General features: G+C 68.8%; 165 protein-coding genes, 5 tRNA genes and 1 other RNA gene (1 of these 171 running past the window's edge). 80 read left to right on the plus strand and 91 right to left on the minus strand.

The window, feature by feature from the left end; translation table 11 throughout:
- The 5 genes from ON30_RS00445 to ON30_RS00465 form a co-directional block, all read right to left on the minus strand.
- Positions 1–995, minus strand: the 5' end (the start) of a protein-coding gene (locus tag ON30_RS00445; protein ID WP_040703254.1) for a heavy metal translocating P-type ATPase. It extends 1,255 nt beyond the left edge of the window; 995 of the gene's 2,250 nt are visible here — the first part of the coding sequence; its start codon is at positions 993–995; its stop codon lies off the left edge, out of view.
- Between the two features lie 41 nt (positions 996–1,036).
- Positions 1,037–1,966 carry a DUF8832 domain-containing protein gene (locus ON30_RS00450; protein WP_040703255.1) on the minus strand — a complete coding sequence of 310 codons (930 nt, stop codon included), beginning with the start codon at positions 1,964–1,966 and terminating at the stop codon, positions 1,037–1,039.
- 45 nt (positions 1,967–2,011) lie between these two features.
- A complete protein-coding gene (locus tag ON30_RS00455) occupies positions 2,012–2,290 on the minus strand; it encodes a hypothetical protein (RefSeq protein WP_040703257.1) in 279 nt (92 codons plus the stop codon).
- Positions 2,290–2,523 (minus strand): hypothetical protein, encoded by a 234-nt coding sequence (locus tag ON30_RS00460; RefSeq protein WP_040703258.1) that lies wholly within the window; start codon positions 2,521–2,523, stop codon positions 2,290–2,292. The genes ON30_RS00455 and ON30_RS00460 overlap by 1 nt, the downstream gene beginning before the upstream one ends.
- Positions 2,524–2,695: 172 nt before the next feature.
- Complete coding sequence (locus tag ON30_RS00465; protein ID WP_218006221.1) at positions 2,696–3,466, minus strand: GntR family transcriptional regulator; 771 nt, start codon at positions 3,464–3,466, stop codon at positions 2,696–2,698.
- 43 nt (positions 3,467–3,509) lie between these two features.
- On the opposite strand from ON30_RS00465, the gene ON30_RS00470 reads away from it, so the two are divergent.
- The gene (locus tag ON30_RS00470) at positions 3,510–4,571 is read left to right on the plus strand and encodes a DUF1152 domain-containing protein (protein ID WP_040703259.1); all 1,062 of its coding nucleotides are present in this window, start codon (positions 3,510–3,512) and stop codon (positions 4,569–4,571) included.
- Positions 4,572–4,574: 3 nt separating this feature from the next.
- Here the strand turns inward: ON30_RS00470 and ON30_RS00475 are convergent, their stop codons facing one another.
- Positions 4,575–5,258 carry a sterol desaturase family protein gene (locus tag ON30_RS00475; protein WP_040703261.1) on the minus strand — a complete coding sequence of 228 codons (684 nt, stop codon included), beginning with the start codon at positions 5,256–5,258 and terminating at the stop codon, positions 4,575–4,577.
- Positions 5,255–5,992 carry a FadR/GntR family transcriptional regulator gene (locus ON30_RS00480; RefSeq protein ID WP_040703263.1) on the minus strand — a complete coding sequence of 246 codons (738 nt, stop codon included), beginning with the start codon at positions 5,990–5,992 and terminating at the stop codon, positions 5,255–5,257. The genes ON30_RS00475 and ON30_RS00480 overlap by 4 nt, the downstream gene beginning before the upstream one ends.
- A 109-nt stretch (positions 5,993–6,101) precedes the next feature.
- Here ON30_RS00480 and ON30_RS35780 point away from each other — a divergent pair, with 109 nt between their 5' ends.
- The gene (locus ON30_RS35780; protein WP_051028779.1) at positions 6,102–6,518 is read left to right on the plus strand and encodes an NUDIX hydrolase; all 417 of its coding nucleotides are present in this window, start codon (positions 6,102–6,104) and stop codon (positions 6,516–6,518) included.
- Between the two features lie 3 nt (positions 6,519–6,521).
- On the opposite strand, the gene ON30_RS00490 is transcribed toward ON30_RS35780, so the two are convergent.
- From ON30_RS00490 to ON30_RS00515, 6 genes are read right to left on the minus strand one after another with little or no spacing between them, the layout of a single operon-like run.
- A complete protein-coding gene (locus ON30_RS00490) occupies positions 6,522–7,181 on the minus strand; it encodes a hypothetical protein (RefSeq protein WP_373282462.1) in 660 nt (219 codons plus the stop codon).
- Positions 7,178–8,851 (minus strand): ABC transporter family substrate-binding protein, encoded by a 1,674-nt coding sequence (locus ON30_RS00495; RefSeq protein ID WP_040703265.1) that lies wholly within the window; start codon positions 8,849–8,851, stop codon positions 7,178–7,180. The genes ON30_RS00490 and ON30_RS00495 overlap by 4 nt, the downstream gene beginning before the upstream one ends.
- Before the next feature lie 49 nt (positions 8,852–8,900).
- Positions 8,901–10,598: an ABC transporter family substrate-binding protein gene (locus ON30_RS00500; RefSeq protein ID WP_040703267.1), complete on the minus strand. Its 1,698-nt coding sequence runs from the start codon at positions 10,596–10,598 to the stop codon at positions 8,901–8,903.
- Between the two features lie 13 nt (positions 10,599–10,611).
- The gene (locus ON30_RS00505; protein ID WP_040703270.1) at positions 10,612–12,462 is read right to left on the minus strand and encodes an ABC transporter ATP-binding protein; all 1,851 of its coding nucleotides are present in this window, start codon (positions 12,460–12,462) and stop codon (positions 10,612–10,614) included.
- Positions 12,459–13,394, minus strand: a complete 936-nt coding sequence (locus ON30_RS00510) for an ABC transporter permease (RefSeq protein WP_051028780.1) — start codon at positions 13,392–13,394, stop codon at positions 12,459–12,461. The genes ON30_RS00505 and ON30_RS00510 overlap by 4 nt, the downstream gene beginning before the upstream one ends.
- Positions 13,391–14,368 (minus strand): ABC transporter permease, encoded by a 978-nt coding sequence (locus tag ON30_RS00515; protein WP_040703271.1) that lies wholly within the window; start codon positions 14,366–14,368, stop codon positions 13,391–13,393. The genes ON30_RS00510 and ON30_RS00515 overlap by 4 nt, the downstream gene beginning before the upstream one ends.
- Before the next feature lie 166 nt (positions 14,369–14,534).
- Here ON30_RS00515 and ON30_RS35785 point away from each other — a divergent pair, with 166 nt between their 5' ends.
- Positions 14,535–15,593, plus strand: a complete 1,059-nt coding sequence (locus ON30_RS35785) for a hypothetical protein (RefSeq protein ID WP_051028781.1) — start codon at positions 14,535–14,537, stop codon at positions 15,591–15,593.
- 44 nt (positions 15,594–15,637) lie between these two features.
- Positions 15,638–16,468 (plus strand): Cof-type HAD-IIB family hydrolase, encoded by an 831-nt coding sequence (locus ON30_RS00530; protein WP_040703272.1) that lies wholly within the window; start codon positions 15,638–15,640, stop codon positions 16,466–16,468.
- Positions 16,469–16,478: 10 nt separating this feature from the next.
- Here the strand turns inward: ON30_RS00530 and ON30_RS00535 are convergent, their stop codons facing one another.
- On the minus strand, positions 16,479–18,536 hold the full coding sequence (locus tag ON30_RS00535) for an N-acetylmuramoyl-L-alanine amidase (protein WP_040703273.1): 2,058 nt from the start codon (positions 18,534–18,536) through the stop codon (positions 16,479–16,481).
- A 279-nt stretch (positions 18,537–18,815) separates the two neighbouring features.
- On the opposite strand from ON30_RS00535, the gene ON30_RS00540 reads away from it, so the two are divergent.
- The 3 genes from ON30_RS00540 (at position 18,816) to ON30_RS00550 (ending at position 21,769) form a co-directional block, all read left to right on the plus strand.
- Complete coding sequence (locus ON30_RS00540) at positions 18,816–20,273, plus strand: SpoIID/LytB domain-containing protein (protein ID WP_083911061.1); 1,458 nt, start codon at positions 18,816–18,818, stop codon at positions 20,271–20,273.
- A gap of 85 nt (positions 20,274–20,358) precedes the next feature.
- Positions 20,359–21,129, plus strand: coding sequence for a MerR family transcriptional regulator (locus ON30_RS00545; protein ID WP_040703275.1), 771 nt, complete (start codon positions 20,359–20,361; stop codon positions 21,127–21,129).
- Positions 21,130–21,262: 133 nt separating this feature from the next.
- A complete protein-coding gene (locus ON30_RS00550; RefSeq protein ID WP_040703276.1) occupies positions 21,263–21,769 on the plus strand; it encodes a hypothetical protein in 507 nt (168 codons plus the stop codon).
- A gap of 47 nt (positions 21,770–21,816) precedes the next feature.
- On the opposite strand, the gene ON30_RS00555 is transcribed toward ON30_RS00550, so the two are convergent.
- On the minus strand, positions 21,817–22,443 hold the full coding sequence (locus ON30_RS00555; protein WP_051028782.1) for a TetR/AcrR family transcriptional regulator: 627 nt from the start codon (positions 22,441–22,443) through the stop codon (positions 21,817–21,819).
- A gap of 92 nt (positions 22,444–22,535) precedes the next feature.
- Here ON30_RS00555 and ON30_RS00560 point away from each other — a divergent pair, with 92 nt between their 5' ends.
- From ON30_RS00560 to ON30_RS00640, 17 genes are all read left to right on the plus strand, one after another.
- Entirely contained in the window at positions 22,536–23,258 is a 723-nt protein-coding gene (locus tag ON30_RS00560; RefSeq protein WP_040703277.1) for an SDR family NAD(P)-dependent oxidoreductase, read from the plus strand.
- Between the two features lie 71 nt (positions 23,259–23,329).
- Positions 23,330–24,556, plus strand: coding sequence for a UDP-galactopyranose mutase (glf, locus tag ON30_RS00565; protein ID WP_040703278.1), 1,227 nt, complete (start codon positions 23,330–23,332; stop codon positions 24,554–24,556).
- A 30-nt stretch (positions 24,557–24,586) separates the two neighbouring features.
- A complete protein-coding gene (locus ON30_RS00570; protein WP_051028783.1) occupies positions 24,587–26,491 on the plus strand; it encodes a glycosyltransferase in 1,905 nt (634 codons plus the stop codon).
- A 71-nt stretch (positions 26,492–26,562) separates the two neighbouring features.
- Complete coding sequence (locus tag ON30_RS00575; RefSeq protein WP_051028803.1) at positions 26,563–27,105, plus strand: phosphatase PAP2 family protein; 543 nt, start codon at positions 26,563–26,565, stop codon at positions 27,103–27,105.
- A gap of 78 nt (positions 27,106–27,183) precedes the next feature.
- Complete coding sequence (locus ON30_RS00580) at positions 27,184–28,116, plus strand: decaprenyl-phosphate phosphoribosyltransferase (RefSeq protein WP_040703280.1); 933 nt, start codon at positions 27,184–27,186, stop codon at positions 28,114–28,116.
- Positions 28,117–28,120: 4 nt separating this feature from the next.
- Positions 28,121–30,052, plus strand: coding sequence for an arabinofuranosyltransferase AftB family protein (locus ON30_RS00585; RefSeq protein ID WP_218006222.1), 1,932 nt, complete (start codon positions 28,121–28,123; stop codon positions 30,050–30,052).
- Positions 30,053–30,315: 263 nt separating this feature from the next.
- On the plus strand, positions 30,316–31,401 hold the full coding sequence (locus tag ON30_RS00590; protein ID WP_169334859.1) for an alpha/beta hydrolase: 1,086 nt from the start codon (positions 30,316–30,318) through the stop codon (positions 31,399–31,401).
- A 261-nt stretch (positions 31,402–31,662) separates the two neighbouring features.
- Positions 31,663–32,718: an alpha/beta hydrolase gene (locus ON30_RS00595; RefSeq protein WP_040703282.1), complete on the plus strand. Its 1,056-nt coding sequence runs from the start codon at positions 31,663–31,665 to the stop codon at positions 32,716–32,718.
- Positions 32,719–32,995: 277 nt separating this feature from the next.
- On the plus strand, positions 32,996–33,985 hold the full coding sequence (locus tag ON30_RS00600) for an alpha/beta hydrolase (protein ID WP_040703441.1): 990 nt from the start codon (positions 32,996–32,998) through the stop codon (positions 33,983–33,985).
- Between the two features lie 300 nt (positions 33,986–34,285).
- Positions 34,286–35,317, plus strand: coding sequence for an alpha/beta hydrolase (locus ON30_RS00605; RefSeq protein ID WP_245553883.1), 1,032 nt, complete (start codon positions 34,286–34,288; stop codon positions 35,315–35,317).
- Between the two features lie 328 nt (positions 35,318–35,645).
- Positions 35,646–37,496 (plus strand): alpha/beta hydrolase-fold protein, encoded by a 1,851-nt coding sequence (locus ON30_RS00610; RefSeq protein ID WP_051028785.1) that lies wholly within the window; start codon positions 35,646–35,648, stop codon positions 37,494–37,496.
- A gap of 149 nt (positions 37,497–37,645) precedes the next feature.
- The gene (locus tag ON30_RS00615; RefSeq protein ID WP_040703286.1) at positions 37,646–38,155 is read left to right on the plus strand and encodes a DUF732 domain-containing protein; all 510 of its coding nucleotides are present in this window, start codon (positions 37,646–37,648) and stop codon (positions 38,153–38,155) included.
- Entirely contained in the window at positions 38,155–39,141 is a 987-nt protein-coding gene (locus ON30_RS00620) for a cutinase family protein (RefSeq protein WP_051028786.1), read from the plus strand. The genes ON30_RS00615 and ON30_RS00620 overlap by 1 nt, the downstream gene beginning before the upstream one ends.
- Before the next feature lie 129 nt (positions 39,142–39,270).
- On the plus strand, positions 39,271–40,314 hold the full coding sequence (locus tag ON30_RS00625) for an LLM class F420-dependent oxidoreductase (protein ID WP_040703287.1): 1,044 nt from the start codon (positions 39,271–39,273) through the stop codon (positions 40,312–40,314).
- A gap of 193 nt (positions 40,315–40,507) precedes the next feature.
- A complete protein-coding gene (gene fadD32, locus ON30_RS00630) occupies positions 40,508–42,424 on the plus strand; it encodes a long-chain-fatty-acid--AMP ligase FadD32 (protein ID WP_040703289.1) in 1,917 nt (638 codons plus the stop codon).
- Positions 42,425–42,516: 92 nt separating this feature from the next.
- A complete protein-coding gene (gene pks13 / locus ON30_RS00635; protein ID WP_083911062.1) occupies positions 42,517–47,814 on the plus strand; it encodes a polyketide synthase Pks13 in 5,298 nt (1,765 codons plus the stop codon).
- On the plus strand, positions 47,811–49,355 hold the full coding sequence (locus ON30_RS00640; RefSeq protein ID WP_040703291.1) for an acyl-CoA carboxylase subunit beta: 1,545 nt from the start codon (positions 47,811–47,813) through the stop codon (positions 49,353–49,355). The genes pks13 and ON30_RS00640 overlap by 4 nt, the downstream gene beginning before the upstream one ends.
- A gap of 42 nt (positions 49,356–49,397) precedes the next feature.
- Here the strand turns inward: ON30_RS00640 and ON30_RS00645 are convergent, their stop codons facing one another.
- On the minus strand, positions 49,398–49,895 hold the full coding sequence (locus ON30_RS00645) for a peptidylprolyl isomerase (RefSeq protein ID WP_040703447.1): 498 nt from the start codon (positions 49,893–49,895) through the stop codon (positions 49,398–49,400).
- A 198-nt stretch (positions 49,896–50,093) separates the two neighbouring features.
- On the opposite strand from ON30_RS00645, the gene ON30_RS00650 reads away from it, so the two are divergent.
- Positions 50,094–53,423, plus strand: coding sequence for an arabinosyltransferase domain-containing protein (locus ON30_RS00650; RefSeq protein ID WP_040703292.1), 3,330 nt, complete (start codon positions 50,094–50,096; stop codon positions 53,421–53,423).
- A 157-nt stretch (positions 53,424–53,580) separates the two neighbouring features.
- Here the strand turns inward: ON30_RS00650 and ON30_RS39980 are convergent, their stop codons facing one another.
- The 6 genes from ON30_RS39980 to dprE1 form a co-directional block, all read right to left on the minus strand.
- Complete coding sequence (locus ON30_RS39980; RefSeq protein WP_169334860.1) at positions 53,581–53,739, minus strand: hypothetical protein; 159 nt, start codon at positions 53,737–53,739, stop codon at positions 53,581–53,583.
- Between the two features lie 307 nt (positions 53,740–54,046).
- Positions 54,047–57,394, minus strand: coding sequence for an arabinosyltransferase domain-containing protein (locus tag ON30_RS00655; RefSeq protein ID WP_051028787.1), 3,348 nt, complete (start codon positions 57,392–57,394; stop codon positions 54,047–54,049).
- A gap of 11 nt (positions 57,395–57,405) precedes the next feature.
- Positions 57,406–59,238 (minus strand): putative glycosyltransferase family protein, encoded by a 1,833-nt coding sequence (locus ON30_RS00660; protein WP_245553884.1) that lies wholly within the window; start codon positions 59,236–59,238, stop codon positions 57,406–57,408.
- 202 nt (positions 59,239–59,440) lie between these two features.
- Positions 59,441–61,420 (minus strand): galactan 5-O-arabinofuranosyltransferase, encoded by a 1,980-nt coding sequence (locus ON30_RS00665; RefSeq protein ID WP_169334861.1) that lies wholly within the window; start codon positions 61,418–61,420, stop codon positions 59,441–59,443.
- A 139-nt stretch (positions 61,421–61,559) separates the two neighbouring features.
- Complete coding sequence (gene dprE2 / locus ON30_RS00670; RefSeq protein WP_040703293.1) at positions 61,560–62,339, minus strand: decaprenylphospho-beta-D-erythro-pentofuranosid-2-ulose 2-reductase; 780 nt, start codon at positions 62,337–62,339, stop codon at positions 61,560–61,562.
- Positions 62,336–63,799, minus strand: a complete 1,464-nt coding sequence (gene dprE1, locus ON30_RS00675; RefSeq protein ID WP_040703294.1) for a decaprenylphosphoryl-beta-D-ribose oxidase — start codon at positions 63,797–63,799, stop codon at positions 62,336–62,338. The genes dprE2 and dprE1 overlap by 4 nt, the downstream gene beginning before the upstream one ends.
- 92 nt (positions 63,800–63,891) lie before the next feature.
- On the opposite strand from dprE1, the gene ON30_RS00680 reads away from it, so the two are divergent.
- Positions 63,892–64,368, plus strand: a complete 477-nt coding sequence (locus tag ON30_RS00680; RefSeq protein WP_083911063.1) for a GtrA family protein — start codon at positions 63,892–63,894, stop codon at positions 64,366–64,368.
- A gap of 292 nt (positions 64,369–64,660) precedes the next feature.
- Here the strand turns inward: ON30_RS00680 and ON30_RS00685 are convergent, their stop codons facing one another.
- Together ON30_RS00685 and ON30_RS00690 are read right to left on the minus strand one after the other, a co-directional pair.
- Positions 64,661–66,856: a molybdopterin oxidoreductase family protein gene (locus ON30_RS00685; RefSeq protein ID WP_040703295.1), complete on the minus strand. Its 2,196-nt coding sequence runs from the start codon at positions 66,854–66,856 to the stop codon at positions 64,661–64,663.
- A gap of 275 nt (positions 66,857–67,131) precedes the next feature.
- A complete protein-coding gene (locus ON30_RS00690; RefSeq protein ID WP_040703297.1) occupies positions 67,132–67,623 on the minus strand; it encodes a hypothetical protein in 492 nt (163 codons plus the stop codon).
- A gap of 211 nt (positions 67,624–67,834) precedes the next feature.
- Between ON30_RS00690 and ON30_RS00695 the strand changes: the two genes are divergently transcribed.
- Both ON30_RS00695 and ON30_RS00700 read left to right on the plus strand, forming a co-directional pair.
- Entirely contained in the window at positions 67,835–68,389 is a 555-nt protein-coding gene (locus ON30_RS00695) for a DUF4282 domain-containing protein (protein ID WP_040703299.1), read from the plus strand.
- Between the two features lie 280 nt (positions 68,390–68,669).
- Positions 68,670–69,494, plus strand: coding sequence for a helix-turn-helix domain-containing protein (locus tag ON30_RS00700; protein ID WP_281004704.1), 825 nt, complete (start codon positions 68,670–68,672; stop codon positions 69,492–69,494).
- On the opposite strand, the gene ON30_RS00705 is transcribed toward ON30_RS00700, so the two are convergent.
- Entirely contained in the window at positions 69,454–69,894 is a 441-nt protein-coding gene (locus ON30_RS00705) for a MarR family winged helix-turn-helix transcriptional regulator (RefSeq protein WP_051028788.1), read from the minus strand. The genes ON30_RS00700 and ON30_RS00705 overlap by 41 nt on opposite strands.
- Before the next feature lie 85 nt (positions 69,895–69,979).
- On the opposite strand from ON30_RS00705, the gene ON30_RS00710 reads away from it, so the two are divergent.
- Positions 69,980–71,440, plus strand: coding sequence for an MFS transporter (locus ON30_RS00710; RefSeq protein WP_040703301.1), 1,461 nt, complete (start codon positions 69,980–69,982; stop codon positions 71,438–71,440).
- 67 nt (positions 71,441–71,507) lie between these two features.
- Here ON30_RS00710 and ON30_RS00715 read toward each other — a convergent pair whose 3' ends face one another.
- The gene (locus ON30_RS00715) at positions 71,508–72,053 is read right to left on the minus strand and encodes a dTDP-4-dehydrorhamnose 3,5-epimerase family protein (protein WP_040703302.1); all 546 of its coding nucleotides are present in this window, start codon (positions 72,051–72,053) and stop codon (positions 71,508–71,510) included.
- A 2-nt stretch (positions 72,054–72,055) separates the two neighbouring features.
- Positions 72,056–72,928: a glucose-1-phosphate thymidylyltransferase RfbA gene (gene rfbA, locus ON30_RS00720; protein ID WP_040703303.1), complete on the minus strand. Its 873-nt coding sequence runs from the start codon at positions 72,926–72,928 to the stop codon at positions 72,056–72,058.
- Between the two features lie 221 nt (positions 72,929–73,149).
- On the opposite strand from rfbA, the gene ON30_RS00725 reads away from it, so the two are divergent.
- Positions 73,150–74,127 carry an alpha/beta hydrolase gene (locus ON30_RS00725; protein ID WP_051028789.1) on the plus strand — a complete coding sequence of 326 codons (978 nt, stop codon included), beginning with the start codon at positions 73,150–73,152 and terminating at the stop codon, positions 74,125–74,127.
- A 102-nt stretch (positions 74,128–74,229) separates the two neighbouring features.
- Here ON30_RS00725 and ON30_RS00730 read toward each other — a convergent pair whose 3' ends face one another.
- Positions 74,230–74,934, minus strand: a complete 705-nt coding sequence (locus ON30_RS00730) for a DUF8020 domain-containing protein (RefSeq protein WP_040703304.1) — start codon at positions 74,932–74,934, stop codon at positions 74,230–74,232.
- A 305-nt stretch (positions 74,935–75,239) separates the two neighbouring features.
- Here ON30_RS00730 and rfbB point away from each other — a divergent pair, with 305 nt between their 5' ends.
- Positions 75,240–76,253 (plus strand): dTDP-glucose 4,6-dehydratase, encoded by a 1,014-nt coding sequence (gene rfbB, locus ON30_RS00735; protein ID WP_040703305.1) that lies wholly within the window; start codon positions 75,240–75,242, stop codon positions 76,251–76,253.
- Between the two features lie 27 nt (positions 76,254–76,280).
- Here rfbB and ON30_RS00740 read toward each other — a convergent pair whose 3' ends face one another.
- Both ON30_RS00740 and ON30_RS00745 read right to left on the minus strand, forming a co-directional pair.
- Positions 76,281–77,864 (minus strand): DUF2142 domain-containing protein, encoded by a 1,584-nt coding sequence (locus tag ON30_RS00740; protein WP_051028790.1) that lies wholly within the window; start codon positions 77,862–77,864, stop codon positions 76,281–76,283.
- The gene (locus ON30_RS00745) at positions 77,861–78,820 is read right to left on the minus strand and encodes a glycosyltransferase (RefSeq protein WP_040703306.1); all 960 of its coding nucleotides are present in this window, start codon (positions 78,818–78,820) and stop codon (positions 77,861–77,863) included. Before ON30_RS00745 ends, ON30_RS00740 begins: the two co-directional genes overlap by 4 nt.
- Positions 78,821–78,973: 153 nt before the next feature.
- Between ON30_RS00745 and ON30_RS00750 the strand changes: the two genes are divergently transcribed.
- Positions 78,974–79,471, plus strand: coding sequence for a GtrA family protein (locus ON30_RS00750; RefSeq protein ID WP_051028804.1), 498 nt, complete (start codon positions 78,974–78,976; stop codon positions 79,469–79,471).
- A gap of 161 nt (positions 79,472–79,632) precedes the next feature.
- Complete coding sequence (locus ON30_RS00755; protein ID WP_040703307.1) at positions 79,633–81,531, plus strand: glycosyltransferase; 1,899 nt, start codon at positions 79,633–79,635, stop codon at positions 81,529–81,531.
- Positions 81,532–81,604: 73 nt separating this feature from the next.
- Here the strand turns inward: ON30_RS00755 and ON30_RS00760 are convergent, their stop codons facing one another.
- The 7 genes from ON30_RS00760 to ON30_RS00790 form a co-directional block, all read right to left on the minus strand.
- Complete coding sequence (locus ON30_RS00760; protein ID WP_040703309.1) at positions 81,605–82,456, minus strand: SDR family oxidoreductase; 852 nt, start codon at positions 82,454–82,456, stop codon at positions 81,605–81,607.
- Between the two features lie 160 nt (positions 82,457–82,616).
- Positions 82,617–83,165, minus strand: coding sequence for a hypothetical protein (locus tag ON30_RS40805; protein ID WP_245553886.1), 549 nt, complete (start codon positions 83,163–83,165; stop codon positions 82,617–82,619).
- A gap of 316 nt (positions 83,166–83,481) precedes the next feature.
- Positions 83,482–84,528 (minus strand): ribosome small subunit-dependent GTPase A, encoded by a 1,047-nt coding sequence (gene rsgA, locus ON30_RS00770; protein ID WP_040703313.1) that lies wholly within the window; start codon positions 84,526–84,528, stop codon positions 83,482–83,484.
- Between the two features lie 224 nt (positions 84,529–84,752).
- Positions 84,753–85,724 (minus strand): galactofuranosyltransferase GlfT1, encoded by a 972-nt coding sequence (glfT1, locus tag ON30_RS00775; protein ID WP_245553887.1) that lies wholly within the window; start codon positions 85,722–85,724, stop codon positions 84,753–84,755.
- Positions 85,721–86,572, minus strand: coding sequence for a galactan export ABC transporter ATP-binding subunit Wzt/RfbE (gene wzt / locus ON30_RS00780; RefSeq protein WP_040703314.1), 852 nt, complete (start codon positions 86,570–86,572; stop codon positions 85,721–85,723). Before wzt ends, glfT1 begins: the two co-directional genes overlap by 4 nt.
- A 12-nt stretch (positions 86,573–86,584) precedes the next feature.
- Positions 86,585–87,409: a galactan export ABC transporter permease subunit Wzm/RfbD gene (gene wzm / locus ON30_RS00785; RefSeq protein WP_040703463.1), complete on the minus strand. Its 825-nt coding sequence runs from the start codon at positions 87,407–87,409 to the stop codon at positions 86,585–86,587.
- Between the two features lie 347 nt (positions 87,410–87,756).
- Entirely contained in the window at positions 87,757–88,353 is a 597-nt protein-coding gene (locus ON30_RS00790) for a bacterial proteasome activator family protein (protein WP_085999248.1), read from the minus strand.
- A 251-nt stretch (positions 88,354–88,604) separates the two neighbouring features.
- Between ON30_RS00790 and ON30_RS00795 the strand changes: the two genes are divergently transcribed.
- The gene (locus ON30_RS00795; protein ID WP_040703316.1) at positions 88,605–89,807 is read left to right on the plus strand and encodes a cysteine desulfurase-like protein; all 1,203 of its coding nucleotides are present in this window, start codon (positions 88,605–88,607) and stop codon (positions 89,805–89,807) included.
- A 5-nt stretch (positions 89,808–89,812) separates the two neighbouring features.
- Here the strand turns inward: ON30_RS00795 and ON30_RS00800 are convergent, their stop codons facing one another.
- Positions 89,813–90,781, minus strand: a complete 969-nt coding sequence (locus ON30_RS00800; RefSeq protein ID WP_373282466.1) for an NAD(P)H-quinone oxidoreductase — start codon at positions 90,779–90,781, stop codon at positions 89,813–89,815.
- A 257-nt stretch (positions 90,782–91,038) separates the two neighbouring features.
- Here ON30_RS00800 and ON30_RS00805 point away from each other — a divergent pair, with 257 nt between their 5' ends.
- Both ON30_RS00805 and ON30_RS00810 read left to right on the plus strand, forming a co-directional pair.
- On the plus strand, positions 91,039–91,449 hold the full coding sequence (locus tag ON30_RS00805; RefSeq protein WP_083911072.1) for a MarR family winged helix-turn-helix transcriptional regulator: 411 nt from the start codon (positions 91,039–91,041) through the stop codon (positions 91,447–91,449).
- 70 nt (positions 91,450–91,519) lie between these two features.
- A tRNA-Ser gene (locus tag ON30_RS00810) sits at positions 91,520–91,604 on the plus strand.
- Positions 91,605–91,619: 15 nt separating this feature from the next.
- On the opposite strand, the gene ON30_RS00815 is transcribed toward ON30_RS00810, so the two are convergent.
- The 7 genes from ON30_RS00815 to ON30_RS00845 form a co-directional block, all read right to left on the minus strand.
- Positions 91,620–91,919: a type II toxin-antitoxin system PemK/MazF family toxin gene (locus ON30_RS00815; RefSeq protein ID WP_040703320.1), complete on the minus strand. Its 300-nt coding sequence runs from the start codon at positions 91,917–91,919 to the stop codon at positions 91,620–91,622.
- A complete protein-coding gene (locus ON30_RS41645; RefSeq protein ID WP_040703321.1) occupies positions 91,919–92,140 on the minus strand; it encodes a DUF8778 family protein in 222 nt (73 codons plus the stop codon). Before ON30_RS41645 ends, ON30_RS00815 begins: the two co-directional genes overlap by 1 nt.
- A gap of 229 nt (positions 92,141–92,369) precedes the next feature.
- On the minus strand, positions 92,370–92,597 hold the full coding sequence (locus ON30_RS00825; protein ID WP_051028791.1) for a type II toxin-antitoxin system RelE family toxin: 228 nt from the start codon (positions 92,595–92,597) through the stop codon (positions 92,370–92,372).
- A 38-nt stretch (positions 92,598–92,635) separates the two neighbouring features.
- Positions 92,636–92,899 (minus strand): type II toxin-antitoxin system Phd/YefM family antitoxin, encoded by a 264-nt coding sequence (locus ON30_RS00830; protein WP_245553888.1) that lies wholly within the window; start codon positions 92,897–92,899, stop codon positions 92,636–92,638.
- A 50-nt stretch (positions 92,900–92,949) separates the two neighbouring features.
- A complete protein-coding gene (locus ON30_RS00835; protein WP_040703325.1) occupies positions 92,950–93,555 on the minus strand; it encodes a TetR/AcrR family transcriptional regulator in 606 nt (201 codons plus the stop codon).
- Positions 93,552–95,297, minus strand: a complete 1,746-nt coding sequence (locus tag ON30_RS00840; protein ID WP_040703327.1) for an N-acyl-D-amino-acid deacylase family protein — start codon at positions 95,295–95,297, stop codon at positions 93,552–93,554. Before ON30_RS00840 ends, ON30_RS00835 begins: the two co-directional genes overlap by 4 nt.
- 32 nt (positions 95,298–95,329) lie before the next feature.
- Complete coding sequence (locus ON30_RS00845; RefSeq protein WP_040703465.1) at positions 95,330–96,391, minus strand: nitric oxide synthase oxygenase; 1,062 nt, start codon at positions 96,389–96,391, stop codon at positions 95,330–95,332.
- A 694-nt stretch (positions 96,392–97,085) separates the two neighbouring features.
- On the opposite strand from ON30_RS00845, the gene ON30_RS00850 reads away from it, so the two are divergent.
- Positions 97,086–98,153, plus strand: coding sequence for an alpha/beta hydrolase (locus tag ON30_RS00850; RefSeq protein ID WP_040703466.1), 1,068 nt, complete (start codon positions 97,086–97,088; stop codon positions 98,151–98,153).
- 36 nt (positions 98,154–98,189) lie between these two features.
- Here ON30_RS00850 and hisC read toward each other — a convergent pair whose 3' ends face one another.
- Positions 98,190–99,266, minus strand: coding sequence for a histidinol-phosphate transaminase (gene hisC, locus ON30_RS00855; protein ID WP_040703330.1), 1,077 nt, complete (start codon positions 99,264–99,266; stop codon positions 98,190–98,192).
- 157 nt (positions 99,267–99,423) lie between these two features.
- On the opposite strand from hisC, the gene ON30_RS00860 reads away from it, so the two are divergent.
- From ON30_RS00860 to ON30_RS00870, 3 genes are all read left to right on the plus strand, one after another.
- Positions 99,424–100,134 (plus strand): dienelactone hydrolase family protein, encoded by a 711-nt coding sequence (locus ON30_RS00860; protein ID WP_040703331.1) that lies wholly within the window; start codon positions 99,424–99,426, stop codon positions 100,132–100,134.
- Positions 100,135–100,228: 94 nt separating this feature from the next.
- Positions 100,229–100,318, plus strand: a tRNA-Ser gene (locus ON30_RS00865).
- A gap of 35 nt (positions 100,319–100,353) precedes the next feature.
- Positions 100,354–100,429: transfer RNA gene (locus ON30_RS00870), tRNA-Arg, on the plus strand.
- Positions 100,430–100,523: 94 nt separating this feature from the next.
- On the opposite strand, the gene ON30_RS00875 is transcribed toward ON30_RS00870, so the two are convergent.
- Genes ON30_RS00875 through ON30_RS00930 form a run of 14 tightly spaced genes read right to left on the minus strand, consistent with a single transcriptional unit; the run spans position 100,524 to position 108,995 of the window.
- Complete coding sequence (locus tag ON30_RS00875; RefSeq protein WP_040703333.1) at positions 100,524–101,675, minus strand: site-specific integrase; 1,152 nt, start codon at positions 101,673–101,675, stop codon at positions 100,524–100,526.
- A complete protein-coding gene (locus ON30_RS39985; protein ID WP_169334862.1) occupies positions 101,675–101,848 on the minus strand; it encodes a helix-turn-helix domain-containing protein in 174 nt (57 codons plus the stop codon). The genes ON30_RS00875 and ON30_RS39985 overlap by 1 nt, the downstream gene beginning before the upstream one ends.
- Before the next feature lie 13 nt (positions 101,849–101,861).
- A complete protein-coding gene (locus ON30_RS00880; protein WP_040703335.1) occupies positions 101,862–103,547 on the minus strand; it encodes a replication initiator in 1,686 nt (561 codons plus the stop codon).
- Positions 103,544–104,569: a hypothetical protein gene (locus tag ON30_RS00885; protein ID WP_040703336.1), complete on the minus strand. Its 1,026-nt coding sequence runs from the start codon at positions 104,567–104,569 to the stop codon at positions 103,544–103,546. The genes ON30_RS00880 and ON30_RS00885 overlap by 4 nt, the downstream gene beginning before the upstream one ends.
- The gene (locus tag ON30_RS38660; RefSeq protein WP_157183563.1) at positions 104,566–104,739 is read right to left on the minus strand and encodes a hypothetical protein; all 174 of its coding nucleotides are present in this window, start codon (positions 104,737–104,739) and stop codon (positions 104,566–104,568) included. Before ON30_RS38660 ends, ON30_RS00885 begins: the two co-directional genes overlap by 4 nt.
- Positions 104,736–105,074: a hypothetical protein gene (locus tag ON30_RS00890; RefSeq protein WP_157183564.1), complete on the minus strand. Its 339-nt coding sequence runs from the start codon at positions 105,072–105,074 to the stop codon at positions 104,736–104,738. The genes ON30_RS38660 and ON30_RS00890 overlap by 4 nt, the downstream gene beginning before the upstream one ends.
- Positions 105,071–105,271: a hypothetical protein gene (locus ON30_RS00895; protein ID WP_040703338.1), complete on the minus strand. Its 201-nt coding sequence runs from the start codon at positions 105,269–105,271 to the stop codon at positions 105,071–105,073. Before ON30_RS00895 ends, ON30_RS00890 begins: the two co-directional genes overlap by 4 nt.
- Positions 105,271–105,513 carry a hypothetical protein gene (locus tag ON30_RS00900; protein ID WP_040703339.1) on the minus strand — a complete coding sequence of 81 codons (243 nt, stop codon included), beginning with the start codon at positions 105,511–105,513 and terminating at the stop codon, positions 105,271–105,273. The genes ON30_RS00895 and ON30_RS00900 overlap by 1 nt, the downstream gene beginning before the upstream one ends.
- Positions 105,510–106,877, minus strand: a complete 1,368-nt coding sequence (locus ON30_RS00905; RefSeq protein WP_051028793.1) for an FtsK/SpoIIIE domain-containing protein — start codon at positions 106,875–106,877, stop codon at positions 105,510–105,512. Before ON30_RS00905 ends, ON30_RS00900 begins: the two co-directional genes overlap by 4 nt.
- Positions 106,874–107,125 carry a hypothetical protein gene (locus tag ON30_RS00910; protein ID WP_157183565.1) on the minus strand — a complete coding sequence of 84 codons (252 nt, stop codon included), beginning with the start codon at positions 107,123–107,125 and terminating at the stop codon, positions 106,874–106,876. The genes ON30_RS00905 and ON30_RS00910 overlap by 4 nt, the downstream gene beginning before the upstream one ends.
- On the minus strand, positions 107,125–107,361 hold the full coding sequence (locus ON30_RS00915) for a hypothetical protein (RefSeq protein WP_040703342.1): 237 nt from the start codon (positions 107,359–107,361) through the stop codon (positions 107,125–107,127). The genes ON30_RS00910 and ON30_RS00915 overlap by 1 nt, the downstream gene beginning before the upstream one ends.
- A gap of 1 nt (position 107,362) precedes the next feature.
- Positions 107,363–108,220 carry a DUF2637 domain-containing protein gene (locus ON30_RS35790; protein WP_051028794.1) on the minus strand — a complete coding sequence of 286 codons (858 nt, stop codon included), beginning with the start codon at positions 108,218–108,220 and terminating at the stop codon, positions 107,363–107,365.
- A gap of 2 nt (positions 108,221–108,222) precedes the next feature.
- Complete coding sequence (locus ON30_RS00925) at positions 108,223–108,459, minus strand: hypothetical protein (protein ID WP_157183566.1); 237 nt, start codon at positions 108,457–108,459, stop codon at positions 108,223–108,225.
- 2 nt (positions 108,460–108,461) lie between these two features.
- Positions 108,462–108,995 (minus strand): hypothetical protein, encoded by a 534-nt coding sequence (locus ON30_RS00930; RefSeq protein WP_245553889.1) that lies wholly within the window; start codon positions 108,993–108,995, stop codon positions 108,462–108,464.
- A gap of 42 nt (positions 108,996–109,037) precedes the next feature.
- On the opposite strand from ON30_RS00930, the gene ON30_RS38665 reads away from it, so the two are divergent.
- Both ON30_RS38665 and ON30_RS37035 read left to right on the plus strand, forming a co-directional pair.
- The gene (locus tag ON30_RS38665) at positions 109,038–109,769 is read left to right on the plus strand and encodes a helix-turn-helix domain-containing protein (RefSeq protein WP_040703346.1); all 732 of its coding nucleotides are present in this window, start codon (positions 109,038–109,040) and stop codon (positions 109,767–109,769) included.
- 9 nt (positions 109,770–109,778) lie between these two features.
- Positions 109,779–110,261, plus strand: coding sequence for an NUDIX hydrolase (locus ON30_RS37035; protein ID WP_040703347.1), 483 nt, complete (start codon positions 109,779–109,781; stop codon positions 110,259–110,261).
- Here the strand turns inward: ON30_RS37035 and ON30_RS00945 are convergent.
- The gene (locus ON30_RS00945) at positions 110,237–110,752 is read right to left on the minus strand and encodes an HD domain-containing protein (RefSeq protein WP_157183567.1); all 516 of its coding nucleotides are present in this window, start codon (positions 110,750–110,752) and stop codon (positions 110,237–110,239) included. The genes ON30_RS37035 and ON30_RS00945 overlap by 25 nt on opposite strands.
- A 974-nt stretch (positions 110,753–111,726) precedes the next feature.
- Here ON30_RS00945 and ON30_RS38670 point away from each other — a divergent pair.
- Positions 111,727–111,882: a hypothetical protein gene (locus tag ON30_RS38670; protein ID WP_157183568.1), complete on the plus strand. Its 156-nt coding sequence runs from the start codon at positions 111,727–111,729 to the stop codon at positions 111,880–111,882.
- Positions 111,883–112,219: 337 nt separating this feature from the next.
- On the opposite strand, the gene ON30_RS38675 is transcribed toward ON30_RS38670, so the two are convergent.
- The 8 genes from ON30_RS38675 to ON30_RS00970 all read right to left on the minus strand — a co-directional run bounded on the left by ON30_RS38675 (position 112,220) and on the right by ON30_RS00970 (position 117,925).
- Complete coding sequence (locus ON30_RS38675) at positions 112,220–112,753, minus strand: N-acetyltransferase (RefSeq protein WP_157183569.1); 534 nt, start codon at positions 112,751–112,753, stop codon at positions 112,220–112,222.
- Positions 112,750–112,905 carry a hypothetical protein gene (locus tag ON30_RS38680; protein WP_157183570.1) on the minus strand — a complete coding sequence of 52 codons (156 nt, stop codon included), beginning with the start codon at positions 112,903–112,905 and terminating at the stop codon, positions 112,750–112,752. Before ON30_RS38680 ends, ON30_RS38675 begins: the two co-directional genes overlap by 4 nt.
- Positions 112,906–112,999: 94 nt before the next feature.
- Positions 113,000–113,839, minus strand: a complete 840-nt coding sequence (locus ON30_RS38685; protein ID WP_157183571.1) for a hypothetical protein — start codon at positions 113,837–113,839, stop codon at positions 113,000–113,002.
- 335 nt (positions 113,840–114,174) lie between these two features.
- Positions 114,175–114,921, minus strand: coding sequence for a maleylpyruvate isomerase family mycothiol-dependent enzyme (locus ON30_RS00950; RefSeq protein WP_040703350.1), 747 nt, complete (start codon positions 114,919–114,921; stop codon positions 114,175–114,177).
- A gap of 59 nt (positions 114,922–114,980) precedes the next feature.
- Positions 114,981–115,373: a Rid family hydrolase gene (locus tag ON30_RS00955; protein WP_040703351.1), complete on the minus strand. Its 393-nt coding sequence runs from the start codon at positions 115,371–115,373 to the stop codon at positions 114,981–114,983.
- A 14-nt stretch (positions 115,374–115,387) separates the two neighbouring features.
- Positions 115,388–116,062: a DUF998 domain-containing protein gene (locus ON30_RS00960; protein WP_245553890.1), complete on the minus strand. Its 675-nt coding sequence runs from the start codon at positions 116,060–116,062 to the stop codon at positions 115,388–115,390.
- Between the two features lie 241 nt (positions 116,063–116,303).
- Positions 116,304–116,714 carry a very short patch repair endonuclease gene (locus ON30_RS00965; protein WP_281004706.1) on the minus strand — a complete coding sequence of 137 codons (411 nt, stop codon included), beginning with the start codon at positions 116,712–116,714 and terminating at the stop codon, positions 116,304–116,306.
- Positions 116,715–116,791: 77 nt separating this feature from the next.
- Positions 116,792–117,925: a DNA cytosine methyltransferase gene (locus ON30_RS00970; protein ID WP_051028807.1), complete on the minus strand. Its 1,134-nt coding sequence runs from the start codon at positions 117,923–117,925 to the stop codon at positions 116,792–116,794.
- A gap of 277 nt (positions 117,926–118,202) precedes the next feature.
- Between ON30_RS00970 and ON30_RS00975 the strand changes: the two genes are divergently transcribed.
- The gene (locus ON30_RS00975; RefSeq protein ID WP_040703353.1) at positions 118,203–119,453 is read left to right on the plus strand and encodes a KasA/KasB family beta-ketoacyl-ACP synthase; all 1,251 of its coding nucleotides are present in this window, start codon (positions 118,203–118,205) and stop codon (positions 119,451–119,453) included.
- A 120-nt stretch (positions 119,454–119,573) separates the two neighbouring features.
- Positions 119,574–121,484, plus strand: coding sequence for a long-chain-fatty-acid--AMP ligase FadD32 (fadD32, locus tag ON30_RS00980; RefSeq protein ID WP_040703354.1), 1,911 nt, complete (start codon positions 119,574–119,576; stop codon positions 121,482–121,484).
- Between the two features lies 1 nt (position 121,485).
- Here fadD32 (ON30_RS00980) and ON30_RS00985 read toward each other — a convergent pair whose 3' ends face one another.
- A complete protein-coding gene (locus ON30_RS00985; protein ID WP_040703356.1) occupies positions 121,486–121,767 on the minus strand; it encodes a putative quinol monooxygenase in 282 nt (93 codons plus the stop codon).
- 192 nt (positions 121,768–121,959) lie between these two features.
- Here ON30_RS00985 and ON30_RS00990 point away from each other — a divergent pair, with 192 nt between their 5' ends.
- The 3 genes from ON30_RS00990 (at position 121,960) to ON30_RS01000 (ending at position 126,338) form a co-directional block, all read left to right on the plus strand.
- Positions 121,960–123,804 carry an ABC transporter ATP-binding protein gene (locus ON30_RS00990; RefSeq protein WP_040703357.1) on the plus strand — a complete coding sequence of 615 codons (1,845 nt, stop codon included), beginning with the start codon at positions 121,960–121,962 and terminating at the stop codon, positions 123,802–123,804.
- A gap of 11 nt (positions 123,805–123,815) precedes the next feature.
- Positions 123,816–125,675 (plus strand): ABC transporter ATP-binding protein, encoded by a 1,860-nt coding sequence (locus ON30_RS00995; RefSeq protein ID WP_040703477.1) that lies wholly within the window; start codon positions 123,816–123,818, stop codon positions 125,673–125,675.
- Positions 125,676–125,741: 66 nt separating this feature from the next.
- Positions 125,742–126,338, plus strand: a complete 597-nt coding sequence (locus ON30_RS01000) for a putative glycolipid-binding domain-containing protein (RefSeq protein WP_083911066.1) — start codon at positions 125,742–125,744, stop codon at positions 126,336–126,338.
- A gap of 6 nt (positions 126,339–126,344) precedes the next feature.
- Here the strand turns inward: ON30_RS01000 and ON30_RS01005 are convergent, their stop codons facing one another.
- The gene (locus ON30_RS01005; RefSeq protein ID WP_040703361.1) at positions 126,345–127,295 is read right to left on the minus strand and encodes a prephenate dehydrogenase; all 951 of its coding nucleotides are present in this window, start codon (positions 127,293–127,295) and stop codon (positions 126,345–126,347) included.
- 58 nt (positions 127,296–127,353) lie between these two features.
- Here ON30_RS01005 and ON30_RS01010 point away from each other — a divergent pair, with 58 nt between their 5' ends.
- From ON30_RS01010 to ON30_RS01020, 3 genes are all read left to right on the plus strand, one after another.
- On the plus strand, positions 127,354–127,896 hold the full coding sequence (locus ON30_RS01010; RefSeq protein WP_040703363.1) for a tRNA adenosine deaminase-associated protein: 543 nt from the start codon (positions 127,354–127,356) through the stop codon (positions 127,894–127,896).
- 35 nt (positions 127,897–127,931) lie between these two features.
- Positions 127,932–128,366 carry a nucleoside deaminase gene (locus ON30_RS01015; RefSeq protein WP_040703478.1) on the plus strand — a complete coding sequence of 145 codons (435 nt, stop codon included), beginning with the start codon at positions 127,932–127,934 and terminating at the stop codon, positions 128,364–128,366.
- A gap of 52 nt (positions 128,367–128,418) precedes the next feature.
- Positions 128,419–128,509: transfer RNA gene (locus ON30_RS01020), tRNA-Ser, on the plus strand.
- A 68-nt stretch (positions 128,510–128,577) separates the two neighbouring features.
- On the opposite strand, the gene ON30_RS01025 is transcribed toward ON30_RS01020, so the two are convergent.
- A complete protein-coding gene (locus ON30_RS01025; RefSeq protein ID WP_040703364.1) occupies positions 128,578–129,504 on the minus strand; it encodes a helix-turn-helix domain-containing protein in 927 nt (308 codons plus the stop codon).
- 460 nt (positions 129,505–129,964) lie between these two features.
- Between ON30_RS01025 and ON30_RS38690 the strand changes: the two genes are divergently transcribed.
- From ON30_RS38690 to ON30_RS01040, 3 genes are all read left to right on the plus strand, one after another.
- Positions 129,965–130,138, plus strand: coding sequence for a hypothetical protein (locus ON30_RS38690; RefSeq protein WP_157183572.1), 174 nt, complete (start codon positions 129,965–129,967; stop codon positions 130,136–130,138).
- A 149-nt stretch (positions 130,139–130,287) separates the two neighbouring features.
- Positions 130,288–130,503, plus strand: a complete 216-nt coding sequence (locus ON30_RS01035) for a hypothetical protein (RefSeq protein ID WP_040703366.1) — start codon at positions 130,288–130,290, stop codon at positions 130,501–130,503.
- 438 nt (positions 130,504–130,941) lie between these two features.
- The gene (locus ON30_RS01040; protein ID WP_040703479.1) at positions 130,942–131,127 is read left to right on the plus strand and encodes a hypothetical protein; all 186 of its coding nucleotides are present in this window, start codon (positions 130,942–130,944) and stop codon (positions 131,125–131,127) included.
- 32 nt (positions 131,128–131,159) lie between these two features.
- Here the strand turns inward: ON30_RS01040 and ON30_RS01045 are convergent, their stop codons facing one another.
- Positions 131,160–133,427 carry an MMPL family transporter gene (locus ON30_RS01045; RefSeq protein ID WP_040703367.1) on the minus strand — a complete coding sequence of 756 codons (2,268 nt, stop codon included), beginning with the start codon at positions 133,425–133,427 and terminating at the stop codon, positions 131,160–131,162.
- Positions 133,428–133,595: 168 nt separating this feature from the next.
- Positions 133,596–135,893: an MMPL family transporter gene (locus ON30_RS01050; protein ID WP_040703370.1), complete on the minus strand. Its 2,298-nt coding sequence runs from the start codon at positions 135,891–135,893 to the stop codon at positions 133,596–133,598.
- Between the two features lie 201 nt (positions 135,894–136,094).
- Between ON30_RS01050 and ON30_RS01055 the strand changes: the two genes are divergently transcribed.
- The 5 genes from ON30_RS01055 (at position 136,095) to tgt (ending at position 142,283) form a co-directional block, all read left to right on the plus strand.
- On the plus strand, positions 136,095–136,688 hold the full coding sequence (locus ON30_RS01055; RefSeq protein WP_040703371.1) for a TetR/AcrR family transcriptional regulator: 594 nt from the start codon (positions 136,095–136,097) through the stop codon (positions 136,686–136,688).
- Between the two features lie 89 nt (positions 136,689–136,777).
- Positions 136,778–137,263, plus strand: coding sequence for an RrF2 family transcriptional regulator (locus ON30_RS01060; RefSeq protein WP_040703372.1), 486 nt, complete (start codon positions 136,778–136,780; stop codon positions 137,261–137,263).
- Positions 137,264–137,330: 67 nt separating this feature from the next.
- Positions 137,331–139,067 carry an ABC transporter ATP-binding protein gene (locus ON30_RS01065; RefSeq protein WP_040703373.1) on the plus strand — a complete coding sequence of 579 codons (1,737 nt, stop codon included), beginning with the start codon at positions 137,331–137,333 and terminating at the stop codon, positions 139,065–139,067.
- Complete coding sequence (locus ON30_RS01070; protein WP_051028797.1) at positions 139,064–140,983, plus strand: ABC transporter ATP-binding protein; 1,920 nt, start codon at positions 139,064–139,066, stop codon at positions 140,981–140,983. Before ON30_RS01065 ends, ON30_RS01070 begins: the two co-directional genes overlap by 4 nt.
- Positions 140,984–141,038: 55 nt before the next feature.
- Positions 141,039–142,283 carry a tRNA guanosine(34) transglycosylase Tgt gene (tgt, locus tag ON30_RS01075; RefSeq protein WP_040703481.1) on the plus strand — a complete coding sequence of 415 codons (1,245 nt, stop codon included), beginning with the start codon at positions 141,039–141,041 and terminating at the stop codon, positions 142,281–142,283.
- Positions 142,284–142,304: 21 nt separating this feature from the next.
- Here tgt and ON30_RS01080 read toward each other — a convergent pair whose 3' ends face one another.
- The gene (locus ON30_RS01080) at positions 142,305–143,084 is read right to left on the minus strand and encodes a queuosine precursor transporter (protein ID WP_085999242.1); all 780 of its coding nucleotides are present in this window, start codon (positions 143,082–143,084) and stop codon (positions 142,305–142,307) included.
- Positions 143,085–143,169: 85 nt separating this feature from the next.
- Between ON30_RS01080 and ON30_RS01085 the strand changes: the two genes are divergently transcribed.
- Positions 143,170–143,706, plus strand: coding sequence for a DUF4190 domain-containing protein (locus ON30_RS01085; protein WP_040703377.1), 537 nt, complete (start codon positions 143,170–143,172; stop codon positions 143,704–143,706).
- A gap of 63 nt (positions 143,707–143,769) precedes the next feature.
- Here the strand turns inward: ON30_RS01085 and ON30_RS01090 are convergent, their stop codons facing one another.
- The 3 genes from ON30_RS01090 to ON30_RS01100 are packed head-to-tail and all read right to left on the minus strand — an operon-like array spanning position 143,770 to position 146,027.
- Complete coding sequence (locus ON30_RS01090) at positions 143,770–144,474, minus strand: RDD family protein (protein ID WP_040703379.1); 705 nt, start codon at positions 144,472–144,474, stop codon at positions 143,770–143,772.
- Positions 144,475–144,527: 53 nt separating this feature from the next.
- On the minus strand, positions 144,528–145,472 hold the full coding sequence (gluQRS, locus tag ON30_RS01095; protein WP_040703381.1) for a tRNA glutamyl-Q(34) synthetase GluQRS: 945 nt from the start codon (positions 145,470–145,472) through the stop codon (positions 144,528–144,530).
- 36 nt (positions 145,473–145,508) lie between these two features.
- Positions 145,509–146,027 (minus strand): DUF309 domain-containing protein, encoded by a 519-nt coding sequence (locus tag ON30_RS01100; protein ID WP_040703382.1) that lies wholly within the window; start codon positions 146,025–146,027, stop codon positions 145,509–145,511.
- 421 nt (positions 146,028–146,448) lie between these two features.
- On the opposite strand from ON30_RS01100, the gene ON30_RS01105 reads away from it, so the two are divergent.
- Together ON30_RS01105 and ON30_RS35800 are read left to right on the plus strand one after the other, a co-directional pair.
- The gene (locus ON30_RS01105) at positions 146,449–146,658 is read left to right on the plus strand and encodes a DUF397 domain-containing protein (protein WP_085999243.1); all 210 of its coding nucleotides are present in this window, start codon (positions 146,449–146,451) and stop codon (positions 146,656–146,658) included.
- Positions 146,659–146,898: 240 nt separating this feature from the next.
- The gene (locus tag ON30_RS35800; RefSeq protein ID WP_051028798.1) at positions 146,899–148,653 is read left to right on the plus strand and encodes a WS/DGAT/MGAT family O-acyltransferase; all 1,755 of its coding nucleotides are present in this window, start codon (positions 146,899–146,901) and stop codon (positions 148,651–148,653) included.
- Between the two features lie 186 nt (positions 148,654–148,839).
- Here the strand turns inward: ON30_RS35800 and ON30_RS01120 are convergent, their stop codons facing one another.
- Positions 148,840–149,685, minus strand: coding sequence for an ADP-ribosylglycohydrolase family protein (locus ON30_RS01120; RefSeq protein WP_040703383.1), 846 nt, complete (start codon positions 149,683–149,685; stop codon positions 148,840–148,842).
- Between the two features lie 174 nt (positions 149,686–149,859).
- A tRNA-Ser gene (locus ON30_RS01125) sits at positions 149,860–149,947 on the minus strand.
- 106 nt (positions 149,948–150,053) lie between these two features.
- On the opposite strand from ON30_RS01125, the gene ffs reads away from it, so the two are divergent.
- Together ffs and ON30_RS01130 are read left to right on the plus strand one after the other, a co-directional pair.
- Positions 150,054–150,148, plus strand: an RNA gene (ffs, locus tag ON30_RS36865) — signal recognition particle sRNA small type.
- Between the two features lie 166 nt (positions 150,149–150,314).
- On the plus strand, positions 150,315–151,604 hold the full coding sequence (locus ON30_RS01130) for an aspartate aminotransferase type Ic (protein ID WP_040703384.1): 1,290 nt from the start codon (positions 150,315–150,317) through the stop codon (positions 151,602–151,604).
- 42 nt (positions 151,605–151,646) lie between these two features.
- On the opposite strand, the gene ON30_RS01135 is transcribed toward ON30_RS01130, so the two are convergent.
- Complete coding sequence (locus ON30_RS01135; protein ID WP_373282465.1) at positions 151,647–152,495, minus strand: methyltransferase domain-containing protein; 849 nt, start codon at positions 152,493–152,495, stop codon at positions 151,647–151,649.
- A 123-nt stretch (positions 152,496–152,618) separates the two neighbouring features.
- Here ON30_RS01135 and ON30_RS01140 point away from each other — a divergent pair, with 123 nt between their 5' ends.
- The 3 genes from ON30_RS01140 to ON30_RS01150 all read left to right on the plus strand — a co-directional run bounded on the left by ON30_RS01140 (position 152,619) and on the right by ON30_RS01150 (position 155,677).
- Complete coding sequence (locus ON30_RS01140) at positions 152,619–153,203, plus strand: HhH-GPD-type base excision DNA repair protein (protein WP_040703490.1); 585 nt, start codon at positions 152,619–152,621, stop codon at positions 153,201–153,203.
- Between the two features lie 113 nt (positions 153,204–153,316).
- A complete protein-coding gene (locus ON30_RS01145; RefSeq protein ID WP_040703388.1) occupies positions 153,317–154,024 on the plus strand; it encodes a DUF8020 domain-containing protein in 708 nt (235 codons plus the stop codon).
- Between the two features lie 384 nt (positions 154,025–154,408).
- Positions 154,409–155,677: an ROK family transcriptional regulator gene (locus ON30_RS01150; RefSeq protein ID WP_083911067.1), complete on the plus strand. Its 1,269-nt coding sequence runs from the start codon at positions 154,409–154,411 to the stop codon at positions 155,675–155,677.
- A 60-nt stretch (positions 155,678–155,737) separates the two neighbouring features.
- On the opposite strand, the gene ON30_RS01155 is transcribed toward ON30_RS01150, so the two are convergent.
- Entirely contained in the window at positions 155,738–157,360 is a 1,623-nt protein-coding gene (locus tag ON30_RS01155) for a DUF2207 family protein (protein ID WP_040703391.1), read from the minus strand.
- A gap of 362 nt (positions 157,361–157,722) precedes the next feature.
- On the opposite strand from ON30_RS01155, the gene ON30_RS01160 reads away from it, so the two are divergent.
- Positions 157,723–158,643 carry a neutral zinc metallopeptidase gene (locus ON30_RS01160; protein WP_040703392.1) on the plus strand — a complete coding sequence of 307 codons (921 nt, stop codon included), beginning with the start codon at positions 157,723–157,725 and terminating at the stop codon, positions 158,641–158,643.
- Positions 158,644–158,649: 6 nt separating this feature from the next.
- Here ON30_RS01160 and ON30_RS01165 read toward each other — a convergent pair whose 3' ends face one another.
- The 3 genes from ON30_RS01165 to ON30_RS01175 form a co-directional block, all read right to left on the minus strand.
- A complete protein-coding gene (locus ON30_RS01165) occupies positions 158,650–159,285 on the minus strand; it encodes a TetR/AcrR family transcriptional regulator (protein ID WP_245553893.1) in 636 nt (211 codons plus the stop codon).
- A gap of 44 nt (positions 159,286–159,329) precedes the next feature.
- Positions 159,330–161,567 (minus strand): MMPL family transporter, encoded by a 2,238-nt coding sequence (locus ON30_RS01170; protein ID WP_040703394.1) that lies wholly within the window; start codon positions 161,565–161,567, stop codon positions 159,330–159,332.
- 78 nt (positions 161,568–161,645) lie between these two features.
- Entirely contained in the window at positions 161,646–162,470 is an 825-nt protein-coding gene (locus ON30_RS01175; RefSeq protein ID WP_040703491.1) for a hypothetical protein, read from the minus strand.
- A gap of 462 nt (positions 162,471–162,932) precedes the next feature.
- Here ON30_RS01175 and ON30_RS01180 point away from each other — a divergent pair, with 462 nt between their 5' ends.
- The 5 genes from ON30_RS01180 to ON30_RS01200 all read left to right on the plus strand — a co-directional run bounded on the left by ON30_RS01180 (position 162,933) and on the right by ON30_RS01200 (position 174,673).
- On the plus strand, positions 162,933–165,809 hold the full coding sequence (locus tag ON30_RS01180) for a DNA polymerase III subunit gamma and tau (RefSeq protein WP_040703395.1): 2,877 nt from the start codon (positions 162,933–162,935) through the stop codon (positions 165,807–165,809).
- A 355-nt stretch (positions 165,810–166,164) separates the two neighbouring features.
- Positions 166,165–167,379: an acetyl-CoA C-acetyltransferase gene (locus tag ON30_RS01185; RefSeq protein WP_040703396.1), complete on the plus strand. Its 1,215-nt coding sequence runs from the start codon at positions 166,165–166,167 to the stop codon at positions 167,377–167,379.
- Positions 167,380–167,429: 50 nt separating this feature from the next.
- On the plus strand, positions 167,430–169,565 hold the full coding sequence (locus ON30_RS01190) for a 3-hydroxyacyl-CoA dehydrogenase NAD-binding domain-containing protein (protein WP_281004707.1): 2,136 nt from the start codon (positions 167,430–167,432) through the stop codon (positions 169,563–169,565).
- Positions 169,566–170,175: 610 nt separating this feature from the next.
- The gene (locus ON30_RS01195) at positions 170,176–170,805 is read left to right on the plus strand and encodes a hypothetical protein (protein ID WP_040703399.1); all 630 of its coding nucleotides are present in this window, start codon (positions 170,176–170,178) and stop codon (positions 170,803–170,805) included.
- 289 nt (positions 170,806–171,094) lie between these two features.
- Complete coding sequence (locus tag ON30_RS01200; RefSeq protein WP_040703400.1) at positions 171,095–174,673, plus strand: serine/threonine-protein kinase; 3,579 nt, start codon at positions 171,095–171,097, stop codon at positions 174,671–174,673.
- Positions 174,674–174,708: 35 nt separating this feature from the next.
- On the opposite strand, the gene ON30_RS01205 is transcribed toward ON30_RS01200, so the two are convergent.
- Both ON30_RS01205 and ON30_RS01210 read right to left on the minus strand, forming a co-directional pair.
- Positions 174,709–176,025 (minus strand): class I SAM-dependent methyltransferase, encoded by a 1,317-nt coding sequence (locus tag ON30_RS01205; RefSeq protein WP_040703401.1) that lies wholly within the window; start codon positions 176,023–176,025, stop codon positions 174,709–174,711.
- Positions 176,022–177,461 carry an FAD-binding oxidoreductase gene (locus ON30_RS01210; protein ID WP_051028799.1) on the minus strand — a complete coding sequence of 480 codons (1,440 nt, stop codon included), beginning with the start codon at positions 177,459–177,461 and terminating at the stop codon, positions 176,022–176,024. Before ON30_RS01210 ends, ON30_RS01205 begins: the two co-directional genes overlap by 4 nt.
- Before the next feature lie 268 nt (positions 177,462–177,729).
- Between ON30_RS01210 and ON30_RS01215 the strand changes: the two genes are divergently transcribed.
- Positions 177,730–178,173 (plus strand): SRPBCC family protein, encoded by a 444-nt coding sequence (locus tag ON30_RS01215; RefSeq protein ID WP_040703402.1) that lies wholly within the window; start codon positions 177,730–177,732, stop codon positions 178,171–178,173.
- On the opposite strand, the gene ON30_RS01220 is transcribed toward ON30_RS01215, so the two are convergent.
- Together ON30_RS01220 and ON30_RS01225 are read right to left on the minus strand one after the other, a co-directional pair.
- Complete coding sequence (locus tag ON30_RS01220; protein ID WP_040703403.1) at positions 178,170–178,994, minus strand: MerR family transcriptional regulator; 825 nt, start codon at positions 178,992–178,994, stop codon at positions 178,170–178,172. The genes ON30_RS01215 and ON30_RS01220 overlap by 4 nt on opposite strands.
- A 67-nt stretch (positions 178,995–179,061) precedes the next feature.
- Positions 179,062–179,634, minus strand: a complete 573-nt coding sequence (locus ON30_RS01225) for a hypothetical protein (RefSeq protein ID WP_040703404.1) — start codon at positions 179,632–179,634, stop codon at positions 179,062–179,064.
- Between the two features lie 189 nt (positions 179,635–179,823).
- On the opposite strand from ON30_RS01225, the gene ON30_RS01230 reads away from it, so the two are divergent.
- Together ON30_RS01230 and recR are read left to right on the plus strand one after the other, a co-directional pair.
- Positions 179,824–180,168, plus strand: a complete 345-nt coding sequence (locus ON30_RS01230) for a YbaB/EbfC family nucleoid-associated protein (RefSeq protein ID WP_040703405.1) — start codon at positions 179,824–179,826, stop codon at positions 180,166–180,168.
- 10 nt (positions 180,169–180,178) lie between these two features.
- Positions 180,179–180,787: a recombination mediator RecR gene (recR, locus tag ON30_RS01235; protein WP_040703406.1), complete on the plus strand. Its 609-nt coding sequence runs from the start codon at positions 180,179–180,181 to the stop codon at positions 180,785–180,787.
- Position 180,788: 1 nt separating this feature from the next.
- Here recR and ON30_RS01240 read toward each other — a convergent pair whose 3' ends face one another.
- Positions 180,789–181,427, minus strand: coding sequence for a hypothetical protein (locus ON30_RS01240; protein ID WP_040703407.1), 639 nt, complete (start codon positions 181,425–181,427; stop codon positions 180,789–180,791).
- A 157-nt stretch (positions 181,428–181,584) separates the two neighbouring features.
- Positions 181,585–181,785, minus strand: coding sequence for a hypothetical protein (locus ON30_RS01245; RefSeq protein ID WP_040703408.1), 201 nt, complete (start codon positions 181,783–181,785; stop codon positions 181,585–181,587).
- 163 nt (positions 181,786–181,948) lie between these two features.
- Here ON30_RS01245 and ON30_RS01250 point away from each other — a divergent pair, with 163 nt between their 5' ends.
- The 4 genes from ON30_RS01250 to ON30_RS01265 all read left to right on the plus strand — a co-directional run.
- Positions 181,949–185,419 (plus strand): transglutaminase family protein, encoded by a 3,471-nt coding sequence (locus ON30_RS01250; protein WP_040703409.1) that lies wholly within the window; start codon positions 181,949–181,951, stop codon positions 185,417–185,419.
- Between the two features lie 121 nt (positions 185,420–185,540).
- A complete protein-coding gene (locus ON30_RS01255) occupies positions 185,541–188,735 on the plus strand; it encodes a circularly permuted type 2 ATP-grasp protein (RefSeq protein WP_040703493.1) in 3,195 nt (1,064 codons plus the stop codon).
- The gene (locus ON30_RS01260) at positions 188,732–189,634 is read left to right on the plus strand and encodes a transglutaminase family protein (RefSeq protein WP_040703410.1); all 903 of its coding nucleotides are present in this window, start codon (positions 188,732–188,734) and stop codon (positions 189,632–189,634) included. The genes ON30_RS01255 and ON30_RS01260 overlap by 4 nt, the downstream gene beginning before the upstream one ends.
- A 5-nt stretch (positions 189,635–189,639) precedes the next feature.
- The coding region (locus ON30_RS01265) for a putative zinc-binding metallopeptidase (protein ID WP_040703495.1) at positions 189,640–190,261 on the plus strand (622 nt) is incomplete at its 3' end.

Below are 190,261 nucleotides of genomic sequence, written 5' to 3' on the forward strand. Positions count from 1 at the left end.
AACTGGGTGTCGGCGCCGACGCGGGTGGCCCGGACCACGAGCCTGCCGCCGACGTTGACGGTGGCGCCCACGACGGTGTCCTCCGGGCCGACCTCGACGGGCACGGATTCGCCGGTCAGCATGGCGGCGTCGACGGCCGAGGAGCCCTCCACGACCACGCCGTCGGTGGCGATCTTCTCCCCGGGCCGGACCACGAATTCGTCGCCGACGCGCAACTGGTCGATCGGGATGCGGCCCTCGACCCCGTCGCGGCGGACCGAGACCTCTTTGGCCCCGAGTTCCAGCAGCGCCCGCAGCGCGGCGCCTGCGCGGCGCTTGGACCGCACCTCGATGTAGCGCCCGGCGAGGATGAAGGTGGTGACGCCGGCGGCGGCCTCCAGGTAGATGCTGCCCGCGCCATCCATTCTGGCGATGGTGAACTCGAACGGGTGGGTCATGCCGGGGGTTCCGGCGGTGCCCCAGAACAGCGCGTACAGCGACCAGCCGAACGCGGCCAGGGTGCCGAGCGAGACCAGGGTGTCCATGGTGGCGCTGCCGTGGCGCAGGTTCGTCCACGCCGCGCGGTGGAACGGCAGCGCGCCCCACACCACGACCGGCGCGGCCAAGGTCAGCGACAGCCACTGCCAGTTGGTGAACTGCAATGCCGGGATCATCGCCATCGCGATGACGGGGACGGTGAGCACCGCCGACACCAGCAGGCGGGTGCGCAGCGCGGCGCTCGGATCGTCTTCGGCGGCGGGGGAGTCCTCGGCGCGCGCGGCGGGCAGCGCGGCCGTGTAGCCGGTGGCCTCGACGGTCTCGATCAGCTGTTCCGGGGTGACCGCGCCGTCGGTGATCTCGACCCGCGCCTTCTCGGTGGCGTAGTTGACCGTCGCGCTGACGCCGTCGAGGCGGTTGAGTTTCTTCTCGATGCGGTTCGCGCACGACGCGCAGGTCATGCCACCGATCACGAGTTCGACCTGCGCGGCGGGCGCGGTGCGGGTCGCGGTGGTCATGGTGTGCTCCGTTCTGTGTCGCACAATGCGATTCTCGTGGGTCAGTGGGTGTGCGCGGGGGCGGGGGTCGCGCCGTGTCCGTCGTGGTCGTCCGCGGCGACGGCCGTTTCCGGTTCGACCCGCACGGTGAATTCGGCGGTGCGGACCACCTCGCCGTGGCGGAAGTCCAGGAACAACCGGTAGTCGCCCGCGCTCGGGGCGGTCACCGCGAAGGTGATACCCGGTCCGGCGGGGGTGACGCCGTCGCCCGGATGTCCCTGCGGGTGGACGTGCAGGTAGGCCAGGTCGGCGGCGCGCAACGCGACGAGGTGCCCGTACGCGCCGAGATAGGGCTGGAGATCGGTGACGGGGTTTCCGCCGCGGGTCACGGTCAGGGTGACCTCGGAGGTCGCGCCCGCGCGGACCCGGCCGTCGAGGGTGACGGTGTAGTCGTCCACGGTCGCGCGGGTGGCGGGCGCGGGCAGCGGTCGCACGTCGTAGGCGCCGCCGACCCGCAGGTCCGCGCCCAGGGTGACGCCTTCGCCGCCCTCGGGGACGAAATCGGCGAAGACGCGGTAGTCGCCCGCGCGGGTGAGGTCGACGGTGGTGCTCCAGACGCCCGCGGCGTCCAGGGTGGGATGCACGTGCTGGTAGCCGGCCATGTCGCGACGGACGACGATCAGGTGCAGATCCTTCTCGTGTTCGGCGGTGTAGTGGGTCAGGGGTGCGCCCGCGGCGTCGAGGACGCGGAATCGCAGCGGGACATCCGGTCCCGCGAGGGCGACGCTGTCGTCGAGTCGGAGGGTGTAGCCGTTCGCGGTGGCGGCGAGTCCGCCGGGCGGTTCGGGACTGGCGCCCGCGGTCCCGGTGTGCGCGTCGTGTGCTTCCGGCGCGGCGGGTTCGGGGCCGACGAGCGCGCCCGTCGCCAGCGCGAGTCCGAAAACGGCCGCGATGCCGAGGGCGAATCCGGCGAACTTGGTCGGTGTGTTCATCGGTACTCCAGGGTCGGGTAGGTCGCTGCTCGCTACCATACCCCCCTAGGGTACGTTGTCAACCGGCGTCGCGGCCCTGCGGCGATCCGTGCTCTGCGGCACTTCCAACGCGGCCCGGCCCGGTGTGGTCGCCGCGTACGCGCGGCCCGCGGCGGTCAGCGCCCATTCGGTGCGGTGCCGACGCACCAGGCCGCGCCCGGCCAACGCCGCCAACGCGGCCCGCACCCCCGATTTCGGCATCCGCGCGGGCCCTTCCAACTGCCGCACGGTCGCCGCTCCGTGATCGCGCAACGCCGCCATCACCCGCGCCTCCCCGGGCAGCACTACTCCACCTCCCCGTCGGCCGCGGTCAAGTAGGCGACGGCGGCGAGGTAGACCGGACACATCGGTTGGTGCGCCGCGTGCGCGACCACCGCCGCGCGGGCCTCCCGCCAGTCGCGCACGTCGCCGGCGCAGTCGTCGCGGGCGGGTAGCGGTGGAGGGTGGGACGTGTCGCTCCCGGCGTGGTCCACGCGGCGCGCGGCCGGATCCGGCGAGGCGATCGGTGCTGCGGACATGGGCGACCCCCGGTGAGTCGGGACGGTGACGCGCGCCCGCTCGCGGCGGTTTGCCGGAGGTGTGCGCAAGTGGACTATGCCACCGGGACGACCAGTGGCATAGTCCACTTGCGAACTGCGCGAAAAATTTTTGCCGTCAGCGGTTTCGGGGCTTACGGCTACGGCATGTCGCTCAGAGGGCGACGGGATATTCCTGGCGGAAGGACCACCGCTCCGGCGGATACACGGCTTCGTCGAACTGGAGGACGTGATCGGCCGCGTCGTAGGCGAGCAGGTGGTACACCAGCACCGCCGCGGGTTCGGCCAACCCGAGCGCGCGACGTTCCTCCTCGCCCGCGAGTCGGGCGCTGACCTGATCGCGGGCGTAGGTGGCGCGCACGTCGAGCACATCGGCCAGATAGCGCAGCGTGCCGCCCAGCAGTCGTTCGGCGACCAGCAGTCGCGGCGCGGCACGGACGGTGTCGAGGGTGAACCAGGAGGTCGACATCTCCACCGGCCCACGGGTTTCGCTGCGGATCACCCGGCAGCGGCGCGCGGCCTGCGCGCCCGCCTCGATGCCGAGTGCGGCGGCGACGGCGTCGGGGGCGGGCGCGTGGCCGACGACCGGGAATTCCACGGATTCGGTGTCGGAGTACATCGAGCCCATCGTGACCGCGCGTTCGTAGCGCTCGCGGGCACGCGGCGCGGCGTGCGGTTCGCGGACGTAGGTGCCCGAACCGCGGCGGGTCTCGACCAGGCCCTGTTGCCGCAAGGTCGCCAACGCTTTCGCCGCGGTGGGTCGGGCGACGTGCCAGGCGGCGGCCAACTCACGCTCGGAAGGAACCTCCGCACCGGGCGGGAGATCGCCGCGAACGATCTGGTCGCGCAGGTGTCCGGCGATCTGCAGGTACTTCGGAAGCACTTCTTCGATCTGCGGCAAATCGGATTCCTTGCTGGTAGGCATATGCCACAGGCCACTATACGAGCCGCCGGTACGGTAAGCGGCGATGACGACTCTGGCGATTGCCGCGGGCGGCGGCGGTGACGCGATCACCGCCGCGGCCTTGGCCGAGCGGTTCGGCGCGGTCGCGATCATGACCTATTCGTGGGATCGACTGCTGATCGATCCGACTCCCGGACCGCGTGCCCGCGCGGATTTCCGCGGCCTGATCGATCTCGGCGCGGTCGCGCGCGTGCCGTCCTCCGCCGATCTGCGCGTCGGCCGTTCCACGGTGCCGCCACTGGCCCGCCACCTGCGTCAACCGTTGTTGCTCATGGACCCGACGGACGGGGCTGTCGGACTCGCCGCGCAGATCGCGGGCGCGGCCGAGGTCTTCGGGGCCGACGAAGTCGTGGTGGTCGACGTCGGCGGCGACATCCTGGGCCGCGGTGACGAACCCGAACTGCGCAGTCCGCTGGCCGACGCGGTCGCGCTGGCTGCGACGGTGCGCACCGGCCTGCCTGCCTGGGCGGCGGTCGCGGGCATCGGCATGGACGGCGAACTGTCCCCGGCCCAGTCCCTCGCCCGGCTGACCGCGCTCGGCGCGACGCGCGAATCCGATCTTTCGGCCGCCGAATTCGACACCTTCGAGTCGATCTGGGCGTGGCATCCCTCCGAGGCCAACGGTTTGGTCGCGGCGGCGGCAGGCGGTTGGCGTGGCACCGTGGAGACGCAGCGGCGTTCGGTGGTCGAGGTCACCGACGCGGCGACGTGGGTGTACCGGGTGGACGCCGCGGTGCTCGCGAAATCGACGCCCGCCCACTACCTCGGCGCGACGGTCTCACTCGACGAGATCGAGACGCTGCTGCGGGAACGTCGCGGCTACAGCGACATCGATGTCGAACGCGGCAAACGCGATCTGCCCGAGCGGGCACCGGTCGCCGACGCCGTGGGTTGCGTGGATCGGTACGCTCGGCGGGTGGCCGAACGCGGCGTGGACGCGATGACCATCCGCCGCGTGCTGGAGATGGCGCGCGCCGCCGACCCGGCGGCGGCGCGGGCACTGCGCCTCTCGCTGGCGAGTCGGCGGACCGAGCGTTTCCGTCCGCCGCTGTACCTGTGCCGCTGAGGCTCAGGCCGCGTGCAGGTTGCGGGCGGTGGGGGAGGTGGGGGTGTCGGACGGGTCGGGGTTGGTGCCGAAGAGGCGGTCGGCGGTGCCCGAGGTGGTGACGGTGAACCAGTAGTGCTCGTTCTTGTAGTGGTGGTGGCGGTGGTTCTTCCACACCGCGCGGTAGAGGGCGTGGCGCGGTTTGTAGTCGGTGTGGATCAGGTAGTGGACCCACTCGTAGCACAGGCCGAGCACGGTGACGGTGAGCAGGAACGTCAGACCAAGGCCCGCGCGCGGGAACGCGAACGCGGCCAAGGCGAGCAGTACGGCGATCACCACCAGCAGCGAGCGGGTGGGGATGAAGATCAGCGGGATGTCGCGCGGATCGACGTGGTGGGCGCGGTGTTTGCGGGCGAGTTCGCTGTCCACCAGCACCGGGCCGATCTTCTTGGGACGCCAGTGCAGCACCATGACGTGCACGACCCATTCGAAGGCGGGGAAGATCGCCAGCACGATGACGGGCACCAGGGCGTCGGTGATCAGCCACTCGCCCACCAGGACCCGGCCGATCAGCGCGCCGAGGAAGACCGTGCCGATCAGCCACGGCGACGGGTGCCGCAGGAATTCGCGCAGGGCGTCGCCCAGGTCCATACCGCGTCGCGGCGATCGGGGCGGCGCGGTGGCGGCGGGGTTCTCGGAGCGAGTCATCGTAGGTCCTCGGATCGGGTGTCGCCGAGCGCCGCGAGCAGGGCGACGGTGGCGGGTTCGAGCAGGGTGCGGGCGCCGTGCGCGGCGCGGTCGGGTTCGCGCGCGAGGATCGCGGCGACGAGGTCGCGGTAGCCGTCGATGTTGTCCACCTCGGCGGACATGATCGGGGCGAGCGCGGTCAGCGCGGGTTCGTAGGCCGCGCCGAGCATGGTGAACATCAGGCGGAACACGATCGAGTCGGCGAGGTCGACCACGTGGTCCCAGAACGCGAGGGCGTGGCGCTGGCGGACGACCGGGTCGGCGTCGGCGGCGAGCGCGTCGAGCAGGCGCTCGAATTCGGCGGCCGCGGCGGTGTCGTCGGCGGCCAGGCGGGCGGCGGCGAGTTCGGCGACCTTGGGTCCGTTGTGCAGGCGCGCTTCCAGAATGCTGCGGGCGACGGCGGGTTCGAGCGCGCCGTCCTGGATCAGTAGGCGGGGCAGGACTTCCAGGCCGGAGCCGCGGCGGTAGTCGAGCACGGTGGTGGCGTCGCCTTGGCGGACCGCGACCAGGCCCGCGGCGGCCAGGCGTTGCAGCGCTTCGCGTACGGCGGGACGGGAGACGCCGAGCGCCTCGGCCAGTTGGCGTTCGCTGGGCAGGGTGGCGCCGACGGGGAGTTCGCCGCTGAGGACGTCGGCGGCGATCTGCTCGAAGACCTCGCCGGAGACCGAGCGCTTGACCACGGGTTGCAGGGGCATGTCCCCACTCTGCGCCACAGTGGTCAGCTGGTCAAGTGGTCAGACCAATTTGCTGGCTGCCGTCGGTCGCCGGGACGTGGCAGACTCGAAGACGGGGAAGGGAGAGGCCATGACTCGATTTCACGGCGGGCACCGGTGGATCGCGCACGCGCTGCCCATCAGGACGGGCCGAGTCCTGCTGCTGCACCGTAATCCGGGTGGGGACCAAGGGGATCTGTGGGACATCCCCGGCGGGTCGGTGGCCCCGGGCGAGACGCCCGCGCAGGCCGCGCGCCGCGAGGTCGGCGCGGAAACCGGGCTCGACGTCCTGGTGGCCGACGAACTGACCCACTTCGTCGACCCCGACAGCGTGCACACCGTCACCTACGTGTGCTTCGAGAACGCCCTGGACCGCGATGTCACCCTGACGACACCGGCCCACTACGAATACGGCTGGATGACCTACAGCGAGGCGGTGCATATCCCGCTGGTCTGGCACGTGCGCCGCACGCTGGACCACGCCGAATCCCTCGGCCTGCTGTCCTGAGGCTCAGGACGGGTCCGAACCGCCGATCGCGGCCGACCAGACGGTGATCGCGGCGACCACCACGGTGACCCCGGCGAACGCCCACACCCCGCCGCCCACCACGTAGACCCAGAGCAGGCCGACGACCGGCGCCGCGACGGCCGACTGCGCGTCGAGCAGCAACCGGCGCGCTGTCCGAGCACTGCCGATCGCGCGGACCCCGGCATCCGGATCGGGACGCGAGGGATTGTCGAGCAGTCGCCCGCGCGGTTCGTCCCGGCGCGCCCGCCCCGAGGGCAGCCACCGATGTGTCCCCGTCCGCACCGAACGCGCGTCGATCCGCGCCTCGCCCTCGACCATCGCCGGCAGGGCCGGGTCGAAATAGACCGGCAGCCAACGGGTTCCGCCCGGCAGGCCGGTGACCTCCAGCCACGACCGACTCACCAGTCGATCCTGGTTGCGCACCCGCCGCACCCGCGCGGTCCCCGACGGCAGTCCGTGCGGCGCCAGCCCCAGCGCGACGGCGAATCGCCACGCCGAATAGCCGAGGACGCCCGCGACGACGACCACGAGGGCCGCGAGTTGATCGGGATCGGCCCAGGGCGTCGTCGCGGCGCACACCGCGACGACGCCGAGGGTGACGGCCACGGGGTAGCCGAGGGATCGGTCCCCGCGCGCCGTCACTTCAGGAAGCCCACCTTGGTGTAGTCCGCCGATTGCAGACCGAACGCGCCCCAGTTGGCGAGTTCCGCGCGCTGGCCGACGGTGCCGGGGGACTGGTACAGCGGCAGCGAGAACCCTTCGGCGAAGATCATCTTGTCGGCCTCGTTGGCCATCTCGATCGCCTTGTTCGGATCGAGTTCGGAGATGATCTGATCGATGAAGGCGTTCAATTCGGGCGTGCCGATGCGGCCCTTGTTGCCCTGCATGTTGTTCGGGTCGTAGGCGTAGATCTGCGGCAGCGCGCCGAGCGGGAAGATGCTCTTGGACCAGACGAAATTGGCGATGTCGAAATTGCCGGGGTCGATGATGTCGGTGAACAAGCCGTTGCCGGGGTAGGACTGGATCTCCAGTTTCACCCCGATCCGCGCGAGGTTCTGCTGGGCGATCTGGGCCACCTGGCTCCAGGTTTCCGCCTGGTACATCACATTGCGGATCACCAGCGGCCGACCGTCCTTCTCCCGGACGTCCCCGTTGAGTTTCCAGCCCAACCTGTCGAGTTCCGCGGCGGCCGCGTCCGGGTCGTAGGCGACCACCTGCGAATTGTCCTGGTAGCCCTTCTGCCCGTCCAAGTAGATGTGGTTGTTCAGCGGCTTCGGGTCGGCCACGACTCCGTTGAGCAACGCGGTCGCGATGCCCTGCCGGTCGATGCCCTTGGAGATCGCCACTCGCAGCGCCGGATCCGCCAGGATCGAACCCGGTGCGCCGTTGAAGGTCATATGGGGGAATTGCAGGGAGGGCGCGCGCCGCACGACCAGACCCTGCGACCCGCTGATCGTGGTGACCTCCTCGATGCCGCTGATCGCGGCGGAATCGAGTTCGTTGTTCTGCAACGCCCCGACCCACGCGGATTTGTCGAGCACGCTGTAGGTGACGGTGTCCAGCGCCGGTTTCTCACCCCACCACTTCGGATTGCGACTCAGCACGATCCGCTGCTGCACCTTGTCGATCGAGGTGATCACGAACGGGCCCGCCGAGGCGCGCATCCCGTTGCGATCCAGATCGTTGAACGACTGCGGCGTGGCGGTCGTCTCCTTCGGATACAGCGGGTTGAACATGCCCTGCCACTCGGCGTAGTGCTGGGCCATGGTGACGATCGCCTGCCGGTCGTCCACGCCGCGTTCGACTTTCGCCACGCGGCTGTATCCCTGGGTCGCGCCGACCAGGAACTCCGGATTCCTCCCGCTCAGCGCGTTCGCCTGGGAGGCCAGATCCTCCCAGGTGATCGGCCTGCCGTCGGTCCACACCGCGGCCGGGTTGATCGTGTAGGTGATCTGCTGCGGATCGGTGGCGGTCAACTGGATGTCGGTGAAGTAGTTGCGGTCGATCGGCAGTTCGCCCGACGGTGTCGAGGTGAGGGTGCCGGGCAACGTCCACGCGGTGATGTCGGACGCCTCGCCGTCGGAATCGACGTGCAGCGAATTGAACGTCTGCGGGAAATTCGTCGTCGCCAGCCGGAGATTTCCGCCGTCACGCAGTTCCGAACGGTCGTGCGGATTGATGTCCACCACGGTGCCGATCGAATTCGCGCCGCCTTCGACGGTGCTGTCGGAGGAACAGCCCGCCACGATCAGACCGACCGCGAGTATCGGGACCGCGAATCGGGTCCTGGTGCGCTGTGCGTTGATCCTCATGGGGTCCTTTCCCGACGCCGGGCCGAGACCCGCCGCGGCTGCGACGGCCTCATTTCACGAATCCGATCACGGTGTAGTCGTAGGAGGCCAGGCCGGGCGAACCCATATTGGCCAGATCGGCCCGCGCGCCGTAACTTCCGTCGGACTGGGTCAGCGGCAACGAATGGCCTTCGGCGAAGACCGCCCGGTCGACTTCGTTGGCGAGTTCGATGGCCCGAGCCGGATCGAGTTCGGCCAGTGTGCGATCGATCAACGCGTTGAGTTCGGGGGAGCCGATCCGGCCGAAATTGCCCTGCACGTCGGCGGGATCGTAGTAGTAGATCTGCCGGATGCTCGCGAGCGGGAAAGCGTCGCCCTGGTAGACGAATTGGGCGGCGTCGAAATCACCCGGGATGATGACGTCGGTGAAATAGCCCGCGCCGGGGCGGGTGTCGATGGTGAGTTTCACGCCGATCCGGGCGAGATTCTGCTGGATGATCTGGGCGATCTGCACCCACAGCGGATCGTTGTACATGACGTCGCGGATCTCCAGGCGTCGCCCGTCCTTCTCGCGCACGTCGCCGTTGAGCACCCAGCCCGCGGCGTCGAGTTCGCGCGCGGCCTGATCGGGATCGAAGGCGACCGGCGCGGAATTGTCCTGGTAGCCCTGCTGACCGCGCACGAAGACGTGGTTGTTCAGCGGCTGCGGATTCTCCACCAAGCCGTTCTGCGTGGCGGTGGCGATGCCCTGCCGGTCGATGGCCTTGGCGAGGGCGACCCGCACCGCCGGATCGGCCAGGATCGAGCCCGGCGCGCCGTTGAAGGTGATATGCCGCCACCGGTTGCCCGGGGCGCGCCGCAACACCGCGCCCTCGGTGTTGCGCACCGTCCGCACCTCGTCGATCGAACCCAGTCGCACCAGGTCGATCTCGTCGTTCTGCAACGCGCCCACCCAGGCCGAACTGTCGAGCACGCTGAAGGTGATGGTGTCGAGTTTGGCCGGGACGCCCCACCAGTTCGGGTCGCGGGCCAACACGATGCGGCCCTGATCGCGGTCGGTGGACTGGACGCGGAACGGACCCGCCGTCGGCCCCATCGCGTTGACCAGGCTGTCGTTGAACGAGGCCGGGTCGGCGGTCACCGATTTCGGGAACAGCGAGGCGTTGCCGGAGAACTGGCCGCGCCACTCGCCATACGGCTGCCGGAAGGTCAGCACCGCCTGCCGGTCGTCCACACCGCGCTCCACCCGGTCCACGAACTCGAAGCCGTTGGTGATCGCGATCAGGAAACGCTTGTCGCGTCCGCTCAGCGCGTGGGCCTGCGCGGCGATGTCCTCCCAGGTGATCGGGGTGCCGTCGGACCAGAACGCTTTCGGGTTGATGGTGTAGGTGACCTGCTGCGGGTCGGTGCCGGTCAACCGCACGTCGGTGAAATAGTCGTGGTTGACGGTGAGCGCACCCGCCGCGTCGACATCGAAGGCGCGCGGCATCATCGGCCGTTCGATGTCGGCGATCTCGCCGTCGTTGCCGTCGTTGGCCAGGGTGTTCCAGTTCGCCGGGAACGAGGTCGTCGCCAAGCGCAGGTTGCCGCCGTCGCGCACCTGGTCGCGCGGTGTCGGATTGATGTCGTTGGTGGTCCCGAGCGTGCCTGCCAGGCCGTCGGCCGAATCGTCACCGCCCGTGCCGCATCCGGACGCGATCAGGGTGACCGCGAGCAGGGTCGCGCCGACGCAACGCGCGCGCCGGGCCCGGATCGAACGACTCCGCATGAGCTCTCCTCGCCTATCCGTTGACCACCGGCACCGGCACCGCCTCGATCAACGCCCTGGTGTACTCGTGGGCCGGTGCGCCGAAGATCTGCTCGGCGGGCCCGGATTCCACGATCTTGCCGCGATGCATGACCGCCACATCGTGTGCGAGGTTACGGACCACCGACAGATCGTGGGAGACGAACAAGTACGACAGGTTCCGTTCGGCCTGCAACTCGCGCAGCAGATTCAGTACGCCCGCCTGGATCGAGACATCCAGCGAGGACACCGGTTCGTCCAGCACCAGCAGTTCCGGATCGAGTGCGAGGGCGCGGGCGATGCTGATGCGCTGCTTCTGCCCGCCGGAGAAATCCACCGGGTAGCGCTCGGCGTGTTCCGGACGCAGACCGACCTGCTCGAGCAACTGGGGAACCCGCGTCGCGATCTCGGCGGCGGAGCGTCCGTCGATGCGCAACGGTTGGGCCAGCACGTCGAAGATGGGCAGACGCGGGTCCAGCGAGGCCGTCGGGTCCTGGAACACGATCTGCATGCGGCGGCGGATGTCGCGCTTGTCGGCCTTGCTCAACGTGGTGACGTCGCGGCCCATGATCTCGATGGTCCCGGCCTGCGGCGGCGCCAACTCCAGGATCTGGGTCAGGGTGGTCGACTTGCCCGACCCCGATTCCCCGACCAGCGCCAGCGTGCGGCCGGCGCGGACCTCGAAGCTGATCCCGTCCACCGCGCGGACCTCGCCGCGGCGTCGGCGGAACACGACGCCCGAGGTGATCGGGAAGGTCTTGGCCAGCTCCGAGACCCGCAGCACCACCCGGGATTCGCCGTCCGGCAGAGCGGGCGGGACCGGTGCTTCGCGGCGGAAGGCGTCGAACAGCGCGGACGCGCCCACTTCGGCCGTGCGGATGCAGGCCGCCGCGTGACCGGGGGCGATCCGTTCCAGTGGCGGTTCGGCCGCGACGCACTCGTCGATCGAGACCGGGCAGCGCGGCGCGAACGAACAACCCGGCGGCAGCGCGTGCATGGCGGGCGGCGCGCCCAGGATCGGGATCAGCGGACGCCGGGCCGCGCCGTCCATGCGCGGGATCGACCCGAGCAGGCCCACCGTGTACGGCATCCGGGGCGCGTCGAACAGCGTGGCCGTGGGGGCGGTCTCCACGATCCGACCCGCGTACATGACCGCGACGCGGTCGGCCAGGGTGGCGGCGATGCCCATGTCGTGGGTGATCATGACGACCCCGGCCCCGGTGATGTCGCGGGCCCGGCGCAGCAGGTCGAGGATCTGTTTCTGCACGGTGACGTCCAGCGCGGTCGTCGGCTCGTCGCAGATGATCAGCGCCGGATCGTTGGCGATCGCCATCGCGATCACCACGCGTTGGCGCATCCCGCCGGAGAATTCGTGCGGGAACGCCCGGGCGCGTGTCGCCGCGTCCTCGATGCCGACCAGTTCCAGCAGTTCCACCGCCCTGGTCTCGGCCTGTCCGCGGCTCATCTTCCCGTGCGCGAGCAGCGCTTCGGCGATCTGGTCGCCCACCCGGTACACCGGGGTCAGCGCGGAGAGCGGGTCCTGGAAGACCATGCTGATCGCGCTGCCGCGCAACCGCGACATCTCCCGGTCGCCGAGGCCGAGCAGTTCGCGTCCGCGCAACCGGATCGACCCGCTGACCCGCGCCTGCTCGGGCAGCAGTCCGATCACCGCCAGCGAGGACACCGACTTGCCCGACCCGGACTCGCCGACGATGGCCAGCACCTCGCCGTCGGCCACCGTGAAATCCACCCCGCGCACCGCCTCGACGCGGCCTTCCTCGCTCGGGAAGGACACCCGCAGGTCGGCGACCTCGAGCAACGGGGCGGTGGACTGCGTGCCGGTCATCGCGCGGCCTTCCCTTCCGCCCGTGCCGAACGCTTGGACCTGGCCCGGTGCGCGGTCGGATCGAACGCGTCGCGCAAGCCGTCGCCGACCAGGTTCGCGCACAGCACCGTGACGATCAGCAGACCGCCGGAGAACAGGAACAGCCACGGGTAGACCAGTGCCGATTTGGTGCCCGCCGCGATCAGCGAACCCAGCGACACGTCCGGGGGTTGCACACCGAAACCCAGGTAACTGAGCCCGGTTTCGGCCAGGATCGCCGAACCGACCGCCAGCGTGGTGTCGATGATCAGGATCGAGGCGATGTTCGGCAGGATGTGGCTGGTGATCACGGTGCGCGTCGGCGCGCCCATGTAGCGCGCGGCCCTGACGAATTCGCGGTCGCGCAGACTCAACGTCATCCCGCGCACGATGCGGGCGCTGATCATCCACCCGAACACCGACAGCAGCACGATCAACAGCACCATCGACCCGCTGCCCTTGGTGCGCGGGGCGAAGATCGCGATGATGATGAAACTCGGCACGACCAGCAGCAGATCGACCAGCCACATGATCGCCCGGTCGGTCCAGCCGCCCAGCAGGCCGGCCACCGCGCCCGCCGTGGCCGCGATCGTCGTCGAGATCAGCGCCACGCAGACACCGATGACCAGGGACTTCTGCAACCCGCGCAACGTCTGGGCGAGGACGTCCTGCCCGATCTGGGTGGTGCCGAACGGATGTCGCGCGCTCGGCGGCTTCAGCAGCGCGGTGTAGTCGAGTTGCTGGTGGTCGTAGGCCAGGAACGGCGGCAGCGCGTAGCTGACGACGAACAGCACCACCAGGATCACCGCGCCGACCACGGCCGGGGTGTTGCGCCGGAATCGCCGCCACACCAGCGTGCGGCGTCCGGCGGTGACGCGCGGCGCGCCTTGGACGAGGATCTCGGCGTCGGTCACGACACACGCACCCGGGGGTCGAGCAACGCGTAGGCGACGTCGGAGAGCAGACCGGAGACCAGCACGACCAAGCCCGCGAAAGCCGTCCCCGTGACCGTCACGTACAGGTCCTGGGCATTGATCGAATCCACCAGCCATTCGCCCACGCCGTGCCAGCCGAAGATCTTCTCGATGAAGATCGCGCCGGTGATCAGACCGCCGAGGCTGTAGGCGAACAGCGTCGCCATCGGGATCAGCGCGGTCCGCAGACCGTGCTTGTAGAGCGCTCTGTTACGGGTCAGCCCTTTGGCGCGCGCGGTGCGGATGAAATCGCTCTGGAGCACGTCGAGCATGGCGTTGCGCTGGTAGCGGCTGTAACCGGCGATCGCGGTGAGCGCCAGCGCCACCGTGGGCAGCACCAGATGTTGCAGCCGGTCCAGCACTTGCGGTCCGAAGCCCGCGATCGCGGTCGCCGAGGTCTCGCCGGTGTAGAGGAAGATCTGCGTACCGGTCGCCGAGTTGACCTGTAGCGCACCGTATTTCAACAGCGTCGCGAGCAGGAAGACCGGCGTGCTCAGGATGACCAACGAGACGACCGTGGTGAAATAATCGCTGAATTTGTACTGCCGGATCGCGCTCGCGGCGCCGATCAGGACGCCGAGCACGGTGCCCAGGATCGACCCGACGATCAACAGGCGCAGGCTCACCGCCACCCGGCGCGGCAACTCCGCGCTCACCGGCTGACCCGACAGCGTGGTGCCGAAATCGCCCTGCGGAATGCCTTTGAGCCACGTCAGATAGCGCTGCGGGATCGGCTCGTCGAGGTGCAGTTCCTCGGCCTTGGCATCGATCACCGACTGCGGCGGACGCGGATTGCGCTGTTCCAGGCTGTCCAGCGGCCGGAAGGTCAGCGAGGCCAGGCTGAAACAGAGGAACGTGGCCAGCAGCAACAGCACGACGTAGTTGAGCGCGCGTCGTAGCAGAAAGCCTGTCATCGGTCCTCGGAGTCGTCGGGCCGTCGGGTCGTCAGGCACCGATCATAGGGAGACTCATAGGTGTCGCGCATGCCACACGCGCGTCGCGTGGTTCCGCGCACGTCGGACGGCCGGCCTATTCTGGCCGCACGACAGTGCCGGGCACACCGGCACGAAGGGGGCGGACATGACTTATCCACAGCAGTATCCGGGCGGGTACGACCCGTATCCGGGCGGTTACGGACCGGGCTTCTCGGCCCCGAGCGGCGGCACCGCCATCACCGCGGGCGTGCTGGCCGCACTCGGTTCGGTGGCGACCGTGATCGGCGGCGCGTCGCTGCTGTTCCTCGCCAACAGCGAGTTCGGCGATCTGGTGTCGGAATACGACGACGGCACGACCGGCGACGAGGCGATGACCGCCCTGACGGTCATGGGCGTAGGCAATATCGTGCTGGCGCTGCTGCTCGGGGTGGGCGCGATCCTGCTGTTCGTGCGGAAGAAGGCCGGCCGCGTGCTGGTCGCGCTCGGCGGCGCGGGCACGATCGTGATGCAGATCGCCTCGCTGGGGTGGGCCATGAACATCGTCGAGGACTACGACACGGATTCGCTGGCCAGTTCCGGGGTGAGCGGGATCTTCGGCACGATCTTCCCCATCGTCATGCTGATCCTGGTCCTGCTGCCGTCCACGTCGCGGTGGCTCGCCTACCGGCCGGGCGCTCAGCCCGCGTACCCGCCCGGCGGGTACGCGCCCGCCGGTTATCCGGCGCAACCGGGATATCCGCAGGCCGCTTACCCGCAGGCGGGGTTCCCGGTCGCGCAGCCCGCTCAGCCCGCCTACCCGGGCCAGCCGACCTATCCAGCCGGGGCCGCCCAGCCCGCTTATCCAGGCCAGCCGGTCTATCCGGCCGACGCCGGACAGAACGGCTACCCAGCGCAGCCCGCCTATTCGGCCGACGCCGCCCAGAACGGGTACCCGGCTCAGCCCGCCTACCCGGCCGCCGCCCAGAACGGGTACCCGGCACAGCCCGCGTACCAGCAGCAGGCCTTCCAACAGCCGGGATACCCGCAGGTCCCCGCTGTTCCGCAGCAGGCCGCGCCCGCCTATCCCACGGCCGATCCGACCGTGCACGCCAACGCGCCGCAGGACTACACCCCGCGGCCCGCGCCGTTTCCCGATCAGGCTCCCGCGCTCGACAAGTCGACGCCGTCGACCGATCAGACGTGGAAGCGCCCGGACGGCTGGTGACGGTTGCCGCCGCGCCGACCGGGATTTCCGGCAGGATGGAATAGGTGACGCTCCTGCACCTGCCCAAGCCGAGATTGGTGGCCACCGATGTCGACGGCACCCTGATCGACCCGCACGAACGGGTCACCGCGCGCACCAAGGCCGCCGTCGACGCGCTGATCTCCGACGGCGTGCCGTTCGTCCTGGCCACGGGCAGGCCCCCGCGCTGGATCGACCCGGTCGTCGACGGTCTCGGCTACGCGCCGCTGTGCGTGTGCGGCAACGGTGCGGTGCTCTACGACAGCGCCACCGACAAGGTGCTCACCAGTCACACCCTCGACGTGCCGACGCTGTCGTGGCTCGCCGACGTCGCCGAACGGGCGCTGCCCGGATGCGGCCTCGCCGCCGAACGCGTCGGCGCCACCGCGCACGACGCGGTCACCCCGCAGTTCGTCAGCTCCCCCGAATATGTGCACGCCTGGCTCAATCCGGACGACACCGCGGTGGCCAGGCACGAAGTCATCGACGCGCCCGCGATCAAGATGCTGATCCGGTTGGCGGGCGCGCGCAGCGGTGACATGGTCGCCGCGCTGGCCCCGCTGGTCGACGGCCGGGCCGACATCACCTATTCCACCGATCACGGTCTGATCGAACTGTCGGCTCCCGGCGTCACCAAGGCGTCCGGGCTGGCCGCGTTGGCCGAGCGACTCGGCGTCGAACACTCCTCGGTGGTCGCCTTCGGCGATATGCCCAACGACATCCCGATGCTGACCCTGGCGGGCCACGGCGTCGCGATGGGCAACGCGCACGCCGAGGCCATCGCCGCGGCCGACGAGGTCACCGCGGCCAATTCCGACGACGGTGTCGCCCAGGTCCTCGAACGCTGGTGGAGTTGAGCGCGGGAGTTCAGCCCGCGGGGACGGGTTCGGGCGCGGGCGTCGCGGCCGGGTCCCGCTCCATCTCCTGCTGGTAGGTCTCGGTGTAGGTCTTCCAGACCGTCGTGACGATGCCGGTGAGCTGGTTGAGGATCAGCGAGCCGTGTTGGAAGTCCGCGCGCACGCCGTCGGGGACGGCGTAGGTGTTGCTCGCGGGCAGACCCAGCATGCCGGTGTCCGCGCCCAGTTGCAGGAAGCGGTCCAGGATCGCGCCCGCCAACTCGAATACGCGCCCGTCGGCGGTGTTGTAGACGTAGCCGTTGGCGAATTTCGCGTACTGCGCGCCCTGGGCGGCGGGCATCGGCTCGGAGACGGCCGCGCCCAGCGGTCCGTCCGGCCCGCCGCCGTCGGCCCAGTACTTCGCGATGAGGTTGTCGTCGACCATCTCCAGCAGGCGGGTGGTCAACGCGGCCAGCACCGCCAGATCCGAGGGGGAACGCGCGGGGGTGCCCGGTCCGGCCGACCCGCCCGCCGCGATGTCGCGCAGTCGGTCCATCAGTCCGTAGGCGGCGTCGCCGGGGCAGGTGGTGTGGCCGACGTCGCGGTGGGCGAACACGATCGGCAGGTCCACCGACTCGCCCTGCGCGTACGGCGTGAACTCGGTGCCCTCCGACCACATGGTCGTCTGTCCCCGGGGATCGAGGCCCGCGACGCGGGTGCGCCACCCGATGAAGTTGCCCGCCGCCGTGATCGCGGCCTCCGAGGGCGCTTCGGTCTCGTGGTTGCCCATGAATGCGACACCGGCGGTGTTCTCGTTGAATCCGCCCGCGTGCGCGCCCTGCACCGGGCGGTCGAGTCCGCCCGCGCGGCCCTCGAAGATCTGGCCGTACTTGTCGACCAAGGCGTTGTAGCCGATGTCGCACCAGCCCAGCGTGCGCGCGTGATAGGTGTAGATCGCGCGGACGATGCCCGCCGATTCGGCCTTGCTGTAATCGTTGCGCCCCGCCGTGTGGTGCACGGTGACGCCGCCGAGGCCATCGTCGTAGGTCGGTTCCTCGCAGCGCAGGGATTCGTCGGCGCCCCACTGCGCGCGACTGATGACATTGGGTCCGCCGCCGGGGAGCGCGGAGGCGACGTCGTGCAGTGCGCCGTCGATGGCGCCGCGGCCGGGATCGATCAGCACGGCGGTGAGGTCGGCGGCGATCGCGGTCGCGCGGGCCGCGCCCTGCGCGATCGGGCCGACCGGGTCGGGGCCGGGCACCGCCGGGGCCACACCGGGCGCACCCGGCGCGACGGGAGCCGAGGCGGCGTCCTTGCGGGTGACCAGGATCTGCACCGCGTTGGTGTTGCCGACGTAGATCGGTTCGGTGCCGGAGGTGCGGTCGGCGGCGCCGCTGTCGTCGCGCCGGGTGTCGACCTGTTCGGTCCGGTACCAGGTGCCCCATTTCCCGTCGGCTTGCTTGGCGCGGACCATGGCGGTGGTCTCGGCCAGGTTCCGCGCGGTGAGCGCGACGACGCTGAACGGGGTGTCGCGGGAGACCTCCTTGACCTGCGCGCCGACCTGTCCGAGCAGGTCGCGGGGGACCGCACCGGGGGTGAGCGCGGGGGTGTCGGGGCCGGGCGCGGGCTGCGGCGGGAGCGGATCGGCGATGAAGCGCGGGCCCGCACCGGACGGCGAGTCCGTCGGTTGTGTCGGTGTGTTCTCGGGCGGTTGCGGCGAACCCGGCGCGTCGTCATCCAGGTCGGGCAGGGGGACCCGGTCGGGCAGGGTCACCTCCGGGGGCAGCGGGAGGCCACCGGGCACCGGGACCGAATCCGGCAGCGGCAGTTTCCGCAGGTCCGACAGGTGCAGATCCGGCAGGTCGAGGCCGGTCAGGTCACCGAGCGGCAGGGTGATCTCGGGGGCGGTGCCGAGGACCACCTCGGCCAGTTGCGCGGGGACTGCCGCAAGTTCGCTGTCGTTGGTCGCCCGATAGACGGCTGCATCGCTGGGGAGCAGAGAGACGAGCGGAGCCGCTACCGCCAGGGTGGTGACCACCGGGAGCACGTAGGAACGTTTCGGATTGCGGTACGGCACGAGCTTCTCCATTCCGGATAGAGCTGGTGAATTACACACAATTTCATGCTTGCGTCATGACGAATCAAGCATCACACTAGTTCACTATTGTCACATATCTAAACCTCTGGTTGAGATTTATGTGATTGCCCGAATGTAGCGATCGGGTTGCGGTCGTATCGCCCGACATGCCGTCGTATCCCTCGACGAGCCGGCGATGCGGCGAATCGATCCGGTCACGGAAACCGGTGCGGGTGAACGGAAACCACGCGGACAACGCCGAATCGCCACGGGCGTGGAGGGAGCACGGAAGTGCAGCGCAGACTACGTTTCAGCAACCGGGTCCAGGGGACGCGGACAGGAGTGCCGCCGCGGCGGATCCTCCTCACCGCGGGCGTCGCGGTCCTCGTCGGCAGCGTCTGGGCGGGTGCGGACACGCCCATCGACACGCCGTATCGGAACCTCGCCGGGCCGGGCCACGGCCGCGGTCTGAGCCAGTTCGGCGCGTTCGACAGCGCCCGCGAGGGCTGGAACGCCGAACGCATCCTCGCCCACTACTACCCCGGCGCGACGCTCGGCGCCATCCCGACCACCTCGCTCGGCATCCGACTCTCGGACCGCGACGACGAAGGCGTCGACGTGCGCTCCGCCGCCGGACTGCGGGTCGCGGGCCGCGAAGTCGCCGCCGACCAGGTCGCCCACCTCACCGTGCGACCGGACGGCAAGGCCAACGTGGTCGTCACCGCGGGGTGCGACGGCGACGTGCTGTGGCAGTCCGCCACCGACGACCCGTGGGTGTATCCCCTCGACCCGCGTCCCGGCAGGCCCGCCGCCGAACACCTCACCTTCTGCGACGGCGCCGCCTACCGCGGTTCGCTCGGCCTCGCCGTCGAGGACGGCGCGACACGCACCGTCAACCGGGTCGATGTCGAGGACTACCTGCTCGGCGTGGTCCCCGCCGAGGTCCAGGCGAACTGGGCCGACGAAGGCGCGCGGGAGGCGGTGCGCGCCCAGGCCGTCGCCGCGCGTTCCTACGCGCTGGCCGAACAGCGCTGGCCCTACGCGCGGACCTGTGACACCACCGACTGCCAGGTCTACCCCGGCACCTCCGCGGAGGACGAGCGCGCCGCCGACGCCGTCGCGAGCACCGCGGGCACCGTCCTGCTGCGCGACGGCCACATCCTGCGCGCGGAATACTCCGCCGCGCCCGACGGCGGCGAACCCGCCGACATCCGCACCTTCGAGGTGGGGCCCACCCCCGCCGAACTCGGCGTCGGCGCGCCGCCCGCCCTGCCGCGGGCCCGGACCGCCACCGTGGAATCGGCCATCGACGCCGAATACCGCCGGGTCGGCGGCGAGCACGGCGCGATCGGCCCGCCGCTGGGACCGGAGATGCGACTACCGCAGAACGCGGGCGACTATCGACTGTTCACCAACGGCGTCATCATCGCCACCCCCACCCTCGGGGCGCAGGTCGTCGACTTCACCACCCTCATGCAGTTGGTCCCCGACCCCGGGGTGGCCCAGCCCGATCCCACCGCCCCGCAACCGGATTCGTACCTCCGTCCGGACGCCGAGCCCGATGCCGAGCCCTCCGAAACCGGACCCACCGGCGCTCAGCCCGTCGAATCCGATCCCGCTGGGGTTGAGTCGGCCGAATCCGAGCCCGTCGTGGTTGAGCCTGCTGAGTCCGATCCCGCCGGGGTTGAGTCGGCCGAATCCGAGCCTGCCGGGGTCGAGCCTGCCGAATCCGAGCCGCCCGCCCTCTGAGAGTGATCCGATCCACCCTTGACCTTGACGTAGCGTCAACTCGCAGACTGGTTCCACCGACGAGACGACGGAAGGGATCGGGGTTATGGCGGTTCGCTCCCGGCCGGGCGAGTGGTCCATCCAGGATCTGGCCAAGGCGGCGGGTACCACCAGTCGCACGCTGCGCCACTACGGGCAGGTGGGGCTGTTGCCGCCCAGCCGGATCGGGACCAACGGCTACCGCTACTACGACCAGGATTCCCTCGTGCGGTTGCAGCGCATCCTGCTGCTGCGAGAACTCGGCCTCGGCTTGCCCGCCATCGCCGAGGTCCTCGCGGGCGGGGTGCCAACCGCGACGGCCTTGCGCGCGCACCTGGGTCTGCTGCGGCAGGAACAGGAACGGATCCGCCGCGTCATCGAATCGGTACGGACCACATTGGACAAGACCGAAAGGGGTGAGGCGCTGGTGGCCGCGGAAGTTTTCGACGGTTTCGACCACACGCAGTACAAGGACGAGGTGATCGAGCGGTGGGGCGAGCAGGCCTACACCGAGGGTGACCGCTGGTGGCGCGCGATGTCGGAGGCCGACAAACAGCGTTTCCAGCAGGACCAACTCGACATCGCCGCCGATTTCGGGCGGGCCCACGCCGCGGGGCTCGCGCCGGACAGCCCGCAGGTGCAGGCCATCACAGCCCGCCACAAGGCGTGGATCGGCGTCGGTTGGCAGGGCCGCGAGGTGGTGAAGGAGGCGTTCATCGGTCTCGGAGAGATGTACGTCGCCGATCCGCGCTTCGGTCGGAACTACGACCGGCACGGCGCGGGAACGGCGGAGTTCGTCCGCGACGCCATGCGCGTCTACGCGGAGGCGAACCTGTAGGCGCGCCCGTTCGGTGCCCGTACGCCGCCGGCGTGCGGGCACTGCCGCCGGGTCCGCTGGTGTCGGTGCCCGCGGGTGCGCATACTCGGGAGGTCGCCGCGCGGGGTGCGCGCCGAACGAGGAGGAGTCGGCGGTGCTGTACGAGAATTCCGCGACCGGTCGGGGGACCCATCCGGCTCTCGCGACGACGACGATCGCGTGCGCCGCGGTCGGCGCGGTGTTGAATCTGGTCGGCGGTCTGCGTCTCGGGATCGATTTCTACGGTGATCCGGGCCGCTTCGACAATTCGCTGGCGACGATCGCCGTGCTGGGCAGTCTGCTGCTGGCGGTCGCGCTGACCTACGGCGCGTATCTGCTCTACCGCGGCGAGGATTCGGGCCGCTACACGATCATGGTGGCGGCCGGCACGTGGGCGACGCTCGCGGTGATCGGCCTGCTGTCGGCGCTGATCGGCTACCACTCCGAGTACGGCGTGCAGTGGTTCGCCGACGCGAGTCGGGTCTCCGAGGCGCTGTTCGCGACCTGCGGGATCGCGGGCGCGGTGACGGCGCTGCTGGAAGGGGACTGGACGGCGAACCTGGCCGGTCTCGCGGTCCCGCTCGTGATCACCCTGAGCACGGTGCGCCCCGGCGCGCGCTGAACCATCGACTCGCCGCGCGGACGCGGTTGCGCGGTGCTCCCGAGAGCTCAGCCTCGTAGGGCGCGCAGCAGATCGTCTTCGCTGAGGGGCGGCGTGGGTAGCGCGTGTGCGGCGGGCGCGCGCAGTCCGTCCAGGATGAGGGCGAGGTTGCGCCGCCACGCCTCCGGAGCGATGTCGGCGGTGGCCTCCAGCACACTGGCGTGTGACCAGGTGATGAAGGCGAGGTCCTCGAGCACCCAGTCGGCGCGCAGGACGCCCGCGCGCTGGGCCCTGGTGACGATCTCGCGCATGAGTCCGTGCCCGTATTCGCGGGCGCGGGCGACCGCGGCGCTGGGGGCGGCGCGCAGGGCGAGGTCGCCGAGCAGGCGGTCGGTGGCCTGGAGTGCGCAGACGTTCTCGACGAGGTGGACGAAGGAGTCCCAGGGGTCGTCGATGGCGAGGGCGGTCTCGGCGATGCGCGATCCGGCTCCGAGGCGGTCCTCGACGGCGGCGGCGATGAGGTCGTCGCGGGTGGGGAAGCGGTTGTAGAGGGTGCCGATGGCCACGCCCGCGCGGGCGGCGATGTCTTTGAGGGGCGCGTCGAGCCCCTTCTCCAGGAAGACTTCGCGGGCGGCCGCCACGAGTGCCTCGCGGTTGCGGCGCGCGTCGGTGCGCAGCGGCTTGTCCTCGGGCATTGGCCGATCCTACAAACGATATGTTGAGCATGGGTTCAACTTCCGCTACCGTCGGAATAACTTGAACCCCTACTCAACTTTCGAGGAACAGCATGACGAAGACGATCGCGATCTTCGGCTTCGGCCCCGGCCTGGGCCTCGGCGTCGCCCGCCGCTTCGGCCGCGCGGGCTTCCGCGCCGCGTTGATCAGCCGCGACCTCGGCGCGGCCCGCCGCTACCTGGACGAACTCGCCGCCGAGGAGGTCACCGCCGCCTCCTTCCGCGCCGACGTCACCTCGGCCGCCGACATCGACCGCGTCGTCCGGGAGGTCACCGACCGGTTCGGTCCGATCGACGTCGCGCTGCACAGCGCCGCCGCGGACATGTCCCAGCGTTCGGCCTCCACCCTCGACACCGACGTCGCGGCCCTGCGCGCCCCGCTCGACCTCAAACTGCACTCGCCGGTCCTGATGACCAGGGCGCTCGCACCCGCCATGATCGAGCGGGGCGAGGGCACGCTGCTGTATTCCTCCGGCCACTCCGAACGCCACATGCAGCCCTATCTCGCCAACTTCGGCGTGGCCCTGGCCGCCCAGCGGGCCTACGTCCGCCAACTCGACCACGAATTGCGCGGCACCGGCGTGCACGTCGGCCTGCTGAATATCGGCGCGCTGATCGGCGGCAGCAAGGCCCAGCGGGCCGTGGACGCGGCGCCCGAACTCATCCCGCCCGGTCTGGAAATCACCCGCGTGACCAACGACGAGCTCGGTGAGCGCTATTGGCGCCTGTACACCGAACGCGACAGCGTCGAAATCGACGTCGGCTTCCCGGACTGAAACCCATAGCACGCCCCGGGGGGCGGAACTCCCCCCGGGCGCGCGGCCGTCTTCCGATACGCTGGGCCACCGTGACCGCCGCATCGTCTCCGGGTACCTCCGTCAACTCCACCGCCCCGTTCGATCTGATCATCGTCGGCTCGGGCTTCTTCGGGCTCACCATCGCCGAACGCGCCGCCACCCAGCTGGGTAAACGGGTGCTGGTGCTGGACCGCCGCCATCACATCGGCGGCAACGCCTATTCGGAGCCGGACCCGCAGACCGGTATCGAGGTGCACAAATACGGCGCGCACCTGTTCCACACCTCGAACAAACGCGTCTGGGATTACGTCACGCAGTTCACCGAGTTCACCGGATATCAACACCGCGTATTCGCGATGCACAAGGGTCAGGCGTACCAGTTCCCGATGGGGCTCGGTCTGGTCTCGCAATTCTTCGGCCGCTACTTCACCCCGCAGGAAGCGCGCGCGCTGATCGCCGAGCAGTCCGCCGAGATCGAGACCGCCGACGCCCAGAACCTCGAGGAGAAGGCGATCTCGCTGATCGGCCGCCCGCTCTACGAGGCGTTCGTGCGCGATTACACCGCCAAGCAGTGGCAGACCGATCCGAAGGAACTGCCCGCGGGCAACATCACCCGACTCCCGGTGCGCTACACCTTCGACAACCGCTACTTCAACGACACCTACGAGGGTCTGCCCACGCAGGGTTACACGAAGTGGTTGGAGAACATGGCGGCCTCCGAGCTCATCGAGGTCCGGCTGAACACCGACTGGTTCGACGTGCGCGAGCAGGTGCGCGCCGAGAGCCCGGACGCCCCGGTCGTCTACACCGGCCCGCTGGACCGCTACTTCGACTACGCCGAGGGCGAACTCGGCTGGCGCACCATCGATTTCGAGACCGAAGTGCTCGAAACCGGTGACTACCAGGGCACCTCGGTGATGAACTACAACGACGCCGACGTCCCCTACACTCGCATCATCGAGCCGCGCCACTTCCATCCCGAGCGCGACTACCCGCAGGACAAGACGGTCATCATGCGCGAGTTCTCGCGCTTCGCCCAGACCGGCGACGAACCGTACTACCCGATCAACACCCCCGAGGACCGCGCCAAGCTGCTCGCCTACCGTGAGCGCGCCAAGCGGGAGACCGCCGACAGCAAGGTGATCTTCGGCGGCCGACTCGGCACCTACCAGTACCTCGACATGCACATGGCGATCGGCTCCGCGCTGAGCACCTTCGACAATGTGCTGCGTCCGCACCTCGAGACCGGCGCCTCCCTCGTGGACGAGGAGGCGTAGTCCGTGGCCTCCCCGTCGACAGTGGAAGACATGACCTCCCAGACCCGCGCGACCTCGCTGCTGCAACGCGTCATCCTGCCCCGCCCGGGCGAACCGCTCGACGTGCGCACCCTCTACCTGGAGGAATCGCCGACCAACGCGCGGCGCGCGCACGCGAGCACCCGTACCGAACTCTCGATCGGCGCGGAGTCGGAAGTCTCGTTCTGCACCTACTTCAACGCGCTGCCCGCCAGCTACTGGCGGCGCTGGAGCATCTTGGCCTCGGTGGTGCTGCGGCTGGAACTGGCCGGGCACGGGCGCGTCGACGTCTACCGCTCCAAGGCCGACGGGTCGCGGATCCACGTGCAGGGCAAGGAATTCGCTGTCCAGCCCGGCGCGGAGTCGGTGACGGTCGAGTTCGAGACCGATCTGGCCCCGTTCGAGGACGGTGGCTGGATCTGGTTCGACATCACCACCGACACCGCGGTGACGCTGCTGGCGGGCGGCTGGTTCGCCCCCGTGGCCGCGCCCGGCGCGGGCAGCATCGCCGTCGGCATGCCCACCTTCAACCGGCCCACCGACCTGGTCAAGACGCTGGCCGCGCTCGGTTCGGACCCGCTGGTGTTGGACCGGGTCGCCGCGGTGATCGTCGCCGACCAGGGCAACCGCAAGGTGGTCGACGAACCCGGTTTCACCGAGGCCGCCGCGGTGCTCGGCGACCGGCTCACCATTCGCGATCAGCCCAATCTGGGCGGGTCCGGCGGATACAGCCGGGTCATGTACGAGGCGTTGAAGCACACCGACGCCGAATACATCGTCTACATGGACGACGACATCGAGATCGAACCCGATTCGATCCTGCGCGCACTGGCCTTCGCCCGCTTCGCGAAATCGCCGATGCTGGTCGGCGGACAGATGCTCAACTTGCAGGAGCGGTCCCATCTGCATTCGATGGGCGAGGTCGTCGACCGCGGCATCTTCATGTGGACCTCCGCGCCCAATGTCGAATACGACCACGACTTCTCGAAATATCCGCTCAAGGACCGCGACAATTCCAAGCTGCTGCACCGGCGCATCGACGTCGATTTCAACGGCTGGTGGACCTGCGTGATTCCGCGGTCGGTGGCCGAGGAGATCGGTCAGCCGCTGCCGCTGTTCCTGAAATGGGACGACGTGGAATACGGTCTGCGCGCCCGCGATCACGGATATCCGACGGTCACCCTGCCCGGTGCGGCGGTGTGGCACATGGCGTGGAGCGACAAGGACGACGCCATCGACTGGCAGGCGTATTTCCATCTGCGCAATCGCCTGGTCGTCTCGACACTGCACCTGCCGGGCGACGGCAAGCCGATGGTGCTCAACACCGTCAAAGCCACGCTGAAACATCTGCTGTGCCTCGAATACTCGACGGTCGCGATCCAGAATCTCGCGATCAAGGATTTCCTCGCCGGCCCCGAGCGGTTGTTCCAGTTGTTGCCCAGCGCGTTGGGCGCGGTGCACGAACTGCGCCGCAGCTTCCCGGACGCGGTCATCCTGCCGTCCTCCACCGAACTGCCGCCTGCCAGCCACCTCGAGGTCGGCGCGGTCGGCGAACCCGCGAACCCGATCGCCAAGGTGGTCCGGCTCGCCAAGGGCGTGCTGCACAACTTCAAAGCCGCGCGGCCCGAACACCACAGCACACCGCAGCTCAACGTGCCCACCCTGGACGCGCGCTGGTTCCTGCTCTCGCAGGTCGACGGTGTCACCGTGACGACGGCCGACGGACGCGGCGTCGTCTACCGCAAACGTGACCCGCGCCAGGCGCTCGTGCTGTTCAAGGAGGCGCTGCGCCTGCGCAAGGAGCTCACCGAGCGGTATCCGGAGATGCGCCGCCGCTACCGCGAGGCGCATCCGCAGCTGACCAGCACCGCCGCCTGGGAGAAGGCGTTCGGGATCGACGGGAGCGACCAGAAGTGAATCCGGTCACCGATGCCGCCGGAGGCGATCCGGCGGTGGGGTACCCCAGTGCCAACGGACACGGTCGTCCCGTGTCGGCGACCGAGCCGACCGCCGCCGCGCGGCCGCCGGAGGTCGCGATCATCAACGCCGTGCAGGCCACCCTCGGCAGCAGGCCGGAGGTCGTGCGGGCGGCGCGGGGCATGTCGCATTTCGGCGAGCACGCGCTCGGCTGGATCGGCATCGCCGCCGCCGGATGGCTCGTGGACAAGCCGCGTCGTCGCCAGTGGGCGGGCGTCGCGGTCGGCGCGGTCGGCGCGCACGCGGCCTCGATCGTCATCAAGCGGGTGGTGCGCCGCCCCCGGCCCAACGACCCCTCGGTGCAGATCAACGTGGGTACGCCCAGCAAGTTGAGCTTCCCGTCCTCGCACGCGACCTCGACGACGGCGGCTGCCGTGTTGCTCGGCAGGCTGACCGGGCTACCCTTGCCTGCGGTGCTCGTACCACCGATGCTGCTGTCCCGGGTCGTGCTCGGCGTGCACTATCCCTCCGACGTGCTCGCCGGTTCCGCGCTCGGGGCCGCGTCGGCCGCCGTGGTGTCGGCCGCCGAGAAGCGGCGTGCTCGGAGGGGGTAGCTTGCGTACCCGCGCAGGGCTTCCGGACAGCCGAACATTGGATGAACTGTGACCGCACGAGAAAAGGCCTTGGTAGACATGAGTGAAGATCCGACCGGCGCGGACCTGGCCGAGGCCGCCGTGAAGGGTCCGCCCAAGTCGCTGGGCGGCGGGCTGATCAAGGCCGTCCGGCCGCGGCAGTGGGTGAAGAACGTCCTGGTGCTCGCCGCGCCGCTGGCGGCGGGCCCCGATGTCCTGAGCGACGGCGCGGTACTGTGGCACGTGGCCATCGCCTTCGTGGTCTTCTGCGTCGCGGCCTCGGGCATCTACCTGGTCAACGACTCGATGGACGTCGAGGCCGACCGGGCGCACCCGACCAAGCGTTTCCGCCCGATCGCCGCGGGCGTCGTGCCCGTCAACCTCGCCTACACGCTCGCGGTGGCGCTGCTGGTCGGCGCGATCGCGGCCTCGTTCCTGGCGTCGTGGAAGCTGGCCGTGGTGATGGCGGTCTACATCGGCATCCAGTTGGCCTACTGCTTCGGTCTCAAGCACCAGGCCGTGCTCGACATCTGCATCGTGTCCTCGGGCTTCCTGCTGCGCGCGGTCGCGGGCGGCGCGGCCGCCGATATCGTGCTGTCGCAGTGGTTCCTGCTGATCATGGCCTTCGGCTCGCTGTTCATGGCCGCGGGCAAGCGCTACGCCGAACTCCAGATCGCGTTGGGCACCGGCGCCAAGATCCGCAAGTCGCTCGAGTACTACACCCCCACCTACCTGCGGTTCGTCTGGCATCTCGCGGCGACGGCGCTCGTGGTCTTCTACGGCCTGTGGGCCTTCCAGCAGGGCGAGGCCAACGACACGGGTTGGTATGCCATCTCGATGATTCCGTTTACCATCGCAGTTCTGCGTTACGCGGTCGACGTCGATGGCGGCGAGGCCGGTGAACCCGAAGAGATCGCACTGGGGGATCGCGTCCTCCAGTTCCTCGCAATCGCCTGGATCGGAGCGGTAGGTGTCGCTGTCTATCTCACCTGACGAGATGTTGGTAGAGGGAGCGGAGCGAACCGACGGTACCGAGCTACCCGCCCGTGATCGGGCGGGCTCGGTGTCGCGGTTCGCGCATGTCTCCCGTGCCACATTCGTCGGTGGGGTGGTCCTCACCGTCGCGCTGTTCGCGATCGGCGGTTGGCAGCGGCGCTGGATCGCCGACGACGGCCTGATCGTGCTCCGCACGGTCCGAAACCTGCTGGCGGGCAACGGTCCGGTCTTCAACGTCGGCGAACGGGTGGAGACCAACACCAGCACCGCGTGGACCTACATCGTCTGGTTCTTCAGCTGGCTCACCCAACTCCGCCTGGAGTACGTGGTCCTCGCGATCGCGATGGTGCTGTCGCTGGCGGCGATCGTGTTCGCCATGCTCGGCTCGGCCCGACTGTGGGGCGGCGCTCGCACGGGGCTGCTGCTGCCCGCGGGCGCGTTCGTCTACATCGCGGTGCCGCCCGCCCGCGACTACGTCACCTCCGGTCTGGAGAGCGGGCTGGTCATCTGCTGGCTCGGCCTGCTGTGGTGGCAGTTGATGCGGTGGGCGCAGGCCGAACGGGTCCGCGTCGCCGGACTTTTCGGCTTGGTCTTCCTCGCCGGTCTCGCTCCGCTGATCCGCCCGGAGATGGCGCTGGTCGGCGCGCTGGCGCTGCTCATGGTCTTCCTCGCACCGATGCCGGCGTTCCGGTTCGGCCCGACGGCGCTGCGCGTCCTGGTGATCGCGGTCGCGGGCCTGCTGCCGATGGGCTACCAGATCTGGCGGATGGGCTATTACGGCCTGCCCTACCCGAACACCGCGGTCGCCAAGGACGCGGGCGGGGCCAAGTGGGGGCAGGGCCTGACCTACCTGTGGGATCTCGTCGGTCCCTATTTCCTGCTGGTTCCGCTGATCCTGCTGCTCGTCGCGGGCGCGGTCGCCGCGCGCGCGACGGGCGCCTTCGATCGCCGCGTCGGCATCGAAGCGCCGGAGACGCTGCGCGCCCGCCTGGATCGCGCCCGCGAATGGCTGCGCTCGCCGAGCGCGGTCGTCGCCCTGGTGCTGTTCAGCGCGGCGCTGCTCACCGTCTACGCGGTCCGGGTCGGCGGCGACTTCATGCACGGCCGCATGCTGCTGCCGCAACTGTTCCTGTTCCTGCTGCCGGTCGCGGTGATCCCCGTGCGGGCTCCGGTGCGCGCGGGTCGCCTCGACGCGGTTCCCGCCGCGATCGCGCTGGCCTGGGTCGGCACCGTCGGCTGGGCGCTGTTCGCCTCCGACACCACCGCCATCGAGACCGGCACCAAGATCAGTTCCTCCGGCATCGTCGACGAACGCGTCTACTACGTGCTCAACACCGGGCACGATCATCCGATCCGCGCCGAGGACTACCTCGACTACCCGCGGATGCGCGCGATGGTCAACGACATCGCCGCCTCGCCCAACGGCGGTCTGCTGCTGAATTCGCCGTCGTTCCTGTTCTGGTACGTCGCGCCGCCGCCGCAGCCCATCCCGCCGGAGGGTGCCGGTCACACCGTGTTCTTCCTGAATCTCGGCATGACCAGCATGAACGTGCCGCTGGACGTGCGCGTCATCGACCAGATGGGGTTGGCCTACCCGCTGGCCGCGCACTCCGACCGCCTGGTGGACGGCCGGATCGGCCACGACAAGAGCCTGTATCCGGACTGGGTCGTGGTCGACGCGGGCATGGTCGACCGGAAGCCGTGGATGCCCTGGTATCTCGACGAGGACTGGGTCGTGCAGGCGCGGACCGCGTTGACCTGTCCCGACACCCAGGCGCTGATGGTCTCCTACCGGGAGCCGCTGACCTTCGAGCGGTGGCGGCACAATCTGCGCAACTCGTTGACCTTCGCGGCCTACCGGATCGACCGGGTGCCCAAGTACGAGATCCAGCGGTGCGGTCTGGTGGACCCGGTTCCGCAACCGCCGCGCTGAACGGAGAATCGCGTCGCAACCGGGCGAGTCACATCCGCCCCAGTAGGCTCAGAAGGCTTTTCCGAACACAGTGGGCGCGGTGGTCGACTTGGCAGACTTCACAAAGTGGCGAACGCCGCCGCGTCTCGGTTTGATAACGCACCTGCATCGATGGCAGGTTAGTCTCGGTCGGGGTATGCCCGCCGGGGCGTCGAACTTGTGACGGAATCCGGCGGGCACCGTCGAACGCGGCCGAAATCCGGTCGAATGAAGGAGCGAACTAGATGCGAGGCGTTATCGGGCGTAGGGCACAGGATGGTCGTCCGAGTGGTCGGAGAGTCGGTAGCTGGCTCAAGCGGACGATGCTGTTGTCGATGGCCGTTGTACTACCCCTGGGTGCCTCGATGGCGGGCGGGACGGGTGCCGCCTCGGCGGCGTTCAACCCCGACGCCTTCGACTTCTGGGTGGATTCGAGTATGGGGCCGATCAAGTCGCGCATCTTCCGCGCGGCCGACGGCAACACCGGCCGGGTCGTCTACGCGCTGGACGGTATGCGCGCGCGGGGCGATCTGAACGGCTGGGAGAACGACACCGAGGTCGCTCGCGAGCTGACCAAGTGGAACATCAACGTGGTCATGCCGGTCGGCGGTCCGTCGAGCTTCTACGCCGACTGGAACGCGCCCAGCAATTTCTTCGGCATCCCCACCGGTTCCGGTCCGTCCGGTTCGTCCTCGGGTTCGGCGCTGACCGGTTCGTCGGGCTGGCAGGAGACGTTGGGCAAGACCAACACCTACAAGTGGGAGACCTTCCTCACCGAGAACCTGCGGTGGGCGTTGCGTGACCGTCTCGGCTTCAACCCGAACCGCAACGGCGTGTTCGGTCTGTCGATGGGCGGCAGCGCCGCGCTGACGCTGGCGGCCTACCACCCGGATCAGTTCGTCTACGCGGGTGCCTACTCCGGCTACCTGAACATCTCCGCGCCGGGCATGCGCGAGGCGCTGCGCGTCGCGATGATCAGCGCGGGCGGCTACAACATCGACGCGATGGCCCCGCCGTGGGGTCCGCAGTGGCTGCGGATGGACCCGTTCGTGTTCGCGCCGCGACTCAAGGCCAACAACACCCGCCTGTGGGTGGCCGCGGGCAGCGGTATCCCCGCCGCCGGTGATTCGATCGATCCGCTGGGCATCGTGCAGGGTTCGCCGCTGGAGGTCCTGGCGATGGTGAACACCCGCGCCTTCCAGGTCAGGATGGCCACGCTCGGCGCGAACAACGTGACCTACAGCTTCCCGTCCTTCGGTATCCACAACTGGGCCAACTGGGCCTCGGAGGTGTACCGGATGATCCCGGACCTGTCGGCCAACATCGGCTGATCTCCGCCTCGATCCGCGAACGCCCGGTGCCGCGCGCACCGGGCGTTCGACGTTTCCGAATTACGTTCCCCCCGGGTACTTGTGGCTTGTATCACTTTCCAGCAACATGGAAGCATTCGTTGTCGATTGATACACCGAGAGTATGCGCTGAGGTCGAAACATCCTTTTTGTCGCGGATGTGAAAATCACTGCGCCCGATGAGGGGGCCGTGGCGGTAGCTTCTCATTTGCCGTCGGCCGTCCGAGGGAGAGGTCGAGTCGAATGCGAACTATTCGCCGCAAGCGCGGACCGATGCACCGGACCGGCCGCGGTTCCCTGATCCGACGCGCGGCCGCGGGTCTCGCGCTGACCCTGCTGGCGCCGCTGGCGATGATGGCGGGCGGCGCGCCCGCCAACGCCGCCTTCGATCCCGCGGCCTTCGACTTCTGGGTCGACTCCGGCATGGGGCCGATCAAGTCGCGGGTACTGCGCGCCGCCGACGGCAACACCAACCGCGTCGTCTACGTCCTGGACGGGATGCGGGCGCCGGAAACCCTCAACGGCTGGGAGATCGAGACCAACGTCCCGCAGGTGCTGGCCAGTTGGAACATCAACGTGGTCATGCCCGTCGGCGGGATGTCGAGCTTCTACGCCGACTGGAACGCGCCGAGCGAATTCTTCGGCATTCCCGCGGGCACCGGATCGAGTTCCGGTTCCGGCGCGCTCAACGGATTGACCGGCGGGCCGGGCAAAAGCTATCGCTACCAGTGGGAATCGTTCCTGACCAACGACCTGCGGTGGGCGTTGCGTGACCGTCTCGGCTTCAACCCGAACCGCAACGGCGTGTTCGGTCTGTCGATGGGCGGCAGCGCCGCGCTGACGCTGGCGGCCTACCACCCGGATCAGTTCAGCTTCGCAGGCGCTTATTCGGGCTACCTCAACATCTCCGCGCCGGGCATGCGCGAGGCCATCCGTATCGCGATGCTCGACGCGGGCGGCTACAACGTCGACGCGATGGCCCCGCCGTGGGGTCCGCAGTGGCTGCGGATGGACCCGTTCGTGTTCGCGCCGAACCTGGTGCGCAACGGCACCCGGTTGTGGATCGCCGCGGCCAGCGGTCTGCCGACGTCCAACGACGCCCCGAGTTTCAACACGCTCAACGGCATGGGATTGGAGGCGCTCGCGTTGGCCAACACCCGCGCCTTCCAGGTGCGGATGGCGACCCTCGGCGGCGGTAACGCCGTCTACGACTTCCCGGCCTTCGGCATCCACGCCTGGAGTAACTGGCAGGACGAGGCGTACCGCATGATCCCCGATCTGTCGGCCAATATCGGTTGAGTTCCGTTCTTTCCGATTCGGTGTCGGCGGTCGGTTCGCGAACGTCACGACCGCCGCCGGTACGGGCGCGTACGACGGTGCCGAATCACGGCCGGCAATTCTCCGGTTTTCATCACGATCCGGTCTCGCGGGGCGTTTTCCCGTGGGCCGTCCCGAATATCCGCATATAGAAGTTGCGGTAACGCCGAGACACGGGCTCGAGGTGGTCGGTGGGGAGTCGAACCACGGGCACGACGGGGTGCGGTCGACGGCGACCGCCGGCGAAAGGTCGGACGCGATGCGGTCGGACGGTGGTCGCGCGGTGTTTTCCCTGCGACGGTGGGCGGCGGCGGTGAGCGTCGCGCTCGCGGTCCCGTTCGGGGTGGCCGCGGTCGGGGTGGCTCCGCCCGCGGCGGCGGCCCTCGATCCCGCGGGCATCGACTTCTGGGTCGATTCGCGGATGGGTCCGATCAAATCGCGGGTATTCCGCGCCGCCGACGGCAACACCGACCGCGTCGTCTACGCCCTGGACGGCCTGCGCGCGCGAAACGATCTCAGCGGGTGGGAGATCGATACGCAGATCTCCCGAGTGCTGCCACAGTGGAACATCAATGTGGTGATGCCGGTCGGCGGCCGCTCCAGCTTCTATTCGGACTGGATAGCGCCCAGCAATACCAACGGCCAGCGCACCGCCTACGCCTGGGAGACCTTTCTCACCGACGACCTGCGCTGGGCCCTGCGCGAGCGCCTCGGATTCAACCCCTACGGCAACGGCGTCTTCGGTTTGTCGATGGGCGGCAGCGCGGCGTTGACGCTGGCCGCATATCACCCCGACCAATTCGGCTACGCCGGTTCGTATTCCGGATACCTGAATATCTCCGCGCCCGGTATGCGGGAGGGGCTGCGACTGGCCCTGTTGGATGCCGGCGGGTTCAATATCGACGCCATGTGGGGGCCGCCGTGGGACCCGCGCTGGCTGCGCAACGATCCGTTCATGTTCGCGCCACTGTTGCGCCAGAACGGAACCCGGCTGTGGATCGCCACCGGCAACGGCCGCAACGGCCCGCAGGACGTCATCGAGGAGCCCATCGACGTCTACCACCTGGGCAATGCCATGGCGTTGGAAACGATCGCGCTGACCAACACGCGCGCCTTCCAGGCCCGCATCGACAGCATCGGCGGAGCGAACGCCGTTTTCGACTACACGCCCGTCGGTGTGCACAGTTGGCACTACTGGGAGGCCCAGGTTTACAAGATGCTGCCGGATCTGAGTGCCTATCTCGGATGAGGTAACGAATTACCGGTCCCGGGACGACATCACCGGGTGGACGCGGTATGGTCTCCGCACCATCACAGATTGTGCTCGCGCGGATTTCGGCCACCGGAGATCCCACGGCCTTGCCAAGGAAATCGGGTGTCGAATATCCTCCTGCGAGCATAAGTGTGACCAGATCGTTGTAGCGCTGCCCTCTGCACCGGCAAGTCGGGGTCCGGTGCGTTGTGGCGTGCGTCTCGTTGGCGACACGGGTGTTGTCCGAACCCTCACGGGTGCGGGCGATGCCACAACAGCAGAAAGAGAGCAGGATTCATGCGTTTCGGCAGGGCCGCCGCGCCGAGGAGAAATAAGTCGGGCAGGCGAGTCGCACCTCGCGGTTGGCGTCATCGAATTCTGGCTGTCGGTGCCGCTGCACTGGCGCTACCGATCGCCGCCGCCGTGGCTTCCCCGACCGCCGCGGTCGCCGCCCCGGCTCCGGTGCTGCGCGCGCCGGCCGGTGGCTACGAGGAACTGATGGTTCCGTCCACCATGGGCCCGATCAAGGTGCAGGTCCAGTGGGCCTCGCGCGGCGGCAGCGCCGCGCTGTACCTGCTCGACGGCCTGCGAGCGCGTGACGACCGCAACGCCTGGTCCTTCGAGACCAACGCGATGCAGCAGTTCGCCAACGACAACATCACCTTGGTGATGCCCGTCGGCGGTCAGTCCAGCTTCTACGCGGACTGGGTCACGCCCTCCAACACCAACGGGCAGAAGTCGACCTACAAGTGGGAGACCTTCCTCACTCGCGAGCTGCCGAACTTCCTCGCGAACTACGGCGTCTCCAAGACCAACAACGCGGTCGCGGGTCTGTCGATGGGTGGCAGCGCCGCCCTCGCGCTGGCCGCCTACCACCGCGACCAGTTCAAGCACGCCTCCTCCTTCTCCGGCTACCTGAACATCTCGGCGCCGGGTATGCGCGAGGCCATCCGCGTCGCGATGCTGGACGCGGGCCGTTTCAACGTGGACTCGATGGCCGCGCCGTGGAGCCCGCAGTGGCTGCGCATGGACCCGTTCGTGTTCGCGCCGCAGCTCAAGGGTCTGCCGATGTACATCTCGGCGGCCAGCGGCCTGCCGGGTCAGTTCGATCGCCCGAATTCGGCGGTCGGCGTGTTCAACACCAGCAACGCGATGGCGCTCGAGGCCCTGTCGCTGGTCAACACCCGCGCGTTCCAGGTCCGCCTGAACTCGCTGAAGATCCCGGCCTACTTCGACTTCCCGGCGTCCGGCACGCACTCGTGGAAGTACTGGGAAGGCCAGCTGTTCAACGCGCGCCAGGGCATCCTGGACGCCACCGGCGGCCGGTGATCCGCGGTCGCCACCGGCGGCCGGTGATCCGCAGTCGCCACCGGCGGCCGGTGATCCACTCTTCGTAGCCGAAACGGCGTCACCCCTCGTTCGAGGCGGTGACGCCGTTTTCGTGTGTCCGGGTGGAATACGCCGATCGCCCACAGCTTTCGCGCCGTCCGATAGCTGAATGGCTGCTGGTATCGGTGGATCGACGTGTCTACTCGCCTGATTCGCGAGTTTTCGCATGTGAGCGGATCGAATAACGGCTGGGCGATGATTAGCCGGATATCCGCGCGTCATCCCGGGATTGCGGTGGTGGCGGGAGTACAAAGCATCTGTGATCCGGATGCGGAGGGCGAACAGACACGACCGGCGGCGCGGTGTGCGCGGCCGTCTCGCGCTGCTGGCCACCGCCCTTGTCCTGCCGATGGCGGCCGGACTGACGCCCCCGCCGGTCGCGGCGCAGCCGACCGCGACCCCCGTGGCCGCCTCGGTGCAGCGCGTGGTGTGGCTCGGTGACCGTCGCGTCGCGCTGTCGGTGTTCTCGCCGTCGATGGGCGCGCCCGTCCAGATCCAGTTGCTGTTGGCCCGCGACTGGAACGCCCGCCCCGACGCCCGTTTCCCCGTGCTGTTCATGCTGGACGGCCTGCGCGCCACCGACGAGGAGAACGGGTGGACCAAGGACGCGGGCGCGCAGGACTTCTACGCGGACAAGAACGTCACCGTGGTGCTGCCGATCGGCGGACAGTCCAGTTTCTATTCGGACTGGCTGCGGCCCGACAACGGCCGGACCTACATGTGGGAGACCTTCCTCACCCGCGAACTGCCCGCGCTGTTGGAGAGTCAGTGGCGTGCCACCGACGCCCGCGGCATGCAGGGGCTGTCGATGGGCGGGACCGCGGCGATGTTCCTGGCGGGCCGCAATCCGGGGTTCGCCCGCTACGCCGCCTCCTATTCCGGTTTCCTCACCACCACGACCCTCGGCATGCCGCAGGCGATCGATTTCGCCATGCGGGACGCGGGCGGGTTCGACTCCGCCGCGATGTGGGGTCCGCCGACGAGTCCCGAGTGGGAGAACCACGACCCGTACGCCCTCGCCGAGAAACTCAAGGGGGTCAGCCTCTACATCTCCAGCGGCAGCGGGGCCACCGGTCCGCACGACCTGGCCACCGGGATTCCCGGCATCAGCACCAATCTGGCGGGCACCGGTCTGGAGATCCTGTCCCGGCTGACCTCACAGAACTTCGTCACCAAACTCGGCGAACTGTCGATTCCGGCGCAGGTGAACTACCGGCCCTCCGGCACGCACACCTGGCCGTACTGGGATTTCGAGATGCGGCAGTCCTGGCCGCAGGCCGCGGCGGCGCTGGCGGTCGAGGAGAACAAGCCCGCGTGCGCGCCGGGCGGCGCGATCGCCCCGGTGGCCGAGGGCAACGGGTGGCTGGGCGACTGCCTGACCGGTGAGTATCCCGTGGAGGGCGGTCTCGCCCAGGACTTCCGGCACGGCCGGGTGCTGTGGTCGCAGGCCGCGGGCGCGTTCCCGGTCGGCGGTCCGATCGGCGGCGGCTACCAGGCGGCCGAAGGGCCCGGCGGCGCGCTGGGTCTGCCCACCGGTTTCGAGATCGGGTTGCCCGACGGACGCGGCCGGATGCAGACCTTCCAGAACGGATCGCTCTACTGGACGCCGCAGACCGGCGCGCAGGTGGTGCGCGGCGCGATCCTGGAGGAGTGGGCCAGGCAGGGATTCGAGCGCGGACCCGCCGCCTATCCGACCGGACCCGAGCAGCGGACCCCGACCGCCGACGGCACGGTACAGGGGTTCGAGGGCGGTCCCTTCTACTACAGCCCGCGCACCGGCGCCCACCCCGTGGGGGGCCTGATTCTGGCGAAATACGCCGAACAGGGCTTCGAGAACAGCAAGCTGGGGTTCCCGACGGGGGAGGAGGCCCCGTTGAAGGACCTCGGGCGCTACACCACCTTCGAGGGCGGCAACATCTACTGGAGCCCGCTCTCCGGCGCGTGGGCGGTGCGTCGCGGACCGATCATGGACGCCTGGGGCGCCGAGCACTTCGAGAACGGCAGGCTCGGCTACCCGATCAGCGACGAGTTCCCCGTCCCGGGCGGCACACAGCAGAACTTCCAGGCCGGTTTCGTCGTCGTGCGCGGCGATCGGCCCGAGGTGCACGGCCTGCCCTGACGCCGTTTGAACGGCCACGACGCGGGCATATCCTCCGACGACCCCGCGCATCCGCCGTGGAACGGACCGGTACCGGGGACCGCGGCCCGGGGAAACCCTCTACCCTGGGGGCGACCGCGTCCCTGTGAACAGATCGAGGATACGAATTCATGCATCGGACCTGTGGAAAGGTTCTCGGCATCGCCGTGGCGTTCGGCGCTGTCGGCCTGCTCGGCGCGTGCGGCGACAACGATTCGACCGCCACCAGCACGCCGACGTTGTCCACCACGACCGCGGCGGCCACCCCGTCGAGCGCGCCCGCGACGACGGCGCAGGAGTCGGCCGCCCCCGCCCCGGAGTCCCCGCCCAGCGAGTCCGCCGAACCGGAGCGCCCCGCGCCGGTGCCGACGACCGAGCAGGACACCTCGGGCATGGCCGACAAGGAGCGCAAGTTCCTGAATTCGTTGCAGTCGCAGGGCGTCACCCCGGCCAGCCCGGATATCGCGCTGAGCATCGGCGCTTACGTCTGCCAGGGCGTGGCCGCCGGCGCGTCCGAGGCTGACCTGTCCACCTTCGTCAACGCGATGGCCGGGTCGGACCCGTCCTTCGATCCGGCGAAGATGTCGGTGGAGCAGGCCGGGAAGATCTACATCGATTCCGCCAAGCAGAACTACTGCTAGTGGGTGCGCGTCGCGGTTCCGGATCCCGTCGGTCGAGGCCGGTGGGATGTCTGACGGTGCTCGGAGTCCTCGCGCTGGTCGTCGCGATCGGCGTGCTGGCCTGGTACATGCTCGCCGGGTGCGAGCGGGTGCCGGGGCCGGGTCCCAAGCCACCGGAACCGCCGACGTCGCAACCCGCCTGGTGCCCCGACGTGCAGATGATCTCCGTGCCGGGCACGTGGGAGTCCAGCACCGCCGACGATCCGTACAGCCCGGGGGCCAATCCCGCGTCGCTGATGCTCAACGTCTCGCGCCCGATCCAGCAGCGGTTCCCGTCGGAGCGGGTGGATGTCTACACCGTCCCGTACGTGGCGCAGTTCTCCAATCCGGTCGCGTTCCCGCCGGACGGTCAGGAGTCCTACAACAACAGCCGTTCCGAGGGCACCGAGCGGATGATCGATTTCATGGCCCAGCGCGCGAAGGACTGCCCGCTGACCACCTACGTGCTCGCGGGTTTCTCGCAGGGCGCGGTCATCGCCGGTGACATCGCGAGCCGCATCGGCGCGGGCGACGGCCCGGTGGCCGCCGACAAGGTGCTGGGTGTGGCGTTGATCGCCGACGGTCGCCGGACCGGGGACACCGGGGCCGGTGAGGCCACCCAGATCGGCCCCGCTCCGGCGGGCGTCGGCGCGGAGATCGCGCTGACGGGGGTGAAAGTGCCCGGGATCACGATGACGGGTCCGCGCAAGGGCGGATTCGGCGAACTGGCGGGCCGCACCTTCACCATCTGCGCCCCCGGCGACCTCATCTGCGATTCGCCGCGGCAGGCGCTGAGCCCGGTCAACTTCGTGAGCAGCGTGCTGACGCTGGTGCGCGCGGCGGGCAATCCGGTGCACGCGTTGTACAACGGCTTCCAGGTCGACGAGAGCGGCACCACCGCCACGGCGTGGATGTCGGCGTGGGCCGCGGACCTGATCGAGGGCGCGCCGCATCCGGCGCATTCATGACCTTTCACAGCCCTCGCGGGTGTCGGCCGGTGGTCGTCCATTGCCCGTTGCGACATCCGTACTCTGGTTGGTCCGCACGTTGTAAAGTGCGCTGATGATCGCACCGCCGACACCCAGGAGCACGAGTTCATGACACAAGCCGCCGCACCGGCCGTCTCGGCCACCAGCGCAGCGGATGCCGGGTCGACCGCGCAGGGGGTTCCGCTGCGACCGTTCCGTTTCGCCGCCGCCGGCGAGGGGAACAAGCAGGAAGGTGGCGCGCGCAAGTTCATCCAGACCGCGCAGCAGGCCGAGGAATACGGCTTCGACACCTTCGTGGTCCCGGATCACCTGGGTGATCAGATCGGCCCGATCGCCGCGCTCGGCGCGCTGTCGCAGGCCACCGAGCGGATCCGGTTGGGCACCTCGGTCCTGGCGAACGGCTTCCGGCACCCCGTGGTGCTGGCCAAGGATCTGGCGACGATCGACGTGCTGTCCAAGGGACGCCTCGAGGTCGGCATCGGCGCGGGCTGGAAGCAGGACGAGTACCAGGCCGCCGGTCTGGTCTACGATTCGCCCGGCGTGCGCATCGCCAAACTGGACGAGGCGCTGACCATCCTGGACGTGCTGCTGCGCGGTCAGGAATGCACCTTCGAGGGCGCCCATTACCAGGTGCACGGCGTCAAGGGCACTCCACGGCCGCGGCAGGGGCCGCGCCCGCCGATCTGCACCGGCGGCGGCGGGCCCAAGATGCTGCGCCTGGCGGCCAAGCACGCCGACATCATCTCGATCGTTCCGGTCACCACCAAGAACGGTAAGGGTCTGCTCTCCGGCATCACCTTGGAGAAGACCATCGAGAAGGTCGAGCTGATCAAGGAGGCGGCCGGTGACCGCTTCCCCGACATCGAGCTGAACTGGGCCATCACCGCCATCGTGATCACCGACGATCGCGAGAAGACCGCGGAGATGGCGCTCTCGGCGCTGGATCGCGGACTGCATCCCGATCTCGAGGTCGACGTGAAGTTGTCGGTCGAGGACATCCTCGCCTCGCCCTACGTGGCGATCGGCACCTTCGAGGAGATCGCCGAGCAGCTGCGTACTGTGCGACGGCTCACCTCGATGTCCTATGTCGGGGTCTTCCCCACCCAGATGGACGCATTCGCTCCGGTTATCCCCATGCTGCGGGACGAGTGATCCGGTCTTCTCTGTAACATGACCCTGGTTTGAGGACATCTAGCCGATAGCGGTCACCGCGCAGACCGCACGAAAATCTGCAGGTTGGCTCTCGACAATTTGGAGCACCCGCGGGCGAAAGCGAGTCGGGGCCTCACAGGTGACAGCGGCGTTGTCGCCGTACTGCTGCGTGTGCCTCGGAGGAGAAGAAGGAATGGAAGAGACTTTCGACGACTACCTGGACGAAACCGGGAACATTCGTATTCCCGAGGATCACACCCTGGTTGATCACGTCGAGAAGCACACCAGGAACGACGCGAACACGCTGGCGTACCGCTACATCGACTACTCGCGGGAACGCGACGGTGAGGTACTGGAGCTGACGTGGCAGGAGTTCGGTGTTCGGCTGCGCGCGGTGGCCGCTCGATTGCAGCAGGTCACCAAGCCGGGTGATCGGGTCGCGGTGCTGGCCCCGCAGGGCTTGGACTACGTGATCTCCTTCTTCGCCGCGATCTACGCGGGCTGCATCTCGGTGCCGCTGTTCGATCCGGACGAGCCAGGTCACACCGATCGTCTGCACGCGGTGCTGGGCGACTGCACCCCGTCGGCGATCCTCACCGCGAGCAGTTCGGCGGCGGGCGTGCGGCAGTTCTTCCGCGCGCTGCCCGCGGCGCAGCGGCCGCGCATCATCGCCGTGGACGCGATTCCCGACAGTGTCGGCGACACCTGGGTGCGTCCCGATATCAAGATCGACGATATCGCCTATCTGCAATACACCTCCGGCTCCACCCGGGTGCCCGCGGGCGTGGAGATCACCCACCGCGCCGTCGGCACGAATCTGTTGCAGATGGTCGAGGCGATCAATCTGGATTGGAATTCACGCGGCGTCACCTGGCTGCCGCTGTTCCACGACATGGGTCTGCTGACGGTGATCCTGCCCGCGGTGGGCGGTCGCTACATCACGATCATGTCCCCGAGCGCGTTCGTGCGGCGTCCCTACCGCTGGATCAAGGAATTGGCCGCGGTCTCCGACGGCGCGGGCACCTTCGCCGCCGCCCCGAACTTCGCCTTCGAGCACGCCGCCGCGCGCGGTCTGCCGAAGAACGGCGAGACGCTGGACCTGTCGAACGTGATCGGCCTGATCAACGGCAGTGAGCCGGTGACGACGTCCTCGATGAAGAAGTTCAACGAGGCGTTCGCCCCGTACGGTCTGCCCAAGACCGCGATCAAGCCCTGCTACGGCATGGCCGAGGCCACGCTGTTCGTCTCGGCGACCAAGTCCGAGGACGAGGCCAAGGTCGTCTACGTCGACCGCAACGAACTCAACGCGGGTCGCATGGTCAAGGTCGACCAAGGCGAGGAGAACGCGATCGCGCAGGTGTCCTGCGGGTATGTCGCGCTCTCGCAGTGGGCGGCGATCGTCGACCCGGAGACGGTGGAGTCCGACGGCGGCCACGAACTGCCCGACGGTCGGGTCGGCGAGATCTGGCTGCACGGCGCCAACATGGGCATCGGGTACTGGGGTCGCGAGGAGGAGACGGTCAAGACCTTCCGCAACCGGGTCAGCCACCGGGTCGCCGAGGGCAGTCACGCCGAGGGCACCGCGCCCGACGCCGACTGGATGCGCACCGGCGACTACGGCGTCTACTTCGAGGGTGAGCTCTATATCACCGGCCGGGTGAAGGATCTGGTGATCGTGGATGGTCGCAACCACTATCCGCAGGATCTGGAATTCTCGGCGCAGGAGGCCAGTTCGGCGCTGCGGCCCGGTTTCGTGGCGGCGTTCTCGGTGCCGGCGAACCAGTTGCCCGCCGAGGTCTTCGAGCAGGGCAGCCACTCCGGTCTGAAGTCGTTCGACAACGACGACGCCTCCGAGCAGTTGGTGGTCGTCGGCGAACGCGGGCCGGGCGCGGGCAAGGCTGATCCGGGTCCGATCGCCGACGCGGTACGCGCGGCGATCTCGCAGCGGCACGGTGTGACGGTGCGCGACGTGCTGTTGGTGCCCGCCGGATCGATCCCGCGGACCTCCAGCGGCAAGATCGCCCGCCGCGCCTGCAAGACCGCGTATCTGGAGGGAACGCTGCGGGGTGGTTACACCCAGCAGGCATTCCCCGATGCACCTGACGAGTAGTCCCGCTCCCGAGTGCTAGACATCGCTCGACCCGACAACCGAGCGTCATTTTGGCGGTCGCCCGGTATGCAGACAGGTAGCTTGAGGAATTGATGGCTGACAACGAGGGCACGCCCGTACCGACCGACGATTCCGCCGACTCGGCGGGCGCCGCCGCGCCCGCCGAGCGGGCGACCGTGACTCCGGCCACCGATCTGACGGTGTCGGAGTTACGGGAGTGGTTGCGGCGCTGGGTCGCCGACGCGACGGGTCAGACGGTCGAGCAGATCACCGTCGACCGGCCGATGGAGGAATTCGGTCTGGCCTCGCGCGACGCCCTCGCCCTCGGTGGCGACATCGAGGAACTGACGGGCGTGGTGCTGACCGCGACCGTCGTCTACCAGCATCCGACGATCGCCTCGCTGGCCGAGCGGATCATCAACGGTGAACCGGACGCGCCGGAGGAAGCCGCCGATGAGGCCCTCTATACCGCCCTGACGGCGGACGAGGCCCACGACATCGCGATCGTCGGTCTGTCCACCCGGCTACCCGGGGCCGGGAACACCCCGGAGTCGACCTGGGAGTTCCTCATCAATCGCGGTGACGCGATCCGGGATCTGCCCGAGGGCCGGTGGTCGGAGTTCCTGTCCGAACCCGCCGTCGCGGAGCGGGTCGCGGCCGGGCACACCAAGGGCGGCTACCTCGATCAAGAGGTGGTGAAGGGCTTCGACGCGGAGTTCTTCGCGATGTCCCCGATCGAGGTCGAGCGGGTCGATCCGCAGCAGCGCCTGATGATGGAGTTGGCGTGGGAGGCCCTGGAGCACGCGCGGATTCCGGCCAGTGAGCTCAAGGGCGAATCGGTCGGCGTGTTCATCGGCACCTCCACCAACGACTTCCAGTTGGTCGCCGCGCTCGGTCTGGGCGAATCCGATCCGGACGCGCCCGCCTCGGCCGACGCCTACGCGCTGACCGGCGGGTCCTCGGGCGTCATCTCGAACCGGATCTCCTACTTCTACGACTTCCGCGGCCCGTCGGTGGCCGTCGACACGGCGTGCTCCTCCACGATGGTCGCGGTGCACCAGGCGGTGCGCGCGCTGCGTTCGGGCGAGGCCGAACTGGCCTTGGCGGGCGGCGTGAACATGCTGCTCGCCCCGGTGATCACGCTCGGGTTCGACTCCATCGGCGCGCTCGCCGAGAACGGTCGCATCAAGGCGTTCTCCTCCGACGCGGACGGCATCGCCCGCTCCGAGGGCGCGGGTCTGATCGTGCTGAAGCGGTTGGTCGACGCCGAACGTGACGGCGACCGCATCATGGGCGTGATCAAGGGCTCGGCGGTCAACAGCGACGGCCGGTCCAACGGCTTGGTCGCGCCGAATCCGGAAGCGCAGGTCGACGTGCTGCGCCGCGCCTACCGCGACGCCGGGATCAACCCGTCGACGGTGGACTACATCGAGGCGCACGGCACCGGAACCCTGCTGGGCGATCCGATCGAGGCCGACGCGCTGGGCCGGGTCGTCGGCCGGGGCCGCGACGCCGACAAGCCCGCGCTGCTCGGTTCCGCGAAGACCAACTTCGGTCACATCGAATCGGGTGCGGGCGCGGCGAGCCTGGCCAAGATCCTGATGGCCTTCCAGCACAACGTGCTGCCCCCGTCGATCAACTACGCCGGGCCGAACCCGTTCATCCAGTGGGATCAGGCGCATCTGAAGGTCGTGGACGAGCCGACGGAGTTCCCCCGCTACAGCGGTGTGGCGACGGTCGGCGTCTCCGGCTTCGGCTTCGGCGGCACCAACGCCCACCTGGTCATCCAGGAGTACGTGCCGCCCGCCGAGCGCGCGGCGGCCGACGCGGACGCCGAGGACGCGGACGCCGAACCGCAGGTCGTCGCGGAGCCGGAGTGGTCGACCGACCGCGCGGAGCCGCTGCCGGTGGTGCTGGCCGTGTCGGCCTACCTGCCCTCGCGCCGCCGCCGGGCCGCGGCGGAACTGGCCGATTGGCTCGAATCCGACGCGGGCCGCGAGGTGCCGTTGGCGGATGTGGCGCGGTCGCTGGCCAAGCGCAGCCATTGGCGGTCGCGCGGTGTGGTGGTCGCGGCTACCCACGACGAGGCGGTCGCCGGTCTCCGCAATATCGCGGCGGGCAAGCCCGGTACGGGCGTGTTCACCGCCGACGCGCCCGCCGCGCAGGCCCCGATCTGGGTGCTGTCCGGGTTCGGCGCCCAGCATCGGAAGATGGGCAAGCAGCTCTACGAGGAGAATTCGGTCTTCCGCCGGGCCGTCGACGAGGTCGATGAACTGGTGCAGGACGAGGCCGGGTATTCGATCCGGGAGATGATCCTGGACGACGGCCAGGACTACGACGTGGGCACTTCCCAGGTCGGCATCTTCACCATTCAGATCGGTCTGGCGGCGGTGCTTCGCGCGCACGGCGCGAAGCCGGAAGCGGTGGTCGGCCATTCGATGGGCGAGGTCGCGGGCGCCTACATCAGCGGCGGCTTGAGTCTCGAGGACGCGGTGCGGGTCATCTGCGCGCGTTCGCGCCTGATGGGCGAGGGCGAGGCGATGGTCTCCGACGACGATGTGCGCAACATGGCGCTGGTCGAACTCGGCGTCGAGGATGTCGAGAAGCTGCTGCCGGATTACCCCGACGTGGAGATGGCCGTGTTCGCGGCCCCCACCAACACCGTCATCGGCGGCCCGCAGGATCAGGTGCAGGCGATCGTCGCCCAGGTCGAGGCGGCGGGCAAGTTCGCCCGCGTGCTCAAGACGCGCGGCGCGGGCCACACTTCCCAGATGGATCCGCTGCTGGGCGAGTTGGCGGCGGAGTTGGCGGGTATCGAGCCGTCGAAGCTGACCGCGGGCCTGTATTCGACGGTGCGCAAGGAGCAGTACTTCCGGCCCGGTTCGGACCCGTTGCACGACGAGGACTACTGGGTCACCAACATGCGCCATTCGGTGTACTTCACCAACGCGGTGAAGATAGCCGTGGACGCGGGGCACACCACGTTCCTGGAGCTCGCGCCGAATTCGGTGGCGTTGATGCAGGTGCTGGGCACCACGTTCGCGGCCGGCCTGCACGACGCGCAGTTGATCCCGACGCTCAAGCGCAAAGAGGACGAGTCCGCGGGCGTGATCTCCGCGTTGGCCCAGCTCTACGTGCACGGCCACCTGGTGGATCTGCCGTCGCTGCTGCCGGCGGGCGACTACGCCGACATCCCGCGGACCACGTTCCTGCGCAAGGAGTTCTGGCCGAAGGTGCGCATCGCCGCCGGGTCCGGGGATTCCCGGGTCCCGGGCGCGCACGTCGCGCTGCCGGACGGCCGCCACGTGTGGCAGGTCCGCGCGGGCGCGGTCACCGACGCGGCCGCGCTGGTGAAAGCCGCCGCGGCGCAGGTGCTCAGCGACGTCGCGGTGGGAGTCTCGGTGGCGCACGCCCCGATTCCGGTCACCGGCACGCTGACCACCACGCTCACCCCGCATCCCGGCGGCGCGTCGGTGCAGGTGCACGCGCGTGACGAACAGCGGTTCGCGCTGCTGTTCGACGCGGTGGTCACCTCGGGCGCTCCGCTGCCGGAATCGTTCGTGGCGCAACCGGTCACGGCGGCCCCGGTGGCGGCGGTGGAGACCGTCGAGGCCGATCTCGCGGACTTCGGCGATCGCTGGGATCCGAAGGGCTCGCAGACCCTCGAGGACCGGTTGGCGTTGATCGTCGCCGAATCGATGGGGTACGCCGTCGAGGACCTGCCGATGGAGATCCCGCTGATGGAGCTGGGTCTGGATTCGCTGATGGCGATGCGCATCAAGAACCGGGTCGAGTACGAGTTCGACATCCCGCAGTTGCAGATGCAGGCGGTGCGCGACGCCAATCTCAACGAGGTCGGCAAGGTGCTGCGCTATGCGATCGAGCATCGCGAGGAGGTGCAGGCCATCGCCGAGCGGCAGGCCGCCGGTGAGGACATCGGCGCGGACGGCGGTTTCGTCGCCGCCGCGCGCGCCGCGCTGGAGGCGGGCGAGGACCCGGCCGCCGCGGCCAGGGCCGCCGCGGGCGAACCCGTGCGCCCGGTCCAGGACACCACGGTGCAGGCCGAGGCCGAGGCCATCGTGGTCGAGGCCGAGCAGCGGGCGGGCATCACCGGTGAGGTCCCGGGCACCGCCACCCCGCCGAAGGCCACGCCGGAGGAGACCGCGCGGGTCCGGGCCGAGCAGGCGCGGGTCGAGAAGGCGCTGGACGCCGAGGACACCACCGCGGCCGGCGCCGCGAAGGCCGTGGTCGCGGAGACGGGCCTGTTCGGCGGGGCGCAACCGGCGGCCGACACCGCGGGCGAGGACGATGTGCCCCCGCGCGACGCCGCCGAACGTCTGACCTACGCCACCTGGGCGATCGTCACCGGCAAATCGGCCGGGGGCGTCTTCAACACCCTGCCGATCCTCGAGGAAGAGGTCGCCGAGAAGCTCGCGGCCCGGTTGACCGAACGCGTCAACGCCGAGGTCACCCTGGACGACGTGCTGGACTGCGAGACCATCGAGCAGTTGGCCGAGATCGTGCGCAACCTCCAGGACAGCGGCGCCGACGTGGACGGCTTCGTGCGTCCGCTGCGGCCGCGAGTCGAGGGTTCCACGGCGGTACCGGTGTTCGTGTTCCATCCGGCGGGCGGCAACACCCTGGTCTACGAACCGCTGCTCAAGCGTCTGCCCGCCGATACGCCGATGTACGGCGTGGAGCGGGCCGAGGGCGAGATCGAGGAGCGCGCGCGTCAGTACCTGCCGCAGTTGCGCAAGATCCAGGGCGACGGACCGTATGTGCTCTACGGCTGGTCGCTGGGCGCGGTGTTGGCGATGGCGGTGGCGCAGTTGCTGCGCGCCGAGGGCGCCGACGTGCGACTGCTGGGTCTGATCGACCTGGCGATCCCGGTCGAACCGGAGGACAACAGCCCGGCCGAGCGGATCCGCCGGATCGAGCGTTACCAATCCTTCGCCCAGAAGACCTACGGCTTGCAGGGCGAATTGCCCCGCGAACAGCTCGAGGAACTGGCGCTGGCCCCCGACGACGAGCAGTTCAAGATGATCGGCGACCTGGTCAAGTTCAGCGGCGCGAAGATCCCCGGCGGCGTGCTGGAACATCAGCGCACCTCCTGGGTGGAGAGCCGCGCGCTGGGCCGCGTCACGCCCGCGCGCTACGACGGCGACGTGGTGCTCTACCTGGCCGATCGCTACCACGACGGTGCCATCGAGTTGGAGCCGCGTTTCGCCGACCGACGCCCGAACGGCGGCTGGGACGAATATCTGACGAAGCTCGAAGTGATCCACATCCCGGGCGACCATCTCCAGATCGTGGACGAGCCGCGCATCGGCAAGATCGGCGCCGACCTCACCGCGAAACTCATTGCCATAGAGGCGAAGGGAGCCATGTGAGCACTACTGCCGAGAAACTCGCCGATCTCCGTAAGCGCCTCGAACTGGCGCAGGAACCGGCGGGTGAAGCGGGAGTGGCCAAGCGGGCGGCGAAAGGGATTCCCAGCGCCCGCGACCGGATCAACATGCTGCTCGATCCGGGCACATTCGTGGAAATCGGCGCGCTGGTGCGCAAGCCGGGTGAATCCGGCGCTCTCTACGGTGACGGCGTGGTCACCGGGCACGGCCAGGTGGACGGTAGGCCGGTCGCCGTGTTCTCCCACGACCAGACCGTCTACGGCGGTTCGGTCGGGGAGATGTTCGGCCGCAAGGTCGCCTACATCATGGAGTACGCGGCCAAGGTGGGCTGCCCGGTCGTCGGTATCAACGATTCCGGTGGCGCGCGCGTGCAGGAGGCCGTGACTTCGCTGGCCTGGTACGCCGAACTCGGGCGGCGGCAGGAACCGCTGTCGGGTCTGGTGCCGCAGATCTCGATGATTCTCGGAAAGTGCGCGGGCGGTGCGGTGTACGCGCCGATCAACACCGACGTGGTGGTGGCGACCCGCGAGGCGTACATGTTCGTCACGGGGCCGAAGGTGATCCGCGAGGTCACCGGCGAGGACGTCAGCCTGGAGGAACTGGGCGGCGCGCAGAGCCAGGCCGAATACGGCAACATCCACCACGTCGCCGACGACGAGGCCGCCGCGTTCGAGTGGGTGCGTTCGTATCTGGGCTATCTGCCGACCAGCTGCCAGGAATCGCCGCCGATCGTGAATCCCGGAATCGAACCGGAGATCACCGATTCGGATCGGGAACTGAATTCGCTGGTGCCCGACGCCGACAACGCGGGCTACGACATGCACGACATCCTGTTGCGGATCTTCGACGACGGTGATTTCCACGAGGTCGGCGCGACCGCGGGCCGCAATATCCTCACCGGATTCGCCCGCGTGGACGGGTCCAGCGTCGGCGTGGTCGCCAATCAGCCGATGGTCTACGCGGGTGCGTTGGACGCCCGCGCCTCGGACAAGGCCGCCCACTTCGTGCGTCTGTGCGACGCGTTCGAGATCCCGCTGATCTTCGTCGTGGACACGCCGGGCTTCCTGCCGGGCGTGGAACAGGAGAAGATCGGCGTCATCAAGCGCGGCGGCCGGTTCCTGTTCTCCTTCGTGGAGGCGTCGGTCCCGAAGGTGACGGTGGTGATCCGCAAGTCCTACGGCGGCGGTTACGCCGTGATGGGGTCCAAACAGTTGGGCGCGGACGTGAATCTGGCCTGGCCGACCGCCCGGATCGCGGTGATGGGCGCGGAGAGCGCGGTGAGTTTGATCGGCGGCAAGCAACTGGCCGCGGCCCCGGAGGAATCACGCGCGGCGATGCGTCAGCAGATGATCGACTTCTACAACGCCACCATGGCCACCCCGTGGGTGGCCGCCGAACGCGGCTACATCGACGCCGTCATCGAACCGGCGAGCACCCGCCTGGAATTGCGCCGGGCCCTGCACCTGCTGCGCGACAAGAAGCTGGCGCGCAATCCGCGCAAACACCACCTGCTGCCGCTGTGACCGGGTCGGGCCGTCCGGGGACGGCCCGACCGCGCGGAAAGATCAAGCGATGGTGGCCGATTCGATGACGACGTCGTCCTGCGGCACGTCCTGGTGCATGCCCGCGGAACCGGTGGTCACGCCGACGATCTTGTCGACGACCTCGGTGCCCTCCACGACCTTGCCGAACACCGCGTAACCCCAGCCCGACGGGGTCGGGGCGGAGTGGTTGAGGAACTTGTTGTCCGCGACGTTGATGAAGAACTGCGCGGTGGCCGAATGCGGATCGTTGGTGCGGGCCATCGCGACGGTGTACTTGTCGTTGGTGAGGCCGTTGTTCGCCTCGTTCTGGATGGGGGCTTTGGTGCCCTTCTGGCGCAGGCCCGGCTCGAAACCGCCGCCCTGGACCATGAAGCCGGGGATGACGCGGTGGAAGATGGTGCCGTTGTAGTGGCCGGAATTCACGTAGTCCACGAAGTTCTGCACCGAGTTCGGCGCTTTGGCCGCGTCGAGTTCGAGCACGATCGGTCCGAAGTTCGTCACGAGATTCACCTTGGTCATACCCACACCTTTCCACGACGGTGGGCGAGGGTCACCAATTCGGTCCCCGTTTCCGGGCGGTAGCCGGATGCGCGCCGCGGCGGGGCGCGGATTCTCGCCGCGATTTCCGGCGGGCGGATCGGGGTTTATTCGATCGATCCACAATCCATCGGTTACACGTCAAGCTGTGGATCGAGCGGGAAGATAGCATGTCCAACCGTGCCAGACGCCGCAACAGCTGTTCTCACCAAACCCACGCCCGCCCCGGCGGTCGCCGCGCGCGATTTCCGGACCGCGCGGATCATCGCGCTGGTCACGGGCCTGATAGGTGCGCTGCTGGCGCTGGCGACGCCGTTCCTGCCGGTCAACCAGACCGCCGCGGTGCTGAACTGGCCGCAGGGCGCCACGCTGAACAACGTGCAGGCGCCGCTGATGTCGCAGGTGCCGATCGACCTGCACGCCACCATTCCCTGTAGCGCGGTGCAGGCGTTGCCCGCGCAGGGCGGGATGTTGCTGGCCACCGCGCCGCCGCAGGGCGACCGGGCGGCGCTGGAGGCGCTGTTCGTGCGCGTCTCGGAGACGGCGGTGGACGTGGTCGACCGCAACGCCGTGGTCGCCTCCGCCGACCGCGCGGACATGGGGCGCTGCACGTCGATCGTGATCGATTCCGACAGCGCCCGCACGCACGCCGAGTTCACCGGTCTCACCCGGACGGTGCAGCGGCCGGTCGAGGGATCGCCGGGCGTCAAGGAGTCGGTGGTGGTCCCGGTCGAGGGGCAGCTCAACGGCGACCTGCGGCCGCAGGTGGTCGGCGTGTTCTCCGATCTCGAGGGTGCGGCCCCCGCGGGGTTGGCGTTCGAGATGACGGTGGACACCCGCTTCACCTCCAAGCCGTCGGCGATCAAGGCGATCGCGATGATCGCGGCGGTGCTGTGCACGCTCATCGCGCTGGCGGCGCTGGCCCGCCTGGACGGCAGCGACGGCCGCGGCCACCGCCGTTTCCTGCCCGCGAACTGGCTCAAGCCGACCTGGGCGGACGGCGCGGTCATCGGCACGCTGCTGGTGTGGCATTTCATCGGCGCGAACACCTCCGACGACGGCTACATCCTGTCGATGGTGCGGGTCGCGCCCGACGCCGGCTACATGGCCAACTACTTCCGCTGGTACGGCGTGCCCGAAGCGCCGTTCGGCTGGTACTACTACGTCATCCAGGTGTTCTCGGAGATCTCCACCGCGAGTCCGTGGGTGCGTCTGCCCGCGCTGGCCTGCGCGATCCTGTGCTGGATGGTGATCAGCCGCGAGGTGGTGCCCCGCCTCGGGCGCGGCGTGCGCACCAGCAAAGTGGCGCTGTGGACCGGCGGCCTGGTGTTCCTGGCGTTCTGGCTGCCCTTCGACAACGGTCTGCGTTCGGAGCCGATCGTCGCGCTGGGCGCGCTGCTGACCTGGGTCTCGATCGAGCGGGCCATCGCCACCGGACGGTTGCTGCCCGCCGCGATGGCGGTGCTGATCGCGGCGTTCACGCTGGCCGCCGCGCCCACCGGGTTGATGTGTGTGGCCGCGCTGCTGGCGGGCATCCGTCCGCTGGTGCGGATCGTGGTGCGCAGACACCGGCAGTTCGGCACGCTGCCGCTGTTGGCCCCGATCGCCGCGGCCGGGTTGCTGGTGTTGACGGTGGTCTACAGCGACCAGACCTTCGCGGGCATCCAGGAGGCCAACCGGGTCCGGCAGGCCGCGGGCCCGAACCTGGCCTGGTACGAGGACTACCTGCGCTACTACTACCTGTTCGTGGAGACGGTCGACGGTTCGCTCTCGCGCCGCTTCGCGTTCCTGGTGATGCTGCTGTGCCTGTTCACCACCATGTTGGTGCTGCTGCGGCGCAGGCAGGTGCCCGGAATCGCGGGCGGTCCGACGTGGCGGCTGATGGGCGTGGTCTTCGGAACGATCTTCTTCATGATGTTCAACCCGACCAAGTGGACCCACCACTTCGGCGCGTACGCGGGCATCGCCGGTTCGCTGGCGGCGGTGACGGCGGTGGCGGTGTCGGCCTCGGCGTTGCGCGCGCGCAAGAACCGGGCCATCTTCCTGGCCGGGTTGCTGTTCGTGCTCGCGCTGGCCTTCTCCGGCATCAACGGCTACTGGTACGTGTCGAGTTTCGGCGTGCCGTGGTTCGACAAGCGCATCTCGCTGCACGGCTACCAGTCCAATTCGGTGATGTTGATCCTGTTCGGCGCGTCGCTGGCGCTGGTCGGCTGGTTCACGCTGCGTGAGCAGTACGTGGGGCCGGAGGCGTCGCCGCGGTCGGCGCGCGGTCGGCGCATCCGGCGTTTCGCCGCGATCCCGCTGACGGTGGTCGCCGCGTTGATGGTGGTGCTCGAGGTGCTGTCGCTGGCCAAGGGCGCCTACTCGCAGTACCCGGCCTATTCGCTGGGGCGCTCGAATTTCGACGCGCTCGGCGGCAACTCCTGCGGTCTGGCCAACGACGTCCTGGTCGAGGAGAACCCGAACGGCGGTCGGTTGCAGCCGATCCTCGATCCGGCCGCGCCGCCGGACACCGATCCGCTGGCCGGGGTGGGGTCCTTCGGCTTCGACGCCAACGGCGTCCCCGACGACCTGTCGGCCGACAGCGTCGAGGTCAAGCCCGGTACGGGTAACACCTCCACCCAGTCGGTCGGCGCGGCCTTCGCCGAGGGCGAGAGCGCGGGCACCGGCGGCGGTCAGGGCGCGCAGGGCGTCAACGGGAGCACCGTGGCGCTGCCGTTCGGCCTGAACCCGGCGACGACGCCCGTGATGGGCAGCTACCAGGAAGGCGTGCAGCAGCCCGCCGAACTGACCTCGAGTTGGTACGCGCTCGCGCCGCGCTCGGCGGACAAGCCGCTGGTGGTCATCTCGGCGGCGGGCCGCATCATGTCCTTCGACGACACCGGGTCGATGAAGTACGGCCAGGAACTGATGGTCGAGTACGGCAAGCGTCAGGCCGACGGCAGCGTCGCGACCCTCGGCTCCTACCGGCCGCGCGATATCGGCCCGTTCCCGTCGTGGCGCAACCTGCGGGTGCCGCTGGACGAGATCGCTCCCGATGCCGACGCGGTGCGCATCGTCGCGGCCGACCGAATCCTGATCGGTGACCAATGGCTGGCTTTCACCCCGCCGCGGATGCCGACGTTGGAGTCGCTGAACAGCTACCTCGGCTCGGATCAGCCGGTCCTGTTGGACTGGGCGGTGGGCTTGCAGTTCCCGTGCCAGCGCCCGTTCGGCCACGTCAACGGTGTCGCGGAGATGCCGGGCTACCGTATCCTGCCGGACCGTCCGCTCGCGATCAGCTCGACCAACACCTGGCAGGCCCAGGAGTTCGGCGGCCCGCTGGGCTTCACCCAGATGCTGGCCAAGTCGACCACCATCCCGACCTACATGAAGAACGACTGGGCGCGGGACTGGGGTTCGCTCGAGCGCTACGACCGCTACGACCGCAGCGCCACTCCGGCGAAGCTGGATACGGCCACCACCTCCCGCCTGGGCACGTGGTCGCCGGGCGAGATGCGTCTGCCCTGAGCGTCGACGAAGCCCGCCGGGTGGTTCCGGCGGGCTTCGTCGTCGTCGGGGTCGGACGAGTCGGGGTCGGAAACGGAGCGAGGCCGTGACGTCGGTGACGTCACGGCCTCGTGAATGTCGTTGTCGGGCTGGTGGAACGGGGGATCGCCGCGGCGAGTTATACCTTCATGCGCCTGCCGAGTTCGCGGCGCAACACCTCCTGGGAGGGCAGGCGTCCGAGCACCCGTAATACGGCGGGACGTAACTCGCGCTTCTCGTCGTCCGTGAGCAGGTCGACGAGATCGCGCAGATCCATGTCATCGAAGGCTGCTGTCATACCCACAACGATACGTTCCCAAACTGTGTTGAGCCTGGCAATACGATCATCGGTTACTGAGGCGTCACTCCGCCGAAACCGGCGCTGTATCAGGAGGTTTCACCGGTTACCGGCGAGTGGGCGGGCGGGCTCAGCATTCCGGTCGGTATGTGGCGAGTTTCACAGAATTCAGCATTCCTGAATTATGATGCATCATGTCCGAATCGACCGAGTTCGCCGCCTCGGTCGACGTCGAATCAGCGGTAATCCGCCGTGCCGGCAACCTTCCCGTGTCTGTCCGGGACGATCGCGGGCACGGCGGCGCCACTCAGCGGATCCGGATCGGGTCCTGTTTCGACCAGCCGGCGCGATCGACCACCGAGACGTCGATGGTCGCCGGATCGGCCCCCGGCACGTACGGGGTGAACCGTTCTAGCGAACCCCAGTCCCGTCCCCAGTCCTCGTCCAGGTAGCTCGGCACCGTCTGCGCCTCGGCGATCAACCCGGTCCAGCCGAGCGGGCCGCCGCCGATGTCGTCCTGCCACGCGTTGGAGGCGTCCGAGCCGACCCGGTCCGGCAGGATGCGCCAGTCCGGCACCTCCGCGACCCCGTCGCGGTGGTCGAACGGGCGCTGGCACGGGAAGGCGAGCCCGACATGCCAGTCCAGCAGCACCGGATCGCTCGAGCCGACCACGTCGTTCAACGGGCGCAGGTGCGGCAACCGGGGCGGGGTGACCGCCAGCCACTGCCGCTGGGTGATGTCGTTGTCGACGGCCACCAGGCGCACCGCGTTCGCCTCGACGGGCAACTGGTCCAACGGCACCCGCAGATTGCGCCACGACGGCGCGGGACCGATGTCGAGCGGAACCACCGAGCCCAGCGTGGTCACCGTGCCGTCGGCCGCCCTCGTCCCGTACTCGAGGCGCAGATCCTGGCCGTAGGTGAGCACCCCGTCGGCGTCCACCGAGCGGATGCGGCCCGCCGCCGTCACCACCAGGACCCGGTAGGCCGGGTCGTGGCGCATGCTGTCGGCCAGATCGAGGCGATACCACTGCGATTCGAGCGCGGCCTGCCGCTGCTCACCGTCCTGGTAGCTGCCCAGGACCGGGGTGCGCGCCGGATCGAGCCCGAAGGGCAGCGCCACCGAACTGCCGTTGAGGCCCGCCCGTTCGGTCGTGCCGCCGCCGGTGCCCGCGCCGGTGGTGTCGGTGGTCTTGTTGGCGGAATCCTTGTCGATCGAATTCGCGCCGCCCGTCACGGTCTCCTCCGCGTCGGCGGTGAGATCATCGGCGACGCCGTCGGGCGTGAACCCCTTGGTGCCGGGGCCCGCGAGACCGTCGGCGTGGGAGCCCTCGAACGGTGACAGCAGCGAATCGGCCGTGTCGGTCTCCACCAGGACGTCGTCGGCCAGGCCGCACGGATCACCGGTCATGGCCGCGACATTCGACTTCGCGATCGAATAGGCCGGGTACTGGGTGACCGCCGCCTTGGCCAGCGAGGCCACCTCGAACAGCACCAGCACCGCAGCCGCGATCGTCAGCGGGGCCGAGGCGAACCGGTCGAACCGGTTCGGCGGCGCGGGAGCGCGATAGGGCTCGCGGAAGTGCAGCCAGACCGCCCACAGCAGCGCCAGACCGCTCAGGCCGAGGAACAGCGTCGAGACGCCCTTGCCCGCGACCAGCGGCGCCTTGTCCCACCACGGCACACCGTAACTGGAGACGTACCACCACCCGTTGGAGCCGGTGAAGGTGATCGCGAGCAGGAACAGCACCGCCGCCGCGAACAGCGCGCGGTTGCGCGGCGCGCGAATCCCGGCGCTGCCCACCGCGACCGCCGCCAACGCGGCCAGCGACCCGGCCAGTCCGGCGTAGACGCCGAAGTGGTGGGTCCACTTGGTCGGGGTGAACATCATCAGCAGCAGCGAGGCGAACACGATGCCGAGGATGCGCACCGACGGACCGCGCGAGGTGCCGGGGATGCGGCCCTTGCGCAGCACCTGCAACACGCAGACCAGCAGGCACAGCAGCATGACCAGCACGCCGAAGCGCCGCGACAGCGATCCGTCGGGCGCGAGCATCAGCAGTGAGTCCCAGCGGGTGCGCTCGTCGAACCAGGCGACGTTGGGCCCGACGATGGTGCGAACCCTGGTGGCCTCCATGACCGTCGCCAACGTCTGGTCGGCGAACACCACGATGAGCACCAGGGTGCCCGCCGCCAGGCCGGGCCCGATCAGCGCCGCGTAGCGCAGCGCCACGGTCAGCGGGGCGCGGCGCGGGGCGGGATCGACGGTGTCGCGGGCGGTTCCGCGCGGCAGCGACCCTTGGGCGCGTTCGACGATGATCTGCAACACCGGCCGGGACCCGGCGATCAGCGCGGCGATGCAGATCAGCCCGGTAGGACCGGCGGCCAGCGAGAACGCCGCGATCATGACGCCGATCGCCGCGGGAAGCAGGCGTCCGGTGGCGATCGCGCGCTCGATCGAACACCAGGTCAGCAGCGCGCCCGCGGCGATCAGCGGTTCGGGCCGCAGGCCGTTGTCGTAGGGCAGCCAGAAGGCCAGGAAGACGAGGCCGGCCGTCCACACCGCGACCCGGTGCGCGCGTACCCGCGCGCCGAGTCGCGGCAGCACCTCGCGGCTGATCACCAACCAGCACACGATGCCCGCCAGCAGTGTGGGCAGTCGCATCCACGGACTGGCCGCCGAGACCTTCGTCATCCAGGCCAGGACTTCGTAGGACCAGCCGAAGGGGGCTTCGGGAACGGCGAACCAGCGGTAGTAGTTGGCCATGTAGCCCGAATGTTCCGACGCGCGGGCCATGTTCAGGATGTAGCCGTCGTCGGAGGTGTTGGCGCCGATGACGTGCCAGAGCAGCAGCGTGCCGAGCACGGCCGCGTCGACCGGGCCGAAGCGCCACCAGTGCGCGGGCAGGAAGCGGCGCGCGCGGCGGCCGTCGGAGGTGTCAAGCATGTGCAGCGCGAGCAGCGCGATCACCGTGCACAGCGCCGCGGCGATCATGACGAGCAGTTTCAGCGCGCTGGGAGTGGAGGAGAACCGGGAGTCGATGTCGACGTGTACGCGCGCGTCGGCGATCCGCGCGGCGTCCAGGTCGGTGAACAGCCCGACCACCTGCGGGCGGATGTCGCGGGTGACGGTGTTGCGGAACGGGGTTCCGTCCGCGCGGTTCACGCCGGTGAATTCGGCGGTGGTGCCGGCGGCCGAGGCCTCGACGGTGATCGCCGCGCACCCGCCGATCTCGGCGACCGGCGCCGACAGCAGCGGTACGTCGCGCTGGATGATCGACACCGTGCCCTCCGACACCGCGACCACCAGTCCCTTGGCGGTGGCCTGTCCGGAGGCGAGGGGCACCGTGTTCAGCAGTGTCAGCGCGGCAGCGGGTTCCGTGCCCGGCGGCGGCGCGGTCTCGGCGGGGGGTGCGCCCGCGGCGTCGCGGAGGACCGAACAGGGCAGCGAGGCGGTCAGGCGCAGCGGTTCGTAGGAGACCAACGGCGCGGTGACATCCGTACTCGCGCCCGCCTGCGGCCAGTCCAGCGTGGCCTGGTCCTGACGCACCGGCAGCAGCGGGGTCAGCAGCGCCAGGACGAATCCGAGAAATCCGGAGACGAGGGCGATCAGGCGGTAACGGTCAAACGCTGGAGTCGATCGGTCCGGTCGCACGGGGGTTCATGCTAGCCACCGTCGTAGCCGCCGTGCCGGACGTCCCAGATCCACACGTCCTGAACGCGGGTGGGCAGGAAGCCGACCAGGGCGGTGACCGTGCTGCGCAGGACGTCGGCGTTGCGCGTGGCGGGCAGCACCAACAGGTCCGCGCGCCAGAAGTTCAGGTCCGTTACGGCTTCGGCGCGCTGCTGGTCACCGATCTCCGGGACCAGTCCGGTCTCCTGGGCGTGCACCAGCAGGGCGACGGTCGGCCGGAACTCCGGGCCGTAGATCCCCTTGCGGTCGGTGCTGGTGGGGCCGACGAAATAGCCGCCCGCCAGCGGGAATCCGAAGTCGGCCGCGCTCTGCCAGCGCAACTGTCCGGCCTCGGCGGGGCGCGGCGGCGGGATGACCACCACCGAGCCGCGATCCACGTAACGGTTGACGGTGCCGTCGGCGAAGAACGCGGGCGTGGCAGGTCGTTCGACCACGGGCAGGATCGTCGGCGTCAACGGGAGCAGCGCCAGGCCGAGCGCGGCGAACCAGGCGAGCGGCCTGCGGTCGCCCGCCGACGCCCGCCAAGTGGTGACCGCGCGCTGGGTGGCCAGCGCGAGGATCGCGGCGATGGCGGGCACGGCGGCCATGGTGAGCCGCGATTCCAGCACGGAGTTCAGGACGGGCACGTGTTCGGCCCACCGCCACGGCAGGGCGACCCCGGTGGGCTGCTTGCCCAGCATCGCCACCGAGCCCAGCGACAGCACCCCGAACAGCAGGATCACCGCGGTCGCGGCGCGCACCACCCGGTCCCGCCACAGCAGCAGCACCGTCACGGCCAGCAGCAACAGCAGCGGCCACCCGAAGTAGGCGTTCTGTTCGGTGTCGTTGATCGCGACGTACTGGCCGGGCAGGAACATCCCGCCCAGGGATTCCGACGGGAACTGCGCCAAGGTCTTGAGGTCGTTGCCCATCGGGCCGTGGTCGAGGGTGCGGTAGCTCTGCGCTCCGAAGAACTGCCACCACAGCGGAACGGCGGTCAGGGTGAGGGTGAGCACCGCGGCGGCGGCGACGGTGGGGGCGATCGCGACCAGGGCGCGCAGGCCGATGCGCGGTGCGTGCAGGTGGTAGGCGACGGCGAACACGCCGAAGGCCAGCGCGAAGATCAGCAGCGGTTCCTCGCCGAGGGCGATCTGCGCGGCGACCAGCAGACCGAGCGTCACGATGTCGCGCCATCGCGCCCGGGGCGCGTCGGGGTCGGTCAGTCCGCGCCGCGCGACCCGGATCAGCAGACCCGCGATGACCGGCAGCAGTCCCAGAGCGACGAAATTCGGGTGCGCGTTGGCGTGCGAGATCATCGCCGGGGCGAAGCCGCAGAACAGGCCGCCGATCCCGGCCGCGAGGCGCGAGTCGACCAGTTCCCGGGAGAACAGCCAGTACCAGGCGTAGGCGGTGCAGGCCAGGCCCAGCGTGAGGGCCAGCACGTAGGTGACGGTCGGGCCGAACAGCAGCGTGACCGGGGTGAGCGGGATGCCGACGCCGAACATGGCGGTGTTGGCCATCATGTTCACGCCCGCCGGATAGTTCTGGAGCGTGGTGCCCAGCGGGTTCTCCAGATTCGCCACCGAATGCGCGGTGACGGCGAAGAACCATTCCCACATGGTCTGGTCCTGGCCGCTCTTGATCAGGTAGCCGCCCGCGGTGTCGCGCCACTGACCCGACAGCACGACGACGGCCGCACCCAGATACAGCGCGGCGGCGAGCAGGTCCGCTCGCGCGGCGCGCAGTCGGCGCAGCAGGACCGCGCCCCGTGCGGGCGCCGGGGCGAGCAGGCTCCCGCTGTCCGCTTCGGGCGGGGTCTCGAGCACCGCCGTCGATCCGTCTCGTCCGCCTCGATCGACGTTTCCCGCGCGCACCTGCCGACTACTCCAACATTCTCGACGTCCGAACCTGCCCACACCCTAGGTTCGGCGGCTGTGCGGCGCACTCGACGTTCCTGAGAAGAAGTTGGCACTGCCCCTTGGAGTATCCAGTCCCGCCCGGTCCAATCCGTGACGCGACCCACCCGCGTCAGCGACGGACGGTGACCAGGGTGAACGGGCCGATATCGGTGACCGTGAACGCCGGGTCGGCGAACAGACGGGCGGGGAAGGCCACCGTGTAGCGCTTGACGTTCGGGTCGTTGGGATAGACGTCGGCGGCCAGTCGCAGCGTGTAGTTCTCGCCGGAGCGCCGGAACAGGAACGCGTCCGGTCCGCGCCAGGGTGTCGCGTCGATCGCGGCGCGCAGTTCGGCGGGGCTGTCGAGTTCGCTCCAGGTCTTGATGGCGGCGGCCCGGCCCGCGAAATCGGCGAGTGGGTTGGCGTAATGCGAGGTCAGCGCCTGGAAACCGAAGTACGGATAGTAGGACAGGAAGCTGGTGTCGGCGGTCAGGACGACGGTGTCGTCGCGGGGGCGCCCGGTCTGGGCCAGCAGCGCCGCGTCGATGTCGCGGTAGTGCCAGATCGCGGATTCCTTGCCGCGGTCCCCGCGCACGCCGTCGCCGTCGGTGTCGGTGTAGGCGGTGGTGATCTCGGGTTCGAGCACGTGCGGGATGTCGCGGACGAAGGCGAGCGCGCCGAGCAGGGCCACGGCCGCCGCGGCCACCCGGAAGCGGGCCGGTTCGTTGAACGCCTGGTAGGCGGCGCGCGCCCCCTCGACGAAACCGAACGCGCCCGCGGCGGACAGCAGGACCAGCAGCGGCGCTTCGAGCCGGAACGAGAGCAGGGTGGTGCCCGCCGCGGTCGCCAGCATCGACAGCAGCGTCCACAGGTAGATCGCGACGACGCCGAGGCCGAGGGCCTGCGCGCGGCGGGAGGAGGCGGCGCGCACGATCAGCCACAGCGTGCCGATCAGGCACAGCGCGCCGAGCAGCGAGAAGTCGACCATCGGCAGCGGCAGTTCGGCGCCCGACTCGGGCAGGTAGTGCAGCGCCGTCCCGGAGCCCGCGGTCTTCGTGGTCAAGGTCTTCAGCAGGTACGGCAGCCACACCGTGGCCGCGACCAGGCCCGCGATCATCGCGATCACGACCATCCGCAGCAGCGGCGGCACCGCCGCGCGCCAGGCCCGGACCGGCTCGGTCGCCTTCGTCCGGCGCGCCTCGGACCTGAACGTGTACACCGCGATGGCGGCGGCGGTGAGCCCCATCAGGAAGACGGCGAAGGCCGCGACCAGGAAGTACAGCGTGTAGAAGGTCGCGCCGAGCCCGAGGAACAGCCCTGTCCCCAGCACCGCGCCCCATCCACCCGCCGTCGCGGCGGTCGTCGTCGCCTCGGCGGGCCGGTGGATAGCCCCCCAGGCCAGCACCAGCGCCGGGGCCAGCAGCACCACGATGACCGCGCTGTACGCCTCGGGCGCGGCGTAGGCGAGGGTGACCGCCGTGGTCGCCGCCGTCACCGCGACCGCCCAGTCCGCCCGGATGAGTTTCGACCACAGCACCAGCGCCAGCACCGCGGCCACGGCCAGCGACCCGATCGCGTACGGCTTGTAGGCTTCCCAGCCGTCCATGCCGAGCACGTTCGCGACCCGTCCGCCGACCCAGAACCAGCCCGCCGGGTACATCGGCGGCAGGTCGATGTAGGTCATGTCGCGCAGCGCGGGACTGTCGGTGAGCCGGGTCAGGTATTCGGTGCGGAACTCCTGGTCCACCGAGATCCCGAACAGGTACAGCTTCGTCGCGGCCAATGGCATGCCGAGGGTGACGGTCACGAACGTCGAGATCCCGACCCAGGACAGCGGTTTCGCGAGCCACGGCCACCGGCGCATCCGGATCAGCACGATCGAGGCCACCAGCAGCGCCGCCGCGACGACCTGGCCGACGGTCGTCAACGCCAGCGTCACGTGCGAGGAGTTGAACGCGGGCCAGTCCACCAGCGAGAACGCGACCAGACCCACCGCGGCCACCACGATCGCGACCAGCGTCGCGAGCAGCGCCTCACCGAGCCCCGAGGCCAGGTGACGACCCAGGACCGCGCCGCGGCGGCCGGTGGGGACAGGTCCGATAACTCGCATTACGCCTCCGGGTTCGCTGCTCGGCTCCGTGTCGGGACGACCGCGGGAATGCCGCCGCGACGATGGTAACCATGCGCGGAAACACGCGAGCCGCACCGGTTCCCGGGGGAACGCGGCGCGGCTCGCGGAAAAGGAACTCTCAGAGGCCCAGACGACGGAAGATCGGGCGCGGGATGTGGCGCAGGATCATCATCACGTAGCGGAAGGCGCCGGGGGCCCAGATCAATTCCTTACCCCGCTCGGAAGCCGCCACCGCCAGCGCGGCCACCTCTTCCTTGTCGACGGTGAACGGCGCCTCCTTCGCGCCGGTCTCCTTCCAGTACGCCAAGGTGGTCGCGGTGCGCACCTGGCCCGGCCGTACGACCAGCACCCGCGGGCCGAACGGCTTCAGCGCCTCGCCCAGACCCAGGTAGAAGCCGTCCAGACCGGCCTTGGTCGAGCCGTAGACGAAGTTCGAGCGCTTGACCCGCTCACCCGCGGCCGAGGACATCGCGATGATGCGCCCGTAGCCCTGGTCCTTCATCTTCTCGCCGACCAGCACGCCCACCGACACCGCGGCGGTGTAGTTGATCTCGGCGATCTGCACGGCCTTGCGCTGGTCCTGCCACAGTTCCTCGGCATTGCCGAGCAGGCCGAACGCGACGATCGCCACGTCGACGTCACCCGCGTCCCAGGCCGCCTCGACGACCTTCGGGTGGCTGCCGGTGTCGAGCGCGTCGAAATCGACGACATCGACGGCGTTCGCGCCCGCGGCGCGCAGTTGCGCGACCGCGCCGTCGCGCAGCGGGTCACCGGGCAGGGCCGCGAGGATGATGCGCGCCGGACCTTTCTTCAGGTACTCCGCGCATATCGCGAGGCCGATCTCCGAGGTTCCGCCCAGCAGCAGGATGGTCTGCGGGTTACCTACGGCATTGATCACTGAAGCTCCAGCCTTCTCGCCATATCGGACATGAAAACGTTTGTGGGGTCGACCGAACGGCGGATCTTGATCCACTCGTCGATCCGGGGATACATCTTGTGGAAGGACTCGGCGGTGGTCCGGGAATCCTTGCCGGTGTAGAGCCTGCCGCCGAATTCCAGGACGCGCTGATCGAGTTCGGTGACGAATTCGTTGAGACCCGCCTTGATCGGGAAGTCCAGGCAGACATTCCATCCCGGCATCGGGAAACTCAACGGGGCCTGGTTGCCGGCGCCGAAGTACTTGAACACGTTCAGGAACGAGTAGTGCCCGGAGCGCTGCACATCGATGAGGATCTGCTTGAACTCCTGCACCGCCTCCGGCGGCACGACGAACTGGTACTGGAGGAAGCCGCGCGAACCGTAGGCGCGATTCCATTCGCCGAGCATGTCCAGCGGGTGGTAGAACGCCGTCAGGTTCTGCGTCTTGTCCCGGTAGGTGGTGCCCTTGCGGTACCAGACCTCGGTGGCCAGCGCGAAGGTCCGCTTGTTCAGCAGGCCGTTCGGGAACAGGTCGGGGAAGGTCAGGAAGGTCTTGCCGGTGAAGTCGAGCGGGTTCTTGCGCAGCTTCTTCGGCAGTTGGTCCAGCGTGGCCAGCGAACCCCGCGAGATCACCGCGCGGCCCAGCGCCGGCATCGGACTCATCGCGTCGAACCAGGCCGAGCTGTACTCGTAGCGGTCCTCGGAGCCGTCGCTGTGGAAGGCGATGGTCTCGTCCAACCCGGCGGTGACGTCGCCGTCGGCGATGAAGTACGCCGTCTCGGTCGGCGTCATCTCGATCGTGGCGCGCAGGATGATGCCGGTGAGTCCGCAGCCGCCGACGGTGGCCCAGAACAGCTTGGCGTTCTTGCGCGGGGTGATGTGGTGCACGACGCCGTCGGCGGTCAGCAGTTCCATCGAGCGCACGTGGTTGCCGAAGCTGCCCGCGCTGTGGTGGTTCTTGCCGTGGATATCGGAGCCGATCGCGCCGCCGACCGTCACCTGACGGGTGCCGGGCAGCACGGGAACCCACAGACCGAACGGCAGCGCCGCCTTCATCAACTGGTCCAGGTTCACGCCCGCGTCGACGTCGACGATGCGGCTGTCGCGGTCGATGCGGTGGATCCGGTTGAGCGCCGTCATGTCGATGACGAGGCCGCCCGCGTTCTGCGCGTTGTCGCCGTAGGAGCGACCGAGACCGCGGGCGATGACGCCGCGCCGCAGGTGCGCGGGCTTGCCGTCGTTGTCCTCGGCGACCATGGCCACGGCCTTGGCGATCACTTCGGGGTCCGGGGTTGACAGCACTTCGGCGGTGGTCGCGGCGGTGCGAGCCCATCCCGACAGCTTCCGGGTGTGCACGGGTAGCTCGTAGGAGGTCCCGTCGGCGCCGGTCGTCGTGTTCTCACCGGTCGGGGTGGTGGGGGTCGAGACTTTCGTGGACATCGAGATAGAGGCTACAGGTATCGCCCGCGAGGCGACCGCCCTCGCCGTACTCCCCGGTATGGCATACCTCTCCTGCCGTTAAGCTCGTCGCCGTGCATGCCGAATCCCAGCTTCCCTCGCAGGCCGAACCGCCCCTGACGGGCGCGCTCGGGGGGCCGATCGGTCCGGAGGAGGCCGCGGGGATCGACCTGCGGACCCAGATCATCCGGTTCACCGTCACCGGCGGGCTCTCGGCGATCGTCGACTTCGGGCTCTACATGTTCTTGAAGGTGGTGGTGGGCCTGCCCACCAGCGGCGCGAAGGCGATCGGCTTCGTCGCGGGCACCACCACCGCCTACCTGATCAACCGGCGGTGGACCTTCCAGGCGCCGCCGAGTCGGGCCCGTTTCGCGGCGGTGGTGGCGCTCTACGCCACCACCTTCGGCGTGCAGGTCGGTCTGAACGAGTTGATGGTGCGGTGGCTGGGCGATCAGGCGTGGCAGTTGACGGTGGCCTTCGTGATCGCGCAGGGCACGGCGACCGTCATCAATTTCGTCGTCCAGCGCGCGGTGATCTTCAAACTCCGCTGAGCCCGGACAAGCGCGCCGACCGCGGTGCTCCCGGCTCCGGCGACACCGGAGACGGAGGCGAGGTCGTCGACCGCTGTGACTCCGGTCGCGGTGGCCACCTCGGCGAGTCCGTTGACCTGTCGAGACGCCTTGACACCGAAATGGTCACCCATGTCCATCCGTTCGATGAACGCGACCATCGCAGGATTGAGCGAATGCCGGTTCGCCGCCGCGATTTCCACGAATTTGCCCATTCCGACCGTTCGGAATATCGGGAGCGCGGCGGCGGTACCGGATCACACGACGGAAGCGCTCACGCGGGAGTGAGCGAGACCGGGACGCCGTTGAGCACCGCGGTGCCCGATGGGACATCGATCACCGAATCGTCGGTCAACACATTGGCGTTGACGCCCGCGTGCGCGCTCGCGACGCCCTGCGGGATCTCGCCGTGCCCCCACCCGTGCGGCAGGCTCACCACGCCCGGCATGATCGTGTCGGTCGGCTCGAGCACCACCGTCAGCGCGCCCGCCGCGGATTTCACCACGGCCCGCTCGCCGAGACCCAGACGCGCCACATCGGCCGGATTGATCTGCAACGTGCACCGATTGGTGCCGCTGACCAGCGCGGGCACATTGTGCAGCCAACTGTTGTTCGAGCGCAGGTGCCGTCGCCCGATCAGCACGAAGTCCGGCGCGCGCTCGGTCAGCGCGGCGCGCATCCGCTCGACGTCGGCCAGCAGGGATGGCGGCGCGAGTTCCACCACGCGCGAGGCCGTCCGCAGCGCCTGCGCCAACCGGGGGCGCAGCGGTCCGAGATCGATCCCGTGCGGATTGTCCAGCAGCACCCGCAGATTCAGGCCGTCGGGGAAGTCGGACTCGAGTCGGTCCTCGTTCCACTCGCCGTAGGGGCCCAGGCGCAGCATCATGTCGATGCGCTGTTCGGTGGTGTTCTCCCCGTGCAGGTCGGGGCGGCGCTGGGCCATCCCGACGCTGTCCAACGTGCTCGCGATGACCATCTCGTCCAGCGCCGCCAGCGGATCGCCGGTGTGCGGTTGCCCGCTGACGATCGCGGCCAGCGTCGCGAGGATCGCCGCCTCGGACGGGCCGTCCAGCGGCAGCAGCGGCCGCGAGTACCTGGCGTAGTTGCGCACCGCGAACTGCAACAGCGCGAAGTCGTAGTGCGGCACCTGCAACGGGCGCGGCGCGGGCAGGATGACGTCGGCGAAGCGGGTGGTCTCGTTGATGTAGCGGTCCACGCTGACCATGAACTCGAGCGTGGCGAACGCCTCGGCCAGTCGGGGTCCGCTCGGCGCGGACAGCACCGGGTTGCCCGCCACCGTCACCAGCGCCTTGATCTGGCCCTCGCCCGCGGTGACGATCTCGTCGGCCAGCGTGGCCACCGGCAGTTCGCCCATGGATTCGGGCAGTTCGCGGACCCTGCTGATCCACCGGCCGACCTGGAACGGCTTGCTGCGGATGATCCCGCGGGCGGCGGCGGTGGACAGCATCGCGCCGCCGGGGGAGTCCAGGTTGCCGGTCAGCGTGTTGATCACCTCGACCAGCCACTGGGTGAGGGTGCCGTATTCGGCGGTGCAGGTGCCGATGCGCGCGTACACAGCGGCCGTGGGCGCGGCGGCGAGTTCGCGGGCCAGACGCGTCACCGTGTCCGCGTCCACACCGGTGCGGGCCGCGACCACCTCGGGGGTGAAATCGGCGGCGGCCGCGCGCACCTCGTCCAGGCCGGCGACCTCGACGCGGATGTCGGTGAGATTCTCCTCGAACAGGGTCCGCACGATGCCGAACAACAGGTAGGGGTCGCTGGCGGGGCGGATGAACAGGTGCTCGTCGGCGAGTTTGGCGGTGCGGGTCAAGCGCGGGTCGACCACGACCAAGCGACCGCCGCGCTTGCGCAGCGCCTTGAGCCGTCCGGGGAAATCCGGTGCCGTGCACACCGATCCGTTGGATTCGAGCGGGTTGGCCCCGAGGATCAGCAGGTAGTCGGTGCGGTCCAGGTCGGGGACCGGCACGACCAGCGGGTCACCGAACATCAGGCCGCTGGCGACCTGTTTGGGCATCTGGTCGGCGGTGCTGGCGGTGAACAGGTTCTTGGTGCCCAACGCGCGGATCAGCGCGGGGCCGTAGAGCGCGCCCGCGACGGTGTGGGCGGTCGGATTGCCCATGTACAGCCCCGCGGACTGCTTGCCGTGCTCGGCCAGGACGGCGGGCAGACGGTCGGCGATGTAATCGAAAGCCTCCGCCCAGCTCGTCTCGCGCCAGGTGTCGGTCGCGCGGTCGCGGATGAGCGGAGCCGTGACCCGATCGGGGTCGGCGTCCAACTGACCGAGACTGGCTCCCTTGGGGCAGAGGAAGCCTTTGCTGAAGGGGTCGAGTTTGTCCCCGCGCACGGCGGTGACGTGATCGTCCTGGTCGAGGGTGATCTCGAGTCCGCAGACCGCCTCGCACAGCGGGCAGGTACGCAGGAGATTGCGGGCGGTGGTGACTTCGGCCATACCCCATCATCGCGCCGCGCGGGGCTGCGTCAATAGTGGCTGGGACAGATTCGGCCGGTATCCGCGGGGAGGCGGAGACCGGCCGTCGATCCAGTTGACCGCGAGCTATCGACTCGGCGGTGGGTCGCCGTGCGGTTCCGGCGCGGGCCGTGAACGCGGGACCCGACGCCACGTGGGCGTCGAGCGGCCGCCCGCTGTGCCGCGGGCAGGCCGGAACCGTTCGGCTGGTGGCGCTACCGGCGGACCGGTAGCACTTGGTGCGTGGTGCGGGTGACTCAGCAGGCGACGCTGGTGAGGGTCTCGCCGGTGCGGCGACGCGACAGCGACGAGCGCACGGCCGCCGCGATCGCGACCACCGGGGGCAACCAGCGGGCATCCTGCGGGGCGACGCTCCACTCGGCGGCGCCCGCCGCGGAGATCTGGGTGGGCGGCAGGGCGATGCCCGCGCCGTCGGTGTGCACGATCGCGCCCGCCTCGCGCAGCGCCTCGATCGCCATCGCGGCCTTGCGCAGGCCGGTGACGAGGTGGATCTCGCGGCGCTCGGCGCCGGGGATCACGATGACCGGGCCGGACAGGTTGTTCGAGCGGAGGAACCGGCGCACATCGCCCGCGAGCTTCCCGCTGACCTCGACACCGGCCACTTCGTCGTCGGTGATCAGGCACAGACCGTTGGCCGTTTCGGCGACCGTCCACCCACGCGCGGTGTAGTCCTGCGCTGCGGCGGTCATGTCGGCCGCCGAGACGGAAGTCGGAAACGTGGTGCGCACTGTTTTCTCCATTCCCCGATAGATCTTTGGGTCCTGCGTTCACGGGGGGTATCGACAGCAGGTGGGTGCGGCGTTACGGATGTTTCCGAAGAAGTTTCGGTTTGTATGACGCGTCTCACTTCATAGAATCCGGCTATGACCGGGAGAACTTCTCCCGAAGTGGGTATCTCCTGCGGTTGGCCGGACGACGGGATGCGGGAAGGATCGCGCCATGAGCGACGAAACCGGTGGCGCGGCGGGCGAGAACGTCCCCGACCCCGAGACCGAATCCCGTTGGATCGCCTGGAAAGCCCTGCCCGCGCGGGAGCGGACACCGGCGATGGAGGCCGATCGGCCCGCCGAACCCTTCGCGAGTCCGCGCGCATTCCGCACCTGGGCGGTCCAGGCCGCCCGCGGTCTGCTCGACGTGCAGTTCCACCGTCCGGTCACCCGGACCTTGTTGCCGCTGGCCTACATGCTCGGTCTGGCCTTCGCGATCGGCGTCCCGATCGCGGTGACGGTGTTGATGTGGCAGGTGTCGGCGGTGCTGGGGGTGGCGGCGGCGCTGATCGCGGTCCCGCTCGGCCTGACCATCGCGGCCGTGGTGCGACTGCTGTTGGAGTTCCTGGTGAACGCCTCGCGGTTGGCGGCGCGCGTCGAGCACATCAGCGATCTGGCCGACGATCTGTTCCAGGCGCTCTCGGATGTGGCCGAACCGGTCAATCAACTGTCCGAGGATGTGCGCGCGGTGCAGTTCTGGCGCTTCCGCGGACGCGGGCGCAAGTAGGTCCGCGCGTGGCTTTCGGGCGCGGCCCAACTCTGCTGTATTGCCGAAAAAGACCACCCGTGAACCAGTTCGGCGCGAAAGGGACAATGGCCTGAATGTGCCGGCGGATGTGCACTATGTCAGATCAGCTGTGAAACAATGCTGTCCGGGTGGCCGACCGACCGCGGGCATCCGGTTGGAAGCGCGTCGCGCCGGGGGCCCTGGAGGAGCGCCGGGTCGAGTCGACGCATGGCGCGAGGGGGTAAGCATGGCTCTACCGAACGGAACTACGGGGTCGACCATGCCACGGCGGCAATTGGGCCGCCACCTGCGAGAACTGCGGAACCGAGCCAGGATGACCACCCGCACGGCCGCGCAGCGGCTGGAGTGGTCGGAGGCCAAGATCTGGCGTATCGAGACCGGGCAGACCTCGTTGCGCAGCCTCGATGTCGAGGCGATGTGCAAGGTCTACGACGCACCCGGCGATTTGGTGGGCACCTTGACCGCGCTGGCGCGCGAGACAAAGGCGCGTGGGTGGTGGACCACCTTCGGTGACGTCGTCTCGGAGGGTTTCGACGTCTACATCGGCCTCGAGGAGGCGGCCCGGCGGCTGTCGACCTACGAGAACGAGGTGATCCCCGGTCTGTTGCAGACCGAGTCCTACATCCGGGCGCTGCACGCGGCCGCGCGGCCCGACGCCTCGCCGGGCGAGCTCGATCGACGCACGCAGTTGCGGCTGACCAGGCAGAAGCTGGTGACCCGCGCCGAGGCGCCGCTGCATCTGGACGTCGTGATCGGCGAGTCGGCGCTGTGGCACACCGTCGGCGGGCCCGAGGTGGCCGCCGAGCAGCGCGCGCATCTGCGCCGGATGGCCGAATCGCCGAACCTGCGTATCCAGGCGGTGCCCACCGAGGCGGGTTACCACGACGGCATGGATTCCGGGCGTTTCGTGCTGCTGGAGTTCCCCGAGGATCTCGCGGGAGAGCAGTCCGAGCCGTCGGTGGTCTACGTCGAGGCGTTCACCGGGCCGGTGTACCTGGAGAAGGATTCCGAGATCGAGCGCTACCGCAAGGCTTTCGCGGGCATCAAGGCCGCCGCGGTGGACGTTCGCACGCTGCTGGACTGAGTTCGCCGGGGCCGTCCCAGCATTCGGCGAGTACGCGCCGATGGGTGGGGACGGCCTCGGCGTGTACCTGCCTGCCCTTGTCGGTGAGGCAGACGAACAGCGCGCGCCTGTCCTCGACGCACATGTCCCGGCGCACCAGGCCGTCGCGTTCGAGGCGGGCCACCGCGCGGGAGAGCGCGCTCTGACTCAGGTGGATGTCACCGGCCAGTTCGCTCATGGGGTATTTGCCGCACGCCGCGTCGACCAGGCGATCGAGGGTCTCGAATTCGCTGAGGCCGATCCGGTGGTCCTGGAGTGCCTTGTCCAAGGCGCAACTGACGAAGGCGTGCCGGTCGAGCAGTCGACGCCACTCGCCGACCAGCGCCTGCGGCGCGGTGTCCGACGGTGCCGTGTTCGACATGACGTCATCCTAGTCGTCCGGGCATGTCCATGCAACCGCATTAAATGTGTTGGCATTAAATGCACGCGCATGTAATGTCCTCCGCATGACTTCACCGGCACCGCTAGCGACCGCCAGATCGGCGGTCGATCCGACCATCTGGTCCGCCCGGCTCTGGGGCATGCTCATCACCCTGTGCATCGTGCTGTTCCTCGACGGCCTCGATGTCTCGATGATCGGCGTCGCCCTCCCCTCCATCGGTTCCGAACTCGACCTGTCCACCTCGACCCTGCAATGGCTGATCAGCGGATACGTCCTCGGCTACGGCGGCCTGCTGCTGCTCGGCGGTCGCACCGCGGACCTGCTCGGCCGCCGCAAGGTCTTCCTCATCGCGCTGGCCGTGTTCGCCGCGGCCTCCCTGCTCGGCGGCCTGGTCAGCTCGGGTCCGCTGCTGATCCTGACCCGCTTCGTCAAGGGTCTGGCCGCCGCGTTCACCGCGCCGACCGGGTTGTCGATCATCACCACCAACTTCGCCGAGGGCCCGGCCCGCAACAAGGCGCTCTCGATCTACACGGTGTTCGGCGCGGGCGGCTACTCCATGGGCCTGCTCTTCGGCGGACTGATGACCGGCGTCGGCTGGCGCTGGACCTTCCTGCTCCCCGTGCCCATCGCGCTGGCCGCGCTGGTCGCCGCGTTCTACCTGGTCCCGAAGGACGAGGGGGCCGAGGAGGGCGGTCACGACCTGTTCGGCGCGCTGCTGTCCACCGCGGGCATGTTGCTGCTGGTCTACACCGTGGTCGCCGCCCCGGAGGCGGGCTGGGGCTCGGCCCGAACCATCGGCTCGTTCGTCCTGGTCGCCGCCCTGTTCGCCGCCTTCGTCGCGGTGGAGAAGCGGGTGAGGTATCCGCTGGTGCGCCTGGGCATCCTGCGCAAGACCACGCTGGTCCGGGCGAGTCTGGCCATCGTCGCCGTGGCGGGCTCCTACTTCAGTTGGCAGTTCATCGTCACCCTGTACATGCAGGACTCGCTCGGCTGGTCGCCGCTGAAGTTGTCGATGGCGCTGCTGCCCGTGGGCCTGCTCGTGGTGGCCTCGGCCTTCGTCTCCGACAAGCTGGTCGACCGCTTCGGCACCGCGCCGATCATCGCGATCACCATGGCCGTGATGGGCGTCGGCTACCTGCTGTTCCTGCGCCTGGACACCGACCCGTCCTACCTGACGATGCTGCTGCCCGCGGTCCTGCTGATCGGCATCGGCTGGGTCGGCTTCCCTGCCATCAACATCCAGGCCACCAACGGCATCGACGACGAGGAACAAGGTCTGGCCGCGGGCGTGCTCCAGACCTCCATGCAGGTCGGCGCGGCCATCGTGCTGGCCGTGACCACCGCGATCGTCACCTCCGGCGCCCCGGAGCAGTCCTCGCCGCGGGCGGTGCTCGACGCGTTCCGTCCCGGCCTGGAATTCGCGGCGGGCGTGGCCATCGTCGGCGCGCTCGTGGCGCTGACCGCCTTCCTCCCGCGCACCCGCAAGCAGCGGGTCGTGGAACCGGAACTCGAACCGGTCGGCTGACCCCGGCCACCCGGCACCCCGTCGCGATCACGCGTCGGGGTGCCGGCGCGTGCGGGCGGCCGATCCTTCAGAGCCGCGGGGCGGCGGAATCCTTGGCCGACCGGAGGAATTCCAGCGGCCTGCCGTCGCGGCCTGCCTTCGGCCAGTCGATACCGAGCCGGGGGTCGAAGGCGTCCAGATCGCGGTCGTGCTCGGGGGTGTACTCCAGCGAGCACAGGTACGTGACGGTGGAGTCGTCCTCGAGGGACAGGATCGCGTGACCCAGCCCTTCGGAAAGGAACACCGACCGGCGGTCGACGTCGTCGAGCAGCACGCTGTCCCAGCGACCGAAGGTCGGCGAGCCCGGCCGCAGGTCCACCACCACGTCGAAGAACGCGCCGCGCGCGCAGGTCACGTATTTGGCCTGGCCGGGCGGGTCCTCGGTGTAGTGGATGCCGCGCAGCACCCCGGCCGCCGACACCGAGGTGTTGACCTGGCACAACTCGAACGGCCGTCCGGTCGCCTTCTCGAACTCCGAGGATTTGAAGGTCTCGGCGAAGGCGCCGCGGGCATCGCCGAGCAGGCGCGGGGTGATCACCCACGCGCCCGGTACCGCCAGTTCGCGAAAGTGCATCCTCACCCGTCCCGTCCGCGCTCGAGCAGGCCGAGCAGGTAGTCGCCGTACCCGGAGCGTACGAGCGGTTCGGCTCGCGCGCGCAGGTCCTCGTCGTCGATATACCCCATTCGCCAGGCGACTTCCTCCGGGACGCCGATCTTGAGTCCCTGCCGCTGTTCGATGGTGCGCACGTAGTTGGCGGCGTCGAGCAGCGAGTCGAAAGTGCCGGTGTCGAGCCAGGCGCTGCCGCGCGCGAGCACGTCGACGCGCAACCGGTCCTGTTCCAGGTAGGCACGGTTGATGTCGGTGATCTCGTATTCGCCGCGCGCGGAAGGACGCAGCGTGCGGGCGATCTCCAGGACGTCGTTGTCGTAGAAGTACAGCCCGGGGATGGCGTAGTTGGAACGCGGCCGCCGCGGTTTCTCCTCGATGGAGACCGCGCGTCCGCTGTCGAATTCGACCACGCCGTAGGCGGTGGGGTCGGACACCCAGTAGGCGAAGATCGCGCCGCCTTCCAGGCCCTTGAAGCGGTCAAGGCCGGTGCCGAGCCCCGGGCCGTGGAAGATGTTGTCGCCCAGGACGAGTGCGGCGCATTCGTTGCCGATGTGGTCCGCGCCGAGGACGAAGGCGCGGGCCAGGCCGTCGGGTTCGGGTTGCACGACATAGGTGATCGAGAGGCCGAACTGGCTGCCGTCGCCGAGCAGTCGGGCGAAGGCCGAGGCGTCCTCGGGCGTGGTGATGACGAGGATGTCCCTGATTCCCGCGAGCATGAGGGTGGACAGGGGGTAGTAGATCATCGGTTTGTCGTAGACCGGGACCAGTTGTTTGCTGACCCCGCGCGTGATGGGGTGCAGCCGGGAACCGGTGCCGCCCGCCAAGATGATTCCGCGCATGACCAGGAGTCTGCCAGCCCGGTCGGTTCGGGAGTCGGGGAGGTTCCGAACGGCCTACGAAATCATCACGAGGGTTCCTTCGACGTTCATTTACCCCGATTCTGTTGCATAGGTCACGTTCACGTGCTGTTCTGAAACAGCATTGTGTGAGATGTCAGCGCCGACATCGCTCCGGGTGACCGCCGGTCCGGTGCGGCGCGCCGAGATGAGGGTGGTGCGCGATGAGCGAACCCGGCGTAGTGATGAACCCGGCCGGCCCGAGCGTGACGGCCCGGATGCTGTCGGTGACCTGCCGCGGCGTGCTCCGCCCGCTGCTGCGGGCGGCCCCGATCACCAGGACCACCATCCCGATCGGCGCGTTCGCCATCGACAGCCTCGCCCGGTTGCGGCCGCAACCGCGGGGCGTCGACCGGGAACAGGTCAGCATGGGCGGTTTCCGGATGGAGATCCTGCGGCCCGCGGGCGCGTCCAGGGCGCTGCGCCACGGCGTGGTCCTCTACATGCACGGCGGCGGCTTCGCGATCTGCGGACTCGAGACGCACCGACCGGTCGCGGCCAGCCTGGCGCGGCGCACCGGACTCGCGGTCGTCAACGTCGAATACCGGCAACTGCCCGCACAGTCGATCAGCCAGTCCGTCCAGGACTGTCTGACCGCCTACCGCTGGCTGCTCTCGCACGGCGCGGACCCGGCGCGGATCGTGTTCGCGGGCGACTCCGCGGGCGGTTACCTGGCCTTCGCGACCGCGCTGAGCGCGGTGGAATCGGCGCTGCCGGTCCCGGCGGGGTTGGTCGGCCTGAGTCCGCTGCTCGACCTGGACTACGTCGCCAAACAGGGCTACGAATTCGTCGACCGCGACCCCTACATCCCGCTGACCGCGCTGCGGGCGGTCGCGCGTCTCGGCGCGGAGGTCGACGGGGTCATCGATCCGATGATGTCGCCGGTCAACGGCGCGCTGGCCGGACTGCCGCCGGTGCTGCTGATCGCGGCCGAGGAGGAGGTGCTGCGCTACGACTGCGAGTTGATGGCGCGGCGGCTCACCGCGGCGGGCGTGCCCAACGGGCTGGAGTTGTGGCGCGGACAGGTGCACGCGTTCATGAGCATCGCGCCGAACCTGCCCGAGGGGCGCGCGGCGCTGGGTAGGGTGGCACGGTTCGTGCGCGATGTCGTCGCGCCCGCCGAGCGGGCTCGGACGGCCTGATCACGGTCGGCCGGACGAGTCGAACCCCGCCCCGGAATCCGGGGCGGGGTTCTCTGTACTCACTGTCCGATTGTCACCCGGCGAACCGGGCGTCGGCCGAGATTACTTGGCCGGAGCGACGAACGGCTGGTTGATGGTGGTGAAGTACTGGATCGCCGCACCGATGGCCACCGGAGCGGTGATGAGGATCTGGCCCACCAGGGTGCCGATCGCACCGACGGCCAGGACGCCGGCGACGCAGCCCACCGCGGCAGCCGGGATGAACGGGCCGAACAGGCCGACGATGGTCGCCGAGGCGACGCCGGCGCCCGCGATGCCACCGAGCACGCAGCCCAGCGCGCCGCCGGACAGGCCGCCGACCAGGGTGCCGATGGTGGCGCCCATGCCGATGGTGTCCTTCAGGCGGTTGAACGCCGCGAGCTCACGGTCGTACTCGTTCTTCCACGGCGCCTTGTCCTCGTAGGGGAGGGCGACGGGCTTGTAGACGGCACGGTCCATGTCGAGCTGCGGGGTCAGCGTGGCGGTGTTGCCCGCGATCTCGGCGGCGATCGGGAACTCGAACTCGTCGACGCGGAAGGTCAGGAGGGTGCCCGCGACGGTGGCGCCGTTGGCGGCCTTGATCTTCAGGGCGTTGTCTTCGACGACCAGCGAGCCGGAGTCGGTGGTGATGATCGACTGGGTGTCGGTGGCGTGGGCGGAGAAGTTGATCGCCTCGGCCTCGGCCGGCGCCGCGTTGACAGCACCCGCGGTGACGCCGAGAGCGGCGATCAGCAGCGCCGAGGTGGCGGCGAATTTCCTCATCAGCATTTTCTGGAACCTCGATGTGAAGCGTTCGGAGGGGACTGGTCGATAGAAATGCAGACCAGCTAACGACCGGTGAACCGGTCATGACCGCGAATTCAAATCTTGTTCACCATCAAGACTTGCGGCACGGTGAGATGACGGAAACCAACGCTGCGAGCTGGGTTTTCCGGAACGAACCAGACCGCGCGTTTCCCACTACGCCGAGGTGGTGAGACGAAGATCACAGTGCCTCAGGACGTTTGAAAATCGGACATCGGCGGTCGGGGCGGACGTATCGGAACTGCGGGCACGCGACGTAAGGTCGGGGAGTGCGATTGCTCGTAACCGGCGGAGCCGGATTCATCGGCGCGAATTTCGTCCAGCGGACCGTCACCGAACGACCCGATGTCACGGTGACCGTCCTCGACGCGCTGACCTACGCGGGAAATAGAGCCTCCCTCGATCCGGTCGCCGACCGCATCGATTTCGTCCACGGCGATATCGCCGACCTCGACCTCGTCGACGAACTGGTCAGCGGTGTCGACGCGGTGGTGCACTTCGCCGCCGAATCACACAACGACAACTCGCTGGCCGAACCCTGGCCCTTCGTGCAAACGAATATCATCGGCACCTATTCGCTGCTGCAGGCCGTGCGCCGCCACGACGTGCGCTACCACCACGTCTCCACCGACGAGGTCTACGGCGATCTCACCGCCGAGGCCCCCGCGTTCACCGAAGCGACGCCCTACAATCCGTCGAGCCCGTACTCGGCCACCAAAGCGTCCAGTGACCTGCTGGTTCGCGCGTGGACCCGGTCCTTCGGCGTGCGCGCGACGCTGTCGAACTGCAGTAACAACTACGGCCCCTACCAGCACGTCGAGAAATTCATTCCCCGGCAGATCACGAATCTGATCGACGGCGTCCGCCCGCGCCTGTACGGTGCGGGCCACCAGGTGCGCGACTGGATTCACGTCGACGATCACAATCGGGCGGTCTGGGACGTCCTGGAAAAAGGAAAAATCGGACAGACCTACCTGATCGGCGCGAATGGCGAACTTGACAACAAATCGGTGGTCCGGTTGATCCTCGAGGCATTCGACCGCGACCCCGACGATTTCGATCACGTCACCGATCGGCCCGGCCACGATCAGCGCTACGCCATCGACGCCACGCTGCTGCGCACCGAACTCGGGTGGACTCCGCGTTTCGACGATTTCCGCGCCGGACTGGCCGCCACGGTCGCTTGGTATCGCGAGAACGAAACGTGGTGGCGCGCCGAGAAGGCCGCCACCGAACTGGCCTACGCCCGCGCGGGGGAACGCACACTGGATTCCCCCGCGTAGGCGATTCGGTCGAAAAGTCCGAAAAAGTCAGCCCCACACGATGGTGTGATATTTGGCCACGGCCGCGACCAGCGCGATCGTCGTCGCGCCGATCACCGTCACCGCGGGCGCGAGGGTCGGGGTGCGGCCCTCGGCGTCGGTGAGCCGCAACGGCATCCACCGCAACACCACGGCAAGCCCGACGATCGCCAACGGCACGAAATACCGACCCTGTACGCCGTCGATGATGTAGTAGCCGACCGGCGTGAACGACATGTACAGCGTCACATAGATCATCGCCACGCTCGCCGCCACGACCAGCGCCACGATCAGGGTGCGCCGGAAGGTGGCGGAGGTCGCGTCCATCCGGTCCGCGACGCCCACGCCGACGGCGAAGGCCAGCAGGCAGGCCAGGATCGACAGCGCGGGCACATCGATGTAGGCGAAGCCGAGTTCGCCGAAGAACTGGGTGAACCAGCGCTGGTCACGGTAGGTGATGCTGTCGCCGAACACCCCGACGAAACCGGGCAGGTCCCCGAGGATCTTCTCGCTCAACTGGTCACCGGGCCGCACCGAGGTCCACTGGTGTTCCGGACGCATCAGGCCCATGCCCTCGCCGGTCGGCGCGGCCACCTTCATCCAGAGCGCGAACACCGCCGCGCCCACCGCCGCGAACCCCCACGGGAGCAACCGCCACCGGCCCGCGAAACCGAACCGGTCGGCGGGAACGACGACGATCAGCATCGCCAGCAACACGTAGGTCGGTTTGCTGATCGGCAGCAGCAACGTCGCGGCCAACAGCGCCGCCGTCTCCACCGGACGCAGGCGCTCACCAAGGAACAGGCTCTTGACCAGTAGCGCCGACACCATGATCGCGAGTGCGTTGGTCAACGTGTCGGCGGTGACCGTGCCCGCCTGGAACACCGCGATCGGCAGCACCGCCACGGTGAAGGCCACCCACTGCATCCGGTGCGCGCGCAACGCCCACAGTCCGAAACCGACCACCGCGAGATAGGCCAGCAGTCCGGCCAGGCGGGTCAGCAGCACGAGTCCGCCGACCTCCAGGCCGGTCGCCTCGGCGATCCGGATGCCCAGCGCGGCGGGGATATAGGGGATGGGGGAGTAGGCGGCGGTGTTGGTGAACCAGACCGGCTCGACCTGATCGGAGACCGCCGCGCCCTTGAACCGGTCGTAGTCGGCCGGATCGGCCACCATCGGATCGGGTTCGCTCGGGTTGGTGGTGTAGTCGCGCAGGGCGTAACCCATCAACTCGGTCACGCTGACCGGCACGTCACCGCCGTAGGCGACACCGCGATCGTCGTGGATGCGCTGGGGCAGCACGCCACCGTGCGCGACCTGGTAGGCCCGGCCGAACTGGGTGATCTCGTCGTGTCCCCAGAAGGGGGGTGTGACCACGCTGAACACCGCGCCGAAGACGCCCGCGAGCACGACGAACGCCAGAGTGGCCGCGCCGAAGCGGGCGACCAGGGCGGACCCGATCAGTCCCACGGAGCCCCGAACACCGGACCCGGCGTCGGTGGACTCGGGAGCCTTGTCGCTCCGAGCGGGTTCGGTGGCGGTGTCGACCGTCGCCCCCGCGCCGCGTTCGGCGGGGTCGGCGGCGGTCGTCATCGCGAGGCCCCGTCGTCCGCCGGGCCGCCGACCGCGCGGTAACGCAGGTAGACCAAGCGCGCGGCCTCGTGGCGGGAGCGGCGGATGCCGTCCAGGATCAGCCCTGCCGTCCAGGCCAGGCTGCCCAGCAGCAACAACGTGAACGCCAGGAACAGCGTTGGGAAGCGCGGCACCTCGCCGGTGTTGTAGAACTCGATGACGATCGGGATGCTCAGCACCACCGACACCAGCCACGCGAAGGTGCCCGCGAGACCGTAGAAGGCGACCGGGCGTTCGTGGCGGGCCAGTCCGAAGATCAACGCCAGGATCTTGAAACCGTCGTGATAGGTGCGCAATTTCGATTCACTGCCCGCCGGCCGGTCACGGAAACCCACCGGCACCGCCGTGCGCGGCACCCGCAGATGCAGGGAATGCACGGTCAGTTCGGTTTCGATCTCGAACTCGCGCGACACCGCCGGGAAACTCTTGACGAACCGTCGGGAGAACACCCGGAAACCGCTGAGCATATCTTCGACGTTCTCGCCGAAAACCTTGCCGACCACACCGTTGAGCACCCGATTGCCGGTTTCGTGACCCGCGCGATAGGCCGTCCCGGTCTCATCCTGTCGCCGCACGCCGAGCACGTGATCGTAGGGCCCGTCCACCAGTGTCTTGATCATCAAGGGGGCGGCCGACGCCTCGTAGGTGTCGTCGCCGTCGATCATCAGATAGATATCGGCGTCGATATCGGCGAAGGCGCGGCGGACCACGTTTCCTTTGCCTTTGGTGTGCTCGTACCGGACGATCGCGCCCGCCGCACGGGCCTGTTCGGCGGTCTTGTCGGTACTGAGATTGTCGTAGACGTAGACGACGATTCCCGGCACGGCGGCCTGCAGGTCGGCGACGACCTTGGCGACCGAAGCCTCCTCGTTGTGGCACGGGACCACGGCGGCAATGCGAAGCTCGGTGGAGTCCACCCGGGTCAATCCTCGATGTCGGCGATGAATGGGGAACACCGGGAGGGTACAGGGCTGTGATGTGGTGCGCTCATCCGGATCTCGCCGTCCGGTGGCGTGGACCACTCGACCGCGGCCCGTCCGCGCGGCCGTCGGTGGGGTACCGTCGCCCGGGTGTCCAACCCCGACCTGCCCGCGCCGTCGCTGACCGCGCGACTGATCACCGGCCTGCGTCAGGGTGCGGCATTCCTCGTCGTCGGCGCGATCGGATTCCTGGTCGACGCGGGCACCTACAACCTGCTGGTGTTCTGGGGCGGGGAGGGTGTTCTCTATCACGCGCCGTTGCAGGCGAAGATCATCGCGATCGGCGTCGCCACGGTCGTCACCTACTTCGGCAACAAATGGTGGACCTTCTCACACAAGCGGACCGACAATCCCGCCCGCGAATACCTCCGCTACGCGGTATTCAATGTCGTCGCGATCGGATTGCAACTCGGCTGCCTCGGTTTCTCGCGGTATGTGCTGGATCTGTCCACCCCCCTGTCGGACAACATCTCCGGAACACTGATCGGGCAGATCGTGGCCGTGGTGTTCCGCTACTGGGCCTACGACAAATTCGTGTTCACCGGGAAATCGGCTTCGCCTCCCCCCGGGTCCCCGAATCCGGCCTAGGCTGAACGCGGTGCACGAGTGCGAGGTATGTCGTGGGGCGACCGGCGGGCCCGGTTGCCGGCCCAGCAGGCAGCGCCTCGGATTGATATCCTCGGCCCCGCCGCGAACGGTATCCAGGGGCGTATCTGTCCCGTCGGCACAGTAAGGATTTCGAGGACTTCATGGAGCAGTCGGCTACCCAGGCCGTTACCGACCCGAACGACCAGGCCGAATCCGCGCCCGCCTCGCTGCGCGTCGACCACCGCGCGCCCGATCGGCTGGTGCTGCAACGCGGCATCTTCACGGGACCGTCGGCCAAGATCAGCGACGAGTTGTACGCCGTGGTCAAGGGCAGAGCCCACCGCGAACGGATGACGCTGCGACTGGACAAGGGCGCCACCGCCCACACCAACACCTACTTCGGACGTTTCGCCGCCGCCTACTGGCAGCGCTGGACCACCGTCACCGAGGTGCGCGCCTCGATGGTGCTCGACGTCGCCGACCGCGCCCGCGTGCGCGTCGTCGCCTCCGACATCGCGGGCCACCGCCGCATCATCGGCTCCACCGATGTCGCCGCGAGCGGACCGGTCACCCTCACCGCCCCGCTGGACCAGTACGTCGACGGCGGCGCGCTGTGGCTCGAGTTCGACGCCGTCGGGGGCGAACTGGGCATCGCCGAACTCACCTGGACCTCCGTTGCCCCGGAACGGGTGCGGCCGGTCGCCATCGCCATCTGCACGTTCAACCGCGCCGACGACTGCGCGGAGACAGTCGCCGCACTGGCCTCCGATCCGACGGTGCTGGCCGCCATCGACGCCGTCTACGTCGTCGACCAGGGCACCGACCTGGTGCAGGACCGGGCGCGCTACCGGGAGACCGAGCCCGCCTTCGGCGACAAACTGCGCTACATCCGCCAGCCCAACCTCGGCGGCGCGGGCGGGTTCACCCGCGGCCTCTACGAGGTCTCCGCGGTCAAAGAGCACGCCGACGTCATCCTGATGGACGACGACATCCTGTGCGAACCGGAGACGGTGCTGCGCCTGAACGCCTTCGCCAACTCCACGGTGGAACCCACCCTGGTCGGCGCGCAGATGCTGTTCCTGCTCAACCCCGACTACCTCAACGTCGGGGCCGAGGAGGTGCATCTGCACGAACTCAAGCACGGCCAGCGGGTCGCCAAGGCGCTGCGTAACACCAGCATGCTCAAGAAGAACCAGGAACGCCGCGTCGACGCGGGCTACAACGCCTGGTGGACCTGCCTGATCCCGGCCGAGGTGGTCGCCGAGATCGGTCTGCCGCTGCCGATCTTCTTCCAATGGGACGACGTCGAATACGGCGTGCGCGCCAAGCAGCACGGATTCACCACCGTCACGCTGCCCAACGCCGCGGTGTGGCACGCCGATTTCTACTGGAAGGACTACGACGACTGGGCGCGCTATTTCAGCACGCGCAACTCGCTCATCGTCGGCGCGCTGCACGCGGACCTGGACGGCAAGGCCATCACCAAGCAGTTGTTCCGCAACATGTCCGAACAGTTGGTCGCCATGCAATACGGCCTGGTGCACACCACCCTGCAAGGCATCGAGGATTTCCTCGACGGGCCGAAGATCCTGCGCGACGGCGGTATCGCGGCGTTGGCCGCGGCTCGCACCAGCCGCGCCGACTACGCCGAGACGATCAAACATCCGGCGGCCACCCCGCCCGTGCCCTCCGGTGAGATCCAGTTGCGGCGGGCGGGCGGCGAACCCAGCCGCGCCCTGCTCGTGCTGATCAAGCGGGCCATCAACCAGTGGTTCGGCCGCACCCAGCACGGTCTGATCGGCGTCACCCGCGAGGACGCCTACTGGTGGCACGTCGCCCTGTTCGATCACGTGGTCGTCACCGACGCCTCGCAGTCGGGTGTGCGGGTGCGCCGCCGCGACAAGGCCCGCGCCCGTGCCCTGCTGCTGCGCATGGTCCGTGTGCTGCGCAGGCTGCGCCGTGAACTGCCCACGCTGCAACAGCAGTACCGCGCCGCCGCGCCGGAACTCACCAGCCGCGCCAACTGGGAACGCCTCTACGGCATCTCCGCGAACGACTGAGTCGCGTCACGTGCCGAAACGGGCCGGGCACCGCAATGGTGCCCGGCCCGTTTCGCGTTCGTCGGCGGCGCGGTCAGAGGAACAGGTCGGTGCTGAGGGGGCCGTCGCCGGGGACGGCGCGGTATTTGTCCAGGTCGGTGATGCCGTGGGCGGCCAGGACTTCGTCGTCGAGGAAGAAGTTGCCTGTGGTCTCCCGCGCCGGCGAGGTGAGCACCAGGTAGGCGGAGTCGGCGTAGATCGCGGGGGTGCGCGAGGTGGCCATCATCTCCGGGCCGCCGAGCAGGTTCTCCACCGCGGCGGTGGCGATGGTGGTGCGCGGCCACAGCGAGTTGACGCCGATCCCGTCGCCCTTCAATTCCTCGGCCAGACCGAGCGTGGTCAGCGACATGCCGTACTTGGCGATGGTGTAGCCGAGCGAGGCTCCCGCCCACTTGGGGTCGAGGTTCAGCGGCGGGGACAGCGTCAGGATGTGCGGGTTGCGGCCCGCGGCGGCCGAGGCGCGCAGGTGCGGGATGCTCAGCTTGGACAGCAGGAAACTGCCGCGGCAGTTGATGTCCTGCATGAGGTCGTACTTCTTCATCGGTAGCGCGTCGGTGGGCGACAGGTCGATCGCGGAGGCGTTGTTGACGACGATGTCGATGCCGCCGAAACGGTCCACGGTCTGTCGCACGGCTTCGGCCACCGACTCGTCGTCGCGCACGTCGCCGACGAAGGCCAGGACCTGACCGCCGGTCTGCTCGAGTTCGGCGGCCGCGGTGTGGATGGTGCCGGGCAGTTTGGGATGCGGCTTGTCGGTCTTGGCGATGAGGGTGATGTTCGCGCCGTCGGCGGCGGCCCGTTTGGCGATCTCGAGACCGATGCCGCGGCTGCCGCCCGACATGATCACCGTCTTGCCCGCGAGCGGTGTGGATGCCGGTTCCGTCATGACGTGCTCCTGTCGTCGAGGTCGCGGGCGATCGCCGCCCGCGGGCGTGTGCCTATGACCGAGCCTAACCCATACCTATGCAACTGGTTGCATAGGGTGGTCTACGGAGACGAGAAAGGGCGTCGGACCGCACCGGTCCGACGCCCTTCCCGAGCCGTGACTACGCGCCCGCCACCAGCGCGAGGATCAGGATCAACAGCACGAACACCGCGATGATCACGAACGGCAGGAACACGAACAGCACACCCGGCGTCTTCTGCGGGCCCAGGCCGATCGCCCCGTTCAGGAAGACCACCGCAGGCGGCTTGTAGTACACCCGCGCCCCCGGGCCCGGCGTCACCTGCACCAGCAACTGCGCCGCGCCCATGTCGAACAACCACGGCGTCGCCACCCACACGTGATGGGTGCCCGGCCCCACCGGGATGTGGTTCTCACCCCAGCGTGTGATCGGCACCTGGTGGCCGTTCACCCGGATCTTCGGCTTGGTCAACAGCCCCAACATGAACGAGAACCACTCGTAGGAGGCGTCCACGGTGATCCCCGGCGGCGCGGGCGGCACATGCTGCGGAACCTGCCCGTACTGCGGCTGCGCACCATACGGCGGTTGCTGCCCGTAGGACTGCGGCCCGTACGGCTGCGGCATCGGCTGCCGCGGCGCGGCCCCATACGGCTGCTGCGGCGCCGCCTGACCGTACGGAGGTTGCGGCACTTGCTGATTCGCCCCCGACTGTCCGTACGGGTGACCCGCCTGACTCGCCCCGGGCTGCCCGTAAGGCTGCGGGACCTGGGGGTTCGACCCGGACCCGCTGTACGGCTGCTGTGGTACCTGCTGGTGCGGCCCCGACTGACCGTATGTCGGCGGAACCTGCTGGTGCGGCGCCGATCCGCCGTGCGGCTGCGCGGGCTGACCCGGCCCTGGCCACTGTCCGGGCTGTGCGCCCTGAGGCGGATTGCCGCCGGGGTAACTCATCCATCTCTCCCAGGATCGTGAGTGTGCGAGGCGAATCTACCGTGACACGGCCTGGTCATCGCCGCGAGTCGCGGTCACGGTACAGCCGCCGCACCTCCCGGGAGATCTCGCGGTGCGCCTTGGCCCGCTCGGCCTGCAAGCGCTTGTCGGTGCGGGCCTGCATCCACTCGTTCTCCTTGGCGAGTTTGCGGTAGCTGTCGAGGCGGCGCCGCGGGAGTTCGCCACTGTCCAGGGCGGCCAGCACCGCGCACCCCGGCTCGGTGGAGTGCGCGCAGTCATCGAAACGGCAGGCGGCGGCGAGGGATTCGACGTCGCTGAAGGTGCGTTCGATGCCCTCGGCGGCGTCCCACAGTCCGACCCCGCGCAGTCCGGGGGTGTCGATGAGGGTCTGTCCGCCCGGCAGCGGACGCAGTTCCCGGTGCACCGTGGTGTGCCGGCCCTTCTGGTCGACCGAGCGCACCGCCCGCGTCGCGAAGACCTCCGCGCCGAGCAGCGCGTTGGCGAGCGTGGATTTCCCCGCGCCGGATTGTCCGATGAGCGCGACGGTGCCCACGAGCAGCGCGGTGAGCACGTCGAGCCCCGCGCTCGTGTCGGCGCTCACCGCGACCACGGCGGCGCCGGGCGCCACGGCCCGCACCTCCTCGATCGGGATCCATTGCGCCGCGTCCGCTTTGGTGAGCACGACGACGGGAGTGGCGCCGCTCTCCCAGGTCAGGGCGAGCATGCGTTCGATCCGGCCCAGGTCGACATCGCCGTCACAGGCCGTGCAGATCAACACCGTGTCGACGTTGGCGGCCAAGGTCTGCGCCTCGGAGCGGCGCGAGGCCGTCGAACGCCGGATCGCGGTGCGTCGGGGCAGCAGGGCGCGCACATTCGCCTCGGCGTCGACGCACACCCAGTCGCCGGTGCACAGGCCGTGGAGTTCGGAATCGGCGCGCGGACAGCGGGCGCGCATCGGGCCGGACGGGCCCGCCACATCGCATTCGCCGCGGTCCACGCGCAGCACCCGCGCGGGCACACAACCGTCGGGGAGGAGCGGAAGATAGTCGCGGGCGAGGTTTTCGGTCCAGCCGTAAGGTACGAGCAGGTCGTAATCGACCATGTCGGAGACGTCCTTCGTCGGGCGCTGGGCCCGACGTGGGCTCAGCGCAGGAGATTCGAGGGGGAGGTTCGGGCGGCGACACGCGCCGCCGCGGCGCGGGCGGGCACGACGAACCGAATCGTTGTCTGCACGGTCACCTCACCTCCTCGTCTCATTCCACTTCCGTCGGTTTCCCACACCCTGCCGGAACGCGCGCACGGGCGCAACGTATTTTCCGGGGGAGCTCAGTCCTTGTCGGGCGGGCCGAACTGTTCCTGCCTGCCGAGGGAGTGCAGGTGGAACCACTCGCGCAACCCGGCCGGATCGCGCCTGGTCACCAGGAAGAACCAGGAGAAGCGAATCCACTCCTGCGGCAACAGTTTCCGCATACCGGGCTGGGCCATCAGGTAGCCGCGGTTGCGGTAGGTGAAATACCGCTTGATCGGGTCGTCCGGGTACTGCGTGTGCATCCGGCCGCCCAGGATCGGCTTGAACTCCGCCGAACCGTTGGGATGCAGGTAGGCGGTCTGCAAGCAGGTGCCGAACGGCAACCCGGAACGCACCAGCCTGCGGTGCACCTCGACCTCGTCGCCGCGCACGAACAGCCGCAGATCGGGAACGCCGATCAGATCGATCGCCTTCGCCGAGATCAGCGCGCCGTTGAACAGCGACGCGATACCGGGCAGGAAATCCTCCTCGCCCAGTTCCGACCGCAGTCGACGCCACACCACGCCGCGCCGCAGCGGGAAGGCCAACCGGTCCGGCTCGTCGATGTCGCACACCACCGGCGACACCTCGGCCAGACCGTGCCGGTCGGCGCAGTCCAGCAGGGTGGCCAGCACCTCGGGACCTTCCGGCCTGCCGTCGTCGTCGGCAAGCCACACCCAGTCCGCGCCCTGACTCAGCGCGTGCAGGATGCCGAGCGCGAACCCGCCCGCACCGCCCAGATTGTGCGCCGAACCCAGATAGGTCGCCTCGATGGGCTGATCGTTCACCAAGTCGGCGACCTCGGTCTCGTTGCCGTTGTCGATGACGATGAGATGGTCGACCCGACGGGACTGGGAGGCGAGCACCTTCAACGATTCGGCGAGCAGATCGCGTCGCCGGTGGGTGACCACGACCGCGATGATCCGCGCCTCCGGACCCGTACCCGCCGCGGGTTGCACGGCCGCCGCGTCCAGCAGCGGGGGGATCGGGTCGTCGGCCTGCGAACTCATGCCTGGTTCCGCTCCAGTTCTCGTTGCTCGGCCGTCGCGGCGTCCGCCGACCGTTCCGTCTCCAGTTCACGCAGCACCGTCGCGACGTGATTTCCGGCGTCGGGGCCCTCGTAGGCCCGGACCACCTCCTCGATTCCGCCACGCTGCCGGATCTGACCGTGGTCGATCCACAATGCGGAATCGCAGAGTTGGGCGAGGAATTCGTTGGAATGACTCGCGAACACCAGGATGCCAGACCGGGCGACCAGTTCCCGGAGCCGCAGTCGGGCCTTCTTCATGAATTCCGCGTCGACCGCGCCGATGCCCTCGTCCAACAGCAGGATCTCGGGGTCGATCGAGGTGACCACACCCATCGCCAAGCGCACCCGCATACCGGTGGAATAGGTGCGCAACGGCATCGACAGGTATTCGCCGAGTTCGGTGAAATCGGCGATCTCGTCGATCTTGGCGAGCATCTGTTTGCGGGTCTGCCCGAGGAACAGTCCGCGGATGATGATGTTCTCGTACCCGGAGATCTCCGGGTCCATGCCGACGCCGAGATCGAACACCGGCGCGACCCGTCCGCGAATGCGGGCGCTGCCGCGCGAGGGTTCGTAGATTCCCGACAGCAGGCGCAGCAGCGTCGATTTGCCCGCGCCGTTGTGACCGACCAGGCCGACGCGATCGCCTTCCTTGAGCGACAGGTTGATGTCGCGCAGCGCCTCGACCACCACGACATCGGATTGGTTGCGACCGATCGCGCCGCCCGCCTTGCCCAGGAACGCTTTCTTCAGCGACCGGGATTTGGCGTCGAAGATCGGGAACTCCACCCACGCCTGGTGGGTTTCGATGCTCACTCCAGAGCTCACGCGGGAGCCTCCTCAGACCCAGTACGGGACGCGGGAACGGAACTGTTTCATCGCCAGCACCGCGACGATCCAGCCGATGACGGTGATGGCGCCGACCACGACCCAGTGCCGCAGCGCCTGCGGTTCGCCCAGCAACGGCGCGCGCACGATCTCGAGGTAGTGGAAGGTGGGGATGATCTCCACCAGTCGGGCCCGGTCACCCGCGCCGACCTGCGATTGCAGCGTCTTGGTCGTCCACATGACCGGGGTGAGCACGAACAGCATCAGCGTGGTGCTGCTCAGGATCGGGGCGATGTCGCGGTAGCGGGTGGCGAAGATGCCGAACACGATCGAGACCCACATCGCGTTCAGGAACAACAGGAGCATGGCGGGAATCGCGAGCAGACTCGACCAGCTCAGGTTCTCCCACACGCTGAACGCGACGAGCAGCGCCAGATAGATGACCATGTTGTGGGCGAAGAACAGGAACTGCCGCCACACCATCCGGTAGATGTGCACGCTCAGCGCGGACGGGAGTTGTTTGATCAACCCCTCGTTGGCGATGAACACGTCCGAACCCTCGAGAATGCTGGCCTGGATCACGTTCCACACGATCAGGCCGACCGTCACATAGGGCAGATATTCGCGCAGCGGCTGATCGAGCAGCGTCGCGTAGAGAATGCCCATCGCGGCGGCTTGCAGACCGGTGGCGATGGTGATCCAGAACGGGCCGAGCACCGAGCGGCGATAGCGCTGTTTGATGTCCTGCCAGCCCAGCGACAGCCACAGTTCGCGCTGGGAGAATCCGTCGCGGAAATCCTTGAACGCGCGACGGAAGGTCTGCGAGTCGGACACGATCGGCCCGTCGGGGACGCCGGGACCGACCGTGGTCGTCGTTTCGTCTTTCCCGGATTCGGCCGGATCGCTCACCGTGGCGGATTCCTCCGAGGATAGTGAGCGCGATTCCGCGGGCACCGGGCTCTGGTCTGAATGCACTGAGCTCTCATCCGAACGCACTGAGCTGTCTTCCGAACGCACCGGGCTTTCTTCAGGACGCGCCGGACTCACATCGGAGTCGGGGCGAGCGGCAGCGGAGGGCACGGTCCCCGACACTACCCGCCCTTATTCCCGCACGGCGTCGCCGGTGCACAGGGCTACCGCCAACTCCGCGACCCGCCGACACGGCACGCCGAAGGCCCGGTTTCCTACAGGTACTGGCCCGAACCGCCGGTGACGTGGTCGGCGCGCCCGCCGCGTGGGTCGACGGCGTGGATCCCCGGTGGCAGCGCGCCCTGCCGCATCTGCTCGAGCTGGGCGCGCGCGGCCATCTGCTGGGCGAACAACGCGGTCTGGATGCCGTGGAACAGCCCCTCCAGCCAGCCGACCAGCTGCGCTTGGGCGATGCGCAGTTCGGCGTCGCTGGGCACGCCGTCCTCGGTGAACGGCAGGGTCAGCCGTTCGAGTTCGTCGCGCAACTCCGGGGCCAGGCCCTGTTCGAGTTCGCGCACCGAGGATTTGTGGATCTCGCGCAACCGCGTGCGACTGGCGTCGTCGAGGGGAGCCGCGCGCACCTCCTCTAGCAACTGCTTGATCATGGTGCCGATCCGCATGACCTTGGCGGGCTGCTCGACCATGTCCGCCAGCGATTCGCCCGCGCCGCCCTCGGCGTCGTCGGATTTCTCGCCGCGCTCACCGAGCACCTGACCGGTCAGCGGGGTGCCCGCGTCGGCGGGGATGACCAGCGGCTGTCCGTCCGGGCCGACGACGACGATGGAATCGGGTGCCTCGTCCGAGTGCGTCATGGCTTCCATCATGTCCTCTCCGCGGCCCGCGCGCCGAACCGGGCGGTCGCCGGTCGGTGTCTGCGCGCGGTCGCGGCGTCCTAAACTGTTCGGGTCGTCGTGTGGTTCGGATTCGCTCGAAAGTCGGTCGCCATGCAGAGTCCCCGTTGCCCGCGTCCCCGGTCGCGCCCCCGGGAGCTGTCGCGCGCGCATCCGGCGGTCGGAGGGAACACGGTTACGCCGCCCCGGCCACTGCCCTTAGAGTGGCCAGCATGACTTACGACGTCGCGAGGGTTCGGGGCCTGATACCGTCCCTGGGCGACGGGTGGATCCATCTGGACCCCCAGGCGGGCATGCTGGTCCCCGACGCGGTATCGCGCGCGGTGTCAACGGGTTTCCGCACCTCCTCGTTCTCCCACATCGGTCGGCACGGCGCCGCCGTGCGCAGCGCCGCGGTCCTGGACGCGGCCCGCGAAGCCGTCGCGGATCTGGTCGGCGGCGATCCGGCGGGCGTGGTCCTCGGCCCCGACCGGGCGGTGCTGCTGGCCTGGCTGGCCGAATCGCTGAGCTCCCGGCTCGGGCTCGGCACCGGCATCGTGCTGTCCCGGCTGGACGACGAAGCCAATGTCGCTCCCTGGTTGCGGATCGCCAACCGCTACGGCGCGCACGTGCGCTGGGCCGAGGTCGAGATCGAGACCTGCGAGATGCCCTCCTGGCAGTTCGAGGAGCTGATCGGACCCACCGCCCGCCTGGTCGCGCTCACCGCCGCGTCACCGATCGTCGGCTCGGCCCCCGCGGTGCGGGTCGCCGCCGACCGGGTGCACGAAGTCGGCGGGCTGCTCGTGGCCGACGCGTTCGGCGCCGCCCCCTACGCGCTGATCGACATCGACGAACTCAACGCCGACGTGGTCGCCCTGAGCGCGCCCGCGTGGGGCGGCCCGCAGATCGGCGCGCTGGTCTTCCGCGATCCCGCCTTCCTCGACCGCATCCCGTCGATGTCGCTGAACCCCTACGCCAAGGGGGCCGAACGCCTCGAGGTCGGCGGTCACCAGTACGCGCTGCTGGCCGGGCTCACCACCTCGATCGATTTCCTCGCCGGCCTCGACGAACGCGCCACCGGCACCCGCCGCGAGCGGCTCGAGATCTCCATCACCTCGTTGCAGGACTACCACGATCAACTGTTCGAGCATCTGATGGACACCCTGGACAAGATCCCCAACCTGACGGTGATCGGCCGCGCCTCCACCCGCATCCCCACCGTGAGTTTCACCCTCGCGGGCATGCAGGCGGAGAAGGTCGCCGCGAAACTGGCCGACGCCAGGATCGGCACCGTCAGCGGCGTGCACGGCGGCAGCAGACTGCTCGACGCGCTCGGCGTCAACGACGAGGGCGGCGCGGTGACGGTCGGTCTGGCCCCGTACACCACCCGGTTCGAGATCGACCAACTCGGCCGCGCCCTCGGCGCGCTGGAGTAATCCGCTCAGTCCCGCACGCGCAGCACGACCTTGCCGAACGCCTCGGAGGAATCCAACAACCGGTGCGCCTCGGCCGCCTGCGCGATCGGCACCTCGGCGTGCACGATCGGCGCGACCGTCCCGTCGGCCACCAGCGGCCACACGTGCTCGCGCACCTGCGCGACGATCGCGCCCTTGCCGTCCGGGCCGTCGGTCGGTCGCCCGCGCAGGTTCGTCGCGTGCACGCTGCCCCACTTGCGCAGCAGCACACCGAGATCCAGTTCGCCGCGCACCCCGCCCTGCATCCCGATCACCACCAGGTGACCGTGCGGGGCCAGCGCCGCCACATTGCGGCCCAGGTAGGCCGCGCCCATGTTGTCGAGGATGACGTCCGCGCCGCCGCGCTCGCGCACCACCTCCACGAAATCCTGTTCGCGATAGTTGATCAGCACCGTCGCGCCCAATTCGGCGCAGCGGCGCAGCTTCTCGTCCGACCCCGCGGTGACCGCGACCGTCGCGCCGAGTCGCCGCGCGACCTGGATGGCGTGCGTGCCGATCCCGCTGCCGCCGCCGTGCAGCAGCACCAACTGACCCGCGCGCAGGCCCGCCGTCATCACCAGATTCGACCAGACCGTCGCCGCCACCTCGGGCAGCGCCGCGGCCGCCGCGAGATCCAGCCCGTCGGGCGCCGGAAGCACCTGCTCGGCCGGCGCCGCGACCCGTTCGGCGTAGCCGCCGCCCGACAGCAGCGCGCACACCCGGTCACCCTTCGAGAAACCGGACACCTCCGCGCCGACCTCGGCCACGATCCCGGCGCACTCCAGACCCATGATCCGCGTCGCCCCCGGCGGCGGATCGTAGAAACCCTGCCGTTGCAGCAGATCCGCCCGGTTCACTCCCGCCGCCACCACATCGATCAGCACATCGCCCGGACCGGGCGCCGGCTCCGCGGTCTCCCGCCACCGCAGGACCTCCGGGCCGCCTGCCTCGTCCATTTCGATTGCGTGCACTGGGATGTCCTCTCCGTGACGGCGCGACCGGTCGTCGGCCAGGCTACTCGACGGGCGGGTGCCCACAGCTGGACAGAACCGTTCACCGATCGTGACCGCGCGCCGATCCCGTCGCGTCCCGATAACGATTTCCCCAGCTCAGAGGGGCCTACAATGGCCGAGTGCACCCCGAAACGAACGGAAGCGTCCGCGTCGAGCCGCGCTGGCTCGACCCGGCACAGCAGCGGGCGTGGCGGGCCTACATGGACGGTCACCAGCGTCTGGCGACCGAGCTCAACCGGCAATTGCAGCGCGATTCGGAACTCAGCCTCGCCGAATACCGCATCCTCGTCCTGCTGTCGGAGGCCCCCGAGCGTTCGCTGCGCATGAGCGAACTCGCCGACGGCGTCCTGTCCTCTCGCAGCCGCCTCACCCACCAGATCCGCCGCTTGGAAGCCGACGGCCTGGTCAGCCGCAGCACCTGCCTCGAAGACGGTCGCGGCGTCGTCGCCGAACTCACCGACGAGGGCTACCGCCGTCTCGAGGCCGCCGCCCCCGGCCACGTCGAAGCCGTCCGCAAAGGCTTCATCGACCTGCTGACCCCGGCGCAACTCGAACTGGTCGCCGACATCTTCACCCGCATAGACACCGCCCTCACCGACCCCCGCCCCTGACCCACACATTGGGCAGCCCCCACCCCGCAAGGTAGAGTCCCCGGACGGGTCACCCACCTTCGACCCGCCGGGAGACGTGGCAGAGCGGCCGAATGCACTCGCCTTGAAAGCGAGCGTCGCGAGAGCGACCGGGGGTTCAAATCCCTCCGTCTCCGCCCTTCTGTCGAGGTCTATTTCAGATCGAACGCGAGTCGCAGAGCCTCGCTCAGATCTTGTTCCTGTTCAGGGTGGAACCATCCGATCTGCGCTCCCAGATCGGCGACCGGAATCGTGTACACCAAGTCACAGTTCACCACGGAGTTCTTCGCCAGGCCGTTGCGCCGGCCCACGGATACCTCGGTGGACAGGCCGCGGATGGTCGAGGTGATCGCGGCGACCGTGACTTGATTCAGATGCGGTCGGATGATCTCGCGAGTGAGGACCAACACGGGCCTGACCTTGCCCAAGCGGGCGCTGTGGATAGGTCGCATCAGTCGATATCGGGGAACGCTTGACGGGTACCGGTCGTGATCTCCTCGATCTCGGCGTGCGCCTCGTCGCTGGCCTGGGCCAATGCCAAGATGTCGGCTTCGGCCAGGCGATGGCGGCGCTCTCGTTCGAGGGCCTCCAGGACGTAGGCGGTGCGGTTGGATGTTTGGCCGTCGATGAAGGCCAAGACCTCATCCGGTACGCGGATCGTGATCTGTGACATGCATTAAGCATACCAAAATGGTATGCACTGCGGCGGTCGCGGTGATCCGATATGAGCTCGATGCCAGTTCGCCCATGCCACCGACAGATTCGATTCGAGAGCGTGTGTCGCGAGACAGCCGGGGTTCAAATCGCTCCGTCTCCGTCTTTGCCTTCGAAGGGCCCCGAATTGATTCCCGCTGAACAGAATTCAGCGGAGACTGTGCACCTCGGGTGGCTTTGTCCACGGCTCAGGTTCGATAGATATCACTTCTGTGTCCGACGTCCACCACCGTCACGACCATTCTCTTGTCGTCCACCCGGTAGATGATTCGGTAGGTGCCGCGTCTCGCCGAGAATCTGTCGTCGAGCGGTGGCGCCAGTCGCTTCCCCACTCGGTACGGGTTGTCGAGTAGCGGACCGGTCATGAATTCGTAGGCCGCGACCGCGATCGATTCGGGTAAGCGTGTAGTCAACATGCGCCGCACTGTCGGAGTGGTCTCCAGGCGGTACGGAGTCACCGGCGGTTCGCCATGGCTTCGGCCAACTCGTCGTCGGTCACGATCTCACCGCGCGCCAATTCGGCGTCGGAGCTGATGAGCCGAGCCACGGTTTCGTTGTCGGTGAGAATCGCGATCGTTTCCTCGAGTGCTTCGAGGTCCTCGGGGGCGATGAGCACCGCCGCGGGCTCGCCGTGCACGGTGATGGTGACGCGCTCGTGTTGGGTGTGGACGCGGCTCACGACCTCGGACAGGGTCGCTTTGACTTCAGCGAGCTTCATAGTCATAAGTATGACCAATTCTGGGGGGCGGTCAAGTTTCTCGCTGGGATTCAGGTGGCGGAGTGGGAGGTCGTGGTGAGGTGGGTGAGCAGGTCTATGGCCTGGTCGAGGCGTTGTTCTTCGAGGGCGGGGCGGGGGTAGGTGTGGCGGAAGATGGATTCGCCGTCGAACATGTGCAGCAGTGAGGTGGTGATCAGGCGGGTGAGGTCCGGGGGGACGGTGTCGGGGAGGGCTTCGATCGCGGCGGTCTCGACGTCGTCGATGAGGGCGCGGGCGACGGGCGCGAGACGTTCGCGCAGGTCGGGTTCGGTGCGGGCGGCGACGAGGAGTTCGAACCAGACGACGTTGGTTTCGTGGCGGATGGCCGAGCGGGCGTAGCGGACCAGGTCGGCCGGGCCCGGTGGTGTGGTGGCGAGGTCGCGGAAGGCGGCCATGTGGCGGCGGCCGACTTCTTCGGCGGCGGCGACCACCACGTCGAGTCGGGTGTCGAAGTGCCGGAACATCCCGCCTTTGGAAATGCCGGAGCGGGCGCAGATCTCGTTGAGGGAGGTGCGGTGGTAGCCGACTTCCTCGATCGCCTCGATGGTGGCGGTTACGAGTTTCGCGATGGTGGCTTCGCGGCGTTCGGCTTGGGTGCGTCGGGTGGGTGCGGTCACCTCGCGCCCGCGCGCAGGAACTGTCCGGTGCGGCGGCGGCCGAGGACTTCGGTCGGTGTGCCGTCGCCGAAGACCTGTTCGCCGCCGATGAAGACGGCGCTGACGGCGGCGTCGTTGCGATTGACCATGCGGGGCAGGTTATCGAATGCGGGGACGGGGCTCTCGGCGTAGGCGTCGAGGCTGTCGTCGAGGTGTTCGGGGTCGATCACGACCAGGTCGGCGCGGTCGCCTTCGCGCAGGTGACCCGCGTCGATGTCGTACCACTGCCCGAGTTCGCCGGTGAGTCGGTGCACGGCCTGTTCCAGGGTGAGGAAAGGGCGGCCTGCCTGTTCGGCGTCGCGGACGCGGCGCAGGAAGCGCAGCCCGAAGTTGTAGAAGGCCATGTTGCGCAGGTGCGCGCCCGCGTCGGAGAAACCGATCTGCACGCCGGGGTCCGCGCCGAGTTTTTCCAGGTATTCCGGCCGGTGGTTGGAAATGGTGGTGCGCCAACGCAGTTTGGTGCCGTGTTCGACCACGAGGTCGAGGAAGGCGTCGACGGGATGGATTCCGCCGCGGGCGATGCCGACCTGTCCGAAGGTCTGTCCGATGACGGTCTCGTCGGGGCAGTCGACGATCTCGGCGTCGAAGAAATCCCGATGCCAGACGCGCATACCGAATTTCGCGTCGTATTGGCGGCGGAATCGGCGGCGGTAGTTCTCGTCCTGCATGAGCGCGTTCCGCGCGACCTGGTCGGACAGGTGCAGTGCCGCCGCGCCCGCCCCGAATTCCTCGAAGATGACCAGGTCGATGCCGTCGGCGTAGACCTCGAACGGTACGGGGAGGTGTTGCCAGCGGAAGTCGCCGCCGAATCGGTTGAGGAAGCGCGCGATCGGTCCCATGATGTGCACGATCAGCGGGTTGGCTTTGATGTCGGCGGCCGAGAGCAGGGTGGTCTTGAGTTTGCGGCGGCCGATGCCGAGGCTGCTGGTGGTCATGGCGATGATGCTGCGCGGTGAGGTGATGTCGGGGCCCGCTTGCAGGACGCGGCCGCGTTCGCGCAGGATCGCGTTGAGCCGGCGTCGTTCTCGCGCTTTGGCGTAGGTGGAGGGCAGGGTGCGCGAGCGGCAGGTGTCGCCGTCGAGTTTGTCGAACAGCAGTTGCTGGGCGGACATGCCGACGAATCCGGCGTCGAGCGCGTCGACGAGCGCGGTCTCCATGGCGGCGAGTTCGGCGGGGTCGGGCCGCACGTCCTTGCGGGTGGCGCGGTCGAGCCCGAGTCGGGCGGCGCGCAGGTCGGAGTGGCCGAGGAAGGCGGCGATATTGGGGCCGAGGGGCAGGTCCTCGAGCGCCGCGACGTATTCGGCGGCGCAAGTCCAGGTCTTCTGTTCGGCGATGGCGTCTATGACGTGGCGGCGCGGGATCGCTTCGACCCGGCCGAAGATGTCGCCGGCGACGACCGGGTCGACGTGCACGGTGGACAGCGAGCAGGAGCCGAGCAGCACGGTGGTGACGCCGTGCCGCACCGATTCGGTGAGCGCGGGCGCGCGCAGCACCTCGATGTCGTAGTGGGTGTGGATGTCGACCATGCCGGGGATGACCCACCGGCCTGTCGCGTCGATGACGCGCGGGCAGCCGGTGGTGTCGAGGGGTTCGGCGCTGACGGCCGCGACACGTCCATCGCGCAGGCCGAGGGTGCGGATCGCCGACGCCGCGCCGGTCCCGTCGAACCACCGCCCGTTCTCGATGATTGTGTCGTAGCTCACTCAAACATAGAAACCTTTCGGTCGCTAAGTTGTCAAGACTGGTCTTCCCGCCGGACGAAATTGGGGCGCAGATCGTCATCCGGCGCGTCGAAATAGCGGTGGAAGGTCGGGGTCAGACCGGAGGAGATCGGCGGATTCACCCAGGACCAGTCGGTCGGACAGGTGCGTCCCGCGCTCTGCTCGCGCGTGACGTGATCGCAGAACTGCTTGGCCACCGTGTGGTGGTCCACGATGTGCACGCCGGCCTTGCGATAGCTGAACAACACCGCTTTGTTCAATTCGATCAACGCCTGATCGCGCCACAGCGTGCGGGCGTGCGAGGTGTCCAGTTCCATCATGTCGGCGATCAGCGGCAGCATGTTGTAGCGATTGGTGTCGGCGAGATTGCGCGCGCCGATCTCGGTGCCCACATACCACCCGTTGAACGGCGCGAATGGATAGGTCACCCCGCCGATCTCCAGATTCATGTTCGAGACCGCCGGAACCGCGTGCCATTTGAGTCCAAGACCGGCGAACCAGTCGAAATCGGGGTGTTCCAGGTCGACTTCGCGATTGAGTTCGGTCGGCACGTCGAACCAGCGGATCGGCTCGTCGGGGGTGCTGATCAGCACGGGCAACACGTCGAAAGGCGTTCGCGCGCCGCGCCATCCGAGTTTCATCGCGAATTCGGTGATCGCGATGTGGGCGGCGTCCCCGGTGACGGTGCCGTCGCCGTTGCGATATCCGGCGTAGCGGATCAACTGCGGGCTGATGATGCGGTGTTCGCCGCCGTCGAGTGCGCGCGGCGGGCCGACCGAGATCGTGGACTGCACCGCGCCGCCATTGGTGGCGAGTTCGAGATGCTGCCAGCACACTTCCGCGAGATCGCGGGCGGTGCGGACCTGGCGGGCGTCGACGAGTTTGAGGGAGCGCCAATGTTTGCGGCCGACGCAGCGGGCGTGATTGCGCCAGGCGAGTTTGGCTCCGACCAGGATTTCCTCACTGGTCTGTGAATAGTCGCCGTGCTGTTCGAGCAGGGCCAGGGCATTGCGCCTGCGACGGTCGGGCAGGTGCGCCAATTCGGGCTGTCGGAAGAATTCGTCGCACTCGCGCAGGCGTCGGCGTAGTTCGACTCCGGAAAGCTGTGTGTCGGTGCTGTTCTCGGGCTGCGGAACGGGTAACACAGGGTTCAATTTTTCTTCTCCGGGCTGGCATCGGTGGTGCGGCCGAACGGGCGGATATCTACTTCGCTCAGGAATCGACGCGATGCCGCCGCGGGTGGTCCGCGCCCGCCGATGCCGGGCAATTGCCCGCCGGGTCTCCGCGGTTCGGCGGGTGGCGCTGTCCGGTCCGGGCGACCGGTGCTCGCGCGACCGCGCACAGTGCCGTGACCTGGTGGCACGGCAGTGGTGTGTGCGGTCATCTGAATCCCCATCGACGCCGGAACGGCCCGTTCAGCAGACTAGGCGGGGTGTGCTGACCATGTGCCCGGATTCGCGGTTATTCCACCGGTTTCGACACTGTAGAAAATGGCATCGACCGGTCGGTATGCATAGGGGAGCAAACCGGGAAACGGAAGAATGCCCATCGGTCTCGACCGGCGCGGATGCGTGGGATATCCGCCGGTGAATTCCTACCGCCCCGTTTATGCGGTCGGAAACGGGGAGGCAACCCGTTATTACACGGAAGTGCTGCGGCGGATGAGCGAACAGTGTCGGTTGACACCATCGTCGACAGTCTGTTGTGGTCGATGACGAAACGTTCTCCAGTGCCCGGGGAACACCGGTACTCGTCAGTATCGTGGGCGAGATGACGAGCAAGCTGTTCCGACGGGACGCGCGACGTCGGTTCGGCATCGCCGCGACGACCACGCTGATCCTGCTCGGTGGCGCGCTCCCAGCGGCGTCCGCCGACCCGGTCGTGCCGCCCACCGGATCTTCGACCGAGCAGGACACGCCACCGCCCGCCGAGCCCACCACCCCCGCCCCGCTGCACTCCCGGATCGCCCGCGTCGAACCGATCGATGATCGTTGGCTGCGCGTCTTCGTGGACTCGCCCGCCATGCGCCGCACCGTCGAGGTCCAAGTTCTGCTCCCGCGCGATCAGTCGACCTCGCGGCCCACGGTCTACACGCTCGACGGGCGCAGCGCCAAACCGGACAGCAACAACTGGACCAACCGCGGCGGGGCCGCCGAGTTCTTCGAGGACAAGGCCGTCAACGTCGTGCTGACCGTCGGCGGCCCCGCGAGCTTCTACACCGACTGGCGCGCCGACGACCCCGTGCTCGGCACCAACAAGTGGGAGACCTTCCTCACCCGCGAACTCCCGCCGTTGCTCGACGAACGCTTCCGGGGCGACGGCCGCAACGCGGTCATGGGCGTCTCCATGGGCGCGGAGGCGGCGATGATGCTGGCCGTGCGGGCGCCCGCCCTGTACAGGTCCGTCGCCGCGCACAGCGGGTGCTACTCCATGAGCACCGAACCAGGCCAAGCCCAAGCCCGCGCGATCGTGGCGACCTACCGGGGCGACCCGGACAACATGTTCGGCGAACCGGACGACCCGCAATGGGCGGCCCACGACGTGGTCGAACACGCCGACGCGCTGCGCGGCAAGGCCCTGTACGTGTCCACCGGCAGCGGCCTGCCCGGCAAATTCGAGACCCCGGACAACCCGGACACCCCGAACAGCATCGCCTTCGGCGGTCCGCTCGAAGCGGGCGCGGGAGTGTGCACGCGCAGACTGGTCGACCGCTTGGACGAACTCGACATCCCCGTCACCGCGCACTTCCGCGGCACCGGCACCCACTCGTGGCTGTACTGGGCCGAGGAGTTGGGGCTGTCGTGGCCGACGGTGGCACGTGGGCTCGGACTGACCTAATTCCGCGGACCCGGGCAGACCTCGGTCGAGCGGTCCTCAGGCGAAGCGGGCCGCGACCGCCGGATCGGTGGCGAAGGCGAGGAATTGGTCGTTCTCGTGCGGGTCTCCGATGGTCACCCGGACGCCGTCGACACCGTAGGGCCGCACCAGCACACCGGCCGCCGCGCTCGCCTCACCGAAATCGACGCTGCGCGCACCCAGCGGCAGCCACACGAAATTGGTCTCACTCGGCGGCACCCGGTAGCCGGCGGCCAGCAGCGCGTCGCGCACACGGTGCCGTTCGACCACCAGCGCGTGCGTGCGGTCCAGCAGTTCGCCTCTGGCCTCGAGCGAGGCGATGGCCGCCGCCTGGGCCACCCGGTTGACGCTGAACGGGATGTGCACCTTCAGCAGGGCCGTGATCACCTCGGGGTCGCCGACCGCGTAGCCCACCCGCAGCCCGGCCAGCCCGTACGCCTTGGAGAACGTCCGCAGCACGAGGACGTTGGGGCGGTCGCGGCCGAGTTCGACGCCGTCGGGGCGGTCCTCGGGGGTGAGCCGCAGGTACTCGTAGTACGCCTCGTCCAGGACAACCAGCACGTGCGGCGGGATCCGGTCCAGGAAGGCCACCAGCGCCGCGCGGCCGACCGCCGTGCCGGTGGGATTGTTCGGATTGCAGACGAAGACCAGGCGCGTGCGTTCGGTCACCGCGTCGGCCAGGGCGTCCAGGTCGTGCACGTCGCCCTCGGCCAGCGGCACCGGCACCGAGGTGGCGTTGCCGACCTGGGTGACGATCGGATACGCCTCGAAGGACCGCCACGCGTAGACGACCTCGTCGGTGGGGGAATCGCAGGTGATCTGCACCAGTTCCTGCAACAGCGCCACGCTGCCGCAGCCGACGGCCACGTTGGCCACCGTCACCCCGAGGAATTCCGCCAGTGCCGCGCGCAGTTCGCCGGACTGGTTGTCCGGGTAGCGGTGCGCGAGTTCGGCGGCTTCGCCGATCGCCTTGGCGGCGGTGGGCAGCGGCGGCAGCGTCGTCTCGTTGCTGGCCAGCTTGACCGCGCCGGGGTTGCTGCGGCCCGGGGTGTACGCCGGGATCGAGGCGAGATCCGGCCGGATGTGCGGTGTCACCCCCTCACCCTAGGCCGCGGCCCGAGACCCGCCGCACCCGAACCCCGGTAGCGCGAATATGTCCCGAAGCCGACGGCGGGGCGGAAAAATCGGCGGCGATCAGCCGCTCTACAGGGAATTTCTCGCGAATTCCGAGCCCGCGACCTAGGCTGGTTCCATGTCGGGCGTCTATGACGATATTGCCCCGCTACGTGGTGGCGAGGACCGCGCCGAGCAGGCCACCGCGAACACCAGGGTGCCCGTCACGGTGGTCGAACCGGAGGGCAACGCGCGTGGCGGCATCGTCCTGCTGCACGAATCCCGGGAGTTCACCGGATCGCTGTCGGAACTGATGAAAGCGCTCGCCGCCGAGGGGTGGACCGTGATCGCCCCGAACCTGTTCCACCGCGCCGAGACGGGCCCCGGGCGCGAAGTCTTCGGCGATGACCTGTTCGACGATTTCGACGCCGCCTTCGACTGGCTCGTCGACCACGGGGTCTTCCCCGACTGCATCGGCGTGCTCGGCTTCGACCACGCGGGCACCGCGGCCTTCCTCGTCGCCACCAACCGTCCCGTCGGCGCGGCCGTCAGCGTCGCCGCCGCGGGCATCGTCGAACCGCTCACCGAGACCGCCGAGGCGCTCGTCCAGGTCGCCCCGGATCTGCAAGCCCCGTGGCTCGGCCTGTTCGGCGCCGACGATCCCGCCACCCCGCCCGACGACATCGACAAACTGCGCGACGCCGCGGCCCGCGCCTCGGTCGCCAGTCTGGTCGTGAGCTACCCCGGTCCGCGCCACCGCGCCGACGCCCCCGACAGCGGCGAGGAAGACCTCGTCGGCATCGACTCCCAGACACGCATCTTCGACTGGTTCGACAGCAATTTACGCTGAACAACCAGGCGTTTTGTTATCTCGCACCACGCTCAGGTAACCTTTCTGCTCGGCGGTTCGGAAAGGAACCGGTGCCCTCGAACAGAAGGCTCCAGGAGGCGTGCCAGAGCGGCCGAATGGGACTCACTGCTAATGAGTTGTCCCTTCACGGGGACCGGAGGTTCAAATCCTCTCGCCTCCGCCACCACCCGGTCCGCCGGGTGACAACTGAATAACCATGCGCCCGTAGCTCAACGGATAGAGCATCTGACTACGGATCAGAAGGTTAGGGGTTCGAATCCCTTCGGGCGCACCACGAAGTGCCTCCCACCAGCAAGTCCCGGTGGGAGGCACTTTCGTATCCGAGCCAGCGGCCCCGGATTCCTTACTTTCCCCGTACAAACGAGCCGTTACTTTCCGTCCGCGTACCGGTCGAGGGTCCCCCGAACGTCCGGCCCCTGAGTCTGGCGCTGGAGGTAGTGGTCCTCGGTGGTCGAGAGCTTCGCATGGGACAGCTGGGCCTGAGCCTGCGCCGGACCGAGAGCATCGCGCACGACCGTGGCGACCGTCCGGCGGAAGCTGTACGGAGTCACCCAGCGCAACTCCTCGGGCAGCGCCGCGCGCAGCGAACGCCGCATGTTCGCCAGACTCACCCAGCCGCCATCCCGATTGCCGAACACCGGAGAGTCCGGCCCCGCAGCATCACCGAACAGCACCGTGAGCGCCTCCACGGCCAGCCGAGGCAGAACCACGGTATGAGGTGGCGCGTCCCCCTTCCGCTTCTCCTGGCGATGCACAGCCACCTTCTCGGCCTTGCCGTGGTCGACCAGCGTCCCCGAGACCGTCATGGTCGGCGGATCGGACAGCAGATCGACATCCGACCACCGCAGCCCCAGAACCTCATTCGGTCGGCACCCGGTCGAACCGATCACGTCCACGAACTCACACAGCAACCGCCCTGGCTTCGGACCGCTGACGCCCGGACGATCCCGGTAGGCCCGAACCGCCGAACGAACCGCGGTGAACTGCTCGGCCGTCAACGCCCGCGCCGGAACCTTCTTGCCCTTCTTGCGGGCGACCTCCCGGAGCGGATTGACCGGAAGCACCTCATGGCGCACCGCCAGCGAGTACATCTGGAGCAGCATCGTTCGCAGCGAGCGAGCCTGCGACTTAGGCAACGTCGACAGATACCGATCGGCGCGACTGGTCGACAGTTCCCGCACCCTCAGCGAGCCGAGTTTCTCGGTGCCGTGCCGCTCCCATGTGTCCCGGTAGGCCCTGACCGACTGCCGGACCAACTCATCCTTGGTCGACAACCAGAACTCGAAAAGCTCATCCAACGACGTCTTCTCGGTGATCACAGCCCCGGTGACAGGCGCGGTCCGCCGCTTCAGATGACGCAGCAGGTTCCGGCGCGCGTCCTCCTCGCTGGAGCCGCCACGTTCGACCTGCCGACGCTTGCCGTCCTCATCGCGGACGTACGCCGACGCCACGAACTTGCCGCCCGAGGGAGTGACCGTGATCTTGCCCCACTCACCAGGGGCCATCCTCTGACGCGGCATCAGGCAGCTTGGTCGAGTCCGGCGATGTAGTCGGTCACGGCCTGTTCGGTGACGAATCGGCGGCGTCCGATCTTCACCGAACGCAGCGCGCCGGACCCGATGAGTTCGTAGTACTTGCTGTGCCCGATCGGGATCAGCTTGCGGACCTCGGTCTCGTTGAGCAGTTTCGACATGATGTGCCCCCTTCTAGGCTGCCTGTGGGATGGCTGGAAGGTCGTGGGTGCCGGGTGGTCCGGCGGCGAGGAGGGCGCGGTCGTATTCGGCGCGCCAAGCGATGCGTTGAGCGATCGCGGACATGATCAGGTGGTCGCGGGGTGGCACGTTCTTGTCGCCGTTCTCGACCGGGGTCACGATGACGTGGGAGCGGTCCGGTTTGACGATCCCGACCGCGCGGAGCAGTTGCCGGACGAACTCGGCGCGATCGGCTTTGTGGTCGGGCAGGGTCTTGTTGGACCAGCGGCGCGAGACCAGCACCCGCCGACCGGGAAGCCCGAGGGTGTCGCGGCGGTGCGCTTTGGACTTGCAGCGACCCGCCACGGTCTTCGCGGTCGCGCCTTTGGGGGTGATGCCGTAGCGCAGCCACACCCCGCAGCGCGGGGAGCACGGGGTCCGGCACAACTCGTCGTGGAGCCGGTCGTAGTGGATCGCGGTGCGGGTGGAGTCGGTGTCGAGGACTTCGGACACCGATTTGGTGAGGTATTTGGTGACGTAGCCGATGGCCCGGTCGGCTTTGGGGCCGGGGATATAGCCCTTCATGTGGCCGGGGTCCATGTGCTCGCCGAAGCGCACCACGTACGCGGGTTCGAGGTCGTCTACGGAGTCCATGACGTCGAGGGCCTGATCCCAGGTCGGCAGAAGTGCCCCGGAGTCGGGGTCAACGAATCCGCCCGCCGTGTGGTCCCAGACCGGCATCCGGTCGCCGCTGTAGACCTCTCGGTCGTGGTGGGGCCACCACACCTGGTGGTAGGTCGCCGCCGTCACCAACCGAAGGATGTCGCGGCTGATGGCCGAGCGCAGCAACAGGTGAAGGTGTGGCGCGCCCCGGCGTTGGGGTTCGACGGTGGCGAAGTACTGGACGTCGTAGCCGACCACGCGGCGCAGGTTCTGGATCCAGCGGTCGACCAGCTTGGAGAAGTGCACGATGTCGCGGGCGGCGCGGGCGTAGTCGTAGGTGGAGGGGTCGCGGGGCGAACCGTCGCCACAGACCTTCCCCTCGGCGTCGGTCGCGCCGTCACGGTTCATCGGCCCGTAGGAGGGCATGGTCAGGGTGACCATCATCGAGGACCGGTACCCGCCGATCTCTCTGCCGACCGTGGTCTTCTCGACCTTCTTCCTGGGCAGGTCCGGGGCGTCCTGGCGTCGACGGGTGGAGCGCTGACGCCGGTCGGTGGGGGTGGCGTCGAAGGCGGGCAGCCGTCCCCGGAAGCCGGTCTCGCGCAACTCGGCGTCGAGACTGGTGGCGATGTCGCGGATGGCCTCGGCCGATTCGATGTCCCCGATCTCGGTGGCTTCGCGGTACTGGACGTACAGGTCCGAGCGCGCCCGCAGCAGATCCTTCTGCGCGTCGCTGGCCGCATCGGGGGTGTTGACCGGTTCACGGTCGAGGTGCCAGCCCTCCCGGCACTGCGTCATCCGCAGATAGCGGGCCTTGGCTGCACACGACGGGCACACCGAGGCCACGGTGGATTTGCAGGGTGAGCCGACGTAGGAGACGGTCAGGGTCTTGGGGTCCTCAGTGCGCATCGGGACCGGGCGACGGCACACGGTGTGCTCGTCGGCGAGGTCTTGGGCGACGGACCGGAAGTCCGGCAGGGCACGACGCTGGGCCGCAGTCTGCCGGACCGGCACCGACGCATCGTCGGTCGAGTTCACGCGGCCTCCTGATGATCGGTGACGGCAGGCCCCGAAACGCAGCCGTACGGGGAGCAGCCCGGACCCTCGTCGTCTTCTTCTTCGGCGAGGTCGGCGGCATAGTCGAACAGGTCGAGTTGCCGGTCTTTCCATTCGGTGCGGGTGATCCGGTCGATGGGCGCGATGTCGAGCGGCAGGCAGGAGCGGTGCAGGAACGCCTGGCCGCGCAACGGTTCGGCGGAGGCCCCGCCCGAACGAATCGACCGGTCGAAGGCGACCGCGTCGGCCCATTCGGTGGGGTGGTTGTCGCGCAGGTCGCGCCAGTAGGGGTTGCGGTGGTGAGGGCAGCCGATGCACGCCGATTTCACGGTGTGGCCCCATCCGGTGCGGCGTAGGTAGCGTTCGCAGTCGGTGCGGGACATGCCGAGTTCGAGCAGTGGGAATCGTTTGGTCGTGTATTTGTTCTCGCGGCGGTCGTTGACCCGCTGGATCTCGTCGGTGGAGAACCCGATCCACTGTTCGGCGTAGCGGCCTTTGGGGACTCGCAGGTAGCGGGGTGCGGGCGCGCCGAGCAGCATCCGGACCGCGCGGTTGATGGGGGCGATCTTGTACTCCGATGTGCACTGCCGCCGTCCGAGCCCTTCTCGCTCCCGGCGGGTGGCCAGGCGTTCACGGTGCCCGACGATCACGGTGTAGCCGTCGGGGTCGGTTTCGGTGATCTCCTCGCGAATGGTCGTGCCCTCGGGGGCCAGGGTGTAGTAGGGGATCGAGACGAACCGGTGATCCGGATCGAGGGAGTCTCTGCGCAGGTTGCCGTTACCGACCCGGTGCAGGGGGATACCGACCTGGCCGAACTCGGCCTCCAGACGCTCGACCTGGGAGTAGACGGCCGGGGGTTCCCACCCGGTATCGGCGAAGATCGCCCCATCCAACCGACCGAAATCATCGAGTTCACCACGCACGGCCATCAACGCCAGGGTGGTCGATTGGACACCGGCCCCGAGCGAGAGCAACCGCAACATGGGAGTAACGGTGTCGGTCATCGTCGGTCCTCCTCGCTCGGAGCATCGAATAACGACATCTGACCTTCGGTCGGGGCGTAGAGCTTGGCCGGGACAGGCCCCGCCACCGCGCCGCGCCGCTTGCGAACACCGGCCGCAGCCTTGGCGACGATCGGGTTCGTTCGCGGGGCGGTAGGTTCCGGGGTACTCATGCCGTCCACCTGTCGGAACCGGCGAGGTCCGTGCGGACCGGGGCGGTCGGGACAGTGGAGCGCCCGGACCGGGTCAGGGCATCGGAGATCACGCCCCGCAGCACACCGACGAGGGCGGTCGCGTCCGCCAGTGTCATGTCCAGGTGGACCACGGCGGCGAATCCCTGTTCCGTGTGGACGGTCACCTGGACCATGTCCGTGCCGTCGGGGCTGGTGTAGTGGCTGGCGAAGACTTCGCCGGTATCGCGGAGACGGCCCCGATCGGCCGAGACGGTGACACGTCCGAAGTCGGGCAGGTGACTCGGTCGCCAGGAGACGCGGACCGGTGTGTTCATGCCGCCCACCCTCCGTCGTCGTCGGTGGTGTCGAGATCCCAGACCGGCAGGTGACCGGTCTCCGCGACCAGGGCGACCGCGACCGCCAGCGGGTCGGCACCGCGCCGTTCGAGGTGTCCGCGACGACGGGAGGCGAGGTCGATCACGTTGTCGACGTAGGCGGTATCGGCGGTTCGGGTGTTGTTGTGGCGCTTCACTATTCGGTTCCTCCGGTCGGATCGTTGTCGTGTTCGTCGCGTTCGATGGCGCGGCAGCAGTCGCACAGGACGCGGTCGCCGTCGTAGAACCAGCCGACCTGTGCGGAGCGGTCGTTGAGGTAGCTCACGGCCTGGGGGATGGAGTCGAAGCAGATGCCCTCGGCCTCGTGTTCGCTGTAGATGTCGCCGCAGCAGTCGCAGTAGACGACCACGTGAATCTCGGCCACGAATCCCCGCTTCACGCCGCCACCGAGCCCTGTCCGTCACCGGGGATGCCGTCGGCGGCGAACTCGTCCGCGACGCCAAGCGGTTCGGATTCCTCGACGGGGGCGGGAGTGGCTTCGGGGACGGGCGCGGCGAGTACCGGGGTGGGGGTGTAGGTGTCGACGATGGCGTCGGCGGTGTCGTCGGACACCCAGAACGCCCGGACGCGGACGAACTCGTTCGAGCCGTCGTGCCCGACGTAACCGACACCTGGTGTGTGAGCGTCGATCTTGTCGCAGCGGGCACCGCGCGCCCGAGCGCCTTGGCCGTGAACCATGGCGACCTGTGAGGGTTCGTCCAACCGGAGCCCGATGCGGACCGGGAACAACTGCCGGACCGGCATGGTCTCCTTGGAGGGGTCCTGCAACGCCGCGATCACCGACACTGCTGCCGCCCGGCCCTGCGACAACAGGACACCCATGACGCGTTTGAACTCGGCCTGTTCCTCACGCGAGGCATACGCCGACAGCGCCGCCGCCTCATCAATCACGATCACGATCAGCGGCGCGTCCGGCGTCGGGACGTGCTTGCGGACACCGGTCGACCGCATCAGCGCCAACCGTTCCCGCAGGGTCTTCTCCGCCTCGGCCAGCAACGTCAGGATGTCGGGGACATCGGTGGCGAACTCGGCGAAGAGCCGGTCTTCCCCGCGCCCGAACTCCGCGCCGCCCTTCGGATCGGCCATCAGCACCCGGACGAGTCCGGCGAGGATGGCGGGTCCGAGTCCGGCCAGCACCGACCACAGGACCGAGCCTTTTCCGGCTCCGGTGGCCCCGGCGAGCAGGATGTGTCCGTAGAGGACCCGCAGCCGCCACAGGTCGTGGTCTTCGGTCACCCCGACCGGTATCGCCTCGAGATCCACCGGGACGGAGGAGTCGACCGGTGGGAGCGGTACAGGGGCCGCGAGGGTGTCGAAGGTCCGCAGGTCCAGGCGGACCGCGCCGGGGTGCGGGAACGACACCGACACCTCCGGCACCGCGAGGGCCTTGGAGAGCTTGTCGCAGACGGTCTCGCTGGCCCAGTCCTCCGACGAATGGCCCGCCAGCATCAGCAGATCAACGCGCAGGCCGTGGGCGGTGTACACCCAGTCCTCCACCGGCGGGAACCCGACATCGAGCGACCCGAGTTTCAGCGTCTTGAACAGGTGGGCGCGGCGCTGGGGATCGGCCAGCACCGCCACCGCCAACCGCAGATCCAGCGGAGCGAGCTCGACCGCTTCGGCGACCTCGGCGGACTGCGCCGAGTGCGAGACGCCCTCGGAGGCGATCGTGCGCAGCCACCACAGGCCCGAGGCCCCCGTGGCCAGGCCGCTGGCCAGCATGACGGTTTCGGCGATACTCATCGTGCGCTCCCATCGAATTCGGTTGCCCGGCAGAACATCACGCACCCCGACACCACCGGCGCGACAGACGCGGCGGTCGGGACGGGGGCGGTCGGGGCGGTGGTGTCCACCGGGGCGGGGGTCGGGTTTTCGGTCGCGGTCGCGGCGGGGCGGACCGGTTCGCGGGCGGGCGGGGTCGCCAGGACCCCGGCACCGGCGATCACGGTCACCGACGCGCACACCGCCGTCACCAGAGCGGGAGTACGCATCACACCACCGCCTTCACAGCGGCGCGCAGGTCGTGTTCGGCCACCGCATCGGCCAACCCGGCGAGCAGGGTCCGGGCATCGGTGATCGTGAGCGAGAGCGCCGAGCCGAGCCCGCCGAGTTCGGCGACGACTCGCGGCGGCGAAGCCGGGTCCTCGGCCAGGGCGTGGGGACGGTAGACGACCTGCCCGATGTGGATGTCGGGCATCGCGGTCAGCATCGAGGGAAGCGAGTACATGTCAGTGACTCCCAGCAGGGATGGCGATCGGCAACATCGGTTGCGTCGGTCGCGAGGAACGAACAGGAACCACCGGCACCGGGACCGCAGCGGCCACCCGCAACGGCGCGGGTTCAGGCACAGGAGTGGATTCGGGAGCCGAGACCGGCTCAGCGACAGCAGATTTCGGGGTAGCGGACTTGGCGTACTTCGCCGCCGTCGCGGCCGACACCCCGAGTTCCCGAGCGATCTCGGCGAACGATTTCCCGGCGGCGCGCAGTTCGACAGCGCGAGCCACCACCGCCGGATCACGCCGAGACGACGACGGCTTACGGGCAGGCTTCGCACGACGCACCAGCACCGGAGCGGGAACGGATTCGACAGGAGGAACCGGGACGGGATCGGTCGAGACAGGCTCACCCGCAACCGACACCGGCACCACCACCGACTCCCCGACCGAGCGTTGCGAGGCCCGGAACAGCAGCGCCAACCCGTGCGTATCCGCCAGCAGCGATATCGGAGCCACCGCCGCGACGATCGCAGCCGCCCACCCCGGCAGCGGGTGACCCGAGGCGACCGCGTGCAGGGAATTGCCCGCCACGCTCACCGCCGCGCCGATCACCAACACCGCCAGGAAGAACCGACGCTCCGACCGGCCCGGCGAGACCAGGACACCGAACGTCGCCAACAGGATCGTTCCGTCAACGATCAACGGGAACAGCCACGCATCACGCGCCGGGACCCGCGCCAACACGGCCAGATCCGCCAGGGTACTGAAGGACAGCCGGAACGCCGCCACCCCGACCGCCACGATGATGACAGCGGCGGACCAGCGCGCCCAACGCATACCCGCCCCCGACAACCGCTGATCCGCCGCCATGATCACGCCGCCCTATCCGACGACGACACAGCCTCAGCGGCGTCGTGCTCGGCCAGGATCGCGGGCAACTGTTCCAGCAGCGAACGAGCGTCGGCGACATCGAGAAGCATGTACGCCTTCGCGTCGGTCAACTCCACGACCACCCCCGCCGGCAGCGAGGTGTACTCACCCTCACGCGCGGGCCAGTACTTCGCGGTGATCCCGTCACGCCCGGACACGCTGGTGCTGAAGTAGGACATGATCACGCCGCCTTACCGGCCGGAGCCGACTTCGCACCCGAGTTGTCGCCCTGGATACCGGTCGCACGGACCACGAACCCGATCGACTTGAACTCACCGTTACCCGTCACACGCGGCTTGACCTGCAAGCCTTCCAGGACGATCGGCGTCATCCCCGGCGAGACCGGAGCCGCCGAGGGAACCGGCTGCACGTCGGCCACGAACGTCAGATCGATCGCGGTGTTCTTCGACCCCATCCCGGTCGGATCGACCACCGTCGCCTTCCACAGCCGCTTACCGGTGCCGTTGCCCTCAGCGTCCAGGTCCAACCGCTGACGCTTCGGCGCGTTGCGATCCGAGGAGAACTCCGTCGCGGGCGCGATCTCGCCCATCAGCAACAAACCCATCGGAAACGCCTCAGCAAAGTCCGGGCGGAACCACACATCCTTCAAAGCCATCTGTAACCCCTTGTCTAGGTGGGCATTACGCGGCCCGATGGACCTCGCAACTTCCGACACATCAAGGTTCTCGCGACACATAGGGACGAAATAACCCAAGAATTAGGACACTTAGGGACACTTTTGGGCTAAGATGGAAGCATGACGAACGAACGACTTCGGGGCGCAATGGCCGCCGCGAACCTCACGAAACATGCTCTAGCGGAAAGGCTCGAGGTCAGCACGAAGACCGTCGAACGGTGGATCACCCAGGACCGATGCCCGCACCCCGGTTTACGGTTGAAAGTCGCCGAAGTTTTGGACCGCGACGAGACCTACCTTTGGCCCGAGCTGCTGGCAGGCAGCAGATCAGCGACCGCGTCGCTGTCAGAACTGGTCCAAATATGGCCGACTCGCCCCGAAGTGCCGCATGAGGTTTGGCGTTCCCTTATGAAGCAGGCCAACGACCACATCGACGTCCTGGTCTACGCAGGGGGCTTCTTGGTTGAGTCGCTGGACTTCGTAAATATCGTCCGCGCCAAAGCGCAGGTCGGCGTCCAAGTTCGAGTCCTGCTCGGTGAGAGTGATGCACCAGAGGTCATAGCCCGCGGGCGCGAGGAAGGCTTGCCGTCGCTACCGCAGCGCTGCGAATCGACGCTGGAATATCTCCGGGAGACGATGGACCTGCCGATGGTGGACATACGGACCCATCGCACAACCCTCTACAACAGCATCTACCGCTTCGGCGACTCAATGTTGGTGAACACCCACAGCTACGGCGCGTATGCGGCGAGGTCGCCGGTTCAGCACCTCCAGAAGGTGCCCGGTGGGCAACTGTTCTCCTACTACATGGACTCGTTCGAGGCTGTCTGGAAGACCGGGCGACCCGCGTAGCCTAGCCACATGGGACGCCGAATCGACTACCACCAAGACCCCGACGCGCCAGCGGCGAACAGTGTCCGACCCAGCGCTGCCGCTTTCGTACTGGAAGACGGCAAAGTTCTGTTGATATGCAGGTCTGACAACGGAAACTGGTCGATGCCGGGAGGCGCGCACGACCCTGGCGAATCGCTCAGTCACACGGCAGTCCGTGAGACGTTGGAAGAGACTGGGGTGAACATCCACGTCACCGGGATAGTTGGCATCTTCACGGACCCGACACACGTCATCCACTACACGAGCAACGACGAGGTTCGACAAGAGTTCACCGTGGTCTATCGCGGCGAGCCAATCGGCGGACAACCAACGACCAGCAGTGAGAGCACACGTGTTGAATGGGTGCCGATCGAACGAATCCCTGAGTTGACGATGGACCGGAGCCAACGCAAGCGAATTGATTGGGCTGTGAACGAGAGCGAGCCCTACATCGATCCCGACGCCCGCTGAGCCGCCGCACGTAACCGTGGCTCCGCCCGTGTGATCGCCGTGTGAACCACGCTGCCCGGCTCATACCGCCTCAGAATTTCCGCCAGCCGCTCATCCACCGTGAATTGCTCGCCGTTCGGCCCCGTTGACAGGTCAGACCACCACAGGAAGTCGTCAGCCTGTTCGATCCCAGGAACACCCGAGAGTCGGAACTCATCGAAAATTCCGACATCGAGACCTCGTACGCCAGCCTCTACCTCAGCCGCCGTGTGAAACGCGACCATATGGCAGACGACCGGTGAGTAGCCGAGCGAGCGCAGCAAGCGGGCCCCGTCGATGGGGTGAAATCCCAGCACGGAATGTCCGTAGCCGACATCGTGCAGGTAGGCAGCGGTCACCGCGTCCACCCGAACCTCGTCGTGCAGCAGCTCTGCGATCGTCTCCATCCGTTGCCCCACAGCCAGCGAGTGAGCCCGGCGCGATTCCGTCAGGGGAGCCAGCAGGTCGGCCATAGCATCATCCATGCAGGTCACACCTTCGATAGCGGCAACACTATTGTTTACACGCTACACAAGCTTCTATGATGAAATCATCACGCAAGTGATGCCGAGAAGGTGAGAGCGACGGGCCAACGCCGCCCTCACCGGTGGGAATTACCTAGCCCGCACTCGGCGGACCGCAACGAGCGCCCCGGCGATCACGGCAGCAACCGTCAAGACGATGCCGTAATCGACCGGGGCCTTGCTCTTTCTCCGGCGATGTTTCGCCATCCCCACCACCTCCTCCCTGGGCGCGATGTCTGGACCAACGTCCATCGCCCCTCGGCAGGAGGTTCACACAGCCTACGTCACAGCCACGCCGAGACATCAAGCGCCGCAGAACGTTCGCCACACCTAGCGTGAGTGATTGCCGAATTTCGCCATACAGGATCAAGAGCGCCCCGGCGGCGCTCCGCGCCGCCGCCGCGCACGCCACGCAACGGCACCCTCCTCGCAGGCTCGTCGGGCACCGGCGCGGCGGTGCGTCGGCGGACGGAATCGCCGCCAGGGCGCGAACTGGTCCCTGTCGAGCCGATATCGTCGGCGCCCTACCCCGATCGACTCCTATACGGGCTGCCGCACGAGCTTCGCTCGCTTGCCTTCTGGCCTTCCTGCCGCACTGGACAGCCGTGGCCCCTTCATCGCTGTCGTAGCGGAGGATCGGCCGTCAAGGACTGGGCAGACGTGGTCGTGTTCGTCACCGGGGACGGGACAGGTTGGTCACCAGCGGAATTCGGGGCCGTCGATTCGCGCTCAGGGATGGTGACGGTCCGGGTTCCTGTCCGGTCGGGGTGGCCTGACAGTGATCGAGGGCTATCACGACCGCGGCGGGAGTCAACAGCGCCTACGGCGTCCCTACGGGATTGCTGCGCACCTGTTGACACCCACCACGATCGTGATCTTTCAGCCCCCGATCAGGCCACCCCGACCGGAGAGGAACCCTCGACATGACCGTCACCACCGCCCCCCAGTGCATCAACTGCCCGAACCCCGCCATCGCAGTCCTGCCCTACCTCGCCCCCGGCGACGAACACGACCACGTCTGCCCCGAATGCCTGGCCGCCTACCACGAGGCCATCCGCGCCCAGACCGACAGCGAGTGACCGTAGGGGGCTTCGGCCCCCGCCCTCGACCGTCTCAACCCTGATCGAGGCGCTCATTGGAGGAGCGTGGTCGAAGCGTCCTTTCGGCCGCTTGGCCCTGGACTGTGGTGGCCTGCATTATGATCCCGCGCCCCTCACACCTCAAGGGCGCGACAAGTCGCGTCGGCACGCCGATGGCCCAAGGGCCACCCTTGACCTGTAAGCCTCTGCGCGTGACGGGCAGGCCCTATGGGGCAGGCGGGTAGCCAGCCCCCGTCATGCGCAACCCACCACCGACCAGGGCCGTTCCGCCGCGCGGTCGCGACAGGCTCTCGCCAATTAGACGGTGACGCACAGGTCAGTCGTCAATTGCAACCCCGTCCCGAAACTGGTCGAAGGTAACGTACATGCGGTCGGTTCCTTCCATTGTCTGGAAGCCATATCCCTCATACATCGACCGCAGTTTAGGGTTGTTATCCATCGGATCGATGACCAGGTGTAGACCGCCGATGAGTAGCGCTGCTTCATTGGCCATCAAAAAAGCTTCTGCGAAAAGCTCAATCCCGAGATCTCTGCCGCGAAGCGACCGATCTAGTGCAATCTTTCCAATCAAGACCCCATAGGCTTCTTTGCTCCAAAACTTCGGAGGTTTCAATAGCTTGAGTAGCCCGCGATCGCTGTCGGAATCTTCGCGGAGGATGGTTGGCAACAATGTGTAGTATCCCACCACCATATCGCCAGCATCTGCCCAGACGTGAGTGGCCGAGAGGCCCAAATTCTGATCTTTAAGGGCGTGATTATCGAGCCATTGATCTAGCTTAGGAACACCGCAATTGAGAAAGTTAGTGTGATGCTCAGCGGTCAGTCGGACCGCCGTGTATGGCGCGTTCACCGCTGACGGATAGCCGCCCGGTCGATAGCAGCACGTAGCTTGCCGCTGGGTGCGGCCTTTTTCTCGGTCATTCGCACGATCTGTCCGCGCTTGACGCTCGTCACATCGACGCTCTTGCGTGATGTTCTCTGCGCTGCCTGATCTTTGCTCACGGCTTCTACGATAGCGGTTTGAGGGACCGATAGCGCTGTAAGCTGGCAGTAAGGACCATCCTCGCTGCTCAAGAGCGTGTCGAAACGCCGGACGCTAGTCCGCTGTCATTGCTTCTATCGGCGGCGAGATGTCCCAGAGGGTGTGACGTCCGTCTGGCTGGATCAAGGGCACCGCCATCCTGGGGCCCCGGCTACGCGGCAGCGCGAAATCCGCTGGGGCATCTCTAAGGCATGCGGCGCGGAGGTCGTCTAGCAATCTGCGTGCCGTAGCATTCATTGCGGTCAAGAGTGCCTGGATTACAACGATTTGTCCATTGCACAGCACGAAGCCATCTACAATGCCGTTATTCAGAAGATAATCGGATGATCCTGCATCTATTAATGGTTGGCCTGGGTCGCCAATTGCTACTCGAATTTCCGTCAAAGAATGTGATATTGCGGGCTTCGGGATCCACCGTACTAATTCCGGGGACTCTATTCCCGCTCCGGATATCGGTAGAATGTCTTGCGTGGGAATCATGAAGCTCACCAGATGGGTCCATCCCGGCACGAATGTCTCAGGTTTCTTCCAGGTGTCAATACGGCGATTGTTTGGATCGGCGCGTTTTACCCATTTGGCGTTCTCGTGATCGGTCGAGGACAGATGATAGATGTATGTTCCACTCTCGTGAAATGAAAACTTCGCCAGTCCTTTCCAGGTTCTTATGGAAGCATATACATCATATTTGTCTTTATTAGCCCAAACTCTGAATATGCTGGAGCACTCTCCGGGGCGGCCCACGGCGAACCTAGATGCGGTACGTTTGCCGACCGGCCGGAGAGTCACCATGGGCTCGCGGCCGCGCGGCGGAAGATGATAAAGGTCGGCGCAGCGGGTATCGGGATCAAGCGCTGCGACGAAACCGCCCATTGCTGGTTCGGGTCGAGGACTCATGCTGAGGGATCGTAGATCGCATCGGTGTGACTCTGCCCGCTCGTCCGAAGCGAGAACCTGTGTCGGCCCGTCCAGGCTGGCTGGATGAATCGCCGGACGAGCAGAGGCATTGATTGCTGCACCCTTACTTTGCCCGCATAAACGCCCGCGTACCTCAGTGGATCGCCGCAGACATAGGAATGTATTCGTGATCGAGTTGCTATGCGGGGCAGCATCTTCAACGCATTCTGGCGGATCTATGCATACGTTCGGAGTGATCAGAAGGTTAGGGGTTCGAATCCCTTCGGGCGCACTCATTCGAGGCCCCCTCCAGCTGGAGGGGGCCTCGAAGTGTTTCAGCGCCAGGCGGGGAGGGTGGGGAGTGGGGTGGGGAGGTCGGTGCCGGGGGAGCGGCCGAGGAGCCAGGCGGCGAGGGCGGGGGCGGGGCCGCGGATGGTGCGGGTGGGGGTGGTCGCGCCGATGGTGGCGGTGAAGGGGGTGTCGGTGGCTTCGACGGTGAACGTCGGTGTGGCGGCGGGTGACCCGGTGGTGGCGGCGGCGGTGAGGTCGGCGGCGACGGCGGGGAGCAGGTCGATGAGAAAGGGGGCGGGCCAGTCGGCGGGGGTGTAGGCGGCGGCGACGTCGACGTGGTGGATTTCGACTTCCTGTAGTCGCATCCACGGAACGGCGCTCGCGGGGATCTCGCGGCCGCCCCTGGTGCGGACCCGCGCGTGCCACGCGTCGTCGGGCAGCGTGCCCGCGAGGGTGGCGAAACGGGCGGCTGAGGTCTCCAGGTCGGTGATCTGTTCGGCGAGGGGGCGCGTGGAGCCCGCTTCGATGTCGTGGTCGCGCAGGAATTGGCTGGCGTACTGCGGGGTTTCGATGCCGGTGCGCGCCCACAGCAGCAGGTTCACCAGGCTGTCGGCGTTGCGCGCGAGGTGCGCGAGGACGTGGCCGCGGGTCCAGCCCGGCAGCAGGGACGGTTCCGGGAGGTCGGCGTCGGCGAGGTTCTTCGCGGTGCGGAGGAGGCGTTCGGTCGCTTCGGCCACTCGGTCCAGGACGGCGTGCGGAGTCGCGGTGGGCTCCTGCGTGGGGCTGGTCACGGCCCCGAGCCTATCCGCGACCGAGGACGGTCACGCGTGAATTTCTCGGTGGCGCAGCCTCATCCGACGACCGCGTCCGCTTCGATCTCGACCAGCAGGGCGGGGGTGATGAAGCCGCTGACCTGGTACATCGACGCCGCGGGCCGGATGTCGCCGAAGATTTCGCGGTGCGCTTCGGCGACCTCGGGCCAGCGGGTGATGTCGGTGACGAAGATCCGCGTGCGCAGGACGTCGTGTGCCGTGGCGCCCGCTTCGGCGAGCGCGGCGAGGATGCGGCGCAGCGCTTCGCGGGTCTGCGCGCCGAGGTCGTCGCCGCCGACGGCTGTGCCACCGGGTGCGGCGGCGGTGGTGCCGCTGACTGCGACGATGTTCCCGATGCGCACCGCGCGGGAGTAGCCGACGACGGCTTCGAATTCGGAGTCGGAGGCGATGGTCACCCGGGGGTTGGTCATGGTCCCAGCATCGGTCACTCGCGGGCTTCGAGCACTACCGCGACGCCGAGGGTGATCAGCCACAGCGACATCGCGCCGACCTGGATGCGCTGGGCGATGCCGAGGGCGTAGTCGCCGGGGAGGTTGTCGGCGATCAGCATCCACGCCGTGGCGGCCGCGCCGACCGCGAGGAACACCGCGCCCGCTTCGCGCAGGACGCGCCAGCGGCGGTAGCGGAAGGCGGCGAGGGTGAAGGCCAGGATCGCGACGGCGATGGAGGTGACGGCGAGGGTGCTGGTGAGCGCGTGGGGTTGGTGCAGTTGCGGGAAGAGTCCGCCGTTACCGCAGCCCGCTTCGCCGGGGACGCAGTCGTGCAAGGGCAGCAAGGCGTCGGCGATGGTGGCGGCGCCGAAGCAGAGCAGCGCCACCCAGCCGACGGTGGTGAGGCGGCGACGCGGGAAGACGAGCAGCCCGCCGAGGCTCGCGGGGATGAGCAGCGCGCCGACGATCTTGTCGGCGACGTCGAAGACCTGCCGGTAGGGCTTGCCTTCGGCGTCGAGTTCGCTGAGGAAGGTGTCGACCGAGTCGACGTGCAGGGGCAGGACGTATTGGAGCAGCCACGAGGAGTAGCAGAGTCCGGCCACGGCGATGGCCGCCGCGATCGACCACACCGCGAACCGAGATACAGCGATCTTCTGGCTATCGGTCACGTCCCCATTCTCCCGCATAGAAGTGACCTGCCTCGTTTTCTCTTCGCATCGCATTGCCATCGGAAACACAGGTTCCTGTCAGGTTCGTCGCCGAGGGTGGAGGGGAATTGTCGAGGAGGTTCCATGTTCGAGTTCATGACCGCCGCGGGTGGCTTCGCGGTAATGGCCGTCATCGCGGCGTCCGGCTACTTCGCGGCGACCGCGCCGCGCACCCTCGTTCGCGTGCGCAACCGCTAGCCGATCACCCGTCCAACGCGGCCTGCACCCGGTCGGCGGCGGTGACGGGGTCCTCGTGTTCCCAGATCCGCACCACGTGCCAGCCCGCTTCGATCAGTTGCGCGTCGGTCGCGCGATCCCTGGTCACATTCCCGGCGAGTTTGTCCGCCCACCACGCGGCGTTGTTCTTGGGCGAGGTGGCGTGCACGGGGCAGCGATGCCAGAAACAGCCGTCCACGTAGACGGCGACCCGGCGGCGCGGAAACACCACGTCGGCCCGGCGACGCTGCCCGGTCAGCGGCGCGCGATCCACGAAATAGCGCAACCCGCGGCGGTGCAGTTCGCGACGCAACGCGAGTTCCGGTTTGGTCCCGGTCCGCCGCTGACGCGACATTCGCGCGCTGGTCGCCGCGTCGGTTGGCGGACGGTCGCTCACGCGGCGCACGCCGCCGGTGTCGCTCACGCCGTCCGCGCTGCCGGAGTGGCTCACGTCGCCCGTGCCGCCGGCCTCGCTCACGCCGCCCACCCGCCCATGCGGTCGAGGTGGCTCTCGACGTCATCGAGGAAGCCGGGCGGGAACCGCAGGCTGCCCATGCCGGCGCGCCGCAGGAATCCGGCGGTGGCGCGCGCGGACAGCAGTCGCGACTCGGTGAGGAAGTTCTTCAGGTCCTCGTAGGGTTCGTGCACCGGCCAGGTGGAGACGGGTACGCGGTGGGCGGCCCCGCGGTGCCCCCACGCCGCGACCGGCCACGGCTCGCCCGGGGTGAGTGGCAGTCCGGGCGGCGGGTCGCCCACGGGGGCGGCCAACCGCGCGCCCACCCAGTCGGCCATCCGCACGCTCACCGCGTTGCCCACCAGCTTCCATCGGTGACCGGCCCGCACACCGGGCACGGTCACCGCGGGGGCGGTCCAGTCGGCGGCGAAGCCCTGGAGTCGTTCCGCGTCGACCAGTCCCGGGGTGACGATCTCGCCCGAGGGCAGTCGCACGGCGGGCGGACTGGCGATGCCGATCGCCGAACCGCCCTTGAGGGTCGGTACCGCGTTCACCGCCCACCCGAGTCCGCGCACCCCCTCGGTCCAGTAGAAACCGCACGGGTCGCGGTCCGGATCGCCGATCTCGGCGGGTCCGGCGTCCTCGCCGAACAGCACCGGACGCGGGTCCTCGGTGCGCGAGGCCAGCATCAGCACCCGCGCCCGCCGCTGCGGCAGTCCGAAGGCGCGCGCGTCGACCACCCGGTAGGCCCAGGTGTAGCCGAGCTCCTCGAGCGCCGCGGTGATGTGGCGCATCGCCGCGCCCCGGCCCAGTTGCAGCATGAACGGGACGTTCTCGATCAGCAGCCAGCGCGGCCCGCGTTTGCGGCGCACCAGCCGGAACACCTCGTCGACCAGGCCCGAGCGGTCGCCGGTGATGCCCGCGGTGCGTCCGGCCTGGGACAGGTCCTGACAGGGGAAGCCCGCCGCGACCAGTTCGGTGTTCGCGGGGATCGACCGCAGTCGGGTGACGTCGATGTGCAGGTCGACCTCGGGAAAGCGGGCGGCGAGCACCGCGCGCGCCCCGGGGTCGATCTCGCAGAGCAGGTCGGTGCGCCAACCGTGCGCGGCCAAGCCGAGTTCGAGTCCGCCGATCCCGGCGAACAACCCGACCATGCGCCCCGTCACCGTCATCCCTTCCGCGTCCGCCGAATCCACGACGGGCCGAGATTACTCGAGTCCGGGGGCGGGAGACATCTCGCCGGCGGGCCGCCGGACCGGTTGGCGCCCGACCCGGCGCGCGTGTCATGCTTCGGAGCGGATCGACCTGCTCGATAATTGCCACTCGGCCGACTCGTGATCGCGGCCGCTGCTCTTCCTCCGACGCCCCCCAGGGGTCGTCGCGCAGTTCCGGATTCATCCCCGTTTGCGAGGCCAGGAAAGCGAGCCACCGATGCAGATCCCGTCCACCACCCGTGGGAACTTCCCGAACGTCGTCGTGACCAGTCTGGCCGCGACCACGTCCCTCGCGGGTGATGTCGATTCCACCTGGAAGGGCCTGCTGAACGGGGAGAGCGGAATCGACGTCCTCGAGGACGATTTCGTCGACCAGTTCGAGCTCCCGGTGAAGATCGGCGGGCATCTGAAGGTCCAGCCCGGCACGTGCCTGGCCCCGCACGAGACGCGCAGCCTGTCCTATGTCGAGCAGATGGCGACGGTGCTGGGTCGGGAGGTGTGGCGCAACGCGGGCAGTCCCGAGGTGGACCGGGATCGGCTGGGTGTCTCGATCGGCACCGGTCTCGGCGGTGCGGAGGCGTTGATCGACGCCAGGGACAAACTCGCCGACGGCGGCTACCGCAAGGTCTCGCCGCTGACGGTGCAGGCCCTGATGCCCAACGGGTCGGCCGCCTGCGTCGCGGTGGAACTGGGGGCCCGCGCCGGGGTCTGCACGCCGGTCTCGGCGTGCTCGTCGGGGTCGGAGGCGATCGCCAACGCCTGGAAGATGATCGTGATGGGCGACGCCGACATGGTGGTCACCGGCGGGGTGGAGGGTTCCATCCAGGCCGTCGCGGTGGCCGCGTTCACGATGATGCGCGCGATGAGCACCCGCAACGACGATCCCAAATGCGCCTCGCGGCCCTTCGACGTCGACCGCGACGGCTTCGTCTTCGGCGAGGCGGGCGCGATGATGGTGATCGAGACCGAGGAGCACGCCAAGGCCCGCGGCGCGACGATCCACGCGCGCCTGATGGGCGCGGGGGTCACCTCCGACGGCTTCCACCTCGTCGCCCCCGACCCGGAGGGCACGGGCGCGGCCCGGGCGATGACGCGCGCGCTGCACACGGCCGGTCTGGACGCCCGCGACATCGGCCACATCAACGCCCACGCCACCGCCACCCCGATCGGCGACACCGCCGAGGCCAGGGCGATCCACCAGGCGATCGGCACGCACGCCTCGGTGTACGCGCCGAAATCCGCGCTCGGGCATTCGATCGGCGCGGTCGGCGCGCTGGAGTCGGTGCTGACGGTGCTGAGCATCCGCGACGGCGTCGTCCCGCCGACGCTGAACCTGGAGAACCAGGACCCGGAGATCGAACTGGACATCGTGCGCGGTCAGGCCCGGTCGGGGCGTATCGATTACGCCGTGAACAACTCTTTCGGCTTCGGCGGTCACAACGTCGCGCTGACCTTCGGAAGGTACTGAGTGATGCCGGAAAGGTATGACGGACAGGCTATTACCTGCTAATGTACCTCGGCGCTCGTGTCGTTCTGTGTTCGGTGTCACGCGCACCCTCGGGTGCCCGTCGGATGAAGGATATGGCTGATGATCGGCGAGACCTTTGACGATTATGTGGACGAGCAGGGCTTCATCAGGATCCCGCCCGACAAGACCCTGATCGATTTCGTCGACAAGCACAGCGCGGAGAACGGCGACAAGCTCGCCTACCGCTACATCGATTACTCCCGGGAGCGTGACGGGGAATACCAGGACCTGACCTGGCGGGAGTTCGGCGTCCGGCTGCGCGCGGTGGCCGCACGGCTGCAACAGGTTTCGCGGCCGGGGGACAGGGTCGCGGTGCTCGCCCCGCAGGGGCTGGACTACGTGGTGTCGATCTTCGCGGCGGTGTACGCGGGCATGATCGCCGTCCCCCTGTTCGATCCCGACGAGCAGGGCCACACCGATCGTCTGCGCACCGTCCTGGACGACTGCACGCCCTCGGCGATCCTGACGGTGTCCTCGGTGGCGGCGGGCGTGCGCGAATTCTTCCGGCACCTGCCCGCGGCGCGGCGTCCGCGCAGTATCGCGGTGGACGCGATCCCCGACAGCGTCGGCAAGACCTGGGTCCGCCCCGACATCCGCATCGACGACGTCGCGTATCTGCAGTACACCTCCGGTTCCACCCGGTCGCCCGCGGGCGTGGAGATCACCCATCGCGCGGTCGGCACGAATCTGTTGCAGATGATCGAGGCGATCGGGGTGAAGGAGAATTCGCGCGGGGTCACCTGGCTGCCGCTGTTCCACGACATGGGCCTGCTGTGCGTGATCCTGCCGACCATCGGCGGCGGCTTCATCACGATCATGTCCCCGAGCGCGTTCGTCCGCAGGCCCTACCGCTGGATCAAGGAATTGGCGGCGGCCTCCGACGGCGCGGGCACCTTCGCCGCCGCACCGAATTTCGCCTTCGAGCACGCCGCCGCGCGCGGTCTGCCCAAGGCGGGCGAGGAACTGGATCTGTCGAATGTGATCGGCCTGATCAACGGCAGCGAACCGGTGTCGCCCGCGTCGATGCGCAAATTCAACGAGGCGTTCGCGCCCTACGGGCTGCCCGAGACGGCGATCAAGCCCTGCTACGGCATGGCCGAGGCGACGCTGTTCGTCTCGGCGACCAGGAGCGCCGACCGCGCGAAGGTCGTGCACGTCGACCGCGCCGAATTGAACGCGGGCCGCATCGTGCAGGTCGATCCTGACGACGAGAACGCGATCGCGCAGGTGTCCTGCGGGTACGTCGCGCATTCGCAGTGGGCCACGATCGTGGACAGCGACAGCGGGACCGAACAGCCCGACGGCACGGTCGGCGAGATCTGGCTGCACGGCGACAACATGGGCATCGGGTACTGGGGTCGTCGGGAGGAGAGCGAGCGGACCTTCCACAACCGCCTGACGCGTCGTCTGCCGCGGGGCAGCCACGCCGAGGGGGCCGATCCCGACGGGCGTTGGATGAGCACCGGCGATTTCGGCGTCTACATCGACGGTGAGCTCTATATCACCGGCCGGGTGAAGGATCTGGTGATCGTGGATGGTCGCAACCACTATCCGCAGGATCTGGAATTCTCGGCGCAGGAGGCCAGTTCGGCGCTGCGGCCCGGTTTCGTGGCGGCGTTCTCGGTGCCGGCGAACCAGTTGCCCGCCGAGGTTCTCGAGTTCGGGGGAACCCTCGACCCGGAGGACACCTCCGAGCAGTTGGTGGTGGTGGCCGAACGCGGAACGGGCGCGGGCAAAGCCGACCCGGGGCCGATCGCCGACACCGTGCGTGCCGCGCTGGCCGCCCGCCACGGCGTGAACGTGCGAGATCTGCTGCTGGTGCCCGCCGGGTCGATTCCGCGCACCTCCAGCGGAAAGATCGCCCGCCGGGCCTGTCGCGCCGCCTATCTGGAGGGCACGCTGCGCGGCGGCTACCAGCAGCAGGCGTTCCCCGACGAGGTTCCCGAGCCCGAACGCGCCGGTGTGCGGTGAGTCAGAGGCGGACTTCGTCGTCGTAGGTGAATTCGCGCACGTCGGCCCCGACGATGTGGCCGGCGAATTCGTCGCCCGAGGTGCCCTGCCCGCGGAAGGCGTCCACCGACGCCCGGTCGGCCCAGCGCTCGTAGACGTTGACCCGGTCCGGTGCGGCCAGATCCGCGCCGAGGGCGAAGTCGAGGCAACCGGGCGCCGAACGGGCGGCCTCGACCACCTCGCGGCACTGTTCGAGGTAGCGCTCGCGGTCTCTGACGGTGAGGTGTCCGGCGACGATCAGCACGCGGGGCAGTCTAGTCGCGTGGACGGTATCTGCTGGTAGCTCGGAGTTTTCCGGGCGGGGGAGCGGGTCGTGTCGGTCGAAAAACGGCTTGGCTGATCCCCCGGGGACTGCCACTCTGGAAGGTCGGAGCCCGGTTCGCGCGCGGGCGTTCTGCTCTCGCGTAGCCGCCGATCACCACACCAGGGGGGAACCATGTCCGTCGTCACGGAGCCGCCGCGCACCGAACCGGAACCCGAACTGTCGCCGCCCGCGGTCGCGCGTCGACCGGGGCGGCTGCACGCACTGCTGCGGTTCGCGCCCTACCTGCGTCCGCATCGCGGCCCGCTGGTCTGGGCGACGGTGCTCGCGGTGCTGGCCACGCTCACCGCGATCGTCATCCCGCTGATCATCGCCCGCATCATCGACGGTCCGATCGCCCACGGGAACGTGCCGGGGATCATCGGCCCGGTCGCGCTGGTGCTGGTGCTCGGCCTGCTCGAGGCGCTGGGGGTGTGGGGCAGGCGCTGGCTGGTCTCGCGGCCCGCCACGGTCTTCGAGATCACCATGCGCGCCAAGATCTACCGCCAGTTGCAGACGATCGCGATCGGCCGCCACGACGGGTGGGAATCGGGTCAGCTGCTGTCCCGCGCGGTCGACGACCTGGCCACGCTGCGGCGCTTCGTCGCTTTCGCGGGCCCGTTCCTGTGCACGCACATGGTGGTGATCCCGGTCGGCGTGGTCATCCTGTTCGCGCTGAGCTGGCAGGTCGGGTTGATCTTCGCGATCGTGGTGACCCCGCTCGGCTACCTGTGCAACCGCTTCGACCGGCGCTACGGCATCGCGGCGCGGCGCGGTCAGGACCAGGCGGGCGATCTGGCCACCACCGCCGAGGAGGCCGCGCAGGGCGTGCGCGTGCTCAAAGCGTTCGGCCGCGGCGCGTTCTTCGGGGCGCGTTTCACCGCCCAGTCGCGGGAACTGCAACGGACCGAGATGGTCAAGTACCGGCTCGACGCCACCCTGTGGTCGGCGATGGTCGGGCTGCCTCCGCTCGCGATCGCCTTCGCGCTCGGCTACGGCGGGTGGGCGGTCACGCGCGGTGAGATGACGATGGGCACGTTGGTCGCGGCCATCACGCTGGCGACTTTCGTCCAGTGGCCGATCATCTGGACCGGTTTCCTGCTCGCCGAGATGAACGACGCCCGCGCCGCCGCCGAACGGTACTGGGAGATCATCGACATTCCCGTCGACATCGCCGATCCGCCGCGCCCCGCGCCGCTGCCCGAGCGGATCTCGGGGGATCTGCGGCTGACGCACGTGAGTTTCGGGTTCCCGCGCGGCGAGGAACCGGGCGGACCGGAAACGCCGGTGCTGCGCGACATCTCGCTGCGCGTGGCGCCGGGGGAGACGCTGGCGCTGGTCGGTGCGACGGGCAGCGGCAAGACCGCGCTGCTCACCCTGATCCCGCGCCTGTACGACGTGCGTTCCGGGCGCATCACCATCGACGGCGTCGATATCACCGACCTGCGCTTGGCCGATCTGCGCGAACTCGTGACGGTCGCGTTCGAGGACCCGGTGCTGTTCTCGGCGAGCGTCCGGGAGAACGTCGCCTTGGGCGATCCCGAGGCCACCGACGAGGATGTGCGGCGCGCCCTCGACGTCGCCCAGGCCACCGAGTTCGTCGCCGAACTGCCGTGGGGTCTGGACACCAGGATCGGCGAGCAGGGACTGAGCCTGTCCGGCGGGCAGCGGCAGCGGTTGGCGCTGGCCCGCGCGGTGCTGGGTCGAGCGGGCGCGCCGCGACGTGGGCGCATCATGGTGCTCGACGACCCGCTCTCGGCGCTGGACGTGGACACCGAGGAGCGGGTGCAGAAGCGACTGCGCGAGGTGCTGGCCGGTGTCACCACGCTGCTGGTGGCCCACCGCCCGTCGACCGCCGCGCTGGCCGACCGGGTCGCGCTGCTGGCCGACGGCGTGATCGCGGCCGAGGGCACCCACGAACAACTGCTGCGCACCAGCGCGCGCTACCGGGAACTGATGGGCGGGGAGGACAGGCCGTGACCGAGTCGGTCGTGACGGACGAGAAGGCCACCGACGAGAAGACCACCGACGAGCAGGCGGACTGGCGGGGCATCGCCGGCGAGGACCGCGAGGTCGACGTCACCGGAAACCTGGTGCTGGCCGGTCGATCCCGGCGACTGCTGCTGAGCCTGGTGCGCCCGTATCGACGGCGCGCGCTGCTGGTGCTGCTGCTGATCGTGGTCGACAACGCGGCCAAGGTCTCCGCGCCGCTGTTCATCGCGCACGGCCTCGACGTCGGCATCGCGTCCGGTCGGGTGGGTGACTGGGCGCCGATGGCGTGGACGGTCGCGGGGTTCGTGGGGACCATCGCCCTGAGCGCGCTGACCACCTACCTGTTCATCCGGTTGTCGGGGTCGCTGAGTCAGGCCGTGCTGTTCGATCTGCGGGTGCGCCTGTTCGCGCACACCCAGCGGCTGAGCGTGTCCTTCCACGAGAAGTACACCTCCGGCAAGGTCGTGGCCCGGCTCACCGCCGACGTGGAAACCCTCCAGGAACTGCTGGAGGGCGCGCTCAACCAGGCGATGAGCGCGATCCTGTCGGTGCTGACCATCGCGGCGCTGCTGATCTACCTGGACCAGATGCTGGCCGCGATCGTGCTCGTCGGGTTCGTGCCGCTGGCGTTGGTGACCCGCTGGGCCCAGCGCCGTCAGCGCGCGGGCTACCGCCGCACCCGGGGTGCCATCGCCCGGGTGGTGGTGCAGTTCGTGGAGTCGATGGGTGGGATGCGCGCGGTCCAGGCGTTCCGCCGTGAACAGCGCAACGAGTCGGTGCTCGCGGCCGAGGACGGCGAATACCAGACCGCGACGACCGCGGCCATGCGCGGCATGGGCGACTACGCGGGCCTGACCCGCCTGCTGGGCAACCTGACCACGGTGATCGTGTTGGTGGTCGGCGCGTGGCAGGTCATCGAGGGCAATCTGGCGCTCGGCGTGCTCGCGGCCTATCTGCTCTACCTCAACGAGTTCTACGGCCCGCTGGACGAACTCGCGCAGGTGTTCAACTCCTACCAGTCCGCCGCGGCGGCGTTGGAGAAGATCTCCGGGGTGCTCGAGGAGGAACCGTTGGTGGCCGAACCGGACGATCCGGCCGTGCCGGACCCGGTGCGCGGCGCGTTGCGGATGACGGGCGTGCGCTTCGGTTACGACCGGAGCGGCGCGGACGAGCGCACTGTGCTGCCCGAATTCGACCTCGACATCCCGGCGGGGCAGGTCATCGCGCTGGTCGGGGCGACCGGCGCGGGCAAATCCACCCTCGCCAAGCTGCTGACCCGCTTCTACGACCCCACCGCGGGCACGGTCACCCTCGACGGCGTCGACCTGCGCCGGATCCCCGACGCGGACCTGCGCAGGCATGTGGTGATGGTCACGCAGGAGTCGTATTTGTTCTCCGGATCGGTCGCCGACAACATCCGGTTGGGACGTCCCGGAGCCGCCGACGAGGAGGTGCGCGCCGCCGCCCGCGCGGTCGGACTGCACGATTTCGTCACCACCCTGCCGGGCGGTTACGACACCGACGTCCGCAAACGCGGGGGCAGACTGTCCGCCGGACAGCGTCAGTTGGTCGCCTTCGCCCGGGTGTTCCTGGCCGACCCCGCGGTGATCGTGCTCGACGAAGCCACCTCCAGCCTGGACATTCCCGGCGAACGACAGGTGCAGCGGGCACTGGAGACGGTGCTGCGCGAGCGCACCGCCGTCATCATCGCCCACCGCTTGTCCACCGTGTCGATCGCCGACCGGGTGCTGGTGCTGGACCGTGGCCGCGTCGTGGAGGACGGCGCACCGGCGGAGTTGATCGCGGGCGACGGACGGTTCGCCGGCCTGCACGCGGCGTGGCAGGAGTCGCTGGTGTGACCGATCCGCGCGCTCCCGGTGGCCGTGTGATGCGGTCGCCGGGGGTTTGTCGCTTACGGTAGAGACGTGACCAATCCAGCCCCTGGTTCCGAGAACGCGTCACGGTGGCCGGCGATTCTGACGTGGCGTTCGCACAACGCCACGCGGATGGAGTCGGTGCGGGTGACCGTGAACGGCAATCGCATCCGCGCCGCCGGGCGCATGATCGGCGGCGCGTGCGACGACCACCCCGCGTTCAGTGCCTCCTACGACCTGGTCACCGACGAGAACGGCGTCACCAAACGCCTGTCGCTGCGCGCCACCACCGCCGCGGGAGAGCGGCACGCCTCCATCGCCCGCGACGAGGAGGACTACTGGTTGGTCGACGCGGGCGGCAGCCACATCCGCTCCACCTTCGGCGGCGCGCTCGACGTGGACGTGGTGCTCAGCCCGTTCTTCAACACCCTGCCGATCCGGCGGTTCGGCTTGCAGCACGCGGTCGAGGACGTGCACGTCCCCGTCGTCTACGTGCGACTGCCCGATCTGCTCGTGCAGGAGGCCAGCCTCGTCTACAGCAGCGGAACCGACGGCATCAGCGTGCTCTCGCCGGTGTCCAGCGCCACCGTGACGGTCGACGCCGACGGATTCCTGCTCGACTATCCGGGGCTGGCCGAACGCATCTAGCGGGGCTCACGGCAGTTTCGTGAACACCTCGCCGCGCAGGCCCGCCTCGCGCAGCAGGCGCAGCCAGTCGTGGTCGCCGGGCGCGACGTCGGTGATCTCCCGCCGTCGCGCCGTCTCGTACTCCACGCGTCCGTCGTGGCCCGCCTGGGTGAGCTCGGCCAGTGACCCTTCTTCGCGCAGGGTGTCGCGGGCGGCGGCCAGCACCGTCAGGGTGTCCTCGAGCACCTCGAGCAGAGCGTCCCGGTTGGGTTCGCAGATGGCCCTGACCAGGTCCGGCGCGGTGCCCGCCACCCGGGTTCCGTCGCGGAACGACCCCGCCGCCAGCCCCAACGCCAGCGCGCCGCCGCCCGCGCCCGACACCGCCAGCGCCTCCGCCAGCACGTGCGGCAGATGCGAGACGCGGGCCACCGCGCGGTCGTGGTTGACCGAGGTGACCGGCACCACCACCGAACCGCAGTCCAGCGCCAGGCGCGCCACCCGCGTCCACGCGCTCGCGTGCGTGCCCTCGTCCACCGTCACCGCCCACACCGCGCCGCGAAACAACTCGGGATCGGTTGCCGACCAACCCGATTCGGCGGTGCCCGCCATCGGATGCCCGCCCACGTAGCGTTCGGCCAGTCCGCGCGCGCGCACCGCGTCCGCCACCGGGCCCTTCACACTCACCACATCAGTGAGCACACAATGGGGAGCGAGGGATTCGATCACCGACAGCAGATGATCCACCGCGGGCATCGGCACCGCGATCACGATCAGCGCGTCGGATTCGGCGGCCCTGGTCAACGCCGCCGCGAGATCGTCGGTGACGTCGAAGCCGTCGGCCGCCGCGGCCCGCGCCCCCGCCGCGGAACGGTTCCAGCCCCAGGCCGGATACCCGGCCGCCGTGGCGGCGCGCAGCACCGAACCACCGATCAAACCCACCCCGAGGACGCAAACAGGTGTCTTCTGGTCACGACTCATGCGAACAGATTCCCATACGACTTCAGTAATCGGGCTCGAGCAGACTACCGTTGCGGCCATGGCAGCACAGCGCTCGGGCACGAACAGGGCGACGTCGGAGGAAGACTACGACGACGTGGAAGGGTTCGCAGTGGCGGTTGTCCGCGAAGACGGCAAATGGCGGTGTAGTCCGCTGAGTTCCGCGGCGCTGACCACCCTGTCCGCGGCCGAGGACGAACTGAAGGAACTGCGCAGCTCGGGAGCCGTGTTCGGCCTGCTCGACGTCGACGACGAATTCTTCGTCGTGCTGCGTCCAGCGCCCAGCGGCACCCGCCTGCTGATCTCCGACGCCACCGCGGCGATCGACTACGACATCGCCGCCGACGTGCTCGAGGCGCTCAACATCGAGATCCCCGACCTGGACCCCGACGAACTCGATGACATCGAACCCTGGGAAGAGGGCGACCTGGGCGTGCTGGCCGACCTGGGCCTGCCCGAACCGGTGCTGAGCGTCATCCTCGCCGAAACCGACCTCTACCCGGACGAACAACTCGGCATGATCGCCCAGCGTCTCGGTTTCGCCAACGAACTCTCCGCGGTGCTGGACAAGCTGCCCCGGTGAGTCCGCCGCCCAACCCGGCCGAGGCCGACGCCGCCATGCTGCGGGTCGCGCTCGCCGCCGCGGCCGCCGCCGACCCACGCGACGTCCCCGTCGGCGCGGCCGTGTTCGATTCGGCCGGAAGGGAACTCGCGCGCGCCGCGAACGCCAGGGAAGCGCTCGGCGACCCCACCGCGCACGCCGAGATCATCGCGCTGCGCCGCGCCGCCGCGATCGTCGGCGACGGGTGGCGACTGGAGAACACCACCCTCGCCGTCACCCTGGAACCGTGCACCATGTGCGCGGGCGCGCTGGTCGCCGCCCGCGTCGGCCGACTCGTCTTCGGCGCCTGGGAACCCAAGACCGGCGCCGTCGGCTCCCTGTGGGACGTCGTACGCGACCGCCGCCTCAACCACCGCCCCGAAGTCCGCGCGGGCGTCCTGGAACCCGACTGCGTCGCCCTGCTCGACGCCTTCTTCCGCAGCCAACGCTGACCCCTCACCAGCCGATTTAGCGATCCCCGGCCCGTCCGGTATCGTTCTTGGCGGTGGCGTGTCCGAGCGGCCTAAGGAGCACGCCTCGAAAGCGTGTGAGGGGTAACCCCCCTCCGAGGGTTCAAATCCCTCCGCCACCGCCAAGAGCCCCTCACTTGAATTGCCAGGTGAGGGGCTTTTTCTGTGTCTCAGGCCGGTAGGGGTCCGCGTGTCATTTGCCCACCATGTCCGGGTCGACGCGACGCAGGGCGGAGGCCAGCCATTCGGACCCGCGGTGCTCGGCGGGCATCGCGCCGAGACCGCGGGCGGCTTCCTCGGCGGCCCGGCCGGTGTCGCCGAGCATGGACAACACACCGGCCCGTTGCACCGCGGCAAATCCCGTGGACCACCAGTACATCGACGGGGGCGCTTCCAGCCCGTCCGCCGATTCCGACGCCGCGTCCGCGAGCACGAGGCAGTGCTGCGCGTCCCGCCGCTCTCCGTGCGCCGCGAGCAGTTCCGCGCGGCGCATCCTGCCGTAGGCGTCGAGGACCGGATGCGCGGCGGGCACCGCCAAGGCGGCATCGGACAGGGCGAGCACTTCGCCGTAATCGCCGCCGGACACGGTGACATACCCCAGGAAACCGAGGCTGTGCGCGAGTCGGTCGGCGTCGTCGGCTTGCTCGGCGAGGCTCACGGCCGTGCCCACTGTCCGCCGCGCGGTCGCGTCCGCCCCGATCGCGTGCTCCAACCACCCGCGATACTGGGTGATCTCCGAGGCCAGCGCCGCCGCTTCCCTCCGCGCGTATCGGGATTCGCGGACGAACATCTCGATCATGGTCGACATCCCCCGCACCGTGGGCAATACGGCCGCCGCGCCGACGGCGTCTTCGACGCGCCGGGTGGAGGCGAGCATCGTGGCGACCTCGGACAGGGCCGCCGGATCTACGGTGGCAGGCGTCCGCACCGCCGCGTTCAGCCGACCCAGATCCGCGCCGAGCACCCGCTCGTAAGCCGCGGTCACCCCTGGCGGGACGGGGCGACGGCCGGTCTCGACCAGCGACAGATACGACTTCCCGTAGAAGGTCCGTTCGGCCATCGCACGCAGGGAGATCCCGGCCGCCGCACGGGCGGCACGGAGAACAGCGCCCGGTTCCATCTCTCCACGGTAGCGCGGTAGTGGACGCCTGTGGACGCGAAATCGTTTCGTAGCCGGGGCGTTTCGATGAATGCTCGTCTCGGCCCCACCGCCGCGTCGACACGCGAACGACCGGCACCACGCGGCATGATCGCGCGGTCCGCGGCGGTGGGTGCCTACCAACTCATCGCAGGGGAGAGGCAGGGGATGAATTCGACGCTCGGTGTGACCGACCTCGATACGAGATGCGCCCTCGACGGGGCGCGGTACGGCGTCGGGTGCCGAGGTGCGCACCGTCGGCTGGTTACGGAGGTCCGGGGCGGTGGCCGATGAACTGGGGTGAGGTCGGTCTGGTGGCGGTGGTCGCGGTACCGGTCGCCGTGGTCGTCGCGATGATTTTCTGGCCGTCCGACTACGACGGGGGTGGCGACAGGTGAGCACACCACGCCGAAAGTCGTGGAACACGAACGACTATGCGGCGATGGCTGACGACTACGCGGACCACTTGGTCCGGCTCGCGGAAGTCGTCGGCCCGCCGCGGGTATTCGTGCCGATCGCCGAACTCGGACGCACCACCGCGCACCTGCCGTTCCTCGACTATCGCGAGTGGCGTGCGGCGCTGGACGCGATGATCGACCAGGAGATCGACGGGTGATGATCGAGCATGCGGGCCGAACGAACGGGAAGATTTTCGAGTTCCCGAGGGGGTGAGTTTCGGGCGTGGGTGGGTATCTCGCGAACCAAGAAGGAGAGCGCGGATGAGTGTGACGCTCTGGGTGTCACCGAACTAGCCGCGGTAGAACAATGCGCGACAGTTATTCGAGAGTCGGTGGACTGATTGTCCTGATCTGGTTGGTCATCGGCGTGATCGCCGCGGCGCAACGAGGGTATTTCGACAGCGGGCCGGTCAACTGCGCCGGTTTCGGAACGATCGCGGTGACCACGGTCGCCGGGCCGTTGAACTACATGGGTGTGAACCCGAAGATCGACGACTGCAACGTTCCGCAGCCCAGCCCGTAGTACGGGAGCGATGATCGGGGCCGGGTTCGCGTACCCGGCCCCCATCTCGTTTGTGGCGGCCCGTGCCTGGCTAGCCATCGGTTCGCGGCTGCATCGCCGGTAGATCGCCACCGAACAGAGCGCCTGCGGATCGCCCCTGCGATCCGAGCGAGATCCGACGATTGTCAGCCCGCCGTGCTGCGTGAGACAATGTTTCACACGAAACAGCGCAATCGTTTCGTACGCAACGCAAGACGCCACAGAGTTGCCCGTGGATGGCCGGAAATCAGCCGTCCGGGGCCGGAGTCATCCGCTGGGGCCGCAGAAAGGGACGTGTCCGACCCCGCGCGGGTTGCTCGACTTCTTACGCGAGTGCGGAAGGATGCGATGACTATGCGCGACCGCGACCGTGCGATCCCGCGACGACAATCCCCCTCGTTCGGAGCCCGAATCGCGAGCATGCTGCTGATGGTCTGGCTGGCCACCGGGCTGCTCGCCGCGGCGCAACGCGACTACTTCCAGGTCGGCCCGATCGATTGCGCCGGTTTCGGCACGATCGCGCTCACCGCCGTGGCCGGACCGTTGAACTATGTGGGGGTGAATCCCAAGGTCGCCGAGTGCGACGTGCCGGAACCGAGCCGCTGAGGCGTCCCCGCGCGCACGGGGACGCCGCACGGTCAGCGGGAATCTTCGCGCAGGGCATGCAGTTTCGCGCCTTCGACATCGATGTCGGGCACGATCCGGTCCAGCCAGGCCGGTATCCACCAGGCGCGGTCGCCCAGCAGGACCAGCAGTGACGGGATCAGGACCATCCTGACCAGGAACGCGTCGAGCAGGACGCCCGCGGCCAGCGCGAAACCCATCTGCTTGGCGGTGGCGTCGGTTTCCAGGATGAACGAGCCGAACACCGAGATCATGATGATCGCGGCCGAGGTGACCACGCGGGCGCCGTGGTGGTACCCGGAGACCATCGCCTCTTTCGGCGGTTTGCCGTGCACGTATTCCTCGCGCATCCGGGTGACGAGGAATACCTGGTAGTCCATGGCGAGTCCGAAGACGAGTCCGATGAGCATGATCGGCAGGAAGCTGACCAGCGGGTGCGGATCGTCGATGAGGCCGAGCGCGCCGTCCTGGAAGATCAGCACGGTCGCGCCGAAGGTCGCGGCCATGGACAGCAGGAATCCGAGCGCGGCGGTGAGCGGCACGAGGATGGAGCGGAACACCAGGATGAGCAGGATGAACGCCGCGCCCGCCACGATGGCGAGGTAGGGCACGATCTTGCCGAGCAGCACGTGGTCGATGTCGGCGTAGATGGCGGTGGTGCCGGTGATGCCGTAGCTGATGCCGAATTCGTCGGCGAGGCGTTGTTCGTCGGCGCGGGCGTCGCGCACCAGGTCCTTGGTCTCCTGGTTGTTCGGTCCGGCTTTCGGGACGCCGTCGAGCAGCGCGCCGAGCCCGTCCCGACTCATCTGCGGTTCGGTGACGTATTCCATCGCGGGGTAGCCGGCGAGGGTGTCGCGCAGGGCCGTCAGCGCGCGGGCCCGGTTCTCCGGGGCGACGCCTTCCAGGTCGACGGCGACCTGGAGCACACCGTTGCTGCCCTCGCCGAATCCCTCGGTGCGCAGTTCGTAGGCTTTGCGCACGGTGGTGGTCTTGGCCATGCTGTCCTCGCCGGGCAGGCCGAGGTTCAGGTTGACGGCGGGGGCGGCGAGCAGGCCGAGCACCACGATGCTCAGCACCAGCGTCACCACCGGCATCCGGCCGATGACCCGCGCGACCCGCATACCGTTGGTGACCTGGCTGTCGTCCTCGGGATCGTGCTGGGCGACCAGGGGCAGTTTCGGCTTGAACAGGGCCTTGCCGAACGCGCCGAGCAGCGCGGGCATCAGGGTGATGGCGGTGAGCACGGCGAAGGCCGCAGCGATCGCGCCGCCCAACCCCATGAACGTCAGGAACCGCACGCCGACGATCGCCAGTCCGACCAGCGCGATGATGACGGTGAGGCCGGCGAACACCACCGCGGACCCGGCGGTGCCGAGCGCGGTGCCCGCCGCCTCCTCCGGTGAATCCCGCACCGCGAGTTCGTGTTTGTAGCGGGAGACGATGAACAGCGCGTAGTCGATGGACAGCGCGATGCCGATCATCGAGGCGAGGAAGGTGGTGAAGCTGGGGATGGACACGATCGAGGTGCCGAGGAAGATCAGCGAGGTCGCCGCGCCGAGGCCGACGATCGCGGTGACGATCGGGACGAAGGCGGCCGCGATCGCGCCGAAGGCGATGATCATCACGACCAGGGCCACGGCCATGCCGATGAGTTCGGATTTCCCGCTCGGCCCGCCCTGTTCGATGGCGATGGTGCCGCTCATCTCCACGGTGAGTCCGGCGGCGCGCGCCGGGTCGGCGGCGTCGTAGGCGGCGGTGCGGTCCGCGTCGGTGATGGCGCTGAAATCGGGGATGGTGAACGGGACGCTGAAGTAGGCGACCGTCTCGGGAGCGGTGCGGCTCAACACGTTCAGCGGCGCGCCGCTGCACAGGCTCGGCGCGGGGTCGGGGACCAGGCAGCCCATCTGTTCGGTGGCGGTGATCGGATTCGTGATCGGGGTGGTCTTGTCGACGATGTCGAGTTGTCCGACCCGGCCGATCAATTCGTCGAGCGCCGCGCGGTTCGTCGGGTCGGTGAGTTTCTGGCCCGCGGGTGCGCCGACCACGTAGGTGCCGGTGACGGCGTCGAACTCGAACGCGGCGGACAGGCCGGGGAAATGCTTGTCGAGGATTTCCGTGGCGCGTTCGGAGGGCAGGTTCGGCATGCTGAAGTCGTCGGTCATCGGTTCCTTCAGCTGACCGCCCAGGATTCCGAGCAGCAGGAACAGCGCCAACCACACCGGCAGCACGATCCATTTCCGACGGAAGGCGAACTTCCCCCACCGATACAGATACACGGACACAGCGTTCTCCTCGCGATCGGTTGGAGCCGGTTCGGATGGAGCAGCGGAGCTGGATCGTTCACTTTCGAGTCTGCTTGGCACGCGACCCGATATCAAACATCCCCCGGAAACGGGTCCGGCCCCGCGTCCGAGGTGGACGCGGGGCCGAACGGGTCGAGCGGGGTCGGGTCAGCTGACGCCGACCGGTTCCTTCGTGAGGTCGGCGGACTGCTTGTCCTGCAACTCACGCAGTTTCGCGCCCTCGACGTCGATGTCGGGCAGGATGCGGTCCAGCCAGGCCGGAATCCACCAGGACCACTTGCCCATGATCACCAGCAGCGCCGGGATCAGGACCATGCGCACGATGAAGGCGTCGAACAGGACACCGGCGGCCAGCGCGAAGCCGAAGGACTTCGCCGTGACGTCGGTCTCCAGGATGAAGGACGCGAACACCGAGATCATGATGATCGCGGCCGAGGTGACCACGCGGGCGCCGTGGTGGTAGCCCGAGACCATCGCCTCCTTCGGCGACTTGCCGTGCACGTATTCCTCGCGCATCCGGGTGACCAGGAACACCTGGTAGTCCATCGCGAGACCGAACACGAGTCCGATCAACATGATCGGCAGGAAGCTGACCAGCGGATGCGGATCGTCGATCAGCCCGAGTTCACCCTCCTGGAAGATCAGCACCGTCGCGCCGAAGGTCGCCGCCATCGACAGCAGGAATCCGAGCGCCGCGGTGAGCGGGACCAGGATCGAGCGGAACACCAGGATCAGCAGGACGAACGCCGCGCCCGCCACGATGGCCAGGTAGGGCACGATCTTGCCGAGCAGCACGTGGTCGACGTCGGCGTAGATGGCGGTGGTGCCGGTGATCCCGTACTCCATGCCGTACTGCGCCTTCAGGTCGCCTTCGGCGTCGCGGGCCTCGCTGACCAGATCCTTGGTGGCCTGGTTGTTGGGACCCTGCTTCGGGACGCCGTCGAGCATCACGCCCGCGCCGTCCTCGCTGAAGGTGGGCGCGGTGACGTAGTCCATGCCCGGGTAGGAGGCGAGTTTGGCGCGCAGCGCGTCCACGGCCTCGGCGCGCTTGTCCGGTGCGACCGCGGACAGGTCCGCGACCACGTTGAGGATGCCGTTGCTGCCCTCGCCGAACCCTTCGGTGCGCAGTTCGTAGGCTTTGCGCACGGTCGAGGTCTTGGGCGCGCTGTCGTCGCCGGGCAGACCCAGGTTCAGACCCGCGGCCGGGGCGGCGAGCGCGCCGAGCACGACGACGCTCAGAATCAGTGCGATCCACGGGAACTTGCCGATCAGCCTGCCGAAACGCATGCCGTTGGTGACGGCCTGGTCGTCCTCGGGATCGTGCTGGGCGACCAGCGGCAGCTTCGGCTTGAACAGAGCCTTGCCGAACGCGCCGAGCAGCGCGGGCATCAGGGTGATGGCGGTGAGCACGGCGAAGGCCGCAGCGATCGCGCCGCCCAGACCCATGAACGTCATGAACTGCACGCCGACGATGCTGAGTCCGCCGAGGGCGATGATGACGGTCAGACCGGCGAACACCACCGCCGAACCCGCGGTGCCGAGCGCGATGCCGGCTGCTTCCTCGGGCGAATCCTGCACGGCACGTTCATGTTTGAAGCGCGACACGATGAACAGCGCGTAGTCGATGGACAGCGCGATGCCGATCATCGAGGCGAGGAAGGTGGTGAAGCTGGGGACCTCGATGAACGAGGTGCCGAGCATGATCAGCGAGGTCGCCGCGCCGAGGCCGACGATCGCGGTGACGATCGGGACGAAGGCGGCCACGATCGCGCCGAAGGCGATGATCATCACGACCAGGGCCACGGCCATGCCGATCAGTTCGGACTGGCCGCTGGGGCCTTCCTGGTTCTGCGCGATCGAACCGCTCATCTCCACGGTCAGGCCGGCGTTGCGCGCCTCGTCGGCCACGTCGTAGGCGGCTTCGCGCTGTTCGGCCTTGATGTCGGTGAAGCTGGCGATCGTGAACGGCACGTTCATGATCGCGACCGAGGCGGGGGCGTCGGCGCTGAGCACGTTCAGCGGTGCGCCACTGCACTGCGACGGATCGGGGTTGCTCAGGCAGCCCATCTTGTCGGTGGCCTCGACCGGGTTGGTCAGCGGCTTGCTGTGGTCGACGATGTCGAGTTGACCGAGTCGGGCGATGAACGCGTCGAGCGCCGCACGGTTCGCCGGGTCGGTCAGTTTCTGGCCGTCGGGGGCGGCGACGACGTAGAGGCCGGTGACGGCATCGAATTTGAACGCCTCGGACGCGCCGGGGAAGTGCTTGTCGAGGATTTCGTTGGCCCGTTCCGAAGGCAGTGCGGGCATGCTGAAGTCGTTCGTCATCGGCTTGCTGAGCTGCGAGCCCAGTCCACCGATTAGTACGAGCAGCAGAAGCCACACGGGCAGCACTATCCATTTCCGGCGGAAAGCGAACTTTCCCCATCGATAGAGATATACGGACACGCGAGAACTCCTAGCGGTGACTGGGACGTGCTGGATCGTGGCGCGTAGACAGCACACTCGCGGGGCGCCCTGCCCCCGCCTCCAATTGACGCTTTCTGCCTACCGTGCGGTAGGTAGACTACCTATCGGATAAGCGGAGGCACAACCTCGATTTCGGGGCTTCGCTGAGCTCGGGCGCAGGTGTGGTGAGAGGATCTTCTAATGGTTGTCCGTGACGCGTCGGATACTGTTGTCGCAGCTAGCGGCACGAAAATCGCGATTCGCGACGCCGCCGTGAAGCTCTTCGGGAGCAAAGGATTCGAGCAGACGAGTCTGCGCGAGGTCGCCGATGCGGTGGGAATCACAAAAGCATCCCTCTACTATCACTACCCGTCGAAGCTCGATCTGCTAATGGCGATCATCGATCCGATCATCGAGCATCTGCGCGACGTGGTCGAGGACATCGACGCCGTACCGCACGACGCCGAGGGCATCCGCGCGGTCCTGCGCACCTACCTGCGCGGACTGATCCGCCACCGCGACGCGGGCGCGCTGTGCATCCGCGACACGGCCGCGATCGTCAACGCGATGGCCGACCGGTATCCGGACGTGATGGACTCCAATCGCCTGCTGCGCGAATGGCTCGCCGGACCCGATCCGACCCCGGAGGCGGAACTGCGGGCCTGCGCCGCGCTCGAGGTGATCGGAGTCGCGTTGATCTCCAAGGAGATCGTGCCCGCCGCCGACGACGTGCAACTCGAGTCCACCCTGCTCGACGCGGCCACCCTGGTCCTGGCCCCGAGCTCACCGCGATAGTGGTCCGGGCCACCGCCCGGCGTAGATTCGAGGCCGATCGCGCGGCGCGCGCCGCGCGAGGTGTCCACCCCGGCTCCCAGGAGTGATCCGTGCACATCACCGCGAAGATCGACTACGCGGTGCGAACCCTGCTCGAAATCGCGCGCGCGGCGCACGGCGGCAGCGAAGCCGCCCTCAAGGCCGACGCCATCGCCGCCGAGCAGTCGATCCCGCCCAAAGTGCTCGAAACGGTGCTCGGCGATCTGCGCCGGGCGAAACTCGTGGTCAGCAGACGCGGCCCGGACGGCGGCTACTGGTTGGCCCGCCCCGCCGCGCAGATCTCGGTGGCCGACGTCATCCGCGCGATCGAGGGGCCGTTGGCCTCGGTGCGCGGACAGCGGCCCGAGGATGTCAGCTACCGCGGAGCAGCCGAATCGCTGCAACGGGTGTGGATCGGTTTACGGGTCAATATCCGGGCCATCCTCGAGAACGTCACCATCGAGGAGATCGCTTTGGGAGCTTTGCCCGAATTCGTCGACGCGCTCACCGACGACCCCGGCGCGTGGGCCCGACGCGAGCCCTCCGCGCGTTCATGACCAGCGAACAACGCAGGTCAAGAAAGCGGACGACGATGTCATCGGCAGCCGGTAGCCTGCGTTCATCATGTTGACCGGACTGTTACGTACCTACCTCGGCCCCTATCGCTCGCAGCTGGCCGGGGTGGTCGTGCTGCAACTGATCTCCGTGATCGCGATGCTGTATCTGCCGAGTCTGAACGCCGACCTGATCGACGGCGGCGTCACCAAAGGCGATATCGGCTACATCTGGAACACCGGCCTGTGGATGCTCGCGGTCAGCGCCGTGCAGATCGTCGCCTCGGCGTTCTCGGTCTACCTGGGCGCGCAGGCCGCCATGGGCGCGGGGCGCGACCTGCGCGGCGCGCTGCTGCACCGGGTCGGCACCTTCTCCGCGCGCGAGGTCGGCATGTTCGGCGCGCCTTCGCTGATCACCCGCAACACCAACGACATCCAGCAGGTCCAACTGCTGATCGTGATGTCGGCGACCATCCTGGTGATGGCCCCGATCATGTGCGTCGGCGGCATCTTCATGGCGCTGCGCGAGGATATGGCGCTGTCGTGGCTGCTGCTCATCGCGGTGCCCGCACTCGCGCTGTCGATGGGTCTGATCGTGGCGCGGATGGTGCCCGGTTTCCGGCAGATGCAGTTCCGCATCGACGAGGTCAACCGGGTGCTGCGCGAGCAGATCACCGGCATCCGCGTGGTGCGCGCCTTCGTCCGGGAACGGCAGGAGACCTGGCGCTTCGGCGTCGCCAACAGCGAACTCACCGAGACGGCGCTGCGCGTCGGCAAGTTGATGGCGTTGATGTTCCCCACGGTCATGCTGATCAGCAACGTCACCGCGGTCGGCGTGATCTGGTTCGGCGGCCACCTCGTCGACGACGGCACCATGCAGATCGGCTCGCTCACCGCGATGCTGGCCTACATCATGCAGATCCTCATGGCGGTCATGATGGCCTCGTTCCTGGCCATGATGGCGCCGCGTGCCGCGGTCTCGGCCGACCGGATAGGCGACGTGCTGGTCACCGAATCCTCGGTGGTTCCGCCCGCCGATCCCGAGGCGTTCGCCGAGGACACGGCGTGCACCGTCGAATTCACCGCGGCCGAATTCAGCTTCCCCGGTGCGGAGAAACCGGTGCTCGAGGGCATCGATTTCCGTGTCGAACCGGGCACGACCACCGCGATCGTCGGGTCGACGGGCGCGGGCAAGACCACCCTGATCAACCTGGTGCCGCGCCTGATCGACGTCACCGCGGGCGCGGTCCTGGTCGGCGGCCTCGACGTGCGCCGACTCGATCCCGAGGCGCTGCGCGCCCGGATCGGCCTGATCCCGCAGAAGGCGTATCTGTTCTCCGGCACCGTGGCGAGCAACCTGCGCTACGGCCGCCCCGACGCCACCGACGACGAACTGTGGCAGGCACTCGAGATCGCCCAGGCCGCCGATTTCGTGCGCGAGATGCCGCAGGGCCTGGAGACGCCGGTAGCCCAGGGCGGCACCACCGTCTCCGGCGGCCAACGCCAACGCCTCGCCATCGCGCGGGCGCTGGTGCGCAGGCCGGGGATCTACCTGTTCGACGACTCGTTCTCCGCGCTCGACGTGGCCACCGACGCCCGCCTGCGTGCCGCGCTCAAACCCGTCACCGGGGATGCCGCGGTCGTCATCGTCGCCCAGCGCATCTCGACCATCCGCGACGCGGACCAGATCGTGGTGCTCGAGGACGGCGTGATCGCCGGGATCGGCACCCATGACCAATTGCTCGGCGACTGCGCCGAATACCGCGAGATCGTCGAATCGCAGTTGAGCGCGGAGGAGGTCCGATGAGACCCGGTGGTCCGATGGCGGGAGCGCCGGACGCCAAGGCGAAATCCTTCGGGCCGTCGCTGAAACGCCTGCTGCGCAGGCTCGCGCCGGAGAAGTTCTACGTCGGCACGATCGTCGCCCTGGTCATCGCCGCGGTCGTGTTCAACACCCTGGGCCCCTACATCCTCGGCAACGCCACCAACCTGGTCTTCGACGGACTCGTCGGCAAACAGCTCACCGCCTACTCCGGGATGAGCAAGGACCAGGTCGTGGAGGTCCTGCGCTCGCGCGGGGAGAACACCTTCGCCGACATGCTCGGCGCGATGGACGTGGTGCCGGGCGTCGGCGTCGATTTCGACGCGGTCGGCCGGGTGCTGCTACTGGTCCTCGGGCTCTACGTCCTGGCCGCGATCTTCGGCTGGTTGCAGGGCTACCTGCTCAACGTCGTCATCAACCGCACCGTCAAACGGTTGCGCGGCGAGGTCGAGGACAAGATCCACCGGTTGCCGCTGCGCTACTTCGACTCCGCGCCGCGCGGCGACGTGCTCAGCCGCGTCACCAACGACGTCGACAACGTCTCGCAGAGTCTCCAGCAGACCCTCAGTCAGCTGCTGGTCTCGGTGTTCTCGGTGATCGGCATCCTGATCATGATGTTCTGGATCTCGCCGCTGCTGGCGCTGATCGCGCTGCTCACCGTGCCCGCCGCGGTCGTGGTGACGGCGCTGATCGCCAAACGGTCCAAACCGCACTTCGTGAACCAGTGGAAGTACACCGGCATGGTGAACGCCCAGGTCGAGGAGGCCTACACCGGCCACGAGGTGGTCACCGCGTTCGGGCGCAACCGCGAGGTCGGCGAGGAGTTCGACAAGCGCAACCAGGAACTCTACGACGCCAGCTTCAAGGCGCAGTTCATCTCCGGCCTGATCATGCCCGCGATCATGTTCCTGGGGAACGTCAACTTCGTGCTGGTCGCGCTGGTCGGCGGCCTGCGGGTCGCCACCGGGCACATCTCCCTCGGCGAGGTCCAGGCGTTCATCCAGTACTCGCGCCAGTTCAGCCAGCCACTGACCCAGATCGGCGCGATGGCGAACCTGCTCCAGTCCGGCGTCGCCTCGGCAGAGCGGATCTTCGAGATCCTCGACGCCGAGGAGCAGTCCCCGGAGCCGAAGATGAACGATGTGCGTCCCCTCGATCGCGGCCGCGTCGAGTTCGAGGCGGTCTCGTTCCGCTACGAACCGGACAAGCCGATCATCGAGCGACTGTCGCTGGTCGCGGAGCCGGGGCACGTGGTCGCCATCGTCGGTCCGACCGGCGCGGGCAAGACCACGCTGGTCAACCTGCTGATGCGCTTCTACGAACTCGACGCGGGCACCATCACCATCGACGGCGTCGACATCACCGAGATGACCCGCGACAACCTGCGCTCGCGCATGGGCATGGTGTTGCAGGACACCTGGCTGTTCAAGGGCACCATCCGGGAGAACATCGCCTACGGCGATCCGGAGGCGAGCGAGGAGCAGATCCTCGAGGCCGCGCGCGCCGCCTACGTCGACCGGTTCGTGCACGCGCTGCCCGACGGCTACGACACCCTCATCGACGAGGAGGGCTCCGGCGTCAGCGCGGGCGAGAAGCAGTTGATCACGATCGCGCGGGCGTTCCTGGCCAAACCGTCGATCCTGATCCTGGACGAGGCGACGAGTTCGGTCGACACCCGCACCGAGTTGCTGGTGCAGCACGCCACCGCCGCGTTGCGCCGCGACCGCACCAGTTTCGTGATCGCGCACCGGCTCTCGACCATCCGCGACGCCGACATGATCGTCGTCATGGAAGCCGGGCGCATCGTGGAGTACGGCAACCACGAGCGCCTGTTGGAGGAGCGCGGCCCGTACTTCCGCCTCTACAACGCGCAGTTCGCGGCCGCCGCGGCCGACGCCTGAGCGCGGCGAGGACCGCAGGCGCGGGCCGGTGACCCGCGCCTGCGAGGATGGCAGCGTGGCAGCACCCGAATCCTTCACCTTCACCGTCGGCGCCCGCCTCGAGGGCAGGCACGGGCGCGCCGGGGTGATCGACACCCCGCACGGGTCGATCGCCACCCCGGCGTTCATCCCCGTCGGCACCAAGGCGACGGTGAAAGCGGTACTGCCGGAGACGATGAAAGAGATCGGCGCGCAGGCGCTGCTCGCCAACGCCTACCACCTCTACCTGCAACCCGGCTCCGACGTCATCGACGAGGCGGGCGGTCTGGGTGCGTTCATGAACTGGCCGGGCCCGACCTTCACCGACAGCGGCGGCTTCCAGGTGATGTCGCTCGGGGTGGGGTTCAAGAAGGTCATCGCCATGGAGGCCGTCGACGTGCGCAGCGACGACGTGATCGCCAAGGGCAAGGAGCGGTTGGCGACCGTGGACGACGACGGGGTCACCTTCCGTTCGCATCTGGACGGGTCGCGGCACCGCTTCACCCCCGAGGTGTCGATGGGCATCCAGCATCGCCTCGGCGCGGACATCATGTTCGCCTTCGACGAGTTGACGACGCTGCTCAACACCCGTGAGTACCAGGAGAAGTCGGTGCGGCGCACCCACGCGTGGGCTCAGCGCTGCATCGATGAGCACGAACGGTTGACCGCCGAGCGCGCGCACCGCCCCTACCAGGCGTTGTTCGCGGTGATCCAGGGCGCCCAATACGAGGATCTGCGGCGCAAGGCGTGCCGGGACCTGGAGACGATCCGCGGCGCGGGCGGCACCGAATTCGACGGATACGGGATCGGCGGCGCGCTGGAGAAGCACAATCTCGGCACCATAGTCGGCTGGTGTTGCGACGAGCTTCCCGAGGCCAAACCGCGGCACATGCTCGGCATCAGCGAACCGGAGGACGTGTTCGTCGCGGTGGAGAACGGCGCGGACACCTTCGACTGCGTGAATCCCTCGCGGGTGGCCCGCAACGCGGCGATCTACGTGGCGGAGGGCCGGTTCAACATCAACACGAGTCGGTTCCGGCGCGATTTCGAGCCGATCGACACCGACTGCGACTGCTACACCTGCGCGAACTACTCGCGCGCCTACATCCACCACCTGTTCAAGGCGAAGGAGATGGTGGCCGCGACGCTGTGCACCATCCACAACGAGCGTTTCACGATCCGGTTGGTCGACCGGATCCGGGCCAGTATCGAGGGCGGCTACTTCGACGAGTTCAAGGAGCAGTCGCTCGGGGTGTGGAAGACCTTGTCCCGCCGCGGGTGACGCCCGCGGCGGGTGCTCGGCTCAGGCGTGCAGGGGATCGGACGCGCTGGGCGCGTAGGTGGGTTCGTGCTTCTTGAGCAGGGCGATCACCCGATAGGTGATCGGCATGACCACCACCTCGCACAGTGTCTTCCACAGGAAGCCGATGATCACGTAGTTGACGAACTGTTGCCAGGTGTCGATGCCGATGGCGCCCGCGGCGATCGAGCAGAAGATCAGCGTGTCGGCGAATTCACCGACGACGGTCGACCCGATCAGCCTGGCCCACAGATACTTCTCCTTGGTGCGTTCCTTGATCAGCACCAGCGTCGCCGAATTGAGCAGCTGACCGACGAAATATCCGGCCAGACCGGCGATCACCAGCCGCGGCGTGGTGCCGATGACGGTGCGGAACGCCTCCTGGTTCTCGTAGAAGCCCGCCGCGGGCAGTCGGATGGCGATGGCGAAGCAGACCACCGTCAGCAGCAGGGCGGCGAAACCGTAGTAGATGGCGTGCCGGGTGGCGCGGAACCCGTAGACCTCGCTCAGCACGTCGCCGAGGATGTAGGCCAGCGGGAACAGGAAGAAGGCGCCGTCGGTCGCGATCGGCAGGACCTGTAGCGGCCCCAGCGACACCGACTGGTCGCCGAAGAACTCCACGCCTTTGGTGGCGCAGATGTTGGAGATGATGAGGGTCGCGGTGAACAGTGCGACGATGGCCGGGTAGTACCCCCGCGCGACCTGGGCGAACGCCACGTGGTCTGCGGGGCGCCCAGACCCCTCGTGGTCTTCGGACTTGATGGAATCACTCACGCGGCCCATCCAACCAGGTCGGCACGGCCGGGGCGGGCACTCGGGGACGGCTTCGCCCGTACCCCGGTCGGTCCGTGCGCATTAGTCTGTAGCCATGACGAAGCCCGGCGATTCCGACGAGTGGTGGAAACAGTACGGCGGCGAAGGCGTATCGCCGGAGTCCGGCGGCCAGAGCTCGGGGCCGCAGTACCCGACCTCCGAACCCCCGTCCGGATATCCCTCGGCTCCGCAGTACCCGCAGCAGCCGCCGCCCTCGCAGCCGCAGTACCCCCAGCAGTCCCAGCCGCAGTACCCGCAGCAGTCGCCGTATCCCCAGCAGGGGCCCTACGGTCAGCCGCAGCCGCCCGGGTACGGGTATCCGCCCGGGTACTCCCCGTACGGTCAGCCGGTCGCGCAGGGCACCAACGGGTTGGCGATCGGCGCGCTGGTGTCCTCGCTGATCGGGCTGTGCACGTGCAGCATCGGCTCGATCGTCGGCATCATCCTGGGCGCGATGGCGCTCAACCAGCTCAAGGAACGGCCCGGTCAGGAAGGGCGCGGCATGGCGCTGGCCGGCATCTGGGTCGGCGTCGGCGGCATCGTCGCCTGGGTCATCTACATCGTGGTGGTGCTGGCGACCAGTTCGGTCTGAGGTCCCCGAAGACGACGAAGGGGCGCTCCCGGCCGGGAGCGCCCCTTCGATGTTCGCGACCGCTTACTGCTGGGTCTTGAGGACCTGCGTGCCGCCGGCGAACTTGTCGTGCCAGCCCTGCTTGTTCGGGTCCTGCGAGATCGTGATCATGATGTAGATGACCAGGCCCAGCGTGACCAGGCCGCCGATGCACGGGATCACGTTGGCGATCATGAACGCGTTGCGCTTGAGCGAGGTCTCGGGGGTCATCGCGGCGCCGCCCGGGCCGACCACCTTCAGGCCCAGCAGCTTCTTGCCGACCGTCGCGCCCTGGTTGACGTCGAGCGCCACGAAGTAGCCGACCGCGACCGCGGTCCAGACCGCGCTGATGACGAAGCTCAGCACGATCGAGTCACCGAGCAGGGCGTTGATGATGCCCAGCGGGATGAACACGATCAGGTTGTCGATCAGACGCGCGCCGATCCGCACACCCAGATCGGCCGGGACACCGCCGCCGGGCGCGCCGTAGCCCTGCTGCTGGCCGTAGCCCTGCTGCGGGTACGCGTCCTGCTGACCGTACTGCTGCTGAGGCTGGCCGTAGGGCTGCTGCTGCCCGTACTGCGGCTGCTGCTGACCGTAGGGATCCTGCTGCCCGTACTGGGGCTGCTGGCCGTACGGCTGCTGCTGGCCGTACTGCGGCGGCTGCTGGCCGTACTGCGGCTGGCCCTGCTGCGGGTACTGTTGTCCGCCCTGGGGATACTGGTTGGGGTCGTAGCCACCGCTTGTCATAGTGTTTCGTCCTCGTCGTGATCAGGAGATCAGTAGATCGGTCGCTGCGTACGTTACGGACATTCGCGCGAATGCAACAACCCATTGTCCAGGAAGTTCCACGGGTGCCGCGGCAGGTCGGCGGGATCGAATCGGGTCAACAGCTCCGACGGTGTGCGCGCGCTATGGCCCAGGGAGCGCGCCAAGGCGGTGACCACGTCCTGCGAGGTCTCGCCCAGTGCCAGTCGATCCGCCAGCGTGACCGATCCGTCCCTTTTGGCCAGACGTTGTCCGTCGGCGTTCAACACCAGGGGGACATGGGCGTAATTCGGTACGGGCAGGTCCAACAGCGAAGCCAGATAAGCCTGCCGCGGCGTGGAGGGCAGCAGGTCGTCACCGCGCACCACCTGATCGATGCCTTGCGCCGCGTCGTCCACCACGACCGCGAGGTTGTAGGCGGGCATCCCGTCACCGCGCCGCAGCACCACGTCGTCCACCGGGCCGCGGTAGCGCCCGTGTAATTCGTCGACGATCTCGAATTCGTCGGTGTCGGCGCGCAACCGCAGCGCCGCGGGCCTGCCGGCAGCCACCCGCTCGGCCCGCTGCGCCGCCGTCAGGTCGCGGCAGGTGCCCGGGTACGCGCCCATCGGGCCGTGCGGCGCGGAGGCGGCCTGTTGGATCTCCCGTCGCGTGCAGAAACATTCGTAGGTGCGCCCGGCCGCGGTGAGCCGGTCGATCGCCGACTCGTAGCGCGGCAGACGCTCGCTCTGGCGCACCACCGGGCCGTCCCAGTCCAGTCCGATCGCGGCCAGATCGCGCAGTTGCCGTTCCTCCGCGCCCGGACGCACCCGGTCGAGGTCCTCCACGCGCAACAGGAAAGCGCGTCCGGTGGAACGGGCGAACAGCCAGGCCAGCAGCGCGGTGCGCAGATTGCCCAGGTGCAGGTCACCCGACGGGCTGGGTGCGTAACGGCCCGCGCCGCGGGTTTCCGGGGCGGCGGGCGCGGGTACCTCAGGCATCGGGACGAAGGCGAGCGGGTCCGGCGAGCACGACTGTCATGGTAGGTCGTCGGCGGTCGCCGTCAGCCGCGGCTTCAAATCGTCCTCGCCCAGCGGTGTTCCCGCGTCCAGCGCGGCCACCAAGATGGTCGCATGGGCGATTAGTCCCGAACGGTTGATTCCGTACGGGAGCGGAGCCCGCCGCCGTTCTCCGCTATCCGCCTCCGGGAACGCCTCCAGGCGCGCGACCGCACGGGTGAGCAGGGTCCGGGCGCCCTTCGGATTGCCCCGTTGTATGTGCGTGATGCCGACGGCGTATTGCGCCAAGCCCTGCCATAGCATCCGCTCAGCGAACGGCCCGTTCTTCCATGCCGCCTCCAATACCTCGTGTGCGTTGAATGCGAGTCCGTCATCCAGCAGTTGCTGGGCGAAGGAGAGAGTTTGCTGGGGTGGAAGATTCAGATCGTCCGGAATTCGGGGAACACCGGCACTGCCGTGCGGTAGCGGACGTCCGAATCGATCCCTCGGACGGGGGTTACGGGCGCGACCTGCCTCGTCGCGGGGGCGTTCGACCATGTACCCATGATCCACGGTGTCTCGGACATGTGTCACGGATGTGGCACACGGGTGGGTCAATTGACGGATCACAGACCAATCACGCCGGCGCAAAAGGTGAACTGGGGTGTCGAACAGCAATGAATGTCCGAGTCTGGCAATGCTCCCGCAACCTCGTATCTTCGCAAGGTTGGCAAATGCAAAGATCGAAAAATACTGGGGTCGGCAAACTATGGGCGGACCTGCTAGTGTTTGACGAGGGGTCACCCCCGCGAGGTGTTTTCACCTCGATTCACCGTGCGATTGCGACGCACCGTGAACGTAGCGCGCTTCCACTAGGCGCACCACGGGGATTCGGCGCTTCTCCGTCGAATACCGGTGCTGGGTACAGCGATGTCCGAAATAATTTCTCGTTTCTCGACGCAGCAAAGGAGCATGTGCCGTGGAGGTTGATCTGACGGGTGCGATGTGGCGCAAGAGCGTGCACAGCGGCCCCGACGGGAACTGCGTGGAAGTGGCATTTCTCGGCGACGGCAATGTAGCGGTCCGCGACACCAAGGACAATGGAATCGGCCCCGTGCTGGCCTTCACCCCCGGTGAATGGGACGCGTTTCTAACCGGCGTCTCGCGGGGCGGGTTCGGGCACGCCTGAGACGGGTTCGCAACCCGGTCAGCAGGGGCCCCGGGCCACGCGGGCTCGGGGCCTTCGCGGCCCCTTCATCGGTGAAAGCGCTGCGTGACAGCAATTCTCGCGTCGGTACGTGCCGGATCGACGCGGTCGCGTGAACGTTCCCCGTCTCGGCGATCCCGCCGGCGGTGATTCCCCGACGCCGCGGAATCACCGCCGGAGGGCATCGCCGGACGTCCTCGCCCGGGTCGATAGGCTCGGAAAATGGACGAACGCGAAGGATCGACAACGGAGTCGACACCGTCGCGTCGCCGCGGGGAACGGATCGCGCCGCAGGACGCCACCATGTACTGGCTGTCCCGGCGCACCCGCAACGACCTCTTCCTGCTCTACGCCTTCGCCGACACGGGCGTGCCCACCGGCGAACTCCGCGCGCGCGTCGTCGCCCGCGCCGCCCGAATCCCCGACCTGGGCATCCGGCTGCGCCCCGTCCCTCGCGACCTCGACTATCCGCGCTGGACGCCCTGTGATTTCCACCCCGACCAGTTCCTCGAACACGCCCTTCCTCAACGGAACTGGGCCGCATTGTTGGACGCGCTCGGCGGACTTCTCGACACCGGGGTACGAGCGGAGACGCGGCCGTGGCGGTTACACGTCTTCCGCGGGATCGTCGGAGCGCCCGATCCGTTCGGGGGTTCGGAGTCTGCGGTCACGGTGGCCGTCCTCCAGGTGTCCCACGCCCTCGCCGACGGGCAGCGCGCCGCCGCCATCGCGCGCGCACTGTTCGCGCCGGGTGACGCGGAAATCCCTGCCGCGATGGAAGGGACGTCGGTGCCTGCGAATTCGGCGCGAACACCCCGCCCGTGGCGGACCGCCGTGGACGGAACCCGAGGGGCGGAGCGCCTTCGCCTCGCCGCAGGCGCGGCCGGCCGTTCCCCGCTTCTCGACCGTGGCCGGTCGACGCTCGACGCCATGGTGGGCCTCTCGCGACTGCCCGTGCAGATGGTGTCGACCGTGACCCGCGGCATAGCGGCCTACCGCGCCCAACGCGAACTCGCGGAAGCCACCGCGGCGGGGCTCGTTCCCGAGCCGGGGCCCGCGTTCGAGCCGACGCTGGTGAATCGGCCCCCGGTCGGTGGCCCCGAGTCGGCCGATGTCTCCGGGGCGACGACTGGTGACCGAGAATCGTTCGGTGGCCCTGGGCCGGTCGATATCGAGGCGGTCGGTGTCTCGGGGGCCGTTGCTGTCGGGCCGGCCGGTGTGTCCGGGACCGCCCGCAAGCTGCCTCGTGCCGGTGTTTCGGAGCCAGTCGGTGTGTCCGGGACCGCAGGTGTCTCCGGGCACGCGGTGCGTCTGCTGGTTCTGGACGCGAACCGTCTGCGGGTACCGGGCCGGACCCTCACCGTCCTCGTCCTCACCGCGGTCTCGCTCGCCCTGGACGAATACCTCACCGCCCGAGGCGAACCGGTCCCGAGACTCGGTGCGCAAGTACCGGTGGCGGTCCGCGCGGGCGGCCGGGTTCGCAACCACTACCGCAGCGTCGGCGTCGACCTGCACATCGAAGAGTCGACGCTCGCCCGCCGGGCCGAGCTGATCGCCGCCGACCTCGCCGACCGCCGCGCCAGGATCCGTCACCCCCTGCTCGACGCGCAGGATCGCGTCACCACGGTCACCCCGGCGGCGGTGCTCCGTCGCGACGTGGCCGGCTATCCGCTCGACACCCCGCCCCGCATCGCCGGACACACCGTCGTCTCCAGCGTCGACCGCGGCCCCGCCGACCTCGATTTCGGCGGACATTCCCTGTTCACCGCGGGCTTCCCCGCCATCGGGCCGGTCATGCGCCTGACCCACGGCCTGCACGGCCTCGGCGAAACCCGCACCCTCTCGATCCACGCCGACCCCGCCGTCCTGCCCGATCTCGACGCTTACACCGCGCTGCTCCGGACGGCTCTTGTCCGAGTGGGCGACCTCGCGCCCGCCGAGAACGGCGAGCGACCTGCCGCACCACCCGGCACCTGAACGCCGCTACGTTCAGCGCCATTCCGTGGAGGTGTTCCTCGCCGGCCGCCGAGATCATGGCGCCACCGACACCGACCGGCCGTGTTCCGCCCGTGGTACCGGTCGGGCCGCCCGGTGGACTCCGCCGGTGCGCTGGGCGGCAGCGTGAAGGAGTTGGCGCCGGTCGGCGAAAGCGATCACCGACGATCAGGCGGGGTAGCGGGCCAGGAGTCGGGAGTCGAGGTCGCGGAGGTGATCGTGACCGTAGGGGCCGTTCTCCAGGGTGTCGAACAAGACCGGGGGGAGGTCCTGGGTGAGGTCGGGGGAGCGGGAGGCGGCGGCCAGGGCGATGGTGGCGACGGTGTCGACGTCGCCGGTCCAGGCCACCGCGTGGCGCAGGATGTCGGCGACGCTGTCGGAACTGGCGAGCGAGGTGAGGGCGGCGCGCACGCTCATCCACCCTTTCGAGCCGACCGTGCCGCGCCACGGCTGGGACCACTGTGGACCGAGATGCCCGGCGATCCAGCCGGCGACCTTGGGGACGGGGCCGAGACGGCGGTGGCAGTAGTGCACGGCCAAGGCGGCGGCTTGGGCGGCGGCGATACCGTCGGCGGTGTCGTGGGTGACGCGGGCTTGTTCGCGCGCGTGCCACAGCACCTCCTCGACCGTGGGCAGCAGGCCGATCGGCCCCGACCGCATCGCCGCTCCGCTCTTGTCGGAGGCCGGACGGATACCGGCGAGCAGTTCCGCCCCCGTGTGGACGGTGTCGAGGAATTCCTGGAACCGTCGGGCGTAACCGTCGCGGGGGTCGCGATGGTAGGCGCGGACGAAATGCTCGGCCAGGTGCGCGCGATCCCACGGTTCCCCGGAGACCAGCAGTTCGGCGACGGCGAGGCTCATCTGGGTGTCGTCGGTGTAGCGGCCGGGTAGCACCCCGAGGTGGGTCGGATGCTGGACGTAGCCCGCCAGCGTGTTGTGCGCGGTGACGAACGCCGGATCGGCGTACTCGAATCCCGCCCCGTAGGCGTCACCCACCGCCGCTTCGACCAGCACGGTCCACCCCGTTTCCTCCCGCCGGACCCGACCCTCGGCCCGTGACGCAGGAGAGTATGCCACCGCCCCGCCCGCCATAGCAGAGGATTTGTACCCTCCCTCCCCGCCACGGAACCGAGCCCGGAAACGAGTCGAGCCGGGCGGAAACTCACGTTTCCACCCGGCTCGGCACGATGGCGGAGGATAGGGGATTTGAACCCCTGAGGGCGTTAACCCAACCCGCGTTCCAGGCGAGCGCCATAGGCCACTAGGCGAATCCTCCGTGGAGCAGCATAGCGGCTGCACCCCGCGCGACGCCAAACCGGGGTGTCGGCGGGGGTGGTGGACCCCGATTGGACGCGGCGGGCGCTGGACCCGCTACACTGGCCGACGGATCCCGCGCGGCGCGCATCCTGTGAACTCCCCCAGGGCCGGAAGGCAGCAAGGGTCAACGGGCTCTGCCGGGTGCGCGGGGTCCCCTATATTTCCCGGGCCGTCGGCTGTTCGCACGCCACGCATTGCCCACCACTTCGCCGCCGCGCACGGGTAACGTGAACACCGGTCCGACGACCGAGAGATCTCGGTCACGCTGTCGAACAGACACGGTGTCGACCCGAAACCCCCTTCGCTGCTTCGAAAGGCTGCTCAGGATGCCCCGGCAAACGCAAATCGGTGTGATGAGCCACGAGGAGCTCGTGTCCGAACACGAGGCCCAGTCCGCGAATTACGCGACGCTCCGGACCGAGAAGCTCACGCTGGACCTGACCCGGGGCAAACCCGCACCGCAACAACTGGATCTGTCGGCGGGGTTGTTGTCGCTACCCGGCGCGGACGACTACCGCGACGGCGGCGGCACCGATTGCCGTAACTACGGCGGCCAGCACGGTCTGCCGGAGTTGCGCGCGATCTTCGGTGAGCTGCTGAACATTCCGGTGGCGAACCTGATCGCGGGCAACAACGCCAGCCTCCAGTTGATGCACGACGTGATCGTCTTCTCGATGCTGTACGGCACACCGGATTCCGAGCGTCGCTGGGCGGCCGAGCCGACGATCAAATGGCTGTGTCCCGCGCCCGGTTACGACCGGCATTTCGCGATCACCGAGGCGCTCGGCATCGAGATGATCCCGATCCCGATGGGCGACGACGGTCCCGACACCGCGGCGATCGCCGCGCTGCTGGCCGGGGATCCGACGATCAAGGGCCTGTGGGCGGTGCCGAACTACGCCAACCCGACCGGTGCGATCTACACCGAAGACGTTGTGCGCGAACTGGTCTCCCTGCCCGCGGCGGCACCGGACTTCCGTCTGTTCTGGGACAACGCCTACGCGGTGCACCCGCTGACCGACACCGCCGCGCCGGTGCTGGACGTGCTCGGTCTGGCGGCGGCGGCCGGAAACCCCAACCGCCCCATCGTGTTCGCGTCCACTTCCAAGATCACCTTCGCCGGTTCCGGCGTGAGTTTCCTCGGTGCGTCCTCGGCGAACCTGGAGTGGTATCTCGAGCACGCGGGCAAGGCCAGCATCGGCCCCGACAAGATCAACCAGTTGCGGCACCTGCGCTTCTTCGGCGACGCCGACGGGGTGCGCGCGCACATGCAGAAGCACCGGGAGATCCTGGAGCCGAAGTTCGCGCTGGTGCGCCGGATCCTGGAGGACAGGTTGGGCGCGTCGAAGGTGGCGTCCTGGACCGAGCCCAAGGGCGGCTATTTCATCAGCCTCGACGTCATGGAGGGCACCGCGTCGCGGGTCATCGCCTTGGCGAAGGACGCGGGGATCGCGTTGACGGCGGCGGGGTCGGCTTTCCCTTACCGAAAGGACCCGGAGGACAGGAACATTCGGATCGCGCCGAGTTTCCCGGGTCTGCGCGAGTTGGAGCAGGCGATGGAAGGTCTGGCGACCTGCGTGCTGCTCGCGGCGACCGAGAAGGCGCTGGGCAAGTAGGTCAAGGGCGGCGGGCGCGGTCGGACGCGCCCGCCGTCGCGGTCAGTTCGGTTTGTGCGCGAGGACCGCGAACATGGTGACCGACAGGTGGATGTCGCCGGTCTCGGCGCCGCGCGCGAGGTCGGCGAGCAGGCGGTCGCGCTGCGGCTCGGTGATCGCGCCGCGGGCCACGGCCATCGCGGAGATGCGGGTGACCAGCGAGCCCGCGCCGACTTCGCGGTCCTGGATAAGGGCGTGCGAGCCGATGTCGTCGATGACCAGGCCCGCCCTGGTGAGCAGGCCGGGCAGGCGACGCCCGGAGCGCGGGTTGGTGGTGGCGGCGGCGAGCGTGTCGATGATCTGCCGGACGACGGTGACGTCGCCGGGGTGCAGGATCGCGGTGCCCCAGTCGACGTCGACCACGACGGCGCGGCCGCCGGGGCGCAGGACGCGGGCGATCTCGTTGGCCGCGCGCACGGGCGCGGTGAGGTGCTGGAACACCCGCTCGCACAGGGCGGCGTCGAAGGCGCCCGCGCCGAAGGGCAGGCCGTAGGCGTCACCGGAGTGGAAGCGGGCGTTGGAGCCCGCTTCGGCGGCCCTGCGGTCGGCGGAGGCCAGCAGGTTGGGGTCGGGTTCGACACCGACCGCGGTGCCGGTGGGGCCGACGGCTTCGGCGAAGGCGAGGACTTCCGACCCGGTGCCGGAGCCGATGTCGACGGCGGATTCGCCGGGCCGCAGTGCCAGCGCCTCGTGCGCCCAGGTCCGTAGCCGGTGAATGCCGGGCAGTGCGGCTTGCAGATCGCGGACGTCGATCAACTGGTCGTGTCCGGCGCTGTCGAAGCGATCGGGGCGAGGGGTGAAAGTGTCCATGGGCCCGAGTCCGTCCCTGGGGATCGCGGTCGTCTGCGGCATGGCGCGTAGCCTACGCGTGGGCGTTGCCACCCGCACGGCAAGACTGTGATGTGACTCACTGGTAGCGCCCGATGGGATGATCGTAGTCGTGTGGGTGCCCCGACCACGGCGAAAGGACCGACGGTGACCGTCCAACTGTGTCTGGCGCAGGACCCGGAGGCGGACGCGCTGCTGTCCGCCGACCCCTTCGCCCTGCTGACCGGAATGCTGCTGGATCAGCAGTATCCCCTCGAACACGCCTTCCGCGGCCCGAAGAAGATCGCCGACCGCATGGACGGTTTCGCCATCGAGCGCATCGCGGCGGCCGATACCGCCGCCTTCGAGGAATTGTGTTCGACCCCGCCCGCCATTCATCGATACGGCCGTTCGATGGCCCGCCGAACCCAGAACCTCGCGCGTTTCGTCCTGGAGAATTACGGCGGGCGGACCGAAGCCATCTGGACCGACGGCGACCCGGACGGCGCGGAAGTGCTGCGTCGCCTCAAGGCATTGCCCGGATACGGCGACCAGAAGGCCAGGATCTTCCTCGCGCTGCTCGGAAAACAGCTCGGTGTCGAGCCCGTGGGCTGGGAAAAGGCGGCGGGGGCGTATTCGGAGAAAGGGTCGCGGCGCTCGGCGGCCGATATCGTCGACGCCGAGTCGCTGCTCGAGGTGCGGGCCTTCAAGAAGCAGATGAAGGCGGCCGCCAAGGAGACGGCGGGTAAATAGTTCCGGCGCTGGTCGGCTATTGGAATCGTGCTGCGTTTTTTCCTCGTCCACCGGTGTTTTCTCGGTGATGCTTGGCCCTCGCAAGCCAGTTCTAGATGAGGGAATGCACGTACATGAGGATGAGGAAACTGGCCGTCGTGGCCGCGCTGCTGACCGTGGCGACCGGCGTGGCGGCGGGAAGCGCGGGCGCGGCCCCCGCCCCCGAGCAGGCCGAGGCCATCGGCTTCTCCGCGCACGCGACCGATTCGCAGTCGATCATCACGATCGATTCCGGGTCGCTGGTGGTCGAGGACAACGCCCTGAAGATCAAGGCCGCCAACGGCGCCACGGTCGCGGGCACCGAGTTGGCCTTCCGTATCGATGAGTTCGAGTTCCCGATCGCGGCCGAGATCGCCGGGAACACCGCGACGCTGACCCCGCAGTTGGCCGTGGACAAGGCCGTCTACAAGCCGGTCGCCCTGCCGTTCGAGGACAAGGCGCCCTGGAAGAACGAGTACGACCGGGAACTGGCGGCCTGGAACCGCCTGACCAGCACCATCAGCGCGGGCGCCGCGGTCGGCACCCTGGTCGGCGGTCTGGCGGGCGGCGGCATCGGCTGCGTGCTCGGCGCCATCGCGGGCGGTGGCATCGCCTCGGCGACCATCGTCGGCCTGTTCGGTCCGTTCGTCCCGGCGGCCGCCCTGGGTTGCGTCACCGGCATCCTGACCGTCGGCGCGATCGGCACCCTGGTGGGTCAGATCTTCATCACCGCGCCGGTGGCCATCGCCGCGGCGATCCAGTACTTCACGACGATCAACGCGCCCTTCAACGCACCCAAGTAGTACGCGCTCGAGTAGTACCGAGCGAAACCAATCGACGGCCCCGTCGCTCCACGGAGCGGCGGGGTCGTCGGCGTATCCGACACGCGCGGCGACGCGCCGTCCGACCTGGTGTTTTACTGTGTCCTGGCACACCGAAATAGCCCGAAGGGTTGGTATACCGCCGAATCGGGTGTTACCGTTTTTTTATGTCCAGCAACCATCCCGCCCCGCTGCGTGTCATGTACGTGACCGCCGCCCTCGGGCTCCGGTTGCCGTTGACTCGCGAACTGTGTCGTTCCTGCCGCCGCAGCTGAGCTAAGCCCCGCGCCGGCCCGCAAGCTGCCTCGTCGCCGCACGTGTTGGCCTGTCCCGGATGTCGTCCGGGACGACGCAAGGAATCTTCATATGTCCCTCCCCATCCTCGAGCGATCCGCTTCTCGGGTTGCCTCCGGCCGCGCCCGTACCGTCCGTCCAGTTATCCCCCCGGAACTTCGTATCGCGGACAACCCGGCCGCCGCCGTGTTGCGCTCCGCGACCGCGGGGCCGGTGTCGCGTGACAACGCCGCCCGCACAACGGGTTTGAGCATCGCCACCGTCAACCGTCAGGTCTCGGCACTGCTGACGGCGGGACTGCTGCGCGAGCGCCCCGACCTGACCGCCTCCGGTGCGGTGGGACGCCCCCGGGTTCCCTTCGAGATCGACCACGAGGCGTATCTCACCCTCGGCATCCACATCGGCGCGGCCGTCACCAAGATCGTCGCCGCCGACCTGCGCGGACGCATCCTCGGCGGACTCGCCATCGCCACCCCGCAGACCGGACAGGATTTCGCCACCAACACCGTGGCGCGCAGCGCGAAGGCGTTCCTCCAGCGGTGGCACCGGCGCAAGCCGCTGTGGGCGGGCGTCGCCATCGGCGGCCGGGTCGACCCGAACACCGGTGTGGTGGAACATCCGAAGTTGCAGTGGAGCAACGCCTCGGTCGGCGCGGTGCTCGGCGAGGTGCTGGAACTGCCGGTCTCGGTGGCGCCGCACGTCGAGGCCATGGCCGCCTCCGAATTACTGTTACCCACCCCGGAACCGCGTGAGGGCCACGAGCGCGGCAGCAGCCTCTACTTCTACGTCCGCGAGACCGCGGGCATCGCCGTGACCCTCGACGGGCGCGTCCACACCCCGAGCAACGGCCCGGGTTCCATCGCGCACCTGCCGACCGGCTCGGATGTCGAATGCACCTGCGGCAGGCGCGGTTGCTTGGAGGTCACCGTCGGTGACCGGGCGCTGCACGCCCGCGCCGTCGGTCGCGGGATCATCCCGGCCTACAACGGTACCGCGGGGTCGACCATCGCCGACCTGTACCGGGCGGCCGAGGGCGGTTCGGAATCGGCGCGCGAGTTGCTGGCGGAGCGGGCGACCATGCTCGGTCACACCGTCGCGATGGTGCGCGACATGCTGAACCCGGACCGGGTCATCCTGGGCGGTCAGGCGTTCACGGCCTACCGGCCCGCGCTGGCGCACGTCGCCGACGCGTTCCGTCAGGGTTCGACGTTGCCGCCCACCGATATCCGGATCAGCGGATTCGGCGGCAAGGTGCAGGAATTCGCCGCGGTGGTGACGTCGCTGAGCGCGATCTACGCCGACCCGCTGGCCGCGATGCGCAGGCTCGCACCGGCCGAATAGTCCTTCGAACGTCGCACGGGGCCGGACCTTTCGAGGTCCGGCCCCGCGTCGCGTTCCGGGTCACCGATCGCCGAAGAGCGCTTCCAACGTGGTGATGAAGTACGGGAAGTGACCGGCGAAGCGCTGGAGGTTGGTGTCGCGGTCGAAACCGCCGAACCAGTACAGTCCCGGCTGGGAGTCCGCGGCCGGATCGAGGTCGCGGAAGGTCCTGACCCAGTTGTCGACCCGGCCCGCGATGACGGTGAACGGCAGGGCGCGCGAGAACACCGTCTCCTGGTCGTCGGGCGGTATCTGTTCGCGGCGGGTGGCCTCGATGCCGCGTTGCAGCGCTCGCACCCGTCCGGCGAGTTCGCGGCCGTAGACGGTGCGGACCGGAAGGTAGTTGGGCAGCAGCAGGACCGCGACGCCCGCCAGCGCGATGGCCAGGCCGACCAGCGCGTGCCCGGCGGTGAACGCGAGCGCGAGGCCCGCGGCGATGCCGACCGCGATCAGCGCGCCGCCCAGGTAGACCGGCAGGCCGGGACGGGACCGGTCAGCGAAGGTACCGCGCTCGACGGAGTCGGCGACCATCGCGGCGCGGATCTTCGACGGCGAGATACGGCCCGGCGCACGCAGTTCGGCGACCGTGACCGCGTCGACGCCCTCGGGGAGCAGCGCGGTGTAGACGGCGGTCTCGTAGGAGCGCAACTGGTCGTCGGGGGCGTTGACGCGGGTGATGCGCCAGTCGTTGGCGCCCGCGTCGGCGCCGATCGGGGTGACCCAGATATAGCGCCGCACGGCGAGATCCACCACCGTGGCGGCGATGTCGACCGGGTCGGCGTGCTCGTCGAGCAGCAGGCCGGCCTCGCCGGGCAGGATGCCGTCGGGGGAGACGAACCGGACTTGGCCGCCGTCGCGTTCGAGCGGGTCGACCACCTCCGAACCCGCGGTGGCGGCGGCGTTCTCGCGACGCGCGCGCAGCACCGACGCGACCATTCCGGCCAGGACGGCCAGCAGTACGCCGAAGGCGAGCCACACCGGACCGCTCAGCGCGAACGGTCCGGGCTCGTCGCGGCGGATGTCGGCGTTGGCGGGGACGGTGCCGGTGGGCACCTGCAAGGTGAGGTCGATGGCGTCGCCCTTGCGCACGTCGGTCTGCTCCAGGTAGAGCACGCCCGTGGCCTCGACGCGGACGTCGGCGCAGGGGCGCACGTTTCCGGGCGGACCGAGTTCGCAGTCCACGATGCCCATCTCGAAACTGGGCGCGATCACCGAGGCGCTGATCGCGGCGATATCGGTGTTCACCACACCGAACCAGCGGAAGACCTGGGTGCCGGGCGCGTCGCGAACCGTGTTGTGCACGGCGTAGGTGAACGTCGATTCGCCGGGGCCCGCCTCGATGGAGAACCGGTCGCCCGCGACGGTCGCGGTGCCGGGCCCCTGGGTGTCGACATCGGTGACCCGGAAGATCCGCTCGACGTCGTCGCTGACCTGCAACCGCAGCGGCAGCGCCATCGTGAACCGGTCGCCCTCGGGCACGTTCACCGTCTCGACCACCTTCAGCACGCCCGCGCGATCCAGGGTCAGATCAGCGGTGATGGTGACGCCCGCGGGGGCGGGCTGGGCGTGCAGGGGTGGGGCCGCCGCCGTCACCGAAGCCGCCAGAATCAGCGCGCTCGCGGCGGCCCCCCGAAAAGTCAGCATGGCTGCCTACTCTAGACAGGTTGCTATCCTTCGTCAGCGGGTGCGGCGACGGGCCGGGAGGACGCGGCGCAGGCGCGATCACCCGGTGCCGAGGGCACGTCGCTGACCAGAACTGTCGGCCACCATTCGAGACGAGGGGGTACGGGGCAGTGTCGCAGCCACCGTACGGGTCCGGACCGTATCCACCGGGCGGGCGCCCGGTGCCGCCACCTCCGGGTCATCGGCCGCCACCCGGATATCGACCGCAGCAGCCGGGGTTCCGACCCCAGCCGCCCCAGGGGCAGCCGGGGTTCCGGCCCTACGGTCCCGCCTCCGGATACGGCGCCCCGCCCGGCTATCCGCAGCCCGGTTACCGTCCGCCGATGCCCGCGCCGATGCCCTACGGTCCGCCCGGGCGTCCGCCGCAGCGCCCGCGTAAACGCGGCGGCGGCCTGCTGGCCCTGCTGATCGTGGTGGTGGTGCTGGTCGCGGGCGGTCTGGTGCTGAACGCGGTGCGCACGGTCGCCCTCGACGACGCGGCCGACGGCCCGAACCCCACGCACACCTTCGACTCCGACGGTCCGGCGGGCGTCGCCGAGACGGCCACCAATCCGCTGCTCACCGACACCGACGCCACCCTGCTCCCCGCCGACTGCGACTATTCGCCGTGGAGCACCGACGTCGACACCGCGCGCACCTTCTTCGAAACCGCCGCGGGCTGCCTGGAATCGGCGTGGAAACCGGTGCTGGCCGAGGTCGACCTGCCGTTCCAGCCGCCGACGCTCAACGTCAGCGCCAGCACCGCGGGGATCACCACGCCGTGCACGGGCACCACCACCAACTTCGCGGCTTTCTACTGCCCGGCCAACAAGACCATCTACATGCCGATCAGCCAGTTGCAGACCGACCTGTTCAAGGACAACTGGGTGGTCTACCTGTCGGTGTTCGCCCACGAGTACGGCCACCACGTGCAGGCCATGTCCGGAATCCTGCGCAAGGCCAACGCCGAACGGGTCGACGCGGGCACCAGGAGCGCGCGCGGACTGGAACTGTCGCGGCGGGTGGAATTGCAGGCCCAGTGCTTCAACGGGATGTACCTGGGGTCCTCGGCCCAAGGCGGATCTCTGTCGAACGCGCAGATCTCCCTCGCCAAACGCGACGCCAACGGACGCGGTGACGCGGCCAGCGACTCCCGCGACCACGGCACCCCGGAGAACAGCGGCAACTGGTTCGAGCAGGGCGTCGAACGGAACCTGACCGCGCAGTGCAACACCTTCAGCGCCTCGGCGAATTCGGTGAGCTGAGCGCGCTCATCCGGCGGGCGGGTCGTTCCTGACCTGGTCGAGCCAGCGTTGCACGACGGCGGGTTCGGTCTCGCCGATGATGTCGAGGACGGCGTGGCCGACGCACGCGGCGGCCATCACCCGCTCCGCCGTCCGCTCGACCACGCCCCACGGCAGGAACGGCCGGGCGATGACCAGCGAGGCGATACCGTGTGCGGCCGCCCACATCTCCAACACGATCGGCGTCGGATCGCCGGGGGCGATGGTGCCTTCGTCCATGCATTCCCGGATGGTCTCGGTGAACAGGTGGAACGCGCCGCTGGTCAGCACCCGGTCCACCGCCCCGCCCTGTTCGGCGGGCGCGGTGGCGACCCGGTACTGGGCCGGATGATCCAGCGCGAAGCGCACATACGCGGTGCCCTGGTCGCGCAACCGGTACATCGGCGGTTGCGCGGGATCGGTGGCGGCGCGCATCGCGACCGACAACTCCTCGAACGCGCGCGCCACCACCGCCTCCAGCAGTTCGTCCTTGTCGGCGAAGTGCCGGTAGATCGACGGGGCGCTGACCCCGACCGCGCGGCCGACGTCGCGGATCGACACGTGGTCGGCGTGTCCGCGCTTGGCCAGCAGTTCGGCGGTCGCGTCGAGGATCTCGGTGCGCAATCGGGCGCCTGAGCCACGGGGCGAGCGGGGTCGACGGGGATGGATCATGTGCGCCCGACGCTCACCGGTTCCAGGGGCGGTTCGGCGGCCTCGGACAGGCCGATCCGCTCGTGCAGACGGACCAGCGGTTTCGGCGCCCACCAGTTCAGCGGCCCCAGCAGACGCATCAGCGCCGGGGCGAGCAGACCGCGGATGATCGTCGCGTCGGCCAGCACCGTCAAGGTCAGTCCGAGACCCATCATCTGCATGAACGCCACCTTCGAGGTGACCAGCGCGCCCATCACGATCGCCATCAGCAGCGCGGCGGCGGTGAAGATCCGCCCCGTCCTGGCGACGCCGATGGCGACCGCGCGGGTGTTGTCGCCGGTGGCCAGCCACTCCTCCCGGATCCGCGAGAGCAGGAACACCTCGTAGTCCATCGACAGGCCGAACGCCAGGCAGAACATCAGGATCGGCATCGTGGGCACCAGATAACCGACCGGGACGAATCCGAGCAGCCCCGACAGGTGCCCGTCCTGGAAGATCCACACCATCGCACCGAAGGCCGCCGCCAGCGACAGTGTGTTGAGCAGCAGCGCCTTGATCGGCAGCACCACGCTGCCGGTGAACAGGAACAGCACGATCAGCGTCGTCAACGCGATCAGGGCCAGCGCCAACGGCATTCGCGCGGCGAGGGCATCCAGGGAGTCGTCGTTGACCGCGGCGGCCCCGCCGTAGACCGCGGGGCCGGGCGCGGAGACGGCCCGGATCTCGTCCAATTGATCCTGTCCGGCGGGGGAATAGGGGTCCAGGCGGGTGGAAACACTGAGGTAGGTGCCCGATTCGTTCGCCATCCCCGGCGGCGCGGGCGCGACCCGCTGACCGTTGACGTAGATGCCCGCCGCGGACAGCACCGCCTGCACGTCCCGGATGCCGGACAACTCGCCCGCGAACTGCTCGATCCGCTGCTGATCCCCGCGATAGCCGTCGAGGACGACGGTGGTCGATGCCGCCGGGTCGGCTTGCGGGAACTGCTCGCGCATCGAGTCGCCGACCTGGTGGGCGGGCGCGCTCGCGGGCAGCACGCGGTCGTCGGGGTAGCCGAACTTCAACGACAGGAACGGCGAGCCCAAGGTCAGCAGCACCGCGATGATGACGATCGCGACGGGCGCCGCGTGCCGCATGACCACCTGGACCAGGCGGTACCAGCCGTTCTGCTCGAGCGGCACCGGCGCGGGATGCGGATCGCGGCCCAGCAGGCGGCGCAGGGGAACACGCAGGTCAGCGGCGTTCACGCGGTGGCCGAGCAGGACCAGCGCGGCGGGCAGCACCAGGATCGACGCGACGGCGGCCGCGGCCACCACCGCGACGCCGGTGTAGGCGAACGACTTCAGGAAGTACAGGTCGAACACGAGCATGACCGCCATCGACAGCGCCACCGTCAACGCGGAGAACAGCACCGTGCGACCGGCGGTCTGCACCGCGCGGATGGTCGCGCCGACCGGGTCGCGGCCGTTGTCGAGTTCCTCGCGGTAGCGGCTGACGATGAACAGGCTGTAGTCGATGGCCAGCGCCAGGCCCATCGCGGTGGTCAGGTTGAGCGCGAAGATCGACACGTCGGTGAACATCGTGCACAGCCGCAGGATCGCCATCGTCACCACGATCGCGAACAGGCCGACCGCCAGCGGCAGCGAGGCCGCGACCAGACTGCCGAACACCAGGACCAGCACGATCATCGACAGCGGGATGGCGACGGCCTCGGCCACCGCCAGGTCGCGCGTGGTCTGCTCGTTGACGTCGTGGTAGATCGCGGCGAGGCCGCCCTGCCGCACCGTGACGCCGTCGACGGTGCCGGTGACCTGGTCGGCGATCTCGCCCGCGGTGCGCTGGATCTCGGTCTCGTCGCCGACGAGATAGGCGGCGATCAGCGCGCTGCGACCGTCGGTACCGCGCAGCGCACCCGCGAGGGCGGGGGGCGCGTTCCAGTAGGACTGCACGCCGCGCACGTCGGTACGGGCGCGCAACGCGTCGACCACTTCGCCGCCCCTGGCGCGGGTGGCGGGCGCGTCGACCCCGGCCTCGGATTCGACCAGCAGGACGAAGTTGGGGGCCGCGCCGTCGAAATTGTCGGCGAGCAGGTCGGCCGCGCGGGTGGACCCGGCGTCGGTCGAGGTGAAGCCACCGGCCTTCAGGTGACCCGCCGTGGTGATGCCGAAGAGGCCGCACAGCACCGCCAGCACGGCCGCCCCGGCCAGGACGGCGCGAGGTCGCCCCGTGGCGAATCGCGCGATCGCAGTCAACATCCAACGCTCCCCTCGTAGGTTAACGGCGTTAGAGTAACGCCGTTAACCTACTGGCGTCGAGGCCCCGCGACGGAAAGTTCAGCGACGCGCCTGTTTGGCCAGCGCACGCAATCCGCGCCGACCGGGAACCGGGCGACCGTCCTCCACGTCGATCCACTCGGCGGTCTGCAACCAGAGTTGCTGGGTGATCGCGTCGGCGGTGTCGTGGAAGACGCGGCGGCCCCGGTCATCGCGCAATTCGTGCGCGACCGTCGACCAGCGCGGCGGACGGTCCGCGCGATTCCGATAATCAGCGAGATATCCCGCGACGATCGTGCCGATGGTATTCACCGGCCGCAGCGACACCCGATTCCCGAATTTCGCGGCGTGGAATCGACGCCCCGCGCACAGTGATTGCGGATTCGCGTTCGAGGCGATCCAGCCCGCGCGCTGGGCCCGCTCGATCAGCCACAGATGTTTCACCGCGTTGGGCGCGACATCGCCGATGCGGTCGCGGATCAACGCCATGACCGGTTCGGAATTCAGCACATCCCGACGAATCGGACCGGTGCCGTGTCGCGTCCAGTGCTCGTCGGCCAGACCGGCCAGCACCCGGCCGAAATCGTCGATGCTGCGCTGCGCGCGGCGGCCGAGTCGCTCGATCCGCTCGGCCTCGTGCCGCATCTCGTTCTGCGTGGTCAGCGTGCGGATCGCCGCCATCGTGGGCACCTGGCGACGTTCGAGCAGTTCCAGGATGGCCTGGGCGGTCGACGGATCGGCGGCGGCGGCCACCGGCAGCGAATCGCGCTTGAGCGCGAAATCCTGCGGGCTGATGGCGCGGCTCAGCAGGTCGACCGCGACGGGATCGCCCGCGAAATCGGTATTGGAGAGCCAGGCTGCGGCGATGTCGTCATGAGACGGCACGTGGCACATTCCTCCGGTGAAGGCGGTGGGAGTGCGGTAGCGGCACCCGAGGACGATGCGGGTAATGATTTCAGGTTGTGCCCCGGCCGGGATGAGGGACCGGCCGGGGCCACCAACCTGATGAAGGTTTGGCTACCGAAGTTGCCGATAACCACGGTAGCCAGGCTCCCGGGCGACTGTCACTTTTAGCGGCCGATTCGTTACATCCGAAAATTTCCGCAAAAGCGGGCTATACGTTTGACCAATTCGGGGCTAATGCTGGCGGTGATGTGGATTCTCCCGCGAGGTTTGCTGGAAGGGTTCGGGAACGTCGCTCCGGCGAGCCGTGCGGCCGGAACCGGCGCGCGTAACCGGCTCCGTCGCGGTTAGTGATTTGCGTCACATCTGACCGCGTGGTCGGCGGGTGGGCCCGACGGCGGTGGCGAATGATCCTCTGTCGGTGCCCGCCGGTAGCCTCTGGCCGTGGCTCTGTACCGGAAGTACCGACCGGCAACGTTCGCAGAGGTGGTTGGGCAGGAGCACGTCACCGACCCGCTGAGCACCGCCCTGGACACCGGGCGGATCAGTCATGCCTACCTGTTCTCCGGCCCGCGCGGATGCGGCAAGACCTCCTCGGCCCGCATCCTCGCCAGATCGCTGAACTGCGCCCAGGGCCCCACCTCCACGCCGTGTGGCGTCTGCGCCTCCTGCGTCGCGCTCGGGCCCGGCGGTCCGGGCAACCTCGACGTCATCGAACTCGACGCCGCGAGTCACGGCGGCGTCGACGACACCCGCGAACTGCGCGACCGGGCCTTCTACGCGCCCGCCGAATCGCGCTACCGGGTGTTCATCGTCGACGAGGCGCACATGGTCACCACCGCGGGCTTCAACGCGCTGCTCAAGATCGTCGAGGAACCGCCCGCCCACCTCATCTTCATCTTCGCCACCACCGAACCCGACAAGGTGCTGCCGACCATCCGCTCGCGCACCCACCACTACCCGTTCCGCCTGCTGCCGCCGGCCACCATGCGCGGACTGCTCGGCCGCATCTGCGAACAGGAGAGCGTGCCCGTCGAGGAAGCGGTGTACCCGCTGGTCATCCGGGCGGGCGGCGGCTCGCCGCGCGACAGCCTCAGCGTGCTCGACCAGTTGCTCGCAGGCGCGGGCGCCGAGGGCGTCACCTACGCGCGCGCGGTCTCGCTGCTCGGCGTCACCGACGTCGCCCTCATCGACGACGCGGTGGGCGCGCTGGCCGACGACGACGGCGCCGCCCTGTTCGCCACCGTCGACCGGGTGATGGAAGCGGGCCACGATCCGCGCCGCTTCGCCGTCGACCTGCTCGAACGCTTCCGCGACCTGATCCTGATGCGCGCGGTCCCCGACGCCACCGAACGCGGACTGGTCGCCGGTCCGGGCGACGTGCTCGACCGCATGCGCGCCCAGGCCGAGCGCCTCGGGCCCGCCACCCTCACCCGCTACGCCGAACTACTGCACGCCGGACTCGGCGAGATGCGCGGCGCCACCGCGCCCCGCCTGCTGCTCGAAGTCGTGTGCGCCCGCATGCTGCTGCCCTCGGTCTCCGACGCCGAATCCGCCACCCTGCAACGCTTGGAACGACTCGAACGCGGAGTGGCCACGGGCGCGATCGCCGCCGCGCCGGCCGGTACGACGCCGGGGGCCGTGCCGGCCGGGTCGCCGTCCGTTGGGGTGCCGTCCGGTGCGGCGGGTGCCGTTGGCGGGAGCGCGGCGTCGTCCGGCGCACGCCCCCGCCGAGGGGCGGAAATGCTCGCCGAGGCGATGCGCAACCGTTCCGGGAGCGAAGCGTCGCCCGCTGCCCCCGAGCGGCCCACCGCGTCGGCTGAGCGCCCTTCCGCCTCCGTCGAGCGGTCGTCCGCCGTCGCTGCTGAGAACTCCGCCGGTTCGGCTGAGCGGCCGTCCCCCGCGGTCGAGGCTCCCGCCGCCGATCAGTCGGCCGCGCCTGTGGATCAATCGTCCGGCTCTGTGGACCGATCGTTCGAGCAGGAGGATCGATCAGCCGGGCGTGCGGAGCAGGTTTCTGCCTCCGCGGATCAATCGTCCGCGCCCGATGTGACCGCTTCCGTCGGGCCGTCGACCTCCACGACGCCGCCTCCAGCGTCCGCTACGTCGACCGCCGCGGACACTGCTACCGCTACACCTTCTCCTCCTGCCGGGGCCGCGCGGTCCGAGGCTGTCGCGCAGGGAACGCCTTCCGTCGGCGCGGGGTCGTCGGCCTTCGAGGCGTCGTCCGGGTCGGAGGTCCCGGCAGCGCCCGCGAACGAGCCCGCGGTGGATCGCTCGACGGAGGTCGGTGGCCCGGTGGCGGACGCCGTTCGTCATCCTGTCGCGCCCGCCGACGGAGCGGCGACCGTGGATGCCGCTCGGTCCGGCGCGCCTGCGGAACGGGCGGGTGCGGGCGGTTCCAATGTCGACCAGGTGAATGCTGGCGGTTCCGGCGTAGCAGGTCGAGCCGGTGTGGATGTTTCCGGTGCACCGGCCGACCGGGCGGATGCGGGCCATCCCGGTGCGGCAGGTCGTGGCGGCGCAACTGGTTCCGGTGTAGCGGCAGGTCGTGGGGATGCCGCCGAGTCCGGCTTGCCGGTGGCGGATGCCGCCTCTGCGGTGGAGAGCTCCGCCGGCGGGGCGGAGACGGAGTTGTCGCAGGCCGTGGAGGGGGCGTGGGCGGAGATCCGGGCCAAGGTGCGTGAGCACGGGGCCGCGGTGCACGCGTTGCTGTCGGGGGCGTCGGTGGCGCGGGTCGAGGGTGGGGCGATCGTGTTCGCCCATCAGCACGCGCCGTTGGCGAAGCGGTTGTCGGAGCCGCGGAATCTGGACGCGGTGCGGTCGGCGGTGCGGGCGGTGCTCGGCCGCGATCTCGACGTGCGGTGGGAGAGCGGTGCGGCGGTCAGGAGCGCGCCCGCGCAACCCGCCCGTTCGCGCGGGGCGGCGTCGGCGCCCGCGAAGCAGCAGAGCGAGACGCGCGGAACCGAGTCCGCGCCGCCGCGGTTCTCGCGGCCAAGCCAGGCCAACCGGACCGCCCCGCAGAACGGGGCGCGGCGACCGGCCGACCAGCCGCGGCCCGCGGGCGACGACGACATCCCGCCGCCGGATTTCCCGGACCTGCCGGACGATCCCGGGCCGGGCGATTTCGCGCCGCCGGACCCGGTCGCGGACTACGACCGTCCGTCGCAGGCGGTGGCCGGGGACCCCACGCCGGAGGAGGAGCGGGAGATGCTCGCCGAGGCGGCGCGACCGGTGGCTCCGGAGGATCGGCGCGACCCGGACGAGGTCGCTCTGGAATTACTGCGAACTGAGCTGGGGGCCACACGGCTGGATGGTTGACAACCACCGCCTCCAGGACGTTAAGTTAACCGGAGTTCGCACGCCACGGTAGTATGAGCGGGTGGCCGCGAACTCTGGTTCGGCGAAGTTCTATGGTAGGCCCATGCGCATGGGCGTCCATGACGTGCGCCGGCAGCCGCATGCCGAGTTTTGTACAGCGTTATACGACGTGAGCGAGGTCCTGCGAAACCACGCAGGACCGGGTGCCCGCGCCGTGAATTGAATACGGACGGTCGGTCCTGGGGCCGGTCGGCGAGGTCAGCCGCGACCGCGTCGCATGCGCGGACGACGGTGCACAGAGCGCTCGGGCGGGCGAAAGTCCGGCCGCCGCACCCTAAGGAAGGAAACACTCCACATGACCACAGAGGCCTACATTTACGAGGCCATCCGCACCCCGCGCGGACGCGGCAAGAAGAACGGTTCGCTGCACTCGGTCAAGCCGATCGACCTCACCGTTGGTCTGATCCAGGAGCTGCGCGGCCGTTTCCCGAACCTGGACGAGGACCGGATCTCCGACCTCATCCTCGGTGTGGTGGCCCCCGTGGGTGACCAGGGCGCCGATATCGCCCGCACCGCCGTGACCGTGGCGGGCCTGCCCGACACCGTCGGCGGCTTCCAGCTCAACCGCTTCTGTGCCTCCGGCCTCGAGGCCGTCAACCTGGCCGCCCAGAAGGTGCGCTCCGGCTTCGACGACCTCGTCCTCGCGGGCGGCGTCGAGTCCATGTCCCGCGTGCCCATGGGCTCCGACGGCGGCGCCTGGGCGCTGGACCCGGCCACCAACTACGACACCTACTTCGTGCCGCAGGGCGTGTCCGCCGACCTGATCGCCACCATCGAGGGCTTCAGCCGCGACGACGTCGACGCCTACGCCGTGCGCTCGCAGGAACTGGCCGCCAAGGCCACCACCGGTGGCTACTTCGCCAAGTCGATCGTCCCGGTCAAGGACCAGAACGGCCTGATCGTCCTGGACAACGACGAGCACATGCGTCCCGGCACCACCGCCGCCGACCTGGGCAAGCTGAACCCCTCCTTCGCCGTCGTCGGCGAGATGGGCGGCTTCGACGCGGTCGCGCTGCAGAAGTACCACTTCGTGGAGAAGATCGACCACGTCCACCACGGCGGCAACAGCTCGGGCATCGTCGACGGCGCCGCGCTGGTGCTGGTCGGCACCGAGGAAGCGGGCAAGGCCAGCGGCCTGACCCCGCGCGCCCGCATCGTCGCCACCGCGACCAGCGGCGCCGACTCGACCATCATGCTGACCGGCCCCACCCCGGCCTCGAAGAAGGTCCTCGCCAAGGCGGGCCTGACCCTCGACGACATCGACCTCGTCGAGATCAACGAGGCGTTCGCCTCCGTGGTGCTCAAGTTCCAGAAGGACCTCAACGTCCCGGACGAGAAGCTGAACGTCAACGGCGGCGCCATCGCGATGGGCCACCCGCTGGGCGCCACCGGCGCGATGATCACCGGCACCATGGTCGACGAACTGGAGCGCCGCAACGGCCGCTACGCGCTGATCACCCTGTGCATCGGTGGCGGCATGGGCGTCGCGACCATCATCGAGCGCGTCTAACCCCCGCCGAACAGCATTTACCTAGGAGACACAGAGCTGTGAGCGAAAACATGATCGGTTGGGAGAAGGATTCGGACGGCATCGTCGTACTGACGATGGACGACCCGAACCAGGGCGCCAACACGATGAACGAGCTGTACAAGGCGTCGATGACCGCGACGGTCGAGCGTCTCGAGGCCGAGAAGGACGACATCACCGGCGTCGTGCTGACCTCGGCCAAGAAGACCTTCTTCGCCGGCGGCGACCTGAAGAACATGATGAAGGTCGGCCCCGACGACGGCGCGGGCGTCTTCGAGGAACTCACCGTCATCAAGGGCGCGCTGCGTCGCCTGGAGACCCTCGGTAAGCCGGTCGTCTCCGCGATCAACGGCGCGGCCCTCGGCGGCGGCCTGGAGATCACCCTGGCCACCCACTACCGCATCGCGGCCGACGTCCCGGGCGCCCAGCTGGGCCTGCCCGAGGTGAGCCTGGGCCTGCTGCCCGCCGGCGGCGGCATCATCCGCACCGTGCGCCTGCTCGGCCTGCAGACCGCGCTCATGCAGGTCCTGCTCCAGGGCAACAAGTTCCGCCCGGGCAAGGCCAAGGAGATCGGCCTCATCAACGAGGTCGTCGGCTCGGTCGAGGAACTGGTCCCCGCCGCCAAGGCGTGGATCAAGGCCAACCCCGAAGGCGGCGTGCAGCCCTGGGACAAGAAGGGCTTCAAGATCCCCGGCGGCACCCCCGCCAGCCCGGCCTTCGCGGCCAACCTCCCGGCCTTCCCGGCCAACCTGCGCAAGCAGCTCAAGGGCGCGAACATGCCGGCGCCGCGGGCCATCCTGTCCGCCGCCGTCGAAGGCTCGCAGGTCGACATCGACAACGCGTCGCTGATCGAATCCCGCTACTTCGTGCACCTGCTGACCGGCCCGGTCGCGAAGAACATGATCCAGGCGTTCTTCTTCGACCTCCAGTCGATCAACAACGGCGGCTCGCGTCCCAAGGACGTCCCCAAGCGCGAGATCAAGAAGGTCGGCGTCCTCGGCGCGGGCATGATGGGCGCGGGCATCGCCTACGTCTCCGCCAAGGCGGGCCTCGAGGTCGTCCTCAAGGACGTCACCCTCGAAGCCGCCGAGCGCGGCAAGAACTACTCCGAGAAGATCGAGGCCAAGGCCCTCTCCCGCGGCAAGACCACCGAGGAGAAGTCCAAGGCGCTGCTCGACCGCATCAAGCCGTCCGCCGACGCGGCCGACTTCGCGGGCGTCGACTTCGTCATCGAAGCCGTCTTCGAGAACACCGAACTCAAGCACAAGGTGTTCCAGGAGATCGAGGACATCGTCACCCCCGACGCGCTGCTCGGCTCCAACACCTCCACCCTGCCCATCACCGGCCTCGCCGCCGGTGTGAAGCGCCAGGAAGATTTCATCGGCATCCACTTCTTCTCCCCCGTGGACAAGATGCCGCTGGTCGAGATCATCCGCGGTGAGAAGACCTCCGACGAGGCGCTGGCCCGGGTGTACGACTACACCCTCGCCATCAAGAAGACCCCGATCGTCGTCAACGACAGCCGCGGCTTCTTCACCTCGCGCGTCATCGGCACCTTCGTCAACGAAGCGATCGCCATGCTCGGTGAGGGCATCGAGCCCGCCACCATCGAGCAGGCCGGCTCGCAGGCGGGCTACCCGGCCCCGCCGCTGCAGCTGACCGACGAGCTCAACATGAAGCTCATGCTCAAGATCGCCAAGGAAACCGAAGAGGCCGCCGCCAAGGGCGACACCGCCCTCGGCACCGAACGGCACCCCGCCATCGCGGTCATCGAATACATGGTGAACGAGGCCCAGCGCCCCGGTCGCCTGGAGAAGGCCGGATTCTACGAGTACGACGAGAACGGCAAGCGTCTCGGCATCTGGCAGGGTGTGCGCGACCACTTCAAGACCAAGGCGGGCTTCGACATCCCGCTGCAGGATCTGATCGACCGCATGCTCTTCGCCGAAGCCATCGAAACCCAGAAGTGCTTCGACGAAGGCGTCCTCACCACCACCGCGGACGCCAACATCGGCTCGATCTTCGGCATCGGCTTCCCCGCGTGGACCGGTGGCGTGCACCAGTTCATCGTCGGCTACCCGGGTGGCAAGGAAGCGTTCGTCGCCCGCGCCGACGAGCTGGCCAAGAGCTACGGCCCGCGCTTCGAGGTGCCTGCATCGCTGCGCTGATTATGCGGTGACTTCGTCACCGCGGGTTCGCGGCCCCTGATGTCTCGCGTTCCAGCGGTCGAGACTCGCGCCTTCGGCGCATGCGCTTCGACCACTGGAACGCGAGACGGCCGCGAACCGGTCGCTCGTCGGGCTCGCTCCGTTGTGGGTGAGTAGGTAGGGAACTTGCGGGTTTTCTGTACCGGCGGGTGGGTGTTTCGGGCGGGGTTCGTGCCTTCGGGTGCGGGCCCCGCTTTCGCGTTCGAAGGGGGCGTGGTCGGGAGGGGTGCGGCAGGGTTTTCTGTAGTTTGCGGTGGGGCCGGCGCATTTACGTTTCGGGGTTCAGTCGGTGTTCTTCGATTCGGTGCGCTTCGGGAATTCCGGTGGGGGACCGGGGGACGGCTTCGCGTATCGGCAGTGACGTGTCCGTATGTGGCGTGGAGATCCCTAATCTGTTGCCCCGCACAAACTTTCGAATTCCGTCTCCGCTCTTCTCCGTGGGCGCAAGGGTTTCGCGGGGTGGGAATTGCGCGTTCACCGTTGGTTGCCGGGGACGTGGGGGTGGGGTGAATGCGATGATGCCTTGGTGACTCAGTGGCTTCCGCTTCTCTGCTCGCTCATCATTGCCGGGGTGGCGTTGGTGGGTGTACTCGTCAACAACCGCACGAATCGGGACGCGATCGTCGCGGCGGACGAACGGAGTCGGGCCACGCTGGAGACGGCCGAGCGGGGCAACGAGCAGACCAACGCGGCGGCGGAGCGGCGCGAGCGGGACAAGTGGCGGCGGGATTCGATCCTGGCCGCGGTTTCCTCGATTCTGGCGGTGTCGGAGGAGGTGCGCGAACAACTCGCCTCGTGCGCGCACTGGAACGCCCAGGACGCCGACGAGATCGACAGCGTCGGCGAGGACGTGAACCGCATCCTCGAGGGCTGCCACGGCACGGTGAGCCGGTTGCGGGTGCTCTCGGGACGCAAGATCCCCAACCGCTGCGAGGATCTGCTGCGCACGCTCACCGCGGCGCAGGCCATCACCTTGCAGCGGCTCAAGACCGAACTGGACGACGATCCGAGCAGCAAGGAAGTGCTCGACGTGCTGACGTTGTGGCACAAGGCGATGGCCAAGACGGTCGAACAGGAGACCTCGGTCATCTACGCGACCCGCGCGGAACTGGGTATCGAGGTGCTCAAGGACAAGGACGGGCCGTTCGACACGCCGCAACACGCCGAGGTCGACGCGGAACCGACGCCCGTGCACGCCTGAGTCGTTTGCGCGCCGCGCCGGACCCGCGCGCCGGAGATGCGCGGCGTGGCGGCAGGGCCCACACTGGAGTGTGACAGGGGGCGGGACCTCGTCGGATACCGGTCGTCACGACAGCCGGATTCCGGTCGCGACGATACTGAATCGAATCTCCACCCACCCGGCACGGGACCGCGCTACGTTGGAGTATGCACAGGCATATCGGACATCGACGGGTTGCTCGGAGATGGCCGTGGTCGGTGTACGGACGATCGCCGGCGGCGTCGATTCGATGTGAGTTCGAGGTGGTCACATGAATCCACAGATGCGCTCGGGTGAGGTGAGTCCCGGCCCGAGCGGGGCCGCATCTACCTCGTCGGGGGAGGAGAACGGTCCGGAACAGGGGGAGAACACCCAGCGCAACCATCCGGTGACCATCGCCGACGAACTCGAGGCGATGGGGCTCTCGGGTGCGGTGGAGATCGGGCGCGGCGGTTTCGGCGTGGTCTACCGGTGCCTGCAAGCGGCACTGGAACGGGTGGTCGCCGTGAAGGTGCTGTCCTCGGAGATCGACCGGGAGAGCCGCGAACGGTTCCTGCGCGAGGAGCAGGCGATGGGGCGGCTGTCGGGGCATCCGAACATCGTCGACATCCTCCAGGTGGACGTCACCCCGACGGGGATGCCGTTCATCGTGATGCCGTACTGCACCCGGGGTTCGCTCGAACAGCTCATTCACGATCAGGGGCCGCTGACCTGGCCCGACGCGATCCGCGCCGGGGTGAAACTGGCGGGCGCCATCGAGAGCGCGCATCGGGCGGGCATCCTGCACCGGGACGTGAAACCGGCGAATGTGCTGCTCAGCGCCTACGGCGAACCGCAGTTGACCGATTTCGGCATCGCCCGGGTGCCGGGCGGGTTCCGCACCTCGAGCAGCCTGATCACCGGGTCGCCCGCGTTCACCGCCCCGGAGGTGCTGCGTGGGGACGAGCCGACCGTGCTCTCCGACGTGTACGGCCTGGGCGCGACGCTGTTCGCTCTGATCACCGGTCACGCGGCGTTCGAGCGGCAGGCGGGGGAGAAGGTGGTGGCGCAGTTCCTGCGGATCACCACCCAACCGGTGCCCGATCTGCGCGAACAGGACATTCCTCCCGATGTGGCGGCGGTGGTGGAGAAGGCGATGTCCACCGACCCGCGCGAGCGGCCGCGCTCGGCCTTCGCGCTCGGGGAACTGCTGCGCGGCGTGCAGCGCGCCCACGACCAAGCGCCCGACGAGATGGCGCTGCTCGACCCGGACGCGGTCGACCGGGTCACCATCACCCACGACGGCGACGGCGGGCGCTCGACGCTCTCGCGTCCGGCGGTGACGGCACGCCGCAGTTGGCCGTTGACGTTGCGGCCCGCGGTGTCGCAGCATCCCGGGTCCACGGCCGCCACCATGCCGCCGACGGCCGCGACCAAATTCCGGCCGCCGACGCCCGCGCGGGAACCCGTGCCGCGGCCGCGCCTGCTGGAGATGCTGCGCGCGGGCGGTCGCCGCAAGCTGGCGGTGGTGCACGCGCCCGCGGGCTACGGCAAGAGCACCCTGGTCGCGCAGTGGCGGGCCGAACTGGGCGAGGGCGGTGTCCCGGTCGCCTGGATCGGGGTCGACCACGGCGACAACAACGAGGTGTGGTTTCTCGCCCACCTGATCGAGGCGATCCGCCGGGTCCGGCCCGATGTCGGCGAAGGGCTCGGGCAGGTGCTGGAGGAACAACCCGACGACGCGGTCGCCTACGCCGTCTCGACGTTGATCGACGAGATCCACGCCAGTGGTGAGACGGTGGTGGTGGTCGTCGACGACTGGCACCGGGTCGACGATCCCGGCGCGCAACGCGCGATGGCGGCGCTGCTCGACAACGGCTGCCACCACCTGCGGTTCGTGGTGACCAGTCGGGAACAGTCCGGTCTGCCGACCAGTCGGATGCGCGTGCACGACGAACTGGTGGAGATCGGTTCGGCCGAGTTGCTGCTGACCGTCGCCGAGACGGCGCAGATCCTGGTCGAGCGCAACGGGTTCGCGCTCACCGACGCCCAGGTCGAGCAGATCCACGCCGTCACCGACGGCTGGCCTGCCGCGATCCAGTTGGTCGGGCTGTCGCTGCGCGGTGACCCGGATCCGGCGCGGCTGATCGAGAACCTGTCCGAGAGCAACCACGGCATCCGCGAATATCTCGCCGACAACGTCCTGAACACTCTCGAACCCCGGATGCTGAAGTTCCTCAGCGCGATCTCGGTCACCGAACGGGTGTCGGCCTCGTTGGCCGCGGCGCTGTCGGGTGACAGCGAGGCGGAAATGATGCTGGCCCAGGCCGAACAGCGTGAGTTGTTCCTGCGGCGCATCGACCACGACCCCGAGTGGTATCGCATTCAGCCGCTGTTCGCCGAACATCTGCGCGCCCGCCTGGAACGCACCCGGCCCGGCAAGTTGAAGTCGCTGCACCGCAAGGCTTCGCTCTGGTACGCCGAACACCAGTTGCTACGCAAATCGGTGGATCACGCGCTGGCCGCGACCGATCTGAAGATGGCGACGGACCTGGTCGAGAGCGGCGGGATGGACCTGATCGACGGGTCCCGGTTGGCCACGCTGCTCGGCACCGTCTCCAAACTGCCCGTGCAGCAGGTGGCCTCGCGCTCGAAACTGCTGATGGCGGTGGCCCGCGCCAACGTCAACCTGCAACAGTCCGGCGCGGCCCGCAACGCGCTGGGCCGGTTGTCGAGCATCCTGGCGCGCGGTTCGACCACCGACACCGACGTCAACCGGCAGCGTTGCGAGGCGGCGGTGCTGGCCGCGGCCGACGACATCGCCCGAGACCACACCGAAGGGGTGCTCGACCGGATCTCCGGATGCCTGGAGCATCCCGACGACCTACCCGCCTGGACGGTCTCCACCGCCGCCAACCTGACCTCGTTCGTGCGGCTGTGCGAATTCGACTTCGACGGGGCCCGGCGGATCCAGGAGTGGGCCCTGGACTACCACGCCCGCTCCAAGGACCCGCTGGGCGCGGTGTTCGGCCTGTGCGGGCAGGGCGCGGCGGCCTACGAACAACTCGACATCGACACCGCCGCGGACTGCTTCGAGCTGGCCTGGGAGACCGCGCACACCCGCTCGGGTCCGCGCTCGCACGCCGTGCGGGTAGCTTCGGCGCTGCTGGGCGAACTGAGTTACCGCCGCGGCGATCTGGAGGCCGCCGACCGACTGCTGGACGAGAGCCACCAACTCGTCGCCCGCATCGGGCCGGTCGATTTCCTCATCGCCACCTTCGTCATCGGCGCGCGGGTGAAGGCGGTGCGCGGGGATCTCTACACCGCCGCCGCGCGTCTCGACGAAGGCGCGCACATCGCCGCCGACCACGGCTTGGACCGGCTGGGCGCGCACATCCGCGCCGAACAGTTGCGGCTGGGCCTGCACGGTGACGGCACGGACACCCTGGACCCCGGCCACCACTCGCACCGGCTGCGTGGCGCGCCCGCGCTGACCGCGGAGGCCCGTGAGATCGCCGCCGTGCGGACCGCGCTGTCCCGTCCGCTGCCGGGCTCCGACGACAAGGCGGTGCGCCGGGCCCGCGCGCTGCACGTGCGCACTCTCGAACAGGGCAGGCCGCGGGCGGAACTGGACACCGCGCTGCTGTTGGCGGAATGCCTGGCCGCCTCCGGCTGGGTGGGCGAGGCCACGGGGCTGCTGCTGCCCGCCGCGGCGCGCTGCGCCGAACTCGGCTGGACCCGGCCGCTGTTGGACGCGGGCCCCGGGGTGCTGGCCATCCTGCGGGTGCTGCGCAGCGATATGCGCACCGCGCCCGAAGGGGCCGAGGAGATCACCCTGCCCGCGCTGTTCCTGTCCGAACTGCTCGACTGAGCGGGCCCCCGACCGAGGGCCCGCCCGTCAGTGGACTACGGCTGCCACCAGGGGCGCAGCGGCACATCCGAGCGACCCTTGGGGCCGAGTTTCACACCGAGCACCTGGTGCAACTGGACCACGTTGTGCTGGAAGCCCAGACGGCTGCCCGCCATGTACAGGCCCCACACCTTCGCGGTGCCCTCGCCGACCTCGGCGACGCAGGCATCCCAGTTCGCCACCAAATTCTTACACCATTCGTGCAGGGTCAGCGCGTAGTGCTCGCGCAGGTTCTCCTCGTGCAAGACCTCGAGTCCGACGTTCTGGATCTCACTGATGATGCGCCCCGACCCGATCAGCTCACCGTCCGGGAAGACGTAGCGGTCGATGAAATCGCCCGCTTTGGTGGTGCGCAGATTGTCGTGGCGGGTGATGCAGTGGTTGAGGAACAGGCCGCCCTCGCGCAGCTTGCTCTTCATGAACTCGAAGTAGAACGGGTAATTGTGCACGCCGATGTGCTCGGTCAACCCGATCGAGGACACCGCGTCGAAACCGGATTCGACGATGTCGCGGTAATCGGAGTGCCGGACCTCGGCCAGTTCGGACAGGCCCTCCTCGGCGATGCGTTTCTGCGCCCACTCGGCCTGATCCGAGGACAGCGTCGCGCCGATGACGCGCACGCCGCGCTTGGCCGCGTAGCGGACCATCCCGCCCCACCCGCAGCCGATGTCGAGCAGCCGGTCGCCCTCTTTCAGGCGCAACTTGTCGAACACCAGGCGGTACTTGTTGTCCTGGGCCTGTTCCAGCGTGCGGTCGTAATCCTCGTAGACCGCGCAGGTGTAGGTCATCGACGGGCCGAGCACGTGCTCGTAGAAGGCGTTGGAGACGTCGTAGTGGTGATGGATGGCCTCGGCGTCGCGGGTCTTGGAGTGCCGCAGACCCTCCAGCGCGATGCGTCTCCAGCGCGGCAGTGTCTCCTGCGGCGGCGGAGCCACCGGACGCAACCGCTCCCACCCCAGCGAGCGGGCGATGGTCACCAGCGCCAACGCCGAGGGACGGCGGAAGTTCAGGCTGTCCATCGCCTTGAGGATCGCGTACGGGTCGCCGGGGTGCACCCCCGTGACGGTCATGTCGCCGGAGATGTAGGCCCGCGCCATGCCGAGATCGCCGGGGGCGGTGGCGAGATAGTTGATGCCGCGCGGAGTCCTGATGTCCAGCGCGAATTCCGAATCCTCGGGGCCGGTGGCGCTGCCGTCGTAGGCGGTGAGCCGAATGGGCATCTCACCGTCGATCAGCGTCTCGAAGATTTCGGCAATGCTGAGCTTGGTTCCGAGATCAGCGAAGACATCGGAGCGGTCCCTGAATGTCGTCATTTGCGTTGCACCGCCTTCGAATACAAATCCAGCAAGCGCTGGTCCGGGTCGTAGCGTTTCTTGAGTTCTGCGTAGGTACTGCCGCCGTACAGCGCCGCGAATTCATCCTGGTCGTAGTAGGCGTCGGAGTACAGCGATTTGTGACCGTCGAACTCCGTCACGGTGCGCTCGATCGCGCGATTGGCGGCCCCGTCCCGCTGCCCCACGACCGTGGGGACGGCGGACCAGAAGCCGACGTTGACGTAGGTGCGGTTCGGTTCGAGCGGATACAGCGGCCAGGCCCGCCCGTCCGCCGCGTCCGCGCCGTGGTGGCGCAGGCGCAGCGGGCACAGCCACAGCGGTTCGATGGGGATCTCCCGCAGGAACCATTCGACGAAATCGGCGGTGCGCTCGATGGGCACCTCGATGTCCTGCACCACGCGCTCCCGGGGCGGGTTGCCCTTGCGCGCCTCGAGCCTGTCGCCGATGCGGTATTTGCGATCGAGCGCGACGAGTTTCCAGTAGAAACTGCTGCGCCGATAGCGTTTCGGCCAGAATCGGCGGATCCGGGGATTCTGCGTGCCGAAAGCCCGTGAGCACCAGAACCAGTCGGTGTCCCAGCGCCACAGGTAGTCGTGGATGGTCAATCTGTCGCGGCGCGGCGTGGCGTCGTCGTGCTGGATCGACCGGTAATAGATGTCCATTCCGGTGTAATCGGCGACCGGGCCGGGTTCGTCGGTCTGCCTGCCGAGGGTGAGGTAGCTCTCCTCGGCGCTGAACACCACGCCGTCGAGATAGTCGACGCGTTCGCCCTCGTAGCTCCGCTCGGTGACGATCCGGTCCAACGTGGATTCCAACGCGCGCAGATCGTGGAAACGCACGTGCCGCAGCGCCACGTAGGGCTGTACGGTTTCCAGTTCGATTTTCAGCCGGACCGTGTAGCCGAGCGTTCCGTACGAATTCGGGAATCCGCGGAACAGGTCGGCGTATTCGTTGTCGGGGGTGGCGGTGATCAGTTCACCCGCGCCGGTGAGGACATCCATTTCCAGGACGGCCTCGTGCGGCAGGCCGGTGCGGAAGGAAGTCGACTCGATGCCCAGGCCGGTGACCGCGCCGCCGAGGGTGATGGTCTTGAGTTGCGGGACCACGGTCGGCGCGAGCCCGTAGGGCAACGTCGCGGCAACCAGATCCTCGTAGGTCGTCATCCCGGCGACATCGGCCGTCTTCGCCTCGGGGTCGACCGCGATGACCTTGGTCAACCCGGAGACATCCAGGCCGGGGGCGTTGCTCGCGGCCCTGGCGCGGAACAGGTTCGAGGTCTTCTTGGCAAGCCGGACCGTCGCGCCCGCCGGGATGGCGCGGTAGCTCGCCAGCAGACGGTCCACCCCCGCTCGATGCGCGGCGAAACCCGATTCGTGTGCGGCCGGCGCGTGACCGGCCTTCCCCAACAGACTCACTGCCACCCCTCGACGCTAGTACGCACCTCGGCCGACAGCCACCGAGAATCTGCCGTCGGAGGATAAATGTCACGCATATGTTGCACCGGGAATATTCGACGCCGAAGACGGTAGCGCGGACTCCGTTACCGGATCGGAACATGCGCGCGAACAGTCGGTGCCGGTCGGCGAACGTCCCCGCCTATGGCGACCGTGGTCGGCGGCCCCGGCGCCGCAACGCCTATGGTGAATCGCGAAGCCCGAGCAGATATCCGGACAAGGAGTTCACGTGGGACAGGTCAGCGCCAGCAGTTCGATCGCCGTAGCGGCGGATCCGCATCGCACGCTGGAGGCCGTCGCGGACTACCAGACCGTGCGTCCGCGCATCCTCTCCTCGCACTACAGCGAGTACAAGGTGATCGAGGGCGGCAAGGCCACCGACGCCATCCCGACGGTGGTCGAGTGGCGGTTGCAGGCCACCGAGAGCCGGGTGCGCAACGTGCGCGCGACGGTGACGGCCGACGAGTCCTCGGTGACCGAACGCGACGCCAACTCCACCCTGGTCACCACCTGGAAGGTCAGCCCGGACGGCGCGGGTTCCCAGGTCACCGTGACGACCACCTGGCAGGGCGCGGGCGGCGTCAAGGGCATCTTCGAGGGCATCTTCGCCCCGCTGGGCCTGAAGAAGATCCAGGGCGAGGTGCTGGGCAACCTGAAGAAGGAACTCGGCTAGCCCACGATGGGCCAGCAGATCTCGGTGACGTAGTCGGCGGGGTCGGCCGCCTCGGCGGGGGAGACGCGGTAGATCTCCCGGATCGGCGCGGGCAGCGCGGTGTCGTGTTCGGCGACGTGACCGCCCAGCGCCCCGTAGGTCCGGTCGATCCCGTCGAACCCGCCGCGGTGCACGGCCACGGCGAACCGTCGGCGCGGCAGTTCCGCGCGGTCGACGCCGTCGCCGAACCTGTCGGTTCCGGGCGGAATCGGCAGGTAGGCCAGGACTTCGCCGCTGTCGTGCTCGAAGAAATCCGTGGAGTAGGTGCTGCCGGCCGGGCCCGCGGGCGTCAGGCCCGCCGCGGCCACGGCGGCCGCCAGGCGTGGGAAGGCCGCGCCGCTCCAGGCCGCGGCGTCCTCGCGGGCGATCACGCCGCGCAGGGCGGCGGCCGGGAAGGCCGCCACGGTCCGATACGTGACGGGTGTCGGCGCTGCCGGGGTGAGCATCGCGCGCAGCGAGCCGATCACGTCGCGGGTGCGGCGCAACTGGTCCTCCATCCGCGCCAGATGCGCGCGCAGGGCGGTGTCGCGGGCGTCGGCGTCGCTCGCGGACAGCATCGCCTCGATCTGCGGCAGCGGCATGTCCAGGGCGCGTAGTCGTCGGATCAGGTGCGCGCGGGGAGCTTGGTCGGTGGCGTAGCGGCGGTATCCGGTGTGCGGGTCCACCTCGATCGGGACGAGCAGGCCGATGTCGTGGTAGTGCCGCAATGTCTTGACGCTCAGTCGGGTCAGTCGGGCGAATTCGCCGATCGGCACCGTCGCGGTTTCGCGCCCAGCAGTCATGCGCTCAGCGAACACCCTCCGCCTGGAAGTGCCGTCGACGCCCCCGCTCCGACGGGGTCGGCGGGTTTCAGTCGGCCAGCGCGAAGGTGAGCATGAGGGTCGGCGGCGCGGTGTCGCGTCGCCAGGAGTAGCCGAACCAGACGCCGGGGGTGATCTGGCGGATCTCGTCGTAGACCCAGGGGATGGGCGAGGGTGCGTAGTTCAGCACCCAGGTCGGCGCGCCGTCGCGGATCGCCGGGCCGGAATAGACGTCGGCCGGGAAACTCTCGATGCCCGCGCCGGTGACGCGGTTCATCACGTACCCGCCGTCGGGGCCGGTGTAGAAGGTCTTGCCGGTCCAGATGGCCGGTGCGACGGCCTGGAGATAGGCCGGGGTGGTGACCCACCCGCTGGTGACGCCGTCGGGCACCGCGCCGAGCGAGGCCGCGCTAAAGATCGTGTTCTGCTGTTCGAGACTGCACCGGCTCCGTAGCGAATTTACAGTTACCGCACGGTCGCCTGGGTCGACGACGCAGCCGCCGCCATAGTCGATCACCGGCGCGACCCCCGAATCTGCCGAGGCGACCGGCAGTGCCGTCGCGCACACAGCGCTGACGGCGGCGAGTAGGCCGGTCATGGTGAGTGCTCGGTTGGTACTCATACGCCTCCACGTTTCGGGCCCCCCGTGTCGACCCGATCAAGATCGTAAGGTGACACGCCCGGCAAACGAAGATCAGCAACTAACCCGTTACTTGTCTCGTGTGGCCGGAACCGCCCGCACGACACCGCCGGGGCCGCCCGCGGTCCGTCCACTACGCTGGATCGCGACACTTCCGTAGAGAGGAATGCCGTGCAGCCCGGTGGTCAGTTCGACATGCAGCAGTTACTCGCCCAGGCACAGCAGATGCAGGAAGCCATGGTCCAGGCCCAGGCCGAGATCGCGGCCGCCGAGGTCGAGGGTCAGGCGGGTGGCGGGCTGGTCAAGGTCACCATCAAGGCCAGCGGCGAGGTGGTCGCGTTGACCATCGATCCCAAGGTCGTCGATCCCGAGGATGTCGAAGGGCTCCAGGATCTGGTGATCGGCGCGGTCAACGACGCGATGTCCAACGCGCAGGAACTCGCGGCCGAACGACTCGGCCCGCTCGCGGGCGGACTCGGCGAGGGCGGTTCGCTGCCCGGTCTCCCGGGTTTCTAGGCCGCTCGCCTTGTACGAGGGTCCGGTCCAGGATCTGATCGACGAACTCGGCAAACTGCCCGGCGTCGGTCCCAAGAGCGCGCAGCGCATCGCCTTCCACCTGCTCGCGGTGGAACCGCCGGAGATCGACCGACTCCAGGCCGCCTTGCAGAAGGTGCGCGACGGCGTGCGGTTCTGTGTGGTCTGCGGCACGGTCGCCGACAACGAGATGTGCCGCATCTGCGCCGATCCGCGCCGCGACCGCACGATGATCTGCGTGGTCGAGGAGCCCAAGGACGTGCAGGCCATCGAACGGACCAGGGAGTTCCGCGGCCGCTACCACGTGCTCGGCGGTGCGCTGGACCCGCTCAGCGGCATCGGCCCCGATCAGTTGCGGATCAGGGAGTTGTTGGCGCGCATCGGCAATCAGGAGGACGGCGTCGACGTCAGCGAGGTGATCATCGCGACCGATCCGAACACCGAGGGCGAGGCGACCGCCACCTACTTGGTGCGGATGATGCGCGATTTTCCGGGTCTGTCGGTGACGCGGTTGGCCTCGGGCCTGCCGATGGGCGGCGATCTGGAGTTCGCCGACGAGCTGACCTTGGGCCGCGCGCTGTCGGGCCGCCGCGCGATGTGAGCTAGAACTCGATCCTGGACCAGTCCTCGTCGGACGGGTCCTTGCCGCGCGCCCAGGTCCACAGCAGGTCGACCACCCGGGCGGGCTCCTCGACCTGCGTGCCGAAGTGCCGGTCCGGGGAGCCGTCGCGGTATTCGACCGTGTAGACGCCCGATTCGTCGCGGTAGGTCTGGATGTAGGTCTGCGGGGCGCGCTGGGCGATCACATACGGGTTGGGGGCGGTCAGTTCCGGAATCCAGGTCTCCAGCAGCGCCTCGGTCAGATAGGGGAACTCGCCCGCGCCGCCGTGGGTGACCTCCAGGTCGATCCGGTCGGCGGGATCGAACAGCCAGGTCAGCTGCGGGTCGTAGACGGCGAGGCCGCGCGGGGTGGCCAGGTCGAACAGCAGCGCGCGCACGAATCCGATGGCGTCGTAGGGACTCGACACCGCCAGGGTCGCCCCGGTGGCCGCGCCGCCCACCGTGTCCGTGCCGAGGAAGGTGTCCTCGTCGGGGAGTTCCGCGTCGCGCTCGTTGATCGCCGCCGCGATCTCGGCGATCGTGGCCGATTCGGGCTGCCCCTGCTGCCCGGACAGATACTCGTCGACCTCCTCGACGGTGCGCGCGACACCGGAGGGCAGCAGTACGTGGTCGTAGTTCACCCGCCCACCCTACGATCCGGCCGTCGGCCCGAACCGCGGGGGAAGCAGGGCCCGGGGCCGACCTCGCCCGTGCGACCGATCGTGACCCCAACGGTGGGGAAGCTCGCGACCTCGCCCGCGATCGGGCGCTGGTACGGTTCGGCTGCCCGCCCGCGGGTCAGGCGGTGCGCGAGGCCCGCTCGACCGCCTGGCAGACGCATCCGCCCGCGAGGTCGGCGCAGTCCACGACGAAGGTGTGGCGGGCGTGATCGGGATCGATGCAGTCGATCTCGGTGCATTCCGCGCCGCTGACCGCGTGCACGATCAGGGTGCCGTGGCAGTGGTCGACCGCGGATGCGCAGGATCGGCACGTCGGCATGGTTGACCTCCCGTCGTTGTCGCTACCCCGGTCATATCATCGGCCGCCGACAACCTCGGGAAGCGGGCGGGACCGCGTGTCGCGGCGTGACGCAATGTTGCCGTCCGGAAAACGCCTGGTGCATGGCCCGGCACGGGTCACGGGGGTGTGGTGAACTTGCTGCATGGGCATCAAGGTGTCACTCGAACACCGGACCACCTACACCTTCGACCGGCTGGTGCAGGTGTACCCGCACGTGGTGCGCCTGCGTCCGGCCCCGCATTCACGCACCCGCATCGAGGCGTATTCGATGCGGGTCACCCCCGCCGAGCACTGGGTCAACTGGCAGCAGGACGCCTTCGGCAACTTCCTTGCGCGGCTGGTCTTCCCGGAGCCCGCCAGGGAACTGTCGATCACCATCGGTCTGATCGCCGACCTCGAGGTGGTCAACCCGTTCGACTTCTTCATCGAGGAGTCGGCCGAGTACTTCCCGTTCGGCTACGACGCGGAACTGACCGCCGACCTCGAGCCGTATCTGCGGCGGGTCGACGAGGGCGAACCGGGTGCGGGGCCGGGGGAACTGGTCACCGAGTGGGTGCGCGCGCACCGGCCCGCCGACACGCCGCGCACCATCGACTTCCTGGTCGAGATCAACCGGGTGCTGCGCGAGGACGTCGGCTACACGATCCGGATGGAACCCGGTGTGCAGACGCCCGATCACACGCTGCGCAGCGGGATCGGGTCATGTCGCGACTCGGCGTGGCTGCTGGTGGCGATCCTGCGCGAATTCGGTCTGGCGGCGCGGTTCGTGTCCGGCTACCTGGTGCAGTTGGCCCAGGACGTGCCCTCGCTGGACGGGCCGTCCGGTCCGGCCGCCGATTTCACCGACCTGCACGCCTGGACCGAGGTCTACGTGCCCGGGGCGGGCTGGATCGGCATGGACCCCACCTCCGGCCTGTTCGCGGGCGAGGGGCACATCCCGTTGGCGGCCACCCCGCACCCCACCACCGCGGCCGCGATCAGCGGCGCGACGGGCAGGACCGAGGCGACCCTCGATTTCGCCAACACGGTGCGGCGTATCCACGAGGACCCGCGCGTCACCCTGCCCTATACGCCGTCGCAATGGGAGCGGATCACGGCGGCGGGCAAGGAACTCGACGCGCGCATGGCCGCCGACGGCATCGGTCTGACCGTGGGCGGCGAACCGACCTTCGTGTCCATCGACGACCAGGTCAGCCCGGAGTGGACCACCGCGGCGGACGGCCCGCGCAAACGCGAACGCGCGGTCGACCTGGCACGGCGACTGGCCGGCATCTACGCCCCGACGGGCCTCACCCAGTACCGGCAGGGCAAGTGGTATCCCGGGGAACCACTGCCGCGCTGGGAGATCGCGATCGCGTGGCGCGTCGACGGTGAACCGCTGTGGACCAGGCAGGACCTGCTGGTCGATCCGTGGACGCCCGTGCGGGCACCGCTCGCCGGGACGAACGGCAACGGGAGCATTCCCGCCGACGGTGAACTCACCCGGATCAGCCTCGAAGGCAACGCCAACGCCACCGACACCCTGCCGCCGTTGCACATCCCGGCCGCCGACGCCGGGTCGGCCGCCGCGCTGATCGGCCATCTCGCCGACGGTCTGGGCCTGCCTCCGACGCAGGTCCGCCCCGCCTACGAGGACCCGCTGGCCCGATTGGCGGCGACCATGCGGATGCCCGCGGGCGACCCGGCCACGGCGGACATCGACCCCGACGACGATTCGATCGCCGCGCGCGCGGAACTGCTGCGGCGGTTGGAGGAGCCGGTCAGCGACCCGGTCGCCTACGTGCTGCCGCTGTACCGGCGCTCCGACGGGGCGGGCTGGGCCAGCGCGAACTGGCAGTTGCGGCGCGGCCGTGGCGGCGACAACCCGTCGGGCCGGATCGTGTTGGCCGACGGCGATTCGCCCGCGGGCCTGCGGTTGCCGCTGGACGCCATCTCCTGGACCAGGCCGCGCCCGCGCCCCGACAGCGACCCGCTGTTCATGGGGCCGCTGCGTCCGGCGGAGGAACCGCCCGCCGTGGTGGAAACCGGGCACTGGGAACCGACCACCGCCGTGGTCGCGGAGGTGCGCGCCGACCGACTGCACGTCTTCCTGCCGCCGGTGGACCGGCTCGAGGATTTCGTCGACCTGATCGGCCGTGTCGAATCGGCGGCCGCCGCCGTCGAGCGGCCCGTGGTGTTGGAGGGGTACGGCCCGCCCGTCGACGCGCGGTTGCAGACGCTCTCGGTCACCCCCGACCCGGGCGTGATCGAGGTCAACGTGCAGCCGACGGCGTCCTTCGTGGAACAGGCCGACCTGCTCGAAACCCTCTACGACCAGGCCCGGTTGGCCCGGTTGAGCACCGAGTCGTTCGACGTGGACGGCAGCGCGGTCGGCACCGGCGGCGGCAACCACATCACCCTCGGCGGGGTGACGCCCGCGCGCTCGCCGATCCTGCGCCGCCCCGACCTGCTGGTGTCGATGCTGACGCACTGGCAGCGTCATCCCTCGCTGTCCTACCTGTTCTCGGGTCGTTTCATCGGCCCGACCTCGCAGGCGCCGCGCGCCGACGAGGGCCGCGAGGGCGCGCTCTACGAACTCGAGATCGCCTTCGCCGAGATCGCCCGGCTCACCGCCGATTCCGGTGGTTCCGACGAGCCCGTCGCGCCCTGGCAGATCGACCGCGCGCTGCGGCACCTGCTCACCGACCTCACCGGCAACACCCACCGCGCCGAATTCTGCATCGACAAGCTCTACAGCCCCGAATCCGCGCGCGGGCGACTGGGTTTGGTGGAACTGCGCGGTTTCGAGATGCCGCCGCACTACCAGATGGCGATGGTGCAATCGCTGCTGGTGCGCGGCCTGGTGACGCGCTTCTGGGCGCAACCCTTGCGCGCGGGCCTGATCCGGCACGGCGCGAACCTGCACGGCCGCTACCTGCTGCCGCACTTCCTGACCACCGACATCGCCGAGGTCGCCGCCGACCTGCGCGCGCACGGCATCGATTTCGACACCAGTTGGCTCGACCCGTTCGTCGAATTCCGCTTCCCGCGTATCGGCACCGTCGTCCTCGGCGACGTCGAGATCGAGTTGCGCGGCGCGATCGAACCCTGGCACACCCTCGGCGAACAGACCGTGGCCTCCGGCACCGCCCGCTACGTCGACTCCTCGGTGGAGCGCGTGCAGGTCCGTGTGGTCGGAGCCGACCGCGGCCGATACGTGTTGACCTGCAACGGGATGCCGGTGCCGCTGCTGGCCACCGACAAGACCGACGTGCAGGTCGCGGGCGTGCGCTATCGCGCCTGGCAGCCGCCCAACGCGCTGCACCCGTCGATCACCGTCGACGCGCCGCTGATCTTCGACCTGGTCGACGCGGAGAGCGGGATCTCCCGTGGTGGCTGCACCTACCACGTCTCCCACCCCGGCGGACAGTACTGGGAGGACCCGCCCGTGAACGGCGTCGTCGCGCAATCGCGGCGCAACCGCCGCTTCGAGGCCGCCGGTCACACCACCGAGCCGATGGACCCCGCGGTGCTGCGTGCGAAGATTGCGGCACAGTCGACCGACGTCGGCGCACCGGGCATCCTGGATCTACGCCGGGCTCGCACGGTCTGGGGATCGGCCGGCGACCGGTAGGCCGTCGGGCAGTGGAAGTGAGGTCGGCAGGGTGGCCGGTGCGATGAATCACGAGACAGCCCAGGCACGGACGGACGTCCTCGAACCGGGCCACGACGGACAGGACGCGGTGGGGGATCCGATGCGCGAGCACCGTGTCACGCGTGCCGAACTCGCCGCGCAGTACGCGCGCTACCGCGCCGAGAGCGGGGCGAGCGGCGCCTACGACGAATGCGGCAGGCCGATTCCGGCCTACTACGACGAACTCGTCGACGCCGGCGGGTCGATCCGGCCGATGTGGTCGGAACTGTCCGACGATTTCGCCGAACTCGGCACCGCCGGACTCGGTCGCCTCGACACCAGGGTGCGCAGGCTCATCGAGGACGACGGCATCACCTACACCGAGGTGGGCGGCACCGGCGACACCGCGCCCGCGGTGCCGTGGCGACTCGACCCGATCCCGCTGCTGATCTCCGCCGAGGACTGGACGAAGCTGGAAGCCGGACTCACCCAGCGTTCGCGGGTCTTGGACGAAGTGCTCACCGACCTGTACGGGCCGCGCCGCACCCTGACCACCGGGCTGCTGCCGCCCGAGATCGTCTTCGGCAGCACCGGTTACGTGCGGGCCGCGCACGGCATCACCATCCCCGGACGGCACCAACTGTTCCTGCACGCCTGCGACATCAGTCGCTGGGGCGACGGCCAGTTCCGCGTCCTCGCCGACTGGGCGCAGGCGCCCTCCGGCGCGGGCTACGCGCTGGCCGACCGCCGGGTGGTGTCCACGGCCATCCCGGAATCGTTCGAGCACGCCGGGCCGCGCCCGCTGACCCCGTTCGCGCGGGCCATGCGACTGTTGCTCATCGAGGCCGCGCCGGTCGCCGACTCCGACGATCCCATGGTCGTCGTACTCAGCCCGGGCGTGCACTCCGAAACCGCCTTCGACCAGGCGTATCTCGCCGCCACCCTGGGCTTCCCGCTGGTCGAGAGCGCGGATCTGGTGGTGCGCGAAGGCGCGCTGTGGATGCGCTCGCTGGGCACCCTGAAACGAGTCGAGGTGGTGCTGCGCCGCGTCGACTCGGCCTTCTCCGACCCGCTCGACCTGCGGCCGGACTCCCAACTCGGCGTCGTCGGCCTGGTCGAGGTGCTGCGCCGCGGCGCGGTCACGGTGGTCAACACCCTGGGCAGCGGGTTGCTGGAGAGCCCGGCGCTGCCCGGCTTCCTGCCGCGCCTGTCGCGTGCCCTGCTGGGTGAGGAACTGCTGCTGGACAGCACCCCCTCCTACTGGGCGGGCGAGAACGCCGAGAAATCGCACCTGCTGGCCAATCTCGACCGCTTGGTCATCCGGTCCGCCGTCGACGGGCACACTCTGTTCGGCCCCGGACTCAACCGCGCCGAACGCGAGGAACTCGCCGCCCGGATCGAGACGAACCCGTGGCAGTGGGTCGGCCAGGAACCCGCGCAGTTCTCGGTCGCGCCCAGTGTGCAGGGATACGGCGAACTGTCCGCCGCGCCGGTCGGCATGCGCCTGTTCTCGATGGCACGACGCGGCGGCTACACCGCCATGGCGGGCGGACTCGGCCAACTGCGCCACCGCCTCGAACCCGACCGCTCCGTCATCAAGGTCGCCGCCAAGGACCTGTGGGTGCGCGCCGCACCCACCCAGGTCACCGCCGTCTCCGCCGAACCGCACCCCGAGGAGCGCCTGGAACGCCTCGCCCCGGTCGTCGAGGCGATCAGTTCGCCCCGCGTCCTCAACGACCTGTTCTGGATGGGCCGCTACAGCGAACGCGCCGAAGCCGTCGTCCGTCTGCTCATCGCCACCCACGACAGCTACCAGGACTACCGCTTCCGCCCCTGGCTCGACGGCGCCGAAGCGGTCCCCGTCCTGGTGTCCGCCCTGGCCCGCAGCACCGGCACCATCGCCCCCGCCGCGGTCGTGCTCGGACCGCCCCGCCCCACCCCGCCCGTACCCCAACAGTCCAGTCCGCTGCGCGCGGAACCCGAAGGCGAACAGCCCGTCCCGCCCGACGCCTCCGCCCCTCTGGCAGGTGGACAATCCCAATTCGGCGCGGGCCAGTCGCAATCGAACACCGATGAGTCCCAGGCGGGTTTCGGCCAGAGTCAGTCGCAGTCCGGTCCGGGACAGCCGAACGTCGGCCAGTCGCAGTCGGGTTCGGGGCAGTCGCAGTCCTCGTCGACGCGATCCGCGTCGTTCGGGGAGCCTCCCGAGCGAACGGAGCAGACGGCATCGGGCAGGCCCGCCACGGCGTCGGGCGAGGTTGCCGGAGAGGAGTCCGCCGGGGCCGGTGAGTCCCCGTCGGAGGACCTATCCGGGCCGGATGCGTCGATCTCGCCCGCCGACGAGCAGCGCGCGGACGACAGTCGGGACGAGGCGGCATCCGACGTCTCGGGCTCGGTGAACGACGAACGCGACGATTCGAAGACGGCCGGGGGCGCGCTCATCGGTGCGGCACTCGCCCCGATCGTGCCGGAGCGGCCCGCGCGCAGGGGGCGGTCGCGCAAGGCCGCGCCGGGGTCGCGCGAGGGCTACGAGTACCTGGTCGCGTTGACGATCGATCGGGAGTTGCCGGGGTCGTTGGCGTTCGCGATCGACCGGTACGGGTCGGCGGCCCGGGCGGTGCGCGATCAGTTGTCCCAGGACACCTGGATGATCCTGAGCGCGGTGGATCGGGCGTTGGCGGAGTACCGGGCGGCGGACGAGAACGGGGAGTCCGCGCTGACGGCGGTGCATTCGTTGACGTTGGCGGCGCTGTTGTCGCTGTCGGGGATCGGCGGGGAGTCGCTGGTGCGCGACACCGGGTGGTACGTCATGGATATCGGCAAGCGGATCGAGCGCGGTCTGGCGTTGACGGCGGTGCTGTCCTCGGCGTTGACCCGCGTGCTCGGCGGCGAGACCGAGCGGGTGGTGACGGAGGCGGTGTTGCGCGCGACGGAGTCGTCGGTGAGTTATCGCCGCAGGCACCGGGATTCGGTGCGGGTGTCCTCGGTGGCGGCGCTGTTGTTGTTCGACGCGAGCAATCCGCGCTCGCTGGCCTATCAGCTCGATCGCTTGGACGAGGATTTCCAGCAGTTGCCGGGTGCGTCGGGGTCCTCGCGTCCGCAGCGACTGCTGGCGGACGCGCAACGCATGCTGCGCAGGCTGGATCCGGCCGATCTCGAGGTCGCCGACGAGGACGGCAAGCGTGCCGAACTCGCCGAACTGTTGGAGGGTGTGCACTTGCGACTGCGCAAGGTGTCCGAATCGTTCGAGACGACGAAACTGTCGCTGCCGGTGGGCATCCAGCCGCTGTGGGGCAGTACGCGGGTGGTGGGATGAGCGCGCCCGCCGCGACCCGGCGCTACCGGGTCCTGCACCGCACCACCTATTCGTATTCCGCCGAGGTGACCAGTTCCTACGGTCGCGCGTATCTGACGCCGCGGGAGTTCCCGGGGCAGCGGTTGCTCGAGCACGACCTGCACATCGATCCGACGCCGTCGGACCGGTCGGTGGGCGCGGACGTCTACGGCAACACCAGCGCCTATTTCCACGTGACGGCCGAGCACACGAAGCTGGAGGTCACCGGGACCTCGGTGGTCGAGGTGGACCGGCCCGCGACGGTCGAGGACACGCTCGCCTGGGAGCAGGCGCGTCCGAGCGTGGTGTCGGGTCCGCTGGCGGTGGAGTTCACCTTGGACCTGAACCCGCCGGAGATCATCCCGGAGGTCGCGGAGTACGCGGCCGAGTCGCTGCGGCCCGGTCGTCCGTTGTTGGAGGCGGTGGTGGAGCTCAACAGCCGCATCCACGCCGATTTCACCTACCGGTCGGGCTCGACGACGGTGTCCACCCGGGTCGCGGACGTGTTCGCGGCGCGGGAGGGCGTCTGTCAGGATTTCGCCCGTATCGGCGCGGCCTGCCTGCGCTCGCACGGGTTGGCCGCCCGCTACGTCTCGGGTTATCTGGCGACCGATCCGCCGCCGGGCAAGGAGCGGATGGTGGGTGCGGACGCCACCCACGCCTGGTCGGCGGTGTGGCTGCCCGGTGATTCGGCGGGTGATCGCGCGGGGCAGTGGGTGGGTTTCGATCCGACCAACGACCAGTTGGCCGACGAACGTTATGTGACCGCCGCGTGGGGCCGCGACTACGCCGACGTTCCGCCTCTGCGCGGCATCATCTACACCGACGCGCGGGAGAGCATGATCAAGGTATCGGTCGACGTAGCTCCCCTGGAGGTGTGACCCGCGTGCGTGATTTCGCCTGCCCCAACTGCGGTCAGCAGTTGGCGTTCGAGAATTCGGTCTGTCTGTCGTGTGCGAGCCCGCTGGGGTTCAGTCTCGCCCTGCGCACGCTGCTGGTGATCTCCGATTTCGCCCCGACGGGCGATGCCGGCCAGCTGAGCGGGGTCGTGGACGGTAGGCGCTACCGACTCTGCGACAACTTGCACATCGCCCGCTGCAACTGGTTGGTGCAGGTGCCCGACGACGAACTCGACGCCCCCGCGCCGCCGCAGGGCGATCCCGATCCGGAGCAACCGGACCCCGCGCCGCCCGCGCTCGACAACGGTCCGGCGCTGTGTGAGTCCTGCCGACTGACCCGGACCCGCCCCAACGACGCCGACACGGCGGGTCTGGACGCCTTCGCCGAGGCCGAGGCCGCCAAACGCAGGCTGATCATGGAGTTGGCCGAACTCGGCCTGCCCATCACCGGCCGTGACGAGAACCCGCGGTTCGGACTCGCCTTCGACCTGCTCTCCAGCGCCACCGACCAAGTACTCACCGGCCACCAGAACGGCGTCATCACCCTTGACCTCGCCGAAGCCAACGACCCGCACCGCGAACAACTCCGCGTCGAGATGGACGAACCTT

The sequence above is a fragment of the Nocardia takedensis NBRC 100417 genome, from assembly GCF_000308695.1.
Lineage (GTDB): Bacteria > Actinomycetota > Actinomycetes > Mycobacteriales > Mycobacteriaceae > Nocardia > Nocardia takedensis.

Bases quoted from the DNA above. Each gene is read 5' to 3' on its own strand.
- ON30_RS00450 (WP_040703255.1), bottom strand. From the start codon at position 1,966: ATGAACACACCGACCAAGTTCGCCGGATTCGCCCTCGGCATCGCGGCC.
- ON30_RS00460 (WP_040703258.1), bottom strand. From the start codon at position 2,523: ATGTCCGCAGCACCGATCGCCTCGCCGGATCCGGCCGCGCGCCGCGTG.
- ON30_RS00465 (WP_218006221.1), bottom strand. From the start codon at position 3,466: ATGCCTACCAGCAAGGAATCCGATTTGCCGCAGATCGAAGAAGTGCTT.
- ON30_RS00470 (WP_040703259.1), top strand. From the start codon at position 3,510: ATGACGACTCTGGCGATTGCCGCGGGCGGCGGCGGTGACGCGATCACC.
- ON30_RS00475 (WP_040703261.1), bottom strand. From the start codon at position 5,258: ATGACTCGCTCCGAGAACCCCGCCGCCACCGCGCCGCCCCGATCGCCG.
- ON30_RS00480 (WP_040703263.1), bottom strand. From the start codon at position 5,992: ATGCCCCTGCAACCCGTGGTCAAGCGCTCGGTCTCCGGCGAGGTCTTC.
- ON30_RS35780 (WP_051028779.1), top strand. From the start codon at position 6,102: ATGACTCGATTTCACGGCGGGCACCGGTGGATCGCGCACGCGCTGCCC.
- ON30_RS00495 (WP_040703265.1), bottom strand. From the start codon at position 8,851: ATGAGGATCAACGCACAGCGCACCAGGACCCGATTCGCGGTCCCGATA.
- ON30_RS00500 (WP_040703267.1), bottom strand. From the start codon at position 10,598: ATGCGGAGTCGTTCGATCCGGGCCCGGCGCGCGCGTTGCGTCGGCGCG.
- ON30_RS00505 (WP_040703270.1), bottom strand. From the start codon at position 12,462: ATGACCGGCACGCAGTCCACCGCCCCGTTGCTCGAGGTCGCCGACCTG.
- ON30_RS00515 (WP_040703271.1), bottom strand. From the start codon at position 14,368: ATGACAGGCTTTCTGCTACGACGCGCGCTCAACTACGTCGTGCTGTTG.
- ON30_RS35785 (WP_051028781.1), top strand. From the start codon at position 14,535: ATGACTTATCCACAGCAGTATCCGGGCGGGTACGACCCGTATCCGGGC.
- ON30_RS00535 (WP_040703273.1), bottom strand. From the start codon at position 18,536: ATGGAGAAGCTCGTGCCGTACCGCAATCCGAAACGTTCCTACGTGCTC.
- ON30_RS00545 (WP_040703275.1), top strand. From the start codon at position 20,359: ATGGCGGTTCGCTCCCGGCCGGGCGAGTGGTCCATCCAGGATCTGGCC.
- ON30_RS00555 (WP_051028782.1), bottom strand. From the start codon at position 22,443: ATGCCCGAGGACAAGCCGCTGCGCACCGACGCGCGCCGCAACCGCGAG.
- ON30_RS00560 (WP_040703277.1), top strand. From the start codon at position 22,536: ATGACGAAGACGATCGCGATCTTCGGCTTCGGCCCCGGCCTGGGCCTC.
- ON30_RS00570 (WP_051028783.1), top strand. From the start codon at position 24,587: ATGACCTCCCAGACCCGCGCGACCTCGCTGCTGCAACGCGTCATCCTG.
- ON30_RS00580 (WP_040703280.1), top strand. From the start codon at position 27,184: ATGAGTGAAGATCCGACCGGCGCGGACCTGGCCGAGGCCGCCGTGAAG.
- ON30_RS00585 (WP_218006222.1), top strand. From the start codon at position 28,121: ATGTTGGTAGAGGGAGCGGAGCGAACCGACGGTACCGAGCTACCCGCC.
- ON30_RS00590 (WP_169334859.1), top strand. From the start codon at position 30,316: ATGCGAGGCGTTATCGGGCGTAGGGCACAGGATGGTCGTCCGAGTGGT.
- ON30_RS00595 (WP_040703282.1), top strand. From the start codon at position 31,663: ATGCGAACTATTCGCCGCAAGCGCGGACCGATGCACCGGACCGGCCGC.
- ON30_RS00600 (WP_040703441.1), top strand. From the start codon at position 32,996: ATGCGGTCGGACGGTGGTCGCGCGGTGTTTTCCCTGCGACGGTGGGCG.
- ON30_RS00605 (WP_245553883.1), top strand. From the start codon at position 34,286: ATGCGTTTCGGCAGGGCCGCCGCGCCGAGGAGAAATAAGTCGGGCAGG.
- ON30_RS00610 (WP_051028785.1), top strand. From the start codon at position 35,646: ATGCGGAGGGCGAACAGACACGACCGGCGGCGCGGTGTGCGCGGCCGT.
- ON30_RS00615 (WP_040703286.1), top strand. From the start codon at position 37,646: ATGCATCGGACCTGTGGAAAGGTTCTCGGCATCGCCGTGGCGTTCGGC.
- ON30_RS00625 (WP_040703287.1), top strand. From the start codon at position 39,271: ATGACACAAGCCGCCGCACCGGCCGTCTCGGCCACCAGCGCAGCGGAT.
- fadD32 (WP_040703289.1), top strand. From the start codon at position 40,508: ATGGAAGAGACTTTCGACGACTACCTGGACGAAACCGGGAACATTCGT.
- pks13 (WP_083911062.1), top strand. From the start codon at position 42,517: ATGGCTGACAACGAGGGCACGCCCGTACCGACCGACGATTCCGCCGAC.
- ON30_RS00645 (WP_040703447.1), bottom strand. From the start codon at position 49,895: ATGACCAAGGTGAATCTCGTGACGAACTTCGGACCGATCGTGCTCGAA.
- ON30_RS39980 (WP_169334860.1), bottom strand. From the start codon at position 53,739: ATGACAGCAGCCTTCGATGACATGGATCTGCGCGATCTCGTCGACCTG.
- ON30_RS00665 (WP_169334861.1), bottom strand. From the start codon at position 61,420: ATGCGAGTTATCGGACCTGTCCCCACCGGCCGCCGCGGCGCGGTCCTG.
- dprE1 (WP_040703294.1), bottom strand. From the start codon at position 63,799: ATGTCCACGAAAGTCTCGACCCCCACCACCCCGACCGGTGAGAACACG.
- ON30_RS00685 (WP_040703295.1), bottom strand. From the start codon at position 66,856: ATGGCCGAAGTCACCACCGCCCGCAATCTCCTGCGTACCTGCCCGCTG.
- ON30_RS00695 (WP_040703299.1), top strand. From the start codon at position 67,835: ATGAGCGACGAAACCGGTGGCGCGGCGGGCGAGAACGTCCCCGACCCC.
- ON30_RS00700 (WP_281004704.1), top strand. From the start codon at position 68,670: ATGCCACGGCGGCAATTGGGCCGCCACCTGCGAGAACTGCGGAACCGA.
- ON30_RS00705 (WP_051028788.1), bottom strand. From the start codon at position 69,894: ATGTCGAACACGGCACCGTCGGACACCGCGCCGCAGGCGCTGGTCGGC.
- ON30_RS00710 (WP_040703301.1), top strand. From the start codon at position 69,980: ATGACTTCACCGGCACCGCTAGCGACCGCCAGATCGGCGGTCGATCCG.
- ON30_RS00715 (WP_040703302.1), bottom strand. From the start codon at position 72,053: ATGCACTTTCGCGAACTGGCGGTACCGGGCGCGTGGGTGATCACCCCG.
- rfbA (WP_040703303.1), bottom strand. From the start codon at position 72,928: ATGCGCGGAATCATCTTGGCGGGCGGCACCGGTTCCCGGCTGCACCCC.
- ON30_RS00725 (WP_051028789.1), top strand. From the start codon at position 73,150: ATGAGCGAACCCGGCGTAGTGATGAACCCGGCCGGCCCGAGCGTGACG.
- ON30_RS00730 (WP_040703304.1), bottom strand. From the start codon at position 74,934: ATGCTGATGAGGAAATTCGCCGCCACCTCGGCGCTGCTGATCGCCGCT.
- ON30_RS00740 (WP_051028790.1), bottom strand. From the start codon at position 77,864: ATGACGACCGCCGCCGACCCCGCCGAACGCGGCGCGGGGGCGACGGTC.
- ON30_RS00755 (WP_040703307.1), top strand. From the start codon at position 79,633: ATGGAGCAGTCGGCTACCCAGGCCGTTACCGACCCGAACGACCAGGCC.
- ON30_RS00760 (WP_040703309.1), bottom strand. From the start codon at position 82,456: ATGACGGAACCGGCATCCACACCGCTCGCGGGCAAGACGGTGATCATG.
- rsgA (WP_040703313.1), bottom strand. From the start codon at position 84,528: ATGGTCGATTACGACCTGCTCGTACCTTACGGCTGGACCGAAAACCTC.
- glfT1 (WP_245553887.1), bottom strand. From the start codon at position 85,724: ATGAGTTCGCAGGCCGACGACCCGATCCCCCCGCTGCTGGACGCGGCG.
- ON30_RS00790 (WP_085999248.1), bottom strand. From the start codon at position 88,353: ATGACGCACTCGGACGAGGCACCCGATTCCATCGTCGTCGTCGGCCCG.
- ON30_RS00795 (WP_040703316.1), top strand. From the start codon at position 88,605: ATGACTTACGACGTCGCGAGGGTTCGGGGCCTGATACCGTCCCTGGGC.
- ON30_RS00800 (WP_373282466.1), bottom strand. From the start codon at position 90,781: ATGGACGAGGCAGGCGGCCCGGAGGTCCTGCGGTGGCGGGAGACCGCG.
- ON30_RS00805 (WP_083911072.1), top strand. From the start codon at position 91,039: ATGGACGGTCACCAGCGTCTGGCGACCGAGCTCAACCGGCAATTGCAG.
- ON30_RS00815 (WP_040703320.1), bottom strand. From the start codon at position 91,919: ATGCGACCTATCCACAGCGCCCGCTTGGGCAAGGTCAGGCCCGTGTTG.
- ON30_RS41645 (WP_040703321.1), bottom strand. From the start codon at position 92,140: ATGTCACAGATCACGATCCGCGTACCGGATGAGGTCTTGGCCTTCATC.
- ON30_RS00825 (WP_051028791.1), bottom strand. From the start codon at position 92,597: ATGTTGACTACACGCTTACCCGAATCGATCGCGGTCGCGGCCTACGAA.
- ON30_RS00830 (WP_245553888.1), bottom strand. From the start codon at position 92,899: ATGAAGCTCGCTGAAGTCAAAGCGACCCTGTCCGAGGTCGTGAGCCGC.
- ON30_RS00850 (WP_040703466.1), top strand. From the start codon at position 97,086: ATGACGAGCAAGCTGTTCCGACGGGACGCGCGACGTCGGTTCGGCATC.
- ON30_RS00860 (WP_040703331.1), top strand. From the start codon at position 99,424: ATGTCGGGCGTCTATGACGATATTGCCCCGCTACGTGGTGGCGAGGAC.
- ON30_RS00875 (WP_040703333.1), bottom strand. From the start codon at position 101,675: ATGCCGCGTCAGAGGATGGCCCCTGGTGAGTGGGGCAAGATCACGGTC.
- ON30_RS39985 (WP_169334862.1), bottom strand. From the start codon at position 101,848: ATGTCGAAACTGCTCAACGAGACCGAGGTCCGCAAGCTGATCCCGATC.
- ON30_RS00885 (WP_040703336.1), bottom strand. From the start codon at position 104,569: ATGACCGACACCGTTACTCCCATGTTGCGGTTGCTCTCGCTCGGGGCC.
- ON30_RS38660 (WP_157183563.1), bottom strand. From the start codon at position 104,739: ATGAGTACCCCGGAACCTACCGCCCCGCGAACGAACCCGATCGTCGCC.
- ON30_RS00890 (WP_157183564.1), bottom strand. From the start codon at position 105,074: ATGAACACACCGGTCCGCGTCTCCTGGCGACCGAGTCACCTGCCCGAC.
- ON30_RS00905 (WP_051028793.1), bottom strand. From the start codon at position 106,877: ATGAGTATCGCCGAAACCGTCATGCTGGCCAGCGGCCTGGCCACGGGG.
- ON30_RS00910 (WP_157183565.1), bottom strand. From the start codon at position 107,125: ATGCGTACTCCCGCTCTGGTGACGGCGGTGTGCGCGTCGGTGACCGTG.
- ON30_RS00915 (WP_040703342.1), bottom strand. From the start codon at position 107,361: ATGTACTCGCTTCCCTCGATGCTGACCGCGATGCCCGACATCCACATC.
- ON30_RS35790 (WP_051028794.1), bottom strand. From the start codon at position 108,220: ATGGCGGCGGATCAGCGGTTGTCGGGGGCGGGTATGCGTTGGGCGCGC.
- ON30_RS00925 (WP_157183566.1), bottom strand. From the start codon at position 108,459: ATGTCCTACTTCAGCACCAGCGTGTCCGGGCGTGACGGGATCACCGCG.
- ON30_RS38665 (WP_040703346.1), top strand. From the start codon at position 109,038: ATGACGAACGAACGACTTCGGGGCGCAATGGCCGCCGCGAACCTCACG.
- ON30_RS37035 (WP_040703347.1), top strand. From the start codon at position 109,779: ATGGGACGCCGAATCGACTACCACCAAGACCCCGACGCGCCAGCGGCG.
- ON30_RS00945 (WP_157183567.1), bottom strand. From the start codon at position 110,752: ATGGCCGACCTGCTGGCTCCCCTGACGGAATCGCGCCGGGCTCACTCG.
- ON30_RS38670 (WP_157183568.1), top strand. From the start codon at position 111,727: ATGACCGTCACCACCGCCCCCCAGTGCATCAACTGCCCGAACCCCGCC.
- ON30_RS38685 (WP_157183571.1), bottom strand. From the start codon at position 113,839: ATGAGTCCTCGACCCGAACCAGCAATGGGCGGTTTCGTCGCAGCGCTT.
- ON30_RS00955 (WP_040703351.1), bottom strand. From the start codon at position 115,373: ATGACCAACCCCCGGGTGACCATCGCCTCCGACTCCGAATTCGAAGCC.
- ON30_RS00970 (WP_051028807.1), bottom strand. From the start codon at position 117,925: ATGGTCGGGTTGTTCGCCGGGATCGGCGGACTCGAACTCGGCTTGGCC.
- ON30_RS00975 (WP_040703353.1), top strand. From the start codon at position 118,203: ATGCAGATCCCGTCCACCACCCGTGGGAACTTCCCGAACGTCGTCGTG.
- fadD32 (WP_040703354.1), top strand. From the start codon at position 119,574: ATGATCGGCGAGACCTTTGACGATTATGTGGACGAGCAGGGCTTCATC.
- ON30_RS00990 (WP_040703357.1), top strand. From the start codon at position 121,960: ATGTCCGTCGTCACGGAGCCGCCGCGCACCGAACCGGAACCCGAACTG.
- ON30_RS01005 (WP_040703361.1), bottom strand. From the start codon at position 127,295: ATGAGTCGTGACCAGAAGACACCTGTTTGCGTCCTCGGGGTGGGTTTG.
- ON30_RS01010 (WP_040703363.1), top strand. From the start codon at position 127,354: ATGGCAGCACAGCGCTCGGGCACGAACAGGGCGACGTCGGAGGAAGAC.
- ON30_RS01015 (WP_040703478.1), top strand. From the start codon at position 127,932: ATGCTGCGGGTCGCGCTCGCCGCCGCGGCCGCCGCCGACCCACGCGAC.
- ON30_RS01025 (WP_040703364.1), bottom strand. From the start codon at position 129,504: ATGGAACCGGGCGCTGTTCTCCGTGCCGCCCGTGCGGCGGCCGGGATC.
- ON30_RS38690 (WP_157183572.1), top strand. From the start codon at position 129,965: ATGGCTGACGACTACGCGGACCACTTGGTCCGGCTCGCGGAAGTCGTC.
- ON30_RS01035 (WP_040703366.1), top strand. From the start codon at position 130,288: ATGCGCGACAGTTATTCGAGAGTCGGTGGACTGATTGTCCTGATCTGG.
- ON30_RS01040 (WP_040703479.1), top strand. From the start codon at position 130,942: ATGCTGCTGATGGTCTGGCTGGCCACCGGGCTGCTCGCCGCGGCGCAA.
- ON30_RS01055 (WP_040703371.1), top strand. From the start codon at position 136,095: ATGGTTGTCCGTGACGCGTCGGATACTGTTGTCGCAGCTAGCGGCACG.
- ON30_RS01065 (WP_040703373.1), top strand. From the start codon at position 137,331: ATGTTGACCGGACTGTTACGTACCTACCTCGGCCCCTATCGCTCGCAG.
- ON30_RS01070 (WP_051028797.1), top strand. From the start codon at position 139,064: ATGAGACCCGGTGGTCCGATGGCGGGAGCGCCGGACGCCAAGGCGAAA.
- ON30_RS01080 (WP_085999242.1), bottom strand. From the start codon at position 143,084: ATGGGCCGCGTGAGTGATTCCATCAAGTCCGAAGACCACGAGGGGTCT.
- ON30_RS01085 (WP_040703377.1), top strand. From the start codon at position 143,170: ATGACGAAGCCCGGCGATTCCGACGAGTGGTGGAAACAGTACGGCGGC.
- ON30_RS01090 (WP_040703379.1), bottom strand. From the start codon at position 144,474: ATGACAAGCGGTGGCTACGACCCCAACCAGTATCCCCAGGGCGGACAA.
- gluQRS (WP_040703381.1), bottom strand. From the start codon at position 145,472: ATGCCTGAGGTACCCGCGCCCGCCGCCCCGGAAACCCGCGGCGCGGGC.
- ON30_RS01100 (WP_040703382.1), bottom strand. From the start codon at position 146,027: ATGGTCGAACGCCCCCGCGACGAGGCAGGTCGCGCCCGTAACCCCCGT.
- ON30_RS35800 (WP_051028798.1), top strand. From the start codon at position 146,899: ATGGACGAACGCGAAGGATCGACAACGGAGTCGACACCGTCGCGTCGC.
- ON30_RS01130 (WP_040703384.1), top strand. From the start codon at position 150,315: ATGCCCCGGCAAACGCAAATCGGTGTGATGAGCCACGAGGAGCTCGTG.
- ON30_RS01135 (WP_373282465.1), bottom strand. From the start codon at position 152,495: ATGCCGCAGACGACCGCGATCCCCAGGGACGGACTCGGGCCCATGGAC.
- ON30_RS01145 (WP_040703388.1), top strand. From the start codon at position 153,317: ATGAGGATGAGGAAACTGGCCGTCGTGGCCGCGCTGCTGACCGTGGCG.
- ON30_RS01150 (WP_083911067.1), top strand. From the start codon at position 154,409: ATGTCCCTCCCCATCCTCGAGCGATCCGCTTCTCGGGTTGCCTCCGGC.
- ON30_RS01155 (WP_040703391.1), bottom strand. From the start codon at position 157,360: ATGCTGACTTTTCGGGGGGCCGCCGCGAGCGCGCTGATTCTGGCGGCT.
- ON30_RS01160 (WP_040703392.1), top strand. From the start codon at position 157,723: ATGCCCGCGCCGATGCCCTACGGTCCGCCCGGGCGTCCGCCGCAGCGC.
- ON30_RS01170 (WP_040703394.1), bottom strand. From the start codon at position 161,567: ATGTTGACTGCGATCGCGCGATTCGCCACGGGGCGACCTCGCGCCGTC.
- ON30_RS01185 (WP_040703396.1), top strand. From the start codon at position 166,165: ATGACCACAGAGGCCTACATTTACGAGGCCATCCGCACCCCGCGCGGA.
- ON30_RS01190 (WP_281004707.1), top strand. From the start codon at position 167,430: ATGATCGGTTGGGAGAAGGATTCGGACGGCATCGTCGTACTGACGATG.
- ON30_RS01200 (WP_040703400.1), top strand. From the start codon at position 171,095: ATGAATCCACAGATGCGCTCGGGTGAGGTGAGTCCCGGCCCGAGCGGG.
- ON30_RS01205 (WP_040703401.1), bottom strand. From the start codon at position 176,025: ATGACGACATTCAGGGACCGCTCCGATGTCTTCGCTGATCTCGGAACC.
- ON30_RS01220 (WP_040703403.1), bottom strand. From the start codon at position 178,994: ATGACTGCTGGGCGCGAAACCGCGACGGTGCCGATCGGCGAATTCGCC.
- ON30_RS01225 (WP_040703404.1), bottom strand. From the start codon at position 179,634: ATGAGTACCAACCGAGCACTCACCATGACCGGCCTACTCGCCGCCGTC.
- ON30_RS01245 (WP_040703408.1), bottom strand. From the start codon at position 181,785: ATGCCGACGTGCCGATCCTGCGCATCCGCGGTCGACCACTGCCACGGC.
- ON30_RS01250 (WP_040703409.1), top strand. From the start codon at position 181,949: ATGGGCATCAAGGTGTCACTCGAACACCGGACCACCTACACCTTCGAC.
- ON30_RS01255 (WP_040703493.1), top strand. From the start codon at position 185,541: ATGCGCGAGCACCGTGTCACGCGTGCCGAACTCGCCGCGCAGTACGCG.
- ON30_RS01260 (WP_040703410.1), top strand. From the start codon at position 188,732: ATGAGCGCGCCCGCCGCGACCCGGCGCTACCGGGTCCTGCACCGCACC.